This is a genomic window from Kocuria rosea, assembly GCF_006094695.1.
Taxonomy (GTDB): Bacteria; Actinomycetota; Actinomycetes; order Actinomycetales; family Micrococcaceae; genus Kocuria; species Kocuria rosea.
The window spans coordinates 1,810,799-2,038,170 of the sequence record NZ_CP035103.1 but is presented as its reverse complement, the minus strand read 5'-3'; the positions used below and the strand labels follow the sequence as shown (position 1 = coordinate 2,038,170).

At 70.7% G+C, this 227,372-nt stretch carries 214 protein-coding genes, 2 pseudogenes and 1 riboswitch (1 of these 217 cut by a window edge); of the genes and pseudogenes, 75 read left to right on the top strand and 141 right to left on the bottom strand.

Going from position 1 to position 227,372, the window contains the following annotated elements; translation table 11 throughout:
* Positions 1-196 precede the first annotated feature (196 nt).
* Complete coding sequence (gene betT / locus EQG70_RS09470; protein ID WP_410200014.1) at positions 197-2,404, top strand: choline BCCT transporter BetT; 2,208 nt, start codon at positions 197-199, stop codon at positions 2,402-2,404.
* Positions 2,405-2,450: 46 nt separating this feature from the next.
* Here betT and EQG70_RS09465 read toward each other — a convergent pair whose 3' ends face one another.
* The 30 genes from EQG70_RS09465 to EQG70_RS09320 all read right to left on the bottom strand — a co-directional run bounded on the left by EQG70_RS09465 (position 2,451) and on the right by EQG70_RS09320 (position 36,268).
* Positions 2,451-3,932, bottom strand: coding sequence for a glutamate-cysteine ligase family protein (locus EQG70_RS09465; RefSeq protein ID WP_017832312.1), 1,482 nt, complete (start codon positions 3,930-3,932; stop codon positions 2,451-2,453).
* A 128-nt stretch (positions 3,933-4,060) separates the two neighbouring features.
* Positions 4,061-6,175, bottom strand: coding sequence for a primosomal protein N' family DNA-binding protein (locus EQG70_RS09460; RefSeq protein WP_035928487.1), 2,115 nt, complete (start codon positions 6,173-6,175; stop codon positions 4,061-4,063).
* A 2-nt stretch (positions 6,176-6,177) separates the two neighbouring features.
* On the bottom strand, positions 6,178-7,383 hold the full coding sequence (gene metK, locus EQG70_RS09455) for a methionine adenosyltransferase (RefSeq protein WP_035928490.1): 1,206 nt from the start codon (positions 7,381-7,383) through the stop codon (positions 6,178-6,180).
* A gap of 70 nt (positions 7,384-7,453) precedes the next feature.
* Positions 7,454-8,686 (bottom strand): bifunctional phosphopantothenoylcysteine decarboxylase/phosphopantothenate--cysteine ligase CoaBC, encoded by a 1,233-nt coding sequence (gene coaBC / locus EQG70_RS09450; RefSeq protein ID WP_017832310.1) that lies wholly within the window; start codon positions 8,684-8,686, stop codon positions 7,454-7,456.
* Between the two features lie 34 nt (positions 8,687-8,720).
* Complete coding sequence (gene rpoZ / locus EQG70_RS18520) at positions 8,721-9,278, bottom strand: DNA-directed RNA polymerase subunit omega (RefSeq protein ID WP_017832309.1); 558 nt, start codon at positions 9,276-9,278, stop codon at positions 8,721-8,723.
* A gap of 29 nt (positions 9,279-9,307) precedes the next feature.
* Positions 9,308-9,907 (bottom strand): guanylate kinase, encoded by a 600-nt coding sequence (gene gmk, locus EQG70_RS09440; RefSeq protein WP_031282390.1) that lies wholly within the window; start codon positions 9,905-9,907, stop codon positions 9,308-9,310.
* Positions 9,908-9,975: 68 nt separating this feature from the next.
* Positions 9,976-10,290, bottom strand: coding sequence for an integration host factor, actinobacterial type (gene mihF / locus EQG70_RS09435; RefSeq protein WP_017832307.1), 315 nt, complete (start codon positions 10,288-10,290; stop codon positions 9,976-9,978).
* A 176-nt stretch (positions 10,291-10,466) separates the two neighbouring features.
* Positions 10,467-11,384 (bottom strand): orotidine-5'-phosphate decarboxylase, encoded by a 918-nt coding sequence (gene pyrF, locus EQG70_RS09430; protein WP_017832306.1) that lies wholly within the window; start codon positions 11,382-11,384, stop codon positions 10,467-10,469.
* Complete coding sequence (gene carB / locus EQG70_RS09425; protein ID WP_035928498.1) at positions 11,377-14,697, bottom strand: carbamoyl-phosphate synthase large subunit; 3,321 nt, start codon at positions 14,695-14,697, stop codon at positions 11,377-11,379. The genes pyrF and carB overlap by 8 nt, the downstream gene beginning before the upstream one ends.
* A gap of 1 nt (position 14,698) precedes the next feature.
* Complete coding sequence (gene carA / locus EQG70_RS09420) at positions 14,699-15,955, bottom strand: glutamine-hydrolyzing carbamoyl-phosphate synthase small subunit (protein ID WP_109269159.1); 1,257 nt, start codon at positions 15,953-15,955, stop codon at positions 14,699-14,701.
* A gap of 61 nt (positions 15,956-16,016) precedes the next feature.
* Positions 16,017-16,520 carry a PH-like domain-containing protein gene (locus tag EQG70_RS09415; RefSeq protein ID WP_109269158.1) on the bottom strand — a complete coding sequence of 168 codons (504 nt, stop codon included), beginning with the start codon at positions 16,518-16,520 and terminating at the stop codon, positions 16,017-16,019.
* 40 nt (positions 16,521-16,560) lie between these two features.
* The gene (locus tag EQG70_RS09410) at positions 16,561-17,877 is read right to left on the bottom strand and encodes a dihydroorotase (protein WP_017832302.1); all 1,317 of its coding nucleotides are present in this window, start codon (positions 17,875-17,877) and stop codon (positions 16,561-16,563) included.
* A 6-nt stretch (positions 17,878-17,883) separates the two neighbouring features.
* Positions 17,884-18,882, bottom strand: coding sequence for an aspartate carbamoyltransferase catalytic subunit (locus EQG70_RS09405; RefSeq protein ID WP_017832301.1), 999 nt, complete (start codon positions 18,880-18,882; stop codon positions 17,884-17,886).
* Positions 18,879-19,502: a bifunctional pyr operon transcriptional regulator/uracil phosphoribosyltransferase PyrR gene (gene pyrR, locus EQG70_RS09400; RefSeq protein ID WP_017832300.1), complete on the bottom strand. Its 624-nt coding sequence runs from the start codon at positions 19,500-19,502 to the stop codon at positions 18,879-18,881. Before pyrR ends, EQG70_RS09405 begins: the two co-directional genes overlap by 4 nt.
* A 417-nt stretch (positions 19,503-19,919) precedes the next feature.
* Complete coding sequence (locus EQG70_RS09395) at positions 19,920-20,297, bottom strand: ATP-binding cassette domain-containing protein (RefSeq protein WP_109269156.1); 378 nt, start codon at positions 20,295-20,297, stop codon at positions 19,920-19,922.
* Positions 20,298-20,368: 71 nt separating this feature from the next.
* A complete protein-coding gene (nusB, locus tag EQG70_RS09390) occupies positions 20,369-20,779 on the bottom strand; it encodes a transcription antitermination factor NusB (RefSeq protein WP_031282389.1) in 411 nt (136 codons plus the stop codon).
* Positions 20,776-21,339 carry an elongation factor P gene (efp, locus tag EQG70_RS09385; RefSeq protein WP_017832295.1) on the bottom strand — a complete coding sequence of 188 codons (564 nt, stop codon included), beginning with the start codon at positions 21,337-21,339 and terminating at the stop codon, positions 20,776-20,778. The genes nusB and efp overlap by 4 nt, the downstream gene beginning before the upstream one ends.
* A gap of 76 nt (positions 21,340-21,415) precedes the next feature.
* Positions 21,416-22,531, bottom strand: a complete 1,116-nt coding sequence (aroB, locus tag EQG70_RS09380; RefSeq protein ID WP_017832294.1) for a 3-dehydroquinate synthase — start codon at positions 22,529-22,531, stop codon at positions 21,416-21,418.
* Complete coding sequence (locus tag EQG70_RS09375; protein WP_109269155.1) at positions 22,528-23,139, bottom strand: shikimate kinase; 612 nt, start codon at positions 23,137-23,139, stop codon at positions 22,528-22,530. The genes aroB and EQG70_RS09375 overlap by 4 nt, the downstream gene beginning before the upstream one ends.
* Positions 23,136-24,455 (bottom strand): chorismate synthase, encoded by a 1,320-nt coding sequence (gene aroC, locus EQG70_RS09370; protein WP_109269154.1) that lies wholly within the window; start codon positions 24,453-24,455, stop codon positions 23,136-23,138. Before aroC ends, EQG70_RS09375 begins: the two co-directional genes overlap by 4 nt.
* A gap of 63 nt (positions 24,456-24,518) precedes the next feature.
* Positions 24,519-25,412, bottom strand: coding sequence for a shikimate dehydrogenase (locus EQG70_RS09365; RefSeq protein WP_017832291.1), 894 nt, complete (start codon positions 25,410-25,412; stop codon positions 24,519-24,521).
* Positions 25,403-26,626: an endolytic transglycosylase MltG gene (locus EQG70_RS09360; protein ID WP_109269153.1), complete on the bottom strand. Its 1,224-nt coding sequence runs from the start codon at positions 26,624-26,626 to the stop codon at positions 25,403-25,405. The genes EQG70_RS09365 and EQG70_RS09360 overlap by 10 nt, the downstream gene beginning before the upstream one ends.
* Positions 26,623-27,315, bottom strand: a complete 693-nt coding sequence (ruvX, locus tag EQG70_RS09355; protein WP_109269152.1) for a Holliday junction resolvase RuvX — start codon at positions 27,313-27,315, stop codon at positions 26,623-26,625. Before ruvX ends, EQG70_RS09360 begins: the two co-directional genes overlap by 4 nt.
* On the bottom strand, positions 27,312-30,008 hold the full coding sequence (alaS, locus tag EQG70_RS09350) for an alanine--tRNA ligase (RefSeq protein ID WP_109269151.1): 2,697 nt from the start codon (positions 30,006-30,008) through the stop codon (positions 27,312-27,314). The genes ruvX and alaS overlap by 4 nt, the downstream gene beginning before the upstream one ends.
* The gene (locus EQG70_RS09345) at positions 30,008-30,379 is read right to left on the bottom strand and encodes a hypothetical protein (RefSeq protein WP_109244404.1); all 372 of its coding nucleotides are present in this window, start codon (positions 30,377-30,379) and stop codon (positions 30,008-30,010) included. Before EQG70_RS09345 ends, alaS begins: the two co-directional genes overlap by 1 nt.
* Positions 30,376-30,804: a DUF948 domain-containing protein gene (locus tag EQG70_RS09340; RefSeq protein ID WP_031282383.1), complete on the bottom strand. Its 429-nt coding sequence runs from the start codon at positions 30,802-30,804 to the stop codon at positions 30,376-30,378. Before EQG70_RS09340 ends, EQG70_RS09345 begins: the two co-directional genes overlap by 4 nt.
* Before the next feature lie 196 nt (positions 30,805-31,000).
* Positions 31,001-31,633, bottom strand: a complete 633-nt coding sequence (rpsD, locus tag EQG70_RS09335) for a 30S ribosomal protein S4 (RefSeq protein WP_017832285.1) — start codon at positions 31,631-31,633, stop codon at positions 31,001-31,003.
* 361 nt (positions 31,634-31,994) lie between these two features.
* A complete protein-coding gene (glpK, locus tag EQG70_RS09330; protein ID WP_109244405.1) occupies positions 31,995-33,518 on the bottom strand; it encodes a glycerol kinase GlpK in 1,524 nt (507 codons plus the stop codon).
* 55 nt (positions 33,519-33,573) lie between these two features.
* Positions 33,574-34,356, bottom strand: a complete 783-nt coding sequence (locus EQG70_RS09325) for an MIP/aquaporin family protein (protein ID WP_031282381.1) — start codon at positions 34,354-34,356, stop codon at positions 33,574-33,576.
* Between the two features lie 112 nt (positions 34,357-34,468).
* Positions 34,469-36,268, bottom strand: a complete 1,800-nt coding sequence (locus EQG70_RS09320) for a glycerol-3-phosphate dehydrogenase/oxidase (protein WP_095650959.1) — start codon at positions 36,266-36,268, stop codon at positions 34,469-34,471.
* 68 nt (positions 36,269-36,336) lie between these two features.
* Here EQG70_RS09320 and EQG70_RS09315 point away from each other — a divergent pair, with 68 nt between their 5' ends.
* A complete protein-coding gene (locus EQG70_RS09315; protein WP_095650958.1) occupies positions 36,337-37,293 on the top strand; it encodes a sugar-binding transcriptional regulator in 957 nt (318 codons plus the stop codon).
* Between the two features lie 9 nt (positions 37,294-37,302).
* Here EQG70_RS09315 and EQG70_RS09310 read toward each other — a convergent pair whose 3' ends face one another.
* Positions 37,303-38,658: a replication-associated recombination protein A gene (locus tag EQG70_RS09310; protein WP_410200029.1), complete on the bottom strand. Its 1,356-nt coding sequence runs from the start codon at positions 38,656-38,658 to the stop codon at positions 37,303-37,305.
* 316 nt (positions 38,659-38,974) lie between these two features.
* On the opposite strand from EQG70_RS09310, the gene EQG70_RS09305 reads away from it, so the two are divergent.
* On the top strand, positions 38,975-40,279 hold the full coding sequence (locus tag EQG70_RS09305) for a cation:proton antiporter (protein ID WP_109269149.1): 1,305 nt from the start codon (positions 38,975-38,977) through the stop codon (positions 40,277-40,279).
* A 22-nt stretch (positions 40,280-40,301) separates the two neighbouring features.
* On the opposite strand, the gene dtd is transcribed toward EQG70_RS09305, so the two are convergent.
* Positions 40,302-40,754, bottom strand: coding sequence for a D-aminoacyl-tRNA deacylase (gene dtd / locus EQG70_RS09300; RefSeq protein WP_095650955.1), 453 nt, complete (start codon positions 40,752-40,754; stop codon positions 40,302-40,304).
* Between the two features lie 55 nt (positions 40,755-40,809).
* Here dtd and EQG70_RS09295 point away from each other — a divergent pair, with 55 nt between their 5' ends.
* Positions 40,810-41,409: a phosphoesterase PA-phosphatase gene (locus EQG70_RS09295; RefSeq protein ID WP_109269148.1), complete on the top strand. Its 600-nt coding sequence runs from the start codon at positions 40,810-40,812 to the stop codon at positions 41,407-41,409.
* Between the two features lie 17 nt (positions 41,410-41,426).
* Here EQG70_RS09295 and EQG70_RS09290 read toward each other — a convergent pair whose 3' ends face one another.
* Positions 41,427-42,053: a maleylpyruvate isomerase N-terminal domain-containing protein gene (locus EQG70_RS09290; RefSeq protein ID WP_109269147.1), complete on the bottom strand. Its 627-nt coding sequence runs from the start codon at positions 42,051-42,053 to the stop codon at positions 41,427-41,429.
* Between the two features lie 341 nt (positions 42,054-42,394).
* On the opposite strand from EQG70_RS09290, the gene EQG70_RS09285 reads away from it, so the two are divergent.
* From EQG70_RS09285 to EQG70_RS09270, 4 genes are all read left to right on the top strand, one after another.
* Entirely contained in the window at positions 42,395-42,823 is a 429-nt protein-coding gene (locus EQG70_RS09285; RefSeq protein WP_126346302.1) for a hypothetical protein, read from the top strand.
* The gene (locus EQG70_RS09280; RefSeq protein WP_109269146.1) at positions 42,823-44,061 is read left to right on the top strand and encodes a glutathionylspermidine synthase family protein; all 1,239 of its coding nucleotides are present in this window, start codon (positions 42,823-42,825) and stop codon (positions 44,059-44,061) included. Before EQG70_RS09285 ends, EQG70_RS09280 begins: the two co-directional genes overlap by 1 nt.
* A complete protein-coding gene (locus tag EQG70_RS09275; RefSeq protein WP_167508879.1) occupies positions 44,058-45,353 on the top strand; it encodes an amino acid permease in 1,296 nt (431 codons plus the stop codon). Before EQG70_RS09280 ends, EQG70_RS09275 begins: the two co-directional genes overlap by 4 nt.
* Before the next feature lie 81 nt (positions 45,354-45,434).
* Complete coding sequence (locus EQG70_RS09270; protein ID WP_109269144.1) at positions 45,435-46,736, top strand: winged helix-turn-helix domain-containing protein; 1,302 nt, start codon at positions 45,435-45,437, stop codon at positions 46,734-46,736.
* A gap of 167 nt (positions 46,737-46,903) precedes the next feature.
* On the opposite strand, the gene aspS is transcribed toward EQG70_RS09270, so the two are convergent.
* The gene (aspS, locus tag EQG70_RS09265; protein ID WP_109269143.1) at positions 46,904-48,706 is read right to left on the bottom strand and encodes an aspartate--tRNA ligase; all 1,803 of its coding nucleotides are present in this window, start codon (positions 48,704-48,706) and stop codon (positions 46,904-46,906) included.
* Positions 48,707-48,850: 144 nt separating this feature from the next.
* Here aspS and EQG70_RS09260 point away from each other — a divergent pair.
* A pseudogene (locus EQG70_RS09260) lies at positions 48,851-50,145 on the top strand (APC family permease).
* 191 nt (positions 50,146-50,336) lie between these two features.
* Here the strand turns inward: EQG70_RS09260 and hisS are convergent.
* Positions 50,337-51,695 carry a histidine--tRNA ligase gene (gene hisS, locus EQG70_RS09255; protein ID WP_109269142.1) on the bottom strand — a complete coding sequence of 453 codons (1,359 nt, stop codon included), beginning with the start codon at positions 51,693-51,695 and terminating at the stop codon, positions 50,337-50,339.
* 377 nt (positions 51,696-52,072) lie between these two features.
* On the opposite strand from hisS, the gene EQG70_RS09250 reads away from it, so the two are divergent.
* Together EQG70_RS09250 and EQG70_RS09245 are read left to right on the top strand one after the other, a co-directional pair.
* Entirely contained in the window at positions 52,073-53,500 is a 1,428-nt protein-coding gene (locus EQG70_RS09250) for a DUF349 domain-containing protein (RefSeq protein WP_017832268.1), read from the top strand.
* A gap of 91 nt (positions 53,501-53,591) precedes the next feature.
* Entirely contained in the window at positions 53,592-54,188 is a 597-nt protein-coding gene (locus EQG70_RS09245) for a type IV toxin-antitoxin system AbiEi family antitoxin (protein WP_017832267.1), read from the top strand.
* A gap of 17 nt (positions 54,189-54,205) precedes the next feature.
* Here the strand turns inward: EQG70_RS09245 and EQG70_RS09240 are convergent, their stop codons facing one another.
* The 10 genes from EQG70_RS09240 to EQG70_RS09195 form a co-directional block, all read right to left on the bottom strand.
* Positions 54,206-56,602 (bottom strand): RelA/SpoT family protein, encoded by a 2,397-nt coding sequence (locus EQG70_RS09240; protein ID WP_109222661.1) that lies wholly within the window; start codon positions 56,600-56,602, stop codon positions 54,206-54,208.
* Between the two features lie 140 nt (positions 56,603-56,742).
* On the bottom strand, positions 56,743-57,762 hold the full coding sequence (gene secF, locus EQG70_RS09235) for a protein translocase subunit SecF (RefSeq protein ID WP_172604362.1): 1,020 nt from the start codon (positions 57,760-57,762) through the stop codon (positions 56,743-56,745).
* Positions 57,762-59,603: a protein translocase subunit SecD gene (secD, locus tag EQG70_RS09230; RefSeq protein WP_109244417.1), complete on the bottom strand. Its 1,842-nt coding sequence runs from the start codon at positions 59,601-59,603 to the stop codon at positions 57,762-57,764. The genes secF and secD overlap by 1 nt, the downstream gene beginning before the upstream one ends.
* 90 nt (positions 59,604-59,693) lie before the next feature.
* On the bottom strand, positions 59,694-60,146 hold the full coding sequence (yajC, locus tag EQG70_RS09225) for a preprotein translocase subunit YajC (RefSeq protein ID WP_095650942.1): 453 nt from the start codon (positions 60,144-60,146) through the stop codon (positions 59,694-59,696).
* Positions 60,147-60,252: 106 nt separating this feature from the next.
* The gene (ruvB, locus tag EQG70_RS09220; protein ID WP_043738545.1) at positions 60,253-61,350 is read right to left on the bottom strand and encodes a Holliday junction branch migration DNA helicase RuvB; all 1,098 of its coding nucleotides are present in this window, start codon (positions 61,348-61,350) and stop codon (positions 60,253-60,255) included.
* Between the two features lie 26 nt (positions 61,351-61,376).
* Positions 61,377-62,021, bottom strand: a complete 645-nt coding sequence (ruvA, locus tag EQG70_RS09215) for a Holliday junction branch migration protein RuvA (RefSeq protein WP_017832261.1) — start codon at positions 62,019-62,021, stop codon at positions 61,377-61,379.
* A 90-nt stretch (positions 62,022-62,111) separates the two neighbouring features.
* On the bottom strand, positions 62,112-62,666 hold the full coding sequence (locus EQG70_RS09210; RefSeq protein ID WP_229587159.1) for a crossover junction endodeoxyribonuclease RuvC: 555 nt from the start codon (positions 62,664-62,666) through the stop codon (positions 62,112-62,114).
* A gap of 68 nt (positions 62,667-62,734) precedes the next feature.
* Complete coding sequence (locus tag EQG70_RS09205) at positions 62,735-63,496, bottom strand: YebC/PmpR family DNA-binding transcriptional regulator (RefSeq protein WP_035928571.1); 762 nt, start codon at positions 63,494-63,496, stop codon at positions 62,735-62,737.
* Positions 63,497-63,637: 141 nt separating this feature from the next.
* On the bottom strand, positions 63,638-64,315 hold the full coding sequence (locus tag EQG70_RS09200) for a type 1 glutamine amidotransferase (protein ID WP_109269178.1): 678 nt from the start codon (positions 64,313-64,315) through the stop codon (positions 63,638-63,640).
* A gap of 56 nt (positions 64,316-64,371) precedes the next feature.
* The gene (locus EQG70_RS09195; protein WP_109269141.1) at positions 64,372-65,679 is read right to left on the bottom strand and encodes a Mur ligase family protein; all 1,308 of its coding nucleotides are present in this window, start codon (positions 65,677-65,679) and stop codon (positions 64,372-64,374) included.
* A gap of 210 nt (positions 65,680-65,889) precedes the next feature.
* On the opposite strand from EQG70_RS09195, the gene EQG70_RS09190 reads away from it, so the two are divergent.
* Complete coding sequence (locus EQG70_RS09190) at positions 65,890-66,144, top strand: hypothetical protein (RefSeq protein WP_138976468.1); 255 nt, start codon at positions 65,890-65,892, stop codon at positions 66,142-66,144.
* Between the two features lie 76 nt (positions 66,145-66,220).
* Here the strand turns inward: EQG70_RS09190 and EQG70_RS09185 are convergent, their stop codons facing one another.
* On the bottom strand, positions 66,221-67,015 hold the full coding sequence (locus tag EQG70_RS09185) for a hypothetical protein (RefSeq protein WP_109222668.1): 795 nt from the start codon (positions 67,013-67,015) through the stop codon (positions 66,221-66,223).
* A 36-nt stretch (positions 67,016-67,051) separates the two neighbouring features.
* Between EQG70_RS09185 and EQG70_RS09180 the strand changes: the two genes are divergently transcribed.
* Positions 67,052-67,444 carry a VOC family protein gene (locus EQG70_RS09180; protein WP_109269140.1) on the top strand — a complete coding sequence of 131 codons (393 nt, stop codon included), beginning with the start codon at positions 67,052-67,054 and terminating at the stop codon, positions 67,442-67,444.
* Positions 67,445-67,751: 307 nt separating this feature from the next.
* Positions 67,752-68,249 carry a hypothetical protein gene (locus EQG70_RS09175; RefSeq protein WP_109269139.1) on the top strand — a complete coding sequence of 166 codons (498 nt, stop codon included), beginning with the start codon at positions 67,752-67,754 and terminating at the stop codon, positions 68,247-68,249.
* Between the two features lie 37 nt (positions 68,250-68,286).
* Here EQG70_RS09175 and EQG70_RS09170 read toward each other — a convergent pair whose 3' ends face one another.
* The 4 genes from EQG70_RS09170 to EQG70_RS09155 form a co-directional block, all read right to left on the bottom strand.
* Positions 68,287-69,819, bottom strand: coding sequence for an amino acid permease (locus EQG70_RS09170; RefSeq protein ID WP_244296702.1), 1,533 nt, complete (start codon positions 69,817-69,819; stop codon positions 68,287-68,289).
* Between the two features lie 42 nt (positions 69,820-69,861).
* A complete protein-coding gene (locus tag EQG70_RS09165) occupies positions 69,862-71,265 on the bottom strand; it encodes an aspartate ammonia-lyase (RefSeq protein WP_109269137.1) in 1,404 nt (467 codons plus the stop codon).
* A 125-nt stretch (positions 71,266-71,390) separates the two neighbouring features.
* On the bottom strand, positions 71,391-72,389 hold the full coding sequence (locus EQG70_RS09160; RefSeq protein WP_109269136.1) for an asparaginase: 999 nt from the start codon (positions 72,387-72,389) through the stop codon (positions 71,391-71,393).
* Between the two features lie 184 nt (positions 72,390-72,573).
* The gene (locus EQG70_RS09155) at positions 72,574-73,233 is read right to left on the bottom strand and encodes a FadR/GntR family transcriptional regulator (RefSeq protein ID WP_109269135.1); all 660 of its coding nucleotides are present in this window, start codon (positions 73,231-73,233) and stop codon (positions 72,574-72,576) included.
* A gap of 262 nt (positions 73,234-73,495) precedes the next feature.
* Between EQG70_RS09155 and EQG70_RS09150 the strand changes: the two genes are divergently transcribed.
* From EQG70_RS09150 to EQG70_RS09130, 5 genes are all read left to right on the top strand, one after another.
* Complete coding sequence (locus tag EQG70_RS09150) at positions 73,496-74,191, top strand: VldE C-terminal domain-containing protein (RefSeq protein WP_244296700.1); 696 nt, start codon at positions 73,496-73,498, stop codon at positions 74,189-74,191.
* 209 nt (positions 74,192-74,400) lie between these two features.
* A complete protein-coding gene (locus EQG70_RS09145; RefSeq protein WP_109222673.1) occupies positions 74,401-74,892 on the top strand; it encodes a beta-class carbonic anhydrase in 492 nt (163 codons plus the stop codon).
* A 294-nt stretch (positions 74,893-75,186) separates the two neighbouring features.
* The gene (locus EQG70_RS09140; protein ID WP_109269133.1) at positions 75,187-75,516 is read left to right on the top strand and encodes a hypothetical protein; all 330 of its coding nucleotides are present in this window, start codon (positions 75,187-75,189) and stop codon (positions 75,514-75,516) included.
* Positions 75,517-75,598: 82 nt separating this feature from the next.
* Positions 75,599-76,174: a dihydrofolate reductase family protein gene (locus EQG70_RS09135; RefSeq protein ID WP_109269132.1), complete on the top strand. Its 576-nt coding sequence runs from the start codon at positions 75,599-75,601 to the stop codon at positions 76,172-76,174.
* A 7-nt stretch (positions 76,175-76,181) separates the two neighbouring features.
* Positions 76,182-76,568, top strand: a complete 387-nt coding sequence (locus EQG70_RS09130; protein ID WP_167508878.1) for an MmcQ/YjbR family DNA-binding protein — start codon at positions 76,182-76,184, stop codon at positions 76,566-76,568.
* 74 nt (positions 76,569-76,642) lie between these two features.
* Here the strand turns inward: EQG70_RS09130 and EQG70_RS09125 are convergent, their stop codons facing one another.
* Positions 76,643-77,563, bottom strand: a complete 921-nt coding sequence (locus tag EQG70_RS09125) for a LysR family transcriptional regulator (RefSeq protein ID WP_109269130.1) — start codon at positions 77,561-77,563, stop codon at positions 76,643-76,645.
* Positions 77,564-77,675: 112 nt separating this feature from the next.
* On the opposite strand from EQG70_RS09125, the gene EQG70_RS09120 reads away from it, so the two are divergent.
* From EQG70_RS09120 to EQG70_RS18750, 3 genes are all read left to right on the top strand, one after another.
* Positions 77,676-78,368 carry a LysE family translocator gene (locus EQG70_RS09120; protein WP_167508877.1) on the top strand — a complete coding sequence of 231 codons (693 nt, stop codon included), beginning with the start codon at positions 77,676-77,678 and terminating at the stop codon, positions 78,366-78,368.
* 238 nt (positions 78,369-78,606) lie between these two features.
* On the top strand, positions 78,607-81,144 hold the full coding sequence (locus EQG70_RS09115; RefSeq protein WP_109269128.1) for a PEP/pyruvate-binding domain-containing protein: 2,538 nt from the start codon (positions 78,607-78,609) through the stop codon (positions 81,142-81,144).
* A gap of 137 nt (positions 81,145-81,281) precedes the next feature.
* Positions 81,282-81,404, top strand: coding sequence for a hypothetical protein (locus tag EQG70_RS18750; protein ID WP_258299856.1), 123 nt, complete (start codon positions 81,282-81,284; stop codon positions 81,402-81,404).
* A 7-nt stretch (positions 81,405-81,411) separates the two neighbouring features.
* Here the strand turns inward: EQG70_RS18750 and EQG70_RS09110 are convergent, their stop codons facing one another.
* Positions 81,412-81,849: a VOC family protein gene (locus EQG70_RS09110; protein WP_035928799.1), complete on the bottom strand. Its 438-nt coding sequence runs from the start codon at positions 81,847-81,849 to the stop codon at positions 81,412-81,414.
* A gap of 135 nt (positions 81,850-81,984) precedes the next feature.
* Complete coding sequence (locus EQG70_RS09105; RefSeq protein ID WP_035928606.1) at positions 81,985-82,266, bottom strand: hypothetical protein; 282 nt, start codon at positions 82,264-82,266, stop codon at positions 81,985-81,987.
* 360 nt (positions 82,267-82,626) lie between these two features.
* On the opposite strand from EQG70_RS09105, the gene EQG70_RS09100 reads away from it, so the two are divergent.
* Together EQG70_RS09100 and EQG70_RS09095 are read left to right on the top strand one after the other, a co-directional pair.
* Positions 82,627-83,628, top strand: coding sequence for a hypothetical protein (locus EQG70_RS09100; protein WP_109269127.1), 1,002 nt, complete (start codon positions 82,627-82,629; stop codon positions 83,626-83,628).
* Positions 83,625-83,984, top strand: coding sequence for a PadR family transcriptional regulator (locus EQG70_RS09095; RefSeq protein WP_035928611.1), 360 nt, complete (start codon positions 83,625-83,627; stop codon positions 83,982-83,984). Before EQG70_RS09100 ends, EQG70_RS09095 begins: the two co-directional genes overlap by 4 nt.
* 118 nt (positions 83,985-84,102) lie before the next feature.
* On the opposite strand, the gene EQG70_RS09090 is transcribed toward EQG70_RS09095, so the two are convergent.
* The 3 genes from EQG70_RS09090 to EQG70_RS09080 form a co-directional block, all read right to left on the bottom strand.
* On the bottom strand, positions 84,103-84,381 hold the full coding sequence (locus EQG70_RS09090) for a hypothetical protein (RefSeq protein WP_109269126.1): 279 nt from the start codon (positions 84,379-84,381) through the stop codon (positions 84,103-84,105).
* A gap of 87 nt (positions 84,382-84,468) precedes the next feature.
* Positions 84,469-85,368, bottom strand: a complete 900-nt coding sequence (locus tag EQG70_RS09085; protein WP_035928617.1) for a dihydrodipicolinate synthase family protein — start codon at positions 85,366-85,368, stop codon at positions 84,469-84,471.
* 71 nt (positions 85,369-85,439) lie between these two features.
* The gene (locus EQG70_RS09080; RefSeq protein ID WP_161976680.1) at positions 85,440-85,979 is read right to left on the bottom strand and encodes a phenylalanine--tRNA ligase beta subunit-related protein; all 540 of its coding nucleotides are present in this window, start codon (positions 85,977-85,979) and stop codon (positions 85,440-85,442) included.
* 303 nt (positions 85,980-86,282) lie between these two features.
* Between EQG70_RS09080 and EQG70_RS09075 the strand changes: the two genes are divergently transcribed.
* Positions 86,283-87,404 (top strand): MFS transporter, encoded by a 1,122-nt coding sequence (locus tag EQG70_RS09075; protein ID WP_244296698.1) that lies wholly within the window; start codon positions 86,283-86,285, stop codon positions 87,402-87,404.
* A 136-nt stretch (positions 87,405-87,540) separates the two neighbouring features.
* Positions 87,541-88,641 (top strand): IS30 family transposase, encoded by a 1,101-nt coding sequence (locus EQG70_RS09070; protein ID WP_255219435.1) that lies wholly within the window; start codon positions 87,541-87,543, stop codon positions 88,639-88,641.
* Positions 88,642-88,784: 143 nt separating this feature from the next.
* Here the strand turns inward: EQG70_RS09070 and EQG70_RS09065 are convergent, their stop codons facing one another.
* The 3 genes from EQG70_RS09065 to EQG70_RS09055 all read right to left on the bottom strand — a co-directional run bounded on the left by EQG70_RS09065 (position 88,785) and on the right by EQG70_RS09055 (position 92,667).
* Positions 88,785-89,513: an NAD(P)-dependent oxidoreductase gene (locus EQG70_RS09065; RefSeq protein ID WP_244296721.1), complete on the bottom strand. Its 729-nt coding sequence runs from the start codon at positions 89,511-89,513 to the stop codon at positions 88,785-88,787.
* A gap of 182 nt (positions 89,514-89,695) precedes the next feature.
* The gene (locus EQG70_RS09060; protein WP_017832228.1) at positions 89,696-91,123 is read right to left on the bottom strand and encodes a GntP family permease; all 1,428 of its coding nucleotides are present in this window, start codon (positions 91,121-91,123) and stop codon (positions 89,696-89,698) included.
* Between the two features lie 884 nt (positions 91,124-92,007).
* Positions 92,008-92,667: a GntR family transcriptional regulator gene (locus EQG70_RS09055; RefSeq protein WP_017832227.1), complete on the bottom strand. Its 660-nt coding sequence runs from the start codon at positions 92,665-92,667 to the stop codon at positions 92,008-92,010.
* A 386-nt stretch (positions 92,668-93,053) separates the two neighbouring features.
* Between EQG70_RS09055 and EQG70_RS09050 the strand changes: the two genes are divergently transcribed.
* On the top strand, positions 93,054-93,917 hold the full coding sequence (locus EQG70_RS09050; protein WP_109269304.1) for a transketolase: 864 nt from the start codon (positions 93,054-93,056) through the stop codon (positions 93,915-93,917).
* Positions 93,914-94,945, top strand: coding sequence for a transketolase family protein (locus EQG70_RS09045; protein WP_017832225.1), 1,032 nt, complete (start codon positions 93,914-93,916; stop codon positions 94,943-94,945). The genes EQG70_RS09050 and EQG70_RS09045 overlap by 4 nt, the downstream gene beginning before the upstream one ends.
* Positions 94,946-95,152: 207 nt before the next feature.
* Here EQG70_RS09045 and EQG70_RS09040 read toward each other — a convergent pair whose 3' ends face one another.
* From EQG70_RS09040 to EQG70_RS09030, 3 genes are all read right to left on the bottom strand, one after another.
* Positions 95,153-95,407, bottom strand: a complete 255-nt coding sequence (locus EQG70_RS09040) for a hypothetical protein (RefSeq protein ID WP_017832224.1) — start codon at positions 95,405-95,407, stop codon at positions 95,153-95,155.
* A 75-nt stretch (positions 95,408-95,482) separates the two neighbouring features.
* Positions 95,483-96,256, bottom strand: a complete 774-nt coding sequence (locus EQG70_RS09035) for an SDR family NAD(P)-dependent oxidoreductase (protein ID WP_031282360.1) — start codon at positions 96,254-96,256, stop codon at positions 95,483-95,485.
* A 29-nt stretch (positions 96,257-96,285) separates the two neighbouring features.
* The gene (locus EQG70_RS09030; RefSeq protein WP_109269305.1) at positions 96,286-97,110 is read right to left on the bottom strand and encodes a sugar phosphate isomerase/epimerase family protein; all 825 of its coding nucleotides are present in this window, start codon (positions 97,108-97,110) and stop codon (positions 96,286-96,288) included.
* 168 nt (positions 97,111-97,278) lie between these two features.
* Between EQG70_RS09030 and EQG70_RS09025 the strand changes: the two genes are divergently transcribed.
* Positions 97,279-97,998, top strand: a complete 720-nt coding sequence (locus tag EQG70_RS09025; RefSeq protein ID WP_109269306.1) for an alpha/beta hydrolase — start codon at positions 97,279-97,281, stop codon at positions 97,996-97,998.
* A gap of 262 nt (positions 97,999-98,260) precedes the next feature.
* Here the strand turns inward: EQG70_RS09025 and EQG70_RS09020 are convergent, their stop codons facing one another.
* From EQG70_RS09020 to istA (EQG70_RS09005), 4 genes are all read right to left on the bottom strand, one after another.
* A complete protein-coding gene (locus EQG70_RS09020; RefSeq protein ID WP_109222680.1) occupies positions 98,261-99,037 on the bottom strand; it encodes an HAD-IIA family hydrolase in 777 nt (258 codons plus the stop codon).
* Positions 99,038-99,214: 177 nt separating this feature from the next.
* Positions 99,215-100,336, bottom strand: coding sequence for a heparan-alpha-glucosaminide N-acetyltransferase domain-containing protein (locus tag EQG70_RS09015; RefSeq protein ID WP_244296697.1), 1,122 nt, complete (start codon positions 100,334-100,336; stop codon positions 99,215-99,217).
* A gap of 633 nt (positions 100,337-100,969) precedes the next feature.
* The gene (gene istB, locus EQG70_RS09010; protein ID WP_109269308.1) at positions 100,970-101,782 is read right to left on the bottom strand and encodes an IS21-like element helper ATPase IstB; all 813 of its coding nucleotides are present in this window, start codon (positions 101,780-101,782) and stop codon (positions 100,970-100,972) included.
* Positions 101,782-103,002 carry an IS21 family transposase gene (gene istA / locus EQG70_RS09005; protein WP_109269349.1) on the bottom strand — a complete coding sequence of 407 codons (1,221 nt, stop codon included), beginning with the start codon at positions 103,000-103,002 and terminating at the stop codon, positions 101,782-101,784. Before istA (EQG70_RS09005) ends, istB (EQG70_RS09010) begins: the two co-directional genes overlap by 1 nt.
* 323 nt (positions 103,003-103,325) lie before the next feature.
* On the opposite strand from istA (EQG70_RS09005), the gene EQG70_RS09000 reads away from it, so the two are divergent.
* Both EQG70_RS09000 and EQG70_RS08995 read left to right on the top strand, forming a co-directional pair.
* On the top strand, positions 103,326-103,529 hold the full coding sequence (locus tag EQG70_RS09000; protein ID WP_126350191.1) for a hypothetical protein: 204 nt from the start codon (positions 103,326-103,328) through the stop codon (positions 103,527-103,529).
* 170 nt (positions 103,530-103,699) lie between these two features.
* Entirely contained in the window at positions 103,700-103,969 is a 270-nt protein-coding gene (locus EQG70_RS08995) for a hypothetical protein (protein ID WP_126350192.1), read from the top strand.
* Positions 103,970-103,996: 27 nt separating this feature from the next.
* Here the strand turns inward: EQG70_RS08995 and EQG70_RS08990 are convergent, their stop codons facing one another.
* The gene (locus EQG70_RS08990) at positions 103,997-104,836 is read right to left on the bottom strand and encodes a helix-turn-helix transcriptional regulator (protein ID WP_109269310.1); all 840 of its coding nucleotides are present in this window, start codon (positions 104,834-104,836) and stop codon (positions 103,997-103,999) included.
* A gap of 259 nt (positions 104,837-105,095) precedes the next feature.
* Between EQG70_RS08990 and EQG70_RS08985 the strand changes: the two genes are divergently transcribed.
* Together EQG70_RS08985 and EQG70_RS08980 are read left to right on the top strand one after the other, a co-directional pair.
* On the top strand, positions 105,096-105,887 hold the full coding sequence (locus EQG70_RS08985) for a DUF3159 domain-containing protein (protein WP_167508876.1): 792 nt from the start codon (positions 105,096-105,098) through the stop codon (positions 105,885-105,887).
* A gap of 57 nt (positions 105,888-105,944) precedes the next feature.
* Positions 105,945-106,901, top strand: a complete 957-nt coding sequence (locus tag EQG70_RS08980; RefSeq protein WP_109269311.1) for an SDR family oxidoreductase — start codon at positions 105,945-105,947, stop codon at positions 106,899-106,901.
* 124 nt (positions 106,902-107,025) lie between these two features.
* Here the strand turns inward: EQG70_RS08980 and EQG70_RS08975 are convergent, their stop codons facing one another.
* The 5 genes from EQG70_RS08975 to EQG70_RS08955 all read right to left on the bottom strand — a co-directional run bounded on the left by EQG70_RS08975 (position 107,026) and on the right by EQG70_RS08955 (position 111,187).
* Positions 107,026-107,595, bottom strand: a complete 570-nt coding sequence (locus EQG70_RS08975; RefSeq protein WP_109269312.1) for a GNAT family N-acetyltransferase — start codon at positions 107,593-107,595, stop codon at positions 107,026-107,028.
* Positions 107,596-107,948: 353 nt separating this feature from the next.
* The gene (locus EQG70_RS08970) at positions 107,949-108,128 is read right to left on the bottom strand and encodes a hypothetical protein (RefSeq protein ID WP_126350196.1); all 180 of its coding nucleotides are present in this window, start codon (positions 108,126-108,128) and stop codon (positions 107,949-107,951) included.
* Between the two features lie 8 nt (positions 108,129-108,136).
* Positions 108,137-109,471 (bottom strand): NtaA/DmoA family FMN-dependent monooxygenase, encoded by a 1,335-nt coding sequence (locus EQG70_RS08965; RefSeq protein ID WP_109269314.1) that lies wholly within the window; start codon positions 109,469-109,471, stop codon positions 108,137-108,139.
* A gap of 190 nt (positions 109,472-109,661) precedes the next feature.
* The gene (locus EQG70_RS08960) at positions 109,662-110,378 is read right to left on the bottom strand and encodes an NADPH-dependent F420 reductase (RefSeq protein ID WP_109269315.1); all 717 of its coding nucleotides are present in this window, start codon (positions 110,376-110,378) and stop codon (positions 109,662-109,664) included.
* Positions 110,379-110,584: 206 nt separating this feature from the next.
* A complete protein-coding gene (locus tag EQG70_RS08955) occupies positions 110,585-111,187 on the bottom strand; it encodes a TetR/AcrR family transcriptional regulator (RefSeq protein WP_109269316.1) in 603 nt (200 codons plus the stop codon).
* 463 nt (positions 111,188-111,650) lie between these two features.
* Here EQG70_RS08955 and EQG70_RS08950 point away from each other — a divergent pair, with 463 nt between their 5' ends.
* From EQG70_RS08950 to EQG70_RS08940, 3 genes are all read left to right on the top strand, one after another.
* On the top strand, positions 111,651-113,186 hold the full coding sequence (locus EQG70_RS08950) for a DHA2 family efflux MFS transporter permease subunit (protein ID WP_109269317.1): 1,536 nt from the start codon (positions 111,651-111,653) through the stop codon (positions 113,184-113,186).
* A gap of 53 nt (positions 113,187-113,239) precedes the next feature.
* A complete protein-coding gene (locus tag EQG70_RS08945) occupies positions 113,240-113,986 on the top strand; it encodes an NADPH-dependent F420 reductase (RefSeq protein WP_109269318.1) in 747 nt (248 codons plus the stop codon).
* 130 nt (positions 113,987-114,116) lie between these two features.
* Positions 114,117-114,614 (top strand): DUF1990 family protein, encoded by a 498-nt coding sequence (locus EQG70_RS08940; protein ID WP_109269319.1) that lies wholly within the window; start codon positions 114,117-114,119, stop codon positions 114,612-114,614.
* 304 nt (positions 114,615-114,918) lie between these two features.
* Here the strand turns inward: EQG70_RS08940 and EQG70_RS08935 are convergent, their stop codons facing one another.
* Together EQG70_RS08935 and EQG70_RS08930 are read right to left on the bottom strand one after the other, a co-directional pair.
* Complete coding sequence (locus tag EQG70_RS08935; protein WP_109269320.1) at positions 114,919-115,884, bottom strand: NAD(P)-dependent alcohol dehydrogenase; 966 nt, start codon at positions 115,882-115,884, stop codon at positions 114,919-114,921.
* A 17-nt stretch (positions 115,885-115,901) separates the two neighbouring features.
* Complete coding sequence (locus EQG70_RS08930) at positions 115,902-116,570, bottom strand: TetR/AcrR family transcriptional regulator C-terminal domain-containing protein (protein WP_109269321.1); 669 nt, start codon at positions 116,568-116,570, stop codon at positions 115,902-115,904.
* A 120-nt stretch (positions 116,571-116,690) separates the two neighbouring features.
* On the opposite strand from EQG70_RS08930, the gene EQG70_RS08925 reads away from it, so the two are divergent.
* Positions 116,691-117,188: a DUF6326 family protein gene (locus EQG70_RS08925; RefSeq protein WP_241975578.1), complete on the top strand. Its 498-nt coding sequence runs from the start codon at positions 116,691-116,693 to the stop codon at positions 117,186-117,188.
* 181 nt (positions 117,189-117,369) lie between these two features.
* The gene (locus EQG70_RS08920; protein WP_197722634.1) at positions 117,370-117,705 is read left to right on the top strand and encodes a hypothetical protein; all 336 of its coding nucleotides are present in this window, start codon (positions 117,370-117,372) and stop codon (positions 117,703-117,705) included.
* Positions 117,706-117,943: 238 nt separating this feature from the next.
* Here EQG70_RS08920 and EQG70_RS08915 read toward each other — a convergent pair whose 3' ends face one another.
* The 6 genes from EQG70_RS08915 to EQG70_RS08895 form a co-directional block, all read right to left on the bottom strand.
* Positions 117,944-119,383: a signal peptidase I gene (locus EQG70_RS08915; RefSeq protein WP_109269322.1), complete on the bottom strand. Its 1,440-nt coding sequence runs from the start codon at positions 119,381-119,383 to the stop codon at positions 117,944-117,946.
* 9 nt (positions 119,384-119,392) lie between these two features.
* Positions 119,393-120,013: a hypothetical protein gene (locus EQG70_RS08910; RefSeq protein ID WP_109243911.1), complete on the bottom strand. Its 621-nt coding sequence runs from the start codon at positions 120,011-120,013 to the stop codon at positions 119,393-119,395.
* 282 nt (positions 120,014-120,295) lie between these two features.
* On the bottom strand, positions 120,296-120,553 hold the full coding sequence (locus tag EQG70_RS08905; protein WP_126346282.1) for a hypothetical protein: 258 nt from the start codon (positions 120,551-120,553) through the stop codon (positions 120,296-120,298).
* 92 nt (positions 120,554-120,645) lie between these two features.
* Positions 120,646-120,891, bottom strand: coding sequence for a hypothetical protein (locus EQG70_RS18515; RefSeq protein WP_232035294.1), 246 nt, complete (start codon positions 120,889-120,891; stop codon positions 120,646-120,648).
* A gap of 23 nt (positions 120,892-120,914) precedes the next feature.
* Positions 120,915-121,172, bottom strand: a complete 258-nt coding sequence (locus tag EQG70_RS18510) for a hypothetical protein (RefSeq protein ID WP_244296696.1) — start codon at positions 121,170-121,172, stop codon at positions 120,915-120,917.
* A 284-nt stretch (positions 121,173-121,456) separates the two neighbouring features.
* Positions 121,457-121,963 (bottom strand): hypothetical protein, encoded by a 507-nt coding sequence (locus EQG70_RS08895; protein ID WP_126346281.1) that lies wholly within the window; start codon positions 121,961-121,963, stop codon positions 121,457-121,459.
* A 330-nt stretch (positions 121,964-122,293) separates the two neighbouring features.
* On the opposite strand from EQG70_RS08895, the gene EQG70_RS08890 reads away from it, so the two are divergent.
* Positions 122,294-122,746 carry a nuclear transport factor 2 family protein gene (locus EQG70_RS08890; protein ID WP_109243908.1) on the top strand — a complete coding sequence of 151 codons (453 nt, stop codon included), beginning with the start codon at positions 122,294-122,296 and terminating at the stop codon, positions 122,744-122,746.
* Positions 122,747-122,983: 237 nt separating this feature from the next.
* Here the strand turns inward: EQG70_RS08890 and EQG70_RS08885 are convergent, their stop codons facing one another.
* From EQG70_RS08885 to EQG70_RS08875, 3 genes are all read right to left on the bottom strand, one after another.
* Positions 122,984-124,591 (bottom strand): hypothetical protein, encoded by a 1,608-nt coding sequence (locus EQG70_RS08885; protein ID WP_109269324.1) that lies wholly within the window; start codon positions 124,589-124,591, stop codon positions 122,984-122,986.
* Positions 124,588-125,271 (bottom strand): ABC transporter ATP-binding protein, encoded by a 684-nt coding sequence (locus tag EQG70_RS08880; protein WP_035928806.1) that lies wholly within the window; start codon positions 125,269-125,271, stop codon positions 124,588-124,590. Before EQG70_RS08880 ends, EQG70_RS08885 begins: the two co-directional genes overlap by 4 nt.
* 155 nt (positions 125,272-125,426) lie before the next feature.
* Positions 125,427-125,981 (bottom strand): hypothetical protein, encoded by a 555-nt coding sequence (locus EQG70_RS08875; protein ID WP_109243905.1) that lies wholly within the window; start codon positions 125,979-125,981, stop codon positions 125,427-125,429.
* A gap of 519 nt (positions 125,982-126,500) precedes the next feature.
* On the opposite strand from EQG70_RS08875, the gene EQG70_RS08865 reads away from it, so the two are divergent.
* Positions 126,501-126,752 (top strand): hypothetical protein, encoded by a 252-nt coding sequence (locus tag EQG70_RS08865; protein WP_035928635.1) that lies wholly within the window; start codon positions 126,501-126,503, stop codon positions 126,750-126,752.
* Between the two features lie 461 nt (positions 126,753-127,213).
* Here EQG70_RS08865 and EQG70_RS08860 read toward each other — a convergent pair whose 3' ends face one another.
* A complete protein-coding gene (locus tag EQG70_RS08860) occupies positions 127,214-128,809 on the bottom strand; it encodes a GMC family oxidoreductase (protein ID WP_109269326.1) in 1,596 nt (531 codons plus the stop codon).
* 191 nt (positions 128,810-129,000) lie between these two features.
* Here EQG70_RS08860 and EQG70_RS08855 point away from each other — a divergent pair, with 191 nt between their 5' ends.
* Positions 129,001-130,458, top strand: a complete 1,458-nt coding sequence (locus EQG70_RS08855; protein ID WP_232035292.1) for an aldehyde dehydrogenase family protein — start codon at positions 129,001-129,003, stop codon at positions 130,456-130,458.
* Between the two features lie 127 nt (positions 130,459-130,585).
* Positions 130,586-131,506: an AraC-like ligand-binding domain-containing protein gene (locus EQG70_RS08850; RefSeq protein ID WP_136341649.1), complete on the top strand. Its 921-nt coding sequence runs from the start codon at positions 130,586-130,588 to the stop codon at positions 131,504-131,506.
* 553 nt (positions 131,507-132,059) lie between these two features.
* On the opposite strand, the gene EQG70_RS08845 is transcribed toward EQG70_RS08850, so the two are convergent.
* The 6 genes from EQG70_RS08845 to EQG70_RS08820 all read right to left on the bottom strand — a co-directional run bounded on the left by EQG70_RS08845 (position 132,060) and on the right by EQG70_RS08820 (position 138,219).
* Positions 132,060-132,647 carry a helix-turn-helix domain-containing protein gene (locus EQG70_RS08845; protein WP_058874577.1) on the bottom strand — a complete coding sequence of 196 codons (588 nt, stop codon included), beginning with the start codon at positions 132,645-132,647 and terminating at the stop codon, positions 132,060-132,062.
* A 228-nt stretch (positions 132,648-132,875) separates the two neighbouring features.
* A complete protein-coding gene (locus EQG70_RS08840) occupies positions 132,876-133,832 on the bottom strand; it encodes a DMT family transporter (RefSeq protein ID WP_058874578.1) in 957 nt (318 codons plus the stop codon).
* Between the two features lie 348 nt (positions 133,833-134,180).
* Complete coding sequence (locus tag EQG70_RS08835) at positions 134,181-134,660, bottom strand: hypothetical protein (protein ID WP_109269327.1); 480 nt, start codon at positions 134,658-134,660, stop codon at positions 134,181-134,183.
* A gap of 191 nt (positions 134,661-134,851) precedes the next feature.
* Positions 134,852-136,567, bottom strand: coding sequence for an aa3-type cytochrome oxidase subunit I (ctaD, locus tag EQG70_RS08830; protein WP_434137057.1), 1,716 nt, complete (start codon positions 136,565-136,567; stop codon positions 134,852-134,854).
* Between the two features lie 489 nt (positions 136,568-137,056).
* On the bottom strand, positions 137,057-138,028 hold the full coding sequence (locus EQG70_RS08825; protein WP_244296695.1) for a succinate dehydrogenase iron-sulfur subunit: 972 nt from the start codon (positions 138,026-138,028) through the stop codon (positions 137,057-137,059).
* Positions 138,028-138,219 carry a hypothetical protein gene (locus tag EQG70_RS08820; protein ID WP_109269328.1) on the bottom strand — a complete coding sequence of 64 codons (192 nt, stop codon included), beginning with the start codon at positions 138,217-138,219 and terminating at the stop codon, positions 138,028-138,030. Before EQG70_RS08820 ends, EQG70_RS08825 begins: the two co-directional genes overlap by 1 nt.
* A gap of 352 nt (positions 138,220-138,571) precedes the next feature.
* Here EQG70_RS08820 and EQG70_RS08815 point away from each other — a divergent pair, with 352 nt between their 5' ends.
* A complete protein-coding gene (locus EQG70_RS08815) occupies positions 138,572-139,228 on the top strand; it encodes a Crp/Fnr family transcriptional regulator (protein WP_167508875.1) in 657 nt (218 codons plus the stop codon).
* Here the strand turns inward: EQG70_RS08815 and EQG70_RS08810 are convergent.
* The 6 genes from EQG70_RS08810 to EQG70_RS08785 all read right to left on the bottom strand — a co-directional run bounded on the left by EQG70_RS08810 (position 139,208) and on the right by EQG70_RS08785 (position 145,835).
* On the bottom strand, positions 139,208-139,672 hold the full coding sequence (locus EQG70_RS08810; protein WP_306460809.1) for a cupin domain-containing protein: 465 nt from the start codon (positions 139,670-139,672) through the stop codon (positions 139,208-139,210). The two genes, EQG70_RS08815 and EQG70_RS08810, sit on opposite strands and share 21 nt — an antisense overlap.
* Positions 139,673-139,967: 295 nt before the next feature.
* Positions 139,968-140,285, bottom strand: coding sequence for a ferredoxin (fdxA, locus tag EQG70_RS08805; RefSeq protein WP_109269330.1), 318 nt, complete (start codon positions 140,283-140,285; stop codon positions 139,968-139,970).
* Between the two features lie 34 nt (positions 140,286-140,319).
* Positions 140,320-140,787: a pyridoxamine 5'-phosphate oxidase family protein gene (locus EQG70_RS08800; protein ID WP_109269331.1), complete on the bottom strand. Its 468-nt coding sequence runs from the start codon at positions 140,785-140,787 to the stop codon at positions 140,320-140,322.
* Between the two features lie 93 nt (positions 140,788-140,880).
* Positions 140,881-143,679, bottom strand: coding sequence for an aconitate hydratase (gene acnA / locus EQG70_RS08795; RefSeq protein ID WP_109269332.1), 2,799 nt, complete (start codon positions 143,677-143,679; stop codon positions 140,881-140,883).
* A 25-nt stretch (positions 143,680-143,704) separates the two neighbouring features.
* Positions 143,705-145,504, bottom strand: coding sequence for a molybdopterin-dependent oxidoreductase (locus tag EQG70_RS08790; protein ID WP_109269333.1), 1,800 nt, complete (start codon positions 145,502-145,504; stop codon positions 143,705-143,707).
* A gap of 97 nt (positions 145,505-145,601) precedes the next feature.
* Positions 145,602-145,835 carry a hexameric tyrosine-coordinated heme protein gene (locus tag EQG70_RS08785; RefSeq protein ID WP_208746269.1) on the bottom strand — a complete coding sequence of 78 codons (234 nt, stop codon included), beginning with the start codon at positions 145,833-145,835 and terminating at the stop codon, positions 145,602-145,604.
* A gap of 452 nt (positions 145,836-146,287) precedes the next feature.
* Here EQG70_RS08785 and EQG70_RS08780 point away from each other — a divergent pair, with 452 nt between their 5' ends.
* The 3 genes from EQG70_RS08780 to EQG70_RS08770 all read left to right on the top strand — a co-directional run bounded on the left by EQG70_RS08780 (position 146,288) and on the right by EQG70_RS08770 (position 148,083).
* Positions 146,288-146,668: a cupin domain-containing protein gene (locus EQG70_RS08780; RefSeq protein ID WP_109269334.1), complete on the top strand. Its 381-nt coding sequence runs from the start codon at positions 146,288-146,290 to the stop codon at positions 146,666-146,668.
* 16 nt (positions 146,669-146,684) lie between these two features.
* Complete coding sequence (locus tag EQG70_RS08775) at positions 146,685-147,494, top strand: class I SAM-dependent methyltransferase (RefSeq protein ID WP_208746267.1); 810 nt, start codon at positions 146,685-146,687, stop codon at positions 147,492-147,494.
* Between the two features lie 379 nt (positions 147,495-147,873).
* Positions 147,874-148,083 carry a hypothetical protein gene (locus EQG70_RS08770; protein ID WP_138976467.1) on the top strand — a complete coding sequence of 70 codons (210 nt, stop codon included), beginning with the start codon at positions 147,874-147,876 and terminating at the stop codon, positions 148,081-148,083.
* Between the two features lie 349 nt (positions 148,084-148,432).
* Here EQG70_RS08770 and EQG70_RS08765 read toward each other — a convergent pair whose 3' ends face one another.
* Positions 148,433-148,711, bottom strand: a complete 279-nt coding sequence (locus EQG70_RS08765) for a DUF6457 domain-containing protein (RefSeq protein WP_109269336.1) — start codon at positions 148,709-148,711, stop codon at positions 148,433-148,435.
* 310 nt (positions 148,712-149,021) lie between these two features.
* Between EQG70_RS08765 and EQG70_RS08760 the strand changes: the two genes are divergently transcribed.
* The 4 genes from EQG70_RS08760 to EQG70_RS08745 are packed head-to-tail and all read left to right on the top strand — an operon-like array spanning position 149,022 to position 153,278.
* The gene (locus tag EQG70_RS08760; protein ID WP_109269337.1) at positions 149,022-151,439 is read left to right on the top strand and encodes a nitric-oxide reductase large subunit; all 2,418 of its coding nucleotides are present in this window, start codon (positions 149,022-149,024) and stop codon (positions 151,437-151,439) included.
* Positions 151,436-152,104: a hypothetical protein gene (locus tag EQG70_RS08755; protein ID WP_109269338.1), complete on the top strand. Its 669-nt coding sequence runs from the start codon at positions 151,436-151,438 to the stop codon at positions 152,102-152,104. The genes EQG70_RS08760 and EQG70_RS08755 overlap by 4 nt, the downstream gene beginning before the upstream one ends.
* Positions 152,104-152,955 carry a slipin family protein gene (locus EQG70_RS08750; protein WP_109269339.1) on the top strand — a complete coding sequence of 284 codons (852 nt, stop codon included), beginning with the start codon at positions 152,104-152,106 and terminating at the stop codon, positions 152,953-152,955. The genes EQG70_RS08755 and EQG70_RS08750 overlap by 1 nt, the downstream gene beginning before the upstream one ends.
* A 17-nt stretch (positions 152,956-152,972) precedes the next feature.
* A complete protein-coding gene (locus EQG70_RS08745) occupies positions 152,973-153,278 on the top strand; it encodes a hypothetical protein (protein WP_109269340.1) in 306 nt (101 codons plus the stop codon).
* A 21-nt stretch (positions 153,279-153,299) separates the two neighbouring features.
* Here EQG70_RS08745 and EQG70_RS08740 read toward each other — a convergent pair whose 3' ends face one another.
* The 9 genes from EQG70_RS08740 to EQG70_RS08700 all read right to left on the bottom strand — a co-directional run bounded on the left by EQG70_RS08740 (position 153,300) and on the right by EQG70_RS08700 (position 160,850).
* The gene (locus EQG70_RS08740) at positions 153,300-154,217 is read right to left on the bottom strand and encodes an NADP-dependent oxidoreductase (RefSeq protein WP_109269341.1); all 918 of its coding nucleotides are present in this window, start codon (positions 154,215-154,217) and stop codon (positions 153,300-153,302) included.
* A 59-nt stretch (positions 154,218-154,276) separates the two neighbouring features.
* Entirely contained in the window at positions 154,277-154,705 is a 429-nt protein-coding gene (locus EQG70_RS08735; protein ID WP_109269342.1) for a cupin domain-containing protein, read from the bottom strand.
* Between the two features lie 84 nt (positions 154,706-154,789).
* Positions 154,790-156,715 (bottom strand): heavy metal translocating P-type ATPase, encoded by a 1,926-nt coding sequence (locus tag EQG70_RS08730; protein ID WP_109269343.1) that lies wholly within the window; start codon positions 156,713-156,715, stop codon positions 154,790-154,792.
* 226 nt (positions 156,716-156,941) lie between these two features.
* The gene (locus tag EQG70_RS08725) at positions 156,942-157,199 is read right to left on the bottom strand and encodes a cation transporter (protein ID WP_109269344.1); all 258 of its coding nucleotides are present in this window, start codon (positions 157,197-157,199) and stop codon (positions 156,942-156,944) included.
* 13 nt (positions 157,200-157,212) lie between these two features.
* Complete coding sequence (locus tag EQG70_RS08720) at positions 157,213-157,452, bottom strand: heavy-metal-associated domain-containing protein (protein ID WP_109269345.1); 240 nt, start codon at positions 157,450-157,452, stop codon at positions 157,213-157,215.
* Between the two features lie 92 nt (positions 157,453-157,544).
* A complete protein-coding gene (locus tag EQG70_RS08715) occupies positions 157,545-158,252 on the bottom strand; it encodes a Crp/Fnr family transcriptional regulator (RefSeq protein WP_244296694.1) in 708 nt (235 codons plus the stop codon).
* A 406-nt stretch (positions 158,253-158,658) separates the two neighbouring features.
* Positions 158,659-159,867 carry a globin domain-containing protein gene (locus EQG70_RS08710; RefSeq protein WP_109269347.1) on the bottom strand — a complete coding sequence of 403 codons (1,209 nt, stop codon included), beginning with the start codon at positions 159,865-159,867 and terminating at the stop codon, positions 158,659-158,661.
* Between the two features lie 181 nt (positions 159,868-160,048).
* Complete coding sequence (locus EQG70_RS08705; protein WP_244296693.1) at positions 160,049-160,444, bottom strand: cupin domain-containing protein; 396 nt, start codon at positions 160,442-160,444, stop codon at positions 160,049-160,051.
* A gap of 79 nt (positions 160,445-160,523) precedes the next feature.
* Complete coding sequence (locus tag EQG70_RS08700) at positions 160,524-160,850, bottom strand: 2Fe-2S iron-sulfur cluster-binding protein (protein WP_109269348.1); 327 nt, start codon at positions 160,848-160,850, stop codon at positions 160,524-160,526.
* 225 nt (positions 160,851-161,075) lie between these two features.
* On the opposite strand from EQG70_RS08700, the gene istA (EQG70_RS08695) reads away from it, so the two are divergent.
* Together istA (EQG70_RS08695) and istB (EQG70_RS08690) are read left to right on the top strand one after the other, a co-directional pair.
* Complete coding sequence (gene istA / locus EQG70_RS08695; RefSeq protein WP_208746193.1) at positions 161,076-162,674, top strand: IS21 family transposase; 1,599 nt, start codon at positions 161,076-161,078, stop codon at positions 162,672-162,674.
* Entirely contained in the window at positions 162,671-163,456 is a 786-nt protein-coding gene (gene istB, locus EQG70_RS08690; protein WP_109269538.1) for an IS21-like element helper ATPase IstB, read from the top strand. The genes istA (EQG70_RS08695) and istB (EQG70_RS08690) overlap by 4 nt, the downstream gene beginning before the upstream one ends.
* Before the next feature lie 406 nt (positions 163,457-163,862).
* Here istB (EQG70_RS08690) and EQG70_RS08685 read toward each other — a convergent pair whose 3' ends face one another.
* From EQG70_RS08685 to EQG70_RS08680, 3 genes are all read right to left on the bottom strand, one after another.
* Positions 163,863-163,991 carry a WhiB family transcriptional regulator gene (locus EQG70_RS08685; protein ID WP_419095512.1) on the bottom strand — a complete coding sequence of 43 codons (129 nt, stop codon included), beginning with the start codon at positions 163,989-163,991 and terminating at the stop codon, positions 163,863-163,865.
* 283 nt (positions 163,992-164,274) lie between these two features.
* A complete protein-coding gene (locus EQG70_RS18130; protein ID WP_154676736.1) occupies positions 164,275-164,427 on the bottom strand; it encodes a hypothetical protein in 153 nt (50 codons plus the stop codon).
* A 1-nt stretch (position 164,428) separates the two neighbouring features.
* Positions 164,429-165,472 carry a glycosyltransferase family 2 protein gene (locus tag EQG70_RS08680; RefSeq protein WP_167508874.1) on the bottom strand — a complete coding sequence of 348 codons (1,044 nt, stop codon included), beginning with the start codon at positions 165,470-165,472 and terminating at the stop codon, positions 164,429-164,431.
* 516 nt (positions 165,473-165,988) lie between these two features.
* On the opposite strand from EQG70_RS08680, the gene EQG70_RS08675 reads away from it, so the two are divergent.
* The gene (locus tag EQG70_RS08675) at positions 165,989-166,825 is read left to right on the top strand and encodes a glycoside hydrolase family 26 protein (protein ID WP_161976647.1); all 837 of its coding nucleotides are present in this window, start codon (positions 165,989-165,991) and stop codon (positions 166,823-166,825) included.
* 59 nt (positions 166,826-166,884) lie between these two features.
* Here EQG70_RS08675 and EQG70_RS08670 read toward each other — a convergent pair whose 3' ends face one another.
* The 6 genes from EQG70_RS08670 to EQG70_RS08645 form a co-directional block, all read right to left on the bottom strand.
* Positions 166,885-167,475 (bottom strand): recombinase family protein, encoded by a 591-nt coding sequence (locus tag EQG70_RS08670; protein ID WP_109269456.1) that lies wholly within the window; start codon positions 167,473-167,475, stop codon positions 166,885-166,887.
* A gap of 169 nt (positions 167,476-167,644) precedes the next feature.
* On the bottom strand, positions 167,645-168,034 hold the full coding sequence (locus EQG70_RS08665) for a heavy metal-responsive transcriptional regulator (protein WP_083529209.1): 390 nt from the start codon (positions 168,032-168,034) through the stop codon (positions 167,645-167,647).
* A gap of 91 nt (positions 168,035-168,125) precedes the next feature.
* Positions 168,126-169,514: an FAD-dependent oxidoreductase gene (locus EQG70_RS08660; RefSeq protein ID WP_058857607.1), complete on the bottom strand. Its 1,389-nt coding sequence runs from the start codon at positions 169,512-169,514 to the stop codon at positions 168,126-168,128.
* Positions 169,515-169,626: 112 nt separating this feature from the next.
* Positions 169,627-171,072 (bottom strand): mercury(II) reductase, encoded by a 1,446-nt coding sequence (merA, locus tag EQG70_RS08655; protein WP_058857606.1) that lies wholly within the window; start codon positions 171,070-171,072, stop codon positions 169,627-169,629.
* Positions 171,073-171,297: 225 nt separating this feature from the next.
* On the bottom strand, positions 171,298-172,218 hold the full coding sequence (locus EQG70_RS08650; protein WP_083529208.1) for an AAA family ATPase: 921 nt from the start codon (positions 172,216-172,218) through the stop codon (positions 171,298-171,300).
* Positions 172,205-172,708 carry a Mu transposase C-terminal domain-containing protein gene (locus EQG70_RS08645; RefSeq protein ID WP_244296691.1) on the bottom strand — a complete coding sequence of 168 codons (504 nt, stop codon included), beginning with the start codon at positions 172,706-172,708 and terminating at the stop codon, positions 172,205-172,207. The genes EQG70_RS08650 and EQG70_RS08645 overlap by 14 nt, the downstream gene beginning before the upstream one ends.
* A 44-nt stretch (positions 172,709-172,752) precedes the next feature.
* On the opposite strand from EQG70_RS08645, the gene EQG70_RS08640 reads away from it, so the two are divergent.
* Positions 172,753-173,850, top strand: a complete 1,098-nt coding sequence (locus EQG70_RS08640) for an acyltransferase family protein (RefSeq protein WP_109269455.1) — start codon at positions 172,753-172,755, stop codon at positions 173,848-173,850.
* 218 nt (positions 173,851-174,068) lie between these two features.
* On the opposite strand, the gene EQG70_RS18125 is transcribed toward EQG70_RS08640, so the two are convergent.
* From EQG70_RS18125 to EQG70_RS08610, 7 genes and pseudogenes are all read right to left on the bottom strand, one after another.
* Positions 174,069-174,227, bottom strand: coding sequence for a hypothetical protein (locus EQG70_RS18125; protein WP_167508873.1), 159 nt, complete (start codon positions 174,225-174,227; stop codon positions 174,069-174,071).
* A gap of 321 nt (positions 174,228-174,548) precedes the next feature.
* A pseudogene (locus EQG70_RS08635) lies at positions 174,549-174,805 on the bottom strand (cadmium resistance transporter); the annotation flags it as partial.
* 28 nt (positions 174,806-174,833) lie between these two features.
* Positions 174,834-175,769 carry a cysteine synthase A gene (gene cysK, locus EQG70_RS08630; RefSeq protein ID WP_109269454.1) on the bottom strand — a complete coding sequence of 312 codons (936 nt, stop codon included), beginning with the start codon at positions 175,767-175,769 and terminating at the stop codon, positions 174,834-174,836.
* 176 nt (positions 175,770-175,945) lie between these two features.
* The gene (locus EQG70_RS08625; protein WP_109269467.1) at positions 175,946-176,695 is read right to left on the bottom strand and encodes a cytochrome c biogenesis CcdA family protein; all 750 of its coding nucleotides are present in this window, start codon (positions 176,693-176,695) and stop codon (positions 175,946-175,948) included.
* Between the two features lie 71 nt (positions 176,696-176,766).
* Entirely contained in the window at positions 176,767-177,651 is an 885-nt protein-coding gene (locus tag EQG70_RS08620; protein WP_109269453.1) for a F510_1955 family glycosylhydrolase, read from the bottom strand.
* A gap of 787 nt (positions 177,652-178,438) precedes the next feature.
* Positions 178,439-179,392, bottom strand: a complete 954-nt coding sequence (locus EQG70_RS08615) for a M56 family metallopeptidase (protein ID WP_208746265.1) — start codon at positions 179,390-179,392, stop codon at positions 178,439-178,441.
* 8 nt (positions 179,393-179,400) lie between these two features.
* Positions 179,401-179,778 carry a BlaI/MecI/CopY family transcriptional regulator gene (locus EQG70_RS08610; RefSeq protein ID WP_109269451.1) on the bottom strand — a complete coding sequence of 126 codons (378 nt, stop codon included), beginning with the start codon at positions 179,776-179,778 and terminating at the stop codon, positions 179,401-179,403.
* 838 nt (positions 179,779-180,616) lie between these two features.
* Here EQG70_RS08610 and EQG70_RS08605 point away from each other — a divergent pair.
* Genes EQG70_RS08605 through ccsB form a run of 3 tightly spaced genes read left to right on the top strand, consistent with a single transcriptional unit; the run spans position 180,617 to position 184,130 of the window.
* Positions 180,617-181,237, top strand: a complete 621-nt coding sequence (locus tag EQG70_RS08605; RefSeq protein WP_109269450.1) for a TlpA family protein disulfide reductase — start codon at positions 180,617-180,619, stop codon at positions 181,235-181,237.
* A 47-nt stretch (positions 181,238-181,284) separates the two neighbouring features.
* Entirely contained in the window at positions 181,285-183,024 is a 1,740-nt protein-coding gene (gene resB, locus EQG70_RS08600; RefSeq protein ID WP_109269449.1) for a cytochrome c biogenesis protein ResB, read from the top strand.
* A gap of 14 nt (positions 183,025-183,038) precedes the next feature.
* Entirely contained in the window at positions 183,039-184,130 is a 1,092-nt protein-coding gene (ccsB, locus tag EQG70_RS08595) for a c-type cytochrome biogenesis protein CcsB (protein ID WP_109269448.1), read from the top strand.
* Positions 184,131-184,306: 176 nt separating this feature from the next.
* Here the strand turns inward: ccsB and EQG70_RS08590 are convergent, their stop codons facing one another.
* Positions 184,307-185,434: a YVTN family beta-propeller repeat protein gene (locus EQG70_RS08590; RefSeq protein WP_109269466.1), complete on the bottom strand. Its 1,128-nt coding sequence runs from the start codon at positions 185,432-185,434 to the stop codon at positions 184,307-184,309.
* A gap of 800 nt (positions 185,435-186,234) precedes the next feature.
* Between EQG70_RS08590 and EQG70_RS08575 the strand changes: the two genes are divergently transcribed.
* From EQG70_RS08575 to EQG70_RS08540, 8 genes are all read left to right on the top strand, one after another.
* Complete coding sequence (locus EQG70_RS08575) at positions 186,235-189,372, top strand: heavy metal translocating P-type ATPase (RefSeq protein WP_244296689.1); 3,138 nt, start codon at positions 186,235-186,237, stop codon at positions 189,370-189,372.
* 66 nt (positions 189,373-189,438) lie between these two features.
* Positions 189,439-189,717: a metal-sensitive transcriptional regulator gene (locus EQG70_RS08570; RefSeq protein WP_109269447.1), complete on the top strand. Its 279-nt coding sequence runs from the start codon at positions 189,439-189,441 to the stop codon at positions 189,715-189,717.
* A gap of 177 nt (positions 189,718-189,894) precedes the next feature.
* On the top strand, positions 189,895-192,339 hold the full coding sequence (locus tag EQG70_RS08565; protein ID WP_109269446.1) for a heavy metal translocating P-type ATPase: 2,445 nt from the start codon (positions 189,895-189,897) through the stop codon (positions 192,337-192,339).
* 62 nt (positions 192,340-192,401) lie between these two features.
* Entirely contained in the window at positions 192,402-194,885 is a 2,484-nt protein-coding gene (locus tag EQG70_RS08560) for a phosphoketolase family protein (protein ID WP_109269464.1), read from the top strand.
* Positions 194,885-198,175, top strand: coding sequence for a beta-phosphoglucomutase family hydrolase (locus tag EQG70_RS08555; RefSeq protein ID WP_109269463.1), 3,291 nt, complete (start codon positions 194,885-194,887; stop codon positions 198,173-198,175). Before EQG70_RS08560 ends, EQG70_RS08555 begins: the two co-directional genes overlap by 1 nt.
* Complete coding sequence (locus EQG70_RS08550) at positions 198,168-199,832, top strand: ABC1 kinase family protein (RefSeq protein WP_109269445.1); 1,665 nt, start codon at positions 198,168-198,170, stop codon at positions 199,830-199,832. The genes EQG70_RS08555 and EQG70_RS08550 overlap by 8 nt, the downstream gene beginning before the upstream one ends.
* A gap of 63 nt (positions 199,833-199,895) precedes the next feature.
* On the top strand, positions 199,896-200,981 hold the full coding sequence (locus EQG70_RS08545; protein ID WP_109269444.1) for a type II glyceraldehyde-3-phosphate dehydrogenase: 1,086 nt from the start codon (positions 199,896-199,898) through the stop codon (positions 200,979-200,981).
* Positions 200,978-201,424 (top strand): universal stress protein, encoded by a 447-nt coding sequence (locus tag EQG70_RS08540; protein WP_109269443.1) that lies wholly within the window; start codon positions 200,978-200,980, stop codon positions 201,422-201,424. Before EQG70_RS08545 ends, EQG70_RS08540 begins: the two co-directional genes overlap by 4 nt.
* Before the next feature lie 94 nt (positions 201,425-201,518).
* Here the strand turns inward: EQG70_RS08540 and EQG70_RS08535 are convergent, their stop codons facing one another.
* The 6 genes from EQG70_RS08535 to EQG70_RS08510 form a co-directional block, all read right to left on the bottom strand.
* The gene (locus tag EQG70_RS08535; protein WP_109269462.1) at positions 201,519-202,358 is read right to left on the bottom strand and encodes a DMT family transporter; all 840 of its coding nucleotides are present in this window, start codon (positions 202,356-202,358) and stop codon (positions 201,519-201,521) included.
* 54 nt (positions 202,359-202,412) lie between these two features.
* Positions 202,413-203,054: a methyltransferase family protein gene (locus EQG70_RS08530; RefSeq protein WP_109269442.1), complete on the bottom strand. Its 642-nt coding sequence runs from the start codon at positions 203,052-203,054 to the stop codon at positions 202,413-202,415.
* Positions 203,044-203,334 carry a DUF2933 domain-containing protein gene (locus EQG70_RS08525; RefSeq protein WP_202976222.1) on the bottom strand — a complete coding sequence of 97 codons (291 nt, stop codon included), beginning with the start codon at positions 203,332-203,334 and terminating at the stop codon, positions 203,044-203,046. Before EQG70_RS08525 ends, EQG70_RS08530 begins: the two co-directional genes overlap by 11 nt.
* An 87-nt stretch (positions 203,335-203,421) precedes the next feature.
* Entirely contained in the window at positions 203,422-204,654 is a 1,233-nt protein-coding gene (locus EQG70_RS08520; RefSeq protein ID WP_109269441.1) for a heparan-alpha-glucosaminide N-acetyltransferase domain-containing protein, read from the bottom strand.
* Positions 204,655-204,748: 94 nt separating this feature from the next.
* The gene (locus EQG70_RS08515; protein ID WP_109269440.1) at positions 204,749-205,612 is read right to left on the bottom strand and encodes a F510_1955 family glycosylhydrolase; all 864 of its coding nucleotides are present in this window, start codon (positions 205,610-205,612) and stop codon (positions 204,749-204,751) included.
* Positions 205,609-207,132 (bottom strand): multicopper oxidase family protein, encoded by a 1,524-nt coding sequence (locus EQG70_RS08510; protein ID WP_109269439.1) that lies wholly within the window; start codon positions 207,130-207,132, stop codon positions 205,609-205,611. The genes EQG70_RS08515 and EQG70_RS08510 overlap by 4 nt, the downstream gene beginning before the upstream one ends.
* 160 nt (positions 207,133-207,292) lie before the next feature.
* On the opposite strand from EQG70_RS08510, the gene EQG70_RS08505 reads away from it, so the two are divergent.
* From EQG70_RS08505 to EQG70_RS18315, 5 genes are all read left to right on the top strand, one after another.
* On the top strand, positions 207,293-208,000 hold the full coding sequence (locus EQG70_RS08505) for a response regulator transcription factor (protein WP_109269438.1): 708 nt from the start codon (positions 207,293-207,295) through the stop codon (positions 207,998-208,000).
* Positions 207,997-209,139: a sensor histidine kinase gene (locus EQG70_RS08500; protein ID WP_109269437.1), complete on the top strand. Its 1,143-nt coding sequence runs from the start codon at positions 207,997-207,999 to the stop codon at positions 209,137-209,139. Before EQG70_RS08505 ends, EQG70_RS08500 begins: the two co-directional genes overlap by 4 nt.
* A 100-nt stretch (positions 209,140-209,239) precedes the next feature.
* Entirely contained in the window at positions 209,240-209,575 is a 336-nt protein-coding gene (locus EQG70_RS08495; protein WP_109269436.1) for a heavy-metal-associated domain-containing protein, read from the top strand.
* 52 nt (positions 209,576-209,627) lie between these two features.
* Positions 209,628-210,302, top strand: coding sequence for a DUF305 domain-containing protein (locus EQG70_RS08490; RefSeq protein ID WP_109269435.1), 675 nt, complete (start codon positions 209,628-209,630; stop codon positions 210,300-210,302).
* A 595-nt stretch (positions 210,303-210,897) separates the two neighbouring features.
* Complete coding sequence (locus tag EQG70_RS18315; protein ID WP_186374931.1) at positions 210,898-211,062, top strand: hypothetical protein; 165 nt, start codon at positions 210,898-210,900, stop codon at positions 211,060-211,062.
* Between the two features lie 54 nt (positions 211,063-211,116).
* On the opposite strand, the gene EQG70_RS08480 is transcribed toward EQG70_RS18315, so the two are convergent.
* The 11 genes from EQG70_RS08480 to EQG70_RS08430 form a co-directional block, all read right to left on the bottom strand.
* Positions 211,117-212,538, bottom strand: a complete 1,422-nt coding sequence (locus EQG70_RS08480; RefSeq protein ID WP_208746264.1) for an NADH-quinone oxidoreductase subunit N — start codon at positions 212,536-212,538, stop codon at positions 211,117-211,119.
* 15 nt (positions 212,539-212,553) lie between these two features.
* Complete coding sequence (locus EQG70_RS08475) at positions 212,554-214,050, bottom strand: complex I subunit 4 family protein (protein ID WP_244296687.1); 1,497 nt, start codon at positions 214,048-214,050, stop codon at positions 212,554-212,556.
* Positions 214,047-215,957: a proton-conducting transporter transmembrane domain-containing protein gene (locus tag EQG70_RS08470; RefSeq protein WP_109269540.1), complete on the bottom strand. Its 1,911-nt coding sequence runs from the start codon at positions 215,955-215,957 to the stop codon at positions 214,047-214,049. Before EQG70_RS08470 ends, EQG70_RS08475 begins: the two co-directional genes overlap by 4 nt.
* A complete protein-coding gene (locus tag EQG70_RS08465; protein WP_010534530.1) occupies positions 215,954-216,256 on the bottom strand; it encodes an NADH-quinone oxidoreductase subunit NuoK in 303 nt (100 codons plus the stop codon). Before EQG70_RS08465 ends, EQG70_RS08470 begins: the two co-directional genes overlap by 4 nt.
* A complete protein-coding gene (locus EQG70_RS08460) occupies positions 216,253-216,816 on the bottom strand; it encodes an NADH-quinone oxidoreductase subunit J (RefSeq protein ID WP_109267942.1) in 564 nt (187 codons plus the stop codon). Before EQG70_RS08460 ends, EQG70_RS08465 begins: the two co-directional genes overlap by 4 nt.
* Before the next feature lie 3 nt (positions 216,817-216,819).
* The gene (locus tag EQG70_RS08455) at positions 216,820-217,755 is read right to left on the bottom strand and encodes a complex I subunit 1 family protein (RefSeq protein ID WP_109267943.1); all 936 of its coding nucleotides are present in this window, start codon (positions 217,753-217,755) and stop codon (positions 216,820-216,822) included.
* On the bottom strand, positions 217,748-218,890 hold the full coding sequence (locus EQG70_RS18745; RefSeq protein ID WP_280115155.1) for a hypothetical protein: 1,143 nt from the start codon (positions 218,888-218,890) through the stop codon (positions 217,748-217,750). Before EQG70_RS18745 ends, EQG70_RS08455 begins: the two co-directional genes overlap by 8 nt.
* The gene (locus EQG70_RS08445; protein WP_101851181.1) at positions 218,881-219,225 is read right to left on the bottom strand and encodes an NADH-quinone oxidoreductase subunit A; all 345 of its coding nucleotides are present in this window, start codon (positions 219,223-219,225) and stop codon (positions 218,881-218,883) included. The genes EQG70_RS18745 and EQG70_RS08445 overlap by 10 nt, the downstream gene beginning before the upstream one ends.
* A gap of 103 nt (positions 219,226-219,328) precedes the next feature.
* Positions 219,329-219,901, bottom strand: coding sequence for a DUF305 domain-containing protein (locus EQG70_RS08440; protein ID WP_232035231.1), 573 nt, complete (start codon positions 219,899-219,901; stop codon positions 219,329-219,331).
* Between the two features lie 345 nt (positions 219,902-220,246).
* The gene (locus EQG70_RS08435) at positions 220,247-220,873 is read right to left on the bottom strand and encodes a DUF305 domain-containing protein (RefSeq protein WP_109267944.1); all 627 of its coding nucleotides are present in this window, start codon (positions 220,871-220,873) and stop codon (positions 220,247-220,249) included.
* Between the two features lie 45 nt (positions 220,874-220,918).
* Positions 220,919-221,329, bottom strand: coding sequence for a four-helix bundle copper-binding protein (locus EQG70_RS08430; RefSeq protein ID WP_138976466.1), 411 nt, complete (start codon positions 221,327-221,329; stop codon positions 220,919-220,921).
* Positions 221,330-221,799: 470 nt separating this feature from the next.
* Here EQG70_RS08430 and gnd point away from each other — a divergent pair, with 470 nt between their 5' ends.
* The 3 genes from gnd (at position 221,800) to EQG70_RS08415 (ending at position 225,435) form a co-directional block, all read left to right on the top strand.
* Positions 221,800-222,738 (top strand): phosphogluconate dehydrogenase (NAD(+)-dependent, decarboxylating), encoded by a 939-nt coding sequence (gene gnd / locus EQG70_RS08425; protein WP_138976465.1) that lies wholly within the window; start codon positions 221,800-221,802, stop codon positions 222,736-222,738.
* 883 nt (positions 222,739-223,621) lie between these two features.
* A riboswitch (cyclic di-AMP (ydaO/yuaA leader) is annotated at positions 223,622-223,790 on the top strand.
* A gap of 6 nt (positions 223,791-223,796) precedes the next feature.
* A complete protein-coding gene (locus EQG70_RS08420; RefSeq protein ID WP_138976464.1) occupies positions 223,797-224,438 on the top strand; it encodes a C40 family peptidase in 642 nt (213 codons plus the stop codon).
* Positions 224,439-224,751: 313 nt separating this feature from the next.
* Complete coding sequence (locus tag EQG70_RS08415; RefSeq protein WP_109267947.1) at positions 224,752-225,435, top strand: DUF305 domain-containing protein; 684 nt, start codon at positions 224,752-224,754, stop codon at positions 225,433-225,435.
* A 137-nt stretch (positions 225,436-225,572) separates the two neighbouring features.
* Here EQG70_RS08415 and EQG70_RS08410 read toward each other — a convergent pair whose 3' ends face one another.
* Entirely contained in the window at positions 225,573-225,923 is a 351-nt protein-coding gene (locus EQG70_RS08410; RefSeq protein WP_138976463.1) for a hypothetical protein, read from the bottom strand.
* Between the two features lie 112 nt (positions 225,924-226,035).
* Here EQG70_RS08410 and EQG70_RS08405 point away from each other — a divergent pair, with 112 nt between their 5' ends.
* Together EQG70_RS08405 and EQG70_RS08400 are read left to right on the top strand one after the other, a co-directional pair.
* Entirely contained in the window at positions 226,036-226,749 is a 714-nt protein-coding gene (locus EQG70_RS08405; RefSeq protein ID WP_109267949.1) for a response regulator transcription factor, read from the top strand.
* Between the two features lie 5 nt (positions 226,750-226,754).
* Positions 226,755-227,372: the 5' portion of a sensor histidine kinase gene (locus EQG70_RS08400; RefSeq protein WP_244296685.1), read on the top strand. Its footprint extends 510 nt past the window's final position; the window shows 618 of its 1,128 coding nt (coding positions 1-618); its start codon is at positions 226,755-226,757; its stop codon lies beyond the right edge, outside the window.

The window sequence follows — 227,372 nt, the reverse complement described above, 5'->3', positions numbered from 1 at the left end:
CCTGCCACCGCCGCCGCACGAGCACGGCCACCAGCGGCAAGGAGCGCAGCAGGCCGGTGCGTCGTCTCCGAGAGGTCCTCGCCCGGTCGCCGGCGCACCGTGCCGCGCCACCCGGACAGCCCCACCCGAGGAAAGGACCGATCGAGTGACGGAAGCAGACGACGACCAGCGGCCGGAGCCCGAGCCGTCGAGGGCGATGGTCGAGCGGGACCGGGTCGGCGCGGCCGTGCGCCGCCGTTCACGCCTTCCCCACGAGGAGCTCCCCCCGATCTCCAGCACCGAGCTGAGCAAGGGCCCGGCCGAGCTCGCCGAGGACCGCGAGCCCCGCGTCAACTGGCGGGTCTTCGTCACGTCCTCCCTGGTCGTCCTCGCGTTCTCGGTCTGGGCGATGGCCGCCCCGCACCACGCCGCGAGCGCCATGCGGGACGTCGTCGGCTGGATCGCGACCAATCTCGGCTGGTTCTACGTCCTCACGGTGACCCTGGTGATCCTCTTCGTCCTCTGGGTCGCCTTCTCCAAGGAGGGCAGCGTCCGGCTGGGCCCGGACCACTCCCGCCCGCAGTACGGGCTCTTCACCTGGGTCGCGATGCTCTTCGCCGCCGGCGTGGGCATCGACATGCTCTTCTACTCGGTGACCGGACCGATCACCCAGTTCGTCGCTCCCCCCGCGGCCGACCCCCGCTCCGCCGAGGCCGCCCAGGACGCCGTGGTCTGGACGATGTTCCACTACGGCGTGGCCGGGTGGTCGATGTACGCCCTGCTGGGCATGGCCATGGGCTACTTCGCCTACCGCTGGGGCATGCCGCTCTCCATCCGGGCCGCCCTGTACCCGCTGCTCGGCCGGCGCGTCCGCGGGACCACCGGCGACGTCATCGACGTCTTTGCCCTGGTGGGCACCGTGTTCGGCGTGGCGACCTCGATGGGCATCGGGGTCGTGCTCCTGAACGTCGGTTTTGCCTGGCTCTTCGGGCTACCGGAAGGCCTGGCGCTGCAGATCGCCCTCGTGCTGGTGGCCGTCGTCATGACGGTCGCGGCCTGCACCTCCGGGGTGGACCGGGGCATCCGGGTCATCTCCGAGCTCAACCTCTGGAGCGCGGGCGCGATGATGCTCTACATCCTCGTCACCGGCGAGACCGCCTTCCTGCTCAACGCCATGGTCGAGAACATCGGCCGCTTCGTCTTCACCCTGCCCGAGCGCACGGTGCAGACCTTCGCCTACGTGGAGGGCGGCTCGGAGTGGATGGGCGGCTGGACGCTGTTCTTCTGGGCCTTCTGGCTGGCGTGGGGACCGTTCGTCGGACTGTTCCTCGCCCGCATCTCACGGGGCAGGACGCTGCGGGAGTTCGTCGTCGCGGCCATCACCGCACCCGTGCTCTGCGACTTCTTCATCGTGACCGTCTTCGGCAACTCCGCCATGTACGAGGTGCTCAGCGGCAACACCGAGTTCGCCCGGCTGGCCGTGGAGAGCCCGGAGCAGGGCTGGTACGCACTGCTCGAGATGTTCCCCGGCGCGGCGTTCCTGATCGGGCTGGCGACCCTGTCCGGGCTGCTGTTCTATCTGACGAGCGCCAACTCGGGTGCGATGGTGATGTCGAACTTCTCCTCGACCATCCCCGACCCGGCGCAGGACGGGGCGAAGTGGCTGCGGATCTTCTGGGCGCTGCTGACCGCGGTGCTCACCATCGCCATGCTCGTGGCCGGGGGCGTCACCACCATGGAGCACGCCACGCTGATCTTCGCGCTGCCGGTGACGGTCATCGCCTTCCTCGTGATGGCCTCCTTCTCGAAGGTGCTGCGGATGGAGCGGGCCGAGCGCGAGGGCCGGACCCTGCGCCGGCGCTTCGACGCGGTCCACGGCGGCCTGGTCCCCGAGAAGACGTGGCGGCAGCGCCTGGCCCGCCTGCGGTCCTATCCCTCGCAGAAGGCCGTCGCCCAGTTCGTCGGGCGCGTCGTGCGACCCGCGCTCCAGGACGTCGCCGACGAGTTCCGCGACCTGGGCCACCAGGCGGAGCTGCGCACGACCCCGAACGCCGGGACCGGCATCGACGAGCACGCGCTCGTCGTGAACATGGCCGACCACCGGGACTTCCACTACCAGGTGGCGGCCGTCCGGGCGCCGGTGCCGATGATCGGGGCCCGCAGCATGTCCCGGGAGACGGACGTCTACTACCGGCTCGAGGTGTTCACCCAGACCGGCAGCGAGGGCTACGACCTGATGGGACTGACCCAGCAGCAGCTGATCAACGACGTCCTGGACCGCTACGAGGCCCACCTGTCGTTCCTGCGGTACTCCACGGAGCACGCCTACGCCTCGGTCCTGACGCCCCCGCAGCCCGCCGCGGCCGATGCGGTCCCGCCACCGGTCCCTGCGCGGGCCGAGGACGTGGAGCCCATCGGCACCTGAGCCCCGCACCGGCGCAGGGGCCCTCCCCGCGGCGCCCGCGTGGCCCCTAGGGCACCGACCAGGTGTGCACCGGCTCGTTCTCGTCCATGTGCTCGGCGTAGGCCTCCAGCATCCGGCGCAGGGCGGTGGGCCGGTCCGCGCCGTGGCGCTCGAAGTGTTCGACCGCCCGGGTCTGCCACACCGCGCCGTTGACCCCCGAGACGCACCGGCCCTCGATGATCCCCAGGTAGCGCTCGCGCACCTCCGGAGCCACCCCCCACTCCTCGAGGCCCTGGTGGGCCAGCGGGAGGAGGTGGCGCAGGACGAGCTCGTCGGCGCTGACCTCCCCGTAGCCGGGCCAGTACAGCCGGGCGTCGATGCCGTCCCGGGCGGCGCGGGTGAAGTTCTCGGCGCAGGCCGGGAAGCTCATCCGGGTCCACACCGGCCGCTCCTGCCGGGCCAGCACGCGCGCGGCCCCGTAGTAGAACGCGGCGTTGGCCATCACGTCGGTGATCGTCGGGCCCGCGGGCAGCACCCGGTTCTCCACCCGCAGGTGCGGCCGGCCGCCCACGACGTCGTAGATCGGCCGGTTCCAGCGGTAGACCGTCCCGTTGTGCAGCCGCAGCTCCGAGAGGTCCGGGGCGATCCCGGCCCGCAGCTTCGCGGCCGGGTCCTCCTCGGAGCTCTCGGCCAGCAGCGCCGGGAACCAGCGGACGTTCTCCTCGAACAGGTCGAAGATCGAGGTGATCCACCGCTCGCCGAAGAACACCCGGGGACGCACCCCCTGGTTCTTCAGCTCCACCGGGCGGGTGTCCGTGGCCTGGGTGAACAGCGCGATCCGGGTCTCGGCGTGCAGCCGCCGGCCGTAGAAGAACGGGCTGTTCGCGCCGAGGGCGATCTGCGGGGCGGACAGCGCCTGGGCGGCGTTCCAGTGCGCCGCGAACTGGGCGGGGGCGACCTGCAGGTGCAGCTGGACGCTGGTGCACGCCGACTCGGGGGCGATCGAGTCGCACCAGGTGTCGACCCGCTCGCCGGTGGGCCCCTCGATCTCGAGGCGGATGTCCTCCCCGCGCGCCACGAAGATGGAGTCGTTGAGCGCCGTGTAGCGGTTGTTGTCGCTGATCCACTCCTGCTCGTAGTGCTCGGGGCGCAGGGTGGGCAGGATGCCGATCGTCACGATCCGTGAGCCGACCCCGCGGGCCGCGGCGTCCGCGGCGTTGAGCGAGGCGCGCAGGTCCTCCTCGAGCTCGAGGGCGGCCCGTCCGGGCAGCGGGCGGGGAGGCACGTTGAGCTCGATGTTGTACCGCGCCAGCTCGGTCTGGTACCCGGGGTCGGCGATCGCGGCGAGCACCTCGTCGTTGTGGAAGTGCGGGTCGAAGCTCCCGTCGACGAGGTTGAGCTCGATCTCCAGCCCCGTCATGGGCCGGTCGAACTCGAACGAGGCGCGGGCGAGCATCTGCTCGAACACGTCGAGGTCCGCACGGACCTTCTCCCGGTAGCGCTGGCGCTGCTCGCGCGTGTAGCTGCGGGAACTGACCTCTTCGCCCACGGTGGCCTCCGACTCCCGGCCGCGGCGCGGCCCCAGGACACCAACCAACCACACCGCGGCCCGTGCGCCAACACCCGGGCGCACCCGCCGCTGCGCCGACCACGGGTGCGCCTGGGCCGGCGCGGTCCTCAGAGCAGGTCGGTGACGTCGCAGCGCACGTGCACCGGGGCGTGCTTGCGCAGCGCGGAGGCCTTCGACCGGGCGGCCCGCAGCCGGCGGGTGACCTCCCCGGCCACGCCGTAGCCGAAGAACAGCAGCGCCCGGTGCGGGGCCGGCTCCCCCTCAGGCCCGGGCTCGTGGTCCTCCAGGGGGGCGGGCCCGATGACCCGCACGGCGGGCGGCAGCTCGAGGTCGGCCAGGAACGCCGCGACCGCCGCGGCCGGGCCCGTCACGGCCGCCGAGCGCACGGCCGGGGGCAGGCCCAGGGACTGGCGCTCCACCAGCTCGCGCTCGGCGTACCCGGCCGGGTCCCACCGCACGAGCGCGCCCACGGCGGCCTCGTGCTCCGCGGTGACCACCACGATCCCGCCGTCCCGGGCGCGGCGCACCAGCGCGGCGGCGTTGAACCACCGGCGCAGCGTCTGCTCCGCGGCGCGCAGGGCGGGGCGCATCAGCATCCGGTTGCCGTCCAGCAGCAGGGCGGCCGCGTAGCCGCCCTCCGCGACCGGCTCGGCGCCCGGGGTGGCCACGACGAGAGCGGGCGTGCCGGGGACGTCCGCGCGCACCGCGTCGCCCGAGGACGCCACGACGGGCACCTTCGGGAACGCCCGCCCCAGCTCCTCGGCGGTGCGCAGCGCCCCGACGGTGACCAGGCGCATCCGGGGGGACCCGCAGGCGGCGCAGGACCAGGCGTGTGCCGAGCGGCCGCACCAGCCGCACCGGGGCACCCCGCGCCGGGACACGACCCCGAGAGGCCCGTCGCAGGCGGTGCAGCGGGCGGGCTCCCGGCAGCGCTCGCACGCCAGGTGCGGGGCGTAGCCGGCGCGGGCGACCTGGACCAGGACGGGGCCCCGCTCGAGGGCCTCGCGGGCCGCCCGGTAGGCCGTCTCGGGCAGCCGGGCCCGGGAGGCCAGCGGGTCCCGGGCGGCGTGGAAGGAGTCGGCGGTGGAGACGATCCGCGGGGCGTGGACGCGCAGCACGTCCCGCGCGGGAGCGATCCGGCGGGCCCACCCGGAGACGACGAGGCGCTGGGCCTCGGGGCTGACCGCGTGACCGGCGAACAGCGCCGCGCACCCGCTGCGCCCGGCGCGCAGCAGCAGCACGTCCCGGACGTGCTGGTAGGGGGCGCGCTGCTCCACGAGGTTCTCGTCGCCGTCGTCGAAGCACGCCACGAGGCCGAGGTCGTCCACGGGGGCGTACGCGGCGGAGCGGGTGCCGAGGACCACCCGCACCTGCCCGGTGGCCGCGGCCAGGAACGCCCGGTAGCGGGGCGTGGGCCCGTCCTCGGCGTGCAGGCGCACCAGGTGCTCCCCGCCGATCTCGTCCGCGACCGAGCGCTCGAGCCGCGCCAGCGCCTTCTGGTCCGCGACGACGGCGACCGCCCCGCGCCCGGCCCGCCACGCCGCGCCGATCGCGGCGGCCAGGACGTCCGTCCAGTCGTGGGCGGGATGGGCGGGGAGCACCTCGACGACGGCCCGCGGGGAGGCCCCCGCCGCCAGCTCCGCCAGGAACTGCGCACCGCCGGCGTAGTCCGCCAGCGCGGCGTCGTGGGAGGGACCCGGGGCGTGCGGGGACAGCCCGGTCGAGTGGCCGGGCACCTCGGCCAGCCGCTGCTCGACCTCCTTCTCCACGCGGGCGACGCGGGGCGGGACGGCCACCCGGACGACGTCCGCGGCCGTGCCGGCCGAGCGGGCGGCGACGTCCTCGGCCAGCCGCGCGATCTCCGGGGCGAGCACGGGCAGCGGGGACAGCACCCGGCGCAGGGGCTGGATCCGGTGCATGACCTCGGACTCGCCCGTGCGCTCGAGCACGAAGCCCGTCAGCTCCTGCCCGCCGAAGCCGACCTTGACGCGGGCGCCCGGCACCGCCGCCCCGGCCAGCTCGGCCGGCACGAGGTAGTCGAACGGGCGGTCCAGGTGCGGGACGTGGGTGTCCAGCAGCACCCGGGCCACGGGGTCGTGCTCGGCCGGCAGCACCGCGCCCACGCCCTTGGCGTCCTCGCGCGGGGGCCGGGGCGGGAAGCCCGAGAGGAGCGACAGCTGCCGCGGGCCCTCCGCGGCGTCCCCGGCGCCCTCCGGGTCCACGGTCAGACCCCGGCGGCCGACCGCAGGTCCGCGACGCGGTCGGTGCGCTCCCAGGTGAACTCGGGCTCGGAGCGGCCGAAGTGCCCGTGCGCGGCGGTGCGCGCGTAGATGGGGCGCTTGAGATCGAGGTCCTCGATGATGGCCAGCGGCCGCAGGTCGAAGACCTCACGGATGGCGTGCTCGATCCGGGTGGGGGCGACCTTCTCGGTGCCGAAGGTCTCGACGTAGAGCCCGACGGGGGCGGCGCGCCCGATCGCGTACGCGACCTGGACCTCCACGCGGTCGGCGAGGCCGGCCGCCACGACGTTCTTGGCCACCCAGCGCATCGCGTAGGCGGCGGAGCGGTCCACCTTCGAGGGGTCCTTGCCGGAGAAGGCGCCCCCGCCGTGGCGGGCCATGCCGCCGTAGGTGTCCACGATGATCTTGCGGCCGGTCAGACCGGCGTCCCCCACGGGCCCGCCGCGCACGAAGTTGCCGGCCGGGTTGATGATCACCTGGGTGCCGGAGAGGTCCAGCCCGGACTCCTCGAGCACGGGGCTGATCACGCTGCGGCGCAGGTCGGAGGCGAGCTGGTCGAGGTCGTAGCCCTCGACGTGCTGGGCGGAGACCACCACGGTGTCCACGGCCACGGGGCGGTCGCCGTCGTAGCCGAGGGTGACCTGGGTCTTGCCGTCGGGGCGCAGACCCGGCAGCACGGCGGTCTTGCGCACGCGGGTGAGCTGCTCGGAGAGGCGGTGGGCGATGTGGATCGGCGCCGGCATCAGCACCTCGGTCTCGTTGGAGGCGTAGCCGAACATGATGCCCTGGTCCCCGGCGCCCTGGGCGTCGCGGGCGTCGCGGGCGGTGCCCTCGCGGACCTCGAGGGACTGGAACACGCCCTCGTAGATCTCCGGGGACTGCTCCCCGACGCTGATGGACACCCCGCAGAACTCGCCGTCGAAGCCGTGCACCGAGGAGTTGTAGCCGATGTCGAGCAGCGTCTTGCGCACCACGTTGGGGATCTCCACGTAGCCGCGGGTCTTCACCTCGCCGGCGACGTGCACCAGCCCGGTGGTCACCATGGTCTCGACCGCCACGGAGGACTCGGGGTCCTGGCGCAGGAGGTCGTCCAGGATGGAGTCGCTGATCTGGTCGCAGATCTTGTCGGGGTGTCCCTCCGTGACGGACTCGGAGGTGAACAGTCTCAGGTGCTGGGTCGTCTCGCTCACGGGAGACCACACTACCGGGCGCCCCGGACGGCGCAGCGCCGCACCGGTCGGCGCCGCCGGCTCGGGCGGGTCAGGCTCCGGCGCGGACGCCGGCCAGTTCCTGGGCGATCCGCGCCACGAGCCCGCGGGCCACGTCCGTCTTGGAGCCCTCGAGCACCTGCTCGGGGGCCCCGGCCGCGCTGAGCACGGTCAGGGTGGTGGTGTCCTGGCCGAAGACGAGGTTCTCGCCCACGTGGTTGACGGCCAGCAGGTCGCAGCCCTTGCGCACGAGCTTCCGGCGCCCGAACGTCAGGGGGTCGGTCTCGGCGTCCCCGGTCTCGGCGGCGAAGCCGACGAGGAGCTGGCGGCGCCGGGCGGTGTTGCGCAGGTCCACGAGCTCCTTGAGGATGTCGGGGTTGCGCACCAGCTCGAGCACGGGGTTGGACCCGTCCTCGGCCTTCTTCAGCTTGGCGTCGGCGATCCGGGCCGGGCGGTAGTCGGCCACCGCGGCGGCCATCACCACGACGTCGGCCCGCGCCGCGGCGCGCACGCAGGCGCGGCGCAGCTGCTCGGCGGTGCCGGCGTGCACGACCTCGACGCCGGCGGGCACCGGCGTCTCGAGGTGGGCGGCCACGAGGGTGACCGCGGCACCGGCGTCCCGGGCGGCGGCGGCGATCGCCACGCCCTGCTTGCCGGAGGAGCGGTTGCCCAGGAAACGGACGGGGTCCAGCGGCTCGCGGGTGCCGCCCGCGCTCACGAGCACCCGCGTGCCGGCCAGCGGGCCGTCGGGGGCGCCGCCGTCCCCGGCCAGGCGAAGCGCGGCGTCGCGGACGACCTCGGGCTCGGGCAGCCGGCCGGGGCCCGAGTCGGGGCCGGTGAGCCGGCCGTCGGCGGGCTCCAGGACGGTGTGCCCGTGGGCGCGCAGCTGCGCGACGTTGGCCTGCACGGCCGGGTTGAGCCACATCTCGGTGTGCATCGCCGGGGCGAACAGCACCGGGGCGCGCGTGGCGAGCAGCGTGGTGGTCAGCAGGTCGTCGGCGTGCCCGTGGGCGGCGCGCGCCAGCAGGTCGGCGGTCGCCGGGGCGACGACGACGAGGTCGGCGGCCTGGCCCTGGTGGACGTGGTTGACCTCGTCCACGCGGTCGAAGACGTCCGTGCTGACCCGCTGGCCCGAGAGCGCCTCCCAGGTGGGGGCGCCGACGAAGCGCAGCGCGGCCTCGGTGGGGACGGGCACCACCGTGTGGCCGCTCTCGGTGAACAGGCGCAGGAGCAGCGCCGCCTTGTACGCGGCGATGCCCCCGCCGATGCCGAGGACGATCCTCACGCCGCCGCGCCCCGTCGTCGGGGTGCCGGCCGGCTCACAGGTCCTGGAGGTCCCCGGGCTCGCGCCCCGGCTCCTCCGGAGCGGCGTCCGCCGCGTCGCCGGCGCCGTCGGAGGCGTTGTCGGCGGCGATGGCCGCGCCGCTGCCGGGCAGGTCGCCCAGCGGCTCGGCGGGGCTGTCGTCGCCCGAGGAGAAGTCCACCGAGGTGCCGCCGGAGAAGGCGGCGTCCGCGGAGAAGTCCACGGCGCTCTCCTCGGTGCCCTGGGCGAAGAAGTCGGCGCCGAAGACGTCGGCGGCGAGGTCGGCCTCCGTGGTGAGCTGGCCGTTCTCGGCGAACCCGGCGTGCTCGACCGGGCGACCCTCGATGAGGCCCTCGTCGATCTCGCGGAAGGCGATCGACAGCGGCTTCTCGTTGAGCTGGGTATCCACGAGGGGACCGACGTACTCGAAGAGGCCCTCGTGCAGCTGCGAGTAGTAGGCATTGATCTGCCGGGCCCGCCGGGCGCCGAAGATCACGAGTCCGTACTTGGAGTCGGACTTCTTCAGCAGGGCGTCGATCGGCGGGTTGATGATGCCTTCGGTGTGGGTAGACAAGCGATTGCTCCAGACGGGGTGGACGGGTCTCAGGATGCCGGCTCGGGGTCGACCCCCATGAGCTGCACGAGTTCGGCGGCGGCGCGCTCGACCCGGTCGTTGATCACGGTGTGGTCGAACTCCGGCTCTGCCGCGAGCTCCAGTTTAGCGGTTTCCAGCCGGACCCGCTGTTCGGCCGCCGTCTCGGTGCCCCGGCCGACGAGCCGGGCGACCATCTCGTCCCAGCTGGGCGGGGCGAGGAACACGAAGTTGGCCTCCGGCATGGTGTTGCGGATCTGGCGGGCGCCCTGCAGGTCGATCTCGAGCAGGACGCTGAGCCCGCGCTCGAGGGCCCGCTCCACGGTGGAGCGCAGCGTGCCGTAGCGGTGCGAGTTGTGCACCACGGCCCACTCCAGCAGCTGCCCGTCGCGGGCCATGGCGTCGAACTCCTCGTCGGAGACGAAGAAGTAGTGGGTGCCGTCGACCTCCCCGGGGCGGGGGTCCCGGGTGGTCGCGGACACGGACAGCCACACCTGCGGGTAGTGGTCCCGGACGTAGGTCGAGACCGTGCCCTTGCCCACGGCCGTGGGTCCGGCGAGCACGGTCAGGGACGGGCGCGCGGCGCGGGGCGCGTCGAGGCTCACGGGCATCCTCCTGGGACTGGGGTGTTTCCCCCAATCTAGCGGATCGCGCCCGGGGCCTCCGCGCCCCGCCCGGCTCAGCGGTCCAGGTGCTCGATGAGCGCCCTGCGCTGGTGCACGCCGAGCCCGCGCAGCCGCCGGGTGCGGGCGATGCCGATCTCGTCCATGATGGCCGCGGAGCGGACCTTGCCGATGCCGGGGGTGGCCTCGAGCAGGTCCGAGACCTTCAGCCGGCTCACGGCCTCGTCCCGGTCCGCGCGGTCGAGGATCTCGGCGACCGTCATGCGGCGCTCGCGCAGGCCCTTCTTCACGTCGGCGCGCGCCGTCCGTGCCCGGGTCGCCTTCTCCCTCGCGGCGGCTCGCTCCTCGTCGGTCAACGGACGCAGTGCCATGTGGTTCCTCCTCGTCGCCACGGACTGCAGCCCCCGTCCCACGAGAGGACGGACAGCCCGTTTGCTAAAGAAACTACATGAAGAACGATGCTTCGCAAGGCGACACGACCGTTGTGTGACCAGGGGTGTCGTCGCCGGGGAGCCGGCGGGAGGAGGCGCGGGACCACCGCGGGGGCTCAGTCCAGGGCTGCCGCCAGCTCCCCTGCCGAGCGCAGGACCGCCTCCCGCAGCGCCGGCACCTCCGGTCCCCGGCGCAGGATCGCCCGGCTCGAGGCCGCGAGCACCTGCCCGGCCGCGGCGCCGAACACGGCCGGGAGCTCCTCGGCGCGGGCGCCCTGCGCGCCGTAGCCGGGGGCGAGCAGCGGCCCGCGCACCGCCGTCAGGTCGATGCCGAGCTCGGTCAGCGCGCTGCCGACCGTGGCGCCCACCACGAGCCCGCAGGAGCCGAGACCGGCCCGGGCGGCCGGCTCTCCCCCGGAACCGCGGAGCCGGTCGTTCTCGGCGGCCGCCGCGGCGCACACGGAGCCGGCGACGGACTCCCGGCCCCCGACGTGCTGGACGGAGCGACCCTCGGGGTTGGAGGTCAGCGCCAGCACGAACGTGCCGCGGCCGGTGCGGGCCGCCAGGTCGAGGGCCGGGCGCAGCGACTCGAAGCCGAGGTAGGGGCTCAAGGTCACGGCGTCCGCCGCGAGCGGGGACCCCTCCCCCAGCCACGCGGCCGCGTAGGCCTCCATCGTGGAGCCGATGTCCCCGCGCTTGGCGTCGGCGACCGTCAGCAGCTCCGCCGAGCGCGCCTGCGCGAGCAGCTCCTCGAGCACGGCGAAGCCGGCGGCGCCGTAGGGCTCGAACAGCGCCACCTGGGGCTTGATCGCGGCGGCGTGCCCGGCGGCGGCCTCCAGGACCGTGAGCGCGAACCGGCGCAGGCCCTCGGCGGAGCGGGGCAAGCCCCACGCGTCCAGCAGGCCGGGGTGCGGGTCGATGCCCACGCACAGGGGCCCGTGCTCGTCCATCGCGGCGCCCAGCCGCGCGCCGAAGGGCGCCCGGCCGGGCGCCGGGGTCACGGGGCCGGGCGCCGGGGCGGTGTCCTCAGGCACGCACGGCCTCGGGCTCGCCGGCGCGCAGAAGGACCTCCAGGCGCTGCTCGTGCTCCTGCAGGCTGGTCACGTCCCACGAGTAGGAGCGCAGCGCGGTGACGGCCTGCAGGGCGGCGCCCAGCACGGAGACCGTGGTCATCAGGGGCACGCCCACGCTGGTGGCCGCGGCGCGGATCTCGTAGCCGTCGCCGCGGGCGGCGCCGCCGGCCGGGGTGTTGAAGATCAGGTCGATCTCCCCGTCGGCGATGAGGTCCACGATGGTCCGCTCCCCGGGGGCCGTCTCGCGGATCTTGCGGACCACGGTGGACTCGATGCCGTTGCGGCGCAGCACGTCCGCGGTGCCGCCGGTGGCGAGGATCTCGAAGCCGAGGTCGCGGAACATCCGCACGTAGGCGATCGAGGAGCGCTTGTCCTTGTTGGCCACGGACACGAACATCCGCCCGGACGTGGGCAGGGAGACGTTCGCCGCCGCCTGCGCCTTGGCGAAGGCGGTGTCGAAGTACTTGTCCAGGCCCATGACCTCGCCGGTGGAGCGCATCTCCGGGCCGAGCAGGGAGTCGACCACCGCCCCCTCGGCGGTGCGGAAGCGCGCGAAGGGCAGGACGGCCTCCTTCACGGCCACGGGGGCCGAGGCGGGCAGCGTGGACCCGTCGATCCGCTGCGGCAGGTGGCCCTGGGCCCGCAGCTGGGCGATGGTGGTGCCGGTGCCGATGAGGGCGGCGGCCTTGGCCAGCTGCACGCCCGTGGCCTTGGAGACGAACGGCACGGTGCGGGAGGCCCGCGGGTTGGCCTCGATGACGTAGAGGATGTCGGAGGCCACGGCGAACTGGATGTTGATGAGCCCGCACACGCCCACGCCGCGGGCGATGGCCAGGGTGGCCTCGCGCACGCGCTCGACCACGTCCGGGCCGAGGGTGATGGACGGCAGGGTGCACGCGGAGTCCCCGGAGTGGATGCCGGCCTCCTCGAGGTGCTCCATGACGCCGCCCACGTAGAGGTCCGTCCCGTCGTAGAGGGCGTCCACGTCGATCTCGATGGCGTCCTCGAGGAACTTGTCGATCAGCGCGGGCCGCGAGGCGGAGACCTCGGTGGCGTTCTGCAGGTAGCGGGCCAGGGCGGGCTCGTCGTAGACGATCTCCATGCCGCGGCCGCCGAGCACGTACGAGGGGCGCACGAGCACCGGGTAGCCGATGTCGTCCGCGATCCGCTTGGCGGCCTCGAAGGTGGACGCCGTGCCGTTCTTCGGCTGGCGCAGCCCGGCCTCGGCGAGCACCCGGGCGAACTCCCCGCGGTCCTCGGCGAGGTCGATGGCCTCCGGGGTGGTGCCGAGGATCGGCACGCCCGCGGCCTTGAGCTGGGCGGCGAGCTTGAGCGGGGTCTGCCCGCCGAGCTGCACGAACACCCCGAGCAGCCCGCCGGTGCGCCGCTCCGTCTCGACGACCTCCATGACGTCCTCGAAGGTCAGCGGTTCGAAGTACAGCCGCGTGGAGACGTCGTAGTCGGTGGAGACGGTCTCCGGGTTGCAGTTGACCATCACGGTCTCGTGCCCGGCCTCGCGCAGCACCATGGAGGCGTGCACGCACGAGTAGTCGAACTCGATGCCCTGCCCGATCCGGTTCGGCCCGGAGCCGAGGATCATGATGGAGGGCCGCTCGTGCCGGCCGACCTCGCTCTCCTCGTCGTAGGAGGAGTAGTGGTACGGGGTGAACGCCTCGAACTCCGCCGCGCACGTGTCCACGGTCTTGAACACGGGGCGGATGCCCAGCGCGTGGCGCACGCCGCGGACCACGTCCTCGGCCAGGTGGGCGAGCTCGCCGATCTGGGCGTCGGAGAAGCCGTGCCGCTTGGCCAGGCGCAGGGTGCGCACCGTGAGGTCGGCGTCCTGGCGCACCACGTCCGCGACCTCGTTGAGCAGCACCAGCTGGTCGAGGAACCAGGGGTCGATGCCCGTGGCCTCGTAGAGCCGCTCCACGGACGCGCCGGCCAGCAGGGCCTGCTGGACCTGCTGGATCCGCTCGGTGGTGGGCGTGCGGGTGGCGTCGACGAGCCGCGCCAGGGCGTCGTCGTCGAGCTCGGGGCGCACGAACGAGAAGCTGGAGCCCTTCTGCTCGAGGGAGCGCATGGCCTTCTGCAGCGCCTCGGTGAAGTTGCGCCCGATCGCCATGGCCTCGCCGACCGACTTCATGGTGGTGGTCAGCGTGGGGTCCGCGGCCGGGAACTTCTCGAACGCGAAGCGCGGGATCTTCACGACGACGTAGTCCAGCGTCGGTTCGAAGGACGCGGGGGTCTTGCGGGTGATGTCGTTGGGGATCTCGTCGAGGGTGTAGCCCAGCGACAGCTTCGTGGCGATCTTGGCGATCGGGAAGCCCGTGGCCTTGGAGGCGAGGGCCGAGGAGCGGGAGACGCGCGGGTTCATCTCGATGACGACGACGCGGCCGGTGTCCGGCTCGATCGCGAACTGGATGTTGCACCCACCGGTGTCCACGCCGACCTCGCGGATCACGGCGATCGCGATGTCCCGCAGGTTCTGGTACTCGCGGTCGGTCAGCGTCATGGCCGGGGCCACGGTGATCGAGTCCCCGGTGTGCACGCCCACGGGGTCGAAGTTCTCGATGGAGCACACGACCACGACGTTGTCGTTCTTGTCGCGCATCATCTCCAGCTCGTACTCCTTCCAGCCGAGGATGGACTCCTCGAGGAGCACCTCGGAGGTGGGGCTGTACTGGATGCCGGCGCCGGCGATGCGGTGCAGGTCCTCCTCGTCGTAGGCCAGGCCCGAGCCGAGGCCGCCCATCGTGAAGGACGGGCGGACCACCATGGGGTAGCCCAGCTCCTGGGCGGCGGCCAGGGCCTCGGGCATGGAGTGCACGATGACGGAGCGGGCGGACTCGGCGCCGCAGCGCTCCACCACGCCCTTGAACTTCTCGCGGTCCTCGCCCAGGTTGATGGCCTCGACGTTGGCGCCGATCAGCTCCACCCCGTACTTGTCGAGCACGCCGTTGGCGTCGAGGGCGATCGCCGTGTTGAGCGCGGTCTGCCCGCCCAGGGTGGGCAGCAGGGCGTCGGGCCGCTCCTTGGCGATGATCTTCTCCACCACCTCGGGGGTGATGGGCTCCACGTAGGTGGCGTCGGCGAACTCGGGGTCGGTCATGATGGTCGCCGGGTTGGAGTTCACGAGGATGACCCGCAGGCCCTCCTCCTTGAGCACCCGGAGGGCCTGCGTGCCCGAGTAGTCGAACTCCGCGGCCTGTCCGATGACGATCGGCCCGGAGCCGATGACCAGAACGCTGGTGAGATCTGTCCTGCGCGGCATGTCAGTTCTGCCCTTCTTCCTGTGCGTTCGGGGTGTCCTCGGAGCTCTGGGCGCCCTGGGCGCCGCCGGGGACGGCGTTGTCGATGGTCGGGTCGGCGCGGCCGTCCCGGTGGCTGTCCATCAGCTCGATGAACCGGCCGAAGAGGTAGGAGGCGTCGTGCGGGCCGGCGGCGGCCTCCGGGTGGTACTGCACCGAGAACGCGGGCAGGTCGAGGCAGTTGAGGCCCTCCACCACGTCGTCGTTGAGGCACACGTGGCTGACCTCGACGCGGCCGAACTCGCCCCGGGGCGCCTCGACCGGGCCGTCCAGGGGCGCGTCCACGGCGAAGCCGTGGTTGTGGGCGGTGATCTCCACGCGCCCGGTCCGCCGGTCCAGGACCGGCTGGTTGATCCCGCGGTGGCCGAAGACCAGCTTGTAGGTGCCGAAGCCCAGGGCCCGGCCGAGCAGCTGGTTGCCGAAGCAGATGCCGAAGAACGGGATCCCGGCGCGCAGCACCTCCCGCAGCGTCTCGATCTGCCGCTCGGCGGTGGCGGGGTCGCCGGGGCCGTTGGAGAAGAACACCCCGCGCGGGGCCAGGGCCCGGATCTGCTCGAAGCCGGTGTCGGCGGGCACCACGTGCACGCGCACCCCGCGCTCGGCGAAGCGGTGCGGGGTCATCGACTTGATGCCGAGGTCCACCGCCACCAGCTCGTGCAGGACCTCGCCGGTCCAGCCGTGCTCGGCGGGCTCCACGACGTAGGCCTCCGGGGCGGAGACGGTCTCCGCGAGCCGGCGCCCCTCCATCCGCTCGGCGGCGCCGACCTCGGCCACGAGCTCGGCGTCGGGGCGCAGCGCGGCGTCCCCGGAGAAGATCCCGCCGCGCATCGCGCCGCGGTCCCGCAGGTGGCGGGTGATGGCGCGGGTGTCGACGTCCTGGATGCCGACGACGCCCTGCGCCGCCAGCTGCTCGTCGAGGGACCCCTCGGAGCGCCAGTTGGACGGGCGGCGGGCGGCGTCGCGCACGACGTAGCCGGACACCCAGATCCGCCGCGACTCGGCGTCGGCGGCGTTGACGCCGGTGTTGCCGATGTGCGGGGCGGTCTGCACGACGAGCTGGCCGGCGTAGGACGGGTCGGTGATGGTCTCCTGGTAGCCGGTCATGCCGGTGGAGAACACGGCCTCGCCGAGGGCGGTGCCGAGGGCGCCGTAGGCGCGGCCGCGGAAGACGCGGCCGTCCTCCAGCACGAGCACGGCGGGGTCAGTGGTGATCGAGCTCAAGGTCGTCCTCACGTTCGGGTCTGTGGGTCGGGAAGGCGGGGCGGCGGGCGCCGCCGGCGGGTCAGGAGTGCGGTGCCGGGACGATCGCCTCCACGGCGTCGAGGAGACGCTGCTTGTCCTCGGCCCGCTGGGTGCGGAAGCCGGTGTCCACCACGGTGGAGCCCAGCCGCCAGGTCAGCACGGCGAGCCCGTCCCGCTCCACGAACTTGCCGACCATCCCGGAGCTGGTGCCCACGGACACGAGGTCGGCGGCGGGGACGAACAGGCCCGGGGCGCCCTGCCGGTCCAGGAGCACGCCGTCGTCGTGGACCAGGGCCGTCGCCCGGGCGCGCACGCCCAGTCCGTGGGCCGCGATCCGCTCGAGCGGGGCGCCGGTCTCCGTGGTGCTCACGTACATGCCCGGGACCACGAGCCGGGGCTCGCGCTCCTCGATCCCCTCGGGCGGCGCGGCCGGCGCCGCGATCCCCGACTGGCGTCGCACGCGCGTGCGCCAGCCCCGGCGGAGCAGGGCGAAGAGCACGGCGAGGACGATGACCGTGACGAGCACGGTGCTGAGCTGGTCCATGGGACGGGGGCCTCCGGGCGGTGGAAGGGGGCCGGCGCGGTCAGGCGGCGGGGGTCGGGGCGGGGGTGTTGAGGGCCCCGTCGAGGACGGTGGGGTGGCCGCGGAAGAAGGTGGCGCGGACCGCGCCGGGCAGCTCCATGCCGCGGTAGGGGCTGTTGCGGCCCTTGGACGCGTGCCGGGCGGGGTCCACCACGGTGGTCGCGGCCGGGTCCCACAGGGTGAGGTGAGCGGGCTCGCCCTCCTCGAGCGGCCGGCCCTGGCCGGCGAGGCGCCCGATCCGGGCGGGGGTCGCCGAGGTGATCCGGGCGACGTCGCGCCAGGTCAGCAGGCCGGTGTCGACGAGGCTGAGCTGGACCACGGACAGCGCGGTCTCGAGCCCGGTCATCCCGTTGGCCGCGCAGGACCACTCGCACTCCTTGTCCTCGGCGGGGTGCGGGGCGTGGTCGGTGCCGATCACGTCGATGGTGCCGTCGGCCACGGCCGCGCGCAGGGCGTGCACGTCCTCGTCCGTGCGCAGCGGCGGGTTGACCTTGAACACCGGGTCGAAGCTGCGGACCCGCTCGTCGGTGAGCAGCAGGTGGTGCGGGGTGGCCTCGGCGGTGACGTCGATGCCGCGCTGCTTGGCCCAGCGGACGATGTCCACGGAGCCCCTGGTCGAGAGGTGGCAGATGTGCACGCGGGAGCCGACGTGCTCGGCGAGCAGCACGTCGCGGGCGATGATGGCCTCCTCCGCGACGGCGGGCCAGCCCGTCAGCCCGAGCTCGGCGGACACGGCGCCCTCGTTCATCTGGGCGCCCTCCGTCAGCCGCGGCTCCTGGGCGTGCTGGGCCACGACGCCGTCGAAGCCCTTGACGTACTCCAGGGCCCGGCGCATGAGCACCGGGTCGTGCACGCACATGCCGTCGTCGGAGAACATCCGCACGCCCGCGCGGGACTCGGCCATCGCCATGATCTCGGACAGCCGCTCGCCCTTCAGACCCACGGTCACGGCGCCCACGGGACGGACCTCGACCCAGCCCGCGGAGCGGCCCAGCTCGTGCACCTGCTCCACCACACCGGCGGTGTCCGCCACGGGATCGGAGTTGGCCATCGCGAAGACCGCGGTGTAGCCGCCGAGCGCGGCCGCCCGGGTGCCGGTCTCGACGGTCTCGGCGTCCTCCCGGCCGGGCTCGCGCAGGTGCGTGTGGATGTCCACGAGCCCGGGCAGGGCCACGAGCCCGGCGGCGTCGAGGATCCGGGCGTCGCCCGCGTCCGCGGCGAGGTCGGGGCCGATGCGCCGGATCACGCCGTCCTCGACGAGGATGTCGGCGGTCTGCTCGCCGAGCAGCTGGGCGCCCTGGATGAGGTACGAGGTCACGAGAGGTCAGCGCTCCTGGGGGTGCGGGGTGGAGGTGGGGTCGAGGTCGTCGCCGGAGAGCAGCAGGTAGAGCACCGACATCCGCACGGAGACGCCGTTGCGCACCTGGTCCAGGACCGTGGAGCGCGGGGAGTCCGCCGCGGCGGAGGAGATCTCCAGCCCGCGGTTCATGGGTCCCGGGTGCATGATCGCCGTGGCGGCCCCGGCGGCGTCGAGGGCGGCGACCCGCTCGGGGGTCAGCCCCCACTCCCGGGCGTACTCCTGGGCGGTCGGGAAGAACGCGGCGTGCATCCGCTCCCGCTGCACGCGCAGCATCATCACCGCGTCCGGGGCGGGGTCCAGGGCCTCGTCGAGGGAGAAGACCACCCGGCAAGGCCAGTCCGCGATGCCGACGGGCAGCAGGGTGGGCGGGGCCACGAACGTGACCCGGGCGCCCAGGGTGGTGAACAGCCACAGGTCGGAGCGGGCCACCCGGGAGTGCAGGACGTCGCCGACGATCACCACGTGCATGCCCTCGAGGTCGAGCCCGCGGGTGCTCTCGCGGCCCTCGGTGCGGGCACGGTGCTGGCGCAGGGTCATGGCGTCGAGCAGGGCCTGCGTGGGGTGCTCGTGGGTGCCGTCGCCGGCGTTGACCACCGCGGCGTCGATCCAGTCGGACTCCGCGAGCTGCTGCGGGGAGCCGGAGGCCGAGTGCCGGATCACCACGGCGTCGGCGCTCATCGCCGCGAGGGTCTGGGCGGTGTCCTTGAGGGACTCCCCCTTCGAGACCGAGGAGCCTTTCGCGGAGAAGTTGAGGACGTCCGCGGACAGGCGCTTGGCGGCCGTCTCGAAGGAGATGCGGGTGCGGGTCGAGTCCTCGAAGAAGAGGTTGACCACGGTGCGGCCCCGCAGCGCGGGGAGCTTCTTGACGGAGCGCTGGCCCACGGCGGCCATCTGGTCCGCGGTGTCCAGGAACGTCAGGGCGGCGTCGTAGGAGAGGTCCTTCGTGGACAGCAGGTGCCTCATGCGCCGGTTCCCGGCACGGTGGTCTCGATGACCACGCAGTCGGCGTTCTCCGCCGCGCGGGGCTCGGGGTCGGTCTCGGCCAGCCGGACCCGCACCTTCTCCTGGGAGGAGGTGGGCAGGTTCTTGCCCACGTGGTCGGCGCGGATGGGCAGCTCCCGGTGGCCGCGGTCGACGAGCACGGCGAGGCGGACCACGCGGGGCCGGCCGACGTCCACGAGGGCGTCGAGGGCGGCGCGCACGGTGCGCCCGGAGTACAGGACGTCGTCGACGAGGACCACGGTGCGCCCGTCGATGCCCTGCACGGGGATGCGGGTCGGCTGGGGGGCGCGGGCGGGGTTCTTGCGCAGGTCGTCGCGGAACATCGTGACGTCGAGCTGGCCGAGGCTCGCGGCGGCGTCGAAGCCGGTGTCGGAGGCGGCGATCTTGGCGGCGATCCGCTGGGCCAGCGGGTAGCCGCGGCGCGGGATGCCGAGCAGGACGAGGTCCGAGCTGCCTCTGTTGGCCTCGAGGATCTCGTGGGCGATGCGCGTCAGGGCGCGGTCGATGTCGGCTGCCGAGAGGATGACGCGCGCGGCGGCGGGTCCCGTCGAGGGACCGGCCGCGGAGGTGTCGTCGTTCATGGGTGCCGCCTCCTTCCCCGCCTCACAGGACGGACTTAAAGGTTGCTTGCTCGCCCCAAACTAGCACAGCGGCCCTGACGCCCCGGGCCCGGTGTGACGCCCGCCTCCCCCGGCGACCCCGCCCGGGCTGGGCGCTGTGGTCGGCCCGCTCCCACCGGGCGGCGGTGGCCGCGGCGGAGCCGAGGGCGACGAGCGCGACGCCCAGGACGCCGCCCGGACCGGCGCCGGCGGCGTCCGGGCCGGCCGTCCCGGCGAGGAGGGCGGGCACGGCCCAGGGGTACCACGCGCCGTGGCCGACCGCGGCGAGCACCTGAGCCACGAGGACAGTGAGGGCCACGGCCCCGGCGGTGGCCCAGGGCACGCGGGAGCGGCGCAGCTTCAGCGACTCCGCCCCGAGGGCGGCCGCCGGCTCACCGGTCACCGGGGCGCTCCTGCCGGTGCTGCGCGCCCACCAGGCGCAGGAAGTAGGCCTCGAGGTCCTCGCGGACCACCGCGAGGCCGGTGGGGGGGGCACGCCGCCGTGGACGAGGGCGGCGGCCACGGCGTCCGGGCGGTCCGCGGCGCCGGCGTCGCCGAGCACGGCCGCGGGCCCCGCGCGGTGCGCGTCGCCGCGCCCGCGGCCGAGGGCCGGACCATGCCGAGGACCGTCCGCATGACGGTGGTCTTGCCGGCGCCGTTGAGGCCCAGCAGCGCGTAGACCTTCCCCGGGCGGACCTCGAGGGTGACGCGGTCGACCGCGCGCACGGTCCCGTAGTGCTTCGAGACGCCCTGCAGGCGCAGCGCGGGAGCTGTCATGCGGACCTTCCCGGGACGCACGGTCGTGGTCCCGGAAATGGTAGCGCCCCGGGCGGGGTCCGGCGGCCCCGTCAGCCGAGCAGGGTCGGCTTCATCTGCTGCAGCCGGCCCAGCAGGCCGTTGACGAAGCGCGGGGAGTCGTCGCCCGCGAGCTCCTTGGCGAGGCTCACGGCCTCGGCCACGGCGACCCCGTCCGGGACGTCGTCGTTGAACAGCAGCTCCCAGGCCCCCACGCGCAGCACGTTGCGGTCCACCGCGGGCATCCGCTCGAGGGTCCAGCCCTGGGAGTACGTCTCGAGGTACTCGTCGAGCTCACCGCGGCGCATCGTGACGCCGAGGACGAGCTCCTCGGCGTACGGGGAGACCTGCGAGTCGCTGTGCATCCGGCGCCGCTCCATGACCTCGCGGGCGTCCTCGGAACGCTGCTCGGCCTCGAAGAGGATCTCCACGGCGCGCCGGCGCGCCTTGCCCCGGGCGCTCACTCGTTGACGCGGCCCAGGTAGTCACCCGTGCGGGTGTCGACCTTGACCTTGGTGCCCTGCTCGAGGAACAGCGGCACCTGGATCTGGTAGCCGGTCTCCACGGTGGCGGGCTTGGTGCCGCCGGTGGAGCGGTCGCCCTGCAGGCCCGGCTCGGTGTAGGTGATCTCGAGGACCACGGACGCGGGCAGCTCGATGTAGAGCGGGGCCCCCTCGTGCAGCGCGATGGTCACGTTGAGGTTCTCGAGCATGAAGTTGGCGGCGTCGCCCACCACCTCACCGGGGACGGTGATCTGGTCGTAGGTCTTGTTGTCCATGAAGACGTAGTCGGCGCCGTCCTGGTACAGGTACTGGTACTCGCTGCGGTCCACCGTGGCGGTCTCGATCTTCGCACCGGCGTTGAAGGTCTTGTCGACGACCTTCCCGGAGGTGATGTTGCGCATCTTGGTGCGCACGAACGCCCCGCCCTTGCCCGGCTTCACGTGCTGGAACTCGATCACGTTCCAGAGGTTGCCCTCCAGCTTCAGGACGGTGCCGTTCTTGATGTCGTTGGTCGTAGCCACAGGTTCTCTCTCTGGTTGTCTGCGAAGTCGGCAGGTCGGCGCGGACAGGGGGTGTCGTCCCGGACCGCGGACCAGTCTAGCTGGGCGCGCCCTCGGCGATCTCCTGGTAGCTCGCGAAGAGGATCGCGGGGTCGGGGACCTCGAGCACGCGGGGCCGGCCGACGGCGTCGAGGACGACGAAGCGCAGCAGGTTCCCGCGCGTCTTCTTGTCCCGCTTCATGACCTCGAGCAGCCGCGGCCACTGGTCCCACCGGTACGCGGTCGGCAGGCCGAGGGAGGCGAGGATGCTGCGGTGGCGCTCGACGACGTCGTCGGCCAGGTTCCCGGCGGTGCGGGCGAGCTCGGCGGCGAAGACCAGCCCCACCGAGACCGCGGCGCCGTGGCGCCACTGGTAGCGCTCGTTGTGCTCGATCGCGTGGCCGAGGGTGTGCCCGTAGTTGAGCATCTCCCGGCGGCCGGCCTCGCGCAGGTCGCCGGAGACGATCTCGGCCTTGACCCGGATGCTGCGCTCCACGAGCTCCCGGACCACCTCGGACTGCGAGTCGCGCACCGCCTCCGGGTGGGCCTCGATCAGCTCGAGGATCCGCTCGTCGGCGATGAAGCCGCACTTGACGACCTCCGCCATGCCGGTGAGCAGCTCGTTCTCGGGCAGCGTCCGCAGCGTGTCGAGGTCGCACAGCACGGCCGCGGGCGGGTGGAAGGCGCCCACGAGGTTCTTGCCCTCGGCCGTGTTGATCCCGGTCTTGCCGCCCACGGCGGCGTCGACCATGCCGAGCAGGGTGGTGGGCACGTGCACCACGCGCACCCCGCGCAGCCACGTGGCGGCCACGAACCCCGCGAGGTCGGAGACCGCTCCCCCGCCCACGGACACGATCGCGTCCGAGCGGGTGAAGTCGTTCTGCCCGAGGACCTGCCAGCAGAAGGACGCCACCTGGACGTGCTTGCCCTCCTCGGCGTCGGGGATCTCGGCGGTGAACGCCTGGTAGCCCTGTCCGCGCAGCTCCTCCATGACCACGTCGCCGGTGCTGCGCAGCGCCCGCGGGTGGATGACGAGCACGCGCTGGACCCGGTCGCCGAGCACGCGGGGGACCTCGCCGAGCAGCCCGTGTCCGACGAGGACGTCGTAGTTCTCGGCCGGGCGCTCCCCGGTGACGGGGATGGTCGTGACGGTGCGGGGAGCGGACTCGCTCATGCCTGGGCCTCCTGGGTGCTGTCGGTGGTGCCGCCGGCGCTCCGCGCGGAGCGCAGGCGGGTGAGCTCCGCCTCGAGGTCGGCGCCGATCTCGGCGACGGGCCGGTTGCCGCGGCCGTCGAGGGTGATGTCGGCGAGCTCCTCGTAGCAGGCGCGCCGGGACTCGTAGAGCTCCTGCCAGCGCCGCTCCGGGTCCGGCTGGAGCATGGGGCGGGTCCGGTTGCCGCTGATCCGGGGCAGCACGGTCTCGGTGTCCACCTGGAGGTAGGCGACGAGCTCGTGGCGCAGCAGCTCGCGGGTGGACGGGGTCAAGGGGGCGCCGCCGCCCACGGAGAAGATCGCGTTGGCGTGGTCGGGGTCCCGCAGGATCTCGGCCACGGTGTCCGCCTCGAGGTCGCGGAAGTACTTCTCGCCGTGCTCCGCGAAGATCTTCGAGATCACCCCGTACCGGGAGACGATGACCTGGTCGGCGTCCACGAAGTCGTAGCCGTAGAACTTGGACATGTGCAGGGCCAGGAAGGACTTGCCGGCGGCCATGGGCCCGATGAGCACCACGGGCCGCTGCGGGGTCTCGGCGGCGTCGACCGGGGCGGGGAACTGCGCGTTCACGCCTGGGCCTCCCCGGGCGCGGCCGCATCTGCGGGGGCCCCGGTCTCGGCGGGGGCCACGAGGGGGTCGCCCATGTGGTCGTCGCGCGCCGCGGCGGCGTCGTCCCCGAAGGCCCCGAGCTCGCCGGCGGAGTGCAGGGACTCCGGGATCGCGGCGAGGTAGGCGTCCTTGTTGCGGGCGGTCTCGGTGATCGAGTCCCCGCCGAACTTCTCCGTCACGGCGTCGGCGAGCACGAGGGCGACCATCGCCTCGGCGACCACCCCGGCGGCGGGCACGGCGCAGACGTCCGAGCGCTGGTGGTGGGCGCGGGCGGCCTCGCCGGTGGCGACGTCGACGGTGCGCAGCGCCTTCGGCACGGTGGCGATGGGCTTCATGGCCGCGCGCACGCGCAGGACGTCACCGATGGACATGCCGCCCTCGATCCCGCCGGCGCGGTTGCTCACACGGCGCACCGCGCCGTCGGCGCCGCGGGAGATCTCGTCGTGGGCCTCGGAGCCGGGCCGGGCGGCGGTCAGGAAGCCGTCCCCGACCTCGACGCCCTTGATGGCCTGGATGCCCATCAGGGCCCCGGCCAGGCGCGAGTCGAGCCGCCGGTCCCAGTGCACGTACGAGCCGAGCCCCGGGGGCAGCCCGTAGGCGAGGACCTCGACGACGCCGCCGAGGGTCTCCCCGTCCTTGTGGGCGGCGTCCACCGCCGTCACCATGGCCTCCGCCGTGGCGGGGTCGAAGCAGCGCAGGGGGTCGGCGTCGAGGCCGGGGACGTCGGAGGGCAGCGGGCGGGGGGCGTCCACCGGGGCGCTGACGGCGCCCACGGCCGTGGTGTGGGAGACGAGCTGCACGCCCACGGCCTCGAGGATCTTCGCGGCGACGGCGCCGAGGGCCACGCGCGTGGCCGTCTCCCGGGCGCTGGCGCGCTCGAGCACGGGCCGCGCCTCGTCGAAGCCGTACTTCTGCATGCCGGTGAGGTCCGCGTGGCCGGGGCGGGGGCGGGTGAGGGGGGCGTTGCGGGCGCGGCCCGCGAGCACCTCCGGGTCCACGGGGTCCGCGGACATCACCTCGCGCCACTTGGGCCACTCGGTGTTGGCGATCTCGATCGCCACCGGCCCGCCCTGGGTCACGCCGTGGCGCACGCCGCCGAGCAGGCGCACCTGGTCCTGCTCGAACTTCATCCGTGCGCCGCGCCCGTAGCCGAGCCGGCGGCGGGCCAGGGCGTCGCGGACGTCCTGGCTGGTCAGGCTCACCCCAGCCGGGACGCCCTCGATGATCCCGACGAGCGCCTCGCCGTGCGACTCGCCGGCCGTGAGCCAACGCAACATAACAACTCTTTCCGTTCGGGGTCTCGGCGACAGGGCCCCGCGGGGCGCGGCCGCCGACAGGTCTCAGGTGCGGGGCAGGGACGGGGCGGCGAGGATGGGCCGCCCCACGGCCGCGCACATCGCGGCGACCACGTCCTGCTCGCGGGGCAGGGGTGTGCCCGGATCGCGGCCGGTGAACAGGCGGATCTGGTCCACCGCCTGGAAGATCAGCATATCGAGTCCCGGGGCCACCGCTCCCCCGGCCCGGGACCAGGCCGCGGCCACCGCCGACGGCCACGGGTCGTAGGCGGCGTCCAGGAGGACGCCCGTGGTGGTCGGGGCGGCGGCCTCCAGCTGCGCCGCCAGCTCGTCCGCGCCGTGCGGCGGGAGGGTGGAGACGACCACGTCGTACGCGGCCAGGAGGCCCGGCGCCTCGTCCCACGCCCGCAGGTGCACGGGGATCCCGAGCCGGCGCCCCGCCTCGACGGCGCGCCCGGCGCGGGTGGCGGAGCGCACGAAGACGTCCACGGAGGCGGCCCCGAGCCGCTGCGCGGCGGCGACGGCGGCCGTGGCCGTGCCGCCCCCGCCGAGGACGGCGGCCCGGGGGACGGCCGGCACGGTGCCCGCCGCGAGCACCGCGCCCACGATGCCGGTGACGTCGGTGTTGTGGCCGAGCACCGTCCCGTCCGGGCGGAAGAGCAGGGTGTTGACCGCGCCCACCGCCGCCCCGAGGACCGTGAGCTCGTCCGCGCACGCGGCGGCCACCGACTTCAGGGGCATCGTCACCGACAGCCCGCGCCAGGCGGGGTCGGACCGGCGGGCGTCGACGAACGGCGGGAGCTGCTCCTCGACCAGGTCGTGGGCGTCGTAGTGCACGTTCTCGCCCAGCACCGCGTACGCGGCGCGGTGCAGGTCCGGGGACCTCGAGTGGCCGATGGGGTGGCCCACCACGGCGGCGCGGGCGGGACTCACCCGCACCGGCCCTCGTTCTCGCTGCACCACTGGTTGTACTCCTCCACGTACCCCAGGTGCTCCGCGTAGGTCTCGGCGAACTTCGTCTCGCCCGTGTCCAGGTCCACGGTCACCCAGAAGTAGTAGTCGTTGTCCTGCGGGTCGGCGGCCGCCGCGATGGCGGCGTCGCCCGGGGAGCCGATGGGGCCCACCGGCAGGCCGGGGTTGGCGAAGGTGTTGTACCGGTTGGACTCGTCGCGGCGCTCCTCCTCCGAGAAGTCGTAGCTGCGGCGGTCGAGGCCGTAGGTCACGGACGCGTCGGACTGGATGAACCCGGAGGTCTCGCCGTCGGGGTTCTCGAGCCGGTTCTCGATCGCGCCGGCCACCACGTCGTAGTGCTCGGGCTGGACCTCGAACTCGATGATCGAGCCGATGGTGAGCACCTCGAAGATCTGGTCCTCGTCGCTGATGCCGTTGTCGTCGAGGGTCGTGCGGGTGCGGTCCACCATCGTCTGCAGGATCTGCTCCGCCGTGGCGTCCGGCGGGAACCGGTACTCGCCCGGGTGCAGCCAGCCCTCGAGGGTGGGGAAGCGGTCCGGGATCCCGAACGTCGCCGTGTCCTCCCGGTAGGCCTCGAACTCGGAGACGGGGATGCCGGTGGACTCGCTGAGGATCCCGAACACGTCGGTCATGCGCAGGGTCCGGTTGACCGCCGCGTAGTGGCTGGCCTCGTCCTCCTCCATGAGCGCGTCCACGGCCGCCTCCGAGCTCATCTCCGTGCGCAGCTCGTACTCGCCGGGCTGGATGAACTGCTCGGCGTGCTCCTCCTGGTAGGTCTCGACGAACGTCTCGGCGTCCGCCACGATCCCCTGCGCCTCGAGGGCCACGGCGATCTGGCCGGTGGTGGCGCCGTCGGCCACGGAGAAGGTCACGGGGTCCTTGCCGTCGCCGCGGTAGTCGCGGACCTCGAACCACCGGAAGGTGGAGCCGAGCACGGACACCGTGATCAGCGCGGCGAGCAGGAACAGGGCGATGGCCGTGGTCAGGGAGACGCGGCCGCGGCGCCGGCGCTGCTTGACCTGCTCGGGGGTGAGCTCCTCGTGCTCGAAGACGCCGCGCAGGCCCGTGGAGGGCTCCCGCGAGGACGGGGCGTCCAGGAGGCTGCCCAGACCGCCGCCGGACGACTCCCGGGGCGCCTCGGGTCGGCGGGGCGCCGACTGGTCGTACGGATCGTCGCTCACGAATGCTCTCCGTCCGGATCGGTGGTCGTCAACGGTGCCGTGCGCGCCCGGTCGGGCGCTCCGGCGGTGTCCTCGGCGGTGTCCTCGGCCGTGTTCCCGGCTCCGGTGGACGACTCCCCGCGGCGGGCCGCGGCGGGACCCTGCCCGTCGCGGTCACCCCCATTATGCGGGACGGCGGGCGCCGCGGCGCCGGACACCGGCGGGTCCACCGGCGCGCCGGGCTCCGCCCCGGTCGCCCTGGCCCGGTCCACGGCGCTCTGCAGGATGGTGGCCGCGGCCACCTGGTCGACCTTGTCCATGTGGTCGCGGCGGGCGACCCCGGCCTCCAGCAGCGCCCGGTGGGCGTCCACGGTGCTGAGGCGCTCGTCGACCAGCCGCACCGGCACGTCGCGGCCCTTCACGCGCAGCCGCCGCGCGAGGGCCTCCGCGTAGTCGCGCGCCATCGCGGTCGAGGCGTTCTCCCCGCCGTCGAGGCTGCGGGGCAGCCCCACGTAGACGGCGACGACGTCGTGCTCCTGGACCAGGCCGGCCAGCAGCTTCACGTCGAAGCCCTTCCGGGGGTCGGGGTCGCGCCGCAGCGTGGTAAGCGGCGTGGCGAGGATGCCGTCGGGGTCGCACAGGGCGACCCCGACGCGGACGAGGCCGACGTCGACCCCCATCCGCCGTCCCCGGGCGTAGGCGTCGCTCACGCGGCGGCGCCGCCCGCCGCCCGGGCGATGTCGGCCAGCACCGCGTCCAGGGCGTCCCCCGTCTTGGCCGGGTCCTGCCCGCCGCCCTGGGCGATGTCGTCCTTGCCGCCGCCGCCGCCGCCGAGGACCTTGGCGGCCGTGCGCACGAGCCGGCCGGCCTGCACCCCGGCCGCGCGGGCGCCCTCGGTGGTCGCCACGAGGACCAGGGGACGGCTCTTGGCCGTGCCCGTGACGGCGACGACGAACGGCTCCGCCGTCATCCGGCCGCGCAGGTCGAGGGCGAGCGAGCGGACGTCGTCGGCCCCGGAGACCTCGCCCATGTCGTGGGTCAGGACCTTCACGGCGCCGACCTCCCGCACCCCGTCGAGCAGGGAGCCGGCCTGCGCCTGGAGCTTCTCGCGGCGCAGGACCGCGAGCTCCTTCTCGGCCGACTTCAGCTTCTCGAGGGTGCCTGCCAGGCGCTCGGGCAGCTCCGCGGAGGACTGCACCTTGAGCATGCCGGTGAGCTGGTGCACGAGGGTCCGCTCGGCGGCGAGGTGGCGGAACGAGTCCAGGCCCACGAGGGCCTCGACGCGGCGGTTGCCTGAGCCCACGGACTGCTCGGTGAGCAGGGTGAGCGAGCCGATCTGGGCGGTGCCGCCCACGTGCGTGCCGCCGCACAGCTCCCGGGACCAGGGTCCGTTCAGCTCGACCACGCGCACCCGGTCCCCGTACTTCTCGCCGAACAGGGACATGGCGCCCATGGCCTTGGCCTCGTCGAGGGCCATCTCCTGCGTGACGACCTCGTGGTTGGCGTGGATCGCCGCGTTGGAGACCTCCTCGATCTCCTGGCGCTGGGCCTCGGCGAGCCCCTCGCCCCACGCGAAGTCGAAGCGCAGGTACCCCTCCTTGTTGAAGGAGCCGCGCTGGACGGCCTCGGGGCCGAGGATGTCGTGCAGGGCCGCGTGGACGATGTGGGTGCCGGTGTGGGCGGCCTCGGCGGCGCGCCGCCGGGCGACGTCCACCTGGGCGAGCACGGTGGCCCCGGAGAGGGCCTCGCCCTCGCGCACGACCGCCTGGTGCACGGACAGCCCCTTCACGGGCTGCTGGACGTCGGTGACCTCGAGCACGAAGCCGTCGCCGCTGATGGTGCCCCGGTCGGCGGCCTGGCCGCCGGCCTCGGCGTAGAACGGTGTCTCGTCGAGGACGACCTCGACGTGCTCCCCGGCCGACGCGGCGGGGATGGTCACGCCGTCCTGCAGCAGGGCGCGCAGCACGGTCTCGTGGCCGAGCCGGGTGTAGCCGGTGAACACCGAGCCGCCCTCGTCGACGAGCCGGCGGAACACCGAGAGGTCGGCGTGGGCGCCCTTCTTGGCGCGGGCGTCCTGCTGGGCGCGGTGGCGCTGCTCCTCCATGAGACCGCGGAACGCCGTCTCGTCCACCTGGACCCCGGCCTCCGCGGCCATCTCGAGGGTCAGGTCGATGGGGAAGCCGTAGGTGTCGTGCAGGGCGAAGGCCTCCGCGCCGGAGACGGCCTGGCCCTGGCGCCGGGCGCCGGCCACGGCCTCGTTGAGCCGGGTGGTGCCGGACTCGATGGTCTTCAGGAACGCCCGCTCCTCGGCGTAGGCGATCCGGGAGATCCGCTCGAAGTCCTCGGCCACGTAGGGGTAGACGCCGCGCATGGCGTCCCGGGAGGCGGGCAGCAGCACGGGCAGGCAGGGCTCGGTGACGCCCATCAGGCGCATCGCGCGGATCGCGCGGCGCAGCAGGCGGCGCAGGATGTACCCGCGGCCCTCGTTGGACGGGCTCACGCCGTCGGCGATGAGCATCAGCGAGGAGCGGACGTGGTCGGCGACCACGCGCATCCGCACGTCGTCGTCGTAGCCCTCCTCCCCCGGCTTCTCGGAGCCGTGGTACCGCTTCCCCGAGAGCTCGGACGCCCTGTCCAGGACGGGGCGGACCTGGTCGGTCTCGTAGAAGTTCTCGACGTCCTGCAGCAGCATGGCGAGGCGCTCGACGCCGAGGCCGGTGTCGATGTTCTGCTCGGGGAGGTCGCCCAGGATCTCGTAGTCCTTGCCCGAGCCCTCACCGCGCTGGTACTGCATGAAGACGAGGTTCCAGATCTCGATGTACCGGTCGTCGTCGACGGCCGGGCCGCCCTCCCGGCCGTACCGGGGGCCGCGGTCGTAGAAGATCTCCGAGTCGGGGCCCGCGGGGCCGGGCTGGCCGGTGTCCCAGTAGTTCTCGTCCCGGCCCAGCCGCTGGATCCGCTCGGCGGGCACCCCCACGGTGTCCTTCCAGAGCGTGTAGGACTCCTCGTCGCCCTCGTAGACGGTCACCCACAGCCGGTCCGGGTCCAGACCGAAGCCGCCCTTCTCGAGCGGGCTGGTGAGCAGCTCCCACGCCATGGGGATGGCCCGCTCCTTGAAGTAGTCGCCGAAGGAGAAGTTGCCGGCCATCTGGAAGAACGTGCCGTGCCGGGCGGTCTTGCCCACCTCGTCGATGTCGAGGGTGCGGATGCACTTCTGGATGGACGTGGCGCGCCGGTAGGGGGCGGTCTCCTGGCCGAGGAAGTACGGGATGAACGGGACCATGCCCGCGATCGTGAACATGGCACCCGGCTGGGAGGAGATCAGCGAGGCGGAGGGCACCACGGTGTGGCCCTGGCCTTCGAAGTAGTCCAGCCAGCGCTTGGTGATTTCCTGAGAGAGCATTACCGGTGCTTTCCTTCGCGTTCGGTCGAGGGGTCGGTGGGCTCCGCCGCGGCCCCGGCCGCGCCGGGGGCGGCGGTGCCGTCCAGCACCGGCGGGGCGGTGCGGCCGGCGGCGAGACGGCCGGCCTGCGGCCGGGGGGCGGCGACGCCGAAGGACTCGCGCAGCTCGGCCTCGCGCTCGTCCATGCCCGCGCGCACGGTGGCGGCGAAGCGGTAGAGCCGGGAGCGCCAGTCCCCGGGGCGGGGCGCGCGCGCGGCGCCGCTGCCGCCCGGCACGGAGAGGTCCTGGCCGGGTGACCGGGCGAGGCGGGTGGCGGCGGCGCCGAGCACGCCGCCGGCGGCCACGAGGGCGAGCCGGCCCCAGAAGCTCATGGCCGGTCCTCCCCCGGGGCGCCGGGGGCCTGCTCGTCGGCGGCCCCGAAGCGGTCGGCCCGGTGGGAGCCGTGCGGGGCGGTGTCGCCCGTGAACGCCCGGCGGACGCCGTGCGAGAACGCGGCGACCTTGATCAGCGGCTGGCCCACGGTGGAAGCCACCAGGGAGGACAGCGCGGAGACGTTCGCGGAGGCGTCGGAGACGTTGGTCGTGATCCCGTCCACCTTCTCGAGCTGCGAGTTGGTGGTCGAGACGGTGCGGGTGACCTCGTCGATGAGGGGGACGGTCTCGTTGTTGAGCGAGCGGATCGTCAGCCGCAGCTCGTCGAAGACCTTGCCGAGCTTGAGGATCGGCACCGCGAGCAGGAGCACCAGCACGGCGAACACCCCCGCGGCGAGCAGTCCTGCGATTTCTCCACCGGTCATGGGGCGGCGCGCTCCTTGCTGGTCGGGTCGGGGGGGGCCGGGGCGGCAGGACCGCCCGGGCGTGCGGGGACGGGCACCGGCGCGGTGCCCGGGGATCAACTGTACCGAACGGAAGAGCCCGCGGCGCAGGCGCCGCGGGCTCTCCGCAGGGAAGGCCCTGCCCCGGGGGGGGTCCCGGCGGCAGGAGCCCGCAGGATCAGGCCATGCGGGCGTAGTACTCCACCACGAGCTGCTCCTCGCAGGTCACGGGGACCTCGGCGCGCTTGGGCTTGCGGACCAGCTTGGCCTGCAGCTTCTCGATCTGCACGTCGAGGTAGCCCGGGGTGTCGGGCAGCACGGCCTGGTGCGCGCCGGCGGCGGCGACCTGGAAGGGCACCATCTTCTCCGACTTGGCGTGCACGTGGATCAGCTGACCCTCCTTGACCTGGTAGGAGGGGCGGTCCACCCGCTCGCCGTCCACCAGGATGTGGCGGTGCACGACCATCTGGCGGGCCTGGGCCATGGTCCGGGCGAAGCCGGAGCGCAGGACCAGGGCGTCCAGGCGGGACTCCAGCAGGGCGACCAGGTTCTCACCGGTCTGCCCCTCCTGGCGCTTGGCCTCGACGTAGGCGATGTGCATCTGCTTCTCGCGGATGTTGTACTGCGCCCGGAGACGCTGCTTCTCGCGCAGCCGGACGGCGTAGTCCGAGTCTGCCTTCCGGCGGGCACGGCCGTGCTCGCCGGGGCCGTAGGGACGGCGCTCGAAGTACTTCTCGGCCTTCGGGGTCAGGGCGATCCCGAGGGCGCGGGACTTGCGCACCTGGCGGCGCGCACGCGTGTTGTTAGCCACGTTTACCTTTCACAATGCGGTGCCCTCCCCCGTCCGGCGTGCGGTGCGGGGGGAGCGTGTTCTGTTCGGTCCGGCCTCCGAGGACGGGATCGGTCCCGCCGGAGAGGTGAGGATCAGCCGCAATCCTCCTGTCCTGCAAGCGCCGTGGCCGCGCGCCGCGCACCGTGGTTGAGGCGGTGCGCCGGTCGTGCGGGAGCACGGGCCTTGCCGGCCGACGTCCTACTATAGCGTGTGCGGGGCCGTGGCGCGCCCCGGGGTGCTCGCGGTGCGGGCCGGCCCCCGTCCCGGTCCCGGCGCGCCGGAGCGCCGCCCGGGAGCCCCGGACGGCGCTCCGGCGCACGAGCCCTCGGCGCGGACGCGGTCAGTCGACGTCCTCGTCCACCCAGTCGAAGGTCTTGGTGACGGCCTTCTGCCAGTTGCGGAACAGCCGGCCGCGCTCGGCGTCCTCCATCTGCGGCTCCCAGCGCTTGTTCTCGGCCCAGTTCGCGGTGACCTCCTCCGTCCCGGACCAGAAGCCGACGGCGATGCCCGCGGCGTAGGCGGCGCCGAGGGCCGTGGTCTCGGTGACCTCCGGGCGGATCACCGGGACCCCGAGCTGGTCCGCCTGGAACTGCATGAGCAGCTCGTTGGCGGTCATCCCGCCGTCCACCTTGAGCTCGGTGATGTCCACCCCGGCGTCGGCGTTCATCGCCTCGACCACCTCGCGGGACTGGTAGGCCGTGGCCTCCAGGGCGGCCCGGGCGATGTGGGCCTTGTTGACGTAGCGAGTCAGGCCCACCAGGGCGCCGCGGGCGTCCGAGCGCCAGTACGGGGCGAACAGGCCGCTGAAGGCCGGGACGAAGTAGGCCCCGCCGTTGTCCTCGACCGACGCGGCCAGGGACTCGACCTGCGGTGCTGAGGAGAGGATGCCCAGGTTGTCGCGCAGCCACTGGACCAGGGACCCGGTCACGGCGATGGAGCCCTCCAGGGCGTAGACGGCGTCCTGGTCGCCGATCTTGTAGCACACCGTGCTCAGCAGCCCGTTCTCCGAGTGCACCACCTCGGTGCCCACGTTCATCAGCACGAAGCTGCCTGTGCCGTAGGTGTTCTTGCCCATGCCCTTCTCGAAGCACGCCTGCCCGAACATCGCGGCCTGCTGGTCGCCGAGGATGCCGGCGATCGGCACGTCCTTGAGGAAGCCGCGGGTGCGGCCCTTGCCGTAGACCTCGGAGGAGGAGCGGATCTCGGGCAGCATCGACGTGGGGATGCCCATGTCGGCGCAGATCTCCTCGTTCCAGTCGAGGGTCGCCAGGTTCATCAGCATGGTGCGCGAGGCGTTGGTGACGTCGGTGACGTGCACCCCGCCGTCCACGCCGCCCGTCATGTTCCACACCAGCCAGGAGTCGGTGTTGCCCATGAGCAGGTCCCCGCGCTCGGCCCGCTCCCGGGCGCCGTCCACGTTGTCCAGGATCCACTTGACCTTCGGGCCCGAGAAGTAGCTGGCCAGCGGCAGGCCCACCCGGTCCTTGTACCGGTCCGGGCCGACCTCCCCGCCGAGCTCCTCGGCGATCTTCTGGGTGCGGGTGTCCTGCCAGACGATGGCGTTGTAGACGGGCTCCCCGGTGGTGCGGTCCCAGACCACGGTGGTCTCGCGCTGGTTGGTGATGCCCACGGCGGCCAGGTCCCGGGCGTTGATCTCGGCGGAGGCCTCGGCGTCGGCGACGACCTTGCGGACGTTGCGCCAGATCTCCATGGGGTCGTGCTCCACCCAGCCTGCGCGCGGGAAGATCTGCTCGTGCTCGAGCTGGCCGGTGCTGACGATCGTGCCCCGGTGGTCGAAGATGATCGCGCGGGAGCTCGTGGTGCCCTGGTCGATGGCCATGACGTACTTGGTGTCGGTGCTCATGGGTGGTCCCTCACTTCGTTGTGGTGTCGTGGACGGGTCGGTGGTGGTGCGGGCGTCAGGCGGGAACGTTGGCGTACAGCTGGTAGAAGCCGCCGGCGAGCACGGCGCCGATGAGCGGGCCCACGACCGGGACCCAGGCGTAGGCCCAGTCGCTGGAGCCCTTCCCGCGGATGGGCAGCACGGCGTGGGCGATGCGCGGACCGAGGTCACGGGCGGGGTTGATGGCGTAGCCCGTGGGCCCGCCGAGGCTCGCGCCGATGCCGACCACGAGCAGCGCCACGGCCAGCGGCCCGATCTCCGAGGGCGTGTTGCCGAAGAGCAGGATCACGATGACGAGGACGAACGTGCCGATCACCTCGGTGACCACGTTCCAGCCGTAGGAGCGCACGGCCGGGCCGGTGGCGAAGACCCCGAGCTTGGTCGCCGCGTCGATCTCCTCGTCGAAGTGCTTCTTGTAGGCGAGGAAGGCCAGCACGGCGCCCAGGAAGGCGCCGATCAGCTCACCGGCGAAGTAGACGAGCGTGCTGACGAGGGTGACGGCCACCCCGGGGGCGTACTCCTCGGCGCCGCTGGCCCACAGCCCCACGGTCACGGCGGGGTTGATGTGCGCACCGGACTGCCAGGCGACGTAGACGCCGGCGAACACCGCCAGGCCCCAGCCGAAGTTGACCATCAGGAACCCGCCGCCGAGTCCCTTGGACCTCGGCAGTGCGACGTTGGCGACCACGCCGGCGCCGAGCAGGATCAGCATCGCGGTGCCCGCGACCTCGGACCAGAAGACGGTGGACAGGGAGATGGGCACGGTGGGCGCGACGGCCTGTACCACTGCGTTCGACATCGACAGCACTGCGACTCCTCAGGTGGTGCGGATTGGATGGACCGGCCGCCCGTCGGGGACGGCCGGTGGGGGGTGGGGTCGGGGGACGGGGCTCGGTGGGACGGGTGGGCGCTCAGGCCTCGGAGGGGCGCACGAGCTCCAGGACGTCGGGGGCCGCCGCCCGTGCGGCGGCGGCCGCGGTGTCGTCCGGGGTCCTCGCGGCCTCGTCCTCCGCCGCGCAGCGGAGCCGGTAGGCCTCGACCTCGGCCCCCCGCCGCCGGTCGTCCCAGCCGAGGGCCTCGGCCGCGAGGTCCGCGATCTCCTCGACCGCGTCGAGACCGTGGCGGGCCTGCTCCCACGTGAGCCGGGTGCGCGTGTCGAAGATGTCCTCGAGGTGCAGCGCGCCCTCGTGGGTGCAGGCGTGCACGATCTCCGCCCGCAGGTAGGCCGGGGCCCCCTCCAGGGGGCGGCCCAGGTCGGGGCGGTCCTCCACGAGCTCGGCGATCTCGGTGATCGCCGACCCGTAGCGGCCGAGCAGGTGCTGCACCCGCTCCTCGTTCCAGTCGTGCCGGGCGCCCAGGCTGCCGGCCTGGTGGCTGAGCGCGAGATAGCCCTCCGCGCCCAGCAGCGGAGTGCGGTCGGTGACCGAGGGCACGGCCTTGGCCCGCTCCTCCCCCAGGGCGAGATCCACGGCGTCCTCGGCCATCACCCGGTAGGTGGTGAGCTTGCCCCCGGCGATCGTGATCAGCCCGGGGGCGACCTCGGTCACGGTGTGCTCGCGGGAGATCTTCGTGGACTGCGCGTCCCCGCCGCCCTTCTTCGTCCCGGGCTGCAGCAGCGGACGCAGCCCGGCGTACGTGCCGATCACGTCCTCGCGGGTGAGCGGCCGGTCGAGGACCACGTTGGCGTGGTCGATGACGTAGTCGATGTCCTCCGCGGTGGCCACCGGGTTGACGAGGTCCTGGTGGTAGGGGGTGTCGGTGGTGCCGATGATCCAGTACCGCGCCCACGGGATGATGAAGAGCACGGACTTCTCGGTCTGCAGGATCAGCCCGCTCTCGCCGCGGATCCGCTCGCGGGGCACGATGATGTGGATGCCCTTGGAGGCGAGCACCTTCAGCCCGCCCTCGGCGTGGGCCAGGTCCTGGGTCTGCTCGGTCCAGACCCCGGTGGCGGCGATGACGGTCTTCGCCCGCACCGTGTGCTCCGCCCCCGTCTCGAGGTCGCGCACGGTGGCGCCGACCACCCGGCCGGTCTCGTCCGTGGGGAAGGACACGGCCCGCGTGCGGTTCGCGGCGAGCGCGCCGTAGCGCACGGCGGTGCGCACGATGGTGACGACGAGGCGGGCGTCGTCGACCTGGCCGTCCCAGTACTTGACGGCGCCGACCATGGAGCCGGGCTTGATGTCCGGGAAGACCCGCTGGACGCCCTTGAAGCTGTAGTGCCGCTGGTAGGGCAGGGTCGCGACCTTGGCGCCGATGTGGGCGAGGGCGTCGTAGAGGCCGATCCCGGCGGTGACGTAGGGCCGCTCCCAGAAGCGGTGGGTCAGCGGGTAGAGGAAGGGCACGGGCTTGACGAGGTGGGGGGCGAGGAAGTCCAGGAGCAGCTCGCGCTCGCGCAGCGCCTCGGAGACGAGCTTGAAGTCGAGCTGCTGGAGGTAGCGCAGGCCGCCGTGGACGAGCTTGGAGGACCACTGCGAGGTGCCGCCGGCCCAGTCCTGGGCCTCGACGATGCCGGTGCGCAGTCCGCGGGTCACGGCGTCCAGGGCGATGCCGGCGCCGGTGATGCCGCCACCGACCACGAGGACGTCGAGCTCGGGGCCGTCGGAGAACTCGGCGAGTGCGCGGTCCCGTTCGGCGCTGGAGAGGGTGGGGTGGGCCATGGTGGGGAACTCCTCGGGGCGGGTGGTTGCGGTCGGGAAGGTGCTCTGCATCACACTCTGTCCTGGGTTGCACCTATGCTCAAAGCAAATGAACGGACGTGCAGGGAAGGGAGGGTCACATGCACGGTGATGCCGAGCTCCACCACGCGGCGGAGCTGTACTACGTGCAGGGCATGACGATGGAGGCGGTGGCGGACCGCTTCGGGGTCTCCCGCCCCACGGTCTCGCGGATGCTGCAGGCCGCCCGGGAGCGGGGCATCGTGCGGATCAGCCTCGCGGCTCCCCCGGACGCGGGACACGACCTGTCCCACCGGCTCCGGGAGGCCTTCGGGGTGACGGTGCACGTGGCGGGCACGCCGCGCACGGCCACGGAGCCGCAGCGGCTGGAGTCCGTGGCCCGGGCCGCGGCGGGACTGCTGGGCGACTGGTTCGGGGACGGGATGACGCTGGCGGTCGCCTGGGGGATCACGACCTCCGCGATCGGGGGCCACCTGCAGCCGAAGGCCACGCGGGACGCGGTGGTCGTGCAGATGAACGGCGCGGTCAGCGCCCGTTCCACGGGGGCGGCGCAGTCCTCGGCGCTGCTCGGGCAGATGTCGGCGGCCTTCGGGGCCGCGCTGCTGCCCTTCCCCGCCCCCGCGTTCTTCGACCAGGAGGAGACGCGGCGGCTGATGTGGCAGGAGTCCTCGGTGCGGCGGGTGCTGGCGGTGCGCAACGCGGCGGACCTGGCGGTGTTCAGCGTGGGGGCCTTCCGCGGTCCGATGATCTCCCAGGTGTACACCAGCGGCTACCTGCCGGAGGACGCGCTCCGGGAGCTGTCCGCGCACCGGGTGGTCGGCGACGTGTGCACGGTCTTCCTGCGGGAGGACGGAACCTACGCCGACATCGACTACAACCGGCGGGCGAGCGGGCCCACGCCCATGGAGCTGCGGCGGATCCCGCGCCGGCTGTGCGTGGTGGCGGGGGACCACAAGGTGCCGGGCGTGGTGGGCGCCCTGCGGGCGGGCGTAGTCACGGACCTGCTCATCGACGAGCGCACGGCCGCGTCGGTGGTGCGCCACCTGTTCGGCCGCTGAGCCCGGCGGTCACCGGCCCCGGACGATGCCCCGCAGGATCTCGAGGCGGTGGGCGATCTCGCGCTCGCGGCCGTGCTCGGTGGGCCGGTAGTAGTCGGTGCCCACGAGCTCGTCGGGCGGGTACTGCTGGGCGGCCACGCCGTTGGGCTCGTCGTGGGAGTAGACGTAGCCCCGGCCGTGACCGAGCTGGCCCGCGCCGGGGTAGTGGGCGTCGCGCAGGTGGAGCGGGACGGGTCCGGCCCGGCCGGCGCGGACGTCGGCGATCGCCTCGTTGATCGCCGTGTAGGCGGCGTTGGACTTCGGGGCGGTCGCCAGGTGCGCCACGGCCTGGGCCAGCGGGATCCGCCCCTCGGGCATGCCGATGAGCTGCACGGCGTCGGCGGCCGCCACCGCGGTCTGCAGGGCGGTCGGGTCGGCGGTGCCGATGTCCTCGGAGGCGGAGATGATGAGCCGGCGGGCGATGAACCGCGGGTCCTCCCCCGCCTCGATCATCCGGGCCAGGTAGTGCATCGCGGCGTCGACGTCGGAGCCGCGGATCGACTTGATGAACGCGCTGACCACGTCGTAGTGCTGGTCGCCGTTCTTGTCGTAGCGCAACGCCGCCCGGTCGAGGGCCTCCTCGGCGTGCTCCCGGGTGATCACCGGCACCGGCCGCGCGCGGTCCCCGCCGTCGCCCCCGTCCGTGTCCCCGCCGTCGCCCCCGCCGGTGTCCCCGTCCGTGTCGTGGCCGTCCGGCTGCTCCGAGAACGCGACCCCGGCGGCGGCCTCGAGAGAGGTCAGGGCCTTGCGGGCGTCCCCGCCGCACAGGTCCAGGAGGTGCTCGCGGGCCTCCGCGGCGAGCTCCACCTCGCCGTTCAGTCCCCGGGGGTCGGCGACGGCCCGGTCCAGCAGCGCCCCGATGTCGGCGCGCTCCAGCGGCTGCAGCGTGAGCAGCAGCGAGCGCGAGAGCAGCGGCGAGATCACCGAGAAGGACGGGTTCTCCGTGGTGGCCGCGACCAGCACCACCCACTGGTTCTCCACCCCGGGCAGCAGCGCGTCCTGCTGGGCCTTGGTGAAGCGGTGGATCTCGTCGAGGAACAGCACCGTGGTGCGCCCGTGCAGGTCCCGGTCCGTGAGCGCCTCGTCCATCACCTTCCGCACGTCCTTGACGCCGGCGGTGATCGCGGAGAGCTCCACGAACTTCCGGGACACGCCCCGGGCGATCACGTGGGCCAGGGTGGTCTTGCCCGTGCCCGGGGGGCCCCACAGGATGATCGACGACGGTCCCGCCGGCCCCCGGTCCTCCCCCGCCAGCACCTGCAGCGGGGAGCCGGGCTTGAGCAGGTGCTGCTGGCCCACGATCTCGTCGAGGCGGCGCGGGCGCATCCGCACCGCCAGCGGCGCCCGGGAGCGGGTGCGCCGCGCCCGGCCGGCCGGGCGGGCGGCACGGTCCGCCCCGTCCCCGGCGGCGCGGGGACCGGGGTCGGGGGCGTCGAGGTCGTCGAAGAGGGAGCCGGTCACCCCCTCAGGCTAGCGGCTGCGCCCGTCGCGGCCTGTCGGACGAGGGGGCACAGGGCGTACGATCAGCACGCTGATCACGTCGGTGCCGGCGGCGGGCGCGCTCCGCCCGGCGACGGCCACGACCACTGCGGCGCGGGGTCCACCGGGGATCCCGCCCGGCCGTTCCAGGAATGAGGTACCGGTGTTCGAGGCCCCGAGTCTGCTCTTCGCCGCCGCCGGGCTCGCCGTGTTCGCGGCCGCCCTGCTGCCCCGCCTGCTCGTGCGGGCCCCCGTGTCGATGCCCATGGTGTTCCTGGCCGCCGGGGTGGTGATCTTCGCCCTGGCCGACACCCTGCCCGACCCGGACCCGGTGGCCCACAGCGCCGTCACCCTGCACCTGAGCGAGATCTGCGTCATCGTCTCGCTGATGGGCGCCGGGCTGGCCCTGGACCGCCCGCTGGGCTTCCGGCGCTGGGCCACGACCTGGCGGCTGCTGGGGATCGCCATGCCCCTGAGCCTGCTCGGGGCGGCCCTGCTGGGCTGGTCGGTGCTGGGGCTGAGCGCGGCCGGCGCCGTGCTCGTGGCCGCGGCGCTGGCCCCCACCGACCCGGTCCTGGCCTCCGAGGTCCAGGTCGGGGAGCCCTCGGAGTCGCAGGAGGACCTCGAGGGCGAGGACGAGGTCCGTTTCGGGCTCACCTCCGAGGCGGGGCTCAACGACGGCCTGGCCTTCCCGTTCGTCTACCTCGCCATCGCCCTGAGCGTGGTGGGCACCGCTCCCGGCGCGTGGCTGCCGCACTTCCTGACCGTGGACGTGGCCTGGCGGATCGCGGTCGGGTGTCTCGCCGGGGTCCTGGTGGGCCTGCTCCTGCGGCGGCTCTTCTTCCGCTCCCCGCTCGACAGCGTCCGCACGACCGCGCAGACCGAGGGGTTCGTGGCCCTGGCGGCCACCTTCCTCACCTACGGTCTGACCGAGATGGTCGAGGGCTACGGGTTCATCGCCGTGTTCGTGTGCGCGGTGACCATCCGGGCGGGCGAGCGGGTGCACGGCGCCCACGGCGTGCTGCACAGCTACATCGAGCAGCTCGAGCGGCTGCTCACCGTGGTGGTGCTCGTGCTCCTGGGCGGCGCCGTGGCCCGGGGGCTGCTCGCCGGGCTGACCTGGCGGGAGGTGCTCGTCGCGGCGGCCTTCCTGCTGCTGGTGCGCCCCCTCGCCGGCTGGATCAGTCTGCTCGGCGGCCGGACCGGACCGTGGGAGCGCGGCGTGCTCGCCTTCTTCGGCGTGCGCGGCATCGGCTCGGTCTACTACCTCGCCTACGCCCTGTCCGAGGGCGAGTTCGCCGCGGAGGGCCAGGCCCTGTGGCGCATCGTGGGGCTGGTGATCGTCGGCTCGGTCCTGCTGCACGGGGTCACCGCGGGGCCCGTCATCGCGGCCCTCGACCGCGCCCGGGAGCGGAAGGCCCGCGAGGAGACGGGCTCCGAGGAGGCCGCTCCCCGCACGGCGATCTGACGGCCCGCGCCGGGCCCCGGTCTCAGCCCCGCCGGGGCCGTTCCAGCTCGGCGCTGTCCAGGACCAGGGTGAACGGGCCGTCGTTGACGAGCTCCACCTGCATCGCCGCCCCGAAGCGGCCGGTCGCCACGCGCGCGCCGAGCTCCCGCAGCGCGGCGACGTACGCCTCGAACACGGGTTCCGAGACGGGGCCGGGCGCGGCGGCCGACCACGAGGGGCGCCGGCCCCGGCGGGCGTCGCCGTAGAGGGTGAACTGGCTGACGGCGAGCACCGGGGCGCCGAGGTCGGCGCAGGACCGCTCGCCCTCCAGGAGCCGCAGCGTCCAGGTCTTCTCGGCGAGCTTCGCGGCCGTCGCGGCGTCGTCGTCGTGGGTCACGCCCACCAGGGCCAGCAGCCCCGGCTCCTCGACGGCCCCCACGACCTCTCCTCCGACGGTCACGGCGGCCCGGGACACTCTCTGCAGAACGATGCGCATGGGCCCCAGTCCACCACAGGACCGGGCGCACCCGGGGCCCCGCTAGCCTCGTCCCATGACCGCCGCGCGCAGCACGCCCCGACCGAGCACCCTGGTGGCCGAGGTGTTCGCGCCCGCCCCGCTGGTGCTGTCCCTGCTGGTGCTCGCCGGCTGGTCGGGGGCCGGGTGGTCCGGGGCCCTGTGGGGTCTGGGGACGGCGGTGGTCGTGGCGTCGCTGCCGATGCTCGTGCTGCGGGTGCTGGCCCGGCGCGGGCGGGTGGACGGGCACTTCGTGCGCGCCCGGGCCCAGCGGCTGCCGGTCTACGCCGCCACGGGGGTGCTCACGGCCCTCGTGGTGGTCGCCGAGCTCGCGCTCGGAGTCCCTCCGGTGGTGCCGGTGACCGCGGCGTTCGTGCTGCTGGGCCTGCTGGTGCTGCTGGTCGTGACCCTGTGGTGGAAGGTCTCCGCCCACGTGGCGATGGCCGCGTGCTGGGCCGTGGGGCTCGGCGTCCTCAGTACCCCGTGGGCGGCGCTGGTTGCGGCGCCGGTGCCGGTCGCGGTGGCCGTCTCGCGGGTGCGCACCGGGGACCACACCCCGGCGCAGACGGTCGTCGGGGCCCTGATCGGCGTGCTCGTCGCGCTGGGCTGGGCGTCGGCCGCGCGCACGGTGCTCTGACCGGCGCCCGGGCCGGTTCAGCCCAGGACCGAGAAGCCCGGGGGCAGCGGCCGCCGGCCCGTGAGCGCCAGCAGGATCCCGGGCAGGTGCCCGCCGTGGGCGGCGAGCTCCAGCGCCGTCCGTCCGGCGTCGGCCAGGACGTGCTCGGGGGGTCTCCGGTCCAGCCCGCAGGCCCCGGCGACGTCCAGGCCGTGGACCGCCAGCTCGAACGTGCGGGTGGGCACGTAGGCGCGCAGCCGGGTGCCGCCCACCAGGGTGCGGATCAGCGGGTCCTCGTCGACGGGCACCTGCGCCAGGGCGTCCCGGGCCCGGTCCAGCGAGGCCCGGACGGTGGCGGACGGATGCCGGCCGAGCTCGCGGCCGGCGGCGACGCCCCGGGCCTCGACCTCAGCGGGGTCCGTGGCCGCGGCGGAGAGCGCGTAGTACTGGGCCGTGCCGGTGCAGGTCTCGTCGTCGGCGGGGACCGTGAGATAGGTGCCGAGCGTGACGAGCGCGCGGTGGGTGTGCCCCACGAGCGCCCGGACGTCCCAGGCGCCCAGGCCCGGCCGGGTCCAGTGGTGCGGGCGGATCTCCCCGACGAGGTCGGCGAACCAGGCCCCGGCGTCGAGGAGGGCGGTGCGGGCGGCGGCGGGATCACGGCTCATGGGCTCCCCTGGGTGCTCGGCGCGGGGGCGGGTCCGGTCGGCGGGATCCGGCCCCGGAGGTGCCCGAAGCCTACTGCGCGGCGACGGCGGAAGGGCCGATGTTGCGCCTGGTTGCGCCCGCACATCCGGCGGCGGGGCGCCGGCGGCGCGCGGGGTCCGGGACACGGGCCGGGGCGGGGCGCCCGGACGGGGCCGGGACGTCGTACGCTCGGAGGACCCCGCACGGGCGGGCCGGGTGCGCCGGCGCCGCCGTGCGGACCGTGCCGGCCGGCCCCGCGCCCGGACCGGCGCCACCGCAGCCCTCGACCGCCCCGTCCCGTCCTCGTCCCGGAAGGCCCCGCATGCCGCCCCGCCCCTCCTCACGGACCATGGCCGCCGCCTCCATCGGCGCCCTGACGATCGCCCTGACCGGCTGCGGGCAGGAGGCCCAGGACGTGCAGGAGGTGGACTCGGACTACGCCCAGATCTGCGTCGAGGACCCGGACGGGGAGGGCGGCGCCGAGCCGGTGCGGGTCGACGACGACGAGTGCGACGACGACCGCGGGCCGCGGGTGGGCGGCTTCTTCCCGATGTGGGTGCTCATGAGCTCCGCCCGGGCCACGGCCGTCCCCGCCGTGGGCTCGCCGGTGTCGTCCGCGGCGGGCTGGAGCACCGGCCGGCCGCCGGGCTCGGCCACCGTGGCCCGCGGTCTGCCCCGCGACGGGGCCGCCGTGGGCAAGAGCGGCGTCTCGCGCGGCTTCGGCGGGTCGAAGAGCGGCTGGGGCTCCTGATGCGGCGCGTCGACGGCCTGGCGCCGCGCCCCGACTGGGAGCGCACCGTCCGCGCCGAGGGGCTCACCTACGCCCGCACCGAGCGGCCCGACGGCCGGTCCTTCTCGTACTGGAACGAGACGGCCGCCTACGTCTTCTCCCCCGACGAGGTGGACGAGCTGGAGTCCGTCACGGACGAGCTGCACCGGATGTGCGCCGAGGCCGCCCGGTACCTGGCCACCGGCGCCCTGGGCACCCTCGGGCTCTCGGACGCGGCGTTCGAGCTGGCCCAGCACTCCCTCCGGCTGCGGGAGCCCTCGGTCTACGGCCGCTTCGACCTGGCCTGGGACGGGACGGGCCCGCCGAAGATGCTCGAGCTCAACGGCGACACCCCCACCGGGCTGGTCGAGGGGGCGATCTGCCAGTGGAGCCGCATGGAGGCGCTGTTCCCGGGCCTGGGCGAGGACCACCCGGAGTTCGACCAGCTCAACGGGCTGTGGCCCATGCTCGTGGACCGGTGGCGGCAGCGGCTGCCGTACTCGGCCACGAAGACCCTGCACGTGGCCTACACCCGGGAGGAGGAGTCCGGGGAGGACGCGGCCAACGCCGCCGTCATCGCGAACACCGCGGTCGAGGCCGGCTACCGGGCCGTCCTGCTGCCCGTCGAGGACGTCCGCTACGACACCGGGTCCGGCGGCTGGGTGCACGCGACCGGGGACGTGGACGACCCCGTGGTGGTCGGCCCGATCGAGGAGATCTTCGCCCTGCACCCGTGGGAGCACATGGTCGACGACGGCCCCGGCGCGTTCGTGCTCGACGACCCCACCCGGATGCACCACTGGTACGAGCCGGCGTGGAAGATGTTCCAGTCCAACAAGCTCCTGCTCGTGGCGCTGTGGCGGTGCTTCCCCGGGCACGAGAACCTGCTGGCCGCCCACCCGGACGGGCCCGGCGAGCTGCGGGAGTGGGTGCGCAAGCCCGTGTTCGGCCGCGAGGGGGACGGCATCGAGATGCACGCCCGCGACGTGCGGATCCGTTCCGAGCATCCCCACGCCTCCCCGCTGGACGTGTGGCAGGCCTACACGCCCATCCGGAACTTCCCGGGCTCCGACGGCGCCCCCAACCACCCGGTCATCGGCTCGTGGGTGGTGGGCGAGGCGGGCGCGGCCGGCATCGGCATCCGCGAGTCGGACGGCCCGCTGACCGACTACTACTGCCGGTTCGTGCCCAACGTCATCGACAAGAAGGGTCTGCTGTGACCGCTCACCTGCTCCCCCGGTCGATCTCCACCACGACCTCCGCGGTCATCGGGTCCACCTCGATCGCCCCGCTGTACTCGGCCGTGGTCACGGTGGGCCTCATCCACGCCCTGGTCGGCGTCTGGACGCCCGTGGTGCTGGTCGGCGCCGTGCTCCCCATGGTGGTCGTCTCGGTCTGCTTCGCCCGCCTGGACGCCCTCTACGAGGACCAGGGCACCGTCTACCGATGGGCCCGGGAGGCCTACGGCGCGTTCGCCGGGTTCCTGGGCGGGTGGGGGCTGTGGCTCTCGGCGACCCTCGTGCTCGCCTCCCTCGCCTGGGTCACGGCCGACTCCGCCCTGTTCGCCCTCGGGATCGGCGCCGGGCCCTGGACCACCACCGCCGTGGCCGCCCTGCTCATGGCGGCCTTCGCGGCGGTGTCCGCCACGGGGATCAGGGTCTCGGCCGCCGTGCAGTGGGTCCTGGCCGTCCTGCAGCTGATCGGGGTGGGCGTGCTGGTGTGGGCCGTGCGCACCGCGCCGGCCCTGCCGCCCGGCACGGGCGTCGAGGACGGGGAGTGGACCGGCTTCTACGGCGCCGCGGAGCTCGCCACCGGCACCGGGGTCTCGGCCGGGGACGTGGCGGCCGCCGTGCTGCTGGCCCTGTTCCTGTACTGGGGGTGGGACTCCACGTTCTCGCTCACCGAGGAGTCCACCACGCAGCGGGCCCCGCGGGTCTCGGCGTGGGTCGCGCTCGGCGTGGTGGCGGCCGCCTACGCCGCCATCGGCTGGGCCTATGCCCCGGAGTCCTCGGTGGCCTCCCCGTTGCTGGCCGCGCTCGTGGCGGTCTCGGCGGGGGCGTCCATCGGCACCACGATGATCCCCACCTCCCGCGGCCTGATGTCCATGGCGCGCGGCGGGCACCTGCCGCGCCGCTTCCGGTCCCTGTCCTTCGCCACGTGGACCACCGCCGCCGTCGCCGCCGCCTGGATGGCGTTCTCCGGGCCGCTCTTCGACGACTCGATCGGCATCATCTCGGTGCTCGTGGCTCTCTACTACGGCCTGGCCTGCGCGGCGGTGGCGAAGCTCGGGCGCACGGCCGCGGCGCGGGCGCTCGGCGTGCTGGGCGCCGCGCTCATGGCCGTCGCCCTCGTGCTGACGGGTGTGGAGTACGCGCTGACCGCCTCGTGGGTGTGGGTGGGCCTGGTGCTCGCGCTGCTCGTGGTCCCGCTGTGGTTCCTCCTGGGCCGGGGCCGTGAGCCGCTGCCGGGCGCCCACGAGCGCACCCCGCACCTGGAGAGCCTGCTCGACTGACCCCCTCGCCGGCTGTTGCCCTGCCGGACCGCTGGTGCCCGGACCACCATGCTCCGGCCGCAGTCGTGCGCGCGGCCGCGAATGCCGTCGACTCCGCACGCCGGTCTCGGTATCGTCGTCCGGGTGACCCGCACGATCAGCCCGGCCCAGGCGCGCCGCGTCGCGATCGCCGCCCAGGGCCTGGATCGCACCCGGCCCCCGGTGGTGACGATGCGGCACGTCACGAGCACCGTTGAGCGCATCGGGCTGCTGCAGATCGACTCGGTCAACGTCCTCGCCCGGGCGCACCTGCTGCCGCTGCTCGCCCGGCTCGGGCCGTACGACACCGCCCTGCTCGATCGGGCAGCGGGCCGGGCGCCGCGCCGCCTCGTCGAGGCCTGGGCGCACGAGGCCTGCTACCTGCCCGTCGCCACCTTCCCGCTCGTCGCCTGGACCCGCCGGCGCTGGGCCGGCATGGACCCCGACGCGCTGGAGGCCCGCCACCCGGGCGTGCTCGAGCTCGTCCGTGACGTCGTCGCCGAGCGCGGCCCGCTTACGGGCCGGGAGGTCGAGGCGTTCGTCGACGCCCGCCACGCCCAGCGCGCCGAGGAAGGGTGGGGCTGGCGGTGGAGCGCCGCCAGGACAGCCCTGGAGATCCTCTTCGACGCCGGGCAGCTCGGCGCCGCGCGCCGCAACGCACAGTTCGAGCGGGTCTACGACCTCGCCGAGCGCGTCCTGCCCCCGCACGTCCGTGGTCAGCCGCCGCCGGACCCGGATGACGCCGTCCGCGAGCTCGTCCGCATCTCCGCCCGCGCCCACGGCATCGGGACCGTCCGGTGCTTCGCCGACTACTTCCGCCTCGGGCAGCGCGTCACCCGCCGCGCTGTCGACGAGCTCGTCGACGGCGGCGAGCTGCTGCCCGTCACGGTCGCCGGCTGGGACCGCCCGGCGTGGCTGCACGTCGACGCCGGCGTGCCGCGCCGCACGGGCGCCCGTGCCCTGCTGGCCCCCTTCGACCCGCTCGTCTTCGAGCGTCGTCGGCTCCTGGAGCTGTTCGGGATGCACTACCGCATCGGGATCTACACCCCGGCCTCCCGGCGCACCCACGGCTACTACGTGCTGCCGTTCCTGCTCGGCGAGTCCCTCGTCGCCCGGGTCGACCTCAAGTACGACCGGGACCGCGGCGTCCTCCTGGTCCGCTCCGCCTTCGCCGAGGAGCCGGGTCCCGACGCCGCCGCGGCAACGAGGTGGCCGACGCGCTCCGTCGTCGTCGGGGAGCTGGCGGCCGAGCTGGCGACGACCGCGACGTGGCTGGGCGCGGACACCGTCGCCGTGGACGAGGACGCGAGAGGGGATCTGACCGGTCCGCTGCGGGGTGAGCTCCGCCGTCCGTGTCCGCGCTGAGGCCCGAGGATCCGTCCCGACGCCGGTCGCGGGGGGCGCAAGCTGGATCGGCCTGCGGCGGGGGCTCGGCACCGCCGTGCTGCTGCCGGACCGAGCACCGGCGCACCGGGAGCACATCGGGCCGGGCCCGCCCGGAGCGGGCGGACCCGGCCCGCTGGTGCCCTGGCCTAGTGCGCGGCCGCCTTCTCGGCCTTCAGGTCCTCGTCCTGCTTCGCCCCCGGCCTGGCGTCCACCCCGGCCTCCTTGCGCTGCTGCGCGGTGATCGGCGCCGGCGCGGCGGTCAGCGGGTCGAAACCGTTGCCGGTCTTCGGGAACGCGATGACCTCGCGGATGGAGTCGGTCCCGGCCAGCAGGGCGACCACGCGGTCCCAGCCGAAGGCGATGCCGCCGTGCGGGGGCGCGCCGTACTTGAAGCCCTCGAGCAGGAACCCGAACTTCTCGTCGGCCTCCTCCCGGCCGATGCCCATGACCTCGAAGACCCGCCGCTGCACGTCCTGCTGGTGGATGCGGATCGAGCCGCCGCCGATCTCGTTGCCGTTGCACACGATGTCGTAGGCGTAGGCCAGGGCGTGCTCGGGGTCCTGGTCGAAGGTGTCCAAGAACTCGGGCTTGGGCGAGGTGAACGCGTGGTGCACGGCGGTCCACTGGCCGGCGCCGACGGCGACGTCGCCGGACTCGACGGCCTCGGCCGCGGACTCGAACAGGGGCGCGTCCACGATCCACACGAACGCCCAGGCGTCCTCGTCGATCAGACCGGTGCGGTGGCCGATCTCCACGCGGGCCGCGCCCAGCAGCGCGCGGGAGGACTTCTTCTCGCCGGCGGCGAAGAAGATGCAGTCCCCGGGCTGCGCGCCGGTCGCGGCGGCGAGGCCCTCGCGCTCGGCCTCGGTGATGTTCTTGGCCACCGGTCCCGTGAGAGTGCCGTCCTCGCCGACGAGCACGTAGGCCAGGCCCTTGGCCCCGCGCTGCTTGGCCCACTCCTGCCAGGCGTCCAGGGTGCGGCGCGGCTGGGACGCCCCGCCGGGCATGACCACGGCGCCCACGTAGGGGGCCTTGAACACGCGGAAGGTGGTGTCCTGGAAGTACTCGGTCAGCTCGGTGAGCTCGAGGCCGAAGCGCAGGTCCGGCTTGTCGGAGCCGTACTTCGCCATCGCCTCCGCGTAGGTCATCCGGCGGATGGGGGTGGGGATCTCCACGTCGATGAGCTTCCACAGCGCGGCCACGATCCGCTCGCCGAGGGCGATGACGTCGTCCTGCTCCACGAAGGAGGCCTCGATGTCGAGCTGGGTGAACTCGGGCTGGCGGTCGGCGCGGAAGTCCTCGTCCCGGTAGCAGCGGGCGATCTGGTAGTACTTCTCGATCCCGCCGACCTGCAGCAGCTGCTTGAACAGCTGCGGGGACTGCGGCAGGGCGTACCAGGAGCCCGGGGCCAGGCGGGCCGGGACCACGAAGTCGCGGGCGCCCTCGGGGGTGGAGCGGGTCAGGGTGGGCGTCTCCACCTCGGTGAACCCGTCCTGGTGCAGCATCTCGCGGGCCACCCGGTTGGCGTCGGAGCGCAGGCGCATGATGCGGGCCGGCTCCGGGCGGCGCAGGTCCAGGTAGCGGTGCCGCAGGCGGGCGTCCTCGCCGACCTCCACGTGCTCGTCGATCTGGAAGGGCAGCGCGGCGGCGGTGTTGAGCACGGTCACGGTCTCGGCCATGACCTCGACCTCGCCGGTGGCCAGCGCCGGGTTCTCGTTGCCCTCGGGGCGGCGCTCCACGGTGCCGGTGACCTGCAGGACGAACTCGTTGCGCAGGTGGTGGAAGTCCGCCTCGTCGCGCACCACGATCTGGGCGACCCCGGAGGCGTCTCGCAGGTCCAGGAAGGCCACCCCTCCGTGGTCGCGGCGCCGGCCGACCCAGCCGGCCAGCGTGACGGTCTCTCCGATGTGCTCGGCGCGCAGGGCGCCGAGGTTGTGGGTGCGCAGCACTGAAAAACCCTTCGTTGTTCGGGAGGTGCGGACGGGGCCGCGCCCGCGGCGCGTTTCCCCAGGATTCACCGGGGACCCCTACTCTCGTTGCGTGCACGAGTTTACAGCCCGGGCCTCCGCCGCCAGGACGACGACAGGACGACCATGAGCACCTCCCCCGGCCACCCGGCCCTCGCCCGCCGCCTGGGCACCCTCGACGCGACGGTGATCGGGGTGGGCTCCATGGTCGGCGCCGGGGTGTTCGTGGCCTTCGCCCCGGCCGCGGAGCTCGCCGGCCCGTGGCTGCCGCTGGCGCTGCTGCTGGCCGCGGTGGTCGCCTGGTGCAACGCGACCTCCACCGCCCAGCTGGCCGCCGTCCACCCCGCCTCCGGCGGCACGTGTACGCGAACCGTCAGCTGGGCCCGTGGCCGGGCTTCGTGGCCGGCTGGGGCTTCGTGACCGGCAAGACCGCGTCCGCGGCGGCGATGGCGCTGACCTTCGGCCTCTACGCCGCGGAGCTCACAGGGGCCGACGACGCCGGGGCGCGGCTGCTCGCCGTGGCCGCCGTCCTCGGTCTCACGGCGGTGAACCTGGGCGGGGTCACCCGCACCGCCCGGCTGACGAAGCTGCTGGTCGCCCCGGTGCTGGTGGTCCTGCTGGCCGTGGTCGTGCTGCTGTTCTCGGGCACCGGCCCCACTGCGGGCGGGGCCCCTGCGGGGGACGGCCCCGGGTGGGACGGGACCGGCTGGGGCGTGCTGCCGGCGGCGGGCACCCTGTTCTTCGCCTTCGCCGGCTACGCCCGGGTCGCCACCATGGGCGAGGAGGTCCGGGACCCGGCCCGCACCATCCCCCGGGCCGTCCTGGGGGCGCTGGCGTTCACGCTGCTCCTCTACGGGCTGCTCGGCCTCGGGCTGCTGCGCTTCCTCGGCGTCGACCGGCTCGCGGCGTCGGCCGCCCCGCTCCTGACGGTGGTGCGCGAGGCCGGCTGGGCGGCCGGGCCGGCGACCGCGGGCGCCGTCGTCGTCACCGCGGCCGCCGCCCTGGCCACGCTGGGGGCGCTGCTGGCGCTGGTCGCCGGGATCTCGCGCACGGCCCTGGCCATGGCCCGCGAGCGGGACCTCCCGGGGCCGCTGGGCGCGGTGTCGCAGCGGCACCGGGTGCCGTGGGCGGCTGAGCTGGCCGTGGCCGGCCTCGTGGTGGTGCTCGTGCTGGTCGGCGACGTCCGCACGGTCATCGGCTTCTCGAGCTTCGGCGTGCTCGTCTACTACGCGCTGGCGAACCTCTCCGCGCTCACCCTCCGGCAGCGCCCGGGGTGGGCGCCCCGGGCGGTCAACGCGCTCGGCCTGGCCGGCTGCCTGGTGCTGGCGTTCACCCTGCCGTGGCAGTCCGTGGTCACGATGCTCGGGGTCTTCGCCGTGGGCCTGGCCGGGCGCGCCCTGGCCCTGTCCCGGCGGCCCTGACCTCCCCCGCGCCGAGCCCCCAACTCTCCCGTCACCCACGGCGCCGAGCCCCCATTCCCTTGCCCTTTCCCCACATTTTTTCTGGGGAATCGCGGCAGGAGTGGGGGCTCGGCGGAGCGGGCGGCAGGGATGTGGGGGCTCGGTGGGGCGGGAGGGGGCGGGGCGGGGCGGCGGGGTCGGTCGGGAACCGGTCAGGAGCCCGCCGCGCGCACGACCGGGCGCAGGTCCTCGGCCGGCGGGGACCAGGAGGCCGGGTCGGCGGAGACCTGCTCGCCGGAGCGGATGTCCTTGACCTCGTGGGCGAGCGAGCCGTCCTCGCCGCGGACCGTGAACCACACGTAGGGGATGCCGCGGCGCTCGGCGTACTTGATCTGCTTGCCGAACTTGGCCGCGCTCGCCGAGACCTCGCACGCGATGCCGCGCTCGCGCAGCTGCTGGGCCACGTCCTGGGCCGGGGACCAGGACTCCTCGTCCACCAGGGAGATCAGCACCGCGGTGGGGACCTTGCGGGAGGGCGCGGCCATCCCCTGGGACAGCATGCGGGTGACCAGCCGGGTGACGCCCACGGACAGGCCCACGCCGGGGTAGGTCTTCTTGCCGGTGGACGCGAGGGACTCGTAGCGGCCGCCGGAGCACACGGAGCCGAGCTGCTCGTGTCCCACCAGCACGGTCTCGTAGACGGTGCCGGTGTAGTAGTCGAGGCCGCGGGCGATCGAGAGGTCGGCGACCACCGTGCCGGGGGCGCGCCGGGAGGCCTCCCCCACGACCTCGGCGAGCTCGCGCAGCCCCTCCTCGAGCAGCTGGGTGTTCACCCCCAGCGCGCGGACCTGCTCCACGAAGGACGTGTCCTCGGTGCGGATCGCCGCCAGCTGCAGCGCGGCCTGCGCCTGCTCGGGGGTGGCGCCGACCTCGTCGCACAGGGCCTGGGCCACCCGCTCGGGGCCGATCTTCTCGAGCTTGTCGATGTTGCGCAGCACCCCGGCGGTGTCCTGCAGCCCGATGCCCTGGTAGAACCCCTCGGCGAGCTTGCGGTTGTTGACCCGTAGCACGAACGGCGGGATGGGAAGCTTGGACAGGGCGTCGATCATCACGAGCGCGAGCTCCACGTCGTAGCGGAACGGCAGCGCGCCGTCGCCCACCACGTCGATGTCCGCCTGGGTGAACTCGCGGGCCCGGCCCTCCTGGGGGCGCTCGCCGCGCCACACCTTCTGGATCTGGTAGCGGCGGAACGGGAAGGCGAGGTGCCCGCCGTTCTCCACCACGTACCGGGCGAAGGGAACGGTGAGGTCGAAGTGCAGCGCCAGCTGGTCGTCACCGCGCTCGGCGGGGGCGGCGTCCTCGTCCTCCTGCAGCCGGGAGACGACGTAGACCTCCTTGTCGATCTCGCCCTTGCGCAGCAGCTGGCCGACCGTCTCGACGGCGCGGGTCTCGATCGAGGAGAAGCCGTGCAGTTCGAAGCTCTCCCGCAGGACGTCGAGGACGTGCAGCTCGACCAGACGCTCCTCCGGAAGCCATTCGGGGAAACCGGACAGGGAGGTCTTGCGGGCCATGGGGACGTGCTCCTCGGGTGGATCGGCGGCGGGACGGGTGGACGGCCGGCCCGGACGGGCCCGACGGTTCCGCACTCATCCTAGGGATCCCCGCGCGCCCGGCCCAAAGCCCCGCCCGGACCGGCCCTGGACCCGGCCCCGCGCCCTGCCCCCGTCCGGAGCCCCGCCGGGCGCGGCGCAGGGGCACCGGGGAGCGCCCGGCGGCCGGAGCAGGCGGCCTCGGTAGTATGGGCAGGACGATTGTCCGAAGCCGGGCGACGACGCGGGGCACGCTCCCGGGGTCGGCACCCGGCGAGAGCGAAAGAGTTCCAGCGGTGACAGAACGTCTCGAATCCGACGACCAGCCCACGCCCCGCCCCGTCCCCGCCCCGGGACCCGTGCCGAAGCCGGGGATCCCCCGGCCGGGCGCCCCCGCGGCGCCGGCGCAGGCCTCCCCCGGCCCGGCCCCCACCCCCGCGGCGGTCCCGCCGTCCGCGACCCCGGCGGCGACCCCGTCGGTGGCCCCGAGCGCGGCCCCGTCGGCGGCGGCGCCGGCCCTCGCCTCCCCGGAGTCCGTGGCCCGCGCCCGGGCCTTCGGGCGGGTCACGGAGGACGGGCACGTCTACGTGGTCGTCGACGGCGAGGAGGTCCTCTGCGGCCAGTTCCCGGACGCGACCGAGGACGAGGCGCTGGGCTACTTCGCCCGGAAGTTCGACGACGTCGAGGCGCAGGTGGCGCTGCTCGAGCAGCGCGTGGCCGCGGGCGCGCCCTCGGCCGACATGCAGAGCACCGTGGACCACCTCGCCGAGCAGGTCGGCCAGCGCAAGATGCTCGGGGACGTCAAGGCCCTCGAGTCCCGGCTGGAGGCCCTGCGCCCGGCGATCCGGGAGCTCGAGGCCGCCGAGCGGGCCGCCCACGAGGCGCAGCGCGCCCAGAACGTCGCGGCCCGGGAGGCGATCGTGGCGGAGGCGGAGCAGATCGCCGCCCAGGACCCGCAGCGCACGCAGTGGAAGCAGTCCTCGGCCCGGATGGCGGAGCTCTTCGACCAGTGGAAGACCCACCAGAAGTCCGGCATCCGTCTGGGCCGGGCCGCGGAGGACGCCCTGTGGAAGCGGTTCCGCACGGCGCGCACCACGTTCGACCGGCACCGCCGGGCGTTCTTCTCGCAGCTGGACGCCGACAACTCCGAGGCGAAGAAGGCCAAGGAGGCCCTCATCGCCGAGGCGGAGGCCCTGTCCGGCTCCACCGACTGGGGCGCCACGGCCGCGGAGTACCGCCGTCTGATGGACCGGTGGAAGGAGTCCAAGCGTGCCTCCAAGAAGGACGACGACGCCCTGTGGGCGCGGTTCCGCGCCGCCCAGGACACCTTCTTCGCGGCGCGCAAGGCCGACAACGACCGGATCGACGAGGAGTTCGAGGGCAACCTCGCCGTGAAGGAGCAGCTGCTCGCCGAGGCGAAGGCGCTGCTGCCGGTCACGGACCTCAAGGCCGCCAAGCGGGCCCTGGGCGACATCCTGGACCGGTGGGAGCAGGCGGGGAAGGTCCCGCGCGCCCACATGCGCCGGGTCGAGGCCGAGCTGCGCACCGTGGAGGACGCCGTGCGCCAGGTCGAGGACGAGAAGTGGCAGCGCTCCAACCCGGAGACGAAGGCACGGTCCAACTCGATGCTCACCCAGCTCGAGTCGAAGATCGAGGACCAGGAGGACGCGCTGGCCCGGGCGCAGGCCACCGGGGACACCAAGCGCGCGGCCAAGCTGGAGGGCGAGCTCGCCACCAGCCGCCAGTGGCTCGAGACGCTGCGCCGTTCGGCGGCCGACCTGCGCTGACCGGGGACGCCCCGGAAGGCCCCGCGACCGCGCTGTCCACAGCGCGCCGCGGGGCCTTTCCCGTGCCGCGGCCGTGGACGAGAGTGGGCCCATGGACGCCCCGCCCTGGCACCCCGACACCCTGTTCCTGCCCGCACGGCCGTTCTCGCGCGCCGAGCTCTCGGCCCTCGTCACGGACGGAGTGCTCGTGCCCGTGGTGCTGGAGGCGCACGTGCTGCGCGGGCGCCCGGTGACCCGGGCGGTGAAGGTCGCGGCGCTCGAGGCGCAGCTGCCGCCGCACCTGCTGCGGCGCGGGGTGCTCGGGCGGCTCTCCGCCGCGTGGTTCTACGACTGCGCCGGGCGCCCCAGCATCCTGCCGGTGCTGCTGGACAAGCTGCGCCGCACCACGATGTCCCCCGTGCCGGAGGGCCTGGCGCTGCACCAGGTCACGCTGGGCGGCTACGATGTCCACGACGCCGGGCCGGTGCACGTCACCACGCCGCTGCGCACCGCGGTGGACCTGGCCCTGCACGTGCCGGGAAAAGAGGGGACCGCGGCCCTGGAGAAGCTCATGCACGCCCCGCACCTGCACTGCCCGCCCCCGCTGGTGCAGGCCGCGCTCGAGAGCTTCGAGCGGATGCCCGGCCGGCAGGCGGCGCTGCTGCGGGTCCGCCGCGCCGCCCGGGCCATCGGCCGCCCCCTGCGCTGACGGGGCGGCCGGGCGGCTCACCGGCCGGAGGGCTCCGAGATGGGGCGGTTGCCCGAGGTGCGGTAGACGTCGTAGACCCCGTCGATCCGGCGGACCTGGTTGAGCACGTGGTCCAGGTAGCGGGGGTCGCCCATCTCGAAGGCGAAGCGGGAGATCGCCAGCCGCGACTTCGAGGTGTGCACGGACGCGGAGAGGATGTTGACGTGGTTCTCGGAGAGCACCCGGGTCACGTCCGAGAGCAGGGACCTGCGGTCCAGGGCCTCCACCTGGATCTCGACCAGGAAGACGCTGGACTGGGTGGGCGCCCACTCGACCTCGACCACCCGCTCGGTGGAGGTGAGGGCGAGCATGTTGGCGCAGTCCTTGCGGTGCACGGAGATCCCGGTGCCGCGGGTGACGAAGCCCATGATCTCGTCCGGCGGCACCGGGGTGCAGCAGCGGGCCAGCTTGACGTAGACGTCCGAGGCGCCCTGGACCGTCACCCCCGAATCGGACACGCGCGGGCGCACCGGCTGGGTGGCGATGGTGGTCTCCGCGAAGTCCTCCTCCGCGCCGTCGGCCCCGCCGAGGTCGCCCACGATCTTCGCGACCACGTCCTGGGCGCTGACCACGTCGGAGCCGATCGCCTCGTAGAGGGAGCTGATGTCGGTGCGGTGGAAGTCCTGCGCCACCGCGAGCAGGGACTCCTGGGTGAGCGTGCGCTGCAGGGGCAGGTGGTGCTTGCGCAGGGCGCGGGTGAGCGCGTCCTTGCCCTTCTCGATGGCCTCCTCGCGGCGCTCCTTGGAGAACCACTGGCGGATCTTGTTGCGCGCCCGCGGGGACTGCACGAACTTCAGCCAGTCCTGGGACGGTCCGGCGTGCTCGGACTTGGAGGTGAGCACCTCCACCCAGTCCCCGTGCTGGAGCTCCGAGGACAGCGGCACGAGCTTGCCGTTGACCCGGGCCCCGATGGTCTTGTGCCCCACCTCGGTGTGCACGGCGTAGGCGAAGTCCACGGGCGTGGAGCCGGCGGGCAGGGCCATGACCTCGCCCTTGGGGGTGAAGACGTACACCTCGGACGTGTTGATCTGGTAGCGCAGGGAGTCGAGGAACTCGGAGGAGTCCTGGGTCTCCTCCTGCCAGGACACGAGCGAGCTCAGCCAGGCGAGGTCCCCCTCCATGGCCTTTGGGGTCGCGGAGTTCGCCTGGTTGGCCTGGTCCTTGTACTTCCAGTGCGCGGCCACGCCGTACTCGGCGCGGCGGTGCATCTCGTGGGTGCGGATCTGGATCTCCACGGGGCGCCCGTCCGGGCCGATCACCGTGGTGTGCAGTGACTGGTACATGTTGAACTTCGGCATGGCGATGTAGTCCTTGAACCGCCCCGGCAGCGGCCGCCACCGCGCGTGCAGGGCGCCCAGGGCCGCGTAGCACTCGCGCACCGTGCTCACCAGGACCCGGACCGCCTGCAGGTCCTGGATCTCGTCGAAGTCCTTCCCGCGCACGATCATCTTCTGGTAGATCGAGTAGTAGTGCTTGGGGCGGCCGGTGATGGTCGCCTCGATGCCGGCCTCGGAGAGGTCCAGGGCGATCCGCTCGCGGATCTTGGCCAGCGACCGCTCGCGCTGGGGCTGGCGCTCCCCCACCATCCGCACGATCTCCTCGTAGACCTTGGGGTAGAGCGCCGCGAAGGCGAGGTCCTCGAGCTCCCACTTGATGGTGTTCATCCCGAGCCGGTGGGCCAGCGGGGCGAAGATCTCGAGGGTCTCGCGCGCCTTCTTCGAGGAGGAGGTCTGGGAGACGAAGCGCCAGGTGCGGGCGTTGTGCAGGCGGTCGGCGAGCTTGATGACGAGCACGCGGATGTCCTTGGCCATCGCCACGATCATCTTGCGCACGGTCTCGGCCTGCGCGGCGTCCCCGTACTGGACCTTGTCCAGCTTCGTCACGCCGTCCACGAGGGCGGCGACCTCGTCGCCGAACTCGGCGCGCAGCTGCTCCAGGGTGTAGTCCGTGTCCTCGACCGTGTCGTGGAGCAGGGCGGCCACCAGGGTGGCGCCCGTCATACCGAGCTCCGCGAGGATCGTGGTCACGGCCACGGGGTGGGTGATGTAGGGGTCGCCGCTCTTGCGCTTCTGGCCCTCGTGGCACTTCTCGGCGACCTTGAAGGCGCGCTGGAGGACCTCGAGGTCCTCCTCGGGGTGGGTGGCGCGCACGGTGTGCAGCAGCGGCTCGAGGATCGGCGAGTGGTCCATGGGCCGGCCGGAGAGGTAGGACAGGCTCGAGCGGGTGCGGTCGCTGCGGCCCGGGAACACGGCCCGGCCCAGCATCGGCCGGGACGCGGGCACCACGTAGTGGGTGCCGGCCATGTCCGAGCGGCGCGGCGGCGTCGGTGCGGCGCTCTGGCCCGTGGGGACGGCCCCGTCGTCGGACGAGCTCATGGCCGGGACTTCCTTCCCAATCGATGCACGCGGGGCGGCGGCCGTGCGGCCGCCGCCCCTGTCCTCGTCCCCGGTCCGGGTCCGACGTGTGCTGCTGTGGCGGTCCGCACCTGCACGGCCCGCCCTACGGTGGCTACAGTCTAGTGCGCGAGCGCCTCCTCGGCGGCACGCTCGGCGGACGCCCCCGCACGGGCCTCCTGCTCCTGGATGGCGGGCTCCCCGCGGCGCAGCAGCGCGTAGAGGGGCGCGGCCACGAACAGGGTGGCGGCGGTGCCCACGATGATCCCGACGAACAGGGACAGGGACAGGTCCTTGAGGGTGCCCGCGCCCAGGACGAGCCAGCCGATGAACAGGATCGAGCCCACCGGCAGGATGCCGACCACGGAGGTGTTGATCGAGCGCACGAGCGTCTGGTTGACGGCGAGGTTCACCTGGTCGGAGTACTTCCGTCCGGCCCGCTCCGGCGGGGCCGTGCCGTCGAGCAGGCCCTCGGTGTTCTCCCGGACCTTGTCGAAGACCACCACGGAGTCGTAGAGCGAGTAGCTGAGCACCGTGAGGAAGCCGATCACCGCCGAGGGGGTGACCTCGAAGCCCACGAGCGAGTAGATCCCGGCGGTGATCGCCACCGAGGCGAGCATGCCGGCGATCGCCGAGACGGACATCTTCCAGGTACGGAAGTACAGGGCCATCAGGGCGGTGGCCAGGACCACGAAGACCACCAGGCCCTGCAGTGCCTGGCTGGTGACGCCGGCGCCCCAGGTGGGCCCCACGAAGTTGGAGGTGACCTCCTGCTCGCTCACGCCGTAGGCCTCGACCAGGGCGTCCTTGACGGCGAGCGTCTGGTCGTCGTCGAGCTGCTCGGTGCGCACCCGGACGGTCTCCGGGGCGATGTTGGTGACCTCGACCTCCGCGGCGTCCGCGGAGCCGGCGACGGCCTGCTGGCCGGTCTCGATGTCCGGGTCGGCCACGGCGGACACGGTGAACTCGGACCCGCCGGTGAAGTCGATGCCGAGGTTGAAGCCACCCTTGGCGACGGGCACGAGCAGGGAGAGCAGCACGAGGACGCCCACGATCGCGAGCCACCGCTTGGCCCGGCCCACGAAGGGGTAGGAGGTGCGCCCGCTGTGCAGGGCGTTGCCGAAATCTGCGAACCGGGACATCAGGCGTTCTCCTCGGGGGTGCGGGCGGCGGACGACGGCGCGCCGACCGGCGCGCCGTCCGGTGCCGCCGCGGGCGGGGGGTCCTGCGGCGCGGTCCGTCCCGCGCGCCGGCGCCGCTCGGCGATGGTCAGCCCGTCGTGCTCCGCGGAGGGCTCGCGCAGCCGTCCGGCACCCCGGTACAGGGGCACCGCGTCGAGGGCCTCGGGGCTGAGCCCCGAGTGCTTCCCGCCGCCGCCGAAGTAGCGGGTGCGGGCGAGCATGACCATCACCGGGTGCGTGAAGAGGAAGACGACGAGGAGGTCGGCGATCGCGGTCAGCCCGAGGGTGAAGGCGAAGCCGCGCACGTTGCCCACGGCCACGAAGTACAGCACCGCCGCGGCCAGCAGGTTCACGGCCTTGGACGCGAGCACGGTCTGGCGGGCGCGCTGCCAGCCGTGGTCGACCGCCGCGGGGATGGAGCGGCCGCTGCGGATCTCGTCGCGGATGCGCTCGAAGTAGACGATGAACGAGTCGGCGGTCTGGCCGATCGCCACGATCAGGCCCGCCACGCCGGCCAGGGACAGCCGGTAGTTCGCGGACCAGCCCAGCAGCGTGATCGCCAGCCAGGTGAGCACGCCCGCGACCACGAGCGAGCTGATGGTCACCAGGCCCAGCAGCCGGTACTGGAAGAGCGAGTACACGCACACGAGCACCAGGCCGATGATCCCGGCGATGATGCCCATCCGCAGCTGGTCGGCGCCCAGGGTCGCGGAGATCTGCTGCTCGGACTGGATGTCGAAGCTCATGGGCAGCGCGCCGTACTTGAGCTGCTCGGCCAGGAACTGCGCCTGCTCCTCGGTGAACTGACCCGTGATCTGGGCCTGGCCGTCGGAGATCACGGCGTTCATCGACGGGGCGGAGACCACCTGGCCGTCGAGCAGGATCGCGAACTGGCTGCGGGGGTCGCCGGGCGTGGCGCTGCCGATGCCGTAGAGCCGCTCGGAGAGCTCCCGGAAGGTGTCCGTGGCCTCGGGGCCGAACTGCAGGTTCACGGCGAACTGGTTCAGGGAGACCCCGGTGGAGTTCTGCGCCGTCCCGTAGGACGCGTCCTCGATCCCGGTGCCCTGGATCTCGACCGGGCCCAGGAGGTACTTGGTGCCGGTCTCGGGCTCGCAGGCGATGGTCGGGGCGTCGGCGTCCTGGGCCTCCCGCTCCTCGGGGGACTGCGGCACGGTGCAGTCGGCCTCCTCGAACTCCCGGAACAGGTCCGGGGTGATCCAGTTCGGGTCGGAGGCGTCGGTGGGCTCGGCCGTGGGCTCGGGCACCTCGTCCTCGGCGACGCGCTGGTCCTCGGGCACCGGCTCCGCCGCGGCGGTGGTGAGCACGGGCCGGAAGTTCATCTGCGCCGAGGTCTGGATGAGCTCGCGGGTCTGGGCGGAGGGCACGCCGGGCATGGAGACCACGATGTTGTTGCCGGACTGGGTGGCGATCTCCGCCTCCGCCACGCCCGAGCCGTCGACGCGCTGGCGGATGATCTCGACGGCCTGGTCCAGCTGCTCGGCGGTGATCTCCTGGCCGGCGTCCTCCCCCTGCAGGGACGGGGAGAGGATCATCTGAGTCCCGCCCTCCAGGTCCAGGGCGAGCTTGGGGCCCCAGCCGGTGCGGTCGGTGCCCGCGCCCCAGGCCAGGAGCCCGGCCAGCAGGGCGAGCAGCACGGCCAGCCCGATGAGGGACCGCCGGGCGGTCGAGAGGGCGGCCCGCACCCCCGAGCGCGCCGGCGCGGTCGAGCCGCCCCGCCCGGACGGGCCGTCCGGGGCGGCGGGCCCCGGGTCACCGGGGGTCTTGCGTGTGGTCAGTGCCATGGTCTTCCTTACGAACGACGGCCCGGTGGGGCCGGGCCTGTGCATGGGAACGGGCCGACCAGTGGTCGGCCCGTCGTCCCGCGTGGGGGGTCAGTCGTTGCGCTGCCCGGGCTCGCGCCGGGCGTCGTCGTCGAGGGGTTCGACCGGGGTCGATCCCGCGCCGGGGGCGTCGGGCTCGACCACCGACGGCGCCGCCTCGGTCTCGGCGGCGGGGGCCGCCTCGTCCTCGACGACCGTGGTGACGGTCTGCAGGTGCACGGTCACGGCGGTGCCCGGGGCGATCTCGAGGACCACCTTGTTGGTGTCCCGGTCGATCGAGCGCACGGTGCCGTAGAGGCCGTAGTTCGTCATGACCTCGGTGCCGGGACCCATGGCCGCCTGCTTCTCCTTGACCTGGGCCACGGCCTTCTTCTGTCGGCGCATGGGCAGCCAGAGCAGGAGCACCATGGCCACGAGCATCAGGGGCAGCAGCCAGGCGGTGCTGCCTCCCGTGGGCTGGGCGGCCTGGGCGGGGAGGGACTGGACGAGGAGGAGCGGGCTCACGGACTTCCGTTCGATCGGTGGTGGGTGTCCTCACCATGGTAGGTGATCCGGCCCGTCAGCGTCCTGGACGGCACCCGGGAGGCAGCCCCCGGGTCTGCGGCCGCGCTCAGTCCTCGAACAGCGGCGGGACGTCCTCGGCGGCCGGGGCCGCGGCCGTGCCGCCGAAGGCGGCCCGCAGCCCGGGGTCCTTGAACGCCGCGTGCTCGGGCGGGCGCAGGCCCAGGTGGTCCCAGGCGGCGGCCATCGCGATCCGGCCCCGGGGGGTCCGGCCGAGCAGGCCTTCGCGGACCAGGTAGGGCTCGGCCACGGTCTCGACCGTCTCCGTCTCCTCCCCCACGGCGATCGCCAGGGTGGACAGGCCCACCGGCCCGCCGCCGAACTTCGTCACGAGCGCCTCGAGCACCGAGCGGTCCAGCCGGTCGAGGCCGCGGGTGTCCACCTCGTACATGTCGAGGGCCGCGGAGGAGGTGCGGGCGTCGATCCGGGGGATGCCGTGCACCAGCGCCCAGTCCCGCACCCGGCGCAGCAGCCGGTTGGCGATGCGCGGGGTGCCCCGGGAGCGGGAGGCGACCTCGGAGAAGCCCTCCGCGGTCATCGCGAGGTCCATGAGACCGGCGGAGCGGCGCAGCACGAGCTCGAGCTCCTCCACGGAGTAGAACTCGAGGTGGCCGGTGAAGCCGAAGCGGTCGCGCAGCGGGCCGGGCAGCAGACCGGCCCGCGTGGTGGCGCCGACCAGGGTGAACGGCGGCAGGTCCAGCGGGATGGAGGTGGCGCCGGCGCCCTTGCCCACCACGATGTCCACCCGGAAGTCCTCCATGGCCATGTAGAGCATCTCCTCGGCGGGCCGGGACATGCGGTGGATCTCGTCGAGGAACAGCACCTCCCCCTCGGTCAGGGAGGACAGGATCGCGGCGAGGTCGCCGGCGTGCTGGATGGCCGGGCCGGAGGAGATCCGCAGGGGCGCGCCCATCTCCTCGGCGATGATCATGGCCAGGGTCGTCTTGCCCAGACCGGGCGGACCGGAGAGCAGGACGTGGTCGGCGGAGCGGCCCCGGAGCCGCGAGGCCTCGAGCACCAGGGACAGCTGCTGGCGCACCCGCTTCTGCCCCACGAACTCGTCGAGGTTCGCGGGCCGCAGCGCCGACTCGAGCTGCTTCTCGTCGGGCTCGTCCTCCCCCGAGACCAGCCGGTCCCGGGAGTTCACGGCGGCGCCGTCGTCGCGGGCCACGCTCAGGCTCCTCGCTCCGCCGGGACCCGGGGCCCGGCCTTGGCCGCGCCGAGCCACCCGAGCACGGTGCGCAGGATCGCGGGCACGTCACCGGAGGCGGCGAGCTCCTCCCTGCCGGAGAGGGCGTCGGCGATGCCCCGGGCGGCGTCCTTCTCGTTCCAGCCCAGGCCCACGAGGGCCTCGAGCACCTGCTCCCGCCACGGCTCCATCGGGGCGGCCGCGGCCGGCTGGGCGGGACGGTCCGGGACGATGAGCTTGTCGGCCAGCTCCAGCACGATCCGGCGGGCGCCCTTGGGGCCGATGCCGGGGACGGTGGTGAACGCCTTGGCGTCCCCCTGCGCGATGGCGCGGTGGACGGCGTCCGGGCCGAGCACGGAGAGCACCGCGAGTGCGGTGCGGGGGCCCACGCCGCTGACGCCGAGCATGATCTCGAAGACCTCGCGCTCGGCGGGGCTGCGGAAGCCGAAGAGCAGCGGGGACTCGTCCTTGCGCGCCACGTACGCCGTGTCGAGCCGGACCTCCCCGCCGATCCGCAGGCCGGACAGGGTCTCCGGCGTCGCCTGGACCTGGACGCCGAACCCGCCCACCGCCACGACGGCGGTGGTGAGGCCGACGTGCTCGACCTGTCCCGTGATGGACGCGATCACCGCGCAACTCCTTCCCGTGCCCGGCGGGGGCCGTGCACGGTCGATCGAACAGATCTACGAATGACGACCACTCTAGCAGTGGGCGCCGGCTCAGCGGCGCCCGCCCCGCTTGGCGCGGTGCTCCGCCTCGGCCCAGGCCCGCTGGGCGGGGGTCATGCCGGAGCGGGCGGCGGCCAGGGGGCGGGCGCCCTGGTGCGTCTCGGTCCGGGCCGTGGCGTCCACGCCCGTGCCGCCGCCGCGCCAGCCGTGGCAGATGGCGATGGCCAGGGCGTCGGCCGCGTCGGCGGGCCGGGGCGCCTCGTCGAGCCGGAGGATGCGCACCACCATGCGGGCCACGGATGCCTTGTCGGCCCGTCCCTCCCCCGTCACCGCGGCCTTGACCTCGGACGGGGTGTGCCAGGCCACCGGAACGCCGTGGCGGGCGGCCGAGGCGATCACGGCGCCGGAGGCGTGGGCCGTGCCGATGACGGTGTTCACGTTGGTCTGGGCGAACACCCGCTCCAGGGCGAGGGCGTCGGGACGGTAGCGCTCGATCCACCGCTCGGTGGCCTCCCAGATCCGCAGCACGCGCACGTCGAGCGGGTCGGCGGCGTCCGTGCCGGCCACCCCGACGTCCACGAAGGACGCGGTGCGGTTGCCGGCCATGTCGATCAGGCCGAACCCGCACCGCGTCAGTCCCGGGTCGACCCCGAGGATCCGCTGCGTGGCCGTGGTCAGTCCTCGGAGTCGAGCTGGGCCAGGACCTCGGCGGGGATGTCCGCGTTGGCGTAGACGTTCTGCACGTCGTCGAGCTCCTCGACGGCGTCGACGAGGCGCAGGAACTTCCGGGCGCCCTCGGCGTCGAGCTCCACGAGCATGCTCGGGCGGAACTGCGGGTCGTCGTTGTTGTACTCGAGCCCGGCCTCGTCGAGGGCCGCGCGGATCGCGGGCAGGTCGGTGGCCTCGGAGACGACCTCGAAGACGTCCTCCTGCTCCACGACCTCGTCGGCGCCGGCGTCCAGGACGGCCATGAGGACGTCGTCCTCGGTCAGCCCGTCGGTGCGGGTGACCTCCACGACGCCCTTGCGCTCGAAGAGGAACGCCACGGAGCCGGAGTCGGCCATGGTGCCGCCGTTGCGGGTCACGGCCACGCGCACCTCGGAGGCGGCGCGGTTCTTGTTGTCGGTGAGGCACTCGATGTACAGCGCCGTGCCCTGCGGGCCGCGGGCCTCGTAGAGGATCTCGGTGTAGTCGACGACCTCACCGGTCAGGCCGGCGCCGCGCTTGACGGCGCGGTCGATGTTCGCGACCGGCACCGAGTTCTTCTTGGCCTTGGACACGGCGAGGTCCAGCGCCGGGTTGCCCGCGGTGTCGGGCCCGCCCATGCGCGCGGCCACCTCGATGCCCTTGATGTACTTGGCGAAGGCCTTCGCCCGCTTGGCGTCGATCGCGGCCTTCTTGTGCTTGGTCGTGGCCCACTTGGAGTGTCCTGACATGCGTCCCTCCTCGGGAAGTCGTTCGCGGTCGGCCGGGACGCGTCGTGCGTCGTCCCGGCACGGCCCGCCCCGGCAGTGGCCGGGACGGGCCGGAGAAGTCCTGGTCCATTCTACCGGGTGCGCGCCGCCCCGGCCGGGGCCCTAGCGGGGCCGGGCCTGCGCGACCTCCCGGGCCCGCTCGGCCAGGGTGTCGTCCAGCGGTGCGGCGTCGAAGACGCCGAGCCGGCGCTCCACCGCGGCGCGGATGAGGTGGTCGGCCACGGCGGGGTTCTTGGGCAGCATCGACCCGTGCAGGTAGGAGCCCACCACGTGGTGCACGCGGGCGCCCTCGGTACCGTCCTCCCCGTTGTTGCCCGCGCCCTTCACCACCCGTCCCAGCGGCGTCTGGTCCGGGCCGAGCCGGGTGACCCCGGAGTGGTTCTCGTAGCCGACGACGGTCCCGAACTCCGGGGACTCCAGCACGATGTTGCCGATCAGGCGCGTGGGTCCGCCCACGGTGGTCAGGTCGAGGATGCCGATGCCGGGCAGGGTCTCGCCGGCGCCGGTGCGGAACTCGTGGCCGAAGAGCTGGTAGAGACCGCAGATCGCGAGCATCGGCACGCCGTCGGCGGCCATGGCCCGCAGCTCGGGGGCGATCCGCTGCAGGTCCTCCTGGACCCGGAACTGTCCCGAGTCCTGGCCGCCGCCGCCCACCAGCAGGTCGGCGTCGGGCGGGAACGGGTCCCCGGGGTTGTGGTCGCTCAGCCGCACGGCGTAGCCGTACTTCTCCAGCCGGCGCTTGAGAGTGAGGGTGTTGCCCCAGTCTCCGTAGATGTTCATGTCCCGGGGGTAGAGCTGGACGAGGTGGACGGTGCGGTCGGTCACGGGGGCTCCGCTCAGATCTCGGCGACCTCGGCCACGCGGGACAGCTCCCGGCGCAGCTCGAGCATGGACGTGTAGGTGCAGAAGACGCGCATCGGCCGGTCCCCGGCCCCGGCGACGAAGCGCCGCAGGGCGTCGCCGAGGCCCGGGACCACGTCGCGCACCGTGACCTCGTCGTAGTCCAGGCGCAGGGCCATGTCCCACGCCCGGGTGCCGGAGACCACGTCCACGCCGCCGGAGCGCAGGGAGTGGAAGTCCACGTCCCACAGCCAGGAGACGTCGCGGCCGTCGGCGTACTCGTCGTTGATGGCGATCATCGTGGCGTAGTCGCCCGGCCGCGCCGAGGCCAGCGAGAGGCGGAACCCGGCGGGGTTCTTCACGAGCAGCAGCTGCAGCGGCCGGCCGTCCACGGTGATGGTCTCCCCGCGGCCGAAGGCGGGGGTGACGCGGGAGAGCTCGTCCACCAGCGCGGCGCGGTCCGCGTCGGGGCCGGCCACGGCGAGCGCCAGCGCGAGCGCGGCCGCCGCGTTGTACATGTTGTAGACGCCGTAGAGCTCCACGGTGGTCTCGACGGCCTCCCCGCCCACCGTGAGCCGGACCCGGTTCGCCTCGAAGGACGTCAGCTCCACGTCGGCGGCCGGCCGGGGCGCCAGCTCCGCCTCGTGGTCGGCCTCGGCGTCGGGACCGCCGGCCGAGCGCATGTCGTCGTCGGAGGGGAACATGGGCCGCAGCGGGGCGGACAGCCCGAACCAGCGGGTCTGCGTGCCCTCGGGGACGTGCTCCGCGAGGGACACGATCCGGGGGTCCTCCCGGTTGAGGACCACGGTGCCCGTGGTGGCCGCCGCGATCTGGGCGAGCATCCGCCGGGTGGTGTCGATCTCGCCGAAGCGGTCGAGCTGGTCGCGCATCACGTTGAGCAGCAGCGCGTGGCGGGGCTTGACCTGCTTGACGAAGTGCACGGCGTGCGCCTCGTCGAGCTCGAGCACGGCGACGTCCGCGTCGAGGCGGCCCGTGAGGCTCATCTCCCCGAGCAGGGCGGCGGCCACGCCGCGCACGAAGTTGGAGCCGGTGCGGTTGGTGAAGACCCTGTAGCCCTGCGAGCGCAGCAGCTGGACGGCCATCTTGGTGGTGGTCGTCTTGCCGTTGGTGCCGCTGATGAGCACCACGCCGTGCGGCAGCTTCGCGAGCTCCTCGGCCACGAACCCGGGGTGCAGCCGCTCCATCACGAGGCCGGGGAAGGCGGAGCCTCCGCCGCGCAGGGTGGTCAGGTACCGGATGCCTTGGCCGAGCAGGCGCACGTGGGGTCTGGACATGCGCTCCATCCTATGGTCTGCGCCCCGGCGGCGGCGGGCACCCGGGTGCGCCTGGGGCGGGCGGTCCGCGCGTCCCCCCAGGCCGCAGGGGGGACGGGCGACGACGACGCACGACACGGTGTCGCGGCGGGGTGCTGTGGACGGGCGGCGCACCGGCCGTAGGGTCGGACCATGAACGCCGCCGGCCCCGCCGTCCCTCCGTCCGTTCCGCCTCGCCGCATGCCGCCCTGGTGGGTGGTCCTGGCGTGTCTCGGCGGTCTCCTGGTGCTGGGCGGGGCGCTGCTGGTGCTGCTCCACCCGGCGGAGGCGTCGTTCGGGTGGTTCGCGGAAGCCTCGCCGGGCGACGCGGCGTTCCCGGCCATGACCCTGGTGACCCCGGAGGCCACGGCGGGGTGGGCCGGTGTGGTGGCCGGGCTCGTCCTGTGGGCCTTCTGCGCCGGCTGGCTCCTGGGCCGGCGCGCCTCGCGGCGGTGACCGGAGGGTCGAGGCCCTCGGCCGCGCCGTGCCCTCGGGTCAGGCCCGGTCCACGAGGTCCTCGACGGCGGCCGCCTCAGGCAGGGCGGCCCGGCTGCTCCGGTCCCTGCGGCGGAGGGTCCAGCGGTGCGTCGACGGCGTGGAGCTCGTTGCTGAGGCCGGTGCCGTCGAGGCCGTCCAGCGGGGTGATGTCCACGACGATGCCCGTCTGCACGTCGAGGTGCACGCGGTAGACCGTGGCGAGGTCGCCGCTGGTGAGGGTCGGGTCCTCACGGCCGTACTCGTGGATCCGGCTGGCGGCACTGTCCAGCAGAGGGCAGCACCCGCACCGCGGGGTGTAGCCGTTCTCCCTGTCCTCGCCGGCACCGAGCAGCGGCCGGCAGGCGGCCGACCAGGTGAGGCGGCCCCGCAGTGTCGTGGCGACGACCTCGCTGACGTCCACTCCCCGGCTCAGCTCGGCCGGGTCGAGCATGGCCGTCCACCGGTAGTCCTGCCACATCGGATCACCGTGGTCGAAGTGCCAGTCCTCCGGGCGCCGGGCGACCAGACCGTCCGGGCGCAGCACCACCTCCGGCTCCGGCGGCGGCGGTGACGGAACGGCGCCCTCCGCGTCGTCGTCGCAGGTCACCAGACTCACCGCCGCACCGTAGGGAGGCCCTTCGGCGACCTCGACGCCCCCGGAGGAGCGGACGACCACACGGCCGAGCCGCCGGTCGAGCCAGGCCTCGACCGGTTCGCCGTCCGGAGTGCTCCCGGCGTCCCGCTGCCGCCGGTGGGTGAAGTGCACGGTGGTGAACCGCCACGGCGAGCTGCGCGCCAGTGCGCGGAAGTCGTCGGCCGTGGGGACCTCGGGCAGGGAGTCACCGCTCATGCGACCGAGTAGAGCACATCCCGGTACTGTCGGACCATGACCGGGCAGGAGCTGTTCCCCATCGTCAACTGTGCGGATCTGGTCGGCACCGGGGCCTTCTACGAAGAGGTGTTCCACGCCGAACAGACGTACCGGTTCCCCGGAACGGGAGAGCCGGTCTTCCTCGTCCTGCGGGTGGGAGACGGTCAGCTGGGCCTGGGCGTCGGCACCACGGCGGCACGGTACGGCGACACCCCGCTGCCCGCGACCGGCCACGCGGTGGACCTGTGCGTCTACGTCGAGGACCTTCCGGCCGTCCTCGACGCCGCCCGCCGGGCCGGTGCGGCCGTGCCTGTCGATGCGGAGGCCATGCCGTGGGGCGAGACCGTCGCCTACGTCCGTGATCCCGAGGGCACGATGCTGCTGGTCGTCCAGTCCGGTGCGGACTGAGGGATCCTGGGCTCCTGCCCACGGGCCGGCCCCGGGTCCGGAGAACACCACCGACGATTCGGCAGAGGAGGCAACGCCAGTGGATCGCAACGTCGACCCGGTTCCCACGGAAAGGTCGGGCCCTCCCCCGCACGTGCGCGCGGAGCCTGCCTCGAGGGCCCCTGCCGCGCCCCGGCCCGCTGCCGGAGCCGACGCGCAGCGGCGGGAGGTCAAGGCCGCCCTGGCCCGGCGGACAGCTCCGCTGTGGCCGGCCCACGCGGCAGTGCGGCCGACGACGACGGCGCCGACCCGGCGGGACCGGCAACAGGTGCTCCGGCGGGCCGGACTGGAGCTCCAGCACCACGCGCTGGTGCTGCGCCGGATCACCACCGCCTACGCCGTGGCCGTGGCCGGGCCGCACTTCGAGGCCGGGTGGACCGTCGCAGACGTCCTGCACGCCCTGGACTGGACCCCGCAGAGCGTGCGCTACACCCACGACTCGGTCACCGGGATCGAGAACCCAGGCGCCTGGTTCGCCGCCCGCCTGCGCACCTGGACCCACCAGGACGGCACCCCGATGCGCTCGCCGGACCAGCGCGCCGCGGCGGAGGCCGAGCAGCGCCGGGCAGAGGCGGTGGCGGCCGCCCGACGCCACGCCTCCCCTCGGCCCCGGCAGCAGACCGCCGGGACGGACACCGGGGCCGCGGAGCCGGCCGTCGAGCCGCCGCGGACGACGGACCCGGATCGGCGGCCCTTCCGGGTGCGCTGGGCCGCCCAGATCGCCGCCGGCCGGGCGGAGGCGAGCCGGGGGTCCGGACGTCCGTGAGCCGGGTGCGCGGATGCCGCGCCCCCGGGGCGGGGCCCTACCGGACGGGCGGCCCCGTCTCCGCGGAGGCCGCCGGGGCGGTCCGGGCGACGGCGGCATGGGCCGCGGCGATCGCGTGCACCCGGTCCCGGCACCGGTACCAGCCGAGGACCAGCAGCGGCACGAGCAGCAGCAGGGAGGCGACAGTCCAGGTCCCGATCGGGGAGTCGAAGGCCATCAGCACGACGACGCTCACGAGGAACGCCAGGGTCAGCCAACCGGTGAAGGGCGCGCCGGGGAGCCGGAAGCCGGGGCGCTCCGCCCTGCCCTGCCGGGACCAGGAGACGAGCCGGAGGTGGCAGAGCATGATCATCGCCCAGGCGCTGATGATACCGACCGAAGCGAGGTTCAGCACGATCTCGAAGGCCTGGGCCGGCACCAGGGCGTTGAGCACCACGCCCAGCACGGCCACCGCCGCCGTCAGCACGATGCCGCCGTACGGGACGCCGGCCCGGTTCATCCGGCCCGCGAAGCGGGGGGCCGATCCGGCCAGGGACATCGAGCGCAGGATCCGGCCCGTGGAGTAGAGCCCGGCGTTGAGCGAGGACAGGGCCGCGGTGAGCACCACGAGGTTCATCACGGTGTCCATGCCGGCCACGCCGATGGAGCCGAAGAACGTCACGAACGGGCTCTCCCCCGCCTTGTAGGCGGTGTAGGGCAGGAGCAGGGACAGCAGGGTCAGCGACCCGACGTAGAAGACCGCGATGCGCACGATCACCGTGTTCACGGCGCGCGGCATGACCTTCTCGGGGTGCTCCGTCTCACCGGCCGCGGTGCCGATCAGCTCGATGGACGCGTAGGCGAAGACCACGCCCTGGATCACGACGACCGCCGGCAGCAGACCATTGGGCAGGAGCCCGCCGTTGTGGCCGATGAGGGACAGGCCCACCTCCTGGCCGTCGGCCGGGGTGCCGAAGAGCACCAGCCAGATCCCGACCACCAGGAAGGCGGAGAGCGCGGCCACCTTGATGAGGGCGAACCAGAACTCGAGCTCGCCGAAGACCTTGACCGAGACGAGGTTCAGCCCGAGGACGAGCAGCAGGGCGGCCAGGGCGTACTGCCACTGGGGGACGTCCCCGACGGGAGCCCAGTACCGGGCGAAGAACTTCATGTACAGCGCCACGGCGGTGATGTCCACGATCGCGGTCATGGCCCAGTTGAGCCAGTACAGCCAGCCGGTGAAGAAGGCCGCCTTCTCGCCGTAGAACTCCCGGGCGTAGGAGACGAAGGAGCCCGAGGACGGGCGGCGCACGACGAGCTCGCCCAGGGCGCGCAGGATGAGGAACGCGAAGAAGCCGCAGACCGCGTAGACGAGCACGAGGGCGGGCCCGGCGCTGGCCAGCCGCCCGCCGGCGCCCATGAACAGGCCGGTGCCGATGGCGCCGCCGATCGCGATCATCTGGATCTGCCGGGGCTTGAGCCCCTTGTGGTAGCCCTCGTCCTCCGCGTGGAGCACGTCGAGGGCGGCGGTCGGCGGCTGGGCCGGGGTGGCGTGGCGCCGGTCCGGGTGGTGGACGGACACAGGTGGCATGGCTCGGTCTCCTGGGTGGTGGCGGAAGAGCTCGTGGACGGGTCAGACGGTGAGGTTGGCCAGGCGCTCCGGGCGCAGGATGCGGCCCAGCTCCTCGGCGGTCAGCAGACCGCGCTCGCGCACCAGCTCCGCGACGCCGGCGCCCGTGACCAGGGCCTCCTGGGCGATCGCGGTGGCCGTGGCGTAGCCCAGGTGGGGGTTCAACGCGGTCACCAGGCCGATGGAGTGCTCCACCGACGCGCGCAGGTGCTCCTCGTTGGCGGTGATGCCGCGCACGCAGCGCTCCGTGAGCGTGGTGCAGGCCGCCCGGAGGTGGGCGACGCTCTTGTGCAGGCTGTGGACGATGATCGGCTCGAAGGCGTTGAGCTGCAGCTGTCCGCTCTCGGCGGCCATGGTGATCGTGACGTCGTTGCCGATGACCTCGTAGGCGACCTGGCTGACGACCTCGGGGATCACCGGGTTGATCTTGCCCGGCATGATCGAGGAGCCGGACTGCACGGCGGGCAGGGTGATCTCGCCCAGCCCCGCCCGGGGCCCGGAGGAGAGCAGCCGCAGGTCGTTGCAGATCTTGGACAGCTTCACCGCCACCCGCTTGAGCACCCCGGACAGGTGCACGAAGGACCCGACGTCCTGGGTGGCCTCCACGAGGTCGACGGCGGTGACCAGCGGCAGGCCGGTGACGGCGGCCAGGTGGCGGCAGGCCGCGGCGGCGTAGCCGTCCGGGGCGTTGAGCCCGGTGCCGATCGCCGTCGCCCCGAGGTTGATCTCGTGGACCAGCAGGCTCGCCTCGGCGAGGCGCTGGCGGTCCTCCCGGATCATCACGGCGTAGGTGCCGAACTCCTGGCCCAGGGTCATGGGCACGGCGTCCTGCAGCTGGGTGCGGCCCATCTTCACGACGGTGCGGAACTCGCGGGCCTTCGCCGCGAAGGCGTCCTCCAGCACCTCCAGGGCCGCCAGCAGCTCCTGCACGCCGGTGATCGTGGCGATCTTCACGGCCGTGGGGTAGGCGTCGTTGGTGGACTGCGACAGGTTGACGTGGTCGTTGGGGTGCAGCCGGGAGTACTCCCCCTTGCCGGCGCCCAGCAGCTCCAGGGCCCGGTTGGCGATCACCTCGTTGGCGTTCATGTTGGAGGAGGTGCCGGCGCCGCCCTGGATCACGTCCACGCGGAACTGCTCGTGGAGGCGCCCGCCCAGGATCTCCTGGCAGGCCCCCACGACGGCGTCGGCCCGGGCGGTGTCGAGCAGCCCGAGCTCGTGGTTGGCGCGGGCGGCGGCGAGCTTGACGGCCGCCAGTCCCCGCACCAGGTGGGCGTGGCCGCCCAGGGGCAGGCCGGTGATGGGGAAGTTCTCCACGGCGCGCAGGGTCTGCACGCCCCAGTAGGCGTCGGCGGGGACCTGGCGGTCGCCGAGCAGGTCGTGCTCGGTGCGGAAGGCGGGAGCGGTCATGGTTCTCTCGGTTCTCTCGGGTGTCACGAGGTGGTGGACGGCAGCGGGACGGTGGGTCAGCGGGACGGTGGGTCAGCGGGACGAGGGCGGTCTCTCATGGAGCGGGAGGGACAGCGAGCAGTGGCTCAGGGGGCGGCGGCGAGGGCGACGGCGTGCAGCGACCCCACGGTGCGGCCCCCGCCGAGCACGGGGACCCGGCCCAGGCCGGCGAGCGCCGCGGGGTCCACCCCGAGCCGCTGCAGGGCCTGCACGGTCACCGGCATCCGGGCGCGGTCGGCGCCGTCGGCGATCTTCACGGCCAGACCGCGCCCGTCCGGCAGGCCCACGAGCTGCAGGCCCTCGAAGCCGTCCTTGGCGAGCAGACCGGGGACCCTGCGCATGAGCTCCGTGACGTCACGGCCCTCGCCGGCCACCTGCTCGGGGTGCCCGGTCATGGCGGACGCGACCCAGGCCTCGGGCGTGCCCGGGGCGGCGGAGGCCAGCCGGGCGAAGGCGGTGGCCATGCCCCGGAGGGTGACGGCGTGCAGGGGGGTGCCGCAGCCGTCGGTGCTGCCGGGCCCCAGCGGTTCGCCGGTCAGCTCCGCCACGACCTCGCCGATCAGCAGCTGCAGCGGGTGGCCGGGGTCGGTGTAGCCGGCCACGGGCCAGCCGTTGACCCGGCAGGTGGCGACCATGGCGGCGTGCTTGCCGGAGCAGTTCTGGGCCAGGCGGGTGGGCCCTTCGCCGGCGCGCAGGGCGGCGGCCCGTTCGGCGGGCCCGTACGGCAGGTCGGGCACGTTCTCCAGGGCGGTCTCGTCCGCGCCGTGGCCGGCGAGGATGCGGCGCGCGCCGTCGCGGTGCCGGGGCGCCCCGGAGTGGCTGGCCGCGGCCAGTGCCAGCAGGGGCCCGGGCAGCTCGAGGCCGGCGCGGAGCATGGCCACCGCCTGCAGCGGCTTGAGGGAGGAGCGGGGGTAGAAGAGGGCCAGGGGGTCTCCGGCCTCGAGCAGGATCCGCCCGGCGGCGTCCGTGGCCACGAGCGAGCCGTGGTGGACGCTCTCGACGACGCCGTCGCGGACCTGTTCGGCGACGGGCACGTGCTGCGGGCGGGCGGTGGACAGGGGTGCCCCGAGGGCTGCGGTGGTCATGCTGGGTCCTTGCTGGAGGTGATCGGTGCGGGCGGGGGCGCGCGCCGGAGGGAGGCGCCGGAGGGCGCCCCGCGCGGAACGGAGGGCAGGGTCGAGGGCAGGAGGACGGGCGAGCAGGGCGAGGACCGCGGCTGCCCGGGCGGAGGCCGGGGAGGCCGGAACAGTGGCCGGGACGGCCGGCGGGCTACTCGCCGGTGATGGCGCCGAGGGCGCCGCGCACGGCCGCGAGGTGGTCCTGCATGGCCGCTTCCGCCTCGTCGGCCGCGCCGTCGCGGATCGCGTGGAAGATGCGCAGGTGCTCCTCGTCCGAGCGCTTCTGGCGGGCCGCCACCACGTTGAGGGTCTCGGACTGGTGGAAGAGCGCCTCGCGGATGTCGGCGATGACCTTCTCGAACACCCGGTTGTGGCTGATCCGGGCGACGGCGGCGTGGAAGCTGGTGTCCAGCTCGACCCAGGCCTGGGGGTCGTCCTCGGCCGCCATCGCCGCCACGACGTCCTGCAGGAAGCGCACGTCCTCCTCGGTGCGGCGGCGCGCGGCGAGACCGGCCGCGGGGACCTCGATGTGCGGCCGGGCCTCGTGCAGGTCCCGGGCCGAGTACGCGCCCAGGGCCAGGTCCTCGGCCACCCGCTGGGAGACGACGAACGTCCCCTTGCCGGTGCGGCTGACGGTCAGGCCCAGCGCCGCGCAGGAGCGCAGCGCCTCGCGGATCACGGACCGGCTCACGCCGTACCCCTGGGCCAGCGCAGCCTCCGAGGGCAGCTTCTCCCCCACGGCGAGGCGCCCCTCCCGGATCTGCGCGAGCAGGTCCTTGAAGACGGCCTCCGCCGCACTGAAGCGCTCCACCGGCTGTCCGGCTGTCTGACAGGTTCATGTGGTCCAGCATGATACGGATCACACCGGGCTGTCAAGGGGCCACGAGCCGGTTTCCTGCACGTCTCGTGCAGGTTCTCGCCAGGTCCGCCTGCTGTGCTGGAGCCGGCATCCCCACACCCCGAGCGGAAGCAGGTGCATCATCGCCGCCAGAACCACCAGAACCGCCGGCACCGCGCACCGGGACCGGAGCCGCCCCCTGCGCTCGCTCCTCGCACTGCTTCTCGTGCTCGGGATGCTGGCGGGAGCACTGGTGCTCCTCGGGCCCGGCCTGATCAGCGGCCTGCGCACCGGAGACGGCGGGCTGACCTGGGGTGCCGAGTGCGTCGTCGAGACCGCGGACGGAGCGGTCGGGCTCGACCGCGAGGAGGCGAAGCGGGCCACGACCGCGGTGGCGCTCGCCGCCCGCGGGGTGGAGGCCCCGGACACCTCCGGCCTCGACCCGGCGGTGCTGCGGCGCCTGGCCGACGGACCACCCGAGGACGCCGGCGCGAGCCTGAGCTGCCGGGGCTCAGCGGCCGACGACCTGCCGCAGCAGCAGCTGACCGCAACCGGCCTGACCCCGCGCGCCGAGCGGGTGCGCGCAGCGATGACCGAGGTGTTCGGAGAGCAGAGTCTGGGCGGGTTCGCCCCCTGCGGCGTCGGCCAGGGGCACGGCGAGGAGTCGACGCACTACGACGGCCGCGCCGTCGACGTCTTCTTCCGCCCCGTGACCGAGGAGAACCGGCGCGAGGGGTGGCTGCTGGCCCACTGGCTGGTCGCGCACGCCGAGGACCTGGACGTCCAGTACGTCATCTTCGACGACCGCTTCTGGAGCGTGCACAGCTCGCGGGGGCGGTGGCGGGACTACGACGCGCCCGAGCCCGGCAACGAGATCCTGCGCCACCTCGACCACGTGCACGTGGACGTGCTGCGGGGCGGTCCGGAGTGAGGAGCCGGTCGCAGCGCCGGGCCCCGGAACCGGCCTCCGCGTCGCGAACGATGACCACGGGAGGGGTGTGCACGGGCGACGCCCGGTCCTAGGGTGAGGAGCGGACCGGGCGGCTCCGGACGGGTCGGACCGCAGCGCCCGGGGACACCGGGGACCGAAGCCGGCCCCCGGGACGCGGTCCGCCGCACCCGTCGAGGAAAGGACCCGCCATGAGCGCCACCGACGACCTCCTGCACCACGCCGAGGCCTACGCCGCCGCCTTCACCAAGGGCGATCTGCCCATGCCCCCGGCCCTGCCGGTGGCCGTGGTGGCCTGCATGGACGCCCGGCTCAACCCCTACGGACTGCTGGGGCTGAGCGAGGGCGACGCCCACGTCATCCGCAACGCGGGCGGGGTGATCACCGACGACGAGATCCGGTCCCTGGTCATCAGCCAGCGACTGCTGGGCACCCGGGAGATCATCCTCATCCACCACACCGACTGCGGCATGCTCACCTTCACCGACGACGCCTTCACGGCACAGATCGAGGCCGACACCGGGATGCGCCCGCCGTGGTCACCGGAGTCCTTCACCGATCCCGACGACGACGTCCGCCGGTCCATGGCGCGGATCACCGAGAACCCCTTCGTCCCGCACCGGGACAGCGTGCGGGGCTTCGTCTACGACGTCACCGACGGCTCCCTCCGCGAAGTCCGCTGACTCCTGCACCGTCCTCCCACCCCGAGGGCCCCGCCACCCGGAGCGGGCGGAGGGACCCTGTTCGGGGTCCGGCGATCAGTGGGCGACCGTGACGCGGCGGCGGGAGATCGCCGGGCCAGGGCGCGACACGCGGGAGCGGCTGATCTCGCAGAAGCCGCAGCCCAGGGCTCCGCGACGCGGCGGACCCGGGCCCGCGGGGCTGCTTTCCGCCTCCGGGGACGGCCGGTTCCCCACAGGGGACGGCGTCGTGGGCTATGAATGGAACGACCACGGACGGACCCCCAGGAGGACACGGTGACGAAGCACGACGACTCCCAGCCCATCACCTCTGTCATCAACACGGGTGAGCTGATGCGGCAGCTGGCGCAGAAGGAGGCCGACCACCGACGCCGGGTCCAGGCCTGGACCACCGACGGCGTCGAGGAGCTGACGGACACGGCAGAGCTGCTCGACATCGCCCTGCACCACAGCGACGTCGACGTGGCGGCTGCCGCGCTCGGCAGCGACCACCTGAGCGCCGCCGACCGTCGCCACGCGGCCGAGAACGCCACCGACCCGCACGTGCGTGCCGCCGCGCGAGCGGAGGCGACCCGACGCGGCGAGGACCGGGACGGACACAGCTGACGACCCGCCGCTGGACGCACGACGGACCTCGGATCCGCTGCCCCTCTTGTGCCCGGGCGGCTCCGGCGGGTTGAGTGGGGGCATGGGGAAAGTGATCTACTCCGTCGCCTCCTCGCTGGACGGCTACAACTCGGACGAGCAGGGCAGCTTCTCCTGGGCCGTGCCCGACGAGGCCGTCGTCGCCGCCCTGACCACGGACCTGGCACCGGTCAGCACCTACCTCTACGGGCGGCGCATGTACGAGACCATGGCCGTCTGGGAGACCGACCCGTCCGCGGCGACGTGGTCCCCGGAGTCGGCGCGCTTCGCGGAGACCTGGAAGCGCGCCGAGAAGATCGTCTTCTCCTCCTCCCTCGGCCGGACCTGGACCGAGCGCACCCGGCTCGAGCGGGAGTTCACCGCCGCGGCTCTCGAGCGCGCGAGGTCCGAGGCGTCCGGCGACCTCACGATCGAGGGCCCGACCCTCGCCGGCAGTGCCCTGCGGCTGGGGCTGGTCGACGTGGTCGAGCTCCTGCTGTGCCCGGTCACGGTGGGCGGCGGCACCCCGGTCTTCCCCGACGGACTGTCCCTGGAGCTGCGCCTCCTCCGGGAGCGCCGCTTCGACAACGGCATGGTCCAGGTCGGCTACGAGGTCCGCCACCCCCGGTCCCGCGGATAGCAGCGGCGTGGACGGGACGAGACTTCAGCAGATCGCCATGGAGGCGGCCGCCGGACTGCCGGCCGTGACGCACACCTGCCCCTTCGGCCCGGACCACGAGGTGTTCAAGGTCGTGGGCAGGATCTTCCTGATGACCACGGAAGCACCCGGGAAGCCGATCGTGACGCTCAAGTGCGAGCCCCCGCACGCGATGGCGCTGCGCCAGGAGTTCCCCACGATCACCCCCGGCTACCACATGAACAAGCAGCACTGGATCTCCCTCGCCGCCGGCCCGGGGATCACCCCGGACCTCGTCGAGGAGCTGGTGCTGAACGCCTACGAGCTCGTCGTCGAAGGACTCCCCCGGGCCAAGCGCCCGGTGCTGCGCCACATGCGCACCGGAGCACAGCCCTGAGCGGGCGTCCTGCCGTCCGCGTCCGGCGTCGGGGGCGCGATGCGAGCACGGGGTCCGTCCGAGCGGTCGCGGAGTCAGTGCTCGTCCGGTGGTGCCGGGCGGCTCCGTCGAGCGGCTTCGCGCAGCGCCGTCAGGGCCGTGTGGATCAGCCGCGCCCGGGTGGGGTGGGTGCGGGTGTGGGCGACGATGCGCCGGTGCACGGCCGGGTCGACCAGCGGCCTCGAGGTGAGAGCCGCCGGCAGCCCGGCGAGCGCGATCCGGGGCAGCACCGTGATGCCCAGCCCGGCCGCGGCGAGGCTGGTGGCCGCATGGTGGTCGTCGAGACGGGCGACGTAGTGCGGGGTGTAGCCGGCGGCGTGACAGGCACGGGTGATGATGCGCCCGGTGGGGCCGTCGTGGATGTCGTGGTCGATCCAGGGCTCGTCGCGCAGCTGGGCCATCGTCACCGCGGGGCGTGCGGCCAGCGGGTGGTCGACCGGCAGCACCACGCAGAAGTCCTCCTCGTGCAGGGCATGGCGCTGGTATCCCCCCAGGTGGACGAGGGGCCCGTCGAGGGACTCGTTGCGCACGTCGACGTCGGGGGCCCGGCGGCCTCCGGTGGAGTGCAGCTCGTTGATGCTGATTTCCACCACCACGTCCGGGGACCGAGCGCGCAGGGCGAGCACCACCCCGGGCATCCAGGCCTGGGCCAGGGACGCGAAGCAGGCGACGGCGATCTGCTCGGCCCGGCCCTGCCGCAGATCCTCCACGGTGCGCTCGAGGCGTTCCAGGCTGCTGAGGGTCTCCGCGCTGGCCTCGCACAGGTGCCGGGCGGCCGGGGTGGCCTCGATGCCCCGGCCGCTCTTCTCGAACAGCACCAGCCCGGTCTGCCGGGCCAGGGCGCGGAGGTGCTGGCTGACGGTGGCCGGGGCCAGGTGGAGGTTCCGGGCGGCGGCGTGGATCGAGCCGGCGGCGATGACCGCGCGCAGGATGGTGAGCCGGTGTGGATCGAGCATGCCCCGATCGTACGCTTTCTCCTGCCAATGCCACGGAAATCATTGCTGGTGCTGAAGGGTGACGCGGTGGCACGGTGGAGGTCTGCGGACCACTGACCGACAAGGAGCTGCCGTGGACACCTCGAGCTATCTGGCCCTGCTGGGCGTGGCCGTGGTCCTGGCCCTCACCCCGGGACCCGACACCGTCCTGACCCTGGGCTGCGCCCTGCGGCAGCGCCGGGCCGGGATGCTGGCCGCCGCCGGGTCCGCGGTGGGGGTCTTCGCCTGGGCGGGGCTGGTCGCGGTGGGCGTGGCCGCCTTCCTGGACAGCTCCCCGGCCGCCTTCCAGGCTCTGCGGATCCTCGGGGGCGCCTACCTGTTCTACCTGGGCTACCGGGCGATCACCGCCCACGCTCCCGCCCCGGCCGCCGCCGTGCCGATGACCGTCGGCCTGGCACGGACCGCGGGGTCGACCGTCACCGCCGCCCCGGACCGCCGGGAGCCCTCCGGGCCGAGGGCGCGATCGGCGTTCGCCGCAGGGCTGGTGTGCTGCCTCACCAACCCGAAGACCGGGCTGTTCTTCCTGGCCCTGCTGCCCCAGTTCACCCCGCCCGGGGCCGGGGCGCTGTTCGTCGTGGTGGTGATGGGCGGGACGGTGGCGGCCACCATCGGGATCTACCTGCTCCTCGTGGCCCTGGCCGCCCACACCGCCGGCACCTGGCTCAACCGTCCCACCGTGGCCCGCAGGATCGAGCTCACCTCCGGGGCGGTCTTCGTGGCGCTGGGCCTGATGACCACCGTCCCCGTGCTCACCACCTGGATCTGAGCGGACTCCCCCGCGCGGCCGGCCGGAACGACCGGGGTGGAGGCACGGGCCACGTCGGCCGAACCGGTCCGTGTCGACCACCGGCACCGCCGCGCCGTCACGCTGGTTCCTCACGGCACGGGGAGGTTGACCTGCCGACCGGCCGACCGGATCATCGGCTGTGAACGGGCCACCGGACGCCCCATGGCGCTGCCCGTTCCGCACCTCCCGTCGGCCCCGGGGCACCAGAGAGGCATCCATGGACGTGATCGACCTGGCCCACATCACCTCGGCGACCACCGCGCTCGTCGGGGGCAAGGCCGTCGGTCTCGGAGCCCTCCTGTCCGCGGGCGAGCGCGTGCCGGACGGGTTCTGCCTGACCACCGAGGCCTACCGCTCGGGCGCCGTCCCCGAGCGGGCGGTGCTGACGGCCTACGAGCACCTCGGCGGTGGTCCCGTCGCCGTCCGCTCCAGCGCCACGGCCGAGGACCTGCCGGACGCCAGCTTCGCGGGCCAGCAGGACACCGTCCTCGACGTCGAGGGCGGGGACGCACTGCTCGAGGCCATCCGGCAGTGCTGGGACTCCGTGCACGGCGAGCGCGCCGTCGCCTACCGGGCCGGTCAGGGGCTGGAGACCGGCGACCTCGCGATGGCCGTCGTCGTGCAGCGCATGATCGCCCCGGCGGCCGCCGGGGTGATGTTCACGGCCAACCCGCTGACCGGCACCCGCACGGAGACCGTCATCGACGCGGTCCCGGGGCTGGGCACCGGCGTGGTGGACGGCACCATGGACACCGACCACTACGTCCTGCCCGGCCAGGGTCCGCTCCCCCGGACACAGGAGCACGGCTGCCTCTCCCCCGACCAGCTCCGCGAGCTCCAGGCGACCGGGCAGCGGGTGCAGCGCGCCCTCGGCAGCCCGCAGGACATCGAGTTCGCCTACGACGCCGAGGGCACGCTCTGGCTGCTGCAGTCCCGGCCCATCACCACGCTCTTCCCGCTCCCGGCCGGGACCGACCCGGTGCAGGGCGACCCGCGGGTCTACATGGAGGTCGGCCACATGCAGGGCCTGCGGCGCCCGGTCACCCCCATGGGCGTGTCCGTGCTGCGGGAGACGACCCGCCGCTGGCTGCAGATCATCGGCGTCGACGACGCCGTGGTCGATCCGTTCCTCGTCGAGATCGGCGGCCGGCTGTTCATGGACCTCACCGGCCTCGTCCGCAGCCCGCGCCTGCACTCCCGCGTCCCCGAGATGGTGCAGGTCTACGGTCCGGCCGTGGCGCGGGGCGTGCGGCGCGTCCTGGACGACCCCCGCTACGCGCCCCGTCCCGCCCGTCCCGGCCAGCGCGTGTTCTCCGCCGGTGCGACCGCGCGGGTGCTCCTGGCCACCGTGCCCGCCTCGCTGCTCGGCGCGCTGCGGGCCCTGGCCCGGCCCGCCGCCGCCCGCGAGCGCGCGTTCCACGAGCTCGAACAGGTCCGCCGGCAGCCCCGGACCGAACCGGCGGACACGGCGGAAAGGGTCCGTTCCGCCGCCGGGCTGCAGGACGCGACGATGACCGGACCGATGATGCGCTCCCTGCCGCCCCTGTGGGCGGCGCTCATCGCCCAGGGGGTGGCCGGCTGGCTGCTGGACGGCATCCTGCAGCCCGGCGAGCTGAACGCGACCCTGCGCGGGATGCCCCACAACGTCACCACCCAGATGGACCTGAAGCTCTGGTCCGTGGCCGAGGCCGCCCGCCCGCACCGCGATCTGCTGGTCGGCGCTGCCCCGGACGAGCTCGCCGCGCGCTTCTCGCGCGGCGAGCTGCCCGAGTTCGGCCTGTCGGCCTTCCTGGCGGAGTACGGGATCCGCGGCAGCGCCGAGATCGACGTCGGCTCCCCCCGGTGGGCCGACGACCCCACTCCCGTGTTCGCCGCCCTGGCCGGGTACCTGCAGGTGACCGACCCGGACCAGGCCCCGCCGGCCCGGTTCGCCCGCGCCGCCGTCGAGGCCGAGGCCGCCCTGGCTGACCTCGTCGCACGCGCCAGGCGCACCCGGCCGCTGCGGGCCCGCCTTGCCGGGTCCATGCTGCGCCGCAGCCGGGAGCTGGCCGGCCTGCGCGAGCTGCCGAAGTTCCTCTGGCTGACCCCGCTGGCCGAGGTGCGCCGGCAGCTGCTCGCCGCGGGGGCCGAGCTCACCGGGCGCGGCCTGCTGGAGCAGCCGGAGGACATCATGTTCCTGACCCTGGACGAGGCCCTCGACGCCTCGCACGGCGCGGACCTGCGCGCGGTGGTGACCGGTCGGCGCAGGGAGCACCACCGCGAGGCCCGACGGCGGCAGGTCCCCGGCCTGCTGCTGTCCGACGGCACGAACCCCCAGGCCCTGCCCGACGACACCGCGCCTGAGCACGGGCCGGACGTGCTGGTCGGCCAGCCGGCGGCCACCGGGATCGTGACCGGGCCGGTGCGGATCGTCCACCACCCGTCGGAGGCGAGGCTGCAGCCCGGTGACATCCTCGTCGCCCCGACCACCGACCCGGGCTGGACCCCGCTGTTCCTGACCCTCGGCGGACTCATCACGGAGACCGGCTCCACGATCGCCCACGGCCCGACTGTGGCCCGCGAGTACGGCATCCCGGCCGTCATCTGCGTGCCCGACGCCACCACCCTGCTGACCGAGGGGCAGGTGGTCACCATCGACGGCGCCACGGGTCTGATCCGGATGCACGGCACGGCCGGCGGTGCGCAGCCCCTGGACGACCCGGACGCACGAGCACATCGGGCCGGGCGACCGGGCCCGGCCGCACCCGGAGAATAGGCGCATGTCAGGACGGTTCGCGCAGGTGCCCGGCATCGAGGTCCCGCTCGAGACGCAGCGCACCACGTGGGTGCACACTTCGTGCTCGAGTCCCGCACGGCTCCGGACACCGGCATCGCCGCGATCTGGGCTCGTTGTTGCTGTTCTACTGGGTGGTGCGCAAGGGCATGACTGCCGGCATCGAGGACCCCTCGATCGGCACCCTCGAGGAGGCCGGCTGGGAGCAGCAGGCCGAGAACCCCTGGCAACGTCCGGATTGACCCGTCGTCAGCGGCTGTGCAGTTCTTCGGCGAGCATCACGATGATGCCGCTGGGGCCGCGGACATAGGCGAGCTTGTAGGCGTCCCCGTAGGTCCCTACCCCGCGCAGCGGGTGACAGCCGTGCCTCGCGGCGATCTCGAGGGCGTCGTCGATGTCGTCGACGGAAAAGGCGACGCGGTGCATGCCGATCTCGTGAGGCCGGGTGGGCTGTGTCTCGATCGCCTCCGGGTGGATGTACTCGAAGAGCTCGAGGCGACCGTTGCCGTCCGGGGTCTGGAGCATGGCGATGTTGACGTGGTTGCCGTCGAGACCGACGGCGGTGTCCGCCCACTCCCCGCTGACCGTGTCCCGGCCCAGGACGGTCAGTCCGAGGTCGGTGAAGAAGGCGATCGCCGCGTCGAGGTCACGGACGGCGATACCGACGTTCTCGAACTTGATGGACATGTGGTGCATCGTACCGAGCCGCGGCAATCCGGTCCTGCCGACGCGTCTTCATGTTCCGAAGGACGGACCCTCAACGGCGACTGCCGTGCAGCACCCGTCGGGAACCCGAGCTGCGGATCGCCATCGTGCTCATGGTCAGGGCCCGTAGACCAGTCCGACGACGAAGATCGCCACCGGAACGCAGAGCAGACCGAAGGCGACAGCCACAGCCCCCAGAATCTCCTTCTGCGCGCGGAATCCGGCAATGCCACCCACCAGTCCACTGACCGGGGGCAGCGCGAACGTCCACAGCGGCTTGGCCACTCCCGTGCCCTGCCAATCGAGGAGCATCAGCGTCAGCGCGGTGGAGACCGGGAAAGACGCCCAGGCGATCGTCGCCAGGATGCGCTTCCGCTTCTCGCGAACCGGAGCCTTCACCAAGAGTTGTCCCTCCTCTGCTCCACCGAGGGTGGAGTATTCGATGGAATCCGTGCGTGGCCCTCAGGACGGCATGGTCCCGCAGGAGTGCCGTGCGTCCGCAGCGGCATCCAGATGGCCGATCCCAGTATCCGGGGGTACAAGGCCGCTCCAGAGATGTCCAGATGGCGGGCGACCTGGGTGGCCGGCTCCCCGCCTCTAGATCAACTGTAGGGCGCTGCGGAACTGGGAGTCGGTGGAGATCGGGCGCACGCCCTGCCACAGACCCATCCGCCACACCCGACCGGCAGGACGTTGCCAACACCGCCGCCTCGTGCTTGTATGTAGATACGTTTTTGACCTAGATACAAGGTGGCCAGCATGGATGCGGATCAGTGGTCGGCGCAGGACCGGGGATGGGCTTCGCGCTACCGAACGGTGATGACGGGCAAGCACGTCCCGGAGTCCTCGCTCCAGGAACGTGAGCACGAGCTGCTCGACGCGGTCCGGGTGGCCCAGGTCTCTGCTGCCGAGCTCTTCGGTGATCCCACGGCACTGGCCACGGAAGATGCCGCTGAACTTGCGACAGTCGAGGAAGAGGTACGAACTTCCCTCGGCGCAGGGCTGCGGCCGGTACTGCAGGAGATCGGCGGCAGGCTGACGGGCATCAGCGCTGTCGCGGCGCTGCTCATGGTCCTGCGCCACGGGTGGTCCATCGACGTCGACATCACCCATGTGCTCGTCGCCGCCAGTGTGCTCCTGGCCTTCCTCGGGTGGGTGGTGCTTCGAGCTCTATTCGTTGCCGGCCGAGCGGGGGTGACGATCAGCGTCTCTGTCGTCCTCGGCGCGGTCGTCGTCGCGGGAATCGCCTTCGCGGCAAACCTGGGATCCGGGCACTACGCGGCACGCGATGTCCCCGTGGTACTGCTGGCCTCGGCGATGCTCACCCCCGGGGTGGTCCTGCTGGCGGTCTCCCAGCGGATGCCGCAACAGGTGCTTCGCCAGGAATGGAACGACGAGCAGTGGCTGCGTCGCTTCACCAGCGGGCTGCGCACCCGCCTGGTGCCCTCCAGATCCGTTCGGGACCACGTCACCGAGATCGAGCAGGCCCTGGAGCTGTCCGGCACCTCGGCCTACGCCGAGTTCGGGCACCCGCTGGTGCTGGCGCGCGATCTGGCCGCGACCCATCGGATCGCTCGGACACGGCGCTGGTGGGTCCTCACACTCGCCGGCACGCTCACACCCCTGGTCATCGCCGCCCTCATCGTCACCGCCCACAGCTGGGGGGCGCTGACGATCCCGGTCGCGCTGGCGTTCGTGCTGTCCGCGGCCGTGGTGCTGGGCACCGCTTGGGGCGACCGACCCTGGAGGGCGAGGCAATGACCCTCCCCGCGTGGCAGCGCGCATCCCTGCCGATGCTCCTCCTCCGTGTGCTCGCGGTGGCACCGCGGCACGGGTACGGGATCTCCCAGGCGCTCGTCTCGGCAGGACTTCAACCCATCAAGGGAGCTCAGCTCTATCCCGCCCTCGGACGGCTCGAAGACGATGGTGCGATCACCGCACGGTGGGAGCAGAGCGGACCGGGCCCCGCGCGGAAGGTCTACGCACTGACCACCGCAGGACTCGAACAGCTCCACGAACTGAACGACCAGTGGGAGGCCTTCATGACCGCGGTCGAAACCCTCGGCCGCCCCGACCCAGCCGCTACTGCCGATCAAGCACCCCCGGCCAAGACATAGCCACGCCAACGCCTGGGCCCATACCGGAACGAAACCTCAACGGTGACGTCGTTCTCGTGGGCAGTGACCGGCAGCGGGCCCTATGGGAAGCGGGGGGCGGCGTGGGCTGTGGCCTGGTTCAGCGCGGGCGGGATCGATCGACGATGCTGGCAGTGGCAGTGGCAGCGGCGACGGTCAGAGCACTCACCACTACCAGCGGCACCCAGGCCGCATGGGTGGTGGTGGCGCCGGCGGCAGCGGTGCCTGCTGAGCCTGCGGCGATCTTGAGCGCGCCCACCCAGATGAAGACCTGAACCCGGGACTCTACGGGTGCGTATTCGCTGCGCGCGGCCAGGGTGACCGCGAAGATCGGCAGCGTGGCCACGGAGAACGCGACCGTGATGGTGGGCCCGAGCATGCGGCGCAGCGGGCCGCACCTGTCGCGGCGAAGACGTATCGTGCCAGTGCTGCGCCCCGGCGATCTCGCCCTGGGAGAAGCCGGTTGTCAGGGTTGATCGTCGAGTCCGAGGTCGTCGACCACCCGGGCCACCCGATCGCGCTGCCCCTCGTCGAGGCCCTGCAGGGGCAGCGGAAGACAGGCCCTGGGGACCAGGTCCAGCTGCTCGGCGACCGCGGCCACGACCCGCAGGCTCCCGAACTCGCCGAACAGCTCCCACAGCGGTGCCAGCCGGTCGGAGGCGGCCACGGCCTCCTCGGCCCGTCCGGCCAGGGCGGCCCGGGCGATGCGCAGGGCCGGGTCCGGCAGGGTGCCGGCGAGGACCGAGTACCAGGCGTCGCAGCCGGCGCTCAGTCCGGCGGCGGCCGTGGCGTCCCCGGAGATGCCGATGCTCACGTGGGCCGGGACCACCGCGCGGATCTCGCGCACCCGCGCCCGGGCCTGCTGGGGGTCGGCGGGCACGCCGGGGATCTTGAGGGAGGCGATACCGGTCAGCTGCCCGATGCGGCCGTAGAGCTCGGTGCTGAAGGTGACGTGGGTGGTGCCCGGGTTGTCGTAGACGATCACCGGCACCGAGGAGTGCGCGGTGACGGTGTCGAAGAGCCCGACCACGTCGTCGTCGGTCAGCGGCTGATAGCTCATCGGGGCCAGCAGCACCGCGGCGGCTCCGGCCTGCTGGGCGTGCTCGAGATGGGTGAGGACCTGGGAGGTGCGCAGGGCCCCGATGCCGACGAACACCGGGACGTCCCCGGCGTGCTCGACGGCCAGGTGGGCGACACGGCGTCGTTCCTCGGTGCTGAGGTAGGCGTAGGAACCGGTGGAGCCCAGGGCGGTGATGGAGTCCACCTGCGCCGCCGCCAGCCGTCGGATCAGGCCCGCGAACGCGGACTCGTCCACCGCATCGTTGGCCAGGGGTGTGAGGGGGAAGGCGCTCAGGCCGGTGAACATGGTGCTGTCTCCTTCGGTGGCACGGATGGCGGATCGCGGCGGCACCGCCGTGGGGGAAGGGCGACGAATGGTCATGACGGGTCTCCTGGGGTGTGCCGGTCGCCGGCAGTGAGCAGGCGGCGAGCGCTCCGCACATCGGGGCCGAGGTCGGCCAGGCGGGTGGCGAGGTCCTCGGCGGCGGCGTACCGGGCCTCGTCCGTCATGGGCGCCAGGGCGTCGACGATGAACAGGGCCGTGGTGGTGTCCTCACGCAACTGGGGGCGCCGTCCCTGGCGCCAGTTCCAGCGCCGGCAGGTCACCCCGGCCTCGTCGCACCACACCACCTCGCCCGGTTCGGGGTGCTCGATCACCGGTACACCGCCGGCCACCGTGTCGAAGGGCTCTTGGCCGGTGGCGCGCACCAGCCGCGGCGCCCCGTGGTAGCCGGTCAGGGCACGGGCGGTGGCGGCCTCGGCTTCCTGCAGCAACGCCTCACCGGCCGCGTCACTGGGGCGCGGGATCAGCCCGTCGACGGCCAGCAGCACGGCCCGGTAGTCCGGGCGCAGCGCGAACACCTCGGCCTCGACCCAGGCCTCCTCGAGCAACCGCTCCAGCGTGTTCGGTTCAGTCACGGGAATCCTCCTGGTGGTGTCCCGGGCCCACGCCCGGTTCGCAGACGGTCAGCGAGAACCGGGCCGGCCCGGCACCCGTGCTGGCGACCGGCCCTGTCGCGATCCCCCAGGTCGAGGGATCGAAGGATGCCGGACATAGGCTGGCGTCATCATGTCGATCATCATTGTCCGCGACCAGCAGTCACCCGCAGGGCCGCTACGCCGCACAGCCCCCGCTGAGGCGCGCCACGAGGGCGGGGCCGTCGTCACGGGCCACGATCGATGGTGAACAACTCGGTCTGGCGGGCGCCGGGGATGCCGCTGATGCTGACGATGACCGCCCTGGGCTTCTCGGGGTATGCCGCGCTGCTGGCCGTCGCGCCACTGTGGGCGGTGCACGGCGGCGCCGACACCGCCGGCGCGGGGCTGGTCAACGGCGTGCTCATGCTCTTCACCGTACTCACCCAGCTGTTCGTCCCCAGGGCCCTGCGCCGCTTCGGCTGGGCGCCGGTCCTCGTGACGGGCATGCTCCTGCTGGGACTGCCCGCCCTGGCCCACGGCGTCAGTGACGCCCTGGGGCCGACCCTGGTGCTCTCCGCCGTGCGCGGGCTCGGATTCGGCGTACTGACCGTGACCGGCAGTGCCCTGGTGGCCGAGCTGGTGGAGCCACAGCGGCGCGGGAAGGCGATCGGTGCCTACGGCCTGGCGATCGCGGGACCGCAGATCCTGTTCCTGTCGGCGGGACCCTGGATCGCCGAACAGCTCGGATTCTGGGTCGTGTTCACCCTGGCAGCCCTGCCCGTTGTCGCCGTCGTGCCCGCGATCGGTCTGGCCCGGATGCTGGACGGCGTCCCGGAGGGGGACGAGGAGGAAGAGCGTGCGCCCTACCTGCGCCTTCTCCCTCCGATGGCGCTGCTGACCGGAGTCACCCTGGCCGGCGGCGCGCTGATCACCTTCATGGCCCAGATGAGCAGCAGTGCCGCGCTGACCGCCCTGGCGCTGCTGCTGATGAACCTCGCCGCCGCACTCACCCGTTGGCGGATCGGCGCACTGTCCGACAGGTACGGCCCACGCCGGTTCATCGCGCCGCTGGTGCTGCTGACCACGGCCGGCATGACGACCATCGCCTGGGCGGTCCGCGATCCCCAGGCCACCGAGGCCCCGATGTTGATGATCGGAGCAGCGATGGTGGGCACCAGCTACGGCGGCCTGCAGAACCTCACCCTGGTCGTGACCTTCCACGCCGTCAGCCGGCCGCACTACGGCACGGCCAGCGCGGTGTGGAACATCGGCTTCGACATCGGGACCGGTCTCGGGTCGGTCCTGGTGGGCATGGTCGCCGCAGGGACCTCGTTCAGCACCGCGCTGCTGATCACGGGTGCGATCTCACTGCTGACTCTGCCGCTCGCGCTGCGGCGTCGCACCGCCGGGCCGCAGGTGAACTGATGCCTCAGACACTTCTGGCGCGGACGAGGAACCCCGGGTTCTTGCGGTGGTTGCAACACTGAGCGTTGGGGGTGGTGTTGTGGGTGGGTACTCGATCTTGATCAGGCCGGATCTGCTCCAGGTGTTTTGGGAGCGGATGCAGGCCGGGGAGTTCATCACCGGGGCGGTGGCAGCTATCCGTACAAGCCGGCGCACCGGGGCCCGGGTCCTGGAGGAGGCCGGTGGGGTGCGGCCACGCCGCGGACGCGACCTCAAGGGCCGGTGCCTGAGCTTCGCCGAGCGGGAGGAGATCGCCCTGTTGCGCGTTCAGGGACAGTCTTTGCGGCAGATCGGGGCGGCGATCGGCCGATCACCGTCGACGATCTCTCGAGAGCTGCGACGTAACGCCACCGCCCAAGGCGGCTATCGGGCCACGACAGCGCACGTGCTGGCCTATGAAAGAGCAGCGCGCCCGAAGCCAGCGAAGCTGCACACCCATCCCGAGGTGCGTGCGATCGTCGTGAGAGACCTCGCCAAGAAGTATTCGCCGGAGCAGATCGCTGGGCGCCTGCGACGAGAATTCCCCGACAAGCCGGAGATGTGGGTGTCGACCGAGACGATCTACCAGTCCCTCTACGTGCAGTCCCGTGGGGCCCTGAAACAGGAGCTGACCCGATACCTGCGCACCGGACGAGCTGTGCGCCGGCCCTGCCGCAAGGCCGGGCAACGCAAGAACCGGGTCCCGGACATGATCAACATCAGCGACCGGCCCGCTGAGGCCAAGGACCGCGCAGTGCCGGGCCATTGGGAGGGTGACCTGATCATTGGCAAGAACAATCAGAGCGCCATCGGAACCCTGGTGGAACGCACCACCAACTACACGATGCTTGTTCACCTGCCCGAGGGTTACAAACCCGAACAGGTCCGTGACGGGCTGGCCGCGAAGATCAAGACACTGCCGGAGGCGCTGCGACGGTCGCTGACCTGGGATCAAGGCACGGAAATGCGCGACTGGAAGCAGGTGCGGGTGGACGCCGGGATCGAGATCTTCTTCTGCGACCCACACTCGCCCTGGCAACGCGGTATCAACGAGAACACCAACGGCCTTTTGCGCCAATACTTCCCGAAAGGCGCCGACCTCTCAGCGTTCACTGCCGCAGAGCTCGACGCGGTCGCCGAGGAGCTCAACGACCGTCCCCGCAAACGCCTAGAGTTCCAGAAACCGATCGAAGTGATCGGCGACCTGCTGTTGCAATGACCACCAGAATCCGCCGAACCCCCACTGCAACGTTGGTCCGCCGCCGACCGGGCCGCAGGCAACGCGGCGATCTCTCTCGCCGTCTCATGTCCGGGGCGCCGACCCATGGTGCTCGTATGGACGTGGTGGGGTGGGCGGGCGGATCACCGTCGGTAGGTCTGGATGACTTGGGAGTCGTCCTTCCGGTCCCAGCCGGCGTCCTTGGCGGCCTGGTATCTCGCCTGGGCGGCGCTGATCATCGGGGCGTCGAAGCCGATCTCGTCGGCGATGTCCTTCACCAGGGTCGAGTCCTTCACGAAGATGCCGATGGTGCTCGTCACCTCGGCGTCCAGGCCCTGCAGCATGCGCGGGCCGCGGTCGGAGAGCATCCAGGACCCCCCGGCACCGCCGGCGACGGCGGGCAGCACCCTCTCCGGGTCCAGTCCGAGCTCCTCCGCGAGCGCGAGTGCCTCGGCGGCGGCCACGATGTGCACCGAGCACAGCAGCTGGTTGACCGCTTTGTAGGCCTGGCCCTGGCCGATCTCCGGGCCGCAGTCGATGATCGCCCCCAGTGCGTCGAGGACCGGCCGCACGTCGTCGATCGTGGTGGGGTCGCCGGCGGCGAACAGGCTGAGCTCCCCGGTGAGCGCGCGGGCTACTCCGCCGGTGACGGGAACGTCGAGCACGCTCACCGCAGGTTGGGCCGCGGCGGCCACCTCACGCACCGCACGGGGGCCGACGGTGCTCATCACCACCAGGACGCTGCCGGCCGGCATCTGCCGGAGCACTCCTGCCTCGCCCAGGGTGGCCGCCCGCAGCTGCTCCGGTGTGGCGACCATGCACACGACGACGTCGGCCGCGGCCGCGGATTCCGGGGTCTCCTCGGCGCGCAGGCCCCGTGCGGTGGCCTTCGCCCGCTGCTCGGCGAACGGGTCGACACCGGTGACGTCGAATCAGGCTTCGAGGAGCTGCTCGGCCATGGGCAGGCCGATGGCTCCGATTCCGATGAAGGTGATCCGGGGCGGTGGAACGGGTGACATGGGAGCCTCCTGAGGGCGTGAGGGGCAGGGCGGACTCAGATGAACAGGTCGAGCAGCAGGCACACACCCAGACCGATCACGGCGAAGGTGGACTGGGCGAGCGTGTAGATCTTGAACGTGCCCTTGGTGGTGAACCCGAGCATCTGCTTGAAGATCCAGAAGGTGTTGTCCGTGACGTGGGCGCCGAACGCGGCGCCGGTGCCGGCGGCCAGCAGGATCAGGATCGGCGCGGCCTCGATGGAGCCCATGATCGGGGCGAGCAGGGTCGCCGCGGTGATCGCGGCCACCGAGGCCGATCCCTGGGCGATGCGCAGGACGGCGGCCACGGTCCAGGTGAGCAGCACCGGGATCGCGGCGTTGGCCTGGAACAGGGCGGCCATCATGTCGCCGATGCCGACCTCGGTGATCACCTGGCCCAGGGACCCGGCCACGCCGGTGAACAGGAGGATCGAGCCGGAGGTCTGGGCACCCCGGGTGAGCAGGTCGTCGATGCCGTCGCGGGTCACGGCGGGGACCGCCAGGACGATGCCGATGAGCAGGCCGATGAGCAGGGCGACGACGGGGCTGCCGAGGAAGCCGAGGACGGGGACTTCCTGGCCGATGAGTCCGGTGACGGTGTCCAGGATGATGAGCAGGATCGGCACGATCACGGGGAGCATGGCGACGACCAGTGGCATCTGCCGGGTCGGGGCGGTCACGGTCAGGGTGCCCGCCGAGGTGCCGGCGACCTCGGTGGTGCCCACGGTGGTGGGGCCCGTCTCGCGCTGGGTCTCGAGGCGGGCGCGTTCCTCCTCGATCGACTCGCCGAAGATGGAGTCGTCGAAGCTGTGGTCCTGGTCCGTGGCGGGGTCGAAGATCTTCCGCATCATCAGGTCGTGCACGAAGATGCTGGAGATGATGAAGAAGATGCCCAGGGGGATGCCCCAGATCAGCATGGTGCCGATCTCCACGCCGAGTGGTCCGGCGACGGCGATCGCCGCCACACCGGGTACCACGATGAGCAGCCCGACCTCGAGGCCGATGGCCAGTGAACCGGCCAGGGTGGCGATGCTCTTGCCGGTGCGCTTGGCGATGGCACCGGCGATCGGGGCGAGGATGACCAGGGCGACGTCGAAGTAGATCGACGGGAAGATGATGCCCGAGGTCAGTCCCAGGACGTAGGGCGACCGCTTGGGCCCGACGAGTTTCAGCAGCCCGTCGACGACACGCTGCATCGTGCCGGTGGCCGTCAGCGTGGTGCCGATCATGACGCCGAAGCCGATGATCAGGCCCACTTCGGCCATCAGCGCCCCGAAGCCGGCATTGACGGCGGCCACTGATTCGGTGAAGCCGAGCCCGGCGGCGACGCCCAGGTACAGTGCGCCGACGACGAGTGCGACGACGGGGTTGATCTTCGCCCAGACGATCATCAGGACGATGCCGATGACCGAGATGGCGAGATGGACCAGGACGAGCGTGTCCATGTCTGCTCCTCTGTGGATGACGCCGGACGGACCGGCAAGCGGATGGTGGTCGGGTCACACGGGCGGTGCTCCGCATGACGGAGGCGAGCAGGGCCGTGGCAGGCCGCAGCGACCGGTGATCGGGCTTCACTGCACCGAAACACCGCCGCCTGACCCGACCGGTCCTACCACCCGAGAGCGGCGGTTCCCGGCACGGGCTCGGGCGGACGCATATCTGTCCTCGGCCGGCTCACCACTGACCACGACTTCAGTTGACTGTTAACAGTCAACTGCTGTTGCTGGAAGTGTGGCACAGAGCACACACGAGACGCAATGATTGATCGACGAGATGGGATAGGTCCATCCAGCCCTGGTGACGGGCTTCTCCGGTTGCGGGGGGCGGCCCCTCCGGCAAACCTCCGCATGATGCCGCCCAAGAAGCCCATCGGTTCCCCGGCGCAGGCGGGAGCCGCAGCCAGAGCCGCAACCGGGCGAAGACCGGCAGCACAGCCGTGGCCCGCTGGACAGGGCGGACAGGCCGAAGTCGGCCGATGGGTCTGGCAGGCCCACCGTCAGGGTCCACGACGGGCTGGAGCACCAGCTCCCTGGGTCAGAAGGGCTGACAGCCGTGCGAGTTGCGGACGGCATACGGAGCCGTGCGATGTCTCCGGCCCGCAATATGCCGCGCGGGGGGATGACATGGCGCAGTTCGCGGGGTGCTGGTGCGGATCCGTCCGGGCTCGTCCGACCGCCCCCGTAGACAGAGGGGCTCGCGTCGACCGGTCAGCTCAGTTTCGGCGAGACGTCATCCGGTTCCGGGCCGTCGGCCCCCGGCTGGGCATCGCAGTGCCCGGGCCTGCGAGTCCGAGGCGATCGGCCGGAGGCGGCACCTCGACAGCCGGTGCTCAGGAGACGAGGTTGGCCGCGGCTTCGTCCATGTGGGAGAGCATGTAGTCGGCGGCTGCCGGGGCGTCCCCGGCCGCGATGACATCGACGATGGCGGTGTGCCGGTCCACGCGCATGTTGCCCACGGCCCGGTCCATGCCGGCCCACATGAACGACATCCGGATCGACCCCTCCAGGGCCTGCCACGAGTGCAGGAGCATGGCGTTGTCCGTGAGGCGGCACAGCGTTCGGTGGAAGTTCAGGTCCGCCTCGATCCGCTCCTCCAACGTGTGGCCGACGGCTTCATCCATGGCCCGCACCGCGTCACGCAGTGTGGCCACGGCCGCATCGCGATGCTCCGCTCGGCTGAGCGTGCGCACGGCCAGGGACTCGAGGGCCGCCCGGACGGCGAAGATGTCGACGATCTCCTTGGCATCCAGACTGCGCACGGACAGCCGGCCACGGGCTCCGGCGGCGATCAGCCCCTCCTGCTGGAGCTGGCGCATGGCCTCACGCAGGGTGCCCCGGCTGATCTGCAGCTGCTCGGACAGCTCCGTCTCCACCAGGTGGGTGCCCGGGGGCAGCTCGCCGGTGGTGATGGCCCGACGCAGCGCCGTCAGAGCCTGCTGGCGCAGGTTCACCTTGGCCAGTCCGGCCAGGGCCGCTGTCTGAGAGGTCATCGTGGTCATCCTTCGGAAGCTGGAGGTGGACTGGTCGGACGCGGCGGGGGCACCGCCGCCTCCTGCCGCGCGTTGAACGGAACCCCGGAAGTGTCGGCCCGGTCGGCTCCGCTGACGACATCAGTGCCATGAACGTACCGCCGCACAGTGACTGCGACTCACCCCTCGATCATACGGGCCCGGTTAACCGTTGACCGAGCCGGATGTGCGGGGGCGGCACTTCTCCGGGAGGATCAAGATGTCATCTTTTCTGTTGACTGTTAACAGTTGAACGGCGTACTGTGATGCCAACCACAGACCGTGTCGACAGGCACCAGTTCCGCGGCCACCAGGACGCCGTATCGCGCGACCGGCTGATCCGACCACCACCACATGAGGGGAAACCCATGCAGCCAACGACTGATATCGCTCCGGTCGAGCCCGAGCGTCTGACCCGGATCAAGGAGGCGGCCTTCCGCATCCGGACCAACGCACTGATCCAGGGCGAGGTGCAGGGGCAGGGCTACATCGGCCAGGCCCTGGACATCGCCGACGTCCTGGCGGTGCTCTACGCCGACCAGCTGAACCTGCGCCCGGAGGACCCGGAGTGGGAGGGCCGGGACCGGTGCCTGCTCTCGATCGGCCACTACGCCATCGCCCTGTACGCCGCCCTGGCCGAGGCGAAGTTCCTGCCGCTGGAGGAGCTGGAGACCTACGCGACCGACGACTCCCGGCTGCCGATGTCGGCGATGGCGTCCTACACGCCGGGGGTGGAGATCTCCGGGGGGTCCCTGGGCCACGGCCTGGTGGTCGCCAACGGCGTGGCCCTGGGGCTCAAGCGCAAGAACAACCCGGCGTTCGTCTACAACATCCTCTCCGACGGAGAGCTCAACGAGGGCTCCACCTGGGAGGCCGCCGCCGTGGCCGCCCACCACGAGCTCGACAACCTGATCGCGATCGTGGACTTCAACGACCAGCAGGCCGACGGCAAGAGCCAGGACATGCTCGGCATGGAGCCGATCGAGGGCAAGTTCGAGGCCTTCGGCTGGATCATCCGCCGGGTCGACGGCAACGACGTCGCCGCCGTCCTGACCGCCCTGGAAGAACTGCGGACCATCGAGGCGAACCAGCCGCGGTGCCTGATCGCCAACACCAAGCTCGGCAAGGGCGTGGACTTCCTGGAGAACCGCGAGAAGCTGCACTTCATGACCGTCGCCGCCGACGAGTGGCAGAAGGCCCACGACCGACTGAAGGAGTCGTCCCAGGCATGAACACCACCCCGAACACCGCCACCCAGAAGAAGCGGCTGACCTCGGACGCGATGAGCGCCTCCCTGGCCCGGGAAGGGCAGCGGACCACCGCCGCTCCCCTGGGCCACGCCCTGGTGGAGCTCGCCGAACGCGACGACCGGGTCGTGGGCCTGTCGGCCGATCTGGCCAAGTACACCGACCTGCACATCCTGCGCGACGCGATGCCCGACCGGTTCTACCAGGTCGGCATGGCCGAGCAGGCCCTGCTCGGGGCCGCCGCCGGGCTGGCCATGGAGGGCTTCGTGCCCTTCGCCTCCACCTACTCCGTGTTCGCGACGCGCCGGGCCTACGACTTCCTGTGCCTGGACATCGCCGAGGCGAACCTCAACGTGAACATGGTCTGCGCCCTGCCCGGGCTCACCACCGGCTACGGGCCCTCCCACCAGGCCACCGAGGACGTGGCGATCCTGCGGGGAATGCCCAACCTCACGATCGTGGACCCCTGCGATGCGGTGGACATCGAGCAGGCCGTCGCCCAGCTGGCCGCCCACGACGGACCCACCTACATGCGGATCCTGCGCGGGAAGGTCCCGCGGGTGCTCGACGAGTACGACTACACCTTCGAGCTCGGCAAGGCCAAGCTGATCCGCGACGGGGCCGAGGTCCTGCTGATCTCCACCGGCCTGATGACCGAACGCGCCCTGGAAGCCGCCAAGGCCCTGGAGGCCGACAAGGTGGACGTCGCCGTGCTGCACGTGCCCACCCTCAAGCCCCTCGACGAGGCCACCATCCTGGCCGAGCTCGCCAAGGACCGGCTGGTGCTCACCTGCGAGAACCACACCGTCATCGGAGGCCTCTTCGACGCGGTCGCCCACACCGCCGTCCGCGACGGCGTCCTGCGGCAGATCACCCCCATCGGGCTGCCCGACGAGTTCCTCGACGCCGGCGCCCTGCCCACCCTCAACGACCGCTACGGGGTCTCCACGACCAAGATCGCCGAGAAGGTCAGGACGCTGCTCCACCCGCGGCACACGGAACGCGTGGACTGAGCACGGCACCGAGCAGCACGGCACAGCGGTGGGGGCCGGACGGAGAACTTCTCCGTCCGGCCCCCACCGCTGTCGTTGCCCGGACCTCAGATGCTGCGCCGATCTCGCGACCCGTCCGATCCGGCCGACCGGCAACTCACCGCCCCGCGGTTCCCAGAGCGCCGAGCACGGCGCCTCTCCTGCCACGGTGCGGGAGGCCGGACCCGGTCAGCGCGGCAGCCTCCACACGGTGTGCCCGGAGGCCTCGACCATCATCCGATCTCGAAGTCTTCCGTCGAGGACCCACAGCACTCCCAGCCGGGGACAGACCGCGTCGACCTCTCCGCGGCAGTGGACCGTGTCCCAGGTCCGGATCTCGACGACGTCACCGACACGGAGGTCGGACACGGCACGGATCTGCACACCCGTCCCGGACGGGCGGCCCAGGGCGGCGGCGGAGCGGGGCTGGACGGGGCGAAGCATGGGTTCTCCTGGGTATGGTTCCGCCGCCTCCCCGCAGGTGCGGGGAGGCGGCGGGCACGTGGCGGGCAGAACGCTCTAGTGCATGTGGCTCCCGCCGTTGATGTCCAGCGTCACTCCCGTGAGGTAGGAGGAGTCCTCGGAGGCGAGGAAGGTGATGGACGCGGCGATCTCCTCGGTGGTGGCCGTGCGCCCGACCGGGATGCCCGCGGCGATGGCGGCCTCCTGCTCGTCGGTGCTGCCCACGCGGATGTTGGTGTCGACCGCCCCGGGGGTCACCGCGTTGACCGTGACCCCGGTCGTGCCCAGCTCGCGGGCCAGCGCCTTGGTGAAGCCCAGGATGGCGGCCTTGGCCGCGGAGTAGGGCACCTTGCCGAAGACCCCGCCGCCGCGCTGGGCGGACACGGAGGACATGTTCACGACCCTGCCCCAGCCCTGCTCGATCATCTCGGGCAGGAACGCCTTGGTGACCAGGTAGGTGCCGGTGGCGTTGACGTCCATGACCTTGTGCCACAGCTCCAGGGTGGTCTCCAGGAACGGGACCGGGGAGGTGATCCCGGCGATGTTGACCACGGCCCCCACCGGCGGAAGGGCGCCGGCAGCGACCTCGGCGGCCACCGCGTCGTGGGCGGCGGTCACCGAGGCCTCGTCCGCGACGTCGATCGCGTGGCCGAAGGCCGGCACGCCGCACTCCTGCCCGATGTCCTGGGCGACCCGGGCGGACTTCTCGGCGTCGAGATCGAGAATCACCACCCCCCATCCTTCACGAGCGAAACGGCGGGCTGTGGTGACTCCGATGCCCTTCTCGGACGTGGCTCCGGTGATGACGGCGGTGCGCTGAACGATCGACATGGTGCTCCTAGGGTGAGTGATGATGGGTTCTACAGCAGTGACGTGATGTGCGCGGCGGCCACGCGGGCGGCCGCCGGGCGCTGGTCGTGGCTGACGTCGCGGGTCTCGAGCTCGAGCGAGAAGTGGCCGGTGTACCCGACACGCTCCAGAGCCCGCAGGCCGGCGGCGAAGTCGGCCTCGCCGTTGCCGATGCTCAGGTTGATGTTTCCCGCGGTGGCGTCGCGCAGGTGCACGTGGGTGAGCTGCTCGGCGAAGCTCTCCACGAAGCGCACCGGATCCCCGCCGGAGGCCACGATGTGGCTGAAGTCCATGACCACACCCACGCCGGTGCCCTCGAGCTCGTCCGCCAGCCGCCGCGCGCGGTCCTCGTTCCAGCACAGCCGGAAGAAGTGCAACGACTCGCACCACAGCTCGACGCCGGCCGCCGCGGCCCGCCGGGATGCCTGGGCCAGTTCCCCGGCCACCGTACGGACGTCCTCCTCGAGGGAGCGGATCGGCTCGTGGTCCAGCGCCCCGCAGGGCAGGACGAGGGCCTCGGCGCCGACGGCGGCCGTGAGCTCGAGGAGCATGTCGAGGTGGTCCGCGCGCTCTGCACGCTGCGCCTCGTCCAGGACCACGTTGAGATCACCCACGTCCCCGTTGACCGAGCGCACGCGCAGACCCGAGTGGTGCACGTCGGCGGCGACCTGCTCGACGGCAGCGGCGTCCAGCACGTAGGGGACGTGGTCGCAGACCCCCGGCAGGGCCCCCAGATCGATCTCCTCGAAGCCGAGCCCTCCAATGGTGCGTAGCGCCTCGGGCAGCGGCTGGTGCCGGAAGCTGATGGACGAGCAGCCCAACCGGGAAGAGATCATGCGATGCCGTCCTTGCCTGTAGCCGTCGAGAACGTGTGCTGTGCATCACGCTATCGCGGCCGACTGTTGACAGTCAACATTCGTCATCTCGGTGTGACTCTTTCGTCAGGAAGCCAAAGGGCTGCGCCCAACCCGCGCGGGGACCACAGACCCTGGAATGCTGACGTCATGAACTCACCACAGTCCTCGGCGGATCGCGCTGTTACCTCGGCCGAGACCGCCACGCGCCCCGCCGAGCCGGACCCGGCCACGCACGTCATCGTCCTTCCCGGAGGCGGGTACGCCGGTCACGCCGACAACGAAGCGGAGCCCATCGCCGAGTGGCTCGGGCAGCTCGGACTGTCAACGAGCGTGTTCCGCTATCCGGTGCACACCAGGCACCCGGGTCCGCTGGAAGCGGTACGGGCCGAGATCCGCCGGATCCGGACGAACGGTGCCGAACGGGTCGCCCTGCTCGGATCGTCCGCCGGCGGGCACCTGGCCGGCCATGCCGCCCTGAGCGCTGCACCTTCCGCCCTCGAGCGAGTCGACGCGGTGATGCTCTGCTATCCGGTGGTGTCCATGGAGCTCGACACCGACAAGGGCAGCCAGGAGGAACTCCTGGGTCCCTCCCCCAGCACCGAGGAACGGGTCGCAACGTCCCTTGACCGCCTGGTGACCACGACGGCACCACCGTTCTTCATCTGGCACACCGCCGACGACCCGTCAGTGCCGGTGCAGCACTCCTACCTTCTGGCTCTGGCCCTGGCAAACGCGGACGTACCCCACGCTCTGCACGTCTTTCCCGCAGGGACGCACGGCCTCGGACTGGCCGAGGGCAGCGGGGAGCCAGAAGCCTGGCCGGGACTGTGCGCGGCATGGCTGTCCGCATTGGGATGGCCGCGGTGATCCCGGCGCGACACCGCACCGACGGGACCGGAGCGACTGGGCAGGAGGAGGGCAGCAGCAAGGATGTCCATCGCTTGCCGGCCTTGAACCGGGCCTGACGCGACGTCGTCGAAACGATCCGTGTCCGGCCCCGGCGTCCACAGGCCAGCCGGCGGCTGCGCGACCACACCCCCGGGCCGGGGCTGTGGCCGCTGCCCGGGGCAGGCCGAACAGACGTCAGTGGATGGCGCCCCGGGTGACCGGAGGTCGTGGGGGTCCTGTGTCAGATGAGCTCGATGACGTCGGCGATCGAGTCCCGGACCCGTCCGGGGCGGTACGGGTAGGTGGGGATGTCGGATGCTTGTGTGGATCCGCTCAACACCAGAATCGTCTCCAGCCCGGCTTCGATGCCCGCGACGACGTCGGTGTCCATCCGGTCACCGACCATCACCGTGGTCTCGGAGTGGGCCTCGATGCGGTTCATCGCACTGCGGAACATCATCGGGTTGGGCTTGCCGACGAAGTACGGAACGGCACCGGTGGCCCGAGTGATCAGGGCCGCGACCGCACCGGTCGCCGGCAGCGGCCCCTCGGCTGAGGGTCCGGTGGCGTCCGGGTTGGTCGCGATGAAGCGCGACCCGGACTCGATCAGCCGGATCGCCTTGGTGATGGCCTCGAAGGAGTACGTCCGGGTCTCCCCCAGGACCACGTAGTCGGGGCTGACATCGGTGAGGGTGTAGCCCACTTCGTACAGCGCGGTGGTCAGGCCTGCCTCACCGACCACGTACGCCGAGCCACCGGGGACCTGGTCGGCGAGGAACCCGGCGGTGGCCAGCGCAGAGGTCCAGATCGACTCCTCGGGCACGGTCAGCCCACTCTTGGCCAGCCGGGCCGCGAGGTCTCGGGGGGTGTAGATCGAGTTGTTGGTCAGCACCAGGAAACGGCGTTCCTGGTCGACGAGGCGCTGCAAGAAGTCAGCGGCGCCCGGAAGGGCCTCGCCCTCACGGACGAGCACCCCGTCCATGTCCGTCAACCAGCACTCCGGACGGGAACGATCCATGACCACACCTCCTGAGATTCGTCATCAACTGTCGACGATGCTACTGCCGGCACCTGATGCCCTCCCTGCGCCCTTCCCACGCCCTGTGCACGGTGACCGGCATCGTCCGTCATCGACGCCGAGGGCAACTGGCCTGTCGGATCGCCCGGTGTCCGTCGGCGTGCAGATGCCGTGCTGTCAGCGCGTGCGCCGCCCGGCGAGGACCAGGCGGCGGGTGAGGCCTGCGCCACGGGCCACGACGCGTTCGAGAGGTCCCTGTCCGAGGGTGCGGTGCCAGGCGGTGGCGAAAAGCGCGGCCACCCCGATCTGGAGGAAGATCCACAGGTAGGGCTGGTCGTAGTGCACCTCGGCGGACAGGGCCAGCAGATGAGCCGAGTACAGGGTGAGGGTCATGGTGCCCATCGCGCTCAGCGGCAGCACCCAGCTCCCGAAGCGGCGGGTGAGCAGGAGGAAGCCCCCGAGCACGGCCGCCCCCGAGCCCAGGCCCATCGCCAGGGCCAGGGGCGTGTTGGTGTGCGGACCCGCAATCGCCAGCCACCACCAGGTGGTGGTCGGCAGCACCGGGTCCGGGCCGAAGACGATGATGTCGTCGATCCCGTCCTCGGTCAGGGCCGGGGTGTGGGTCATGAGCTGGTCGTAGCCGCCGGCCTGGAGGATCAGCACCCAGTAGGCCAGCCACGCCACCACGGCGACCCCGAGGCCGACCAGCAGCAGGCCGGCCTGGACCTGGATGCCGGCCAGGTTCAGCCGCCCGATCCCCAGACCGACCAGCAGGTAGGCCAGGTACGGCAGGGCCGGATAGGTGCCGGTCAGCAGCAGGTGGGCGAGGGTGGCCCCGGGGTCGGCGGCCAGGTCGGCGAAGCCGGGGTTGAGCGCCGCGGCGGCCGGCAGGGCCTCACGGGTGGCGTGCATGAGCACCGGGGCGGCCAGGGCGAACACCGCCGCCCAGCGGAAGAGGGCCTTGGCGGACAGGCTCAGGAACGGGATGGCCAGGACGAAGAAGGTCCCGTAGTAGATCAGGATGTTGATCGCCGGGATCTCCTCGGCGGTGGCGCCCGGGATCAGCGGGTTGATCGCCAGGCCCAGGGCGGTGATCAACCCGGCCCGGACCAGGATCCCGGCCCCAGTGGCGTTCATCGCCCGGCCGGTGTGGGCGGTGCGTCCTCCGGAGGTGAAGGCCAGGCTCACCCCGGCCAACAGCGCGAACAGGGCGGCGGAGCGTCCGGCGAAGAGCGTCCACTGGGCGGTGGGGGCGAAGGTCTCCGGGTCCCAGGCGGGCAGGATGTGGATGGAGACCATGCCGATCAGTGCCAGGCCGCGGGCCGCGTCGATCCCGACCAGCCGCCGCTTGCCGCCGGCGGCGGCGGCAGCTTCCGTGGCGTCGTCGGAGGTTGTCCCTTCGGGGGCTCCCGCACGGGTGGTTGCCCACGGTGTGGTCTCTGCGGGGACTGCTCCGGATACGGAGGCCGGACGGCGGTCGCTGACCAGGGCGGATCCAGCGGACCGTTCCCCGCGCCCCCGTCGGGCTCCTGGCGTCGGCGCAGGGAGCGGGCAGACCGTCATGGGTGTTCTGCACCGGCTGACACCGACCGCGCATCGTGATCATGGCGTGCGAATGAGATCGCAGAGACGGGCACCCCGGGCACTTCGGGGTGAGACACCGCACCTGTTGTCCATCCGATGGCCACCGGGAGGTCATCGACGCGTCGCAGACTGGGGCTGTGCCAGCACGATGCCAGTGCCAGGACAGAGCCCACCGGGCGGAGCCCGCCTGCGCCCTTCGTGGTCCTGGACAGGCTGTCACGGGGAACCGGATTGTGGCGGATCACCACAAGGTGCCGGCACACCACGACCACATCGGACCAGCTGTCGGTTCCGCTCGAAGTTTGAGCTGTTTGTCCGTGCGAATAGTGAGCACCTCGCGGGGTTGTTCTAGTTTGTCGGTCCGGTCTCGGTGACGGAAGGCAGGGTCTCGATGCTGGTGTGCCGGATGCGGTAGCTGGTGCCCTTGGTGGTGATGATCTCGGCGTGGTGGACGATGCGGTCGATCATGGCCGCGGCGATCGTGGTGTCCCCGAAGACCTCGCCCCATCTCGAGAAGGGCAGGTTCGAGGTGATGATCAGCGAGGCCTTCTCGTAGCGGGTCGAGACCAGCTGGAAGAACAGGTTCGCCGCCTCGGCCTCGATCGGCACGTAGCCCAGCTCGTCGATGATGACCAGCGGGATCCTGGCGATCTTGGCCAGTTCCGCCTCCAGGCGCCCTGTGGCGTGGGCGGTGTGCAGGCGGGTGATCCAACCGGTGGCGGAGTTGAACGCGACCCGGTGCCCGGTCCGGGCCGCGGCGATCCCCAACCCGGTGGCCACGTGGGTCTTGCCGGTTCCCGGGGGCCCCAGCAGCACCACGTTGCCGGCCTGCACCAGGTACGCCCCGGCTTCCAGGCGCGCGATCACACCGCGGTCCAGGGAGGGCTGGGCGGTGAAGTCGAAGTCGGTGAGCGTCTTGATCGCCTCGAATCCGGCGGCCTTGATCCGCAGCGCGGCCCCCGAGGCGGCCCGGGCGGCGGCCTCGGTCCCCAGTACGGCGGCGAGGTACTCCTCCAGGCTCCACTGCTGGGCCCGGGCGGTGTCGGCGATCCGGGCGTAGTCGGCGGCGATCCGGGGGGCCTTCAGTTCCCGGGCGTGGTGGAGGATTTGCTTGTCCGCATCCGTCAGCGCCCGTCCAGCGGGCTCGGTGGTCGGGCGCATCAGGCGACCTCGATCCCGAAGAGCCGGTCGTAGACCCCGAGATCGGCGACCTCCACCTGCCCGCTGCGGCCGGTGCCTGTGGTGCCGGCGGTGGCTGCGGCCTGGTGGGTCCGGCGCATCGCGGCCGCGGCGGCCACGTGGGCCGGGTCCGTGACGGTGGCCCCGGATCCCCAGGCCCGCTGGTGGGCGGCCACAGTGCGCCCAGCACAGGTGACGGTGACGGTGTGCAGGTCCACGACCACCTCGACCAGGCGCCCGATCGCGCCCGGGTGCACGGAGTAGGCGGCCCCGCCGGCAGTGACGAAGTAGTCCCGGGGCAGGCGCGTGGTGAACCGGTGCCCGTACACCGGGTCCACCGGTGGCAGGGGCCCCATCGTGTTCCGCTCGGCGGCCATGGCCTGCACCGGGCGGGTGCGGGTGGTGCGGTGGGTGCGCTGGTTGGCGATGACCAGCCAGCCGGTGAGCTGGTCCTGGAAATCCCCCGGGGCGGCGAAGGTGCGCCCGGGCAGGAACGAGGTGGCCAGGTACCCGTTGAACCGCTCGACCACGCCCTTGGTCTCGGGGTCGTAGGGGCGGGCCTGCACCAGGCGCACCCCCAGTGCCCCGCAGAACCCGGCCACGCCCTCGGCGAGCTTGCCGCCGCGGCCGATGCCGGCCTCGTTGTCCCACAACAGTTGCCGCGGCACCGCGGAGAAGCCCTCGGCCAGGCACCACCACATCCCCGCCAGCAGGTCCCCGGTCCTGCGGCTGGGCAGCACCACCGCCGACGCGTAGCGGGAGTGGGAGGCAACCATCACCAGCACCGGGAAGTCCCGGGCCACCCCGGCGTGGTCCGGGATCAGCCGGCCCGGGAACCACAGATCGCACTGGATCTGCTCCCCGGGATGATGGATCAGCCGGTCCGCCGGATCCGCGAGTCGGTAGCCCGGGCGCAACCGGGCCACGTTGGCGTAGAACCACGACCTCGACCCGGTCCAGCCGACCCGCTCGGCGAGCACCGCGGTGGGCATCGACGGGAAACGGCCCAGCAGATCCCGCACCGCGGCCTCGACCTCGCTGAAGGCCCCCTCCACCGGCGGGCGCGGTGCGTAGGACGGCGGGTCCGTGGAACGGAGCGCCTTCGCGACCGTGTTCCGCGACAGCGATAACCTCCTGGCAATCGCCGCCTGCGACAAGCCCTCCACCCGCTGCAGCTGACGGATCAGCGCCCAATCCTCCACAGTGATCACTCTCCAATCGTTGGACGAGCTGCTCACTTTTCGACCGGAACTTCAGCTACCTATTCGACCGGAACCGACACCAGCGGCTCCGTGCACTGGAGCCGCCGCCAGCAGGGATACGAACAGGCCAAGGCGCCCTTCATCCCCCGCACCCTGGGCGTGACGGTGGGGTTGCTCGCGGCAGGCGGAGTGTCGACGACGGAGGAATACTGACCCGCGGGCGCCGTTGCGCGTCCACCATCCATCCACCCGGTGCTCACCGGCTGGTCATGGGCGTGGCCCAGGCTGAGGGCTCAACTCGACCTAGAAAGGGGTTGGACACCATGGCTGACACCGTGTCGTCCATCGACGACCTCACCACCGTGCACGTCGGGAACCGACTGGAGGCCTGGTCCAACGGGGTGCTGCACCACCTCGGGATCGTGGAGGAGAAACTGCCCGAACTGGGGGTGCTGTGGATCCGCGAATCCGGCACCGGCCAGCGCAAGATGCTCGACGTGCTCAGCTACGACCTCCGTGTGCGCTGACCCCCCGACCAGCAGAGGACCTCTCACCGAGACGGTTTCCGGGTACAAGGGTCGGTTCTCGTTCACCCTGTGGGCCAGGGCCACGAAGAACGCGCCGGGAGGTTCCCGGCCGTCTCCGCGAAAGTTCCGCGCCCGGCAAGAACAGCCTCTTCCGCCACAAGGACACGATCATGAGCGCATCCACCACCCTCACCTCGGATCGGAGCGATCCAGCCCGATCCCCTGGCCCGCACCGCAGGGTACGCTCCTGCCTGGGACCGGAGGAGGCCTTCCCCGATGAGCTGGGTGGCCTGAGCCTGGCCGAGCTGCAGGTGCTGCACTCCCGGATCTGCCGCCAGCTCGAGCGTGAGTACCTCACCACACCGCACGGACCGCACCCCTGCACCACCGACCGGCTCCACGACGTCCTGGGCGAACTCGACGCCCGCGACAACGCCTGAGCCGGCAACCGTGCCGCACGGCACGTGTCAGCTGATCTCCTGCGCGCCGAGGACGGAGAGCAGTTGCAGCTTCTCGTAGCTCTCGGTGCCAGGCACCGCGGTGTACACCAGCAGCAGGTGCGACTGCTGCGGGTCCAACAGCGTCTGGCAGTTCAGCTCCAGCGTCCCGACCTGCGGATGCACGAAGCGCTTGACCTCCTCGGGCCGGACACCGACCTCGTGCGCGTCCCACAGGTTCCGCAGCTCCTCACTGCGCGCCAGGGCCAGCTCGGCCAGCTGCGCTGCCCGGGAGGCGGGCCCGCGCCGGGTGACGAGCGTGCGCAGGTGCGAGGCGTACAGGCGCGAGAGAAACGCGTGGTCCTCGGGCGCGTACAGGGCCCGGGCGCCAGGGTCGATGAACCAGCGGTAGCCCAGACTGCGGGCCGGGCCGGTGTATCCGGTGGCGTCGCCGGTGAGCGCGACGCCCATCGGGGTCTGGCGCAGCGTCTCACCCAGCTCGGTGACGATCTCGGCGGGGGTGTCGACCAGGCGGTCGAGGATGCGCAGCAGGCCAGGGCTGATGTGCTCGCTGAGCGCTCCGCGCGTGGGCGGGTGGTGCCCGGCGAGGCGGAAGAGGTGATCGCGCTCGTCCAGATTCAGGTGGAGGCCCTGCGCGATGGCGGCGATCATCTGCTCGGAGGGGCGCGGGCCGCGCTCACGCTCCAGGCGGGCGTAGTAGTCGGTCGACATGTGGCACAGCGCGGCGACCTCCTCACGGCGCAGGCCGCTGGTCCGCCGGCGCCGCCCCCGAGGCAGCCCCACGTCCTCCGGCTGCAGCGCCTCGCGCCGCCGGCGCAGGAACTCCGCCAGCCCCGCCCGATCAATCACTGTCCTGTCGGTTCCTGCCCGGTCGATCATCGGCCCACCTCTCCGTCGACTCAAGGCTCCTCGTCCCTCCCGCTCATTCGTACAGCACAGAACCACCCTTCAGCCACGGCCCGCCGATCCCACCTTGAGCCGGCACAGCGAACGGCACCACCGTGGCGGGCGCGGCGGGTTCGCGCCAGGGGTGGATCGACAGGCCCTGGTTGGGGTCGGCGCCGCGGCCGAGGCTGGAGGCACAGCCCGACCCATCCAGGAGGACACCGTGGCCAATCCATCGCCCGTCGACACCCGCCGGCCTCAGCACCCCCGGCCCGGCAAGGAGCCGTTCAGCCGCCCCCGGACCAGCGAGGCAGCGCCCGGTGCCAGCGCGCGAGCGCGCCGCGTGCTCGAGCTGCCGGAGCCCGTGGAGCGCTCCGCGGGGCGCGCCGTCGCACACCGGACCCTGGACCGCTTGGGCGGACCGGTCGGCCTGGCAGTGGCCGCGGCCCCGACCATCGCTTTCGTGGCCGCCGAGGCCGTCGCCGGGCTCGGCACGGCACTCATTGCGCTGGCCGTGACCGCGGTGCTGGCCTGCGCGGTGCGCCTGGCGCGCCACGAGCCGCCGGGGGTCGCGATCGCCGGGGTGCTGGTTGCGGCGGTCTGCGCGGGCGTGGCGGCCCTCGCGGGTGAGGCGCGTGCCTTCTTCCTGCCCACCACGCTCCTGCCCGCGGTCTTCGTCGCGGCCCACGTCGTCTCGCTGATCGCCCGGCGGCCGCTGATGGGCATCGTCGTCAACCCGTTGGTCGGCGGGCCCAGCGCGTGGCGCGAGCACCGCGACCTGCGCCGGGTGTACACCGTGAGCACGCTGGTCATCCTGGTCATGGCCAGCGCGAACCTGCTCGTGCGGGTGCTGTTCTACCTCGAAAGCCAGCTCGCGGTCCTGGCCGCGATCCAGGTCGGCGTCCCGGCGCTGTTCGCCGTCCACTTCGCCGTCACCGTGGTCCTCGCCCGCCGCGCGGTGGGCAGGCCCACCACCGGGTCCACGCCCCGCGCCCCCCGCCCCGCTCGCCCCTGACACCATCCGACCCTGACGCCGTTCACGCCCGATCACCACGACCACAGGAGCAACGTCATGCCTCGCACACCGCAGTACACCGTGCCCGATCTGTCCGGGCGGCGCGCCGTCGTCACCGGAGCCGGCGACGGGATCGGCTTCGGCATCGCGCGTCGGCTCGCCGCCGCCGGCTCCGAGGTGGTCCTGCCGGTCCGCAACCGCGCCAAGGGCGAAGCCGCCGTCGCCCGCATCCGTGCCGAGCACCCGACCGCCCAGGTGTCACTGCGCGAGATGGACCTGTCCTCGCTGCGCTCGGTGGCCGCCCTGGGCGAGCAGCTGCGCGGTGAGGGGCACCCCATCCATCTGCTGATCAACAACGCCGGGGTGATGACCCCGCCGGAGCGCCAGGTCACCGACGACGGGATCGAGCTGCAGCTGGGCACCAACCACCTCGGACACGTTGCGCTGGTGGCGCACCTGCTGCCGCTGCTCGTCGCGGGCCGGGCCCGGGTCACCTCGCAGATCAGCATCGCGGCCAGAAGCGGGGAGGTGAACTGGAGCGACATGAACTGGGAGACCTCCTACGCCGGCATGCGCGCCTACAGCCAGTCGAAGATCGCCCTGGGCCTCTTCGGGCTCGAGCTGGACCGGCGCAGCGGCGCCTGCGGCTGGGGCATCACCAGCAATCTCTCGCACCCTGGTGTCGCCCCGACGAGCCTGATGGCGGCGCGGCCGGAGATCGGCAGGGAGCGGGACACCCCCAACATCGCCGTGATCCGCCGCCTGTCCCGAGCGGGGATCCTGGCGGGCACCGTCGACAGTGCGCAGCTGCCGGCGCTGATGGCTGCTACCTCGCTGCAGGCCCGCGGCGGGCTGTTGTACGGGCCGAAGGGACCGGGGAATCTCGGCGGCGGCCCGGGCCGGCACGCCCTGTTCCGCCCCCTGCGCGATCTGCAGGCGGCCGAACGTATCTGGAGGGTCTCCGAGGAACTCGCCGGGGTCTCGTTCGCCACGTCCGCGCCGGCGCCGTGGTGAGCACTGACGTCGAGGCCGGCACCACAGTTGTGGGCATCAATGAGTGATGAGCCCGCTTCGAACCCCGAGCGTGCGTTCTACCGTCCGTGCCCAGAGGATCCTCGGGGAGAGGGAAGGCGCTCCTTCACCCACGCGACGCCGTGCGGCTCATCGAGTAGACGACGGGACCTGCCGGGATCGCAGTGGTGGCGGTGGTGGCAAATCCAAGACGCTGGTAGAGGTGCACGTTTCGTTCGTCCGAGGTCTCCAGTACGACGGGCTCCCCGCGCCGGTCAATCAGTGCCAGGCCCGCTACGATGACCGCTGTTCCCAAACCCGCGCCTTGCCGGGCAGGGTGAACGCCGACCGTCTCGAGGGTCCATGAGCCCACCGGGGCGGCAGGCAGATCCAGGCCGGTGAGGGCAGTCAGACGTGCCCCGAGGAGTTCGGCGATCCGATGCTGTGTCGGTGCTGGTGGGTCCGCCGCATCCGCCGGGAGGAAAGCGGCGACCGCACTCACCTGCTCGTCCACGAGCACGAGGCCGTGCTCGAGGGTGTGCGACAGATACAGTCGCTGGATCTCCTCCAGACGCGTGCGGTAGCCGTCTGCGGGAACGGTCCACCGCGTCCACGAGTACGTCTCGAAGGCAGCGGCGAGGACCCGTGCCGCAGCGTCCAGGTCAGAAGTCGCAGCGGGGCGGATGCGGGGACTCATGGCTGGTTCTCCTGGACGTCGAAGGGCGGTGCCAACAGCCGGCCGACCCCACAGCACAGGTCAGCGGATCTCATGATCGTCACAGGCACGTCCGCGGCTGGCCGCCCAGGCTCGTCGGCTGCTCCCCTCCGCAGAACCCGGTGGCCACCGGTTGTTCCGGGGGCGCCGGGCGCGCCGCGGACGAGCCGCAGCGGTGAGCAACCTCTACCGCAGCACGGTAGGCCGCTAACGGGCCACTTGTGAAGCGGTGGGGAAGAAGCCGCTCTTGACTCCACTGCCCACGAGTCAATCAGCGACTGTTCCGGCCCTGAAGGTGTGGTGGAGCCCTCGCCCTCAGTGCACGGTGATGTGCCTCAGGGTGTCTCGTCCGGGCCCAGGCGGCGGTACCGTCCCTGGAAATACAGCAGAGGTTCGAGCGCGTTCGGGTCCTGCTCATCATGGCCGGTGATGATCGTGATCCCGGAGGCGTAGTGCCCCAGGGAGTCCCGGAAGGCCCGGGGGTCGATGTCCTGCCGGTCGGCTGCTGTTTGCATGGCCGGGGTCATCGGGCCGGGTCCGTGAGCCGGGCGTCCAACCCGTACTGCTCGTGGGCTCCCAGGTTCTCGCGCAGGGTGGGGCCCTCGTAGTCGTGGTGGTAGAGCCCGCGCTCCTGCAGGATGGGCACGACCTCGTCGACGAAGGTGTCGATCCCGTCCTCGTAGACGTCGATGGAGACCCAGAAGCCGTCGGCCGCCCCGGCCTCGAACCACTCCTGCAGGTGGTCGGCGGTCACGGAGGCAGGACCCACCGGGGTCGGGTGGTAGTCGATGACCCCGTGGGCGAGAACGTCGCGGATGGTCCACCCTTCGCGGGCGACTTCCAGCGCTCGCGGGGAGCGGGGATCGAAGGGGTTGGGGCGGGCGGCGGCCAGCTGGGCGGGAGTCAGCGGCCGGTCCAGCTGACCGACCTCCAGCTCCAGTCCCAGCATGGACCCCAGGTACGGGACACGGGCCGGGAATATGAGCTCGCCCAGGGCCACGCGGCGGTCCAGGGCGGCGCGCTTGGTGGGGCCGATGGCCGGCATCACCCCGGCGAAGAACTTCACCTCGTCAGGGTTCCGTCCGGCCCGTCGTGCAGCGTCCCTGATGGCTTCGCGCTGGGCCCGGGCGTCCTCGATGGTGAACACCGCGCCGATAACCGCGCTGGCGTACCGGCCGGCTATCTCGAGCCCGTTCGCCCCGCCGCCGGCGGAGAAGATCACCGGCTGGCCCTGCTCCGAAGGCGGAATGGGCAGCGGCCCCTGGGAGGCGACGTGCTCCCCGCCCAGGTTGATCGCCTGGATCTTGCCCGGGTCGGCGAACCGCCCGGTGGCGGGGTCCTTGTGCCAGGCGTCGGGCTGCCAGCTGCCCCACAGCGCCTGGGTGATCTGGATGGTCTCGTGGGCGCGCTGGTAGCGCTGTGGTCGGGCGGCGATCTGGCGGCCGAAGTTGGCCGCGGAGCTGGGGTCGCTGGTGGTCACCGCGTTCCAGCCGGCCCGGCCGTGGCTCATCACGTCCAGGGCCTTGAACTGCCGGGCGAGGTTGTAGGGCTCGTTGAAGGTCGTCGAGCCGGTGGCCACCAGCCCGATGCGCCGGGTGCCCCGAGCGATCGCCGCCAGCGTCATCATGGGTTCCAGGGTCAGCATGGGTGCCTCGTGCTCCGGGTCCCCGCTCAGGGCCAGGAAGTCGGGCAGGAACAGGAAAGCGAACTTCCCGCGTTCGGCGGCCTGGGCGTAGCGGACCTGGGCGTCGAAGTCGGTGTAGTTGGACGGGTCCACCCCGGGGGCCCGCCAGGCGGCGGGCTGGGAGCCGTAGCCGTTGCCGAGCTGCATGCCGAGGATCATCTGCGGGCTGGTCATCGAGGAGTCTCCAGTGAGAGGGCACTTAAACGGAGCCTTTCTCCGTATACTCGCTCCAACGATACGGAGAAAGTCTCCGGATTGTCAAAGGGCCGGGAACCCTGCTCCGGAAGGTGGACGAGCGCTGGGCAACCGCGGGGACAGATGTCGCGGTGAAATCAGTGGGCCACCGTGCCGACCTCCGGCCGGGTCAGAAGGTGCGCTCGGCCACCCGTACCCGCTGCGCGCCCTCGAGGGCGGAGACCAGCCGGGCGGCCGGCACGGTCCCGGCGGGGGCCTCGAGCAGGCGCTCATCGGGGGTGGTGGGATCGGCGAGGTAGAGGCGGGTGTAGGCGGCGGCCTCAGGCTCGAACCGCCAGCTCTCGGCCAGGGTGCCGGTGTCGACGGTGTCGAAGCCGAACCGATCGATCAGTGCCGCCACTCGAGTCTTCGCCGCGGCGTCGTTGCCCGCGATGGGCAGTGCGGTGCGGTCAGGCACCCCGGCGGGGCGGGCCAGGGCGGGGATGTGGTGGGCGAGGATGTTGTTGAACGCCTTGACCAGCTGGGCTCCGGCGAAGTGGCGCTGGACGAGCTCGCCGGTGGTGAACTCGTCCGCATCGAGGACGGGAATGCGCCCGTCGCGGAACGGGTAGTAGTTGCTGGTGTCGACCACCGTCCTTCCCTCCAGCAGGGCCGCCGGGATCGCGGTCGTCGCGGTCAGCGGCACGGACAGCACCACGAACTCCCCGGCGGCAGCCGCCTGCTCGACGGCACCGGCGGTGGCCAGCGGGCCCAACTCGGCAACGAGATCGATGAGGGTTTCGGGACCGCGGGAGTTGGCGACGACGACCGGGGTGCCGGCCGCTGTCGCCAGGCGGGCGATGGCCGCACCGATGTTCCCGCTGCCGATGATTCCAAGGGTGGGCATGACGAGTCCTCGCTCCGGGATAGGTGGAATGGGGTCGGGGTGGTGACGTTCACTGGGGCGCAGGTCCCGTCGTTGGCGGTTCACGACGTGCCGGCGGGCCGATGTCTGGGACTCCCCATGGACTCCGCGGTCGTTGCCGCTTCGTTCCGAGGAACACCGCGCTCGACGCTGGGCTGCGTGGGCGGTCCCGTGGCTGCCCGTGCTGGTCAGTTCGCAGGGGCGTCTTCGGGTCGGGGTGTGGCCCAGCCGGAGCGGATCATCTCGCGCACGGCCTGGGCCGAGGCCTCGTCGGCCATGGCTGCCCCGCGCACCCAGGCCGTGGCCAGGGCGGCCAGGAACAGGTCCCGCCCGCGCACCCACGACCGGGCTGTGCCCTCGCGCTGGGCCGCGCCGAGGAACTCCTCGGTGGTCGCAATGAAGCCCTGGCAGGTGATCGCCAGCGGGGAGGACTCCTGGGACAGTGCCGCCCGCAGGGGGTCGGGCAGTCCGTCGAAGGCGGTCACCCACTCCCCCAGCGCGTCCAGCCAGTGCTCCAGAGCAACCGCCGCGTCGGTCTCCTGCCTGAGGGCCTCGAGCTGGGCCTCCAGCTCCTCGTTGCGGGCCTGCAGCAGGGCGGCCAGCAGGGCGTCGCGGTTGGGGAAGTGCCGGTAGAGGGTTCCGGCTCCCACGCCGGCCCGCTTGGCCAGCGCGTCCAGGGACCCGGTGATGCCGGCCTCGGCGAAGAACTCTTCGGCGACTTCGAGGATGCGTGTGCGGTTGCGCCGTGCGTCGGTGCGCGGCCGGCGCGTGCCGGTCTCTGCCTCGGTCATGGTCGGGCTCCTCTCCTCGAGTAAGTGGAGACTATCTCCGCATGGTCGTCGAGGGCAAGCGAGGGCGTCTTTTACATCAAGACCCGCGGTGTTCCGCCCGGCAGGATCCACACCTCCGGCCACCTGCAGAACCAGCTCAGCCCCAGCCACCGCACTGCACCACGGCCGGGGACTCGATCTGGGAACTGCGGCACGCACTCCGGGCATGACCCCCGCACCAACGCCACCGATGCTGCGCCATTGACCCACAGACCCCAGTCGCCAACCCCCACCCGAGACGTGGCCACGATCACCGGCAGGGAGAGAGGCAACCACTTGTCAAACGGAGTTACTCTCCGCTTTACTGATGCGGAGGCGTTCTCCGTTTGAGGTTACGCCTCTCCCCCGCCATTGACCACAGGGACCCGGGTTGCCCGGATTCCTCCTCGAGGCCGAACCACAGCGTGATGAAAGAGAGCCCCCGATGACCACCCGCCAGGCGTCGATCGACCCACAGCCCGACACCGAGCCCCCCGTTCTGAGCACTTCCCAGGTCGTGGATGCGCGCGACAAACTGGCCCCCGGTGATGGCCTCGTCCTGGGGCTGCTGATGGCCTCGACCTTCATCGTGCTGCTGAACGAGATGCTGCTGGGGGTCGCGCTGCCCACCCTCATCGAGGAGCTGGCGATCACCGCGACGACCGGGCAGTGGCTGACCACCGGCTACCTGCTCACCCTCGCCGTCCTGATCCCGGCCACCGGCTTCGTGATGCGCAAGTTCCACCTGCGCACCGTCTTCCTGACCGCGATGTCGCTCTTCACTGCAGGGACGGTGCTCGCCGCCCTCGCCCCCGGCTTCGGGGTCCTGTTCACCGGCCGGATCATCCAGGCCATCGGCACCGCCGTCTTCCTGCCGCTGCTGATGGCCACCACCATGCGCCTGGTTCCGGCGGCCCGCCAGGGCCGGTTCATGGCGCTGGTCGTGATCGTCTCCTCCGCAGCACCGGCCCTGGGCCCGGCGGTCTCGGGCCTGGTCCTGTCCCAGCTGAGCTGGCGGTGGTTGTTCCTGCTGATGGTGCCGGTCGCCCTGACCGGGCTCGTGCTGGGCGCGGTGAAGCTGCGCAACATCACCACACCGGAGCCGATCAAGCTCGACGTGCTCTCCCTCGTTCTCTCGGCTGCGGGGTTCGGCGCACTGGTCTACGGGCTGGCCACCATCGGGGAGTCCACCTCGGGCCACACCCCCGTCTCCCCCTCCCTGCCGATCCTCGTCGGCGTCCTGGGCGTCGCCGCGTTCGTCCTGCGGCAGCGGGCGCTCCAGCGCACCGACGACGCGCTGCTGGACGTGCGGATCTTCGCCGTGAAGTCCTTCACGGTGCCGCTGCTGGTGATGCTGGCCCTGACCATGACGGCCTTCGGCACGGGAGTCGTCTTCCCGCTGCTGCTGAGCAGTGTCAGCGGGTTGGGCACCTTGCAGATCGGGCTCTTCCTCGTGCCCGGTGGCATCACGATCGCCGTGGTCTCGGCCAGCGGCGGGCGGCTCTACGACCGCCTCGGCCCCCGGCCCCTGGCGGTCCCCGGGGCACTCATCGTGGCCGCCTCCCTGTGGTTCCTGAGCCGCATCGACTCCGGCACGGCCGTCTCGACGCTGCTCATCGCCTACATCACCATGATCATCGGGCAGGCACTGATGTGGAGCCCGCTGACCACGGCCGCACTGTCGGCACTGCCCGCCCATCTGTACCCCCACGGCAGCGCGGCCTTCGGCACCATCCAGCAGCTCGGTGGCGCGGCCGGCACCGCCGTGCTCGTCTCCGCCTACACCCTTGGGTCCACCGCACACGGCACCGGCCCCTTGGACCTGGCCCAGTCCGTCTCGGCCGCACAAGCCGCCTTCACCGCCGCGGCCGTCGTCGCCTCCGCCTCGGCTCTCGCCACCCTGTTCGTGCGCCGCCCCCGATCGGTCGACCCGCACACCCCCGCGGAACCCACACTCACGGCCCCGGCCGCAACGGCCTGACCCACACCCCCTCGCCCCCATCGGGCATCCACCTGCAGCAAAGGAGACAGACCATGAAGATCGGCATTCTGGGCACCGGGCACATCGGCACCACCCTGACCCAGCGGTTGAGCGCAGCCGGACACGACGTCGAGGTCGCCAACTCGCGCGGGCCCGAAACGATCGGGGCCGAGGTGCTGGCCTCAGGCGGACGTGCGGTCCTGGCGGCCGAAGCGGTCATCGATGTCGACGTCGTGATCCTCTCCGTTCCCCTGCACCGTCTTCCGCAGCTCGCGCCGCTGCTCACCGCTCTGCCGTCCGGCACCGTGGTCATCGACACCTCGAACTACTATCCGCAGCGCGACGGCAGGATCGAGGCCATCGAGGCCGGTCAGGTCGAGAGCCTGTGGGTGGCCGAACAGCTGGGGCGACCGGTCGTCAAGGCGTGGAACGCCATCGGCTCCCCCTCCTTCGCAGCCAAGGGTCAACCGGCAGGCAGTCCGGACCGCATCGCCATCCCCGTGGCAGCCGATGACGACCACCACCGGGCCGTGGGCATGGCCCTCGTCGAAGCCACCGGCTTCGACGCCTTCGACGCGGGCCCGTTGACGCAGCCGTGGCGCCAGCAGCCGGGCACCCCGTGCTACTGCACCGACCTCGCCCTCGAAGAGATGCCGGAGCAGTGGGGGGCAGCGGACGCGAGGCGATCGCCGACGCGACGCGACCTGGCCGTCGCCGCCATCCAGGAACGAGTCGGGGACGCCACCACCAACCTCGACGCCGAATACGGCGTACGCCTCAACCGCGCCCTCTTCATCTGAACCCGTAAGACCCTTTGGCCCGCTTCCTGGCAAACACGGTGAAAACCAACCCATTCTGCAACGTCCCCCTCATAGGCCGTGACCGGCAGCCAGGCCATATGCAAAGCGCTCCCTTGGCATAGTGAGCGCTATGACTTTGCTCGACCGCCCACTGACCTACCCGGAGGTCGGCGCTACCGCCGGGCAGTTGCCCGACGGATACGACCATCTGAGGGCCCAGCGAGTCCTCGGACACGGGGAGTCGATGTTCCGCCGCGCCACCGAACGCCTGATGAGCTGGCAGATGCACCGAGCAGCCGGCCTAACCGTCGAGGCCACCACACCCCGGGTCGAGCAGGGTAGCCGCGTCCGTCTGCGCCTGGGCCGGCACATGCTGCGGATCTCCTTCGGATGCCAGGTGATCTACGTGGTGGAGGAGGAGCGCCGGCGGGGCTTCGCCTACGGGACCCTGCAAGGCCACCCCGAGCAGGGCGAGGAGAGGTTCTGCCTCGACTGGCGGGACGATGACGCGGTCGTGTTCACCATCACCGCCTTCTCCCGGCCAGGCGTCTGGTGGTCCCGCGCCCTGGCACCGATCAGCCATCGCCTGCAGCAGCAATACACCCGGCGATACCTCCACGCTCTGTAGCGCCCCGCCGATACCTGGGGAGCATGCGCCGCAAGGGAACGCGTCCTCGGCGCTGAAGGCCTCAGCCATCAGCACACCGAGGAGATGGTCGTGGTGCTGCAGCAGCCCTGGACCGGGGTCGGGGCGCGATTCCACATCCAAGATCTGTGGCTGTACGTGGCCCCCACGGTCGTGGTCGTCCTGCTGTTCGCCGGCATCATCGACCGGTTCGAAGACCTCGTGCAAACCGGTCTGCTGTTCGTCGCCGCGGCCTTCCGGCTCCCCGAAGTGTGGGGATTGACCCTCTCGTCGGTTCGCGCGGTCTTCAGTCGGCACCTGTCCCCGCCTCGACCACCACTTTGCCGAGCGCGTGCCCGTCGCCGACGTAGGTGAGCGCTTCGGGCACCTGCTCGAGCGGGAACACGCGGTCGATGTAGATACGGACATCTCCCGCGATGCATCGGTCGGCAAGAGGCGAGAAATGCGCCGGCCCCGGCTTGACGGCAAGAACCCCCAAACGCCGACCCGTCATCGCGCCGATCAGTGCGCCGACCGTCACCACTCGCAGCAGGGCGCGCGTCGTCCCGCCGACGATCAGGTACGTGCCACCGGGGGCGAGCGCACGGCGATACGCGAACACCGACCGTCGGGCGACGAGGTCGATGATGAGGTCGTACGGACCGGTGCGCGTGAAGTCGTCGGCGCGATGGTCGATGACCTCGGCGGCCCCCAGGGATCGCATGAAGTCGAGCTTGCCGGCGTTGTCCACGGCCGTGACACGGATGCCGGAAGCAGCGGCGAGCTGGAGCGCGAACGCCCCAGTTCCTCCGCCTGCGCCGTTGATCAGCATCCGCTCACCGGGCTTCGCGCGCGCAACGGCTTGCACCGCGATCGCCCCCGACTGCGGCAGTGTCGACGCCTCGGCAAATGACAGTCCGGCCGGCTTGAGCGCGAGAGCGTGCTCGGGCGCCACGGCGTACTCCGCGAAGCCGCCTTTCAGAGTGAGATTGTCGCCGTAGACATCGTCACCGACCCGGAACAGCGTGACCCCTGCGCCCACTGCCTGGACCACTCCCGCGATGTCCGAACCGAGTGTGCGGCGGGCGGGTCTGAACAGGCCGCCGAATCGGGCATAGGCGGGCGACCCGTGCAGCCCCTCCCAATCGCTCAGATTGACCGAGGTCGCGATTACCCGCACGAGCACCTGGCCTCTCCCCGGGGTCGGCGTGGCGATATCGTCGAGCCGCAGCACATCGGGCGACCCGTAGCGGTCATGGACGATCGCTCTCATGTCCGCACGGCCATGCGCTAGCACTCGCCTCGCGCGGGGCTCTCGTCGGCGACCCGGCGCTCCAGGCCCTCCAGGAGCAGCTCCAACCCATAGTCGAACTCGTCCGCGAACGCGTAGGCGCCATCGCCCAGCAGCTCGGCGCGCGAGCGCGCAATGTGCGGATACAGCTCCGCCGACGCCGCGACCTTGAGGGCGAACGCTTCCTCGGCGCCGTCCCCCGGTTCGAACGGCAGGCTCGTCCACGTCAGCGCGAACCCGTACACGTAGGCGTCGATCGCGGAGAACGCGTGTGTTGCCAGCGCGGCGCTGAAGCCCTCGGTCATCAGCACGCCGAGGAGACGGTCGTGGTGCTGCAGCAGCGCTGGGCCGGGGTGGGGGCGCGATTCCATCATCCCGAGCGCCCACGGATGGGCGGTGAGCACCGACCGTGCCGATCGTGCCCGGCCGGTCAGCGCCTCTCGCCAGGTAGCGCCGACCTGGGGCAGTTCGATCCTCTCGAACACCCAGTCGGCGAGGTCGTCGAGCAGCGCCTCCTTGCTGGGGACGTGATGGTAGAGCGACATCGCCTCGACGCCGAGCGCCTTCGCGACACTGCGCATGCTCACGGCGGCGACACCCGCGCGGTCGGCGACCGCGGCGGCGGCGTCGATGATCCTCTCCCTGCTCAGTGGTGTGCGTCGCGTCATTTTCCCATCCTTGCGCACTTACGCCTGTAAGTCTACGCTGGTGATCACCCCTTACAATCGTAAGTCGCGCGTTCGACGAAACCCGAGGACCTGCCGGTCCTCACCACCACAACGGAGCCCATGATGAGAACACGTCGACACACCACCGCGCTGGAAGACCAGCGGATCCCGGTGCAGGCCAAACTCGCGGCAGCTTGGACCAGCTTGATGTTCTTCGTCATCTACATCGACTACTTCCACCTCTACCAGCCCGGCGCCATCGACCAGATCCGGGGTGGCGGCATCTTCGAGTTCGCCATCACCCCGACGTTGTTGACCCTTTTCGTCGTGGTCATCGGGATCCCGGCCCTGATGGTGGTGCTCTCCATGACGCTGCCCGCCGGTGTGAACCGCGCCGCGAACCTCGTCGTGGCAGCGCTCTACATCCCCGTCATGGTGTTCAACGCGGCAGGTACGTCCTTGGACTGGGCCTTCTACTACGGCTTCCACATCACCATCGAGGTGCTGCTCCTGGTCTTCATCCTGCGCTCCGCCTGGACCTGGCCGCGCACCGCGTCGCCGGCAACCATGGCGACCAGCCCGGACCGGGAAGCCGCTCGCATCCAGCAGCAAACGTGAACCCAAGAAGAGTCCCCGTCCTGTTCACAGCCATCTGCCTCGGTGCCGCGGTGCGGGCCTCCTGGCGGTGGGACACCAACTACCACCGGGACGTCGCGTGGGGGCCTGCCAAGACCCCTACCGGAAGGTCAGGTCATGGGATGCGCACACAGGCCCGCCACCGCCCAGGAAGGTCTCGGTCATGATCGAGGCACACGAGCTCACCCAGCGCTGCGGCGGCACCACCGCCGCGGAGCACATCGGTGCGATCGCCTTCCGGAACGGACTGCTCGTCCTGCTGCTGCCCGGCATCCTCAGCTTCATCCGCCTGGTGTGGGCGGAGACCATCGTCAGCCGCCTACCGCTGCCGGCGTCCTCAGCACTCCTCACCACCGGAGCAGCCGAGATGCAAGGTGCCTACCTCTCCGCACAGGCGAGCCTGATCGTGATGGCCGCCTATGTTGTCGTCCCTCTCGCGACGGCCGCCGTCGTGCACTCAGTGCGGCAGCAGAGGGCGCCGGTCACGGCTCACCGATGACTGGAACTGCACCCTTCAACCCTCCGGCGATGCCCATGAACCGACTGAGACAGGAGAACACCATGAACTCACGCACTCGGCATCCGCGCAGAACGATGAGGGCCATCACCCAGCTGAGATACGGCGGGACCGAGGTGCTCTCCCTCGCCGAGGTCGAGACGCCGGGGACTGTCGCTTTAACGGTGGAGGAGGCCCAGAGGAGGCGAAGGCTTTAACACCGTGTGGAGTTCGCGTCGTCTCAGGTGGGGATCGTGATGATGGGTCGGTTTACCTCGACGACCCCGCCGCCGGCGGCAGTGCCCAGGCTGATCAGGCGTCCCTCCAGGGTGAGCCGCTGGGTGGGGCTGCCGGTGGTGGTGTTGGCCGCGATGCTGCCGCGAGCCAGGTAAGCACCCCGGGCGGTGGTGCTGATGCCCAGGGTGATGCTGCCGGTCGAAGCCCAGTAGACGTTGGCCGCTCTTGCCTGGTTGCTCAGGAGCACGCGGCTGCCGTCCGCGGCGGTGATGGTGGCGGCACGGAAGATGAACTGCGCGCCAGGGTCCCCTTGGGCATCCAGGGTCAGGTCACCGGTAACGGTGAAGGTCCCGGTGGTGCTCGTGTAGATCCCCGGCGTGATCCTGCCCGTCAGCACCGTGGGGCGGCTGACAGTCGCCGGGCGGGCGAGCAGGGCGGCCTCGAGGGCACGGGCGTCGGTCATGGCGCCGGCGGCCGCCGTGGTGCCGGGCTCGACCGTCCCGGTGACGTTGCGCCGAGATCCGCTGGACTGCAGATTCTCGATGGCCAGACCGGGGTAGGTGCCCACACTGCCGCCGACCGAGGTGGGGTGCCCGCCGGGGGTGTGGTCGGTGAGGCGACCGGAGGCCAGGAGCGCGTAGTCCCTGGCTCGCCCCAGGGTGATCGCCGGCATGCCCACGTATCGCCAGGAAGCGCTGGTGCCGGTTCGAGCAGTGAACGCCGCGGTGCTCGGCGGCACCGGCCAGGCCGTCAGCCCGGCCAGGACCGCGGTGCCGGCCACGGCCAGGGCGCCGCGGCGGGCGAGCACCGGAAGCTCCTGAGTGTCGTCCTCTACTTCCTCGCCCTCCTGGTCGTCGTCGTCGCGTGCCCGCGGGACGAAGACGGCCAGAGCAATCAGCAAGGCCGCCACGGTGGCTGCGGCCCACAGGCCCAGGGACAGGTGCTGGCCGGCACCCAGCCACAATGAGGGGAGCCCGATGAACGGAACCAGAAGGCGGGCCTGGCCGATGATCTGCTCGCGGACCAGCGGGGTGGAGTCCACCTCGGCATTGGCGTCTCCGGCGGTGGCGTAGGTGCCATCCTCGTGGTCGATCACGATCCGGTGCAGGATCGGGCGCTCCACCCCGCTGGGCTGGGCCTCGGCGGGGCTGATGAACTGCACGACCCCACCGAGCGGCACCGGCTGATCATCCGGCAGGTCGGCGAGCACGACGACGTCACCCGGGTCGATGTGCGGTTCCATCGACCCGGTCTCGATGACGGTGGAGTGCCAGCCGAACAGGGCCGGGATCAGGGCGATGGCCGTCAGGGTGGCCAGCAGCACGAGGTAGATCTGGGCGGCGGCGCCGGTGCACAGCCGGACCCAGCCCCACAGCGCGGCCGTCACCGTGTCAGGTGTCGGCTCGGCGGTGGGGCTGGGCTCGTGGTGGGTCCGGCTCGTCACGAGGAGGGATCAGGCGGGGTCGTTGCTCTGCAGCTCCCAGACCAGGTCCACGCTCACGTTCGCGCCTTGCAGGGCGTCGATCTGCTGCGGGGTCAGGCCGGTGGTGTCGAACGTCCAAGTGCCGCGGTAGGTCGTCGACTCCCCGGCCGTGCCGGCCGTCTGCCACCGGGCGCCGCCGGTGGCGTAGTCGTTGTTGACCTGGGCCAGGGTGGACAGCGACTGGGCCGGCAGGGCGCCGGGCACGGGGCTGAAGTCGTCGCAGTTGTCGAAGGAACCGCCGGTGCCGCGCTCGACGCGCAGGTCGATGTGGTCCTGCAGTCCGGCGGCGGAGCCGGAGAGGTTCTGGGTGTAGGCGCGCACCTCACCGGCGACGGTGGAGTTGGAGGTCACCTCGATGCACTTCTCACCGGTCGCTCCGGGGACGAGGTTTTCCACGGTGAAGCCGGCGCGGCCTGCGTCGTCGTCGGTCAGGGCGACCTGGCCGGTGGCCCAGGAGTTGCCGGCGTTGCGGGTGGTGGCGGTGAAGGCCGCGGTGGAGCCCTGCCAGACCATCACGCCGGCCACGAGGACGGCGATGGGGGCGGCGGACAGACCGGCGATCTTGCGGGCCCGGGGAGAAGGAGCGTGCATGGTGGGTCCTGTTCCGCGACGGAGCCCAAGGGCAGGAGTGTCCTGCGCCGTCGCTGATGGAGGGTGAGGGGGGTCCAGTTGCGCCGTGATGGGGGTCGTCGGTCAACTGTGGTCACCTTATGAAGACGTCCCGGTGGATCTCCTGGACCTTCGGCCACTGCTGCTGTCCACCACCATCACCCCATGTGCGAACGGGAATGAGGGTGAGTAGTGCTGTCGCAACCTTCTGTCACATGCCTGACTGTCATGGCAGGGGTCCTGCGCGGAGGGGATGCCGCCGATTCAGGCTTCAACCTCCAGTAGCCGCACGAGGGTCTGGGTCCCCTCCAAGTCGAACGCCCCGAGGATCACCCCGTAGGCATGAGATCCGGAGCCGAACCTCTTGCCGGAATCCGCCTGCACGCACCGCGGCCACAGCACCCCGGCGGCCGTCAGGTCCTCATCGGTCAGCGACAGTACGCGCCCGGAGGCGTCGATGTAGCCGCGCACGGCCAGCTCGGCCACGACGTCGCTCTCGGGGCGGTCCCAGGGCTCTTTCACCGGGGACCGGCCGGTCCGGAAGACGTGGACCAATACTGAGCGGGGCCGGACACCGCCGCGGTGTCCGGCACACTGGCACGCAGTGGGCCCGGTCAGGCCTGGGCGACCTTGATGGTCACGTCGGGGCAGGCGGCGGCGATCCGGGTCAGGGCGGCCTTTTCCTTGCTGCCGACCTTCAGGCCCCAGCGGATCTTCACCGCCATCCACTCCCCCACATAGCCACAGCGGTGCTCGGGCGGCATCCACTCCTCCGGGCCGCGGGCCTGCTTGGTGGAGTTCAGCTCGGAGGTCTGGGCGCTGAGCGTACGGTGATCACCCAGGTCGTTGTAGAACGCCACCCGCTCGGTCTGGCTCCAGCCCCTCAGCCCGGAGCCCCAGGCCTCGTGGACCGGCACGGTGTGGTCGAGGTGTGCACCTTCCCGTCCCAGGTGGTGACCCACTTGCCGCCCTTGACGGTGCATCGCTTGGTGGTGGTGAAACTGGTCTTCGCCTTGGACTCGTTCTGCAGCACCTCGGCCCGGGTGTTCTGGCAGTCGCGATTGGTGTCATTCCAGTCGCCGAACTGCTTGTCCCGGTTGTAGTCGGCGTTGTTCTCCGCCGCCATCGGCAGAGACTCCACCGCGGTGCGCAACGGAGAGCTGTAAGTGCTCGCCGCCTGCGCCGGCGCTACCCCACCGGTGAAGAGCAGACCCGCCACCACCGTGGAGGCGGCCGCGGCACGCCACCCCGCATGAGTGGCGCCCGCAACGGGTGAGGACGAGGTGGAGCGGGGACGTGAGGAAAGAGCGAAAGGCATGAGGAGCCTCCGACATCAAAGGGACCAGGGCGCCTGGATCGGCGCCCCCTCACTCCCACAGGACAACTCTCGAGCGACCGTCATATGAGGGAGCGGTGTGGTGCCGGTCAGGTCAGGGGAAACGGACGACCATCCGGCCCCTCCCTCAGGTACCGCAGATCGGCCGGAGCCGGCCACTGATCGATGAGCTCCTCGACGACGTCGATCGCGCTCTCATCCTCATAGTGGGTTTCGTCGGCGAAGTCGATGGCGAGGTGGGACAACTTGCCCTCCAGGAGCTGGAGGCTGATCTGCAGCAGCGTGCCATCGGGTGCCTGGTAGTCGGCTCGGACGGGGTAGGTCTGGTGATGGGGCACCACGCGCACCACGTCGTCGGACACCTGGAACTCCACGGTGGTGGAGAACCCCTCGACTCCGTCATCGAAGAAGGACTCCTGTGCGACCATCAACTGCCCCAGCAGCACCCGGGCATCGGCGGTGTCAGTGGCCTGCAGAATCCCGAGCACCACCTCGCGCACCGCCGGGGTGAGCGCACGGGTGCGCACCGACTTCTCCCCCACTTCCGGGGCCTGCGCATCAGTCCGGGCCCCTGCACGGTCAACGACGTAGCCCACCACGCCGTGGTCGCAGCCACCCCCGCCCGATAGAGCCGTCGACGTGCCGGGCTCAACCGCGACGGATCGATCAAGCTCAGTGCGCCGAAAGCTGCGGCCGAGCTCGCGCCGAACACCGGGGAGACCGGATCAGTGAACCTGCTCGGGGCATGATGCATGAGGGCGTCCTTCCAGGTCAATGGCCTTCACCCTACGCATCACCAGCACCTCCCGGAGCGTGCCAGCTGCAGCAGATGTCATCAAGGCTGGCTTGCTGGCCGCCATCTCGCCATATGCAAGGCGGTCCCCCGCCACTGGCGGGCGCACCCCGCGCCCCGGAAGGATGGGCACATGAGCACTCCTGACCAGCCGCGCCCCCCGCTTCCGCCCTTCACCCACGAGAGCGCCCTCGCCAAGGTCCAGGCCGCCGAAGACGCCTGGAACAGCCGTGACCCCGAACGCGTCGCCGGCGCCTACTCCGTCGACACCGAGTGGCGCAACCGCGACCAATACATCCGCGGGCGTGAAGAGGTCGTCGCCTTTCTCACCGACAAGTGGGACCACGAGCTCGACTACCGCCTGCGCAAGAACCTCTGGTCCTTCACGGACAACCGGATCGGAGTGCGATTCCAGTACGAGTGGCACGACACCGGCGGGCAGTGGTGGCGCTCCTACGGCAACGAGCTGTGGGAATTCGACGAACTCGGCTACATGCGCCGCCGCGAGGCCTCCATCAACGACGTCGCCATCGGAGAGTCCGACCTGCGCATCACTCCCGGCGAGGGCGAGCTTCCCGTCTGGTGACGACGGCGGAAGTCCCACCCCTGCCAGCCACAGAGTCCGCGGATGGCCGCCCTTGTGGCCGGCCATTCCCGGGTCCGGGGAACGACACGTCTCACGCCAATATCGCTGGCCCCGAAACACCGTTTGAACGTTGCCGGCCTGGTCGTCGACGGTGGGTGGTCGAGTAGCAACCCCTATCACACCTCGGGAGCCCGGTAGGTGTGGTTCGGCTCGGCTGTGGCCCCCAGGATTCGGGTCTCAGTGTTTCCGATCGGTGCTGATGGCCAGGGCCACGGCGGTGGCCGTCAGGGCGAGGGCGGCTGCCAGGGCCGCCGGCCAGGCGGTGGGGTGGAGCAGTACGGTGGCCGGTGCCGCGAGCAGGGCGGGCACCAGGATGAGCCCCCGGCTGTAGCCGATCAGCTGGGCTACGGGCACCGGTCCCAGGGGGGTGTCGATCGGGGGCTGGGTGTGGTCCGGTTCCGGGCCCAGAGCGCGGTAAAGGCCGGCCGCACCGATTCCGGTCCCGGTCACGGCACCGAGAAGCATCATCACCGCCCAGCTGGTGCCGGCCGCGAGCCCGGCCAGCAGTGCCACGGCGCCCAGGACCGCGGCGTTGAGCACGCACGGGAGGACCAGGTGCATCAGGGCGGCTGCGGTGGGGGCGATCGGGAGGTTCCGTTCGGCGGCGGCCCCGGCGCGCAGATCGGCCAGATAGGCCGTGCCGCGGCCCAGCCCCCGGTATCCCACCACCAGCAGCGCGGCCCAGCCGGCGAGCACCACGGTGTGGGAGAAGGCGGCCAGCAGCACCACGGTCAGCCCGAGGTCGACGACCAGCCCGGACCGCCACCGGCTGGTCCGCAGGGCCGTGAGCGAGGCGAACAGCACCACCGTGCGCGGCCCCGACACCCAGCCCGGTGTGCTCCCCGACAGTCCCCGCACCCCGGTCACCGTGGCGGGGGCCAGCGCGGCGGTCAGGTCCTGGGTCGACAGCAGGGACACGGCGTTGGACAGATGCCGGGTCCGCGCTCCGGACGCCCGCAGGTGCACCCCGTCCAGGCCCCGGGCCCACCGCAGCGCCCAGACCCAGAACAGCCCGGCCACTACCACCAGTAATCCTGCGACCCCCACGACCCACAGGGGCGGCACGAGGACATCCCACGGGCCGGTGGCCCCGTCCCGGGTCCCAGCCAACACGACCAGCACAGCCCCCAGCACCAGGAACCAGCCCGCCCAGGGGCGGGACCGCAGCGAGTCCGGCACCCCGCCGGCGGTATGGGCCCAGACAGAGACCCCGACCGCACTGACCCCCAGACCGGCCCAGCACACCAGCCGTGCCGCCGCCTCCCACCACGGCGCGCCCCGCCCGGCTGCCGGCCCGGCACCCGACAGCAGCAGCAGCCCGGTGCCACCGAACACCGCCCCGGCCGCCGTCGCCACCCACAGCATCCGGTGCACACTGCGGATCGGTTCCTGCGCCCCGGCCCCGGGCAGCGGCCACACCCACACCGCCCGCTCCGGGGACACCCCCACCGGCCCCAGCCCGCGCAACAGGTCCACGGCACCGACCCAGGCCACCCCGAGCAACACCGCGCCTCCGAGCACCGGCGCCCCGGCCCCCACCCAAGCGGCCGCCGGGCGGTGCAGTACCCCGCCGGGGGAACCGGCCGCCATCAGATCCCCCAACGAGGCACCGAGACCCAGGACTCCGGCGACCGCCCAGGCCACCAGCACCACCGTGACGAAGAGCCCGGTGTAGACGTCGACGAACCGATCCGCACCTCGAGCCCGGCCCTGGGCCTGGGCTGCTCGCAGGAACACTACGATCTCGGCGGGCTCGGCAGGCTTCAGGCCGGCACCGCCCGTCACGACTGGCCCTCCCGCTGCGGCTCAGCCGTAATCGGTGGCAGGGCACCGTCGGAGTCGAGGCTCAGCACGGTGGTGCCCACCGTGTCCGCCAGCGGCGCGTCGTGGGTGGCGATGAGCAACCCCGCCCCTGCCTGCCGGGCGGTGACCAGACGGTCGGCCAAACGGGCACGCATCAGAGTGTCCAGGCGCTGTTCGGGCTCATCGAGCACCAGCAGCTCGAACGGGCGGATCAGGGCCGCGGCCAGCAGCGCCCGCCGACGCTGGCCTGAGGACAGAGCGAACGGCGAGGCGTCCACCCGGTCCTGTAGCCCGAACTCGACCACCGCCTCAGCGGCCACGACCGGCGCATCGGCCACCCCGTGACCGCGCAGCACCAGTTCCAAGTGATGCCCCACCGACACCCCGGGCAAGAACGCGTCCTCGTCGAACAGGCAGCTCACCGCCCGGCGGTAGGCCAGCGAGTTCTCCACCACCGGCCCGCCCTTCAGCCACCGCTCCCCGCTCACCGGAGCCTGCTGGCCCACGGCCGTGCGCAGCACCGTGGACTTGCCCGCCCCATTGGCCCCGCGCAGCACCACCGCCTCCCCCGGCCCCACCTCGAAGCTGACCCCGGCGGTCACCGGCACCCCGGCATAACCACACACCAACTCACGAACAGACAGGACAGCGGCGCAACTCACGGACAAGAGCCTTTCTACGGCAACACAGCCACCCCATTCTTCCCCGGTACCACCGCCCGCAGATCCCCCGCCGGCCGGACATCCGCCACCGCCACGACCGAACACCAATCTTCATCAGCACCCGCCTTCGCACGTTGGTCTACTCCCGCCTCAGCTCAACCCCCCTCCCCGAGGGCGCCGTCCGCGGTGGACGGGTCGTCATCCTTGTCGGCGCGGTTCCAGTGTCGGCGGATCGCCACGGCCAGAAACGCTGCCCCCACGAGGACCAGCAGTCGTGGCAGCACCTCACCCAGCCCGGGGGCCCCGCGCGCAACGATGACCACCAGCTCGACGCCGACCAGCAGCCCCGTCACCACACAGGTGAGCAGTCCCACCCAGCCGCTGTCCTCGTGTTCAAGCTTGATCCAGGCGATGTTGATCAGCACGAAGGCGAGGTCGAGCCCGACCACGGGCAGGTTCGGCGAGCCGGCCGATCCGGCCAGCTCGGCCAGGGTCCCGGCGACGGCCAGACCCGCGAACACGGCCCCCAACGCAGGGGCCCATTCCCGGCCCAGCGCCAAGGGCACGAGGACGATCGAGTACAGCACCAGCAACAACCCGATACCGATCCCGGCACCGACCACAGCCCCACTCGAGGGCGAGGCGAAGTAGATGGTGAATCCCCGGGCGATCCACACCGCGCAGGAGATCACGCCCAACCCCACAAGCATTCGACGCTGATGAAGTGGTGCTGCGGCTTTGTCCTGGCGGTCCATCATCCGACGCTATGGCATCCACCGGCCCAACAGATGGCGCCGACAGGGAGTGTTCCGACCCCGACCAAGAAGGCGCCCGGGCCACCAACCCCTACTGCCTCATCATTCCCGCGGGCAATGTCCGGTAGCACCGCAGCCACCCTGGTGCTCACCGAAGACTGGGACGTGATGGTCGCCGCCCAGCTGCTGGGTCACACTTCGGTGACCACCACCTCCAAGTACCTCGACGAACAGCCCGGAGAGCTGAGGTGGCGGTCAACGCCCCCCCTGACTCCGGTGAATCCGTAGGAGTCCGCTGCACGATTGCCGTGGGGCGTGCACTGTCTCCGAGAGCGCCATGGGATTTAGCACATGAGATCAATCCTCGAATAGCCATTCGAGTGTGATTTTGCTTACTATGTCTCCACCATTCGCGGAGCTGCTCGTGGGAGCAACTCCGGCTCCCTGGGGCGATCGTTGTTCTGAGGGAGTCTGATGTCTATCACCTTTGAGCCCGTGCCCCTGACGGATCGACGCCTCTTCGAGGCCCGGCTCAGTGAAGCCACAGTCGCCCTGCACCACGAGGGCCACGATCCGGAGAGGATCTGCCAGGAAGCGACACGGATCGGTCAGCGCTACCCCTGGGTGGACGCCCGCACGGTGGCCAACGCCCTAGTGGACGCCCTGGGCCCGGGATGGGGCGCCATCTACCTGCACTGGCTGTGGAGCCAGGACGACGACTCCTGACCCATTGCACCTCGGGTAACAGCATCCCTGTGCGGAACGTGCAAGCACGGCCAGCACGCCCAGCAGGACAGGACCTGCCCCCGCACGAGCCAACCCCAACCGCAATGTCGTTCTCGTGGAGCGGCTGATAACCGGGCGATATGTAAAGCCGAGGAGACGGAACCACCCGCCCTTGGCTCCGCTGACCACAGGTCAGCCAGGAACTCTGTTCGGACGTCCCGGAGAGGGAAGTTGGACCCTCGGCTCCAGGGCGCAGGACATCTGCTAGGGAACGGCCACCGCGTAGCTGAGGCATGTGAATCTTCACAGGGTCGCTTTACGGGCGGGGTCATTCGGCGGAATCGGCCGACAGGAGAATGGGGCGGGTGGCCCTGACCGCAAGTCCGGGTCACCTGCCCCATTGGGATGTGGGGCAGGGCATCGCCGGGGCATCGTGTGATGCCGCGGCGATGCCCTGAGTTTTAGAGGCCGACGCCGGCTACCTCCGTGGCAGTGGCGGGCGACGTGTCGTCCGCGGTCATGAGGGCGGCGGCGCGCTCGGCGATCATCGCGGTGGGCGCGTTCGTGTTGCCGCTGGGGACCCGCGGCATGACCGAAGCGTCCACGACCCGCAGGCCGTCGATCCCGTGCACGCGCAAGTCCTCAGGGGAGACCACCGCGTCCGGGCTGGTGCCCATGCGGCACGTGCCGACCTGGTGGTGGTAGGTGGTGACGAACCGGTTGATGTAGGCGATCTCCTCTTCCTCTGTGCGCACCTCCGGGCCGGGGTAGAGCTCCGCGGCACCCCACTCCTCCGCCAGCGGCGGGGCGGCCACCATGGCGCGGGCCTGGCGGAAGGACGCCAGCAGCGCCTCGCGGTCGCGCGGGTCGGCCAAGATGTTCGGGTCCAGCTCCACGGGGTCGGAGGTTCCCGGCCCGGTCAGGCGCACCGTGCCCCGGGAGTAGGGGCGGACTAGGCCGGAGTGCAGGGTGAAGGCGTTGGCCGGACCCGTCATCCCGTCGTCGTACATCGGGACCGAGAAGTGGATCGGCTGGGTGTCGGGCACGTCCAGGTCGGGGCGGGAGCGCCAGAACAGGTGGGTCTGGGTGACGGACCAGTCGCTCTCGGGGTGCTCGATGGTGCGGCTCGTCGCCTCGGCGATGACCGGGGCCAGCAGGTGGTCGTGGAGGTTCGCGCCCACCCCGGGCAGGTCGTGGACCACCGGGACCCCGACCTCGGACAGGTGGACGGCCGGGCCGATGCCCGAGCGCAGCAGGATCTTGGGCGAGTCGAGCGCCCCGGCACACAGGATCACCTCGTCGGCGCGGATCTCCTCCGGGGTGCCGTCCGGGTCGTTGAAGGGCACGACGGCCACGCCGACGGCGCGGCTGTCCTCGATGAGGACCTTCTTCATCAGCACCCCGGTGCGCAGTGTCAGGCGCGGGTCCTCCGCCACGGGCTTGACGTAGGCCATCCAGGTGTTGAAGCGCTTCCCGTCCCGGACGTTGACCTGCTGCTGGGAGACGCCGTCGAGGGTGCCGGCGTTGTAGTCCGCGTTGTAGGGCACGCCCACGTGCTCGGCGGCCTCGATGATCGACTCGAAGATCGGATTGAGCGGATAGTCCTGCACCGCGGGAACGGGACCGTCCGTGCCGCGGCTCTCGTCCGGCGCCGCGCCGGCGGGCGGGACGTAGGCCTCGACCGCCCTGAACCACGGCAGCACGTCCTTCCAGGACCAGCCGGGGCAGCCGTCGGCGGCCCAGGCGTCGTAGTCCTGGGCCGCTCCGCGCACCCAGATGGTGGCGTTGAGGGCGTGGGAGCCCCCGAGCACGCGGCCGCGCGGCCAGTGGATCACCCGGCCGTCCGCGTTCTTCTGCGGCACGGTGAAGTAGTCCCAGTCCTCGGCCGAGTGCCACAGTTCGCCCAGGCGGGACACGGAGTGGATCGCGGGATTGAGGTCGTGGTCGCCGGCCTCGAGAAGGGTTACCTCGTGCCCGGCGTCGAGGAGGCGGCGGGTCAGGATGCTGCCGGCGGTGCCGGCGCCCACGACGATGTAGGTCTTGGTCGATGCGCTCATGGGATCAGTGTGACGGCGACCACACAGGGACGGCTTGTCCGGGCGCGCGGAGCTCTTGACGCAGAGCGCGGGAGTCACAGCGGACATCCCGCGCTCTGCGTCAAGAGCGGCGCCCTCATGGACAAGGCGCCGGCGTGTGTCCCGGGTCACGATGGGAACAGCACTGATCCGTCCTACCGAAGGAGCCGACCGTGACCACCGGTACCGCGACCACCTCCCCCACCGCTTCATCCACCCTGCCCTCGTTCACGTACGAGGAGCTGCTCGCCGCGATCACCGCCCCCAACGGCCGCGAGATCCTGGATCCGGCCACCGGGGAGCTGGTCGGCCGCGTGCCCGAGTCCACCGTCGAGGACCTCGAGCAGGCGCTGACCCGGGCACGGGGAAAGCAGCCCGAGTGGGCCGCGGTGCCGGACGCCGAGCGGTCGGCTCTGCTGCTGCTGGCCGCCGACGCCGTCGAGGCCAACGCCGCCGCCCTGGCCGAACTGCTCTCGCGCGAGCAGGGCAAGCCGGTGCACAACGGACCCAACGCGATGTTCGAGGTCGGCGGCGCGGTCGCCTGGCTGCGCGCCACGGCGTCACTGCCCCTGGAAGCCGAGACGCTCTTCGACGACGAGACCGGCCACGCGGTTCTAAGCTACGAGCCCATCGGGGTTATCGGGGCCATCAGCCCCTGGAACTGGCCGATGATGATCTCGGTCTGGCAGATCGCCCCGGCGCTGCGGATGGGCAACACCGTGGTGGCCAAGCCCTCGGAGTACACTCCGCTGTCCGTCCTGGGGCTGGCCCACGTCCTCAACCAGGTCCTGCCCGAGGGGCTGCTCACCGTGGTGGCCGGCGGCCGGGAGGTCGGCGAGGTGCTGTCGAAGCACGCCGGGGTGGACAAGGTGATGTTCACCGGCTCGACCGCCACCGGTAAGGCCATCATGCGCTCGGCCGCGGACTCCCTCACCCGCCTGACGCTGGAGCTCGGCGGCAACGACGCCGGCATCGTCCTGCCTGACGCCGACCCGCAGGCCATCGCCGAGGGCCTGTTCTGGGGCGCGTTCATCAACACCGGCCAGACCTGTGCGGCGCTCAAGCGCCTCTACGTCCACGAGGACGTCTACGACGCCGTGTGCGAGGCCCTCACCGAGGTCGCCGCGGCCATGCCGATGGGCCAAGGGCGGGACGAGAAGAACGTGCTCGGCCCGCTGCAGAACAAGGCCCAGTACCAGATCGTGGCCGAGCTCGTAGAGCAGGCGCGGGCCGGCGGGGGCCGGGTGCTGCTCGGCGGTGATCCGCTCGAGGATCAGCCGGGATACTTCTACCCGGCCACACTCGTGGCCGACCTCGACGACGACAACGCCCTCGTGGTCGAGGAGCAGTTCGGGCCCGCACTGCCGATCGTGAAGTACTCCACCGTGGACGAGGCCGTGCACATGGCCAACCGCCTGGACGTCGGTCTCGGCGCCTCGGTGTGGGGCTCGGACGTGGCCACCGCGCGCGAGGTCGCCTCCCGGATCCAGGCCGGCACCGTGTGGATCAACAAGCACGGCGCCGTCGACCCCCGCATGCCCTTCGGCGGCGTCAAAAGCTCTGGGTTCGGCGTGGAGTTCGGAGTAGAGGGCCTCAAGGCCCTCGGCGTGCCGAAGGTCATCTCCTCCTGACCTGGACACGTCGACAAGCCACCCACACCCCGCGATGATGTAGGTCACAGCATTCCAGCGGCGGGAAGAGGTCCGGACGGTGTTAACAGGTGTAGTGGACCGGGGTGCGCCCGGTCCGACACGTCCTGTGCTCACCACCTCCGCGACCGACTTCGCCCGCCTGGCCTCCGAGGTGTTCGTGCCACTGGAGGTGGACACCACCGAGCGCGTCACCTTCCGCGCACAGCTGGACCACCGCCCGACTGGACATGTGGAGATCAGCCACATCCACGCCACCCGGCACGTCATCGAGCACGACATGCCGCCCACCACTACCAGGGCCTCGGTGAAGTTCGGCCTTCAGCTCGGTGGCACGTGCGTCGTCGAGCAGGACGGCCGGACCGCCGTGCTGGCGCCGGGGGACATGGTCGTCTACGACACCGACCGCCCCTACCGGCTCGACTTCCCCCAGGAGGCCCGGCTGTTGGTGCTCATGCTTCCCGGCACGGGCCTGGAGCTGCCCCCGAGTGCCGTGGGATCCGTGACTGCGACCCGGTTCCGCGGAGACGACGGTGTCGGCGCGCTGGCCGCGGACTTCTTGGGCGGGCTCTCCGACCGGATGCACGTGCTGGCCGGGCGCTCCGCGACCCGCCTGGGGCGCTCCGCGGTGGACCTCGTGGGCGCATTGCTCACGGAGCGGACAGAAGACGTGTCCGGGGACGACACCGCCGGCGGCCAAGAGGCGCTGCGCGTCGCAGCGCGCACCGTCGTCGAAGACCACCTTGCCGACCCGCAACTCGGTCCGCCCATGGTCGCCGCCCACCTGTTCCTCTCGGTCCGGCGCCTGCACGAGATCTTCCAGGGCGAGGAGTACACCCTCTCCGCCTGGATCCGGCACCGGCGCCTCGAGCAGTGCCGCCTGGCCCTGCTCGACCCGGCCCTCGCCCACCGCCCGGTCTCCCGCGTCGGGGCAGCGTGGGGCTTCCCCGACGCCGCACACTTCTCCCGGGTCTTCAAACAGGAGTTCGGAATGTCCCCGGCACAGTTCAGGGCTACGACGCGCGGCTGATTACCGACCGGGCAGAGAAATCCCCAAGGGAACCCGAGCAATGCGTCCATGGTCTTCGTCAAACAGCCATGGCAGCCGTGGGAGTGAAGTAATTGAGCCCAGTGGGCAGTAAGAGTCCACGCCTCTCCCACTCCAGTTCAGCACCCGCAAGCCCGCGACCCTCCCCCGCAACTTATCGGCGGAGACCAGCAAGTTTTAGTCGACCGATGATGTCCGTGCAGAAACCCGCACTGCGGAGCAGTACGTATGGGACGCAGCCGCGTCTCGTTTCTCGACGGGGATCAGCACGATGACCACACCTGGGCTCCGCCACTAACCCGCCATATGTAAAGCACCGGGCGCCCATTTGCTGTACCGCCCCGACGGGAAGGCCTAAGGCTGCCCCAACGATTGAACCGTCCGCGGAAAGCATCGGAGGGGCTGTAGCCGTAGCTCCTGCCCGGTGGGGTCGACCTGGATGACCGGCCCAGGATATTTCGGCTCTCTCGGAACCCACCAGCCAATGGCGCCCGGCGGGGGCAGCCTGTGGCACCGGGTCCGTGGTGGGGTGCGCCTAGGCTCCGGTGACGACGCGGGTGAATTCGGTCCAGGTGTCGCTGTCGTTGCGGTAGGTGTAGCGCTGGTCGCTGCGGATGCGGCCGGCCTCTCCGGCGCGCAGGACCAGGGCGGACCCGCTGGTGATGATGATGAGTTCCCCGGCGTGGACCTGGTGCAGTTCTTCGGTCCCGGCCGTGTCCGGCTGGGCGTGGTAGGTGTCCCCCGGGGCCAGTCGCCAGGACCATAGTTCGGTGCGGGGAACGCTCTCGGTGGCGAGGAGCAGCACGGCCTCGCTGCCACGGTCCGAGCTCCACACGCGCACCGCTGCCCCGAGTCGCCCCCCGCTGGCTTCTTCCGCGGGGGTGGTGGGGGGCATGGCGAGGGAAACGAAGTCGGTGCCCAGGGCGTGGGCGATGTGGTCGACGGTCACCAGGCTGGGATTCGCCTGGCCCAGCTCGATCTGGGTCAGCATCCGCCGGCTCACCCTGGCGCGGTCGGAGAGCTCCTGGACGCTCCACCCCCGGTGCTGGCGCTGCTGGCGGATCTGTCGGCCGACCGTGGCGACGAACTCCGCGGTGGCTTCACCTTTCTCACGGGTGGCCATCCGTTCCTCCTCCGGTGAGCAACATGGTGGGCACCGGCAATGCGGCGTTCTCACCTGGTGCGCCCTGATGGTACTGCGCGCTTTCATCGGCACGCTGCGCTCTGGGGCGCTTCCGCTGGCGGCTCGGCCAGGCCGGGCCGTTGCCGGCGGCCCTGGTCCAGTCGCCTCCTACTGAGTCGGCCTGCACCGAGCGAGTGGACCTTTGGGCTGCTCGAGCGTCGACGTCCGTCACCTGACCTCAAGGCCTTCCCGGTCCGCGCCCTGATCGGACTCAGGGGCGGGACGCGGTCGGAGCGTCAGATCCTTGGGGCGCAGCTCGCTGACCAGGACACCGACGACGATCAGCACGGCCCCCAGGATCGCCAGGCCCGGCAGGCGATCCCCGGCGATACGCCCGATAATCCCGCCCCACACCGGTTCCCCGGCGTAGATGACGGTGGCCCGGGTGGCCGACACAGAGCGCTGCGCCCAGTTCATCGCCCACTGAATCAGGATGCTCGCCGCCCCGAGCCCGACCCCGGCCACCAGCCACACCCAGGAGAACCCCGGAACCCGTTCGCCGGTCACGGGCATCATCGCGAAGGACAGCAACCCGGCCATCAGCACCTGCACCACGGTGACCCGGCGGGCATCCACCGTGCCGGCGAAACGACTGATGAGCACGATCTCCACCGCGCAGGCCACCGCACTGAACAACGTGAGCGTCTCCCCGGGGCTCAGCCCACCCAACCCGGCGTCCGGACCAGCCAGCAACACCAACCCCGCGAAGGCGAACGCCACCCCGACCAGGGTCATCACCGCCGGGGCCTTGCGCAGCAACACCCACTGCAGCAGAGGCACCATCGGCACGTACAAGGCAGTGATGAACGCCGACTGGCTGGCCGTGATCGTCTGCAGCCCCACCGTCTGCAGGCCGTAACCGAAGAAGATCGACGTCCCGATCACCGCACCGGCGCCGATCTCCTGCCAGGTGATGCCCCGCAGCACGCGCCAGAACACCACCGCCCCGATCAACCCGGCCACCACGAAGCGGACCCCAACGAAGAACAACGGGCCGGTGTGGGCCATTGCCACATGGATGATCAGGAAGGTCGCCCCCCAGATCATGGTGATGCCGATCAGGATCAGTTCGGGGCGACTGACGCGGAGCCTGTTTCCGCCGGTACGAAAGAAGGTGTGCCACACACACCTCAGCGTATGAGAAATATAATGCTCATGCCAAGGTGAAGACCTGGTGCCCTGGCAGGAACCCTTAGCGCAGGGTCGCGGCCCTGGGAAACGTCCGGTAGCCGGGCCATATGTAAAGCGGAGGGTGTCGAGCTGCTCGGGCACCACTGTCCATCAGCAACCGCTCGGCCCGCCAAAAGACCGCGACTGCAGTTTCCGCTCTCAGAACGCAGGACCCACGCGAGGGAACCCCGACTGCAATGCGGTAGGTCAAGCAGCCAGCCGAAGCGTCAGCAGTCCCGCGTGGACCCACCCATCGTTGGAACAATTGACCGGTCCGACGACCATGACCCGTCGGTGAAATTCCTACCCGGCTCGCAGGTGGGCCAAGGTGAGACCTATGGGGATGCTGATGGCGATGACGACAAGCAGGATCCGGTAGGTCCACAGGGCCCACTTCGGTCCGACGCCCTTGCCCCGTACCGTACGGATCATCAGAGCGAGGGCGACGACCAGGAGGAGTCCGCCGGCGTCGACGACGAACGGCATTCGTACGACGGTGCCGCCGATCACAGCGGCACTGCCGGCGTTCCAGGCCACCAGTTCGGCCACGACCGTCCGTCGGGATGACCGTTGTGGTGCCAGGGCGCTCTGGGCGGCCCCGAAGGCGTACTGTGCGACACCCGCCACCAGGACGGAGAAGGCGGCCACCCAGGAGCCGTGGTCCAGACGCAACGGTCCCGTGATGGCGCTGACGAGGCCTCCGGAGACCACCCATCCCGCACCGAGGACGCGGAACAGGTCCGGACGGAGACTGACAGCTCTTTCGGAGTGGCGATCCGTCATGAAGCAGTCCTGAGGCCCGAAGTATATGCTGCACAGACCACCATGGAACCAACGCTATCCGCTTCCGCCCGGGGGTCCTGTGCCCTGCCGCTCGTCTTTCCGCTCATCGATCCCGCGGTCCCGGATCCGGCTCTGGTGAGAGGGGTTCTCCCTGTTCCGGTGGATGCGCAGCACCGTGCAGGGGACGAAGCTCAGCCCTCCCGCGTGGCCATGGCGGCGTCGTCGACCGGGGACTGCTGCGGGGACTCCGCGGCCAGCTCCGGGTGGTGCAGGTCCAGCGCCGGGCGCTCGGAACGGATGCGCGGCAGCGAGGTGAAGTTGTGCCGCGGCGGCGGACACGACGTCGCCCACTCCAGGGAGGCGCCGAAGCCCCACGGGTCGTCGACCTCGACCTTCGTGCCGTTGCGCCAGGTCGTGTACACGTTGAAGAAGAACGGGATCATCGACAGACCCAGCAGCATGGAACCGGCCGTCGAGATCTGGTTCATCCAGGTGAACCCGTCCTCGGGCAGGTAGTCGGCGTAGCGCCGGGGCATTCCCGAGACCCCGAGCCAGTGCTGGATCAGGAATGTGGCGTGGAAGCCCAGGAACAGCAGCCAGAAGTGGATCTTGCCGATCCGCTCGTTGAGCATCTTCCCGGTGAACTTCGGCCACCAGAAGTAGAACCCGGCGAACATGGAGAACACCACGGTGCCGAAGACCACGTAGTGGAAGTGCGCGACCACGAAGTAGGAATCGGTGACGTGGAAGTCCAGCGGCGGTGAGGCCAGGATCACACCGGTGAGCCCGCCGAACAGGAACGTGAACAGGAACCCGAACACCCACAGCATCGGGGTCTCGAAGGTGATCGAGCCCTGCCACATGGTGCCGATCCAGTTGAAGAACTTCACCCCGGTGGGCACCGCGATCATCATCGACATGAACGCGAAGAAGGACAGCATCACCGCCCCGGTGACGTACATGTGGTGGGCCCACACGGTCATGGACAGCGCGGCGATCGCGATGGTCGCGAACACGAGCCCCTTGTACCCGAAGATCGGTTTGCGGGCGAACACCGGGATGATCTCGGAGACGATCCCGAAGAACGGCAGGGCGATGATGTAGACCTCGGGGTGGCCGAAGAACCAGAACAGGTGCTGCCACAGCACCGCCCCCCCGTTGGCCGGGTCGAAGATGTGCCCGCCCAGGGTCCGGTCCATCCCCAGCGCGAACAGCGCCGCCGCCAGCGGCGGGAACACCATGATCACCAGCAACGAGGTGATCAGGGCATTCCAGGTGAAGATCGGCATCCGCCACACGGTCATGCCCGGGGCGCGCATCGCGATGATCGTGGTGATGAAGTTCACCCCGGCCATGATCGTGCCGAAGCCCGACAGGGCCAGCCCGAACACCCACAGGTCACCACCGGCACCGGGCGAGAACGAGGAGTTGGACAGCGGCGCGTAGGCGAACCAGCCGAAGGAGGCCGCACCCTGCGGGGTGAGGAAGCCGGCGGTGGCGATCAGCGACCCGAACAGGAAGAACCAGAACGCCAGGGCGTTGAGCCGCGGGAACGCCACGTCCGGGGCACCGATCTGCAGCGGCACGATGACGTTGGCGAACCCGACGAACAGCGGGGTGCCGAACATCAGCAGCATCAGCGTCCCGTGCATGGTGAACAGCTGGTTGTACTGCTCCTTGGTCTCCAGGATCTGCATCCCCGGCTCGAAGAGCTCCGCCCGGATCAGCAGCGCCATCACCCCGGCGATGCAGAAGAACGCGAAGGAGGAGATCAGGTACATGTACCCGATCGTCTTGTGGTCGGTGGACGTGATCCAGTTGACGACCATCCGTCCCTTGGACCGGGGCACCACGGCCGGCACGGACCTGGCACGGGTCTGATCGGCGGTGTACTGCTGGACGGCCACGGCTGCCTCCCGATCCGATCGACGCCCCACAGGAATGCGGGGCGGCTGCTTTCGGCGACTGCTCCGCCCGGAGGCTCGTTATGGCCACTCTAATCCGCATGTCAACCGCAATATTCGGTGGCCTGAGCAAGACTCCTTTGAGAAAGCGCAGGCTTTCGTGCGCGCAGGTTCAAGGATGTGGGAATTTTCGGTGAGAACCCCGTCGAGCTTTGCGCCGCCGAGGCCAACATCGGGCGCTTCACCGCTGCCCAGGTCAAAGACATAGTCCACATTGGCGGCGCAACCGCTATCAGCAACTGATAACCCATCTGCTACCGGCGGCCTGACCACAGCTTGTGTGACCACAGCTTCCCGCAACGCCAGGATGGTTTAGTCACGGTGCGACTACCACATGGCCCGCGGTACCTGCTCGTCACGATCGATCATCTCTGTGTATCAGGTGGATCCGCCGCGACAGAAGGGAGCTGTCGTCGCGGGTTCCGCGAAGAATCACATGGAGCTGCGCAAGATGGCGTTCTTGACCTCGGCGATCGCTCGGGTGATCTTGATGCCGCGCGGGCAGGCTTCGGTGCAGTTGAACACCGTGCGGCACCGCCACACGCCCTCCTTATCGTTGAGGATCTCCAGGCGCAGGTCCCCGGCGTCGTCGCGGGAGTCGAAGATGAACCGGTGCGCGTTGACGATCGCCGCGGGCCCGAAGTACTGCCCGTCGGTCCAGAACACGGGGCAGGACGACGTGCACGCGGCGCACAGGATGCACTTGGTGGTGTCGTCGAAGCGCGCCCGGTCCTCCTGGGACTGGTAGCGCTCCATGGTCGGCTCGTTGCCGCCGGCCACGAGGAACGGCATGATCTCGCGGTAGGACTGGAAGAACGGCTCCATGTCCACGATCAGGTCCTTCTCGCACGGCAGGCCCTTGATGGGCTCCACCGTGACGGGCTTGGACAGGTCGAGGTCCTTGAGCAGCACCTTGCAGGCGAGACGGTTGCGGCCGTTGATGCGCATCGCGTCGGAACCGCACACGCCGTGGGCGCAGGAGCGGCGGAACACCAGGGTCCCGTCGATCTCCCACTTGACCTTGTGCAGGGCGTCCAGCACGCGGTCGGTGCCGTACATGGTGAGCTTGAACTCGTCCCAGCGGACCTCGTCGGAGACCTCCGGGTTGTAGCGGCGGATCTGCAGAGTGAGGTCGAAGGTGGGGATCTCCTGGTCGCCCTGCTGCTCCTCGGGCAGCTCCACGCGCGAGGCCGGCTCCCCGCCCTCGGCGTTGGCGGCGGCGGGGTCCACGGCCGGGACCACGGCCTCGTCGCGCTCGTCGACGGACCCGGCGTCGGCGTCGGTCTTGTAACCGGCGCGGTCGTCCTGGTCGTGACCCGGGGCGTGGCCGTGCTCGGGAGCGCGGTCCTGCGGGTCGTCGGTGCGGCCGTTCCCGGGCCGGTCGGGAGTGTGTGCGGTAGACATCAGTACTTACGCTCCATGGGCTCGTGGCGAGTGAAGACTCCCGTCCTCGGTTCGAGACGGAGGCCCATCACCTGGGCGGCCTCCACGGAGCCGTCCAGGTGGGTCATCGAGTGCCTCAGAAAGTTGTCGTCGTCACGGTCGGGGAAGTGCACGACACCGGTCTCCTTGTTCTGGTGCTGCCATGACTTCACTCTCCTGGAGCAGGGTCGCCACCACGGTCAGGATGCTTCACGGCGCTGGCCCTCTTCGGTGGACGGATGCGCGGGTAGCGCCAGCCTAGGCAGGTGGGGGGTCGGTCTCCATGATGTGGATCATCCACCCCGCGCCCGTCGTCGACGGGCAGGAGACCTAGACTAGGTCCACAAGGTCCATACCCGGCACGACTGAACAGGGTGCCACTACGGGCTACGATTTCGCCGGGCCGGGCAGTGAGCGTGCATCGAGGAGTGACCAGTGCGAGAGCGACGACGGCTCCCGCTGACCGAGTGGTCAGAGGCCCCGCACATGTGTCCGCGTCCGGTACGTCTTGAAGTTCTCCAACGCATGCCCCTGTTCGTGGAGCTGACGACAGCCGAGATCATTGACCTGGAGCCACAGGTGCAGGCGCGCGGCTACCAAGCCGGGGAACTGATTTACCGCTGCGGCGAGAACGCGAACAGCCTGTTCGTCATGGCTTCGGGCACGGCGAAGTTGATCCGTCCTTCTGCCCACGGCCAGGACGTCGTGCTCCACATTCTGGGGCCCGGTGAGGGATGCGGGACATTGGGAATCCTCGGGCAACCGGAGTATCCGGACAGCGCCGTGGCCCTGACCGACTCGTGCGCCCTGGAAGTACCGGCCGCAGTATTCCACGAGGCCATAGAACACCATCCGCGTCTGGGACTGACCGCCCTCGGTGAGGTACTCCACCGTTTGGAACAGGCCCAGGAAACCATTCGGCGTCTGTCCGCCGACAATGCCCGGCAGCGTGTCGCTGCCGCGCTCCTAATCTTGGCAGACAAGCTCGGTGACCCGCAGGCCGAGACGATCGCCTTGGAACTCCCTCTGACGCGCACCGATCTGGCAGCCCTGACAGGGATGACTCCGGAGACGGTCAGCAGGGTGATGAGCAAGCTCCGTGACGACGGAATTGTCGACACCGGCCGCCGTTGGACCACCATCCTCGATCGTCCACGCCTGTCAGCCGCGACCGAGGGATGAGGCTTCGGTATTCCGGTAATCAGGTTCAGGCCCGGAAAGAGCCTGAGTGCCCTCCTGCTGGGTTTGTGCAGCGCGGTGGCCCGCAGAGCGTCGATCAGGCTGACGGTACTCCCGGTCTGTCTTGGCCACGGTGAGCAGGACAACGGAGTCCTCCACTGCTTCCACCGAGTAGAGATCGGCAGGGGCGACGAGCAGGTCCCCGGCAATTCCCTCCCAACGATCTGCTTCTGTGGCCAGCCGGATTCGTCCATGCAGGACGAATACCGTGGCTTCACCGGGATTGAGATGCTCGTTGAGCTCCCGCCCTTCGGTCAGCGCTATCACGGTCTGGCGGAGCACATGCTCGTGGCCACCATAGACCGTGTTCGCGCTCCTTCCACTTGATACGTGCCGGGCGGTGCCGAGGTGGCGGCGCGCAAGTGCGGTCAAAGAAAATTTCTTCATCTCGTTACCTCCGGCAAGTAAAGTTCTACGGTTCTTTGCGATTTGTGAGGAACGGCCTACTGGTGTTGAACGACGAGTGGTCATGCTACGGCCGTTCGGGGTCGGCGAGCAGAACATCCGATCGGGAGTTGATCAAATTGTGGAATCCTCCGCCGCAGAGATCACCGGGACCAGCGACATTTTTCTCCGGTTTTGTCCGGTGGAGCACCCTGGAGGACCGGCACACCGGCGTTGGTGCCACTGATCTTGCGAGGGGAAATGGCAAGGACAGGGCTGATCTTCGTCGGCGGAAGATTCAGTTCTGTGGTGGCAGGGCTACGACCAGGGGGTGGTCCTTGTGGGTGTTGCCGAGTTGGGCGGCGCCACCGGGCGAGCCGAGGTCATCGAAAAATTCGACGTTGGCCTTGTAGTAGTCGGCCCATTCCTCCGGGGTGTCGTCCTCGTAATAGATGGCCTCCACCGGACAGACCGGTTCGCAGGCGCCGCAGTCCACGCACTCGTCGGGGTGAATGTAGAGGGAACGTTCTCCTTCATAGATGCAGTCCACCGGGCATTCTTCGACGCAGGCCTTGTCCTTGACGTCCACACAAGGCTGGGCAATGACGTAAGTCATGATCCGTCCTTCACAAGTTTGCTGGCTGGTGAGGTTATTCCATTGAGGACCGCTTCGCCTCCGACAGTGGGGTCCGCCAGACGCTAGGGTCGGCGACTGGGAAACGACGGCCTGTCACGACAGCGGGGAGGATCCGGATGAACCTGTTCTTCGGACCTGGCTGCCAGGGGAAGAGCGGCAGGTCCACGGTGTCCATCAGGTCCTGGATCTGTTCAATGCGTTCGGCGCGGCCCTTGACCACCACGCTCCACGCCTCGGCTGTCGGCTCGTCGTATCCGTCGATTTCTAGGGCGACCGGCACGTCGGACAGCGCACCCGAGAGCTTGGTGCCCTCTGCCGATCGGAACACGAGGCTCCCGTGGTCGACCGCGTAGTTAAGGGGGAAGATCTCCGGGTGGTCCTCCACCCACACGGCGAGGCGCCCGACACTGCCCGCGTGCAACAGTGCCCAGCACGCGCTGATTGAAAGTTGTTCCACATCGCTGGCGTGTTCGTCTGTCATCTCGTTACTCCATAGATTGGTCACTGGCACGGAAATCCTCCGTGCCGCTGGAGGCGTCCATGGCCGTTGCGGCCCTGGACACGGTCGTGGCCTTCAGAGCAGTTGGCGCAGCACGTAGGGCAGGATCCCGCCGTGCACGTAGTAAGCCTCCTCGGCCGGGGTGTCGATGCGCAGGGTGGCGGTCAGCTCCCGGGTCCGGGCGCCGTTGTCGACGCGGACCATGACCTCCCGCGGCAAGGGGTCTTGGCCCGCCAGACCGATGATCGAGTACGTCTCCTTCCCGGTCAGACCCAGCGACTCGGCCGTGTCCCCGTCCTGGAACTGCAGGGGGGCCACACCCATGCCGATGAGGTTGGAGCGGTGGATCCGCTCGAAGGAGGTGGCCAGCACGGCCTTGACTCCCAGCAGCGAGGTGCCCTTGGCGGCCCAGTCCCGGGAGGAGCCCGAGCCGTAGTCCGCCCCGGCGATCACGATCAGCGGCACGCCCTCGGCCGCGTAGGAGGTGGCCGCGTCGAAGATGCTCTGCTGCTCACCGTCGGGCCAGTGGCGGGTGACTCCCCCCTCGGTGCCCGGGGCGAGCTGGTTGCGCAGGCGGACGTTGGCGAAGGTCCCGCGGATCATCACGTGGTGGTTGCCGCGGCGGGAGCCGTAGGAGTTGAAGTCTCCCGGGGCCACGCCCTGTTCGATCAGGTACTGGCCCGCGGGTGAATCGCCCTTGATGGTCCCGGCCGGGGAGATGTGGTCGGTCGTCACCGAATCCCCGAGCAGGGCCAGCACTCTGGCCTCGGTGATGTCCTGCACGGGTTCCGGCTCAGGGCCCACCCCGTCGAAATAGGGTGGGCGCTGCACATAGGTGGACTCCTCGTCCCAGGCGAACCGGTCGCCTTCGGGGATGTGCATGCCGCGCCAGTTCTCGTCCCCCGAGTAGACGTCGGAGTACCCGGCGGTGAACATCTCCGCCTCGAGGTTCTCGTCGACCACCGCCTTGATCTCCGCTGTGGTGGGCCAGACATCGCGCAGATACACCGGGTTCCCGTCCGGGTCCTCCCCGAGCGGCTCGTGCAGCAGGTCGGCCTGCATGGTGCCAGCCAACGCGTAGGCGATGACCAGCGGCGGGGAGGCGAGGAAGTTCATCTGCACCTCGGAGTGGATCCGGCCCTCGAAGTTCCGGTTGCCCGACAGCACCGAGGCCACCGTCAGGTCGTGGTCGGCGACCGCGGCACTGACCGCGGGAATCAGCGGCCCGGAGTTGCCGATGCAGGTCGTGCACCCATATCCGACCAGGTCGAAGCCGAGCTCCTCGAGGTAGGGGGTGAGCCCGGACCGGTTGTAGTAGTCGGTCACCACCCGGGATCCCGGGGCCAGGGTGGTCTTCACCCACGGCTTGCTGCGCAGGCCCCGTTGCACGGCCTTTTTGGCCAGCAGGGCGGCGCCGATCATGACCGAGGGGTTGGAGGTGTTCGTGCAGGAGGTGATCGCAGCGATGACCACGTCACCGTGGTCCAGGCTCGACGGGGCCCCGTCGAGTACGAGCTCCGCCGGGTCGCTGGGCCACTCGAGGACGGCGTCCTCCCTCTCCGCAGCCTCCTGGTACTCCCGGGGCGGGTCGTCCCGGGGGATCCGGGCGCTGATCGCCACCGGGTCGCTGGCGGGGAAGGAGTCCTCGGAGGCATCGTCAAGGCCGCCCTGGATGGCGTCCTCATGTGAGTGGCCGGCCAACAGCCCGCGCACGACGCGCTGGGCGGTGGCCAGCGGAATCCGGTCCTGCGGACGCTTCGGCCCGGCGACGGAGGGAACCACCGTGCTCAGATCAAGTTCCACGATCTGGCTGTAGTCGGGTACATGGTCGGGGTCGTGCCACAGCCCTTGTTCCTTCGCGTAGGCCTCGACCAGCTCGATCTGGTGCGCGGGGCGCCCGGTCAGGCGCAGGTAGTCCAGGGTCTCGTCGTCGATGGGGAAAATGGAGCCGGTCGAGCCGTACTCCGGGCTCATGTTGCCCAGCGTGGCCCGGGTCGCCAGGGGCACGTTGGCCACCCCGGGGCCGAAGAAGTCGATGAACTTGCCCACCACCCGGATCCGACGCAGTAGTTCGGCCACGGTGAGCACCAGGTCGGTGGCCGTGGTGCCCTCGGGCAGCTCCCCGGTGAGCTTGAGTCCCACCACCTGGGGGATGAGCATGCTCATGGGTTGTCCGAGCATCGCGGCCTCGGCCTCGATGCCGCCCACGCCCCAGCCCAGCACGCCCAGGCCGTTGACCATCGGGGTGTGGGAGTCCGTGCCCACCAAGGTGTCCGGGTAGGCCTGGAGACCGTCGTCCCCTTCACGGGTGAAGACCACCCGGGAGAGGTATTCGAGGTTGACCTGGTGGCAGATGCCGGTGTCCGGGGGCACGACCAGGAAGTCGTCGAAGGACTGCTGGGCCCAGCGCAACAACTGGTAGCGCTCCTGATTGCGTTCGAACTCGAGTTCCGCGTTGATCCCAAAAGCATCGGGGCGGGCGAAGACATCGGCGATGACCGAGTGGTCGATGACCAGTTCCGCCGGGATCAGCGGATTGATCCTCTTCGGGTCACCGCCGAGCTCTTCCATGGCGTCGCGCATGGCCACCAGGTCCACGACACAGGGCACACCGGTGAAGTCCTGCATCAGCACCCGGGCCGGCGTGTACTGGATCTCCGCGTTGACCTCCGCAGCCGAGTCCCAGTCGCCCAGGGCCCGCACCTGCTCGGCGGTGACCAACCGGCCGTCCTCGTTGCGCAGCAAATTCTCCAGCAGCACCTTCAGGCTGTAGGGCAACCGGTCCGAGCCGGCGATCCGGTCGATCCGATAGATCTCGTAGGCTGTGCCGTCCACGGTGAGCTGGTCACGTGCACCGAAACTGTTCGACGTCATGAGAATCTTCTCCTGTGCGGAAATGTCAGATGGACTGCCGGTAGCCGAAGAACTCGTGGTCGTTGTTGTAGCCGCCCTCACCGCCACCGAGCTCCGAGAAGTGCTCGACGAACTCGATGCCCTTGATCCACTTGACGAGCTTGAAACCGAGCTGGACCTCGTTGCGCAGCCGCAACGGGGCGCCGTGGCCGTACGGGAGGGCTTCGCCGTTCATGTCGTAGGCGAGCATGGTCAGGTGGTAGCTCATCTGCTCGATGGGCTGGGCGTCGTAGTAGATGCCTTCATCGGATCCTTCGGCGAAGGAGTAGAAGACGACCCACTTCGCCTCGGGTCTCGGTTGCACCAGGTCGACGACCGTCTGCATCGACACCCCGCCCCACTTGGCGACCCCCGACCAGCCCTGGATGCAGAAGTGCTGGGTGATCTGCTCGTGGTAGGGCAGATCGCGCAGCTGTTTCAGGTCCAGTTCCATCGGGTTCTCGACCAGGCCGGAGACCCTCAGCCGGTAGTCGGCGAAGTTGTTCTCGTAGTGGTCCTTGTACTCCTGGGTCTCCGGGTACTTGCCGTTGTGCCACAGGTACGGGGAGATGTCCTTCTCCGTGTACTGGCCCGGCTTGGAGTCGATGTGCTCGAAGAGCCGCTGCACCGGTCCGATGAGCGCGTAGCCGATGCGCTGGACGAGGCGAGGATGACGGTACGTGAACGGGGTGACGGCGACCCAGACGACGGTCAGCACCACCAGGGACGCGGCGAAGATCCAAAACCCGTGCCAGCTGTCGGCGTCGTTGCGGTTGGCGTACATCATGTTGAAGTTGTGCAGGGCGTCCGTGGTGATGACCAGGGTCACGTGCATCACGATGAACAGCAGGAACCAGGTGAGCACCAGGAAGTGCACGGAGCGGGCGAATTGGATGCTGAAAACGCTGCTGATCCGCCTGAACTTGGTGGACAGTGCGGGCGACATGCCCAGCCCGGTGAGGAAGGCCAGGGGTGCGGCGACGAAGACGGTGAGGAAGTAGGCGATCACCTGCAGGCTGTTGTAGGCCACCCAGGAGTTGTCGGTGGGCCAGTCCAGGGAAAGGTACTGGATCATCACCGACACCGCGTTGGGAAAGACCTCCCAGCTGGTGGGCACCAGGCGCAGCCAGTGGCCGGTGGCGAAGACGAGGATGTAGAAGATCAGCCCGTTGAGCAGCCACAGGGTGTTCATGCCCAGGTGCCACCACCTGGCCAGTCCGATCGAGTGGCGCCGGCTGGGCAGCCCCACACCGTTGGGCAGCGTGATGGAGTCCTGTTTCGCCGTGTAGAGAGGATCGGTGGGCACCGGCTTCTGCATCCGGAACCACTCTCTGCCCGGGGTGGAGTGCCTGGTCCAGTAGAGCCGTGGGTGGTCGGCGAGGATGCTCAGGCCCGAACGGATGATCGGAATCAGCAGGAGCATGTTGAAGAAGTGCTGCCACCCCACCCAGGCCGGAAATCCGGCGACGCCTTCCGCGCCTTCCGGCACGACCGTCCCGGGGTGGCGCTCCACGAACTGCGCTACGGCGGGGACCTCGCGGAGTTCCTTGGCCACTGCGATGCCGATCACCAGCAGAACGAATCCGATCGGTATGAGCCACAGGAGGCTGAACCACTTGGTGCGGCCGATGCGCACCCGGGGTGGGACACCGTTCTGGGCCGGCATGGACCCCGCCCAGGTGTCGTCGACGACGTCGTGCTCCCGCGTGTCCAGCTCCTCCCGGAAGCTGGCCAACGCCTGCGGGGTGATGTTCGATGCCGCTGGCGCCGGCAACTGCTCAGGAGTGGGCCGGTCCTCGGTTGCCATGATGCTGCTCCTTACCGGACGACCCCGTGGTCCGCGGGGTCGTCCGACTGCTGGTGGATCGGCCCCGGCATGGAGCAACGGCCGGGGAGGGATCGGTTCAGTCGCGCCAATAGTTGTTGGCCGCGGCCACGGTGGCGAACTCGATGGCCACGACGTGGGTGGCCATCGTGAGGGAATCAGCACTCGTCGCGTACCCGGGCCGCAGCACCTGGCGGGTCTCGGGATCGGTCTGAATGGCGGCCACGGTCTTCCGGGCCAACATGATGGCCAGCTCACGACCCTGCTCGGGAGTCGCGGTGATCAAGGTGTTCTCCGGTACCAGTGCCATCATGACCTCCAGATCAGCGGGTGCTCCAGAATGCTGTGCCGACCGTTCGGACCGGCCATCCCAACCTACGGGCCCGCCGCTACCGGCAACATGATCTCGATCATGCTCCCCGCGGTGCTTCGGATCCGGACGAGTCCTTCGGCGTCAGCCCAAAGCGGCGGGTCGGGCGGTCGTGTCCGAGCACGCCCAGGCCGGTCGAGGTCAGGGGTTCTGCCGGCAGGCCGTGGTCGCCATGTAAGCCGGCTGCCCGAGCCTCAAGTTCAGTGCTACCGGCGGCGAACATCACAGCCGGTACGGCTCTGAGCCAGGCGCAAGGAGGCCACGGCCGGGGTCGGCACCGGTGGGGTATCTCACGATCGGAAAAGCCGCTAGCATCACAGTAATTAGGTAACACTCGTCTGATCTAATTCCGTTAGGGCGGCTGAAGTCCTGCCCCGACACGAGGGAAGAACGCCATGGAACTGCGCACCGCAGAGAACGCCCCGCACCGCCGGCCCCCGGGAGAGAACACGCCCACCGTCACCATCCTCTTCGGCGGCGAGGAGGACGGGCCCGACATCGGCCTCGTCCGGGTGAGCGTTCCGACCGGATCAGGCATGCCGGCGCACCGGCACGGCGGGTCGGACGTCATCCTCACCCCCGTGGCCGGGCGGGTGACGATCTCCGACGGCACGGCCTCCGTCGACGTCGGGGTCGGCTCCTCAGCACTGGTGCGCAAGGACGAGGAGGTCTCACTGAGCAATCCCGGGGACGAACCCGCCGAGCTCATCGTCTCGGCCGGTCCCGCGGACTTCGTCACGGGGATCCGCCAGTGGCCCGAACCCCGCCAAGCCTGAGCCGGGGCGCGAAACCATGATGACCACCAGAACCCGCCCGCCGCTGCCCGGGGAGCACGTCGACCCAGCCAGGGTGCCTGCCCACTGGCTGCTCGCGCGGATCGGCAAACGAGTGCTTCGCCCCGGCGGTCGACGACTCACGCTGGGACTGCTCGACCGCCTACACATCACCGGTCAGGACCGTGTCGTCGAGTTCGCCCCGGGCGTGGGCGGAACCACCCGCTTGATCCTGGACCGCCGGCCCGCCGGATACACCGGGGTCGAGCGGGACCCTCGGGCGGCGGCAGTCGTCCAGGATCTCTTCGCGAACCCCGCCTACATCTGCCGCACGGCCGATGCCCAGGCCACGGGGCTCGACGACGGCAGCGCCACCGTGGTTCTCGGCGAGGCCTACCTGTCGATGCTGCCGGAGCCGGCCAAACGCCGGATCGTCGCCGAGGCCTTCCGGGTCCTTGAACCGGGGGGACGCTTTGGATTGCACGAGCTTGCCCTGCTCCCGGACCAGGCACCGGGGTCCGAGCAGGATGCCGTGCGTCAGCAGCTGAGCGAGGCGCTCCACGTGGGTGCCCGGCCCCTGACCACCGCCGATTGGCGGCGACTGGTGGAGGATGCAGGGTTCGTCATCGAGCATCAGACCCTGGTGCCCATGGGACTGCTGCGCCCCGGACAGGTCCTACAGGACGAAGGCATACTCAGGACGCTGGCGATCGCCGGCAGGATCGTGCGGGACCGGGCGATCAGGGCGCGGATACTGACCCTGCGGAGAACCTTCCGGGCACTGGGAGAGCACATCGGTGCCATAGGACTGGTGGGCTACAAGCCCTGATCCACCGGCAGCGAGAAGGTGATCACGAACGGCCAAGCTGGTCCCGCTGCGCCTCGATGAACTGTCTACGGCTGACTGAGGCACTCAGGTCCACCGGACCATCGGCACAGGCTCTTCCGTGAAGCATCACCGGAACCCGTGGACGACGGCCAGGGCTCCGGAGCGGTGGTGCGTGTGTCGCGCATCGGAGCCGACGTCCCGGGCGCTGGGCTCCTCAGAGGTGAAGGTTCTGTACCGCTCGGGCTCTCATGCTACTTTTCAGGGGGACCACCCGAATCGCCTCGTCGTCAGGCCTTCTGCCCACGCCAATTACTCGACGAATCTGCCATGAACCGCTGGTCCCGTGACGGTTCGCCGCCGGTCGCACACAATGGCAACCATGGAACAGCACAAGTCCTATGACCCCGACCGCACCGTCACCATCAATGCCGGCCAAGGCTCCTCCCCGGGGTTGATCCTCGGCGTGCTCGGCTTCCTCGCCTCGCTCGTGGCGGTCATCAGCATCGGCCTCCTCTCCCTCGACATCGCCACCAACGACCTCGAGAGCACACCGCCCGCCCAACAGGAACAGGAAACCAGCAACCACTGACGTCGTCGACCTCAAGTCTGCGACCTCGTGCTCCCGCCGATGGGGAACAGAGAAATCGACACCATCGCCTGGAGGATCAACGCCTTGAGCGAGAAACCTCGACAGGAATACATCGCTGTCGACCGTGCCCGCAGAGCTCGTGCCGTGCGACGGCTCAGCACAACAGCACGCACTGGTGCTCCACACTCGTGCAGCCCACATACCCGCGGCAGAGCGCTACCAACGCCTCAATAACCGTTTGCCGCCATAAGGAACATCCGTCAGGACGACGACCCCTGGGTGGGTGGTCGCAGGTGCAGGTTCGGCTGCGCTGAGCATGGCGCACCGGCCAGGTCGCCCCGGGCCGCCCTCAGTTCTTCCGGGGGCCGGCCGCCGGTGCCGGGACGGCGCCGGCAACGTCGCGCACCGCTTGTCCAACGCCGTGCCCCTCAATGTCCTGGGCACGGATAGCTGCGAGGTAACCGGCGACATAGGCCGTCACCGGCACCGCGGGGCGGGCCACTGCGGCGGAAACGGCCCCGGCCAGAGCCAGCAGTTCTTCAAGGGGAGCCTCCAGCCCCTCCAGGCCGAACTCGGCCCTCAACTGCTCGACCCACCCTGAGAGCAACCGTCGCTCGTCGGGAGTCATTTCTTTTGCCATCACAGGATCCGGGACTGATGCACCGACAGGTCAGGTCACCGTATCAACAACATCATGCTCTCTTACATCTGGTGCCATGCCTTCGCTTGCGGGACGCCCCGCGATCCGCGGGGCGGTCCGGTCTCTGGTGGACCGGTCACCTCAACCCACGTGCCCACAATCATGGGAAACATGATCTTAATCATGTTCACCTCCGCTGCGGCTGGAGTATCGTGCCGCCTAACTGCCTGAACTGGACGTCAGCACAGAGTTCGCACATGAATTCCTGAGGTTTTTGCTTCGAGTCAAAGGGGTCGTCATGGCTGAGCGGACGTCGTCGAGTGTGCGGGGTCCGGCCGACTCGCCGGTGGCCAAGGGCTGGGTCCAGGGCGTGGCCCTGGTGATGATCTTCGGCTTCTTCGTCATGGGGTTCCTCGCCTTCCGGACCTACACCGATGCGATGCCCCAGCCGGACCGGGTCGTGGACAGCGCGGGCCGGGTCGTCTTCACCGATGAGGACATCACGGAGGGCCAGCAGATTTTCCTGCGCCGCGGCCTGCAGGAGTACGGTTCGATCGTCGGCCACGGCGGGTATCTGGGCCCCGACTACACCGCCGACTATCTGCGCCGGTCCGCCACCTTCGTCCTCGAGGAGCTTGAGGCGTCCGGGGTCCAGGACCCGCAGGGCGAGCTGACGCAGATGTTCCGGGCCAACCGCTACGACGAGGCCACCGGCACCCTGGAGCTCACCGGCCTGCAGGTGGCGGCCTTCGACGAGCTGAAAGGCCACTACGGCGACTTCTTCGGCGCCCCCGACACCCGCCACGGACTGGTCCCGAACGCGATCACCGACAGGGAAGACATCCACGACCTGACCGCCTTCTTCGCCTGGACCGGATGGGCGGCCGCCGCCGAGCGGCCCGGCCACGACTACTCCTACACCAACAACTGGCCGCCCGAACCGCTGGTCGACAACGGGCCCACCGCGGACATCCTGGTGTGGAGCGGGCTGTCCCTGACGGCCCTGCTCGTGGGTCTGGGTGTGCTGTTCGCCGTCTACGGCCGGTGGAGCCAGAAGCTGGGCTGGCACGGCTCCGAGGCCCCCACGCTGGCGTTCAAGCAGCCCGGGGAGGTCGCGGTCACCCCCGCGCAGCGGGCCACGGTGTGGTTCTTCTTCGTCGTCGCCCTCATGTTCCTTGCCCAGGCGCTGCTGGGAGGCGCGATCCAGCACTACCGGTCGGACCTGACCAGCTTCTTCGGCTTCGACCTCGCCCAACTGCTGCCGTTCAACCTGGCCCGCACCTGGCACGTGCAGCTGTCTCTGCTGTGGACCGCCGCCTCGTTCCTGGCCGCGGGCATCTTCCTGACCCCCTACGTCTCCGGCCGCGAGCCGAAACGCCAGCACTGGCTGGCCTACGGTCTGCTCGGTGCCCTGGCCGTCGTGGTGGCCGGCACGATCGTCGGCTCGGCCCTGAGCGTTTTCGGCGTCGAGTGGGCCGAGGGCTCACCGTTCTGGGACCAGCAGTGGGAGTACCTGGACCTGCCCAGAGTCTGGCAGGGCATGCTCGTGGTGGGGCTGTTCCTGTGGATCGCCATCATCTACCGCGGCATCCGCGCCCGTCTCAAGACCGAGCACCGGACCAACATGCCGTGGCTGTTCTTCTTCGCCGGACTCGCCATCCCGGCCTTCTACGCCGTCGGCATGCTCGCCGGCACCGAGACGCACCTGACCGTCGCCGACTACTGGCGGTTCTGGGTGGTGCACCTGTGGGTGGAGGACTTCCTCGAGCTGTTCACCACCGTCATGGTCGCCTACATCTTCGTCATGCTGGGCGTGGTGCGGCGCCCGATCGCCATCGCCATCATCTTCCTCGACGTCATCCTGTACTCCGTCGGTGGGGTGCTGGGCACCATGCACCACCTGTACTTCTCCGGCACCCCGGTGGAGCACATGGCCCTCGGCGCGTTCTTCTCCGCGCTGGAGGTCATCCCGCTCACGTTCCTGACCATCGAGGCGTGGACCTTCCTGCAACTGGGCTCCCGGCAGGAGTCCCGGTCCTCGGCGCCCTTCCCGCACCGCTGGGCGGTGATGTTCCTCGTCGCCGTGGGGTTCTGGAACTTCCTCGGCGCCGGCGTCTTCGGCTTCCTCATCAACCTGCCGGTGATCTCCTACTACCAGATCGGCACGGCCCTGACCGCCAATCACGCCCACGGGGCGATGATGGGCGTCTACGGCATGATGGCCGTGGGACTTGCGCTGTTCGCCCTGCGCTACATGATCCCGCCCGACCGGTGGCCGGACCGGCTGGCCAAGCTCTCGTTCTGGTCGCTCAACCTGGGCCTGGCGTGGATGACCTTCGCGACCCTGCTGCCGCTGGGGGTGGTGCAGCTGTGGCACTCCGTCAACGACGGCTACTTCGAGGCCCGGTCCCTGCAGTACCTCACCAACCCGGGCAACGCCGTCCTGGAGTGGTTGCGCCTGCCCGGGGACATCGTCTTCATCGTCGGCGGGGTGCTGCCGTTCCTGTGGATCACCTGGACGGGCGTGCGGCACGGGATCCGGGCCACCACGCAGGTGGTCCCCGTCGAGGCGCTGTTCGTGGAGGAGCAGCCGGTGGACGCGGCCGCCGGGCCCGCTCCGGTGGACGGCTCGCCGCCCGCGTCCCGCTACCGGTCCGACCGCCGCGGGGACGACCGGCCCCCGGAGGACCCGGGACGAGCGGGAGGAGCACCATGACGACCGGCATCGACATTACCGTGTGGCTGGCGGCGGGGTACGCGGTCTTCCTGCTGGCCGCGGCCTTCGGCGTGGACCGGATGGCCCGCGGCACCGCCGCCCGGACCGCACGGTGGCACGACGGCGGATTCGTCTACCACGCCGACCACGACGCCTGGCAGTGCCCGCAGGACCAGTGGCTGTGGCCGCAGTCCTTCGACCCGGACAACCGGGTGATGCGCTACCGGGCCTCTCCCACGGTGTGCAACGCCTGTCCGGTGAAGTCCACCTGCACCACCTCGCAGCAGGGCCGGCAGATCGGGCGCAACGTGGACCCGTGGCCGGCATCGGAGGCCGAGCGCTTCCACCGGGGCATCGCCTGCGCCGTGGCGGTCCTCGCGGTCGTCTGGCCGCTGGCCATGATGGTGGAGCGCCGCGCGCCGGCCGAGCTGGTGGTCCTGGGAGGCGCTGTGGTCCTGGTGGCGCTGGGCAGCTGGCCGCTGTGGTCCCACCTGCGCCGGTCCCCGGCAGGTTTCCCCCTGGCCGTGAAGGTCGAGACGCTGGACGAAACCGTCGCCGGGCGGGCCACCGTTGCCCCGCCGATCCGGTACCGCAGCGATCGGCGGCACCCCGAGCCGCCCGACGAGCAGCCACCGGCCCCACCACGGTCGAGGAGGAGGAACTGATGAGCGCATGGCTGGTGACAGGCGTCGTCGTCCTGCTCGTGCTGGGCGTGCTGGCGGCCTCGGTGCGGGTGCTCAAGGAGTACGAGCGCGGCGTCGCGTTCCGGCTGGGCCGCTTGCGCCCGGTGCTGGGTCCCGGCCTGCGTCTGCTGGTCCCCGGCGTGGACAAGCTGGTGCGGGTGGACCTGCGGGTGGTGACGCTGACCATCCCTCCGCAGGAGGTGATCACCAAGGACAACGTGCCCGCCCGGGTCAACGCCGTCGTCCTGTTCCAGGTCACCGATCCGGTGCGCTCGGTCATGGCGGTGGAGAACCACGCCGTGGCCACGTCCCAGATCGCCCAGACCACGCTGCGGTCCGTGGTGGGACGGGCCGACCTGGACACCCTGCTGGCCCACCGGGCGGATCTCAACGAGGACCTCGCCCGGACCATCGACGCCCAGACCACGCCGTGGGGGGTGCAGGTCAACGTCGTGGAGATCAAGGACGTGGAGATCCCGGAGGCCATGCAGCGGGCCATGGCCCGGGAGGCGGAGGCCGAACGCGAACGCCGCGCCAAGGTGATCAACGCCCGCGGCGAGCTGCAGGCCTCCGAAGAACTGCGCCAGGCCGCCGAGACCCTCAGCCGCAACCCGGCGTCCTTGCAGCTGCGCTACCTGCAGACCCTCCTGGAGCTGGGCGCCGACCAGAACTCCACCGTGGTCTTCCCCCTGCCCATCGACATCATCGGGCCGTTCATCGACAAGCTGCCCCACCTCGTGGACAGCGTCCGCGCGAACAGCAACGGCGCCGGCACGGCCCGAACCCCCGCTGCGTCCGCCGGGGACGCCCGGGGGACGGACGAGACCGGATGAGCGGAAAGAGGCGTGCCATGGCTTCCCAGCAGACTCCAGAATCCTCCAGTGGCGTCGAGGCGGCCGCGTCCGGGCACCGGTCCCGGGACGCTGCGGCGACGAACCGTGCCCGCGGCATCAGGGCCGCCGTCCTCGGCGGCGTGGTCATGGTGCTCGCACCGCTCTTCGGCTTCCTCGGCGGCAGCATGACCGGGGTGGCCGGCACGTCCGGCGGCCCCGACCCCCTGGCGGTGTGGCTGCTGGGCGGCATGGTCGTCGGGGGCCTCGGCGGGATCCTCGCGATCCTCGGTCTGCTGCGCTGGACCCGGGCCGACCAGGCCTGAGCACGAGGGGCGTGCCCAGGATCAGCAGACGGGGGCGGGCTCGATCACGATCTTGCCGGTGGCGTGGCCGGCCTCGACCTCGGCGATCGCCCGCCCTGCTTCTGCCAGGGGGTAGCAGGCGGTGACGTGGGGGTCGACGAGGCCGTACTCGATGACCTCGGTGATCTTCTGCACCGCGTCCGCGGTGCGTTGCAGGGCGGTGCCGCCGAGCTCGGTGGCCGTGGCAGGGTCGGCGGCCGAGATGATCCTGGTCGGGTCGGCGACCAGGCCTGCGACCTCGCGCAGCGCCTCACCGCCCACGAGGTCGACGAGGAGGTCCACGCCGTCGGGGGCGAGCTCGCGGACGCGGTCGGCCACGCCGTTCCCGGAGGGGACGAAGGTCGCCCCGGTGGACTCGACGATCTGGCGCTTGGTCCGGCCGGCGACGCCGATGACGGTGAACTGGTGGACCTTGCCGATCTGGGCGGCCATCAGCCCCACCCCGCCGCCGGCGCCGAGGATCAGCAGCCTCTGGCCGGGCTCGAGCTTGATCTGGTGGGTGGCGTCGTAGGCCGTGGCCGCGGCCACGGGGATGGTGGCGGCGTCCGCGAAGGAGATCCCCTCGGGCTTGGCGACCGCGTCGGCGGCCCGCACGAGGGTGTGCTCGGCGAAGCCGCCGTGGCCGGGGGCGACGGGTGCGAGGATCTCGTCGCCGACCGCGAAACCGTCCACGTCCTCGCCGAGAGCGGTCACGGCACCGGAGATCTCCCGGCCCATGGGGGCCGGCAGCTGCCGGTCCTGGCCGAGGGCTCCGGAGCGGATCTTCCAGTCGACGGGGTTGACCCCGGCCGCGCGCACCGCCACGGCCAGTTCCCCGGGGCCGGGCTGCGAGGCGGGCCGGTCGATGAGCTCCTGGGTCTCGGGGCCGCCGAAGTCGGTGAACACGAACGTCCTGGGCATGATTTCCGTCGTCTCTCTCTGCGCTGCTGTGGGTGGTCTCTGGTCGGGTGGGGCCGGGCTCAGGCGGTCGGGGGCTCGTCCTGACCGGCGGCTTCGGCGGCGTCCGCCTCGTCCTTGGTGGCGTAGGCGGCCTCGGCGGCGTGCTCGGGAGGGCTGTAGACGGTGTAGAGCACCAGCGGCTCCTCCCCGGTGTTGCGGAAGTTGTGCCGGGCGCCGGCCGGGACGGCGCACTGGTCACCGGCCTCGATCGGGTGGGTGTGCCCGTTCAGGTCGGCCTCTCCGGTGCCGGCGACGAAGGTGAGGATCTGGTCGGTGTGCTCGTGCACCTCCTCGCCGATCTCCCCGCCGGCGGGGACGGTCATGATCACGATCTGGGAGTGCTTCCCGGTCCACAGCACCCTGCGGAAGTCGGGACTGTTCCGGGCGATGTCGGCGATCGTGAAGTGCTCGATGTTGCCCTCGACGGCGAAGTGCTCGGTGGTGGCCATGGTGGGTTCCTCTCGGAGGTGGTGGACGGGTGGTTCCTGCCGTGCGGGGCGCCCCGGGCCGGGGCGCCCCGCACGAGGGACGGGTCAGGAGGCGACCTTCGCGGTCTCCTGGACGGCCGGTGTAGTCGTCGCGGTGGGGGTGGCGTCCGTGGTGCGGCGCAGCAGGCGCATGGCGTTGAGGATCACGATCAGCACGGAGGCCTCGTGGACGAGCATCCCGATCGACATCGTGACCCCGCCGGCGAAGACCCCGGCCAGCAGCAGCACCACCGTGATCAGGGCGACGGTGATGTTCTGGTGCATGACGCCCACGGTGCGCTTGGCCAGGCCGATCGCCTCGGGCAGCTTCAGCAGGTTGTCGCCCATCAGGGCGATGTCGGCGGTCTCCACGGCCACGGCCGAGCCGGCCGCGCCCATGGCCACCCCGATGTCCGCGGTCGCCAGGGCGGGGGCGTCGTTGACGCCGTCGCCGACCATGGCCACGACGTGGCCCTCCCGCTGCAGCGCCGCCACGGCGTCGAGCTTGTCCTCGGGCAGCAGCCCGGCACGGATCTCGTCGACGCCGGTGGCCCTCCCGATGGCCTCGGCCACGAGCGCGGCGTCGCCGGTGAGCATGACGACCTTGGCCACCCCGGCCTCGTGCAGCCGGGCGACCATCTCGGCGGCGTCGGAGCGGACCTGGTCGGCCACGGCGATGACCCCGGCCACGGCGTCGTCGACGGCCACGATCATCGGGGTCCGCCCGGCCGCGGCCACCTCCTCTGCGGTGCGCACGGCCTCGGGATCGGTGATGCCGTACTGCTCCAGCAGCGCGGCGTTGCCGATCAGCACCCGCACACCGCCGGTGGTGGTGGCGACGATGCCCTTGCCCGGAACCGGGTCGATCCCCTCGGGGATCCCGGAGGCGCCCACTCCCTCGGCCGCGGCGGCCTCGAGGATCGGACGGGCCAGCGGGTGCTCGGAGCCGGCCTCGGCGGCCGCGGCCCAGCGCAGCACGTCGGCGCGGTCCAGGGCGGGGTCCAGGACCACGACGTCGGTCAGCTGCGGGCGGCCCTCGGTGAGCGTGCCGGTCTTGTCCACCGCCACGGCGGTGATCTTCGCAGAGGTCTCCAGGAACTCCCCGCCCTTGATCAGGATGCCGTTCTTGGCGGCCCGGCCGATGCCGGCCACGATCGCGACCGGGATGGAGATGACCAGGGCACCGGGGCAGCCGATGACCAGCAGGGTGAGGGCGAGCACCACGTCCTGGGCGGCCAGCCCGGCCACCAGTGCCAGGGCCATGATCGCCGGGGTGTACCAGGCGGAGAATCGGTCGATGAAGGCCTGTGTGCGCGCCTTGGCGTCCTGGGCCTCCTCGACCCGGTGGACGATGCGGGCCAGGGTGGTGTCCGCGCCGATGCCGGTGGCCAGCACCTGCAGGAACCCGCCGCGGGAGACGGTGCCGGCGAAGACCTGGTCACTCTTGGTCTTCTCCACCGGGATGGACTCGCCGGTGATGGAGGCCTCGTCCACGGCACCGGTGCCGGCCACGACGTGGCCGTCGACCGGGACCTTGGCCCCGTTCTTGACCAGCACGATCTCTCCCATGGCCACGTCCGCGGCCGGGACCTCGACCTGCTCACCGTCCCGGACCACCACGGCGGTGTCCGGGGCGACAGCCACCAGCTCGGCCAGCGCCGAACGCGTCCTGTTCAGGGTGGCGGACTCGAGGGCGTGGCCCACGGCGAAGAGGAAGGTCACCGCGGCGGCCTCCCAGTAGTTGCCGATGATGATCGCCCCGATCGCGGCAACCGAGACGAGCAGGTCGATCCCGATCGTGCGGGCGGCCAACGCCCGCACGGCCTTGACCACGATGCCGTAGCCGGCGACCACAGCGGCGGCGAGCATGAGCACGTCCGCCCACGGCTGCGAGCCGGCGACCTCGGAGGCGGCGAACGAGGCGAGGATCAGCACCCCCGACACTGCGGGGATCGCCCACCTGCCGTAGATCCAGCTCTGCACCCTGTTCATGGTGTCCGTCCTTTCCTGGAACCGTTCCCGCCCCGGATGAGGGGCTCGTCCGCGACGCTACGCACAGCCCGCGGGCGGGAACATGACGGCGGTCAATCGTCCGCGAAACCGCTCCCCCGTCTTTCCACGAGATCCAGATGCAGGCCGGCGGCTCGGGGCGCAGAGAACCGCCGCGGCTCCTTTCCAGGGGCCGCGGCGGATCAGGTGTGTGTTCAGCGGTGGGTGTTCAAGTAGCGGATGGGGTGTAGTCCTCGGTCAGACGAACATGGGCCCCGGCCCCTCCGATGGTGACGATCACGTCTTCGACGTCCAGAAGAGCGGGGACGTAGTCGACCTCCATCCGTTGCCCGGCGAGGTCCACCTGGACTCGGTGGACCCCATCCAAACGGCGTAGGTGGGTTTCGATGTCGACGGCGCACGAGGGGCAGTACACCTCAGCGATGCGCAATGAGATGCGCGCTACCACCGGCACGGTGGCACTCATCAGGTCCTCCCAGTCAGAAGGCCGCGGGGCGGGCGGTGTAGCCGGCCTTGGCCACGGCGGCGACGATGTCGTCGACGCTCGCGAGGGCGGGGTCGTGGTCGACCTCGATGCGGGCCGAGGCGAAGTGGACCTTCACCGCGGAGACGCCCTTCAGCCGCCCGACGCGCTTCTCGATCTTGGCCACGCAGGAGGGGCAGGCGAAGCCCTCGGCGCGCAGGACGGTGTGGGTGGCGGTGGCTGTAGTGGTGGTCATGGTGGTGGTTCCTCTCCCTCTCGTGGAGTCCGCACCTCGTCGGGTGTGCTTCCAACCTACGAAAGGGGCGGGTGCCCGGACCATGACGATCGTCAATCAACCGCAGGGCGTCCGGGCCAGGTCCCCGCGGCGGCGATCTCCGCCAGCCGGCGGGGGTCGCGGACGGCGGTCCAGCGACGACCGGTGTCGAGGATGCCCTCCTGGCGCCAGCGGCTCATCACCCGGGAGACGGACTCGGGGGTGGACCCGGTCATCCCGGCGAGGTCCGCCCGGGACAGCGGCAGCTCGATGAGGGTGTCGCCGTCGCGGCCTGGTTGCCCGAACTTCCCGGTCAGCCGCAGCAGGACCGTCGCCAGCCGCTCGGCCACGGTGGCCGTGGACTGCCGCGTGACGTCCGCGCGGGCCTGGGCGAGCAGGGCCGCGGCGTCGTCGAGCACCCGCAGCCCCACCTCCGGGTGCTCGACGAGGACCCGGCGGAACGCGTCGTCGCCGATGCGCAGGGCGCACACGGTGGTCATCGCCTCCACGCTCTCGTCGTAGGCGGGGCGGCCCAGGGTGCGCAGCCCGCCGAAGAGGTCGCCCGGCCCCAGCAGCTCGACCACGACCTCCTGGCCGTTCGGGGCCGTCCGGTAGGCCTTGGCGCGGCCAGCGGCCACGAGGTAGAGGTGCTCGGCGGGCTCCCCCTCGGTGTAGACCGGGTCGCCCTCCGCCCAGGACAGCGAGGTCATCCTCCGGTCGACGTCGGCCAGCTGGTCCTCGCCCAGCCCGGCGAACATCGGGGTGCGCGAGAGCACCCGCATCCGCACCGGCGCCGGGCAGGCGTGGGGCTGCGCGCACGTGGGCCGCAACGGGATCCGACGCCGCGCAGACGCCGGGACAGCGGCCCGGTCAACCGACCTCGCCTGCGTTTCCGGCGACTCCACGCTGCGCGGGGCGGGGCTCATGAGTCTTCCCCTTCTGGTCAGGTGGGCGCGACGGCACCAGAGACGGGACGATCACCCGGTCGCCGGGGCGCGTCGTTCGGATTCCACCGTACGCCCACGGCACTCGGTATGAGAGGAGTCCCCCGAACGGACCGACAACAACCTGCCCACCGGCCTGGGCCCACTACCACCAGTTGCAGGTGGGGTGAGCTCCTCCTGCGGGGCTGGGCGCGATCTGTGGTCGGGACCCGTGTCGGGTGCCCGCCCCGCAGCCCGTGCGCTGCTACTGGAAGTCCGCCAGCCACAGGTCCGGGCCGAACACCTCGTACTGGATGTCCTTGGCCGGCACACCCCGGGCGATGAGCGAGCTGCGCACCGCCTGCATGAACGGCAGAGGACCGCACAGGTAGTACTGCGCGTCGTGGGGAAGGTCCACGGCGCTGACGTCCATGAACCCCGCCAGCTCGTTCTCGCCGCTGGGCCCGGTGTCCGAGGGCTGCTCGAACCACGCGGTCAGGGCCCCGTCCTGCAGGGCGCCGAGGTCCTCCTCGATCTGTCCGCGCAGCGCGAAGGTCTCGGGGGAGGTGTCCGCGTGGAAGAACCGCACCGTGCGCTGGGAGCCGTCCTTCACCAGGTGGGAGAGCATCCCCGCCATGGGGGTGACGCCGATGCCGGCGCTGGCGAACACTACCGGCCGGTCGGTGTATTCCAGGACCACGTCCCCGGAGGGCACCGAGAGGGTGAGCTCGTCGCCGACCTGTACGCGGTCGTGGAGCAGGTTCGACATCTCCCCGGCTGGGGTGCCGTTGCCGGCCACCCGCTTGACCGCGAAGCGCCGGTGGTGGCCGTCGTCGGCCTTCGTGAGGCTGTACTGGCGCGGCTGGTGCACCCCGTCGGGCATCTCCATCTTCAGCGTCACGTACTGCCCCGGCAGGGACCGCTTCACGTCGCGCTCGTCGACGCGCTCCACGACGACGGTGACGACGTCGGCGGTCTCCGGGATCTTCTCGACCACCCGCCAGGTCCGCCAGACGGTCTCGGGGGAGAGCCGGACCGCCTCGTAGAGGCCGCGCTCCTGGTTGATCAGCGCATTGGCCATCAGCCAGTACACCTCGTCCCAAGCCGCCGCGACCTCCGGGGTCACGGCCTCGCCCAGGACGTCCACGATGGCCCACATGAGGTGGTCGTGCACGATCTGGTACTGGTCCGGGCGCAGTCCCAGGGAGACATGCTTGTGCGAGATGCGCGACAGCAGGTGGTCCGGGAGCTCGGTCGGGGTGTTCACCAGGTAGCCGGCGTAGGCGGCGACGGAACCGGCCAGCGCCTGCTGCTGGCGGCCGTCGGCCTGGTTGCCGCGGTTGAACAGCCCGTCCATCAGCTCGGGGTGCTCGCCGAACATGTGCGCGTAGAAGCGCCGGGCGATCTCCTGGATGTTCTCCCCAACCACGGGCAGCGTGGCCTTGACGATCGGGTACGAGGTGTCTGACAGCACGGTGGCTCCTTCATGAGACCTGTTGCGTTGCTTACGCTCTGTCTATCCTCTGGTCACGCTAGCACCGGCCTCTGACCAGGCACGAAACCCTACGACCACCGAGTTCCGGAGGAGTCCAGACATGCCCAGAAGAGGTACCGGCACCCGTTGGGTGGGATTTCTCTGCGTGCGGAGCGTTCCTTCAGGGATATTTGGCGACCGTCAGCAACGCTACTGAATCCTCTACTGCTTCCAGCCCCTGACGGGACTGCGGGGCGCTGAGCAGGTCTCCCGGTGACCCGTTCCATTCGGTCTCCGTGGCCATCAACAGCACCCGCCCGTGGAGGACGTGCACGGCGAGTTCACCGGGGTTGTTGTGCTCGTGCATCACGGACCCGACGCGCAGGGCGATGACGGTCTGGCGCATCACGTGCTCATGGCCTCCGAACAGGGTGTGTGCACTGCGTCCACTCGAGGCGCGGCGAACAGTCTCCAGCCAGGACGGGGCCAGTGCGGCCAGTGCGGTCAGTGCGGTCAGTGCGGTCAGTGCGGTCAGTGCGGTCAGTGCGGTCAGTGCGGTCAGTGCGGTCAGTGACATTTTCTGCGCAGCTGTCCTCATCTGCTCAGACAACACGCACGGGCCAGCGGTATCAAGGTCGAGCCCTGGGTCCGGTGGGTCACCACTCGGGGGCGATGGTGACCTCGGCGCCGTCGAGGTCCTCGGCCCACTCGACCTGGCAGGTCAGTCGGGAGGTGCCGTGGCGGGTGTCGTCGAGCATGTCCAGGATGCCCGCCTCGTCCTCATTGATCCTGCCGGTCTTCTCGAAGGTGACCGGGTCAAGGTAGGAGTGGCAGGTGGAGCAGGAGGCATTGCCGCCGCACGTGGCGAGGATCGGGTACTTGTGCCGGGTGAGGGCCTCCATGAGGCTCTCGTAGTTCTTCCACTCCACCCCCTCGGTGCGGGTGGCCTCGCGGTCGATCACGGTGATGTGGATGCTGCTCACTTCGATGGCCTCCTCGGGGCGTGGTGCGCCCCTGGTGTCGATGTTGGATGCTAGCGGACATGCCAATCTCCCTGTAGGCGGACACGTACCTCCCTGCTGACGGACAGCTGATCTCCCTGTTCTCAGCCCCGGGGCCAGGCTCGTGTCGGTCCCCATGCAGACGTCCCTCCGGGGGTTCGCTCGAGGTCTCTGACCACCTTGAGCCATCACCCGCCGGAGGGACGCATGAAGAAGTCTGACAGGGAGATCATGGAAATTCTCGAAGCATATGACGCCACCGGCTCCGCGCACTCGGCCGCGGCCCTGGCCGGGGTGGATCCGAAGACGGTCCGCCGTTACGCCGCCGCCCGGGACGCGGGCCGGCCGGTGACCGGCCCGGGCCGTCGTCCTCGGATGATCGACGCCTACCTGCCGAAGATCGAGGAGTGGGTCGAGCGCAGCCAGGGCACAGTCCGCGCCGACGTCGTCCACGCCCGCCTGGTCGCGGTGGGGTTCCCGGGGACCGAGCGCACCACCCGCCGGGCCGTGGCGCAGGTGAAGGCGGTATGGCGGGCCGGGCACCGGCGCACCTACCGGCCCTGGATCACCGAGCCGGGTCTGTGGCTGCAGTTCGACTGGGGCGAAGGCCCGAAGGTGCCCGGCGCGGACGGGGTGCCGCGGCGCACGTGGCTGTTCTGCGCCTGGCTGGCGTGGTCACGGTTCCGGGTGGTGATCCCTGTATGGGACCAGACCCTCCCGACGCTGATCGGGTGCCTGGATGCGACTCTGGCCCTCATCGGCGGGGTGCCGACCTATGTGCTCACCGACAACCCGAGAACCGTGACCGTCGATCACGTGGCCGGGGTTGCGGTGCGCCACCCGCAGATCGTGGAAGCCGGCCGGCACTACGGCACGCAGGTGCACACCTGCGTGCCGTATGACCCCGAGTCCAAGGGCGGGTCGGAGTCCACGGTGCGCATCGCCAAGGCCGATCTGGTGCCCACCGAGGCGAACCTGCGCGCAGCTTACGGCTCCTTCGCCGCACTCGAGGCCGCCTGCGCGGCGTTCTGCGCCAAGGTCAACGGGCGCACCCACCGGGAGACGGCCAAGATCCCGGAGCACGCTTTGGCCGAGGAACAACGACGGTTGCACGTGCTGCCGGCCGCCCCGCACACCACCGCCCTGGGGGTGACCCGCACGGTGGGCACCGACCAGACCATCCGGTTCGGCTCGGTGCGCTACTCCACCCCACCGGGCCTGGTCGGGGCCGAGGTGTGGGTGCGGGTCGCAGCCGAGGAGCTGGTGGTCGTCGCCGACCTCGACACCCTTCCGGTGGCCCCGGGGTGGGCGGCCGGGCGTGCCGGGCTCACCGAGGTCGCCCGCCACCGCCTCTCGACCCCGGGCAATCCGCGGATCGACCTGGCCCACTACCCCGACCACCCCCAAGACCCCACTGGTGCCCCACGCCCGCCCCGGCCACGAGCCCGCAGCGCGGCGGAGAAGGACTTCCTGGCCCTGGGCGCCGGGGCGCACACCTGGCTGATCGAGGCCTCCGCGGCCGGGGCTACCCGGATCCGGGCGAAGATGGCCGCCGCGGTTGAGCTCGCCGCCCTCATCGGGGCCGGGCCCGTGGACGCCGCCCTCGGGATCGCCGCGGCCGCCGGGCGCTTCAGCGAAGGGGATCTGACCGCGATCTGCGATCACCAGGCCACCGGGGCCACCGCCGCCGGACTCGTGGCCGCCGACGAGACCCACTCCGCCCAGCCCGGCACCGCCGCCTGGGCCACCTTCGGCGCCACCACGACAACCAGCACAACCACCACAACCGAGGAGACCGCTCGATGAACACGGCCACCACCGCCCCGGCAGCACCGCCGCTGCCCGAAGACCTCGCCGCGGTGCTCAAGCGGATGCGGATGCCCTATCTGCGCGCGGCCGCCCCCGAGGTGTTGGCCACCGCCCGTTCCCAACGGTGGGACCCCACCGAGGTCCTGCGGGTGCTGCTGGCCGAAGAGGCCCGCGGGCGTGATGAGGCCACTCGGGCCGCACGCCGCAAAGCCGCCGGACTGCCCGCCGGGAAGACCTTCGCCTCCTGGCGCGAAGCCGATTCCTCGATCCCGGTCCCGACCCAGTCGGCCCTGGCCACCCTGGAGTGGGTGGGGCGGGCGGAGAACCTCGCGATCTCGGGGCCTTCGGGCACGGGCAAGACCCATTTCGTCGAGGCCCTGGCCCATCAGGTCATCGACGCCGGGATGCGGGTCTCCTGGTTCACCCTCGAGTCGCTGACCGCCGCGATCGGCCGCGCCGGGGCGGACGGCTCGATCGGCAAGACCATCGCCCGGATCACCCGGGCCGAGCTCATCGTCGTGGACGACATCGGGATGCTGCCCTCGGGCCAGGCCGCCGCCGAGGCCTTCTACCGCCTCGTCGATGCGACTTATGAACGCCGCAGCCTCGCGGTGACCTCGAACATCCACCCGGCCGGGTTCGACACGATCATGCCCAAGACCCTGGCCACCGCCGCCGTGGACCGGCTCCTGCACCACGCCCACGTGATCATCACCGAGGGCACCTCGCTGCGGCTCACCGAGGCCACCGCCGGACGCGGGGTGGTCCCACTGAACTGACCGGCAGGGAGGTCAACTGACCGCGGACAGGGAGATCAGCTGTCCGCAGACGGGGAGATCACCTGACCGCCTACCGGGAAGTCCCGCTGACCGTTGACAGTTGGAAATTCCGCCGCCCCGTCGTGCGGTCGCAACGGGGACGGATCGGCGGGTGAAACTACGAAGTAACTGTGGCGAAAGCGCATGGTCCCCGGCTCAAGAGTTGCCCGGCACGGCCTGCGTCGATGATTCAGGATCGGCTTCCGACCGATCCCTCGCTCACGCCGCCGAAGGACTTCCATCCTGCGGCCGCCCTGGAATGCCTCAGTGTGCTTCGGGGCTGCCCAGACATCTGGGCCGCGGCGGCCGATCGACGCACCCTGACATCCAGGGGCTCCGCGGGCGATCTACGCCCTCCCCGGGCAGCTCACGCCACCCGGCGACGAGCGCGCGCAGCCGAGCGGCTGAGGGAGCGCCGCTCCCCCTCGGACCGGCCACCCCACACGCCGGCGTCCTGGCGGGTCTGGAATGCCCAGGTCAGGCAGGTGTCGATCACCCCCACCGAAGGGGGTCAACCTCATATTCTGCGTCGACCGCACCAACTGGATCTGTGTGGTGGGCACCTTGTCGCAGGTCGACCGCTATCTGGCCATATGTTAAGCAACAACGACTCCCGGGGGCTTGACCCGCTTGAACGGAGGCTCGAGCTGCTGTGGGCCCACGAGGATGGAAAATTCAATCAGTGGGTGGGTCAGCGCAGTTGATCATGGCAGCAGTAAGGGGCGCTTCCGTTCGGTAAGCGCCCCTTGGGGTGTTCTGCTCCTGGCCTGGGCGAGGTGTTACGGGCGGTGCGGGCCGGGCTTGCGGATCAGCGCTGTCAGTGCGATACCCGCCAGAGCCAGTCCGACGATGGCCAGCACCCAGGCGCCGGTCGTCAGGCCTGCGGCCACGAGCACCATTCCGCCGGCGGTGCTTTCTTGTGCTCCGTACATCTCATACTCCTTCTGCCGCGTACTGCGCGGCCCATCGGTCAGTCTTCTTGTTGGTGATTTTCGAGGTCAGCACGTCGAACCAGGACCGGACGAACCAGCCGGCCCGCATCCACATGAAGGCCTCATTTGGGAAGAAGGTGGCTGCGAGGAGCAGGTCCTTTTTGTCCCGGTGCGGTATTCGCATCGCCCGCTTAAGGTCCAGGGCAACGAACAGCACTGGTAGCAGCCACCAGAACAAGATGAACTGCAGGTCCCCGATCGCCGCGAACCCGACCAGCACCACGATCCACAGCAGCTTCAGTGCCGCGTTCATGAGCCCCATCGCCTGCTGGGCCCAGTCCCGGAGGGTGAGCCGGTTGACCCCGAAGCTCAGCAGGTCCTCGATGGTGCCCACCTGCCACTTCAGCCGCTGGTTCCACAGGGACTTCAGGTCCTTCATGCTGTCCGTGTACGCGCGCACGGTCGGGGACACCTGGCAGAAGTAGCCCAGCTCCCGCAGACGGTAGGTCAGCTCGAAGTCCTCGGTGGCGCTGGTGTAGCACCAGGGCCCCTCCCGGTCCTCACGGGCGGCCACCGCGGCCAGGGCCGCACCGCTGATCGCGCAGCCGGTGCCGGCAAGCACGTGGGTGGTGCCGCGCCGCAGGCTGGTGTCGGTCCACGTCGCGAACTCAGCCTTCTGCAGCCTCGACAGCAGATCAGGTGCTTGCATGGTGAACTTCGACGAGGACCCGCCCAAGTGGGGCGCGTCGGTGAACTCCTGCGCCCAGTTCGCGAAAGCGTGCGGCGGCAGCCAGGTGTCGGCGTCGATGCACACGACCATGTCGGCGTCCTGGGCGTACCGGTCCCAAGCACGGTTGAGCGCCTCGGACTTCCGGTGCTCCAGCTGCGGCAGCTCCATGACGGTCACCGGATAGCGTCGTGCCACCTCGGCCGTGTCATCGGTGCACCCGTTGGGAATCACCACCACCTGATCCGCGGGCCGCTCCTGGTCAAGGACGGCTTGGATCGTGGACCCGATGCTCGCGGACTCGTTGTAGGCAGGCACCAGCGCAACGATTTTCATTCGGCCCCCCAGCCATGAACATGCGGAGGCCATCTGGATCTATCAGCACCACCCCCACGGTGTGAACGAGGGCGACGTCTTCGCGCGAAGTCCCCACTTCGGCACGGCTCGTCGGAGTCCCCGCTCCTGAACTACTCAACAGTAAGGTTAACTGGTCTGTTACCGACAAGTATTACTTGATATGTCATTGGTGGACTCGTCACCATCAATAAGAACGGCAGACCGGCAGGGTTCAGTAGGTAAGACCCCCTTGGCGCTGGCTAGACTTGGCGGACCATGATGACCCCTCGCCTGGCGCATGGTGTGCCGTCCTCGTTGCTTCCGAGCCACGAACACGTCCGCCGGCCGACCCGCCGGGTGATGCTGCTCGGAATGGGGGCGCTCATACTCACCGGATGCAGTAATTCCCCGGCGCCACGACCCTTTCCTCCCCCTGTGCGCACCCGCCCCCTGGAGCACGGGGTGTGCCTGCCCGCAGGCCCAGAGGATCGGGCGGGCGTGAGCACCTACAACGCCATGGTCGGATCCCCGGCACAATGGATTCTTCTGTTCTGCGACTGGGCCCTGGAGCGCCCACCGCTGCAGAGCCTTGATGCGGCTCTGGCCCAGGGGGCGGTGCCCGTTCTGACCTGGGAGCCGTGGCACGCGCCCTCCTTAGAGGAATCGCCCTCCATCGGGGTGGAGCAAGCACAGTTCAGCCTGGTCCGGATCGCTGCAGGAGACCACGACGACCACATCCGCACCTGGGCCCAGGAACTGGGGCGATGGGGGCGCGATGTCGTGCTGCGTTTCGCCCATGAGATGAACGGTGACTGGTACCCCTGGGGCACCGGTGTGCAGGGAAACACCGCGGAGCACTACGTGCAGGCCTGGCACCACGTCCGCGGCATCTTCGACACTGCCGACGCCGACAATGTGCGCTGGTGCTGGGCCCCCAACGTCCCCGACGGGCTCACAACCGAAGCGTCCGGGACGCTCACGGACTACTTCCCAGACCCTGAAACCGTGGATCTGCTCGGCCTTGACGGTTACAACTGGGGCCAAGCCGGCCCCACCGGCTGGATTCAACCGACCAACCTGTTTCAGGAAGGGATCCAGCAGCTGCGATCCCTCGGCACCGACCTGCCGATCATCATCACCGAGACAGCATCGGCAGAAGACCCCGACGATGGTGAAGCCAAAGCCGCCTGGATCACCGAGGCCTTTACGTATTTCGAACAACAAGGCGATGTCCAAGCCATCATCTGGTTCCACCTGGACAAGGAACTCGACTGGCGCATCAACTCCTCACCAAGATCCCAAACGGCCTACCACAACGCGGTGGCACAGCTGTAGCCCACCACGATGTCGGCGGCACGAGGGAGCTCACCCCGTGACGACAGGCCGCGGTTGTCTTAGACCGCTGGCTGTGGGAATTCGCGGATCCGCCGGTACAGGGTGGCCCTGGACATCCCCAGGTCGCGTGCCACCTGGGTCGCCGGCTCCCCGGACTCGATCAGGCGCAGGGCATTGCGGATCTGGGAGTCGGTGAAGGTCTGGCGCCGCCCGCCGAGGTCCTTGCCGGCAGCCCGGCGCTTGGCCTCAGAGTCGGTGATCCGCTCCCGTTTGATCTCCAACTCCATCTGCGCCAGAGCAGCCATGACGGTGAACACCATTGAACCCATCGGGGTGGCGGTGTCCACGTCTCCCCCGCCCAGGTTGAGCACCCGCAACCCGGCACCTCTACCCCGGAGTGCCTCAGCGAAGGCCAACATGTTCTGCGTGGACCGCCCCAGACGGTCCAGCGTAGTGATGACCAGCGTGTCGCCCTCCTCGAGCGCAGCCACCGCCTTGTCGAACTTCGGACGCGATGCACGCCCTCCAGACACTCCGCTGTCGACATACACGTCATCGCGCCGCACGCCCGCGTTCAGGAGGTCAGACACTTGACGGTCTGCGTCCTGCTGCCGTGTCGATACTCTCGCGTACCCGATCAGCTTCCCCATGTCCACCTCATCTGTCTCGCAACTGACGTTGAGTATCCGATTTTAGCGGCATGGATAAAGCACAAGGATGCGAGACAAGCCGAACCGCGGAAACTCGCGGGTGTGACTGTCGACGGTAAATGGCGGTGTTCTGGCAGAGGTAATTGGCGGCTGTGGTACTCCTGTGGCCTCAGATGTAGCTGCAGATCTGGGTGGCATCGCACTGGGTGGGGTCGCCTTGGGAGGCGGCCTGGTAGTGCTCGGCCACGGAGGCCCTTAGAGCGGTGAGTTCAGCGATTTGCTGGTCGAGGTCGGTGAGTTGCTGGTCCAGCTGGGCGGCTACGTGGGCGCAGGGGGCCTGCCCGGCGTCGCGTACCTGCAGGATCTTCCGGATCTCGGTCAGGGTGAGTCCGGCGAGTTTGCTGCGGCGGATGAACTGCAGGCGGGCGACGGTCTCTGGTGGGTAGTCGCGGTACCCGTTGGGACCGCGGTGCACCGGGGCGAGAAGTCCTTGCTGTTCGTAGAACCGTAGGGCTTTGGTGGTCATCTCGGCCGCTGCGGCGGCTTCACCGATCCGCACGGTGTACCTCGATCCTGGACTGTCTTGTGGCCTTCCACGGTAGAGGAAGGTTCCGGCGCAGAGTTCTGCCTGACCCGGAGGGGGTCGGTGGTCATCCGGGTTCGGTGCGGGAGCGGTCGGTTTCGACGGCCTGCCAGGTCTTGCGGGCGGCGATGAGCACCGGGTCCCACGCCGGGGAGAAGGGTGGGGCGTAGGAGAGGTCGATGTTGAGCAGCTCCTCCACCGGGGTCTCGTGCCACAGCGCCACGGAGAGCACGTCGATGCGTTTGGCCGCGCCTTCTTCCCCGACGATCTGGGCGCCGAGCAGTCGTCCGGTGCCGCGTTCGGCGATGAGCTTGGTGCGGATGGGTTTGGCCCCGGGGTAGTAGCCGGCCCGGGTGGTGGAGTCGACCACCGCGGTGATGGGGTCGAACCCGGCTGCCTGCGCTTCGAGTTCCCCGAGGCCGGTGCGTCCGACTTCGACGTCGCAGATCTTGGTCACGGCGGTGCCGAGCACTCCGGGGAAGGTGGCGTAGCCGCCGCCGATGTTGATTCCGGCGGTGCGGCCTTCCTTGTTGGCGTGGGTGCCCAGCGGGAGGGCCACGTGGCGGCGGGAGACGCGGTGGAACTTCTCCACGCAGTCCCCGGCTGCCCACACCCCCTCGATGCCGGTGCGCAGCCGGCGGTCCACCGTGATCGCACCCGTCGCCCCCAGGGGGATCCCGGCGCGGGCGGCCAGGGCGGTGTTCGGGGTCACACCCAGGCCCAGGATCACCAGATCGGTGGGGATGGTGGCCTGGTCGGTGACCACGGCGGTGACCTGCCCGTTGTGGGTGTCGAAGCCGGTGACGGTCTCCTCCATCCGCACCTCCATCCCGAAGCCTTCCATCGCGGAGGCGATGAGCGCGCCCATGTCGGGGTCCAGGCCCGGCAGCGGGGCCGGGGGGCGTCCGATCACGGTGATGTCCACGCCCCAGGCGCACAGGGCCTCGGCCAGCTCCAGGCCGATGTAGCCGGCCCCGACGACCACCGCCCGGCCCGGCCGGTCCTGCTCCAGCACTGCGCGCAGGGCGAGGCCGTCGTCGAGGGTCTGGACCCCGTGGATGCCGTGTGCCCCGATCCCGGGCAGGGGCGGGCGTGCCGGGGTGGCGCCGGTGGCGACCATGAGCTGGTCGAAGCCCTCCCACCTCTCCCGGCCGGCGGCCAGGTCGCGGACCAGTACGGCGCGGCGGTGGAGGTCGATCTCCAGGACCTCATGGCCGGTGCGGGCGTCGATGGCGTGGTGGTCGCGGAACTGCTGCGGGGTGCGGGCGATCAGCTCCGTGGTGTCGGCGACGTCCTTGCCGATGAAGTAGGGAATGCCGCAGGCCGAATACGAGGTGTAGTGACCGCGTTCGAAGGCCACGATCTCCAACTGCTCCCGGGGTAGCTGGCGGCGGGCGGCGGAGGCCGCGCTCATCCCCGCGGCATCCCCGCCGATGACGACCAATCGCTGGACCATGACTACCCCTTTCGTGCAGTGGCTCGTGAAGCGTGGGCCTGAGGCCGTGCTCGATGTTCAAGGCCTCTGGCTCCACCCGTGGGTGGAGGGCCGGCCCGCTCGAGGCCGGTCCTCAGGCGGCGCAGCAGGAGAGTTTGGAGACGTCGGTGCGGAAGGACTGGGCGGCGATCTTGAGTCCTTCGGCCATCGTCAGATACGGGCACCACAGGGTGGCGACCTGATCCACCGTCATCGAGGCGGAGAGCATGTAGACGCCCGCCGCGGCAAGCTCCCCGGCGTCCTTGGCCACCGCGGTGATGCCCACGACGCGTCCGGTCTCTGCCTCGGCGACGATCTTGACGAACCCGCGGGTGTCACGGTTGACCAGCGCCCTCGGCACGTACTCCAGGGGCAGCACCCGGCATTCGCAGGCCAGACCGGCCTGCCGGGCCTGCTGGTCGGTCATGCCCACCGCCGCGATGGCCGGGGTGGTGAAAGTGACCCGCGGCAGGTGGGTGTAGTCGATCTCCTGGCCGGTGTGGTGAAAGGCGTTCTCCACTGCGGTGACCCCGTGGGCCGAGGCCACGTAGACGTACTGGGGGTGCCCGGTCACGTCCCCGGCCGCCCACACCCTGGGGTGGGAGGTGGCCATCCGGGCGTCGACCACGATCTCGCCGTGCTCACCGGTGTCCACCCCGACCGAGCCGAGGTCCAGGTTCTCGGTGACCGGACGGCGCCCGACCGCGACCATGAGCCGGGTCGCCCGCAGGGTTTCCTGCCCGCCCGGGCCCGTGACGGTGGCCACCACCTCCCCGGTATCCCGGTCGGGAGCCACGGAGGAGACGGTGGCCCGGCGGAGCACCCGGATGCCCTCCTCGGCGAACACGCCCATCAAGGTGCGGGAGACCTCCGGTTCCTCATGGGAGGCCAGCCGGGACCGCACGACCATGGTGACCTTCGAGCCCAGGCGGGCGAAGAGCTGAGCCTGCTCCATGCCCACGTACCCGCCGCCGATGATCAGCAACGACTCCGGCACCTCGTCCAGGTCCATGGCCGTGGTGGACGTCAGGTAGTCCACCTCCGCCAAGCCCTCGACGTCCGGGACGATCGGGGTGGAGCCGGTGGCCACCAGATAATGGGCCGCCCGCACCTGCTGACGGGTACCGTCGGCTCCGGTGACCTCCAGCGCCGGGTCCTCGGCGGTTCCGGTGAACACGGCTTCGCCGGTGGCCAGTTCCCAGCCGTAGTCGGCGATCAGATCGAGGTACTTGTCCGAGCGCATCCCCTCCACCAGCGCGTCCTTACCGGTGATCAGCCCGGGCATGTCCACTCCGGCGGCCGACGTGCTCAGGCCGGGGAACCGTCCTGTGGCGTCCAGCGCCATGTGGCGGGCCTCGGCGGCGGCCAGCAGCGCCTTCGACGGCACGCACCCGGTGTTCACACAGGTACCCCCGACCATGGCACGCTCGACCATCACCACTGATTTGCCGAGATTGGTGGCCCGGATCGCGGCGGCGAAAGCACCACCGCCGGAACCGATGATCGCCAGGTCCACTTCGTGCGTTCCAGTCTCAGGCATGGCCGGCCTCCGTAAATCCGTGATGAAGGCCCCGAGTGGCCTTCTGTGTGCTGCGCTCTGCGCCCAGCCTGCACCTTCCCCTAGAGAGGAAGGTCAAGACGTCGTCGCGGCAACGTCGTGTGCACGACCGTATTCGCCGCAGACCCGGCGGCCTTCTCGAGGAGTCGCTGCCAAAGGCCACTGTCTGGCTGGTGGATCTCAGGAGCCGGTGGCCGGCCTGTGTGGTCAGTGACCGATGAGGAGTGCGTCGCGGGCGGCTTCGACGACTTCGGGGGTGACGGTGGCCAGGTGATTGATCTCCAGGATGCGTCTGATCTGGGTGAGGAGGCGGTCGACGAGGCGGAAGTTGCCGCCGGTGATCCGGGCGATGGTGGCGACTGCGACCGTCTGGGTGAACTCGTCGTCACCGGCCAGTCCGTCGGTGTGCCAGCGGCGGACCAGGACGGCGGTGAGCTCTTCAGGGGTGAGCTGGCGGTATTCGTGGGCGAAACCGACCCGGCTGTAGAGCTGGGGGTAGCGCCCCAGGCGCTTGTCGATGCCGGGCATCCCGATGAGGATCATCCCGATGGTGTGGCGGTCGTAGTAGTCGCGAACCTGTTCCAGTCCGGTCGTCTTGAGCCGGTCGGCCTCGTCGATGATGAGCAGCTCGGTGAGCCCGGAGGACCGCGATTCGGGGTGCACGAACGGGTCGACCCGGCCGTGGCGGTGGTAGTCGATGGCGTAGGAGATCTGCTGGCAGGACCGCGGCAGGGCTTGGTCGACCTGGCGGGGGCTGGCGTTGACGGTCGGGGTCCACAGCGCGGTGCGGGCCTGCAGGACCCGCTCGGGAATGGGGCCGGGCCCGCGGTCCTCGCCCAGGTCTCGTTGCCACTGCTCCCATTCCGGGGCCCCGGCGTAGTGCCGGGCCGAGAGCGTCTTGCCGACCCCGGGTGGGCCCCAGCAAACGCCGATGTAGCGGTGGGCGCGGACGGTGTCGGCGAACTCGGTGAAGCGGCGGTGCTCCCGCGTGGGCAAGAACGCCGGTGCGCCCGGATACGGGGGTGAGGTGAGCCCGTTGATCTCTCCGAACGTGCCGGAGAGGAACCGCCGGCCGTCGTCGTCCTTGCCCAGCAAGCTCCGCGTGGAGTCGGGCTCAGTCGGTGGCATAGGTCCGCAACCGGTGTCGGGGCGCCCGATCCGCCGGCATGTGCTCCGCTGGGTCCAGCGCCGGGGCGGGTGGTGGTGCCCAGCGGTCGTCGGTGGGCAGGGCGTCGGCGAGACTGCGCCGGGCGCGCAGCTGCTGCTTGAGCGCGGCGCGCCGGGCGCCCCGGGCCTGCTGCAGCTGCTGGAGGGTGACCGTCTCGGCGGCCAGTTCGGGGGCGATCGCCCGACACAGGTAGGTGTCCTGGTGGTAGACGCGCACCTCGCCGGCGTCGCGGGGGTCGTAGCGGATGGTCACGGTCTCAGAGACATAGGCGGCCAGCACCGGGGAGATGTAGCGGGTGCCCTGGAAGCGGATGCCGTCGCGCTGGACGATGCGGGTGGTCGCGGCGGTGAGCAACAACAGGTCGAGGTCCTCGCCCCGGGCCGGGGCCCGGGGAATCCACCCGGCCCCGATCCAGCGGGCGGCCGGGGCCTGGCCGGTCTCGGAGTGCACCCGACAGTGGCAGTCCCGCCCGCCACTTCCGGAAGGCAGCTGCCGTGGCCACGACTCTCCAAGAACGCCTGGGCGACCGCCACAATCACCTCAACGCCGTTCGCCTGGCCCTGGCGTCCCTGGTCGTCCTCGGCCATGCCTGGCCGCTGACCGGCGCGGACGGCCCGAGCCTCGAGCTCCTGTCCGACGTGGCCGTCAACGGCTTCTTCGTCCTCAGCGGCTACCTCATCGCCGAGAGCAGGGTACGGTCCCGGCTCGTGCCGTACCTGTGGCGACGGTTCCTGCGCATCTACCCGGCCTTCCTGGTGAGCCTGCTCGTGGTGGCCGCCGTCTTCGCGCCGCTCGCGGCCGCGATCGAGGGCAGGCCGCTCGACCTCGCCTCCGCGGCCGGCTTCGTGCTCAGCAACGGGGACCTGAAGATGTCACAGTGGGGCATCGATGGGACCCTGACCCAGGTTCCGGCTCCGGACTCCTGGAACGGCTCGCTCTGGACGCTGTTCTACGAGGCCCTCGCCTACGTGCTGATCGGTCTCGTCCTCAGCCTCGCCGTCGCGGCACGGCACGCCCGGTGGGCGCTCCCGGCCATGTTCCTCGTCGTGCTCGTCCTCCGCCCCCTGGTCGAGGGTCCACTGGAGGTCACGACCAACCTCTATCTCAACGGCGCCCGGCTCGTGGGCTACTTCCTGGCGGGCGCGGCGGTCTGGGCCTGGGCGGGGACGTGGCGCCCCACCTGGGTGCACACCGCGGGGGCCGCCGTCGTCTACGCCGTCCTGACGGACTCCGGCTGGGCGGACCTGTACGGGCAGCTGCCGCTCGCCGTGCTGCTCCTCGGCCTGGGCGCGGTTCCCTCCCGCAACTGGACCACGCGCACGGACCTCTCCTACGGCGTCTACATCTACGCGTATCCGGTGCAGCAGCTCCTCGTCCTGCTCGGCACGGCCGCCTGGGGTGTCGCCGTCAACTCCGTGCTCGTCCCCCTCCTGACGCTGCCCCTGGCGCTGCTGTCCTGGAGGCTCGTTGAGAAGCCCGCCCTGCGGGCCAAGGCGTGGCTGGATCCCCGCGACCGCCCCGACCGGCGGGTGCCCTCCCCCGGCGCGGCGAACCCGCACACCGCGGCCGTGACGGGGCGCCGTCCGGACTGACCCGGCCGGGCCGCCGGCGTCCTGGCGATGCACCCGCCCCCGGGCCCGGGAGACCCCGCGCCGGGACCGACCCGCCGTGGTGGAACTGGATGTCGACCAGTCGTCGCCTCGGCGAGCTCCACCTCCCAGATCTTCTTCGCCCTCCTGGAGGGCGAAGGCGGCGAGGATCAGCCCGGTCACCGGGTCCACCCACGCCGCGTCGGTCAGCGCGAAGAGGATCAGCCCGGACAGGTAGAGACGGACAGCAGCACGCAGGTCCTGGTTTTGGCAGTGTCAGCCAGGATCAGGTTGTCACTCAGGGCCGTGCCGGCCTTCTCCTGGGCCGCGGCCATCACCGGCATGATGATCAGCGAGAGCACCAGGATGATAATGCTCACCGAGGAGGGTTCGGGGGTCTAGCCCTCGGATTGCCAATTGAGGACCTGCGAGGCAGTCCCGGGTCCGTCGGATTCTCCGGTCCGGGCTACGTCGCTTCTCCACATTATCGACGGGTGCCCCGGCCTAAGGGGAGCAAAGACCGGGGCACCCTAACGCCCGTGCACGGGGTGATGAGAACGGGGTGTTCTCACTTGCAAACTATGCCCTCATTGGCCCGACAGAACAGCCCATAGAGCAAGCAGCGAGCAAGCTATGGGGAATCTTCACGCCGTCTTGAGGAAAGCTATACAAGCGACTTCGAAGTCAAGAGGGCAAGTGGGTTAGAGGCCGAAGGCTCCGCCCTCAAGGAGGGTGACCACGCCCAGGCCGATCAGCACGATCGAGAACAAGATGTGCTCCCACCGTTCCAGGACCTCGGCAGTCCCGTGTTCGCGGGCGGCGACGTACTTGGCGATGGCCACCAGCACTGCGACCATGGCCAAAAGGCGATGCAGTAGGCCACCATCGCGGTCGGGCCCACGGTGACGAACACGGGCACGTAGACCCCGATGTTGCCCCCGCCGTTGGCGAAAGTGATCAATTCGACCGGGGCCAGATACGGGGCCTCAGCCCCGGATGTCCTCGTAGAGCAGGGTGGAGATGTAGCGCTCGCCGAAGTCGCAGACGATCGCCACGATCAGCTTGTCCCGGTTCTCCTCCTTGGCGGCCTCCTGCAAGGCGGCCCACACGATGGCGCCGGAGGAGATCCCGCCGAGGATGCCCTCCTTGGTGCCGAGCTCGCGGGCGACGCGCACGGAGTCCTCGACGGTGACGTCGTAGACGTCGTCGTAGATCGAGCGGTCGAGGTTGTCGGGGATGAAGTTCGCGCCGAGGCCCTGGATCTTGTGGGGGCCGGCCTTGCCCTCGGTGAGCAGCGGCGAGTCGGCGGGCTCGACGACGACGAGGCGCACGTCCGGCTTCTGCTCGCGCAGGTAGCGGCCCGCGCCCGTGATGGTGCCGCCGGTGCCCACGCCGGAGACGAACACGTCGACCTGCCCGTCGGTGTCCTCCCAGATCTCGGGGCCCGTGGTCGCGTAGTGGATCGCAGGGTTGGCCTCGTTGGCGAACTGCTTGGCCAGGACGGCGTTCTCGGTGCCGTCGACGATCTCCTGGGCCTTCTCCACGGCCCCGCGCATGCCCTCCGCGCCCGGCGTGAGCACGATCTGGGCGCCGTAGGCGCGGAGCATGACCCGGCGCTCCGTGGACATGGTCTCGGGCATGGTCAGGATGACCTTGTAGCCGCGGGCGGCGCCGACCATGGCCAGCGCGATGCCGGTGTTGCCGGAGGTGCCCTCGACGATCGTGCCGCCCGGCTTCAGCTGGCCGGACTTCTCGGCGGCGTCGATGATCGCCACGCCGATGCGGTCCTTGACGGAGTTGGCCGGGTTGTAGAACTCCAGCTTCACGGCGACGTTGCCGGGCAGGCCCTCGTCGAGCCGGTTCAGGTGGACGAGCGGGGTGCGGCCCACGAGCTCGGTGACGTCGTGGTAGATCTTCGCCATGTGTGCTCCTCGGTGATAGTGCGGTGGGTTCGTGGCTGCTGACTGGACAGGAAGTGGTTGTCGAAGGATCGTTGCGGGCAGAGAACCGAGAACATCTGGGGCGCATCGGTGCACTTCTCGAGAGGCCCGGCCACGTCCTGGCCGATCCCTGCGGTTCGTACAGCCAGACCCAGGGATCAGACGGGCGTGAGATAGGTGCCGGAAAGGTTCTGGAGCTGGTAGATCCAGCGCACCCAGATCCCGGAGACCATGAGCACTCCCACGAGGATCAGCACGGAGCCACCGGCGAGGTTAAAGGCGCGCATGTGCCGGCGGATGAACGCCAGGGTCTTGGAGACCCAGTTGATGCCCAGGGCGACCATGACGAAGGGAATGCCGAGTCCGAGGCAGTAGACGAAGGCCAGCAGCGCCCCACGCCAGGCGGTGCCAGTGGTGGTGCTCAGGGCCAACACGGCGCTCAGGGTCGGTCCCATGCACGGGGTCCAGCCCAGACCGAACACCACCCCCAGCAGAGGGGAACCGGCCAGGCCTCGGCGCGGCTGCCAGGAAGGCTTCGTCGTGGCCTGCAGGAAGGGCAGTCGCCCGATCAGGGCCAGGCCCATCCCGATGACGAACACGCCCAGGATGCGGATCATCACGTCCTGCCACCGCAGCAACCACCCGCCGATGGCCCCGAACGCAGCCCCGTAGAAGGTGAAGACGAGCGCGAAACCCAGGATGAACAGACCCACACCCGTCAGGACTCTGCGCCGATTACCGGGAGCAGCGGGATCAGTCAACCCCGAGACGTACCCCAGGTAGCCAGGCACCAGCGGCAGGATGCACGGGGAGATGAAGGAGACGATCCCCGCGGTCAGTGCCAAGGGGATCGCCACGAGCAGCGCCCCGGACTGGACGTTCTGGGCGAAGAACTCTCCGACGCTCAACAGAATCACCGGCCCCGCCCCTCACGGGCGGCACGGCCGCTGACCCGCAGATCCTTCCTCATCGGAGCTGCTTACTGTCCTGCCGGGATGGTGGTGGAGAACGTGGCCCCGGCATCGTCGGAGAACTCGATGCCCTGCTCAGTGGCCACCCAAATCTGCAACCCATCCCCGCCGTCCGTGCTGGCGGCCACAGCGGAGGGTTGGCCGGTGGTTCCTCCGGGCCTCTCCCAGCTCTTCCCGGCGTCGCGGCTGACGTGCGCGGTCCCGTCCGGGGCCACCCCCACGGCCGTGTCAGCGTCGGCGAAGGCGGTGATCAGCAGCACCGGGGCGCCTTCGGGTAGCTCCCAGGTGGCCCCGCCGTCATCCGAGCGTTGCACGCCGTCTTCGGTAGTGGCCAGCACGACCGGCCCGTCCGTGGAGGCGGCGAGGTTGACCGGCTGAATCTGGTCGCTGGCCTCGGTCCACACCTGCCCGTCGGTGGTCATCCGTAGAGTGCCGTCAAAGCCGATGACGCCCTCCTCCGAGACCGTCAACGCATGGAAGTCGGACTCGCCCTGACGGGAGAGCTCCTGCCAGGTTTGCCCGCCGTCGGTGGACTCCACCAGACCCAGCGGGTTAGGCAGATCCGAGCCCGAGCCGGGGTGCCCGGAAGCGTAATAGCGCCCGGCAGCGGCGGTAGCAAAACCCATCAGGTCGTTAGTGGGCCCGATCTTCTCCGGAGACTCTCCGCTGATGTTGAACAATCCATTGTGGGTTGCCAACAACAGCTGATCGGTACCCGGGTCCAGCGCCAGGCCGTGAACGTGTCCGAACGGGTTCTCCTCCCCAGACGAGGACGCAGCCTCCCCCGACTCGGTGCCCTGCTGGGTGCAGGCGGTGACGAGCAGAGCGGTCACTGCAGCCATCGCGGCGGTGCGGGTTTTTCGGCTCCCGACGATGTTGGCGTTGAGAATCATGAGGTTACTTTCCTAAAAAGACAGGGGAACGGACTGGTCGGTCTGTCTAGACGCCTACGAAGCGAGTGCTCTCTACTCTCTGCCCGCCTATGTTGCCCGTCCTCTGTTCACGTGGCGGGACCATGTTGGGTTGGTGGGCCATCATCTACTCGGACATCCGCGCCTTGCCCGCGTTGCTGGATCCCGGCTCTTGGCGCGGGATGGCAACGACTCGGCATCGACGACGGCTCCGTCGATGACTACGGCGGCGGCCCGCGTCGAAACCGTGGCCGCGAACACGAAAAAGGCTCCTACGGGCCGCCATCAAGACATCTAATACTATGTGGCATAGTAGACGGGTTGAGAGACCGAGTCCAAAACGTCGCCTTTGCCAACCCCACGGGCTGCATGGACCTGAACCCATGGCGCGGGCGGTCACAACAGAGCGCACCAGGACAGCGCTAGGAACTACCGCCCACCACGCGTCATCGTGGCGCTCACCAGCTCGACACGAGGGCGCACACCGCCGGCCTCACGTCTGTTGGACCTGCAACACTTTGATCCCCTCACTCCGCTTGGCGACTTCTTCATGGAGGCCGTCGCCAGTCATGCGGCTGCGGTGATCACTGCTTCTCGACGGCGCGGCTAGGACTCGAGGACCGGGGCGATGGGAACGGACGCTGCGCGGACGCAGCCTGTGATTGACAGCAGACACCGAGGCCAACGCCATCGCCACCCCGACACTGGCGTTCTCCTCACCGACTCGTTCGCTACCCCCTGTACCGGGTGGTGCATCCGGCCGTGCGCTTCAGACGCTCTGGAGCAACTCCACTGGGCAGGTCTGTGCTTGGAGGGTGGCAAGGGCCGGGGTTGCGGCAACAGCCACCGGCAGGGCCAGCATTGCGGTGGCCGCGACCATCGTCAGCGCCACTCGTGCCCGGTGCAGCGGGGCGGCAGGTGCAGCCAGCCGGCGCACACGTACCAGTGTCGCAGTACCGCTGGCAGCCAGTGCAGAGGCGGGAGCATGTCCGGCCTCGGCCAGTCGCACCAGGGCACTGGCCACGGTGAGCCTGCTGTCATTGCCGGCGGCCGCTCGGTCGTCCGCGGCCAGTTCCACCAGCCGGCCCAGCTCCACTCGCGCCATGGCGAAGATGGGGATTCGAGGAAAGGCCCGCACCAACGCATTGGCACCGATGAGGACCAGATGGTGGTGCCCGTGCAGGTGCGCCAGTTCGTGGCGCAGCACCGCCTGGCGTTGTTGTTCGTCCAGGACGTGTAGGGCTGCGGTAGTGAAGACAATGTCGCGGCGACGCCCGGGCAGACAGTAGGCGGTCGGCACCGCGTGGTCGACCACCAGCACATCGGTGGTCGGATCACGGCGGGAGACCAACGACAGGGAGCCGATGTGCTTTTTTCGGTCCCGCCGGGCAGACATCACCTCGATGGCCAGACAGTAGAGCACCCGGGCCCCGAGCACGAACGCCACCACTGCCCCTGCCGTGCTGCCTGCTGCGCCTCCGGGTGTGGAGTACTGGGCCCGCAGTACCATCGCGCAGGCTTGCAGGAAATTCGCCAATTCCCCGAGGGCCGGCATCACTGGTAGCGCCAGGGACACACCGGCCAGGATGACACTCACCACGATCGAGGCGGTTAGGGCTTGCCAGACCAGGATCCCCAATCGGGGCGACCGGTCGACCCAGCCCCTGCCCTCCAGCAACGGACCCGCCAGGGTGGCGAGCAGTGCGAAGGTGATCAGCAGCACCGGGGTTGTCACGGGGTTGTCCCGGCCGGCGGCCCTGCCGCCTGGTTCAATGCCTCGCGCAGCTGGGTGAGGTCTTCGGCCGGGATCTGCTCCAGGAAGTGCAGCAGCGTGGCTCGCCGGTCGTTGCCACTGGCCAGGACCTCCCCCATGTGCACGGCAGTGTATTGCTCACGCGTGCGGGTGGGCCGGTAGCGGAAGGCGCGCCCGTCGGGTTCCCTGATCAACAAGCCCTTGCGGTGGAGGGTGTCCATGACGGTCTTCACGGTCATGTAGGCCAGTTCCCGCTCCGGTTGCAGGCCGACCAGAACCTCTCGAACGGAAGCCGGAGCGGACCGCGACCACATGAGGTCCATGATCGCCGACTCCAGGTGTCCCAGATGGTGCATGGAGGTCTCCTTCCCGCGTCCAATGCCGCCGCTTCCACACGTTTCCTATGCCCCATAGTAGGGCCCGGCCGAGAAGCGAATTCTGGGCACCGGCACCCTTCTACCCAGCCCTGCAATCCCATTTTCCGGGCTTCCCGCGACATCAGCGACCTGCGCTCCGCGGCCACTGTGGGGTTCATATCGGCATTTCGGTTGTGGACGTAGCCGGAGGTGGCCCGGGCGGCCGCGCGCCAGCGGTGCCCGAAGGTCACCCGGGGCACGTCGGTCTGGCGTTCACCAAGGCCGCGCCACGGGCTAGACCTGCTGCGGGCTCCGGTCACTTCTGGTGCCGCCGCGTGCGGCAGGGATGGCGCAACAGCCTCGCGTCCAAGGCCATGACCAGGGAGGTGGAGGTCCCGCGTAGCCAGCGATAACGCCCATAGGAAGAGATCATTTCCCCCTCCGGCGTCATCGGAACGCCGCGCACCAGCAACAGCGCCTGGACCGTAGAACCGGCAAACCGGCCCTCTTACAGAAGGAAAGAGGCGATGTGAAATCCTCTCCCAGAACAGTTACTATCCATCGTAGTACTTCGGTGGATGGTGGTGCAGCACGTCGGCTGGGAAACAGCGCGGAGTCGAGAACGGTGGCGGCCGCGCAATCGGCTCCGGCCACTCGGTGGCCCCCGATCCCGGGCCTGCCTGGGATCCAGGACCTCAATGCCGGGTGCTGGCCCCGAACCTTCCCATGGCAAGCCCGCGGGGCAACCTCCCCAAACCCATCAGCTTCCCTGCCCATCAGGGCGGGGGTCTGCGCTGCCCCTCCCCCACACCTATTCCAATCCTCAGGTGAAATGCCCATGATCTCCCGCCCCTCGCCCGCCTCCCGTCCGTCCCGCCGCCGTGTGCTCTCGCTCGCGGGCCTCGGCGTCCTCGGGCTCGCCCTCGCCGGGTGCACGGAGGAGGACTCCCTCGCCCAGCAGGCGAACTCGGGGGACCAGAAGGGCTACATCGCCGGGGACGGCACGGTCTCCGAGTACCCGTCCGACCAGCGCGGGGAGCCGGTGCAGTTCACCGGGACGCTCTTCGACGGCACGGCCCTCTCCGCCGAGGACCTGCGCGGGCGGCCCGCGCTGCTCAACTTCTGGTACGCGGGCTGCGCCCCGTGCCGTGTCGAGGCCCCCGACCTGCGGGAGCTCGCCGAGCGGTTCGAGGGGCAGGCCGCCTTTTACGGCGTGAACCTGCGCGACGAGCGGGCCACCGCCGAGGCGTTCGAGCGCACCTTTGAGATCCCGTACCCCTCCGTCGAGGACAAGGACGGGGGAGTGCTCATGGCGCTGAGCGCCTACGTGCCGCCGCAGGCCGTGCCGACCACGCTCGTGCTCGACGCCCGGGGGCGGGTGGCCGCCCGCATCCTCGGCATCGCGGACCGCTCCGTGCTCGAGACCCTCCTCGAGGACACGGTGGCCGAAACGGCATGACGGCTGGCAACCCATCCCGCCCCAGTCCCGGGGTCAGAGAGGCCGGTATGAGCACCACCGCCAGCAACAGGGAGCGCAGCACCGTCAGGGGCGCCGGGGGCTCCTCAACTGCTGGCCCTGGGAAAAGTGAGGTCGAGGTCCCCGCCCTCGGGCCCCTCGGCCTGGCCCGGTGGGCCTGGACACAGCTGACCAAGATGAACACCGCCCTGTTCCTGCTGCTGCTCCTGGCGGTCGCCGCGGTGCCGGGATCGATCTTCCCGCAGCGGATCCAGGACCCGGCGGCGGTCCAGGACTACATCGACAACAACCCCGCCCTGGGGGAGTGGCTGGACCGGGTGCAGCTGTTCGACGTCTTCTCCTCGGCGTGGTTCTCCGCGATCTACATCCTGCTGTTCGTCTCCCTCGTGGGGTGCGTCCTGCCGCGCGCGGCCAAGCACTGGCGGGCGTGGCGGGCCGAGCCCCCGCGCACCCCGCGCCGGCTCGAACGGCTGCCCGAGCACCGCTCCCTCGCCCTGGGCGGGCGCGACGGCGCCGGGGCGCCGGCCCCGGACGATGTCGTCGCCGACGCGGCCCGGCTGCTCAGGAAGCGCGGCTACCGGGTGGCGGTGCGGGACGCCGGCACGGCCGCCCCGTCGGTGGCCGCCGAGCGCGGCATGTGGAAGGAGGTCGGCAACATCGTCTTCCACCTGGCCCTGCTGGGCGTGCTGGTGTCCGTGGCCGTCGGCTCCCTCTTCGGCTACAAGGGCCAAAAAATCCTCGTGGAGGGCGAGTCGTTTGCCAACACCCTCATCGGCTACGACTCCTTCACCCCCGGCACCAACTACGACGCCGACTGGCTCGAGCCCTTCTCGGTGCGGCTCGACAGCTTCGAGGCCGTGTTCAACCGGGACACCACGGACCCGCGCAGCTACGGGGCGCCCCTGGACTTCACCGCGGAGATCACCGTCCAGGAACCGGGTTCGGAGCCGCAGCCGGAGACCCTGAAGGTCAATGCACCGGTGAACGTCAACGGCGTGAAGTCTTTCCTCATTGGTAACGGCTACGCCCCGGTGATCCGGGTCACCGACGGCAACGGGGACGTCGCCTTCGAAGGCCCCGTGGTGACCATCCCCTCCGACGGGGTCTACACGTCCTCGCTGGTGCTGAAGGTCCCGGACGCGCGACCTGACCAGCTCGGCTTCACCGGGTTGCTGCTTCCCACCGCGGTCACCGGACCGGACGGGATGCCGCGATCAGTGGACCCGGGTCTGGCCAACCCACAACTGATCTTGTCCTCCTACTACGGGGACCTGGGGCTGGACAGCGGGGTCCCGCAGAACGTGTACGTCCTCGACGTCGAGGAACTCACCGAGCTCAACGGCATGCTCAGCCAGAGCGGACCGATCGCCATAGACGCCGCGAACCCCGTGCACGAGCTGCCCGAGGGCAAGGGCACGATCGAGTTCCTGGACGTCAAGCGCTACGTGGGCCTGGACATCGTCTACGACCCCGGCCGATTCGGAGCCTTCATCTCCTTCGTCCTGGCGTTCACGGGCCTGCTGATGTCCATGTTCATCTCCCGCCGCCGCGTCTGGGTGCGCGCGGCGAAGGGCGTCGATGAGCACGGCCGGGCCTGCACGGTCCTGGAGTACGGATTGCTGGCCCGCGGCGAGGACCCCCGGCTCGCTACCGAGGCCGAGCGGCTGAGCGAGCTGTTCACCGAGCAATGGGGAACCGCGGATCCGCCTGGGGACCCTGCCGCGCATCGGAGCACGAATCGGGCCTGGAGCGGGCCTAACCACGACTGAGAGGACAAGCATCCATGACCATCACCGAGACCCTGGGCACCTGGAGCGCGCTGTTCATGCTCTTGGCCGCCATGACCTACCTGGTGGCCTTCGTGGCCTTCGCCTGGGACATGGCCTCCCACTCCAGGACCCTGCGCCGAGCCGAGCATCACAGCAGACGGGACGAGCAACTGGTGGGCGCAGCGACCGCCCCTGCTCAGGTGGACAGCACCGCCGGAACCACCAAGAAGGCCGACGACTCTCGGCCCGGACTGGGCGCCAGTGAACGTGGCCGCGGACACAAGCCTTCTACCCGAGCCGTGCTGGCCGAACACGTCGCCGACTCCTCCATGCGCTACACCGGGGAACACCGCCCCGCGGCGCGGGCGGCTCTGACCATCATGGTCCTGGCCTTCCTCCTCCACACCGCCGCGGTCGCCAGCCGGGCGATCGCCGCCGGCCGGGTGCCGTGGGGCAACATGTACGAATTCGCCACCACCGGGGCCCTGGTCGTGACCGGGGTGTACCTGGCCGCGCTCCTGCGCCGGGACCTGCGCTTCGTGGGGACCCTGGTGTCCGGGCTTGTGGTGATCATGCTGTGCGCGGCCACCATCGGATTTCCCACCCCGGTGGGTCCGCTCGTCCCCGCGCTGCAGTCCTGGTGGCTGGTGATTCACGTGTCCATCGCCGTAGCGGCCTCTGGGATCTTCACCATCACGTTCGCCATGGCCGTGCTGCAGCTGCTGCAGGCCCGGCGCGAACGGGCGATCCTGGCCGGGGAGGCCCCGGGCATGGGCTTCCTGGCCATGGTCCCCTCCTCCCAGGCGCTCGAGAACCTCTCCTTCCGGCTCAACGCAGTCGGGTTCGTGTTCTGGACCTTCACCCTCGCCGCCGGCGCGATCTGGGCCGAGCAGTCCTGGGGACGTTACTGGGGTTGGGATCCCAAGGAGGTCTGGACCTTCGTGATCTGGGTGGTCTACGCCGCTTACATGCACGCCCGCGCCACCCGCGGGTGGACGGGCACCCGCTCGGCGTGGCTGTCGATCGCCGGTTACCTCTGCGTGATCTTCAACCTCACCGTGGTCAACACGGTCTTCGAGGGCCTGCACTCATACTCCGGGCTCTGAGCCCCGGACCTAAGGCTCCCTCCACGAGCCGCGGGAGTACGTATCACATGGTCCGGAGGGGATGTGCCGAACGATGTGCGGGAAGCGCAGGCAGCTGATGTTGTTGTCTCGGGTGCACGCGGATGGTGTGCACCACCGATGGCGCAAATCCAACCACGTAGATACTCGCAACCGGATCAGTGCGCATGCCCTTCCGTCTGCTCCGCCTCGCCGGTGGCTGCCCGAGACGGCTCAGGGATCTCGAGTCTGATCGAGGGCTCCTCCACATCACCGGGTGGGCGGGAGGAGAAGCTGATGCCGTTCGGCAGGTCCCCCACCGGCACAGTGGCAAGGACCGAAAGGCTCTCAAGGTCCACGACGGAGACGGTGTCGTCGTAAGTGTTCGTGACCCAGGCCCTCGTCCCGGTGGTGTCGATGACCACCCCGTGCGGACCGGAGCCGGTGCGGACACTGCCGCGGGCGGTCATCCCGATCGGGTCGATCACGGACAAGGTGTTCCCGGGCTCGGCCTCGGTGCCCTGGTCGGCCGAGAGCAGGGTGCGGCCGTCCGGGGACAGATACACCTGGACCGGAGAAGCTGAGACCTCAACGGTGCCCACCACCTCCCGTGCGGCGAGGTCGATCTTCACGACCGAGGCCGGCTCGGCGATGCTGGCATAGGCGTAGGTACCGTCGGCGTCGACCGCCACCTGCACGGGGCCGCCCTCGACCGGCACTGAGGCGGTCTTGGTGTCGGTGCCCGGATCGATCAGATCCACCGAACCGGCCTCGGTGTTGGCCACCGCGATCACCGACCCATCGGCTGCTGGGCGCAGACCATGGGGCATCCCCCCAAGGTCGATGGTGGCGACCGGGTCAAAACCCGGTGCGCGATAGACCGAGACGGTGCCGTCGCCGGCATTGGTGGTGTAGACCTTGGTGCCGTCGGCGGCGTCGATCACGTGCGCGGGGGCCGGTCCGCTGGGAGCAACCGCGGCCACCTGATAGCTTTCCGCGTCGACGGCGATGGTCGTGTTGTCGTGGCCGCTCACCGCGTATCCGACGGAGCCGTCGGCCCCGGCTTGCACGTTGTGCGGGGACTCCACCCCGGTCAACGTCGTGACGACTTCGTTCGTGGCCGCGTCCAAGACAGTGAGACTGTCGCCCTCCTCGTTCGCCACCCACACCGTTCCGGTCATGCCCCCACCGCTCGAAGGAGCGGAGGCGGTCGCCGTGGTGGCTTCCGGTGGTGTGCCGTTGGAACAGGCCGCCAGGCCAACCATCATTAGAACAGCCAGACTGGTGACGGCGAGCCGTCGATTCATCAAGATCCTCACTAGACCTTTCGGGTCGAACCAATAGGAAAAGAATTGTGGCGGACCGAAGATGTGGAGCGGGATTGACGTGTGATTAAAAGCCTCGACGCCACGGACCTCCAGTCCTGTCAGCACCCATCGGCTTGAGAACGCCCCCTTGGCAGTAGGACTCAACACGATCCTACGGTGATCAGATCGTCGCCCCTAAACTCAGCGACCAAACCTGTTTCGGCCCGATCTTCACCAAATCTTCAATGATAGGTCGGGATGCTCGACGACACCCGTCACGAGACCTCCCGGCTGAGCTGCCAGGTCAAGTGGTCGGAGGACCTCGACGGCGCCGCGGTCACCATCGCCCCCCGAGTGGTGACCCACCGGAACCTCTACGCCCTCGAATATCGAACGCATATCGGTCACACCGTGCTCTACCTTCCGAGTACACCGGTCCAAGACGGATCGGCTACGCATCCCTCACAGCACTGGCAGCAGGCCTTCCACCCTTCCGGGGAACCCTCGAAGGTCGGAAGGTTTCAGGGAGAAGGAGCAGGCTCGGTGCACTCCCCCAGGCCTGCTCCGCCTGGCCAGCGCCCCTCCCCCGGCACGATGTGACTGTCTTGAAGCAGGCCTTCGGGACAGCAGTCTCTCGATCCACTACGGGAAAGACTTCATGAAATCTTCATCGTTACCTGCTCCCTTATCGCTTTCCCGTGACCTAGGCTGACCCTATACCCTAGGAGGGTATAGAAGAGGTGAGGGCCGTGAGTATTCAGGGCTGGGTGTTGGTGGTTGTGGCGGTGGTCGTTAGTGCCGTGTTGCTCTGGTTCTTCTTCGGTCCGAAGAAAACTCGCCGGGCCGAGCTGGAGGCCGGGGTGCAGACGATCACGGTGACGGTCAAGGGCGGGTACAGCCCGGACCTGATCCAGGTGGCTCCCGGAGTGCCTGTCCGGCTGGTCTTCGACCGGCAGGAGACCGGGGACTGCTCCTCCCGGGTGGTCATCCCGGATTTCCAGATCAACCAGCCGTTGCCCGCCTATGCGCGCACGGCCGTGGAGTTCACCCCCACCGAGCCGGGCGAGTACGGCTTCGCGTGCGGGATGAACATGCTGCACGGCCGCCTCCGCGTCGTCGACGAGCACGACAGCGCCTCGCCGGCCCCGATTTCGGCGGCACCGGCTCACGCCGCGGGCACGGCCACCCACGGCGACGCCGCCTCCACAGGGCCGACGCGCACCGCCGTGGCCGAGGTGACCCACGCCCGGATGGACCACGGTGCGCAGACCGCGCAGCTGACCATCCGCGGGGGCTACCACCCGCAGCTGCTGCGCGTGGCAGCCGGGGTGCCACTGCGGCTGGAGCTGCTACGGCAGGAGGACAGCGCCTGCTCGGAGCGGTTCGTGGTGCCCGATGCCGGGGTGGACACCGCGGTCCCGGCCTTCGGCAGCACCGTGGTCGAGATCCCCGGGCTACCGGCCGGGCGCCACGAGGTCAGCTGCGGGATGAACATGCTGCACGGCACCCTCGAGGCCCTCGAGGATTCGGCCGACGTCGGAGGCTCCACTGACGGGGCCGGCGAGCACTCCCACGACCATGTCGTGGTCCAGGAGGACACCCGAACCTCTACGACCCCACTGCCGGAGCAGGAGCCCCCGCACGGGCACGGCCCGGTGGAGGAGCCGGAGGACACCGAGGCGAAGGAGCGGGCGGCGGAGATCGCCGATCTGCGCCGCCGGGTGATCGCCGGGGCCGTACTGAGTTTTCCGGTGGTCGTGGCGGTGATGGCCATGGAGCTGTTCGGCATGGCCTGGGTGCCGCCGGTGCTGATGAATCCGTGGTTGCAGTTGGCGCTGATCACCCCGGTGATGCTCTACACCGGTTGGCCCATCCACAAGACCGGGTGGTTGGCGCTATCCCACCGTACCGCGGACATGAACTCGTTGATCACCTTGGGAACGATCGCCGCCTACGGCTACAGCCTGGTCGTGACCATCGCCCCCGGCCTCGTGCCGGCCGAGGCCCGGTACGTCTACTACGAGGCGGTCGGGGTGATCATCACCTTGATCCTGCTCGGGCGCCTGCTGGAGACCAAGGCCAAGGCCGGGACCGGGGAGGCCATCCGCACCCTGATCGGGCTCCAACCGCACACCGCCCGGGTGGTGCGCGACGGGCAGGAGCGGGAGATCCCCTTGGGAGAGGTCGTCGTCGGCGACGTAGTCGTGGTGCGCCCCGGGGAGAAGCTGCCCGTGGACGGGCAGGTGCTGGAGGGCACCTCGGCGGTGGACGAGTCGATGGTCACCGGTGAACCCATCCCGGTGACCAAGACCGCCGGGGACACCGTGATCGGCGCGACCATCAACCAGACCGGTTCTTTCCGCTACACCGCCACCAAGGTCGGCTCGGACACCATGCTGGCCCAGATCATCTCCCTGGTCCGGCAGGCCCAGGGCTCCAGGGCGCCGATCCAGCGGCTGGCTGATCAGGTCTCCAGCTACTTCGTGCCCGCGGTGATCCTCATCGCCCTGTGGTCCTTTGTGGTCTGGGCGCTGGTCGGTCCCCCGCCTGCGGTGGTCTTCGCCCTGGTGGCCGCGGTGTCGGTGCTGATCATCGCCTGCCCGTGCGCCCTGGGGTTGGCCACTCCTTTGTCGATCACCGTGGGCACCGGCAAGGGGGCCACCGCCGGGATCCTCATCCGCTCGGCCGAGGCCCTGGAGACGGCCCACAAGCTGGACACCATCGTGCTGGACAAGACCGGCACGATCACCAAGGGGACTCCCGCCCTGACCGATGTGCTGCCCGCCCCGGGCTTCACCGACGCCGAGGTGCTGGCTCTGGTGGCGGCGGTGGAACGCTTCTCGGAGCACCCTCTGGCCACCGCTATCGTCGCCGGGGCGCAGGAGCGCGGAGTGACCGTGCCCGAGGCCACCGCTTTCGACTCCGTCACCGGCCAGGGGGTCCGCGCCCTGGTGGGCGGGCGGGAGGTGCTGGTGGGCAACCGGCGTCTGCTCACCGGGGCAGGCATCGACGCCGAGGTGCTCACCGCCCCCGCCCAGGAACTGGCCGCGGACGGGAAGAGCCCGATGCTGGCCGCCGTCGACGGGCACCCGGCCGGGGTGATCGGGGTGGCCGACACCCTCAAGGAGGGTTCCGTGGGTGCTGTGGCCGCGCTGCGCGACCGCGGCATCGAGGTGGTGATGATGACCGGGGACAACCGGGCCACCGCCGCGGCCATCGCCCGCCAGGTCGGCATCGACCGGGTGGTGGCCGAGGTGCTGCCCGAACACAAGGCCAGTGAGGTCAAACGCCTGCAAGACGAAGGGCGCGTAGTGGGGATGGTCGGGGACGGCATCAACGACGCCCCCGCCCTGGCCCAGGCCGATGTGGGCTCGGCCATCGGCACCGGCACCGACGTGGCCATCGAGGCCTCCGACATCACCTTGATCTCCGGGGCGCTGTCCGGGGTGGTCACCGCCGTGGACCTGTCCCGGGCCACCATGCGCAACATCCGCCAGAACCTCGTCTTCGCGTTCGTCTACAACGGCGTCGGCATCCCCATCGCCGCCGGTGTGCTGTACCCGTCCCTGGGCTGGACGCTGAGCCCGATGATCGCCGCGGCTGCGATGGCCCTGTCCTCCCTGTCGGTGGTGGCCAACGCCAACCGGCTGCGCGCCTTCACCCCTCGCCCCGTTCCCGACCTCGCCCACACCCCCGCCACCACCGACCCGGTGGTGGAAATCGGGCGCGAGGACACCACAAAACCCGGAACACCCCCAAGGGAGGAAGCCATGCCCGAGAACACCACAACGGTCGTCGACCCGGTCTGCGGAATGAACATCGACCCGGCCACCGCGGCCACCAGCGTCGAGCACGAGGGCCGCACTTACCACTTCTGCTCGACCCGCTGCGCCCAGTCCTTCCAGGACGCCCCGGCCAGATACATCAGCACCCAATGAACGGAGGCTGCGCCCGTAGCCCTGAAAGGAGCACGGGTGCAATCCGTAGGACCACCAGGAGTCGCTATGGAACCCACCATCGACATGGCAGCTGTGGTGCGGCGCCTGAACCGCATCGAGGGACAGGTCCGTGGCATCACCCGGATGGTCGAGCAGGACCGGTACTGCATCGATGTCCTCACCCAGGTCGCTGCGGTGTCCGGGGCCCTGCACGAGGTGGCGCTGGTCTTGCTGAAGGATCACATGAGCCGCTGTCTCATCCAAGCTGCCGACGCCGGCGGCCCCGCGCAGGAGGCCAAGCTCCAGGAAGCAGTGGACGCTATCGCTCGGCTGGTCCGTGGCTGAAGAAGAACTACTGATGAGGGTCGAACCGGCCAGAGCCTTCCGGAGCCGCCTGGCCCGAGCGATCGAACCAAGGCACAGCTTGACTGCTTTGGCGTGGACCGTCTTGAGAGGCCGCCCACGGGCATGGGGATTCGCAAACACTCCGCAGAGATTCGTTTGATGAGAAAAGAGGACAGCATGAGCGATCACGAGACCACGGCCGTCATGGAGGTGCAAGGTGTGCACTGGGCCTCGTCGAAGGCCGTTGCTGAAGCCGCGTTGTCGCGCCGGCCGGGGGTGCTGCGAGTGGAGGCGAATCCTGTCTCCCAGACGGCCAATGTCACCTACGATCCCGGTCTGACCTCGATCAAGGATCTGACCTGGTGGGTGCGGGAGTGCGGTTACCACTGCGCGGGCCAGTCGGTGCCCGAGCACGTGTGCGACCCGCTTGAGGAGGACGGAACCGTCGCTGGACGGGCCGGTCACCGGGTCACCGGTGACCGGCCCGGATCGGGGCTGAACCCCACGGACCATGGCGAGGACGCCCCCGCCGGGCACGGGCAGCACGTTGTTCGTGACGCCCAGGAAGTCATGGGCCATGGCGGCGGTGGCATGTCGATGGAAGCCATGATCCGTGACATGCGCAATCGGTTCCTGGTGGCCGCCCTGCTGTCGGTGCCGATCACGTTGTGGTCCCCGATCGGGCGGGAGGTATTGGGGTTCACGGTCCCGGCCCCGTTCGGTTTACGCGATGACGTCCTTGCGCTAATCCTCTCCCTGCCGGTGATTTTCTATTCGGCCTGGATCTTTTTCGACGGCGCCTACCGGGCGCTAAAGGCCCGCACCCTGGACATGATGGTCTTGGTGGCCGTGGGGGTCAGCGCCGGCTGGGTCTACAGCCTGATCGTGACATTGACCGGTGGCGGCGAAGTGTTCTACGAGGCCGCCACCGTGCTGGCCACCTTCGTGTTGCTGGGGCACTGGGTGGAGATGCGGGCCCGTGGCGGGGCCAACGACGCGGTCCGCACCCTCCTGGAGCTGGCACCCTCCAAGGCGCTGGTGATCCGTGACGGGAATACCGTGGAAATCCCCACCGCCGAGGTCATGCCCGGGGATCTGATGCTGGTACGCCCCGGGTCGAAGGTCCCCACCGACGGTGTGGTCGAGGACGGCGAGTCCGAGATCGACGAATCCATGGTCACCGGCGAAAGCCTGCCGGTGGCCAAGTCCACTGGCTCCGAGGTCATCGGGGCCTCGGTGAACACCACCGGGACCTTACGGGTGCGGGCGACGAAGGTCGGAGCGGACACCGCCCTGGCGCAGATCGTGGCGCTGGTCCAGGAAGCCCAGAACTCCAAGGCACCCGGTCAACGTCTGGCGGATCGGGCCGCGTTCTGGCTGGTGTTCGTGGCGCTGATCGGCGGATCCGGCACCTTTCTTGTCTGGTGGCTGGCCGGGGCGAGCATTGCCCAAGCAATCCTGTTTGCCATCACCGTGGTGGTCATCACCTGCCCCGATGCCCTGGGTCTGGCCACCCCCACCGCGATCATGGTGGGAACGGGTTTGGGCGCCAAACGAGGCGTGCTGTTCAAAAACGCCACGGCCTTGGAAACGGCCGCACGGATCGACACGGTCGTGATCGACAAGACCGGGACCCTGACCAAGGGCGAGCCGGAGGTCACAGACTTCATCACCCACGGGATCGGCGAGGACGAACTCCTGGGCCTCGTGGCGGCCGTCGAACGCGAATCCGAGCACCCGTTAGCTGCCGCGGTCGTGAACTACGCCGAGGACCGCGGCGTCCCGGCCCTGACTGCCAGCAATTTCCGCAACGTCCCGGGCCACGGCGCCGGGGCCACCGTGAACGGGCGGCAGGTTTTCGTGGGTAACCGCAAACTGATGGTGGCCGAGAGCGTCGACATCACCCCGGTGGCCGGACAGCGCGAGGCCCTGGCCTCGACCGGGCGCACCGCGGTGCTGGTGGCCGTGGACGGAGCGGCCGCTGGGGTGATCGCCCTGGCTGATGCCGCCCGGGAGACCGCCGCTCCCGCGGTGGCCGCGATGCACGAGGCAGGGATCGAAGTCGTCATGCTGACCGGTGACAACGAGGCGACCGCCAAGCGGATCGCCGCCCAACTGGGCATCGACACTGTCATCGCCGAAGTCCTACCCGAGGACAAATCCGCCAAAGTGGCGGAACTGCAGGCGGAGGGCAAACGGGTCGCCATGGTCGGCGACGGGGTCAATGACGCCCCAGCCCTAGCCAAGGCCGACCTGGGCATCGCCATCGGCGCCGGCACCGACGTGGCCATTGAAACCGCCGACGTGGTGCTGATGCGCTCCGATCCGTTGGACGTGCCGATCGCCCTGCGGATCGGCGCTGGCACCGTGCGCAAAATGCGCCAGAACCTCACCTGGGCCATCGGCTACAACGTGGTCGCCCTGCCGATCGCCGCCGGGGTCTTCTACCCGGCCTACGGCATCATGCTCAGCCCGGAGATCGCGGCGATCTCGATGTCGGGCTCCAGCGTCATCGTGGCGGTGAATGCCTTGCTGTTGAAGCGGCTGCGGTTGCCGGAACCGCCGGAGTCGACGTCGGCAGCCCGGGTCCAACCAGACCTGGCCCCCGCGGGAAGCCGGTAGGACAGCTCCAACGCCTGGCGATGACCATGCACTGTTCGTGCGAGATGAAGAGGAAGAACCTGATGACGACTCCCAAGACGACGCTCCCTCCCCCGCTGGCACAGGCACCACTGAGCGAGGAGGAACTGAACCAGCTGGACGCATGGTGGCGGGCGGCCAACTACCTGTCGGTGGGGCAGATCTACCTTCTGGACAACCCACTGCTCAAGGAGCCACTGTCCCTAGAGCACATCAAACCCCGGCTGCTGGGCCATTGGGGCACCACCCCTGGGCTGAATCTGATCTACGCGCACCTGAACCGGGTGATCAAGGCCCGAGCCCTGAGCGCGATGTACGTGACCGGACCAGGCCACGGCGGCCCGGGGCTGGTGGCCTGCGCGTACCTGGACGGGACCTACAGCGAGGTCTACCCGGACATCGGCCGGGACGCCGACGGGCTACGGCGTCTGTTCCGCCAGTTCTCTTTCCCTGGCGGGATCCCCAGCCACGTGGCCCCGGAGACCCCCGGATCCATCCACGAAGGCGGGGAACTGGGCTACTCGCTGATGCACGCCTACGGGGCGGCCTTCGACAACCCCGACCTGCTGGTGGCCTGCGTCATCGGCGATGGGGAAGCCGAGACCGGGCCACTGGCGGCCAGCTGGCACTCCAACAAATTCCTCGACCCCGTCCACGACGGAGCCGTCCTGCCGATCCTGCACCTGAACGGCTACAAGATCGCCAACCCGACCGTGCTGGCCCGGATTCCCGAGGAGGAACTGATGAGCCTGTTGCGCGGATACGGGCACGAACCGTATCTGGTCAGTGGGAGCGATCCGGTACAGGTGCATCAACGGTTCGCGGCCGTGCTCGACGAGGTGCTCGAGGACATCCGTCGCATTCAGGACCAGGCCCGGGAGGGCACCGTAACGGAGCGCCCGCGGTGGCCTTTGATCGTGCTGCGCACCCCCAAGGGATGGACCGGGCCCGCGGAGGTGGACGGGTTGCCCACCGAGAACACCTGGCGCTCCCACCAGGTGCCCCTGTCGGGTCTGCGGGAGCACCCGCAGCACCTGCGCCAGCTGGAGGAGTGGCTGCGCTCCTACCGGCCCGAGGAACTCTTCGACGCCGACGGTGCTCTGGTCCCTCAGCTGGTCCAGCTGGCCCCGGAAGGCACCCACCGGATGAGCGCGAACCCGGTCACCAACGGGGGCGCCGTGCTGCAGCCCCTGCGGCTGCCAGATTTCCGGGACTACGCCGTCGATGTCCCGTCCCCGGGCACGACGGTTCACGAGGCCACCCGGGTGCTGGGCACCTGGTTGCGGGACGTGATCCGGGACAACCCGCGCACCTTCCGCCTGATGGGACCCGACGAGACGGCCAGTAACCGGCTCAACGCGGTCTTCGAGGTCACCGACCGGGTCTGGCAGGCGCAGATGCTGCCCACCGACGAGGGGCTGGCTCGCTCCGGCAGGGTGATGGAGGTGCTATCCGAGCACCTGTGCCAAGGCTGGCTGGAGGGATATCTACTCACCGGCCGGCACGGGCTGTTCTCCTGCTACGAGGCGTTCATCCACATCGTGGACTCCATGGTGAACCAGCACGCCAAGTGGTTGAAGGTCGCCGCGGAGATCCCATGGCGCCAGCCGATCGCCTCGCTGAACTACCTGCTGACCTCTCACGTGTGGCGTCAGGACCACAACGGCTTCTCCCACCAGGACCCCGGCTTCATCGATCACCTGGTCAACAAGAAAGCCGAGATCGTGCGCGTCTACCTGCCCCCGGACGCCAACACACTGCTGTCGGTGGCCGACCATTGCCTGAGCAGCCGCGACTACATCAACCTCATCGTCGCCGGCAAGCAACCGGCCCTGTCCTATCTGTCCATGGAGGAGGCGGCATTGCACTGCCGCCGCGGTGTGGGCATCTGGGAATGGGCCGGCAACGAAGCACCAACCTCTCCCGGCACCGCCCCATCCGCAGGCAACCAGCCGGACAGCGCCCCGGTGCTGCCCGATGTGGTGATGGCCTGCGCCGGGGACGTCCCGACCCTGGAGGTCCTCGCGGCTGTGGATCTGCTGCGCCAGCATTTGCCAGACTTGGTCGTGCGTGTGGTCAATGTGGTGGACCTGATGCGCCTGCAACCGGCCAGCCAGCACCCGCACGGGCTGCAGGAGGCAGAGTTCGACGCAATCTTCACCACCAGCCGTCCGGTGGTCTTCGCCTACCACGGCTACCCGTCCCTGATCCACCGGCTGACCTACCGCCGGACCAACCACGGCAACTTCCACGTACGCGGCTTCCAGGAGGAGGGCACGACGACCACCCCTTTCGATGTGGTCATGCTCAACGACCTGGACCGGTTCCACCTGGTCATCGACGTCATCGACCGGGTTCCCGGCCTAGCCGAGGCAGCCGCCCCGCTGCGGCAGCGCATGCTCGAAGGACGGTTGCGGGCCCGCGCCTACACCCGGGCCCACGGAGAGGACGACCCGAGGATCAGCGCCTGGCGCTGGCCCTACGCCCCGGCCAGCGCCGGCGACCCAAGCGGACAGGGGTGCTGCTGATGCGCCTGGAGCACCTGGTGCCGGCCCTGGCGAGCACGGACCAGGGGTATCGTGCGGTCATCTTCGACATGGATGGGGTCGTCACGGACACCGCCGGGGTGCACGCCCGGGCCTGGAAGGCCCTCTTCGACGAGATCCTCCCCGCCCTGTCCCCCACAGTGCAGGAACTCTTCGACGCGGACACAGACTACCGGGCCTACCTCGACGGGCGCCCCCGCCGGGACGGGGTGCGCACGTTCTTGGCCGCCCGCGGGCTCAGCGTACCCGAGGGCGGGCCCGGTGACGGTGCGCAGATGCTCACCGTCCATGGGCTGGCCGCCCGCAAGCAGGAGCTCTTCGCCGCGGAGCTGACCCGGCAGGGAGTCAGGGCGTTCCCCGATGCCCTGGTGGTGTTGCGCGCACTGGTCTCCCGGGGCGTGCCCACAGCCCTGGTGACCTCCAGCCGCAACAGTGCCTCGGTACTGGAGGCGGCCCGGGTGGGGCACCTGTTCACCGTGCGCGTCGACGGCACCGACGCGCACCGGCTGGGGATGCCGGGCAAACCGGATCCGGCCGTCTTCCTGGAAGCGGCCCGCCGCCTGGAGGTAGCACCGGCCGAGGCCGTGGTGATTGAAGACTCCACCGCCGGGGTCACCGCCGCCGCCGCCGGGGGGTTCGGCCAGGTGGTGGGGGTGGACCGGACCGGGAATGCCCATGAGCTGACGGCAGCCGGTGCCCACCTCGTGGTGGAGGACCTCCGGAGGGTGCCGCTGGTACCTCTGGCCGAGGACGGTCTGCAGATGGAGCATCGAGGGCCGTGGTGCGGCGGGGCGGTCACCGCCGCGGCCGACGGGTGGCGACTGGTCTATGACCGGTTCGATCCGGTCCAGGAGGGTACCCGGGAGGCCCTGTGCACGCTGGGCAACGGGTACTGGGCCACCCGCGGGGCGGTACCGGGCAGCACCGCCGACGGGACCCACTACCCCGGGACCTACTTCGCCGGCGTCTACAACCGCCGCACCACCGATCTGGCCGGGCACCAGGTCGAGACAGAGCACTTGGTCAACGCCCCCGACTGGACGTACCTGAGTGTGCGCCCGGCCCAGGGGACCCTGTTGCATCCGGGGTGCCCGGAAATGATCGCTCACCACCAAGTCCTGGACCTGCGCCACGGGGTGCTGACCCGCACCAACCGCTACCGTGACGCCACCGGTCACACCACCCGGGTCACGTCGCGTCAACTCCACAGCCTGGCACGTCCGTATGTGGCCGCCCTGGAGGTCACAGTGGAGGCCGAAGACTGGTCCGGGGAACTGATCGTCGAGTCCACCGTCAACAGCGCGGTGTCCAACCGCAACGTGATCGCCGATCGCGAGTTGGCCAACGAACACTGGGGTCCGGTGGAATCCCGGGAGCTGGACGCAGAAACGGTGCTCTGCCAGGCGACCACCACCCAGTCCGGCATCACCGTGGCCACCGCCGCCCGCACCCGGGTCTTCCCCTGCTCCGCCCAGACCGGCCGGCGCCTGGCCACGCGCCATGGCCATGGCCATGGCCATGAGATCACGCTGATGTTGCGCCCCGGACAGCCGGTGACGCTGGAGAAGACCGCGGTCGTGGCCACCTCCCGAGACCGGGCCCTGTCCACCCCTGCCCTGGACGTGGGCTCGAAGATCGATGAGGCACCCAGGTTCGCTCTGCTGCTGGCGGAACAGGGGACGGCCTGGGCGGAGCTGTGGGATCGCTTCGGCATCGACCTGGAGGCCGGGGCTGCCCAGGAGCTGGCGTTGAACCTGCACCTCTTCCACGTGCTGCAGACGGTCGCGGCAACGGGCCCGGACCTGGACGCCGGCCTGCCCGCCCGTGGGTTGCACGGCGAGGGATATCGCGGCCACATTTTCTGGGATGAGCTCTTCGTCTACCCCATGCTCACCCTGCGCCGCCCCGAACTGACCCGGTCCTTCCTGCTCTACCGTTATCGACGCCTCGGGGCGGCCCGGGCAGCGGCCCGTCAAGCAGGGCTGGAGGGGGCGCTGTTCCCGTGGCAGTCCGGTAGCGACGGGCGGGAGGAGACGCCGACGGCGCTGTTCAACGTCCGCAACGGACAGTGGATGCCGGACAACTCCCATCGGCAGCGCCACGTCGGGTTGGCCGTGGCCTACAGCGTGTGGCAGTACTACCAGGCCACCGACGACATCGGCTTCCTCACCGACTACGGCGCGGAGATGATCATCGAGGTGGCCCGGCTGGTCAGCAGCCTGGCCGTCCACGACCCCGTCGAGGACCGTTTCGACATCACGGGGGTGATGGGCCCGGACGAATATCACGACGGCTACCCGGACGCTCCGGGCCAGGGGGTGCGCAACAACACCTACACCAACGTCTTGGCCGCCTGGGTCCTGGCCCGCGCCGGGGAGATCGTCGATTTGCTGGCCGGCCACGACTGCGACCCGTTGTGGCGCCAGCTGCATCTGCAGCACCAGGAAATCGACCGCTGGAACCAGATCAGCCGTCGAGTGCGCATCCCCTGGCACGCGGACGGCGTCATCAGCCAGTTCGAGGGCTACGAGGATCTGGAGGAGTTCGACTGGGCGGCTTACCGCGCCCGCTACGGCAACATCGGCCGGCTGGACCTCATCCTCCAGGCCGAGGGCGACTCCACCAACCGCTACAAGCTCTCCAAACAGGCCGACGTGCTGATGCTCTTCTACCTGTTCTCCGCCGAGGAACTGCGGAACCTTCTCGCCCGCCTGGGCTACACCCTGCCCCCGGAGCTCATTCCCCGCACGATCCGCTACTACCTGGCCCGCACCAGCCACGGCTCGACGCTGAGTCGGCTGGCCCACGGCTGGGTGCTGGCCCGCACCGATCGGGCCCGGTCCTGGGCCCTGTTCGAACAAGCCCTGCAAGCTGACCTCGCCGACACGCAGGGCGGGACCACCCGCGAAGGCGTTCACCTCGGGGCCATGGCCGGAACCGCCGACATGGTGATGCGCTGCTACGGGGGCGTGGAGATCCGGGAGGAGGCCCTGTGGCTGCACCCGGTGCTACCGGATGGGCTGGGCGCGGCCTCCTTCCAGCTCAGGTACCGGGGCCAGCCGATCAGCATCAGCCTCAGCCGGCACACCATGGCGATGCGTCTTCATCCCTGTTCGGCCGCACCCATCCGGGTGTGCGCCGAAGGCCTGGAGAGAACTCTGCGCCCCGGTCAGGTCTGGGAGGTGCCGCTCACCCCAGCATCATCCCCGGCCCAGCCAGGCGGTTCCAGCGGGTGCACTACCTCCACGGTGGGGAGCCGAGACGATGACTAACACCCACGCCGAGCGGTACCAGCAGATCACCGAAATCCTGGCCCGTCACGGACTGGGCTTCCTGGTGGGGGCGGCAGGCCTGCAACGGTGGGTGCCTTTCGAGCGCGGTCTGCTGGGGCACGAACAGCGCGCGGAACCGTACACGAACCCCGAGCACCTGCGCCTGGCCCTGGAACAACTGGGACCGGTCTTCGTCAAGCTCGGGCAGGTGCTGTCGACCCGGGCTGATCTGCTGCCCGAACCGTACCGGCAGCAACTGTCCCTGCTACAAGACTCCACACCGCCGGTGCCCGGGCGGATCATCACGGACCTGATCGTCGGCGAGCTCGGTCACGCCCCCTCGGAGCTATTCGCCGCCTTCGATGAAGAACCTCTGGCCAGTGCATCCCTGGGGCAGGCCCATGCGGCCCGCCTGGCCGACGGCACCGAGGTCGTGGTCAAGGCGCGTCGACCCGGGGTCGCCGCACAGGTCCAAGAAGACCTGGAGATCCTGCAGAACATGGCCGCCCGGGCCAGCCGCCATTGGGAGGCCGCCGCCGACTACGACCTGACCGGCATTGCCGAGGAGTTCGCCACCACGCTGCGGGCGGAACTGGACTACCTCACCGAAGGACGCAACACCGAACGTTTCGCGGCGAACTTCGCCGACAACGACACCATCCGTGTCCCCCGGGTCTTCTGGGAGACCACCACCTCCCGGGTGTTGACCCTGGAACGGATGCACGGGCTGAAGATCAACGACCTGGCGGGGCTCGATGCCACCGGGACCGACCGTGCGGCCCTGGCGACCCGCGCGACCGGTGCGGTGGCCCAGATGGTGTTCCGGGACGGCTTCTTCCACGCCGACCCGCACCCGGGCAACCTCTTCGTCGAACCCAACGGGCGCATCGCCCTGATCGATTTCGGCATGGTCGGGGACATCGACGAGCAACTGCGTGACCGCCTCGGAGCGCTGCTGCTGGCCCTGGTGCGCCAGCATCCCCGGCGGATCGCCACCGCCCTGGTGGAGCTGACCACCTCCCGCCGCCCCGTCAAACTCCCCGCCCTGACCGAGGACCTGGCCCCCGTCGTCGCCCTCTACTCCGGGCGGACCCTGGGTGAGGTCAAGGTGGGGAACCTCATCAAGGAAGTTCTCGCCATCCTGCGCCGTCACCACCTGCAGTTGCCACGGGAGCTCTCCTTGTTGCTGAAAATGCTGCTAATGGCCGAAGGTATGGGGACGACGCTGGACCCCCAGTTCCAGCTGGGTGAAGTCCTCCGCCCGTACGCCCACGGGCTGGTGCTGGAGCGCTACTCCCCCTCCGCCATCGCCGGACGCCTGTCCCAGGCAGGGGCCGATGTCGTGGATCTCACCGCTGAGTTGCCCGAGCAGCTACGCCGCGTCCAGGCCATACTCGAGGCCGGGGGCCCCGAACTGCACCTGCGCACCGTAGAACTGGACCCTCTCATTGACCGCCTCGAGTCGGCAGGCCAACGGTTAGGCCTGGCGATCCTGGCGGCCGCCTTCGTGCGAGGACTCGGTGATCTGGCCGCAACGGACCCGGTGCGGCGCCGATCCTGGCAACTACCGGTGCTCAGCACGGGTCTGGGCGCGACCGGCTCCCTGGGCGCCTACCTGGCCTGGTCGGCGCACCGGCAACGACGCCGCCGGCCCTGACCGCGGACCAGTACCCATCCACACCACCGACCACCAGCAATCCCTTCCACGAAAGGAACCATCATGGACCAGACCATACGAGTGGGCGTCAACGGCTACGGGGTGATCGGCAAACGCGTGGCCGATGCGGTCACCGCCCAACAGGACATGGAACTGGTCGGGGTCAGTGACGTGATCTCCGACTACCGGATCACCGCCGCCGTCTCCCGCGGCATCCCCGTCTACGCCTCCACCACCGAGGGCGTCGCGGCGATGCGCTCAGCAGGCATCACCCTGACGGGGGAACTGCATCAGCTCCTCGACGCCGTGGACGTGATCGTGGACTGCACCCCGGCCAAGATCGGGGCGAGCAACCTCGAGCACTACCGGGCCCACGGGGTCAAGGCCATCTTCCAGGGTGGGGAGAAGCACGCTCTCACCGGCCACTCCTTCGTCGCTCACGCCAACTACGCCACCGCCCTCGGCCGGGACACCACCCGGGTGGTCTCCTGCAACACCACCGCCACCGTCCGTACCCTCACTGCCCTGAAGGACGTCGGGTTACTGACCAAAGCACGCGGGGTGCTCATCCGCCGGGCCACCGACCCCTGGGAATCCGATCACTCCGGGATCATGAACACCATCGTCCCAGAAACGGCCATCCCCAGCCATCAAGGACCCGACGCCCAGACGGTCGTACCGGACCTCGACGTGGTCACCATGGCCGCCAAGGGCGCCCACACCCAGAATCACCTGCACTACTGGACCATCGACCTCACCCGCCCCGCCACCTCCGAAGAAGTCCTCGAGGCGCTGAGTGCCATGCCGCGCATCGCCCAGGTCCGCAGCAGCGACGGGATCGTGGCACCCAACAGCACCATCGAGCTGATGCGAGACCTCGGCCGGCCCCGCGGGGACATGTACGAGGTCGCCGTGTGGGCCGACATCCTCACGGTGCGCGGCGAGGAACTGTTCTGCACCTACACCGTCGACAACCAAGCGGTGGTCATCCCGGAGAACATCGACGCGATCCGGGCCCTGGCCGGCACCGTCACCGACGGGGCCGAATCCATGAGCCGCACCGACACCTCCCTGGGCGTGCGCGCCGACTTCCTCACCCCCGCACCGCACCCGGACCGCATCTACCCTACGGCGAGGGCACGGACGTGAGCGCCGCAAAGACCTTCCGAATCGTGGTCGGGGTGGATGGTTCCCCCGAGTCTTTGAGGGCGTTGGAGTGGGCGGTCGCCGAGGCCCGGTTGCGCCAGGGGCAGGTGCATGTGGTGACCGCCTGGCAGCACCCGGCCATGGTGGTCGGCGACGACGACCACGACTGGGATCCAACCAGATACGAAGCGAGGGCCCGGCGACTCCAGGACGAAGCGCTGCGCAGCGTCCACGCCGGTCCGGAGGACATCACCGGGGAGGTGGTCCCAGGGCAGCCGGCCGCCGTGCTGCTCGAGGCCTCCACCGAGGCCGATCTGCTGGTCGTGGGCTCCCACGGTTACGGCGGCTTCACCGGCCTGCTGCTGGGTTCGGTCTCCAACCAGGTCGTCCACCACGCCCGCTGCCCCGTACTCGTCGTCAAACCCAGACGCCAAGGCCGGCTGTAGCGCCCGGACCGCCCCTCGCACCCCGGGTCACCGGACCCAAAGGGGAGGGATCTGGCGACTGACTGCCCGCCGGCAGGGTCGACGGCGTGGCGGCTCATGGTCCCCGGCGAGCCCTGCCCGGGACCGTGGTCAGCACTAACGAGACCAGCACGATCGCCGCCCCCAGGGCGCTCCACATGGTGGGCCGTTCCCCGGGCAGCACCGCCGAGACCGCCATGCCGATCACGGGCACCAGCAGAGTCCACGCACCAAGCAGGTCCAGCCGCGCAACCTGGGCCTGACGGAACCACGCAACAAAGTCCGCCGCGGTCCCGATCAGTGACAGGAACCCCAGCGCCAGCACGACCCGGGGTGTCCACGTGATGGCCGGGGCGCCTTCAACCACAGCGGCCAGCACCACCAGCAGGAGACCGCCGAGCACAAAGTGCCAGGCGATGGCGACCAGCAGATCCGTCCCCGACATCCGTCGAGCCATCAGCGTTCCGGCGGTGATGGCCACCGCCGAGAGCAACGACAGCCACGCCCCTTGCCCGCCGCCACTGGCCACCCCCACCAGCACCAACCCGGTGAATCCGACCACCAGGGCCGCCACCGTGCGCACGGACACGGCCTCACCGTAAAGCCACCAGGCCGGCAAAAGGATCAGCAATGGTTGGGCATTCGACAGCACCGCTGCCGCCCCCGTGGCCAAACCGGCGGTCCCAGCGAACATCGCGGCAAAAGCCACGGTCACATTCACTACCGCCATCGCCGTCAACAATCCCCAGACCCGATCCCGCGGCCACAGGGGCCGCCCCTGCACGGCGGAGACCAGCAGCAATGCGGCCCCGGCGATCAGCGCGCGCATCGCCGCGAACCACAGCACCGGCGCATCTTGCAACCCCCACCGGATGGCCACGAAACACAAACCCCAGGCCGTGGTGACCCACAACATGGTTCCCACTCGAGGGGGCTCCCCGGCTCGGAGTCACGTGCGTGCTGCTCAGAATCATGCCGCCTGTCGGCGGAGCCGGGGGACGAACCGCGGCACCCGGCGGGCGTAGTCCTGGTACGCGGTCCCGAACTGCCGGGTCAGCACTTGTTCCTCTTTGCGCCCCAGACGCCAGTAGACGACCACCAGCACCGGGAACATGAGCAGGGTCAGCACGGTGGGCCACTGGAGTAAGAAGCCCACCATGACGGCCAAGAACCCCACGTACTGTGGGTGCCGGAGGCGCGCGTACGGGCCGGTAGTGGCCAGACGCCCTTCACGCTGGGCCGTGTAGAGCACCCGCCACGCCCGGTACAACAGGTACAACCCCACCCCGATCACGACGTTACTGAGCAGGTGCAGGGGGTTCAGATGGGGGTCCCCCTCCCACCCGAACAGCTCCTGCCACAGGTGCCCGGAAAGGTGGTCCAAGGACTGCTGGCCGGGCACCCGCTCGCCCAGCCAACCCGAGAGCAAGAAGATGGTCAGCGGGAAACCGTACATTTCCGTGAACATCGCCACGACAAACGCCGAGAACCCGCCCAAGGCACGCCAGTCCAGCTTGGTCTTGGGCTGGACGAAACTGGCGGCAAAGACGATGAACACCAAGGAATTCAGGGCCACCAACCACCACAAGCCATACCCGTACTCAGCGGACATCGCCGGCCCCTTCCTGATCGGGACGACCACCGTGTCCCGAAGTACGGCCCGACGCCCCATGCCCGCTGTGACCTCCATGGCCTCCATGGCCAAAGAGGTGCATCACGAGCATGGCCGCCCCGAACACATACGGTAACGAATCCAGCACGTGCACCCAGTGATTGGTCAGCAGGTAGATCACTGAGCCGATCACCAATATCACGACGCCGGCGCGGAGACGCGCTTTTTGCCGCATTCTTTTAATGTCGGACTCACCGTTGGAGCTGTGGTGGTGTGACATAGCCGTTGTCCTTCGAAAGCAATGGTGCGGGTTTCCGAGACGTGGTTCGGAGGCTTTCCGCAAGAGGGGTTCATCTTCCGTGTCGGGTCAGTGGAGTGCGGGGCGAGTCCCGTCCCCCACCACGGCGCGACCAGCTCCCTTGGCGGCCATACTGACGAGTCGTTCCAAGGGCCCTTGCCCGAAGGCGCGCTGCCAACCCACCGCGAACAGGGCAGCCAGGAGAAGATAGGCCAGGAACCAGATCTCGGGTTGGTCGTAGTGCAGCTCGAAGGACAACAGCACCAGCTGGACCGAGTAGAGGGTCAGGGTCATCGCCCCCATCGCCGACAGAGGTAGCAGCCACGGCCCAATCGTGCGGGCCAGGAGAAGGAAGGTCCCGAGCACGGCCAGCCCGATCCCCAGGCTCCAGGCAATGGCCAGCGGCATGTTCGCGTGCGGGGTGGTGACGGCCAGCCACCACCCGGTGCTGGTGGGCAGCCCCTCGTCGGTTCCCCACACGAGGATCTCATCCACCACTTCCTCGCTCTGTTCCGGGACGCTGGGCAACAACTGGTGGTAGCCCTCGGCAACGTAGAGCAGAACGTAGGAGCTCAGGTAGGCGAATGCGGCGAGCCCGGCCCCTATCAACACCAGCGAGGTTTGGACCTGCACATTGCGCAGGTTCAGACGCCCCAGGGCCAGTCCGGTCAGCAGGTACGTCATGTACGGCAGGGCCGGGTACGTGCCGGTCAGCAACAGCTGGGCCGCTGTCGCCCCGGGAACGGTGACCACGTCGTTGAAAGTGGGGTTGTAGGCGGTGAACTCCGGCAACCGGCCCCGCAGGATCTGCATCAGCACCGGTGCCACGACTCCGAAGAGCATCGCGCACATGACCAGGGTCACGGGGCGTAAGTGGAGGAAGGGAATGGTCAGCAGGAAGAACACCCCGTAGTAGACCAAGATGTTGACGGCCGGGGGGTCTTTAGGCATCAGGTACCCGATGGACATGCCCACTGCGGCAATCAGCAGGGCCCGGACCGCCACCCCGACCCGGGCGGCCGTCATCGACTGCCCCTGCCGACGGGTGCGTCCACCTGTGCCGAAAGCCAGCCCCACCCCGGCCAGCAAAGCGAACAACGCCGCCGAGTCCCCGGCGAAGAGGATCCAGGACCAGGTCGGCTCGTGTGTCTCCTCATTGGAGGCGGGCAGGAAATGGATGGCGGTCAATCCGATCAGCGCCAGCCCCCGGGCAGCGTCGATCGCGACCAGCCGTCCCCGCGTGGGGGAATCCTCTGGAGGAGTGGCCCGGTCGGGGGCTTCGGTTCTATGGCGGTCGCTCATCGCTCTCCTCGTCACTGTCCTCGTCGTCTGCAAGGCCGCCCGGTCCGTGGCGGAATCCGCTGTTGCTCCGCGGCAAGGGTGTGGATGGTGCCGGTCACAGCAGTTGCTCGACGGTGTTTCCTCCGTCGGTGATGCGCAAGACGGTGGAGCCAGCCACCAAAAGGGTCTCCACCGCCCCGCCGCCGGTCATGCTCGCCCCCAGGGCGGTGACCTCCCCGAAGGCTTCCCCGGTGGCCGTCCAGGTCAGCCCGGAATCGTCGCTGATCAGCAAGCGGCCGCCAGGCCCAGCACCCACCACCGTGTGATCATCGGCCCAGGCCACCAGGGACATTAACTGCGGGGTGTCCATGCTCGTCCAGGTGGCCCCGCCGTCGGTGGATCGCAACAGGCCCTCCTCAGTGGTGGCCAGCGTCGCCCCGCCACCCGGAGCGATGGCCAGGGCCATCGGGGCGGAAGGGATCGCGACGGTCTCCCAGGTGCGCCCGTCGGTGCTGGTGCGCAGTTGCCCGTCGAAGGCGAGAATCCGATCCGGGCCCGCGGTCAGGGCGTGGAAGTCCGACTCCCCGGCCCGCGACAGCACGCTCCAGGTCTGGCCCCCGTTGGTGGATTCGACCAGTCCCAGCGGCTCGGGCAAATCCACCCCGGGGCCGGGGTGACCGGAGGCCAGGTAGCGTCCGCCACCGGTGGAGGTGAAGCCCATCAAGTCCACGGTCGGGCCGACTTGGGTCAGTTCCTTGTTCTCCAGCAGGAACAGGCCTTGGTGGGTGGCCAGCAGGATCACCCCGGTGGCCGTGTCCCGGGTGATGGCGTGCACGTGGGTGATGGCGGTGCCGCCGTCGTTGCCGGAAGAGGACGAGGACTCCGACTGTGGTGACTGTGATGAGCAGGCGGTGACAGCCCACCCCGTCCCGGCGACCAGGCCGGCGGAGAACAAGGTGCGTCGGGTGACAACGGTCATGGGCGGTATTTCAGCTCGGTCGTCATGCCGGCCTCGGCGTGGTAGATGTTGTGGCAGTGGATCAGCCAGTTCCCGGGATTGTCCGCCTGCAGATCGATGGCCATCGACTGCATCGGGGCGATCAGGACGGTGTCCTTGCGCAGGCCGTTGGGCAACGCGAAGGTGTGCCCGTGCAGGTGCAGGGGATGGGCCATCATCGTGTGGTTGGCCACGTCGAGCCGCACCCGCTGTCCCTCTTGAATCTCCAGTGGTTGATGCTGCCCGTAAGGGGCCCCGTTGAATCCCCACTCGTAAGGATTCATCTGTCCGGTCATGGCCAGCTCCAGGCGCACATCGGGTTCCCGGGCCTCGAGCCGGGCGCTGTCGGCAGGTTTCAGCTCGGCACCGACCAGCACGGGCTTGTCCAGTTCCGCCGGTCGCACGGACGGCGACGGAGCGGCACCGGAACCGGTGCGCACCAGACTCATGGCCTGCCCCTCCTTGCCCAGCGGCACGGCCACGAACGGGAAGACACCGTCGGTCAGGGTGACGGTCGCATCGTAGCGCTCCCCCATGCCCAGATAGAGGGCATGGGTGTCCTGCGGCTGCACGGGGAACCCGTCGGTGTGTGTGACCGTCATCCGGTGCCCGCCCAGGGCGACCGTGAAGATGGTGTCCGCAGCAGCGTTGATGATCCGCAGCCGCACCCGTTGGCCCGGCTTCGCAGTGAGCACCTCCGGGTCAGCCGGCACCCGCCCATTGACCAGGTAATGCGGGTAGGCCACGTCCCCGGCGTCATCGCCGTACGGGGAGTCACCGGCGCCCATGCTGCCGTGATCCATGCCAGCCATGCCCTCCGAGGAACCAGAAGACATGCCCATGCCCTCCATGCCACCCATGCCACCCATGTTTCCGTGGTCCATGCCACCCTCCCCTGAGGAGGTCAGGGTGGTCAGGATGTCGTCGGGGGTTTGGCCCGTGCCGTCGACCCAGTCGTCGAGGACCAGGATCCACTCGTGGTCGTAGTCCCCGGGTTCTTGGGGGTCATCAATGATCAGTGGGGCATACAGGCCGCGGTCCAGCTGGACCCCGACGTGCGGGTGGTAAAAATAGGTGCCCGGATCCGGGGCGGTGTAGTCGTAGGTGTAGGTGGCACCGGCGGCGATCGGGTCCTGGGTCACCCCGGGCACCCCATCTGCTGCCTGGTCCAGGGCGATCCCGTGCCAGTGCACGGTGGTCTGCGCCGGCAACTGGTTGTCGACGGTGATCCGCAGGCGGTCCCCGGCGGTTGCGCGGATGAGCGGACCGGGGGTGCTGTCACCGTAGGCCCATGTCGACACGGTCGGCCCACCCAGGTCCAGGCGCACCGGCTGGGCGGTGAGCGTCTTGGCGACAACGCGCTGACCGGCGCCCGCAGAGGCCGCCCTGGACCCCGTGCCGGCCGTGGAGGGGGTGGAAGGAGCGGAGCAGGCCGCCAGGGTACTGGAGCCGAGCAGGCTCAGCCCACCGACCACCAGGCTTCTGCGGGAGAGGGTGTTCATGAATTCCTTTCGGGGTCATCAGGCAAGATGGGGATCCAGAACCATCTTCGGCGGGTCAGGAGCAGGAAAGAGTCCGATTCCCTTGAAGGTTTGACGAAGATTGTGGAGAATCCGGTCCCTGGCGGCGATCTGCCCGAGGCGACGGGGGACACTAGGGGGCATGACTTCCGGCACCGACTCCGCGGCCCCAGCCGGGCGTGTGCTCGTGGTGGACGACGAGAAGCCCCTGGCCCAGATGGTCGCCACTTACCTGACTCGGGCCGGCTTCGATGTCTCCGCCGCCCATACCGGCCCCGATGCCCTTCAAGCCGCCCGCACCCGGGAGCCCGACGTCGTCGTCCTGGACCTGGGGCTTCCCGGGCTGGACGGGATCGAGGTGTGCCGCCGACTGCGGGCCTTCTCGGAGTGCTACGTGCTGATGCTCACCGCCCGCGGGGACGAAGAGGACAAGCTGGCCGGGCTGGAGGTCGGGGCCGATGACTACATCACCAAGCCCTTCAGCGTCCGTGAGCTCGTCGCCCGGGTCCAAGCGGTGCTGCGCCGGCCCCGCACCACGATCGCACCACCGGAGCCGGAGCGAGTGGTCGGGGATCTCGTCATCGACCTCGCCACCCACGAGGCCCGGGTGGCCGAGACCCCGGTGGCATTGACCCGCACCGAGTTCGATCTGCTCGTGGCCCTGTCCGCCCGCCCGCACCAACCGCTCTCGCGCCGTCAGCTCATCGACACCGTCTGGGACCCGGCCTGGGTGGGCGATGAGCGGATCGTGGACGTGCACATCGGGCACCTGCGCCGCAAGCTCGGCGCGGACCCGAGCCGTTATATCGACACCGTGCGCGGAGTCGGTTACCGGATGGTGGCCCGATGAGCCCCCGGCGTGAACGCGGGTTGGCCTCTCGGTTTCTGGGCGCCCAGTTGCTGGTGGTGGGCGCCAGCATCGTGGCCGCGATCGTGGTGGCCTCCCTGGTCGGCCCAGCGCTGTTCCACGATCACCTCGTCATGGCCGGGCACCCCGAGAGCTCTCCGGAACTGCTGCACGTGGAGCGGGCCTACCGCGACACCAACCTGATCACTCTGACCGTGGCCCTGGCCACCGCCTTGATCTGTGCGCTGCTGGCCACCGTCTGGCTCTCCCGCCGCATCCAGACCCCGCTGGGAAAGCTAACCGAGGCGGCCAAAAGGATGGCCCGCGGCCGCTACGACACCCGGGTCCCGGCCATGGGCGCCGGGGCGGAAGTGGATGCCCTGGCCACTTCGTTCAACACTATGGCTGAGCGGCTGCAGCGTACCGAGGACACTCGACGCCAGATGCTCTCCGACCTGGCCCACGAGATGCGCACCCCCATCTCCGTGCTCACCGTTTACCTCGAGGGCCTCCAGGACGCAGTCATCGACTGGGACACCACCACCAGCGACGTCATGGCCGAGCAGATGGCTCGGCTGACCCGGTTGGTCGAAGACATCAACGATGTCTCTCGCGCTGAGGAAGGCAGGTTCGTGCTCGACCGTGCCGAAGAGTCCGTGACCGATCTGCTCCAGGCCGCCGGCGACGCCGCGAAGGAAGCCTACGCAGCCAAGGGCGTCACCCTGGAGATCGAGGCCACGGAGCCGGCGGGGACCGTGGACGTGGATCGGCAACGCCTTGGACAGGTGCTGGGAAACCTGCTCTCCAACGCCCTGCGCCACACCCCGCCCGGCGGTACGGTGACCATCCGCGCGGGCGGGCAGGGCTCAGAAGACGTCGCGATCCGCGTCACTGACACGGGCGAGGGCATAAGCCGTGAACAGCTGCCGCACGTCTTCGAGCGCTTCTACCGCGGCGACACCGCCCGGGACCGCGACCACGGCGGCTCCGGGATTGGCCTGACTATCTCGAAAGCCTTGGTCGAGGCCCATGAAGGCGCTCTCACCGCCCACTCCCCCGGGCCCGGACACGGAACCGTGTTCATCGCAACACTGCCACGCCACAGCCACGACAGGGCAGAGCAGGCGATGATCACCACCTGAGCCCAACCGCCTTGATATATACCCCTACGGGGTATATATCTACTTGTTGGGCGCGATCCCCCTTGCCGAAAGGCACTATCCCTATTCGAAGGAGCCCGCCGTGACCGATGCGACCAATCTCAGACTTCCTCTCGTCTCCACCGGTTGCGCCTGCTGCGCACCGCCTGCCGCACAGGACGAACCAGCCTCAACCAACCCTCGGGTGCCCTTCGGTGTGAGTACTGCAACGACTTACCAGGTGGAGGGCATGACCTGCGGCCACTGCACGGGGCGAGTGACCGATGCCCTGACCGCCCTGGAGGGCGTCCAAGACGTAGAGATCGACCTCGTAGCCGGCGACACCTCCACCGTCACCGTGATAAGCCAACGACCGATGTCGACTGAAGCCGTCCGATCCGCCATCGAGGAGGTCGGCTACACGCTGGCCACTTCCTGACCGCCCCGGGGCCTCCCCGCGCCCCAGTCCATCCCCAATGTAAGGACATATTGTGAAGCGTTCCACCACCCTGACCACCCTCGTCCTGACCACCGCCCTGGCCTTGGTCGGCTGCGGCACCGGTGCCGAAGAGAGCACCGAGACCGCCCCGGAAACCGCCGCCCCGGCCACCTCCAGCGCCCAGGCCACGAGCACCACCTCGGCCTCCCCCTCCGGGTCCGCCGAGGCGATCGCCGCCGAGCACAACGATGCCGACGTGATGTTCGCCCAAATGATGATCCCCCACCACCAGCAGGCCGTGGAAATGAGCGAGATGCTGCTGGCCAAGGACAACATCCCGGACAACGTGCGCGATTTCGCCCAAGGTGTGGTCGCGGCCCAGGGCCCGGAGATCGAGCGCATGAATGCCATGCTCACCGCCTGGGACGAGGAACCCATGATGGAGTCCGACGGCATGGAAGGCATGGACCACGGAGCGAGCATGGACGGGATGATGAGCGAAGAGGACATGCAACAGCTCGAGGACACCCAGGGCACCGAAGCCGCCCGACTGTACCTGGAGCAGATGACCGTCCACCACGAAGGCGCCGTGGACATGGCCCGCGACGAGGTCGACAATGGCGAGAACCCGCAGGCCGTGGCACTGGCCCAGCAGGTCATCGAGGATCAGGAGGCCGAGATTCAGGAGATGGAGACCATGCTCCAGGAGTTGCCCGAGCAGTCCTGACCCGCACACACCCGGGGGCCGCCGCGTCCGCGCGGCCCCCGGACACCGAGCCGGCCAAGGAACACCGTCATGGTGTGGCACATGGAATGGGCCTAGCCTTGCTGACTCCTGAGCATGGTTGTGCTGGTAAGGCGTTCACTAGGACCGCAGGCTCCAGCACCCGACAAGGCGGCTCCGTCCCGCCGCCGACCAGCGCGGGACCTCGCCGGGCCCACGAGACCCTCAAGGAGCGCTTCGCCTGCGAGGAGACCACCACCGGGACGCACTATGAACGGCATTGAGCCCTCGGGGAGGGCCATCGGTGAGCCCGCTGACGCGCCGATGGAACCGACCCGGCGATGGATCAGCGATGGCGAGACGGCCCCCGAAGGAGGCAAGGGCCTGGTGGAACCTCAGATGCCGGCTACGCCGAGGCGATCGGTGACGTGGACGCGGCCTCCGCCTCCCGGGTCCTGGACCCCCTCGAGGAGGGTGTGGGGAAGGTGTCCGTGGACTTCACCCAGCACACCGCGAGGGCTTCTACTTCCAGGAGAGCGACCCTGACCTGTCCTTGGCCCGGCAGCTGCCGTATGCGCTGCGGTTGGTCGATGCGGCCATGGCTCGGCCCGAGGCGGCGGTGTGGTTGAGTGCCCAGCGGCTGTCCTCGGCCCTGGAGCAGCTCGGGTCCGAGGTCAAGGAGGATTTCGTGGGCACCGGGGAGAACCCCGGTGAGGTCTTCACCGCCTATGCCGGCGAGCACGGCCAGAGCACGCGGACCTGAGCTCGGTCTCCCCGGCGTCCGGCACGGTGCGTCCACGGGGCGGGGGCACCGGACCTACATGATCCCGGGGCCCTCGAGGGCGGCCCACAGGACACCGGCCAGGACGCCCAGCACCAGGCTCGCGACCGCGGCGACCCCGGCGGTGACGGCCGGCCAGGCGGCCGCCCCGCCGTGGCCGGGGAACCCCTCGGCGTCCTGGTCCGGGCGGGCGAAGACGGGGGCGAACCAGCGCAGGTAGTAGAAGAGGCTGAGCACGCTGCTGAGCACCACCACCAGCACCAGCCAGCCGTGCCCGCCGTCCCAAGCGGCGGTGGCCGTGGTGAGCTTGCCGACGAACACGGCCAGCGGCGGGGTCCCCACCAGCCCCAGCAGCGCCACGAGCAGGGCCAGCCCCAGGCCGGGGCGGGATCGAGCCAGGCCCCGGTAGTCGGCCAGCTCCCGGTGCTCGGGTAGCGCGGCGGTGACGGCGAACGCGGCGACGTTGGTGACGGCGTAGGCGGCGAGGTAGAACAGCAGCGAGGGCAGGGCCAGGTCGCTGCGCCCGGCCGCGGCCACGGGCACGAGCAGGAACCCCACCTGGGCCACCGTCGACCAGCCCAGCAGCCTGCGGGGATCCGTCTGCCAGTAGGCCGCGAGGTTGCCCAGGAACATCGAGGCGGTGGCCAGCAGTCCCGCGACGAACAACCAGGAGCCGTCCCCGGCGGAGACCGTGGCCACGAGCCGGTACACGGCCACCAGCGCCCCCACCTTGGGCACGGTGGTGAGGAACGTGGCGGCGGTGGACCCGGTGCCCTGGGCGGCGTCGGGCACCCAGAAGTGGAAGGGCACCCCACCGGCCTTGAAGAGCAGCCCGGCGAGCACGCCCAGCACACCCGCCCCCACGGCCGCGGCCGGGGCGGCAGGCAGCGCGTCCTGGAGCAGGGCGTAGTCGGTGCCGCCGGCCAGGGCGTAGAGCACGGTGACCCCGGCCATGAGCAGGATCCCGGACAGCGCCCCCATGAGGTAGGTCTTCATGGCGGCCTCGGCCCCGGCGCGGCCGCCGGTGAGGCCGACGATCCCGTACAGGGGGATGCTGGCCAGCAGGAACCCCACGATCAGCACGAGCAGGTCGGTGGCCCCGGCCAGGACCATCACCCCGGTGGTGGCCAGCAGCAGCAGCGCACACGTGTCCGACTCCCGCGGGGACCCGGCGATCTCCCCGGAGGCCACCCCCAGGACCAGCAGGGTGGTCACCGCGGCGATCACCCGCGCGGCCCCGGTGGCGGTGTCCACGGCGAAGGTGCCGCTGAAAGCGCTCTGCGCGGGCCCGGCCATGGCGAGGGCCGCGGCGGTCGCGGCACCCAGCAGGGCCAGGGCTGCGGCGGCGCGGGCGATCCACTGCCGGTCGCGGGGCAGGAAGGATCCGCCCAGCAGCACCACCAGCCCACCGAGGAAGACGAGAATCTCGGGCAGCAGCAGCTCGGGGCGCATCTGCATCGAGGCCTCCACCGGCTACCGTCCCACCAGGCTCACGAGGGCGGCCGAGGCCGGCTCGATCACCTCGAGCAGCACCCGGGGCAGCACGCCGATGAGCAGGGACAGGACCAGCAGGGGGCCGGCGGACCACAGTTCCCGCCCCTGGAGGTCCGCGAACCCGGGGGTGTGCCCGGCCGCCGGGCCGGTGAAGACCCGCTGCAGGGCCCGCAGGAACAGTGCGGCGGTGACCAGGATGCCCACCAGGGCGACCGCGGTGACCGGGGCCACCGCCACGCTGCCGGCGAAGATCTGGAACTCGGCGATGAACCCGGAGAACCCGGGCAGGCCCAGGGAGGCGAAGGCCCCGACCGCGAACAGCGCCGCGTAGCGCGGGGCGGGGGCGGCCAGCCCGCCGTAGGAGCCCATGTCGTAGGAGCCGGCCCGGTCCTGCATCACCCCGGCGAGCAGGAACAGGGCGGCGGTGATCAGCCCGTGGCTGACCATCTGCACCACCGCGCCGGTGACCGCCACGGAACGGGCCTGGGCGGCGTCCTCGGCGAGGAGCCCGGCCGCGCCCAGGGCCAGGACGATGTAGCCCATGTGGTTGACGGAGGTGTAGGCGATCATCCGCTTGAGATCCGTCTGGGCCAGGGCCACGAACGCCCCGTAGAGCACCGAGACGACGCCGACGGCCACGATCACCCAGGCCCACGCCCGCCACGCTTCGGGCAGGATCGGCATCGCGATGCGCACGAACCCGTAGGTGCCCATCTTCAGCAGCACGCCCGCCAGCACGGCCGAGCCGGTGGCCGGGGCGTCGGTGTGGGCCGGGGGGAGCCAGGTGTGGAAGGGCACGGTGGGGGTCTTCACGGCCAGGCCCACCAGGATCGCCGCGAGCACCAGCCCGCCGGTGAGCGGGTCGCCCGCCAGCGGCGCCGCGGCGACGAGCTCGGGGATGTCGAAGGTGTGTGGCGCCGCCGCCACGTAGAGCCCGATGAAGCCCAGCAGCAGGGCCAGGGAGCCCAGGAACGTGTAGAGGAAGAACTTCAGCGCCGACCGGGCCGCGCCGCCGTGGCCCCACCCGGCGATCACGAAGTACATGCCCACGATGGACAGGTCGAAGAAGACGAAGAACAGGATGAGGTCGGCCGCCACGAACACCCCGAGGCTGACGCCCTGCAGGAACAGGAACAGTGCGGCCTGCACGCGCGGGCGGTCCGCGTCCCGCAGGGCGTGGACGGCGCAGGCCAGGAACACCACGGCCGTCATGGCCAGCAGCGGCAGGGAGAGCCCGTCCACGCCCACGTGGTAGCTGCTGCTGACACCGGGGATCCACGGCACCTGCTCCTCGAACGCCAGGCCGTTGGGTCCCGGGTCCTCGTAACCGGCCCACAGCACGCCCACGAGCAGCAGCTCCACGACGCTCACCACCACCCACGTCCACCGGGCGGCCGCGGGCCCGATCGAAGGGACCGCGGCCAGGACGGCGGCGGCCAGCAGGGGCAGGAAGACGATCAGACTCAGCATGCTCATCCCCACACGACGTAGACGGACCAGGCCACGACGCCGACGGCGAGCACCGCGACGGCCTGGAGGAAGTACTGGTGGACGGCCCCGGTCTGCGGGGCCCGGGACAGCTGCCCGAGCCGGCGGACCCGGCCGGCGAAGCCCTCGACGGCGCCGTCCACCACCGTGTCGTCGAGGCGGGCCGCACCCCGGCCGGCCGCGTCGGCGGCGTGCGCCGTGGCGCCGACCCCGGCGTCGAGGACCCGGTCGTCGAACCGGGCCGCGGCCCGGGCCAGTCCCGGGACCGCGCCGGCGGCGGCGGTCACGGCCCGGTCCAGGACGAGGTCGTCGAACCGGGCCAGGGCGTGCGCCAGGCCCAACGCGGGGCGGACGACGACGGCGTGCGCGGCGGCCTCCAGCCCCAGCCACCGCACGGCCCAGCCCGGCTCGGGGACGCCCAGGCGCAGCATCAGCAGCAGGACCACGAGAGCGAGCGCGGCCGAGACGAACAGCTCGACGGGCGCCACCTCACCGTGCCCGCCCACCGCCTCGGCGAGGATCCAGCTGACCGGGGGCAGGGCGAGCACCCCCAGCACGGCCGCCCCGGCGGCAAGCACGACCAGCGGGGCCTGCTCCAGCACCCCCACCTGCCCGGTGCCGCCGTCCCGCGCCTCGGCGCGGTCACCGCGGCGCCAGACGGTCCACAGGACCTTGCCCGCGTAGGCCGCCGACAGGGCCGCCGCCACGAGCCCCGCGGCATAGAGCAGGCCCGAGACCTCGAGCGCCCCCGCCAGCACCGCGTCCTTGGTGGCCCACAGGGACAGCGGGGCGATCCCGGCCAGGGCCAGCGACCCGACGGTGGCGGTCACGCCCACTACCCGCCACCGTCGGCCGGCCCCGCGCAGTGCGGTGAGCTCCTCGGTGCCCAGCGCCGTCAGCCACGCCCCGGCGGCGAGGAACAGCAGCGCCTTGGTGGAGGCGTGGGCCACCAGGTGCGCCGCGCCGCCGCTGACCGCGCCCACCCCGGCGGCCAGCACCACGAAGCCCAGCTGCGCCACCGTGGACGCCGCCAGCAGCTGCTTGAGCTCCCGCTGGGCCAGGGCCACGATCCCCATCAGCACCGCGGTGGCCACCCCGAGCCACGCGGCGGCCGGGCCCGCCCACCCGGTGGAGGCCAGCAGCGGCTCCACGCGCAGCAGCAGGTAGCCGCCCATGGCCACCATCGCCGCCGAGTGCAGCAGCGCGCTCACCGGGCTGGGGCCCTGCATCGCCCCCGAGAGCCAGAACGAGAACGGCAGCTGCGCCGCCTTGCCCAGCGCGGCCACCAGGATCCCGGCCGCGAGCACGTGCCGCCACGGGTCCTCCGCCGCGGGGAGGTCGGCTAGGGCCATTCCGGCGCCCCCGGCCAGGGCGGCGCCGGCGGCGACGTAGAGCCCCAGGTCCGCGGTGCGGGTCGTGACGAAGGCGGTGAGCCCGGCCGAGACGCGATCGGAGTCCCGCCACCAGAACCCGATCAGGGCGTAGGAGGTCGCGCCCATCAGCTCCCAAGCGAACAGCAGCGCCGGCAGGCTGGCGGCCGCGGCCGTGGTCAGGGCCGCGGCGGCGAAGATCAGCATCAGCCCGTGGAAGCGCGGCTGTGCCGCCCGGATGCTGCCGGCCGCGAAGACCAGCACCAGCAGGGTCACTCCCGCGACCATCGGGAGGGTGAGTGCTGCGAGGGCGTCGACCTCCAGCGCGAAGTCGGCGCCGGCCACGAACGGGGACGACAGGGCGGGCCGGGCCAGGGCGGCGGCGACCGCCAGCACCGTGGTCACCGCGGCGGTGAGCACCGCGACCGGGGCCGCGGCCCGCTCCGCCCGGCTCAGGGCGAGCACCGCGCCCACGGTGGCCGGGAGCACCACCACGGCCAGCAGCACGGCCTGGGCCGCGGTCATCGGGAGAGCTCCTCGGCCATGTCGGTCATGTCGGTCTGCCGTCTGCGGTGCAGCAGCGTGGCCACGGCGAAGCCCATGGCCATCTCCACGGTCATGGCCGCCAGGACCACCAGCAGCAGCACCTGCCCGGAGGGGTCCGGGGCGAGGAACCACCAGAACCCTGCGGCGGCCAGGAGCACCCCGTTGATCATCAGCTCCAGGCCCATCATCACCATCACCACCACCTGCTGGGACAGGGCGCCGTAGAGCCCCACCGCGAACAGTGCGGCGGCCACGACGAGCACGGCTTCCAGGGTCATCGGCCCACGCCTCCCGGCTGGGGGTCGTCGGCCGGGCGGCGGCGCAGGTCGTCACCGAGCCGGTCGTAGCGGGTGCGGTGGGCGGCCAGGACCACTCCGGCCACGATGGTGGCGACCATGACCGGGCCCACCACGGCCATGACCAGCATCTTCTCGCCCATGATCTCCAGGCCCAGCGCGTGCGTGAGGTCCTCGGGCGGGGCGCCGCGGCGCTGCGGCCACGGGACGAGCAGGGCGCCGGCGGCCAGCAGCACGAAGACCCCGGCCGAGGCGCCGATCGCGGTCTTCTTCCCGTGGGTCATGTCCATGGGCATCAGTGCGGGGTTCATGCCCATGAACATCACCATGTAGACCGCCATCACGGCCATCTCCATGACCATCATGAGGATCGTGATGATCCCCAGGTAGCTCTGGCCCAGCAGCAGGATCTGCACCCCCACGGCGATGAAGGACAGCGCCAGGGCATAGGTGGCCCGGGCCATGGAGTCCACCACGAACACGAGCGCCCCCGCGGCCACGGCCACCACGGCGAGGACCCAGAACACGATTCCGACCAGCACGGCTCAGCCCTTCCAGACGACGACGAGGGACACGACCAGGTCCTGGAGGACGGCGGCCGGGAGCAGGACCATCCATCCGATCTCCATGAACCGGTCCGGGCGCAGCAGCGGGATCCTCCGGCGCAGCCACACGAGCACCGCCAGCACGGCCACGGTCTTCACCAGGACCCACGCCCAGTCGGGCAGGACGGGCCCGGCGCCGCCACCGAGGAAGAGCGGCACCGAGAAGGCGGCGCCGGCGGTGAGGAACAGGTAGCGCCCGGCCTGGAGGACGAGGCGGTCGACCCCCGAGAGCTCGGCCAGCACGCCGCCGCCGAGGTCGGCGGCCAGCGCCGGGGCGAAGGGCCCCCACACGGAGAAGCCGGTCACGCCGATGAGGAAGACGAGGAACGCCACCGGCATCCACACCACGAACCACATGCCGTCCTGGGCCGCGGCGACGTCCCCCACGGCCAGGCTGCCGGCGGCGATCGCCGGGGCCACCAGGGCGAACATCAGCGGCAGCTCGTAGGCCAGCCCGTGGGCGAGGAAACGGTAGCCGCCCACCAGACCGTGGGTGGAGTTCGCGCCCCACCCCGCCAGCCAGACCAGCGCCCAGACCATGACGTCCACGGTGTTGAACCACACGACGCCGACGTCCAGGTCCGCCAGCGTCCACTCCCCCAGCGGGATCACCGCGATCATCAGGAACGCCCCGACCAGCATGCCCGCGCCGCCGACCCGCCACAGCAGGGTGTCCGCGGCCACGGTGGTCCGGCGCCGCTGCCGCAGCAGCCGCGCCGTCCGGCCCAGCGGCGCGCCCCACCCGCCGCCGTTGCCCTGCGCCCGGGCCGAGAGCGCCGCGTCCAGGGCCACGGCGAAGAAGGCCAGGCCGCACAGGAGGATCCCCGCCAGCACGGCCCATCCGCCGGGGACGGTCGTCACCACGCTCTCAGCCATGCCCCACCGCCTGGACGGCAGGGTGCGGCTGGAGGTCCAGGCTCGCCACGGCCAGCCGCACGGAGCCCAGCTCCAGCCCGGTCACCAGCTCCGGCAGCACCGCCCACGGCACCGCGGCGTCCTCCACCGGGACCGGCTCCGCGCCACCGGCCTCGGCCCGGATCCGTTCCACCCGGGACAGCAGCCGGTCGTGGGCGTCCCCGAGGCAGTGCCGCGGTAGCCCGTGGTGCTCCAGAGCGGACGGGTCGAGCGGGAGCACGCCTCGTAGCGACCAGCGGAGCAGCCGTGATCTCCGGATCGTCCGGTGCAGCCGCTCGGCGGCGTCCCGGGCGGCGCCCCGATCGCCGTGCAGGAGGGCGTCCCGGGTGCGGCGGGCGCCGGCTGCCGCGTCCTCGGCCCCGGCCAGGGCCAGCAGCGCCACGACCTGGTCGCACCACACCACCGCCGCCGGCGCGGGACCGGGACCCGGTCCGCCTGCTCCGGCGCCGTCGACCACGGAGGCTTCGGCGTCGACCACGACATCCCCCTGCAGGGAGCAGCGCAGCACGAGCCCGGCCGGCCAGAACGGCAGGACGGGCCCGAGCGGAAGGTGGAGCACGTCCATCTCCAGCCCGTCACGGTCCTCCCCGCTCCCGGCCAGGGCGATTCCCCCCGGGGCCATGTCCATCCCGCCGTGGCCACTGTGGTCCATGCCGCCATGACCGCCGTGGTCCATCTCGCCGTGGTCCATCTCGCCGTGGTCCATCTCGCCGTGGCCCCCATGATCCGCGTCCTCGGGGATCTCGGGTTCCTGCGCGCGCTCCTGGGCGTCCTTCCGTTGGTGGGTGGTATCGAGAAGGAGGGCTGCGGCGTCGTCGAGGGCGGGTCCCACGGCTGCGGGCGAGGTGATGTCGGCGCGGACTCGGGGGCCGGGCATCTGCTCCCAGAGCCGGTCCACGAGCTCCGAGAGCTCGGGGCCAGGGGCACCGCACACCGCCAGGACGTCCGCGTCCGCTGGTGTCCAGGCCGGCCGCCACCCGCGGCGGAGCGCCTGGTGCTCGAGCTCCATGCGGGTAGCCCAGTGCCCGGGGACCTCGACGACGAGGACCTGGGCGGCCCGGACCGCGAGCCGGGCGAGAGCATCGCTTAGGCCCATCGGAAGGCTCCTTCTCGCCAGGCCCAGGCCACGGCGACGAGCAGGGCCCCGAGGAACAGGAACATCTCCACGACCGCGGAGATCCCCTTCTCGATCACGACCACCGCCCACGGATACATGAAGAGCATCTCGACGTCGAAGGCCAGGAACACGATCGAGGCGAGGTACCAGCGGGCGTGGAACCGGGACAGCGCGTGCTCCTGGGGCATCCACCCGGACTGAGCGGGCAGCACCGTCAGCGGGTCGGCCGTGATCACGGCTGTGCGGTGCAGCGCGTAGAGGAGAACGACGACCGACATCGCCACCAGGGCCATGGTCACGATTCCGGAGTACACGACGGTCTCCCCTTTCGCGCGGTCGGAACATGGAAGTCTGTCGTTGATCGGTGGGGCCACCCTAACGGGCGGCCCCACCGATCGCGCCGTTTCAGCTCGGTGATCAGGCGCGGCCGGCGAGCCAGGTGCGGAAGTCCGCGACCTGGGCCTGCTGGGTGGTGATCCCCGAGGTGGCCGCCACGCGCAGTTGCGGGTGCACGGCGCGGGACTGCGGCTCGAGGAACTCGATGATCCCGCTGTTGTGGTGTGGAATCATCTTCTGCACGAAAGCGACATCGAAGTCCTCACCGGCCTCAACGGCCGACAGCTCCTCGATCATCATCTGGGTCTCCTCCTCCAGGATCTTCATCTCCTCCTGGGCTTCTGCCGGGGCCTGGGCCATGGCCTCTTCAGGGGTCAGCCCGTACCACTCCTCCAACCAGGTGGTGAACTGGTCAATCTGGTGCTGCTGATTGGCGATGATGTTCTCCGCGTGGGTGCGGATGTCCGGGCTGGTCCCGCGCTCGAGCTCCAGCTGGGCCATCTCGATCGCGGCCCGGTGGTGCGGAATGATCTCGGCCAGGAACGTGATCTCCAGTTCCTCGCCCTCCAGCCCGGCCAGGGTCTCACCGAACTCGTAGGCGGTCGGGGAAGTCGGGTCCGGCTGGAGCATCTCCGTCTGACTGTGGGAGGACACCGGGGCGGCCTCCCAGTGGGCGGATGCCGGCGCAGCGGCTCCGCCCAGCAACGCAGTGGCCACCGCGGCCGCGGAGGCGGCGGCCGCGGTACGGCGGCCTAATGAAATGTAGTGCATGGCAGATTCCCTCTCGGGCGATGAGCCGGTCCCTCGATACCGGCTCGGCGGATGCCGGGCGGTTCGACACCGGGACCATTCGTGCACCGCGGTGAAGCAAACGCCAGGCAGTAGTGGGCGGTATGGGGGGAAGACGGAACCTCCCCCGTGCAGCTCGTGCGTGCAGGGGCAGGCCCCGTCTTTTACCGGCAGATGGTGTAGATGGCCATCGGCCGGTCAGCGGGTCGATCAGGCGGTGGCGGCGGGGCGGCCGCCTTGGCGGTCGTACCACTCCTCGAGCCAGATCTGCATCTGTGCGATCTCGCTCAGCTGGACCGTTTTGATGTTCTGGCACAGCTGCAGCAGGTCCTGGTGCTCGGCGCGGTCCAGGCAGGTCTCGGCCTCCCGGACCGCCGCCCAGTGGTGGCGGATCATCGACTGCATGAACCGGATCTCATACTCGGCCCCGGTGAACTGGTCCAGCCGTTGCATCGAAGCCATGTCACCGGTGGACAGCTGGGGCTCATAGGTGATTCCGTACCACTCCTGCAGCCAGGTCTGCATCTGCTCGATCTCCTGGTTCTGGACCGTGATGATGTCCTCGCACATCGCGGCCAGCTCCGGGTGCACGGCCTTGTCCACGCACTCCTGAGCCATCACGACCGCCATGTAGTGGTGGTCGATCATGCTCTTCAGGAACTCCACCTCGAAGCTGGCGGCTTGCTCGTTGCCGGCCGGGGCATCGGCGAAGGCCGGGGCCGCCGTCGCCACCCCTGTGCCGGTCACCGCCCCGAGAGCCAGAACGGCCGACGCGGCCGCGGCAGGAACACGCCGCCGAAGGCGCCGTTTGCCCGAGATCACGCTCTGTTCTTCCATGCTCGTCCTTTACCTTTCCTGCGTCAGGTCAGTGCTCGGCCCGTCTCAGCCCAGGGAGGAGATCAGGTCCGCGCAGGCGGCCTCGCAGCGGCGGCAGGCCTCGGCGCACACGCGGCAGTGCTCGTGCTCACCCGCGTGCTGGGCGCACTCGTCGCCGCAGGCCTTGCAGGCGGCCCGGCATGCCTCCAGGACGGCCCGGGTGACCTCGGCGTTGTTGCCGGTCTGACGGGAGAGCACACGGCCGGTGCTCGCGCAGATGTCGGCGCAGTCCAGGTTCTTACGGATGCACGTGGTCAGCTCCGCGACCATGTCCTCGGCCAGGCAGGCATCCGCGCAGGCGGTACAGGTCTGGGCGCACTCGAAACAGGCCTCGATGCACTCCGCCAACTTTTGCTGGTCGATGTCCCCCAGGTCCTTCGGGTAGGTCTCCAGCATCGAGCTCACGTGATGAGTCATGGTTCTGCTCCTTCTCTCATACTGCGGTTCGTGCGGTATATCGATCTGGTGCCGACGGATCCTGCGATCCACCATGTTTCCGACAGTAGCCTTATCAGCGCTGTATCTAAACGGTGATCAACTCCATGTCAGGGCGATGAGCGGGAATCTTCACGGAACCTTCAAGAAGGAGGTCCTGGAACCGTGGGGCCTTCCCTGGCGCGGCGGGCTAGTTGAGCTTGTCGGCATGGAGCAGCGCCACGCGCGTGGACGCATCCGTGCGGCTGGGCCCGTCCGGCACCGGTTCCGCACGTCGTGTGGCAGCCCCAGACGACAGCGTGAGAACGTGGCGGACACCCTGGGATGGAGGGGAGGAAACTGTCCCTGTTGGCTAGATACAAGAGGGCTGTGTCTGTGCGGTCTTCCTCCGTGGGGTGACCCTGCCAGCTGATCTCCGTCTGAGCGGCGGAGGACCGAGAAGGGAGCACACCATGCAGGTGGGACTGGTAGGACTGGGCAAGATGGGCGGCAACATGGGTGAGCGGTTGCGCGAGGCCGGCCACACCGTCGTCGGCTACGACACCGACCCGGAGCTCTCCGACACCGAGAGCCTCACCGCCATGGTGGAGCAGATCGGCAGCCCGCCCCGGGTCGTGTGGGTCATGGTGCCGGACACGGTCGTGGACACCGTGATCGACGAGCTGGCCGGGCTGCTCGGGACGGGGGACGTGATCATCGACGGCGGCAACTCCCGGTGGATCCACGACGCCCCCCGCGCCCGGAGACTGGCGGACCGGGGCATCGAGTACCTGGACTGCGGGGTCTCCGGCGGCGTGTGGGGCATCACCCAGGGCTACGCCCTCATGGTCGGCGGGGACGAGGGCACCGTGGCCAAGGCGCAGCCGATCTTCGACTCGCTCAAACCCGCCGGCGAGTTCGGCTTCGTCCACGCCGGCGAGCACGGTGCGGGCCACTTCGCGAAGATGGTCCACAACGGCATCGAATACGCGATCATGCAGGCCTACGCCGAGGGCTGGGAACTGCTCGAGGCCGCCGGTCACGTCCGCTCGGTACGGGAGACCTTCAACTCCTGGCGCGAGGGATCGGTGATCAAGTCCTGGCTGCTGGACCTGGCGGTGAACGCGCTCAACGAGGACGAGCACCTGGACCGGCTCGCCGGCTACGCCGAGGACTCCGGCGAAGGCCGCTGGACGGTGGAGGCCGCCCTGGACCTCGCGGTCCCGGTGCCGACCATCTCCAGCGCCCTCTTCGCCCGGTTCGCCTCCCGGCAGGACCAGGCCCCGGCGATGAAGATGATCACGGCGATGCGCAACCAGTTCGGAGGCCACACGGTCCGCGACGTGGCCGCGGGCCCAGAGCACGTCGAGGCCGCACCCGGCGAGGAGCCGGCCCACCCCGCCGAGCAGTAGGTCCGACCGTCCCCGCCGCCAACGGCCCGGAAGCGGCCACCCTCACCCCCCTGCAAGGCCTGCGCCATGCCGATCCGCACGGTCACCACGGTCGGCACTGCTCCCGCCCGGTGCCGGCCTTGTCGAGGAACGCCTGCGGGGCGAGGGGATCGCGGATCAACCGCCCGTGACCACGATCGAGGCAGCGGTGACGGCACCGCCCGGCGTCCACAATCGGCCCCGGAATACTGATCGGCCCAGCCACGTGGCAGCCGGCAGCCCAGTGGCTCCGCCGCTGACCACCCTGGCCTCACCAACGACAGCGAAGGACCCGCTTAATTACTCCCCTCGCCCCGGGCCATTGATCTACCGGTCCGATACATGGACCCGGATGAATTTCAAGATCTCGTGAAGAAAGCAACTCTTCCCACCTGGTCGACACCCTTGGATATGAAGATTTCATGAAGAAAACAGCTCACTCCCCCAAAAAATACTGGGCGGTTTCGTAAAAGAATCCGAGAACACCCTTGAGGGACGCTGAAGCTCCCCCGGGGGTTCACCTCCCCCCGCACCGGGCGCAGGCCGAAGAATTCCACGGGTAGTAAGGGGCAGCGGATCCGAGCTCCCACCGCGCCCATCGGCGCGATACCGCAGGTCAGAGCCTCCCCGGAGCGGTCCCGATGAGTGGGGGCACCGGGAGGAAAGACAGCTAGCGGCGCCACCCCGCCGGAACGAATGTGCCCCAGGCATGGTGAGCTACCGGCCGGTTTGCCGGCGACCGCGCGAGGCCGGTGCAAGCCTTTTCCCGGCACCACAGGGAATGTGACCTTTTCGTTATCTAGGCGCTAGTGTCCTCTGCGTGCCGTTGGCTGATCTCATCGGCTTCCCCGGGTGCTTCGCCGAATTCTGCCGGCAGCCGGGGTCCCCATCACAGAAATGACTTGGCAGAAGCGGGGGAACCATACCCGGTCCGCACCCGGACCTTGGGGTGAAGCCGCCGGAGCTGCAGGCTCGGCGGCCGGGTGCCTCCCACCCGAACCCGACAGCTCACCTCGTAGGCAAAAGGAGGACCCTCATTCATGACTTTCTTCACGCGTAGCTCTGCCCGCCACCGCGCCCAGACCCCCTCGCACCTGGTGCGCACCACGACCCTGGCCGCCGCTGTCGGCGCGGCGGTGATCGGCTCCGTCGCCCCGGCTCAGGCCTATGCCGAAGCCCCCGCCACGTCCGGCACCGCATACTCGACCCCCGCGACCTCCCCGGCTCCGGCCGCTTCCCAGGCCCCCGTCACCGTGCAGACGGCGAGCCTGCCGGCCGCTGGGGCGGCCACTTCGAGTCTGTCCCCCCAGTCCTCGGACATTTCCGAGATCTCCGCCACCTCCGCTGCGGCCGGCGGCATTGTCGGCACCGCGATGCAGGGTGTGGGCACCGGCTACGTCTGGGGCGGCACGGACTTCGGCGCCTGGGACTGCTCCGGTTTCACCCAGTGGGTCTACGCCCAGCAGGGCATCGACCTCCCCCGCACCAGCCAGCAGCAGTGGGCGGCCGGTACCCCGACCACTGACCCGCAGCCCGGCGACCTCGTCGTCCAGAACGGCGGGGCCCACATCGGGATCTACCTCGGTGGCGGCAAGATGATCTCCGCGCTGAACCCCACCCAGGGCACCTTCGTGCACAGCGTGAATGCCATGCCGACGGTCGGCTACGTCACTTTCCGCTGAGCCAACACGCCGCCCGCCACGAATGCCGCTCGTGGCGGGCGGCGGGTGCGCCCCCCACCTGATCAGCATCCAGAATCGGTCGGCCCGGACATGCCTGCACCCATCCACCGACCGGGAACACACCGATCTGGCCGCCTGATGGGCCCGCTCTTGAAGGTTCGGTGAAGATCTAACGCCCAGCCCTCCCAGCCCGGAGAAAGCGACCACGGCGGGGCTACCGTGGACGGATCGGTCCGCCTCGACCTGAGGCTGAGCAGAGCAAACACCACGATGTGCAGGCCCAGCACGGGCTGCTGCGAAGGAGAGGTTCGTCATGACGTCGACGTTCAAGCACCTGGCCGCTGGGACGGTCCTGGCGCTGGCCCTCAGCGGTGCCGGGGCGACCGCGGCGGTCGCCTCCCCGACGCACCAGCCTGCCTCCGCCTCCGCACAGACGGGCGCTGAGCGGCACATGAACCACGACCGCCATTTCGCCGTGATGATGGTCCCCCACCACCAGGGTGCCACCGACATGGCCGAGCTGGCCCTGCAGAAGTCCGAGCGTCCCGAGATCCGTGACTTGGCGGAGAAGATCATCGAGGCCCAGACCGAGGAGATCCAGCAGCTGGAAGCAGCGGCCCAGCGGCTGACTGCCGAGAACACCTCCGGGCACCACCACCACGGACACGGCCACCGCCACGGGCACCACGGACACGGCGGCCATGGTCAGAGCATGAATGCCGACATGCAGGGCGCCATGATGGACGAGATGGACGAGATGGACGGCATGGACGGCATGAGCCTCGAGGAGCTGGCGAAACTGTCCGGGGACGAGTTCGACCAAGCCTTCCTCGAACAGATGATCGCCCACCACCAGATGGCTCTCGAGATGGCCGAGATGGAGCTGCAGATGGGCACCGACCTCGAGCTGCGAGCCATGGCGGAGAAGATGATCGAGGACCAGCAGGCGGAGATCGAGCTCATGCAGGGCTGGTTGGAGGAGTGGTTCGCGGCCTGATCCAGGACCACGAGCTGGGCCGTCACCGACTGGAACGGGCCGCCACCGGGATGTCATGATCCCCGTCGACCCGTTCCAGCCAGTCCAGTGCGGTGATCACCAACCCGGCACCCGATGGGCGCGCACCCTTCGCACAGTCAGCAGCACCCCAAACGGTCACCGACCAACCGTAGGTTCGCCAGCGCCGCGCCCTCTTGCCTCAGGACACGGACCCCCTCGCCTGGGGTCCTGCTCTCCAGCGCGCGCACCGTCACCGAGATGTCCGAGATGTCCGAGATGTCCGAGATGTCCGAGATGTCCGAGATGTCCGAGACCACCGGAGTCCCCTCGCACGGTGGTGGGGTGGCCGGATCCCGGCCGTGTTGCGTCTGTCCGGGCTCGTGGATGGGCGACACGCGACCTTCTCCGTGCCCGATAACCATCTCATCTGCCTGGGGCAGGGGATCGTTAGTCACAGCGACCACCGGTTCACCGGTGAGCCCGGCCATGACGAGTCCACCCCCCCCTGTTTCGTTCCCGAGGCCTCAGACACGGTCGCCCTAGGACGCTGGGGCTCGCAGCACAGTCTTCATGTCACAGCGATCAGTATCGGGAGGACAAATGACGGATCCGCTCACCGGACGTGTGCTGGTGGTCGACGACGAGGTCGATCTCGCGCAGCTGATCGCGGACTATCTGCGCAAGGCCGGACTCGAGGTCGTGATGCGCCACGACGGCACGGAGGCGGTCGCCGCGGTGCGGGAGTACACCCCGGACGTGCTCGTGCTGGATCTGGGGCTGCCCGGGATCGACGGGATCGAGGTGTGCCGTCAGGTGCGGGCCATCTCGGACTGCCACGTGCTGATGCTCACCGCCCGCGACGACGAGGTCGACAAGATCGTGGGCCTGTCGGTGGGCGCCGACGACTACGTGACCAAGCCGTTCAGCCCGCGCGAGCTCGTGGCCCGGGTCCAGGCCATGCTGCGCCGGGTGCGCACCCGGCCCGTCCCGGCGCCGGCGGGGCAGGGTCGGGTGCTGGTGATCGGGGACCTGGTGGTGGACGAGGCCGCCCGGGAGGTCCGCCTGGGCGGGGAGCCGGTGGCGTTGACCCGGATCGAGTTCGATCTGCTGGCCGCCCTGGCGGCCCACCCGCAACTGGTGCTCTCGCGCCGGCAGCTGGTGGAGATGGTCTGGGACACCGCCTGGACCGGGGACGCGCACCTGGTGGACGTGCACATCGGGCGGATCCGCAAGAAGCTCGGTGATACGGCTTCCGGCCCGAGGTTCATCCACACCATCCGCGGGGTCGGCTACCGGATGGGCACCGGCCGATGAGCACCATGGTCTCGAACCGGACCCGGGCCTGGGGGCCGCTGACCGTGCGGCTAATGCTGGCCCAGACCGCGGTGCTGGCCGTGGGTCTACTCATCGTGGTTGTGACCGCGGTGCTGATCGGGCCGAACATGTTCTACCACGAGCTCATCGACGCAGGCCACGCCGACGAGGCCACCGGGCTGGTGCACCTGGAGGACGCCTTCCGCTCGGTAAGCCTCACCGCCCTGGCCATCGGCGGGCTGCCGGCGCTCTACATCGCCGGGATGCTCACCTACTACCTCTACCGCACGATCAGAGGCTCCCTGGCCGCTTTCAGCACGGCGGCCGGTGAGGTGGCCGCGGGCAACTATGAGGTGCGGGTGACCTCGGCGAAGCTGGGCCCGGAGTTCGACTCCCTGGCCTCCTCCTTCAACGAGATGGCCGCCAGGCTCGCCACCGTGGACACCACCCGGCGCCAGATGCTGGCCGATCTCGCGCACGAGATGCGCACCCCGCTGGCCAGTCTCAAAGGCTATCTGGAGGGCATCGAGGACGGGGTGGTGGACTTGGATGAGCACACCACCGGGATCCTCAACGCCCAGATCACCCGACTGGAACGCCTGGCCCGCGACATCCGCCAACTC

Excerpts from the sequence above, each read along its gene's own strand:
- betT (WP_410200014.1), top strand. The coding sequence starts at position 197 with ATGGTCGAGCGGGACCGGGTCGGCGCGGCCGTGCGCCGCCGTTCACGC.
- gmk (WP_031282390.1), bottom strand. The coding sequence starts at position 9,907 with ATGCCCGTGAGCCTCGACGCGCCCCGCGCCGCGCGCCCGTCCCTGACC.
- mihF (WP_017832307.1), bottom strand. The coding sequence starts at position 10,290 with ATGGCACTGCGTCCGTTGACCGACGAGGAGCGAGCCGCCGCGAGGGAG.
- carB (WP_035928498.1), bottom strand. The coding sequence starts at position 14,697 with ATGCCGCGCAGGACAGATCTCACCAGCGTTCTGGTCATCGGCTCCGGG.
- EQG70_RS09415 (WP_109269158.1), bottom strand. The coding sequence starts at position 16,520 with ATGGACCAGCTCAGCACCGTGCTCGTCACGGTCATCGTCCTCGCCGTG.
- EQG70_RS09405 (WP_017832301.1), bottom strand. The coding sequence starts at position 18,882 with ATGAGGCACCTGCTGTCCACGAAGGACCTCTCCTACGACGCCGCCCTG.
- pyrR (WP_017832300.1), bottom strand. The coding sequence starts at position 19,502 with ATGAACGACGACACCTCCGCGGCCGGTCCCTCGACGGGACCCGCCGCC.
- EQG70_RS09395 (WP_109269156.1), bottom strand. The coding sequence starts at position 20,297 with ATGACAGCTCCCGCGCTGCGCCTGCAGGGCGTCTCGAAGCACTACGGG.
- aroB (WP_017832294.1), bottom strand. The coding sequence starts at position 22,531 with ATGAGCGAGTCCGCTCCCCGCACCGTCACGACCATCCCCGTCACCGGG.
- aroC (WP_109269154.1), bottom strand. The coding sequence starts at position 24,455 with ATGTTGCGTTGGCTCACGGCCGGCGAGTCGCACGGCGAGGCGCTCGTC.
- alaS (WP_109269151.1), bottom strand. The coding sequence starts at position 30,008 with ATGCTCTCTCAGGAAATCACCAAGCGCTGGCTGGACTACTTCGAAGGC.
- EQG70_RS09345 (WP_109244404.1), bottom strand. The coding sequence starts at position 30,379 with ATGAGCTTCTGGGGCCGGCTCGCCCTCGTGGCCGCCGGCGGCGTGCTC.
- EQG70_RS09340 (WP_031282383.1), bottom strand. The coding sequence starts at position 30,804 with ATGACCGGTGGAGAAATCGCAGGACTGCTCGCCGCGGGGGTGTTCGCC.
- glpK (WP_109244405.1), bottom strand. The coding sequence starts at position 33,518 with ATGAGCACCGACACCAAGTACGTCATGGCCATCGACCAGGGCACCACG.
- EQG70_RS09325 (WP_031282381.1), bottom strand. The coding sequence starts at position 34,356 with ATGTCGAACGCAGTGGTACAGGCCGTCGCGCCCACCGTGCCCATCTCC.
- EQG70_RS09320 (WP_095650959.1), bottom strand. The coding sequence starts at position 36,268 with ATGCAGAGCACCTTCCCGACCGCAACCACCCGCCCCGAGGAGTTCCCC.
- EQG70_RS09315 (WP_095650958.1), top strand. The coding sequence starts at position 36,337 with ATGCACGGTGATGCCGAGCTCCACCACGCGGCGGAGCTGTACTACGTG.
- EQG70_RS09310 (WP_410200029.1), bottom strand. The coding sequence starts at position 38,658 with ATGCGCCCGCGCCGCCTCGACGAGATCGTGGGCCAGCAGCACCTGCTC.
- dtd (WP_095650955.1), bottom strand. The coding sequence starts at position 40,754 with ATGCGCATCGTTCTGCAGAGAGTGTCCCGGGCCGCCGTGACCGTCGGA.
- EQG70_RS09295 (WP_109269148.1), top strand. The coding sequence starts at position 40,810 with ATGACCGCCGCGCGCAGCACGCCCCGACCGAGCACCCTGGTGGCCGAG.
- EQG70_RS09290 (WP_109269147.1), bottom strand. The coding sequence starts at position 42,053 with ATGAGCCGTGATCCCGCCGCCGCCCGCACCGCCCTCCTCGACGCCGGG.
- EQG70_RS09285 (WP_126346302.1), top strand. The coding sequence starts at position 42,395 with ATGCCGCCCCGCCCCTCCTCACGGACCATGGCCGCCGCCTCCATCGGC.
- EQG70_RS09280 (WP_109269146.1), top strand. The coding sequence starts at position 42,823 with ATGCGGCGCGTCGACGGCCTGGCGCCGCGCCCCGACTGGGAGCGCACC.
- EQG70_RS09270 (WP_109269144.1), top strand. The coding sequence starts at position 45,435 with ATGCCGTCGACTCCGCACGCCGGTCTCGGTATCGTCGTCCGGGTGACC.
- hisS (WP_109269142.1), bottom strand. The coding sequence starts at position 51,695 with ATGGCCCGCAAGACCTCCCTGTCCGGTTTCCCCGAATGGCTTCCGGAG.
- EQG70_RS09245 (WP_017832267.1), top strand. The coding sequence starts at position 53,592 with ATGGACGCCCCGCCCTGGCACCCCGACACCCTGTTCCTGCCCGCACGG.
- EQG70_RS09240 (WP_109222661.1), bottom strand. The coding sequence starts at position 56,602 with ATGAGCTCGTCCGACGACGGGGCCGTCCCCACGGGCCAGAGCGCCGCA.
- secF (WP_172604362.1), bottom strand. The coding sequence starts at position 57,762 with ATGTCCCGGTTCGCAGATTTCGGCAACGCCCTGCACAGCGGGCGCACC.
- secD (WP_109244417.1), bottom strand. The coding sequence starts at position 59,603 with ATGGCACTGACCACACGCAAGACCCCCGGTGACCCGGGGCCCGCCGCC.
- EQG70_RS09210 (WP_229587159.1), bottom strand. The coding sequence starts at position 62,666 with ATGGCCGGCAACCGCACCGCGTCCTTCGTGGACGTCGGGGTGGCCGGC.
- EQG70_RS09205 (WP_035928571.1), bottom strand. The coding sequence starts at position 63,496 with ATGTCAGGACACTCCAAGTGGGCCACGACCAAGCACAAGAAGGCCGCG.
- EQG70_RS09200 (WP_109269178.1), bottom strand. The coding sequence starts at position 64,315 with ATGAACATCTACGGAGACTGGGGCAACACCCTCACTCTCAAGCGCCGG.
- EQG70_RS09195 (WP_109269141.1), bottom strand. The coding sequence starts at position 65,679 with ATGGAGCGCATGTCCAGACCCCACGTGCGCCTGCTCGGCCAAGGCATC.
- EQG70_RS09190 (WP_138976468.1), top strand. The coding sequence starts at position 65,890 with ATGCCGCCCTGGTGGGTGGTCCTGGCGTGTCTCGGCGGTCTCCTGGTG.
- EQG70_RS09185 (WP_109222668.1), bottom strand. The coding sequence starts at position 67,015 with ATGAGCGGTGACTCCCTGCCCGAGGTCCCCACGGCCGACGACTTCCGC.
- EQG70_RS09180 (WP_109269140.1), top strand. The coding sequence starts at position 67,052 with ATGACCGGGCAGGAGCTGTTCCCCATCGTCAACTGTGCGGATCTGGTC.
- EQG70_RS09170 (WP_244296702.1), bottom strand. The coding sequence starts at position 69,819 with ATGCCACCTGTGTCCGTCCACCACCCGGACCGGCGCCACGCCACCCCG.
- EQG70_RS09165 (WP_109269137.1), bottom strand. The coding sequence starts at position 71,265 with ATGACCGCTCCCGCCTTCCGCACCGAGCACGACCTGCTCGGCGACCGC.
- EQG70_RS09160 (WP_109269136.1), bottom strand. The coding sequence starts at position 72,389 with ATGACCACCGCAGCCCTCGGGGCACCCCTGTCCACCGCCCGCCCGCAG.
- EQG70_RS09150 (WP_244296700.1), top strand. The coding sequence starts at position 73,496 with ATGCTGGCGGGAGCACTGGTGCTCCTCGGGCCCGGCCTGATCAGCGGC.
- EQG70_RS09145 (WP_109222673.1), top strand. The coding sequence starts at position 74,401 with ATGAGCGCCACCGACGACCTCCTGCACCACGCCGAGGCCTACGCCGCC.
- EQG70_RS09135 (WP_109269132.1), top strand. The coding sequence starts at position 75,599 with ATGGGGAAAGTGATCTACTCCGTCGCCTCCTCGCTGGACGGCTACAAC.
- EQG70_RS09125 (WP_109269130.1), bottom strand. The coding sequence starts at position 77,563 with ATGCTCGATCCACACCGGCTCACCATCCTGCGCGCGGTCATCGCCGCC.
- EQG70_RS09115 (WP_109269128.1), top strand. The coding sequence starts at position 78,607 with ATGGACGTGATCGACCTGGCCCACATCACCTCGGCGACCACCGCGCTC.
- EQG70_RS09110 (WP_035928799.1), bottom strand. The coding sequence starts at position 81,849 with ATGTCCATCAAGTTCGAGAACGTCGGTATCGCCGTCCGTGACCTCGAC.
- EQG70_RS09100 (WP_109269127.1), top strand. The coding sequence starts at position 82,627 with ATGGATGCGGATCAGTGGTCGGCGCAGGACCGGGGATGGGCTTCGCGC.
- EQG70_RS09095 (WP_035928611.1), top strand. The coding sequence starts at position 83,625 with ATGACCCTCCCCGCGTGGCAGCGCGCATCCCTGCCGATGCTCCTCCTC.
- EQG70_RS09090 (WP_109269126.1), bottom strand. The coding sequence starts at position 84,381 with ATGCTCGGGCCCACCATCACGGTCGCGTTCTCCGTGGCCACGCTGCCG.
- EQG70_RS09085 (WP_035928617.1), bottom strand. The coding sequence starts at position 85,368 with ATGTTCACCGGCCTGAGCGCCTTCCCCCTCACACCCCTGGCCAACGAT.
- EQG70_RS09075 (WP_244296698.1), top strand. The coding sequence starts at position 86,283 with ATGCTGACGATGACCGCCCTGGGCTTCTCGGGGTATGCCGCGCTGCTG.
- EQG70_RS09070 (WP_255219435.1), top strand. The coding sequence starts at position 87,541 with ATGCAGGCCGGGGAGTTCATCACCGGGGCGGTGGCAGCTATCCGTACA.
- EQG70_RS09060 (WP_017832228.1), bottom strand. The coding sequence starts at position 91,123 with ATGGACACGCTCGTCCTGGTCCATCTCGCCATCTCGGTCATCGGCATC.
- EQG70_RS09055 (WP_017832227.1), bottom strand. The coding sequence starts at position 92,667 with ATGACCTCTCAGACAGCGGCCCTGGCCGGACTGGCCAAGGTGAACCTG.
- EQG70_RS09050 (WP_109269304.1), top strand. The coding sequence starts at position 93,054 with ATGCAGCCAACGACTGATATCGCTCCGGTCGAGCCCGAGCGTCTGACC.
- EQG70_RS09045 (WP_017832225.1), top strand. The coding sequence starts at position 93,914 with ATGAACACCACCCCGAACACCGCCACCCAGAAGAAGCGGCTGACCTCG.
- EQG70_RS09040 (WP_017832224.1), bottom strand. The coding sequence starts at position 95,407 with ATGCTTCGCCCCGTCCAGCCCCGCTCCGCCGCCGCCCTGGGCCGCCCG.
- EQG70_RS09035 (WP_031282360.1), bottom strand. The coding sequence starts at position 96,256 with ATGTCGATCGTTCAGCGCACCGCCGTCATCACCGGAGCCACGTCCGAG.
- EQG70_RS09030 (WP_109269305.1), bottom strand. The coding sequence starts at position 97,110 with ATGATCTCTTCCCGGTTGGGCTGCTCGTCCATCAGCTTCCGGCACCAG.
- EQG70_RS09025 (WP_109269306.1), top strand. The coding sequence starts at position 97,279 with ATGAACTCACCACAGTCCTCGGCGGATCGCGCTGTTACCTCGGCCGAG.
- EQG70_RS09020 (WP_109222680.1), bottom strand. The coding sequence starts at position 99,037 with ATGGATCGTTCCCGTCCGGAGTGCTGGTTGACGGACATGGACGGGGTG.
- EQG70_RS09015 (WP_244296697.1), bottom strand. The coding sequence starts at position 100,336 with ATGGTCTCCATCCACATCCTGCCCGCCTGGGACCCGGAGACCTTCGCC.
- istB (WP_109269308.1), bottom strand. The coding sequence starts at position 101,782 with ATGCGCCCGACCACCGAGCCCGCTGGACGGGCGCTGACGGATGCGGAC.
- EQG70_RS09000 (WP_126350191.1), top strand. The coding sequence starts at position 103,326 with ATGGCTGACACCGTGTCGTCCATCGACGACCTCACCACCGTGCACGTC.
- EQG70_RS08995 (WP_126350192.1), top strand. The coding sequence starts at position 103,700 with ATGAGCGCATCCACCACCCTCACCTCGGATCGGAGCGATCCAGCCCGA.
- EQG70_RS08980 (WP_109269311.1), top strand. The coding sequence starts at position 105,945 with ATGCCTCGCACACCGCAGTACACCGTGCCCGATCTGTCCGGGCGGCGC.
- EQG70_RS08975 (WP_109269312.1), bottom strand. The coding sequence starts at position 107,595 with ATGAGTCCCCGCATCCGCCCCGCTGCGACTTCTGACCTGGACGCTGCG.
- EQG70_RS08970 (WP_126350196.1), bottom strand. The coding sequence starts at position 108,128 with ATGCAAACAGCAGCCGACCGGCAGGACATCGACCCCCGGGCCTTCCGG.
- EQG70_RS08965 (WP_109269314.1), bottom strand. The coding sequence starts at position 109,471 with ATGACCAGCCCGCAGATGATCCTCGGCATGCAGCTCGGCAACGGCTAC.
- EQG70_RS08960 (WP_109269315.1), bottom strand. The coding sequence starts at position 110,378 with ATGCCCACCCTTGGAATCATCGGCAGCGGGAACATCGGTGCGGCCATC.
- EQG70_RS08955 (WP_109269316.1), bottom strand. The coding sequence starts at position 111,187 with ATGACCGAGGCAGAGACCGGCACGCGCCGGCCGCGCACCGACGCACGG.
- EQG70_RS08950 (WP_109269317.1), top strand. The coding sequence starts at position 111,651 with ATGACCACCCGCCAGGCGTCGATCGACCCACAGCCCGACACCGAGCCC.
- EQG70_RS08945 (WP_109269318.1), top strand. The coding sequence starts at position 113,240 with ATGAAGATCGGCATTCTGGGCACCGGGCACATCGGCACCACCCTGACC.
- EQG70_RS08940 (WP_109269319.1), top strand. The coding sequence starts at position 114,117 with ATGACTTTGCTCGACCGCCCACTGACCTACCCGGAGGTCGGCGCTACC.
- EQG70_RS08935 (WP_109269320.1), bottom strand. The coding sequence starts at position 115,884 with ATGAGAGCGATCGTCCATGACCGCTACGGGTCGCCCGATGTGCTGCGG.
- EQG70_RS08930 (WP_109269321.1), bottom strand. The coding sequence starts at position 116,570 with ATGACGCGACGCACACCACTGAGCAGGGAGAGGATCATCGACGCCGCC.
- EQG70_RS08925 (WP_241975578.1), top strand. The coding sequence starts at position 116,691 with ATGATGAGAACACGTCGACACACCACCGCGCTGGAAGACCAGCGGATC.
- EQG70_RS08920 (WP_197722634.1), top strand. The coding sequence starts at position 117,370 with ATGATCGAGGCACACGAGCTCACCCAGCGCTGCGGCGGCACCACCGCC.
- EQG70_RS08910 (WP_109243911.1), bottom strand. The coding sequence starts at position 120,013 with ATGCACGCTCCTTCTCCCCGGGCCCGCAAGATCGCCGGTCTGTCCGCC.
- EQG70_RS08890 (WP_109243908.1), top strand. The coding sequence starts at position 122,294 with ATGAGCACTCCTGACCAGCCGCGCCCCCCGCTTCCGCCCTTCACCCAC.
- EQG70_RS08875 (WP_109243905.1), bottom strand. The coding sequence starts at position 125,981 with ATGCTTGTGGGGTTGGGCGTGATCTCCTGCGCGGTGTGGATCGCCCGG.
- EQG70_RS08865 (WP_035928635.1), top strand. The coding sequence starts at position 126,501 with ATGTCTATCACCTTTGAGCCCGTGCCCCTGACGGATCGACGCCTCTTC.
- EQG70_RS08860 (WP_109269326.1), bottom strand. The coding sequence starts at position 128,809 with ATGAGCGCATCGACCAAGACCTACATCGTCGTGGGCGCCGGCACCGCC.
- EQG70_RS08845 (WP_058874577.1), bottom strand. The coding sequence starts at position 132,647 with ATGGCCACCCGTGAGAAAGGTGAAGCCACCGCGGAGTTCGTCGCCACG.
- EQG70_RS08835 (WP_109269327.1), bottom strand. The coding sequence starts at position 134,660 with ATGACGGATCGCCACTCCGAAAGAGCTGTCAGTCTCCGTCCGGACCTG.
- EQG70_RS08825 (WP_244296695.1), bottom strand. The coding sequence starts at position 138,028 with ATGTCTACCGCACACACTCCCGACCGGCCCGGGAACGGCCGCACCGAC.
- EQG70_RS08815 (WP_167508875.1), top strand. The coding sequence starts at position 138,572 with ATGCCCCTGTTCGTGGAGCTGACGACAGCCGAGATCATTGACCTGGAG.
- EQG70_RS08810 (WP_306460809.1), bottom strand. The coding sequence starts at position 139,672 with ATGAAGAAATTTTCTTTGACCGCACTTGCGCGCCGCCACCTCGGCACC.
- fdxA (WP_109269330.1), bottom strand. The coding sequence starts at position 140,285 with ATGACTTACGTCATTGCCCAGCCTTGTGTGGACGTCAAGGACAAGGCC.
- EQG70_RS08800 (WP_109269331.1), bottom strand. The coding sequence starts at position 140,787 with ATGACAGACGAACACGCCAGCGATGTGGAACAACTTTCAATCAGCGCG.
- acnA (WP_109269332.1), bottom strand. The coding sequence starts at position 143,679 with ATGACGTCGAACAGTTTCGGTGCACGTGACCAGCTCACCGTGGACGGC.
- EQG70_RS08790 (WP_109269333.1), bottom strand. The coding sequence starts at position 145,504 with ATGGCAACCGAGGACCGGCCCACTCCTGAGCAGTTGCCGGCGCCAGCG.
- EQG70_RS08785 (WP_208746269.1), bottom strand. The coding sequence starts at position 145,835 with ATGATGGCACTGGTACCGGAGAACACCTTGATCACCGCGACTCCCGAG.
- EQG70_RS08780 (WP_109269334.1), top strand. The coding sequence starts at position 146,288 with ATGGAACTGCGCACCGCAGAGAACGCCCCGCACCGCCGGCCCCCGGGA.
- EQG70_RS08775 (WP_208746267.1), top strand. The coding sequence starts at position 146,685 with ATGATGACCACCAGAACCCGCCCGCCGCTGCCCGGGGAGCACGTCGAC.
- EQG70_RS08770 (WP_138976467.1), top strand. The coding sequence starts at position 147,874 with ATGGAACAGCACAAGTCCTATGACCCCGACCGCACCGTCACCATCAAT.
- EQG70_RS08765 (WP_109269336.1), bottom strand. The coding sequence starts at position 148,711 with ATGACTCCCGACGAGCGACGGTTGCTCTCAGGGTGGGTCGAGCAGTTG.
- EQG70_RS08760 (WP_109269337.1), top strand. The coding sequence starts at position 149,022 with ATGGCTGAGCGGACGTCGTCGAGTGTGCGGGGTCCGGCCGACTCGCCG.
- EQG70_RS08755 (WP_109269338.1), top strand. The coding sequence starts at position 151,436 with ATGACGACCGGCATCGACATTACCGTGTGGCTGGCGGCGGGGTACGCG.
- EQG70_RS08750 (WP_109269339.1), top strand. The coding sequence starts at position 152,104 with ATGAGCGCATGGCTGGTGACAGGCGTCGTCGTCCTGCTCGTGCTGGGC.
- EQG70_RS08745 (WP_109269340.1), top strand. The coding sequence starts at position 152,973 with ATGGCTTCCCAGCAGACTCCAGAATCCTCCAGTGGCGTCGAGGCGGCC.
- EQG70_RS08740 (WP_109269341.1), bottom strand. The coding sequence starts at position 154,217 with ATGCCCAGGACGTTCGTGTTCACCGACTTCGGCGGCCCCGAGACCCAG.
- EQG70_RS08735 (WP_109269342.1), bottom strand. The coding sequence starts at position 154,705 with ATGGCCACCACCGAGCACTTCGCCGTCGAGGGCAACATCGAGCACTTC.
- EQG70_RS08730 (WP_109269343.1), bottom strand. The coding sequence starts at position 156,715 with ATGAACAGGGTGCAGAGCTGGATCTACGGCAGGTGGGCGATCCCCGCA.
- EQG70_RS08725 (WP_109269344.1), bottom strand. The coding sequence starts at position 157,199 with ATGAGTGCCACCGTGCCGGTGGTAGCGCGCATCTCATTGCGCATCGCT.
- EQG70_RS08720 (WP_109269345.1), bottom strand. The coding sequence starts at position 157,452 with ATGACCACCACTACAGCCACCGCCACCCACACCGTCCTGCGCGCCGAG.
- EQG70_RS08715 (WP_244296694.1), bottom strand. The coding sequence starts at position 158,252 with ATGCGGGTGCTCTCGCGCACCCCGATGTTCGCCGGGCTGGGCGAGGAC.
- EQG70_RS08705 (WP_244296693.1), bottom strand. The coding sequence starts at position 160,444 with ATGTCACTGACCGCACTGACCGCACTGACCGCACTGACCGCACTGACC.
- istA (WP_208746193.1), top strand. The coding sequence starts at position 161,076 with ATGAAGAAGTCTGACAGGGAGATCATGGAAATTCTCGAAGCATATGAC.
- istB (WP_109269538.1), top strand. The coding sequence starts at position 162,671 with ATGAACACGGCCACCACCGCCCCGGCAGCACCGCCGCTGCCCGAAGAC.
- EQG70_RS18130 (WP_154676736.1), bottom strand. The coding sequence starts at position 164,427 with ATGTACGGAGCACAAGAAAGCACCGCCGGCGGAATGGTGCTCGTGGCC.
- EQG70_RS08670 (WP_109269456.1), bottom strand. The coding sequence starts at position 167,475 with ATGGGGAAGCTGATCGGGTACGCGAGAGTATCGACACGGCAGCAGGAC.
- EQG70_RS08660 (WP_058857607.1), bottom strand. The coding sequence starts at position 169,514 with ATGGTCCAGCGATTGGTCGTCATCGGCGGGGATGCCGCGGGGATGAGC.
- merA (WP_058857606.1), bottom strand. The coding sequence starts at position 171,072 with ATGCCTGAGACTGGAACGCACGAAGTGGACCTGGCGATCATCGGTTCC.
- EQG70_RS08650 (WP_083529208.1), bottom strand. The coding sequence starts at position 172,218 with ATGCCACCGACTGAGCCCGACTCCACGCGGAGCTTGCTGGGCAAGGAC.
- cysK (WP_109269454.1), bottom strand. The coding sequence starts at position 175,769 with ATGGCGAAGATCTACCACGACGTCACCGAGCTCGTGGGCCGCACCCCG.
- EQG70_RS08620 (WP_109269453.1), bottom strand. The coding sequence starts at position 177,651 with ATGATTCTCAACGCCAACATCGTCGGGAGCCGAAAAACCCGCACCGCC.
- EQG70_RS08610 (WP_109269451.1), bottom strand. The coding sequence starts at position 179,778 with ATGCACCATCTGGGACACCTGGAGTCGGCGATCATGGACCTCATGTGG.
- EQG70_RS08605 (WP_109269450.1), top strand. The coding sequence starts at position 180,617 with ATGATCTCCCGCCCCTCGCCCGCCTCCCGTCCGTCCCGCCGCCGTGTG.
- resB (WP_109269449.1), top strand. The coding sequence starts at position 181,285 with ATGAGCACCACCGCCAGCAACAGGGAGCGCAGCACCGTCAGGGGCGCC.
- ccsB (WP_109269448.1), top strand. The coding sequence starts at position 183,039 with ATGACCATCACCGAGACCCTGGGCACCTGGAGCGCGCTGTTCATGCTC.
- EQG70_RS08590 (WP_109269466.1), bottom strand. The coding sequence starts at position 185,434 with ATGAATCGACGGCTCGCCGTCACCAGTCTGGCTGTTCTAATGATGGTT.
- EQG70_RS08570 (WP_109269447.1), top strand. The coding sequence starts at position 189,439 with ATGGAACCCACCATCGACATGGCAGCTGTGGTGCGGCGCCTGAACCGC.
- EQG70_RS08565 (WP_109269446.1), top strand. The coding sequence starts at position 189,895 with ATGAGCGATCACGAGACCACGGCCGTCATGGAGGTGCAAGGTGTGCAC.
- EQG70_RS08560 (WP_109269464.1), top strand. The coding sequence starts at position 192,402 with ATGACGACTCCCAAGACGACGCTCCCTCCCCCGCTGGCACAGGCACCA.
- EQG70_RS08555 (WP_109269463.1), top strand. The coding sequence starts at position 194,885 with ATGCGCCTGGAGCACCTGGTGCCGGCCCTGGCGAGCACGGACCAGGGG.
- EQG70_RS08550 (WP_109269445.1), top strand. The coding sequence starts at position 198,168 with ATGACTAACACCCACGCCGAGCGGTACCAGCAGATCACCGAAATCCTG.
- EQG70_RS08545 (WP_109269444.1), top strand. The coding sequence starts at position 199,896 with ATGGACCAGACCATACGAGTGGGCGTCAACGGCTACGGGGTGATCGGC.
- EQG70_RS08535 (WP_109269462.1), bottom strand. The coding sequence starts at position 202,358 with ATGTTGTGGGTCACCACGGCCTGGGGTTTGTGTTTCGTGGCCATCCGG.
- EQG70_RS08530 (WP_109269442.1), bottom strand. The coding sequence starts at position 203,054 with ATGTCCGCTGAGTACGGGTATGGCTTGTGGTGGTTGGTGGCCCTGAAT.
- EQG70_RS08525 (WP_202976222.1), bottom strand. The coding sequence starts at position 203,334 with ATGTCACACCACCACAGCTCCAACGGTGAGTCCGACATTAAAAGAATG.
- EQG70_RS08520 (WP_109269441.1), bottom strand. The coding sequence starts at position 204,654 with ATGAGCGACCGCCATAGAACCGAAGCCCCCGACCGGGCCACTCCTCCA.
- EQG70_RS08515 (WP_109269440.1), bottom strand. The coding sequence starts at position 205,612 with ATGACCGTTGTCACCCGACGCACCTTGTTCTCCGCCGGCCTGGTCGCC.
- EQG70_RS08510 (WP_109269439.1), bottom strand. The coding sequence starts at position 207,132 with ATGAACACCCTCTCCCGCAGAAGCCTGGTGGTCGGTGGGCTGAGCCTG.
- EQG70_RS08505 (WP_109269438.1), top strand. The coding sequence starts at position 207,293 with ATGACTTCCGGCACCGACTCCGCGGCCCCAGCCGGGCGTGTGCTCGTG.
- EQG70_RS08500 (WP_109269437.1), top strand. The coding sequence starts at position 207,997 with ATGAGCCCCCGGCGTGAACGCGGGTTGGCCTCTCGGTTTCTGGGCGCC.
- EQG70_RS18315 (WP_186374931.1), top strand. The coding sequence starts at position 210,898 with ATGGCTCGGCCCGAGGCGGCGGTGTGGTTGAGTGCCCAGCGGCTGTCC.
- EQG70_RS08480 (WP_208746264.1), bottom strand. The coding sequence starts at position 212,538 with ATGCAGATGCGCCCCGAGCTGCTGCTGCCCGAGATTCTCGTCTTCCTC.
- EQG70_RS08475 (WP_244296687.1), bottom strand. The coding sequence starts at position 214,050 with ATGAGCATGCTGAGTCTGATCGTCTTCCTGCCCCTGCTGGCCGCCGCC.
- EQG70_RS08470 (WP_109269540.1), bottom strand. The coding sequence starts at position 215,957 with ATGACCGCGGCCCAGGCCGTGCTGCTGGCCGTGGTGGTGCTCCCGGCC.
- EQG70_RS08465 (WP_010534530.1), bottom strand. The coding sequence starts at position 216,256 with ATGACCCTGGAAGCCGTGCTCGTCGTGGCCGCCGCACTGTTCGCGGTG.
- EQG70_RS08455 (WP_109267943.1), bottom strand. The coding sequence starts at position 217,755 with ATGGCTGAGAGCGTGGTGACGACCGTCCCCGGCGGATGGGCCGTGCTG.
- EQG70_RS18745 (WP_280115155.1), bottom strand. The coding sequence starts at position 218,890 with ATGGGCCTAAGCGATGCTCTCGCCCGGCTCGCGGTCCGGGCCGCCCAG.
- EQG70_RS08435 (WP_109267944.1), bottom strand. The coding sequence starts at position 220,873 with ATGGAAGAACAGAGCGTGATCTCGGGCAAACGGCGCCTTCGGCGGCGT.
- EQG70_RS08430 (WP_138976466.1), bottom strand. The coding sequence starts at position 221,329 with ATGACTCATCACGTGAGCTCGATGCTGGAGACCTACCCGAAGGACCTG.
- gnd (WP_138976465.1), top strand. The coding sequence starts at position 221,800 with ATGCAGGTGGGACTGGTAGGACTGGGCAAGATGGGCGGCAACATGGGT.
- EQG70_RS08420 (WP_138976464.1), top strand. The coding sequence starts at position 223,797 with ATGACTTTCTTCACGCGTAGCTCTGCCCGCCACCGCGCCCAGACCCCC.
- EQG70_RS08415 (WP_109267947.1), top strand. The coding sequence starts at position 224,752 with ATGACGTCGACGTTCAAGCACCTGGCCGCTGGGACGGTCCTGGCGCTG.
- EQG70_RS08410 (WP_138976463.1), bottom strand. The coding sequence starts at position 225,923 with ATGGCCGGGCTCACCGGTGAACCGGTGGTCGCTGTGACTAACGATCCC.
- EQG70_RS08405 (WP_109267949.1), top strand. The coding sequence starts at position 226,036 with ATGACGGATCCGCTCACCGGACGTGTGCTGGTGGTCGACGACGAGGTC.